Annotated in this window: 131 protein-coding genes; 87 read left to right on the top strand and 44 right to left on the bottom strand. The window is 46.2% G+C overall.

Going from position 1 to position 167,218, the window contains the following annotated elements:
• On the bottom strand, nucleotides 1-118 hold a 118-nt coding region (locus L5M37_RS13115), incomplete at its 3' end, for a DUF4277 domain-containing protein (RefSeq protein WP_263200747.1).
• 135 nt (nucleotides 119-253) lie between these two features.
• Here L5M37_RS13115 and L5M37_RS13110 point away from each other — a divergent pair.
• The 21 genes from L5M37_RS13110 (at nucleotide 254) to L5M37_RS13010 (ending at nucleotide 27,460) form a co-directional block, all read left to right on the top strand.
• Nucleotides 254-871: a prepilin-type N-terminal cleavage/methylation domain-containing protein gene (locus L5M37_RS13110; RefSeq protein WP_105251278.1), complete on the top strand. Its 618-nt coding sequence runs from the start codon at nucleotides 254-256 to the stop codon at nucleotides 869-871.
• A 127-nt stretch (nucleotides 872-998) separates the two neighbouring features.
• Entirely contained in the window at nucleotides 999-1,514 is a 516-nt protein-coding gene (locus L5M37_RS13105; protein ID WP_263200735.1) for a type II secretion system protein, read from the top strand.
• A 172-nt stretch (nucleotides 1,515-1,686) separates the two neighbouring features.
• Nucleotides 1,687-2,175 carry a type II secretion system protein gene (locus tag L5M37_RS13100; protein ID WP_263200734.1) on the top strand — a complete coding sequence of 163 codons (489 nt, stop codon included), beginning with the start codon at nucleotides 1,687-1,689 and terminating at the stop codon, nucleotides 2,173-2,175.
• Complete coding sequence (locus L5M37_RS13095) at nucleotides 2,165-2,695, top strand: type II secretion system protein (protein WP_198573061.1); 531 nt, start codon at nucleotides 2,165-2,167, stop codon at nucleotides 2,693-2,695. The genes L5M37_RS13100 and L5M37_RS13095 overlap by 11 nt, the downstream gene beginning before the upstream one ends.
• A complete protein-coding gene (locus tag L5M37_RS13090) occupies nucleotides 2,695-3,567 on the top strand; it encodes a PilW family protein (protein ID WP_263200732.1) in 873 nt (290 codons plus the stop codon). Before L5M37_RS13095 ends, L5M37_RS13090 begins: the two co-directional genes overlap by 1 nt.
• A complete protein-coding gene (locus L5M37_RS13085) occupies nucleotides 3,557-4,036 on the top strand; it encodes an MSHA biogenesis protein MshP (RefSeq protein WP_263200730.1) in 480 nt (159 codons plus the stop codon). Before L5M37_RS13090 ends, L5M37_RS13085 begins: the two co-directional genes overlap by 11 nt.
• Complete coding sequence (locus L5M37_RS13080; protein ID WP_263200728.1) at nucleotides 4,026-7,760, top strand: DUF6701 domain-containing protein; 3,735 nt, start codon at nucleotides 4,026-4,028, stop codon at nucleotides 7,758-7,760. Before L5M37_RS13085 ends, L5M37_RS13080 begins: the two co-directional genes overlap by 11 nt.
• Before the next feature lie 340 nt (nucleotides 7,761-8,100).
• Nucleotides 8,101-9,150, top strand: coding sequence for a rod shape-determining protein (locus tag L5M37_RS13075; protein ID WP_105251284.1), 1,050 nt, complete (start codon nucleotides 8,101-8,103; stop codon nucleotides 9,148-9,150).
• 44 nt (nucleotides 9,151-9,194) lie between these two features.
• A complete protein-coding gene (gene mreC, locus L5M37_RS13070) occupies nucleotides 9,195-10,199 on the top strand; it encodes a rod shape-determining protein MreC (RefSeq protein ID WP_263200726.1) in 1,005 nt (334 codons plus the stop codon).
• Nucleotides 10,199-10,687: a rod shape-determining protein MreD gene (gene mreD, locus L5M37_RS13065; protein WP_105251286.1), complete on the top strand. Its 489-nt coding sequence runs from the start codon at nucleotides 10,199-10,201 to the stop codon at nucleotides 10,685-10,687. Before mreC ends, mreD begins: the two co-directional genes overlap by 1 nt.
• A 2-nt stretch (nucleotides 10,688-10,689) precedes the next feature.
• On the top strand, nucleotides 10,690-11,295 hold the full coding sequence (locus L5M37_RS13060; RefSeq protein WP_198573065.1) for a Maf family protein: 606 nt from the start codon (nucleotides 10,690-10,692) through the stop codon (nucleotides 11,293-11,295).
• A 218-nt stretch (nucleotides 11,296-11,513) separates the two neighbouring features.
• Nucleotides 11,514-12,980 (top strand): ribonuclease G, encoded by a 1,467-nt coding sequence (rng, locus tag L5M37_RS13055; RefSeq protein WP_168825804.1) that lies wholly within the window; start codon nucleotides 11,514-11,516, stop codon nucleotides 12,978-12,980.
• Nucleotides 12,980-17,326, top strand: a complete 4,347-nt coding sequence (locus L5M37_RS13050; RefSeq protein WP_263200725.1) for a YhdP family protein — start codon at nucleotides 12,980-12,982, stop codon at nucleotides 17,324-17,326. The genes rng and L5M37_RS13050 overlap by 1 nt, the downstream gene beginning before the upstream one ends.
• The gene (locus tag L5M37_RS13045; RefSeq protein ID WP_263200723.1) at nucleotides 17,250-18,080 is read left to right on the top strand and encodes a carbon-nitrogen hydrolase family protein; all 831 of its coding nucleotides are present in this window, start codon (nucleotides 17,250-17,252) and stop codon (nucleotides 18,078-18,080) included. Before L5M37_RS13050 ends, L5M37_RS13045 begins: the two co-directional genes overlap by 77 nt.
• Nucleotides 18,081-18,213: 133 nt before the next feature.
• Nucleotides 18,214-19,662, top strand: coding sequence for a metalloprotease TldD (gene tldD, locus L5M37_RS13040; protein WP_263200722.1), 1,449 nt, complete (start codon nucleotides 18,214-18,216; stop codon nucleotides 19,660-19,662).
• Between the two features lie 101 nt (nucleotides 19,663-19,763).
• Nucleotides 19,764-21,146: a TolC family protein gene (locus tag L5M37_RS13035; RefSeq protein ID WP_263200720.1), complete on the top strand. Its 1,383-nt coding sequence runs from the start codon at nucleotides 19,764-19,766 to the stop codon at nucleotides 21,144-21,146.
• Entirely contained in the window at nucleotides 21,136-22,110 is a 975-nt protein-coding gene (locus L5M37_RS13030; RefSeq protein ID WP_113940072.1) for an HlyD family secretion protein, read from the top strand. The genes L5M37_RS13035 and L5M37_RS13030 overlap by 11 nt, the downstream gene beginning before the upstream one ends.
• A gap of 80 nt (nucleotides 22,111-22,190) precedes the next feature.
• Nucleotides 22,191-23,408 carry an ABC transporter permease gene (locus L5M37_RS13025; protein WP_263200745.1) on the top strand — a complete coding sequence of 406 codons (1,218 nt, stop codon included), beginning with the start codon at nucleotides 22,191-22,193 and terminating at the stop codon, nucleotides 23,406-23,408.
• 1 nt (nucleotide 23,409) lies between these two features.
• Nucleotides 23,410-24,600, top strand: a complete 1,191-nt coding sequence (locus tag L5M37_RS13020; protein WP_263200717.1) for an ABC transporter permease — start codon at nucleotides 23,410-23,412, stop codon at nucleotides 24,598-24,600.
• 222 nt (nucleotides 24,601-24,822) lie between these two features.
• Complete coding sequence (locus tag L5M37_RS13015; RefSeq protein ID WP_168825659.1) at nucleotides 24,823-25,710, top strand: ion transporter; 888 nt, start codon at nucleotides 24,823-24,825, stop codon at nucleotides 25,708-25,710.
• Between the two features lie 424 nt (nucleotides 25,711-26,134).
• Nucleotides 26,135-27,460 (top strand): APC family permease, encoded by a 1,326-nt coding sequence (locus tag L5M37_RS13010; protein ID WP_263183576.1) that lies wholly within the window; start codon nucleotides 26,135-26,137, stop codon nucleotides 27,458-27,460.
• A gap of 161 nt (nucleotides 27,461-27,621) precedes the next feature.
• Here L5M37_RS13010 and L5M37_RS13005 read toward each other — a convergent pair whose 3' ends face one another.
• Together L5M37_RS13005 and yjgA are read right to left on the bottom strand one after the other, a co-directional pair.
• Nucleotides 27,622-30,135, bottom strand: coding sequence for an Ig-like domain-containing protein (locus tag L5M37_RS13005; protein WP_263200715.1), 2,514 nt, complete (start codon nucleotides 30,133-30,135; stop codon nucleotides 27,622-27,624).
• 29 nt (nucleotides 30,136-30,164) lie between these two features.
• A complete protein-coding gene (yjgA, locus tag L5M37_RS13000) occupies nucleotides 30,165-30,701 on the bottom strand; it encodes a ribosome biogenesis factor YjgA (protein ID WP_105251298.1) in 537 nt (178 codons plus the stop codon).
• A 451-nt stretch (nucleotides 30,702-31,152) separates the two neighbouring features.
• Here yjgA and pmbA point away from each other — a divergent pair, with 451 nt between their 5' ends.
• Entirely contained in the window at nucleotides 31,153-32,496 is a 1,344-nt protein-coding gene (gene pmbA, locus L5M37_RS12995; protein WP_105251299.1) for a metalloprotease PmbA, read from the top strand.
• A gap of 251 nt (nucleotides 32,497-32,747) precedes the next feature.
• On the opposite strand, the gene L5M37_RS12990 is transcribed toward pmbA, so the two are convergent.
• Nucleotides 32,748-34,874, bottom strand: a complete 2,127-nt coding sequence (locus tag L5M37_RS12990) for a TonB-dependent receptor (protein ID WP_263200714.1) — start codon at nucleotides 34,872-34,874, stop codon at nucleotides 32,748-32,750.
• Between the two features lie 268 nt (nucleotides 34,875-35,142).
• Complete coding sequence (locus tag L5M37_RS12985) at nucleotides 35,143-35,991, bottom strand: substrate-binding periplasmic protein (RefSeq protein ID WP_317630095.1); 849 nt, start codon at nucleotides 35,989-35,991, stop codon at nucleotides 35,143-35,145.
• A gap of 266 nt (nucleotides 35,992-36,257) precedes the next feature.
• Between L5M37_RS12985 and L5M37_RS12980 the strand changes: the two genes are divergently transcribed.
• Both L5M37_RS12980 and fumC read left to right on the top strand, forming a co-directional pair.
• Nucleotides 36,258-36,482, top strand: coding sequence for a ribosome alternative rescue factor ArfA (locus L5M37_RS12980; protein ID WP_131523432.1), 225 nt, complete (start codon nucleotides 36,258-36,260; stop codon nucleotides 36,480-36,482).
• A 208-nt stretch (nucleotides 36,483-36,690) separates the two neighbouring features.
• The gene (gene fumC, locus L5M37_RS12975; protein ID WP_263172894.1) at nucleotides 36,691-38,094 is read left to right on the top strand and encodes a class II fumarate hydratase; all 1,404 of its coding nucleotides are present in this window, start codon (nucleotides 36,691-36,693) and stop codon (nucleotides 38,092-38,094) included.
• A 213-nt stretch (nucleotides 38,095-38,307) separates the two neighbouring features.
• On the opposite strand, the gene rimO is transcribed toward fumC, so the two are convergent.
• Nucleotides 38,308-39,726: a 30S ribosomal protein S12 methylthiotransferase RimO gene (gene rimO, locus L5M37_RS12970; protein ID WP_198573078.1), complete on the bottom strand. Its 1,419-nt coding sequence runs from the start codon at nucleotides 39,724-39,726 to the stop codon at nucleotides 38,308-38,310.
• Between the two features lie 417 nt (nucleotides 39,727-40,143).
• On the opposite strand from rimO, the gene L5M37_RS12965 reads away from it, so the two are divergent.
• The 5 genes from L5M37_RS12965 to L5M37_RS12945 all read left to right on the top strand — a co-directional run bounded on the left by L5M37_RS12965 (nucleotide 40,144) and on the right by L5M37_RS12945 (nucleotide 46,506).
• The gene (locus L5M37_RS12965) at nucleotides 40,144-40,857 is read left to right on the top strand and encodes an oxidative stress defense protein (RefSeq protein ID WP_263200712.1); all 714 of its coding nucleotides are present in this window, start codon (nucleotides 40,144-40,146) and stop codon (nucleotides 40,855-40,857) included.
• A gap of 204 nt (nucleotides 40,858-41,061) precedes the next feature.
• Nucleotides 41,062-41,838: an EAL domain-containing protein gene (locus L5M37_RS12960; protein ID WP_263200710.1), complete on the top strand. Its 777-nt coding sequence runs from the start codon at nucleotides 41,062-41,064 to the stop codon at nucleotides 41,836-41,838.
• Between the two features lie 140 nt (nucleotides 41,839-41,978).
• On the top strand, nucleotides 41,979-42,830 hold the full coding sequence (locus L5M37_RS12955; protein WP_263200708.1) for a class I SAM-dependent DNA methyltransferase: 852 nt from the start codon (nucleotides 41,979-41,981) through the stop codon (nucleotides 42,828-42,830).
• A gap of 615 nt (nucleotides 42,831-43,445) precedes the next feature.
• Nucleotides 43,446-44,024: a porin family protein gene (locus L5M37_RS12950; protein WP_263200705.1), complete on the top strand. Its 579-nt coding sequence runs from the start codon at nucleotides 43,446-43,448 to the stop codon at nucleotides 44,022-44,024.
• 643 nt (nucleotides 44,025-44,667) lie between these two features.
• A complete protein-coding gene (locus L5M37_RS12945; RefSeq protein ID WP_263200703.1) occupies nucleotides 44,668-46,506 on the top strand; it encodes a deoxycytidylate deaminase in 1,839 nt (612 codons plus the stop codon).
• A 347-nt stretch (nucleotides 46,507-46,853) separates the two neighbouring features.
• On the opposite strand, the gene L5M37_RS12940 is transcribed toward L5M37_RS12945, so the two are convergent.
• Nucleotides 46,854-47,957 carry a phosphoribosylaminoimidazolesuccinocarboxamide synthase gene (locus L5M37_RS12940; RefSeq protein ID WP_263200700.1) on the bottom strand — a complete coding sequence of 368 codons (1,104 nt, stop codon included), beginning with the start codon at nucleotides 47,955-47,957 and terminating at the stop codon, nucleotides 46,854-46,856.
• On the bottom strand, nucleotides 47,944-48,372 hold the full coding sequence (locus tag L5M37_RS12935; protein ID WP_219250647.1) for a hypothetical protein: 429 nt from the start codon (nucleotides 48,370-48,372) through the stop codon (nucleotides 47,944-47,946). Before L5M37_RS12935 ends, L5M37_RS12940 begins: the two co-directional genes overlap by 14 nt.
• 235 nt (nucleotides 48,373-48,607) lie before the next feature.
• Between L5M37_RS12935 and L5M37_RS12930 the strand changes: the two genes are divergently transcribed.
• The 5 genes from L5M37_RS12930 (at nucleotide 48,608) to nrfD (ending at nucleotide 54,090) form a co-directional block, all read left to right on the top strand.
• Nucleotides 48,608-49,087: an SRPBCC family protein gene (locus L5M37_RS12930; protein WP_263200698.1), complete on the top strand. Its 480-nt coding sequence runs from the start codon at nucleotides 48,608-48,610 to the stop codon at nucleotides 49,085-49,087.
• A gap of 105 nt (nucleotides 49,088-49,192) precedes the next feature.
• The gene (locus L5M37_RS12925) at nucleotides 49,193-49,855 is read left to right on the top strand and encodes a pentapeptide repeat-containing protein (RefSeq protein WP_263200696.1); all 663 of its coding nucleotides are present in this window, start codon (nucleotides 49,193-49,195) and stop codon (nucleotides 49,853-49,855) included.
• 423 nt (nucleotides 49,856-50,278) lie between these two features.
• On the top strand, nucleotides 50,279-52,561 hold the full coding sequence (gene phsA / locus L5M37_RS12920; RefSeq protein WP_263200695.1) for a thiosulfate reductase PhsA: 2,283 nt from the start codon (nucleotides 50,279-50,281) through the stop codon (nucleotides 52,559-52,561).
• Nucleotides 52,562-52,573: 12 nt separating this feature from the next.
• The gene (locus L5M37_RS12915; RefSeq protein WP_259511467.1) at nucleotides 52,574-53,140 is read left to right on the top strand and encodes a 4Fe-4S dicluster domain-containing protein; all 567 of its coding nucleotides are present in this window, start codon (nucleotides 52,574-52,576) and stop codon (nucleotides 53,138-53,140) included.
• A 2-nt stretch (nucleotides 53,141-53,142) separates the two neighbouring features.
• Nucleotides 53,143-54,090 (top strand): NrfD/PsrC family molybdoenzyme membrane anchor subunit, encoded by a 948-nt coding sequence (gene nrfD / locus L5M37_RS12910; RefSeq protein ID WP_259483765.1) that lies wholly within the window; start codon nucleotides 53,143-53,145, stop codon nucleotides 54,088-54,090.
• A gap of 105 nt (nucleotides 54,091-54,195) precedes the next feature.
• Here the strand turns inward: nrfD and L5M37_RS12905 are convergent, their stop codons facing one another.
• Together L5M37_RS12905 and metJ are read right to left on the bottom strand one after the other, a co-directional pair.
• On the bottom strand, nucleotides 54,196-54,939 hold the full coding sequence (locus L5M37_RS12905; protein WP_263200691.1) for a sulfite exporter TauE/SafE family protein: 744 nt from the start codon (nucleotides 54,937-54,939) through the stop codon (nucleotides 54,196-54,198).
• A gap of 134 nt (nucleotides 54,940-55,073) precedes the next feature.
• Nucleotides 55,074-55,388, bottom strand: coding sequence for a met regulon transcriptional regulator MetJ (metJ, locus tag L5M37_RS12900; RefSeq protein ID WP_105251319.1), 315 nt, complete (start codon nucleotides 55,386-55,388; stop codon nucleotides 55,074-55,076).
• Nucleotides 55,389-55,600: 212 nt separating this feature from the next.
• Between metJ and metB the strand changes: the two genes are divergently transcribed.
• From metB to metF, 3 genes are all read left to right on the top strand, one after another.
• Nucleotides 55,601-56,764 carry a cystathionine gamma-synthase gene (gene metB / locus L5M37_RS12895; protein ID WP_263200690.1) on the top strand — a complete coding sequence of 388 codons (1,164 nt, stop codon included), beginning with the start codon at nucleotides 55,601-55,603 and terminating at the stop codon, nucleotides 56,762-56,764.
• A gap of 11 nt (nucleotides 56,765-56,775) precedes the next feature.
• Complete coding sequence (locus L5M37_RS12890) at nucleotides 56,776-59,169, top strand: bifunctional aspartate kinase/homoserine dehydrogenase II (RefSeq protein ID WP_105251321.1); 2,394 nt, start codon at nucleotides 56,776-56,778, stop codon at nucleotides 59,167-59,169.
• Nucleotides 59,170-59,386: 217 nt separating this feature from the next.
• Nucleotides 59,387-60,274 carry a methylenetetrahydrofolate reductase gene (metF, locus tag L5M37_RS12885; RefSeq protein ID WP_012088154.1) on the top strand — a complete coding sequence of 296 codons (888 nt, stop codon included), beginning with the start codon at nucleotides 59,387-59,389 and terminating at the stop codon, nucleotides 60,272-60,274.
• A 56-nt stretch (nucleotides 60,275-60,330) separates the two neighbouring features.
• On the opposite strand, the gene L5M37_RS12880 is transcribed toward metF, so the two are convergent.
• A complete protein-coding gene (locus L5M37_RS12880; protein WP_263200742.1) occupies nucleotides 60,331-62,232 on the bottom strand; it encodes a methyl-accepting chemotaxis protein in 1,902 nt (633 codons plus the stop codon).
• 248 nt (nucleotides 62,233-62,480) lie between these two features.
• Here L5M37_RS12880 and slyA point away from each other — a divergent pair, with 248 nt between their 5' ends.
• From slyA to L5M37_RS12840, 8 genes are all read left to right on the top strand, one after another.
• The gene (slyA, locus tag L5M37_RS12875) at nucleotides 62,481-62,954 is read left to right on the top strand and encodes a transcriptional regulator SlyA (protein ID WP_105251323.1); all 474 of its coding nucleotides are present in this window, start codon (nucleotides 62,481-62,483) and stop codon (nucleotides 62,952-62,954) included.
• Between the two features lie 8 nt (nucleotides 62,955-62,962).
• The gene (locus L5M37_RS12870; RefSeq protein ID WP_263200688.1) at nucleotides 62,963-64,021 is read left to right on the top strand and encodes an HlyD family secretion protein; all 1,059 of its coding nucleotides are present in this window, start codon (nucleotides 62,963-62,965) and stop codon (nucleotides 64,019-64,021) included.
• A 189-nt stretch (nucleotides 64,022-64,210) separates the two neighbouring features.
• The gene (locus tag L5M37_RS12865) at nucleotides 64,211-65,239 is read left to right on the top strand and encodes a DUF2955 domain-containing protein (protein ID WP_263200686.1); all 1,029 of its coding nucleotides are present in this window, start codon (nucleotides 64,211-64,213) and stop codon (nucleotides 65,237-65,239) included.
• A gap of 225 nt (nucleotides 65,240-65,464) precedes the next feature.
• Entirely contained in the window at nucleotides 65,465-66,088 is a 624-nt protein-coding gene (locus L5M37_RS12860) for a c-type cytochrome (protein WP_113940045.1), read from the top strand.
• 10 nt (nucleotides 66,089-66,098) lie between these two features.
• The gene (locus L5M37_RS12855; RefSeq protein ID WP_263193251.1) at nucleotides 66,099-67,166 is read left to right on the top strand and encodes a c-type cytochrome; all 1,068 of its coding nucleotides are present in this window, start codon (nucleotides 66,099-66,101) and stop codon (nucleotides 67,164-67,166) included.
• Between the two features lie 631 nt (nucleotides 67,167-67,797).
• Nucleotides 67,798-68,298 (top strand): hypothetical protein, encoded by a 501-nt coding sequence (locus L5M37_RS12850; RefSeq protein WP_263200684.1) that lies wholly within the window; start codon nucleotides 67,798-67,800, stop codon nucleotides 68,296-68,298.
• 141 nt (nucleotides 68,299-68,439) lie between these two features.
• Nucleotides 68,440-68,787: a hypothetical protein gene (locus tag L5M37_RS12845; RefSeq protein WP_173496474.1), complete on the top strand. Its 348-nt coding sequence runs from the start codon at nucleotides 68,440-68,442 to the stop codon at nucleotides 68,785-68,787.
• A 611-nt stretch (nucleotides 68,788-69,398) separates the two neighbouring features.
• On the top strand, nucleotides 69,399-69,728 hold the full coding sequence (locus L5M37_RS12840; protein ID WP_263200683.1) for a cysteine-rich CWC family protein: 330 nt from the start codon (nucleotides 69,399-69,401) through the stop codon (nucleotides 69,726-69,728).
• Nucleotides 69,729-69,735: 7 nt separating this feature from the next.
• Here the strand turns inward: L5M37_RS12840 and L5M37_RS12835 are convergent, their stop codons facing one another.
• Together L5M37_RS12835 and L5M37_RS12830 are read right to left on the bottom strand one after the other, a co-directional pair.
• Nucleotides 69,736-70,845 carry an energy transducer TonB gene (locus tag L5M37_RS12835; protein WP_263200682.1) on the bottom strand — a complete coding sequence of 370 codons (1,110 nt, stop codon included), beginning with the start codon at nucleotides 70,843-70,845 and terminating at the stop codon, nucleotides 69,736-69,738.
• Nucleotides 70,846-71,041: 196 nt separating this feature from the next.
• On the bottom strand, nucleotides 71,042-71,863 hold the full coding sequence (locus tag L5M37_RS12830) for a hydratase (protein ID WP_263200680.1): 822 nt from the start codon (nucleotides 71,861-71,863) through the stop codon (nucleotides 71,042-71,044).
• Nucleotides 71,864-72,181: 318 nt separating this feature from the next.
• Between L5M37_RS12830 and L5M37_RS12825 the strand changes: the two genes are divergently transcribed.
• Both L5M37_RS12825 and L5M37_RS12820 read left to right on the top strand, forming a co-directional pair.
• A complete protein-coding gene (locus tag L5M37_RS12825) occupies nucleotides 72,182-73,156 on the top strand; it encodes a DMT family transporter (protein ID WP_113940039.1) in 975 nt (324 codons plus the stop codon).
• Nucleotides 73,157-73,185: 29 nt separating this feature from the next.
• Nucleotides 73,186-73,794: an HAD family hydrolase gene (locus L5M37_RS12820; protein ID WP_263200678.1), complete on the top strand. Its 609-nt coding sequence runs from the start codon at nucleotides 73,186-73,188 to the stop codon at nucleotides 73,792-73,794.
• A gap of 56 nt (nucleotides 73,795-73,850) precedes the next feature.
• On the opposite strand, the gene L5M37_RS12815 is transcribed toward L5M37_RS12820, so the two are convergent.
• The 6 genes from L5M37_RS12815 to uvrA form a co-directional block, all read right to left on the bottom strand.
• Nucleotides 73,851-74,363 (bottom strand): hypothetical protein, encoded by a 513-nt coding sequence (locus L5M37_RS12815; protein ID WP_263200676.1) that lies wholly within the window; start codon nucleotides 74,361-74,363, stop codon nucleotides 73,851-73,853.
• 141 nt (nucleotides 74,364-74,504) lie between these two features.
• Nucleotides 74,505-74,864, bottom strand: a complete 360-nt coding sequence (locus L5M37_RS12810; RefSeq protein ID WP_198573411.1) for a hypothetical protein — start codon at nucleotides 74,862-74,864, stop codon at nucleotides 74,505-74,507.
• Between the two features lie 67 nt (nucleotides 74,865-74,931).
• Nucleotides 74,932-75,087, bottom strand: coding sequence for a hypothetical protein (locus L5M37_RS12805; protein ID WP_212600098.1), 156 nt, complete (start codon nucleotides 75,085-75,087; stop codon nucleotides 74,932-74,934).
• A gap of 141 nt (nucleotides 75,088-75,228) precedes the next feature.
• A complete protein-coding gene (locus tag L5M37_RS12800) occupies nucleotides 75,229-77,151 on the bottom strand; it encodes a DEAD/DEAH box helicase (RefSeq protein ID WP_011847889.1) in 1,923 nt (640 codons plus the stop codon).
• 194 nt (nucleotides 77,152-77,345) lie between these two features.
• Nucleotides 77,346-78,500, bottom strand: coding sequence for a M28 family peptidase (locus tag L5M37_RS12795; protein ID WP_263200675.1), 1,155 nt, complete (start codon nucleotides 78,498-78,500; stop codon nucleotides 77,346-77,348).
• A gap of 188 nt (nucleotides 78,501-78,688) precedes the next feature.
• Nucleotides 78,689-81,571, bottom strand: coding sequence for an excinuclease ABC subunit UvrA (gene uvrA, locus L5M37_RS12790; protein ID WP_219253675.1), 2,883 nt, complete (start codon nucleotides 81,569-81,571; stop codon nucleotides 78,689-78,691).
• A 403-nt stretch (nucleotides 81,572-81,974) separates the two neighbouring features.
• Here uvrA and L5M37_RS12785 point away from each other — a divergent pair, with 403 nt between their 5' ends.
• Complete coding sequence (locus L5M37_RS12785; RefSeq protein WP_263200673.1) at nucleotides 81,975-83,342, top strand: MFS transporter; 1,368 nt, start codon at nucleotides 81,975-81,977, stop codon at nucleotides 83,340-83,342.
• Between the two features lie 109 nt (nucleotides 83,343-83,451).
• Nucleotides 83,452-84,156 carry a single-stranded DNA-binding protein gene (gene ssb / locus L5M37_RS12780; RefSeq protein WP_006083192.1) on the top strand — a complete coding sequence of 235 codons (705 nt, stop codon included), beginning with the start codon at nucleotides 83,452-83,454 and terminating at the stop codon, nucleotides 84,154-84,156.
• A gap of 175 nt (nucleotides 84,157-84,331) precedes the next feature.
• Here the strand turns inward: ssb and L5M37_RS12775 are convergent, their stop codons facing one another.
• The 6 genes from L5M37_RS12775 to aspA all read right to left on the bottom strand — a co-directional run bounded on the left by L5M37_RS12775 (nucleotide 84,332) and on the right by aspA (nucleotide 92,235).
• Entirely contained in the window at nucleotides 84,332-85,399 is a 1,068-nt protein-coding gene (locus L5M37_RS12775; RefSeq protein WP_107402683.1) for a porin, read from the bottom strand.
• Between the two features lie 229 nt (nucleotides 85,400-85,628).
• The gene (locus tag L5M37_RS12770; protein WP_107402682.1) at nucleotides 85,629-86,354 is read right to left on the bottom strand and encodes a fumarate reductase iron-sulfur subunit; all 726 of its coding nucleotides are present in this window, start codon (nucleotides 86,352-86,354) and stop codon (nucleotides 85,629-85,631) included.
• Nucleotides 86,351-88,360: a fumarate reductase flavoprotein subunit gene (locus tag L5M37_RS12765; protein ID WP_263200671.1), complete on the bottom strand. Its 2,010-nt coding sequence runs from the start codon at nucleotides 88,358-88,360 to the stop codon at nucleotides 86,351-86,353. The genes L5M37_RS12770 and L5M37_RS12765 overlap by 4 nt, the downstream gene beginning before the upstream one ends.
• Before the next feature lie 151 nt (nucleotides 88,361-88,511).
• A complete protein-coding gene (locus L5M37_RS12760) occupies nucleotides 88,512-89,237 on the bottom strand; it encodes a fumarate reductase cytochrome b subunit (protein ID WP_113940029.1) in 726 nt (241 codons plus the stop codon).
• Between the two features lie 139 nt (nucleotides 89,238-89,376).
• Entirely contained in the window at nucleotides 89,377-90,678 is a 1,302-nt protein-coding gene (locus tag L5M37_RS12755; RefSeq protein ID WP_113940028.1) for an anaerobic C4-dicarboxylate transporter, read from the bottom strand.
• A 114-nt stretch (nucleotides 90,679-90,792) separates the two neighbouring features.
• Nucleotides 90,793-92,235, bottom strand: coding sequence for an aspartate ammonia-lyase (gene aspA, locus L5M37_RS12750; RefSeq protein ID WP_131524382.1), 1,443 nt, complete (start codon nucleotides 92,233-92,235; stop codon nucleotides 90,793-90,795).
• Between the two features lie 556 nt (nucleotides 92,236-92,791).
• Between aspA and ansB the strand changes: the two genes are divergently transcribed.
• From ansB to yidZ, 4 genes are all read left to right on the top strand, one after another.
• Nucleotides 92,792-93,850: an L-asparaginase 2 gene (ansB, locus tag L5M37_RS12745; protein ID WP_131524383.1), complete on the top strand. Its 1,059-nt coding sequence runs from the start codon at nucleotides 92,792-92,794 to the stop codon at nucleotides 93,848-93,850.
• A gap of 485 nt (nucleotides 93,851-94,335) precedes the next feature.
• Nucleotides 94,336-97,170: a M16 family metallopeptidase gene (locus L5M37_RS12740; protein WP_263200669.1), complete on the top strand. Its 2,835-nt coding sequence runs from the start codon at nucleotides 94,336-94,338 to the stop codon at nucleotides 97,168-97,170.
• 254 nt (nucleotides 97,171-97,424) lie between these two features.
• Nucleotides 97,425-98,621, top strand: a complete 1,197-nt coding sequence (locus L5M37_RS12735) for an MFS transporter (RefSeq protein ID WP_263200668.1) — start codon at nucleotides 97,425-97,427, stop codon at nucleotides 98,619-98,621.
• Nucleotides 98,590-99,555, top strand: coding sequence for an HTH-type transcriptional regulator YidZ (gene yidZ / locus L5M37_RS12730; protein ID WP_263200667.1), 966 nt, complete (start codon nucleotides 98,590-98,592; stop codon nucleotides 99,553-99,555). Before L5M37_RS12735 ends, yidZ begins: the two co-directional genes overlap by 32 nt.
• Nucleotides 99,556-99,572: 17 nt before the next feature.
• On the opposite strand, the gene L5M37_RS12725 is transcribed toward yidZ, so the two are convergent.
• Complete coding sequence (locus L5M37_RS12725; protein ID WP_263200666.1) at nucleotides 99,573-102,290, bottom strand: DEAD/DEAH box helicase; 2,718 nt, start codon at nucleotides 102,288-102,290, stop codon at nucleotides 99,573-99,575.
• 372 nt (nucleotides 102,291-102,662) lie between these two features.
• On the opposite strand from L5M37_RS12725, the gene L5M37_RS12720 reads away from it, so the two are divergent.
• Both L5M37_RS12720 and L5M37_RS12715 read left to right on the top strand, forming a co-directional pair.
• The gene (locus L5M37_RS12720; RefSeq protein WP_263200665.1) at nucleotides 102,663-104,036 is read left to right on the top strand and encodes a DUF4397 domain-containing protein; all 1,374 of its coding nucleotides are present in this window, start codon (nucleotides 102,663-102,665) and stop codon (nucleotides 104,034-104,036) included.
• 254 nt (nucleotides 104,037-104,290) lie between these two features.
• Complete coding sequence (locus L5M37_RS12715; protein ID WP_006083140.1) at nucleotides 104,291-105,412, top strand: sterol desaturase family protein; 1,122 nt, start codon at nucleotides 104,291-104,293, stop codon at nucleotides 105,410-105,412.
• 175 nt (nucleotides 105,413-105,587) lie between these two features.
• Here the strand turns inward: L5M37_RS12715 and L5M37_RS12710 are convergent, their stop codons facing one another.
• Complete coding sequence (locus tag L5M37_RS12710; protein WP_263200664.1) at nucleotides 105,588-107,021, bottom strand: LysM peptidoglycan-binding domain-containing protein; 1,434 nt, start codon at nucleotides 107,019-107,021, stop codon at nucleotides 105,588-105,590.
• Between the two features lie 210 nt (nucleotides 107,022-107,231).
• On the opposite strand from L5M37_RS12710, the gene L5M37_RS12705 reads away from it, so the two are divergent.
• The 4 genes from L5M37_RS12705 to L5M37_RS12690 all read left to right on the top strand — a co-directional run bounded on the left by L5M37_RS12705 (nucleotide 107,232) and on the right by L5M37_RS12690 (nucleotide 115,185).
• The gene (locus tag L5M37_RS12705) at nucleotides 107,232-108,587 is read left to right on the top strand and encodes a leucine-rich repeat-containing protein kinase family protein (RefSeq protein ID WP_263200663.1); all 1,356 of its coding nucleotides are present in this window, start codon (nucleotides 107,232-107,234) and stop codon (nucleotides 108,585-108,587) included.
• 295 nt (nucleotides 108,588-108,882) lie between these two features.
• Nucleotides 108,883-110,097: an efflux RND transporter periplasmic adaptor subunit gene (locus L5M37_RS12700; RefSeq protein WP_263200661.1), complete on the top strand. Its 1,215-nt coding sequence runs from the start codon at nucleotides 108,883-108,885 to the stop codon at nucleotides 110,095-110,097.
• Nucleotides 110,097-113,168, top strand: coding sequence for an efflux RND transporter permease subunit (locus L5M37_RS12695; RefSeq protein WP_263200658.1), 3,072 nt, complete (start codon nucleotides 110,097-110,099; stop codon nucleotides 113,166-113,168). Before L5M37_RS12700 ends, L5M37_RS12695 begins: the two co-directional genes overlap by 1 nt.
• Before the next feature lie 199 nt (nucleotides 113,169-113,367).
• Nucleotides 113,368-115,185, top strand: coding sequence for a sel1 repeat family protein (locus L5M37_RS12690; protein WP_317630094.1), 1,818 nt, complete (start codon nucleotides 113,368-113,370; stop codon nucleotides 115,183-115,185).
• A gap of 158 nt (nucleotides 115,186-115,343) precedes the next feature.
• Here L5M37_RS12690 and L5M37_RS12685 read toward each other — a convergent pair whose 3' ends face one another.
• Nucleotides 115,344-118,451: a M9 family metallopeptidase gene (locus L5M37_RS12685; RefSeq protein ID WP_263200655.1), complete on the bottom strand. Its 3,108-nt coding sequence runs from the start codon at nucleotides 118,449-118,451 to the stop codon at nucleotides 115,344-115,346.
• Nucleotides 118,452-118,860: 409 nt separating this feature from the next.
• Between L5M37_RS12685 and L5M37_RS12680 the strand changes: the two genes are divergently transcribed.
• Nucleotides 118,861-119,862 (top strand): NAD(P)H-quinone oxidoreductase, encoded by a 1,002-nt coding sequence (locus L5M37_RS12680; protein WP_131524395.1) that lies wholly within the window; start codon nucleotides 118,861-118,863, stop codon nucleotides 119,860-119,862.
• A gap of 490 nt (nucleotides 119,863-120,352) precedes the next feature.
• Nucleotides 120,353-120,757 carry a hypothetical protein gene (locus L5M37_RS12675; RefSeq protein WP_105251357.1) on the top strand — a complete coding sequence of 135 codons (405 nt, stop codon included), beginning with the start codon at nucleotides 120,353-120,355 and terminating at the stop codon, nucleotides 120,755-120,757.
• A gap of 133 nt (nucleotides 120,758-120,890) precedes the next feature.
• Here the strand turns inward: L5M37_RS12675 and L5M37_RS12670 are convergent, their stop codons facing one another.
• The 5 genes from L5M37_RS12670 to cutA all read right to left on the bottom strand — a co-directional run bounded on the left by L5M37_RS12670 (nucleotide 120,891) and on the right by cutA (nucleotide 127,549).
• Nucleotides 120,891-121,925 (bottom strand): aldose epimerase family protein, encoded by a 1,035-nt coding sequence (locus L5M37_RS12670; RefSeq protein WP_263200654.1) that lies wholly within the window; start codon nucleotides 121,923-121,925, stop codon nucleotides 120,891-120,893.
• Between the two features lie 190 nt (nucleotides 121,926-122,115).
• Nucleotides 122,116-123,261: a galactokinase gene (galK, locus tag L5M37_RS12665; RefSeq protein ID WP_263200652.1), complete on the bottom strand. Its 1,146-nt coding sequence runs from the start codon at nucleotides 123,259-123,261 to the stop codon at nucleotides 122,116-122,118.
• 295 nt (nucleotides 123,262-123,556) lie between these two features.
• On the bottom strand, nucleotides 123,557-125,212 hold the full coding sequence (locus L5M37_RS12660) for a cation:proton antiporter family protein (RefSeq protein WP_263200650.1): 1,656 nt from the start codon (nucleotides 125,210-125,212) through the stop codon (nucleotides 123,557-123,559).
• Between the two features lie 181 nt (nucleotides 125,213-125,393).
• Entirely contained in the window at nucleotides 125,394-127,229 is a 1,836-nt protein-coding gene (locus tag L5M37_RS12655; protein ID WP_263200648.1) for a protein-disulfide reductase DsbD, read from the bottom strand.
• Nucleotides 127,226-127,549 carry a divalent-cation tolerance protein CutA gene (gene cutA, locus L5M37_RS12650; RefSeq protein ID WP_263200646.1) on the bottom strand — a complete coding sequence of 108 codons (324 nt, stop codon included), beginning with the start codon at nucleotides 127,547-127,549 and terminating at the stop codon, nucleotides 127,226-127,228. Before cutA ends, L5M37_RS12655 begins: the two co-directional genes overlap by 4 nt.
• Nucleotides 127,550-127,774: 225 nt before the next feature.
• Between cutA and L5M37_RS12645 the strand changes: the two genes are divergently transcribed.
• Nucleotides 127,775-128,359 (top strand): FxsA family protein, encoded by a 585-nt coding sequence (locus tag L5M37_RS12645; protein WP_113940009.1) that lies wholly within the window; start codon nucleotides 127,775-127,777, stop codon nucleotides 128,357-128,359.
• A 281-nt stretch (nucleotides 128,360-128,640) separates the two neighbouring features.
• On the opposite strand, the gene L5M37_RS12640 is transcribed toward L5M37_RS12645, so the two are convergent.
• The 3 genes from L5M37_RS12640 to L5M37_RS12630 all read right to left on the bottom strand — a co-directional run bounded on the left by L5M37_RS12640 (nucleotide 128,641) and on the right by L5M37_RS12630 (nucleotide 134,496).
• Nucleotides 128,641-129,627: a DUF3187 family protein gene (locus L5M37_RS12640; protein ID WP_263200645.1), complete on the bottom strand. Its 987-nt coding sequence runs from the start codon at nucleotides 129,625-129,627 to the stop codon at nucleotides 128,641-128,643.
• 696 nt (nucleotides 129,628-130,323) lie between these two features.
• On the bottom strand, nucleotides 130,324-133,410 hold the full coding sequence (locus L5M37_RS12635; protein ID WP_263200643.1) for an efflux RND transporter permease subunit: 3,087 nt from the start codon (nucleotides 133,408-133,410) through the stop codon (nucleotides 130,324-130,326).
• 3 nt (nucleotides 133,411-133,413) lie between these two features.
• Nucleotides 133,414-134,496 (bottom strand): efflux RND transporter periplasmic adaptor subunit, encoded by a 1,083-nt coding sequence (locus L5M37_RS12630; protein WP_105251364.1) that lies wholly within the window; start codon nucleotides 134,494-134,496, stop codon nucleotides 133,414-133,416.
• 128 nt (nucleotides 134,497-134,624) lie between these two features.
• Between L5M37_RS12630 and L5M37_RS12625 the strand changes: the two genes are divergently transcribed.
• Entirely contained in the window at nucleotides 134,625-135,614 is a 990-nt protein-coding gene (locus L5M37_RS12625; protein ID WP_263200740.1) for a LysR family transcriptional regulator, read from the top strand.
• Between the two features lies 1 nt (nucleotide 135,615).
• Here the strand turns inward: L5M37_RS12625 and L5M37_RS12620 are convergent, their stop codons facing one another.
• Complete coding sequence (locus L5M37_RS12620) at nucleotides 135,616-136,983, bottom strand: MATE family efflux transporter (RefSeq protein WP_263180421.1); 1,368 nt, start codon at nucleotides 136,981-136,983, stop codon at nucleotides 135,616-135,618.
• 224 nt (nucleotides 136,984-137,207) lie between these two features.
• On the opposite strand from L5M37_RS12620, the gene L5M37_RS12615 reads away from it, so the two are divergent.
• The 8 genes from L5M37_RS12615 (at nucleotide 137,208) to L5M37_RS12580 (ending at nucleotide 144,068) form a co-directional block, all read left to right on the top strand.
• Nucleotides 137,208-137,498 carry a co-chaperone GroES gene (locus L5M37_RS12615; RefSeq protein WP_006086113.1) on the top strand — a complete coding sequence of 97 codons (291 nt, stop codon included), beginning with the start codon at nucleotides 137,208-137,210 and terminating at the stop codon, nucleotides 137,496-137,498.
• Between the two features lie 57 nt (nucleotides 137,499-137,555).
• The gene (groL, locus tag L5M37_RS12610) at nucleotides 137,556-139,184 is read left to right on the top strand and encodes a chaperonin GroEL (RefSeq protein ID WP_263142049.1); all 1,629 of its coding nucleotides are present in this window, start codon (nucleotides 137,556-137,558) and stop codon (nucleotides 139,182-139,184) included.
• Between the two features lie 405 nt (nucleotides 139,185-139,589).
• Complete coding sequence (gene hipB / locus L5M37_RS12605) at nucleotides 139,590-139,826, top strand: type II toxin-antitoxin system antitoxin HipB (RefSeq protein ID WP_263200738.1); 237 nt, start codon at nucleotides 139,590-139,592, stop codon at nucleotides 139,824-139,826.
• Between the two features lie 3 nt (nucleotides 139,827-139,829).
• Nucleotides 139,830-141,131, top strand: a complete 1,302-nt coding sequence (locus tag L5M37_RS12600; RefSeq protein ID WP_263200641.1) for a HipA domain-containing protein — start codon at nucleotides 139,830-139,832, stop codon at nucleotides 141,129-141,131.
• Between the two features lie 474 nt (nucleotides 141,132-141,605).
• Nucleotides 141,606-141,842, top strand: coding sequence for a hypothetical protein (locus L5M37_RS12595; protein ID WP_263169202.1), 237 nt, complete (start codon nucleotides 141,606-141,608; stop codon nucleotides 141,840-141,842).
• Nucleotides 141,843-141,850: 8 nt separating this feature from the next.
• Complete coding sequence (locus L5M37_RS12590; RefSeq protein WP_263169200.1) at nucleotides 141,851-142,327, top strand: hypothetical protein; 477 nt, start codon at nucleotides 141,851-141,853, stop codon at nucleotides 142,325-142,327.
• 662 nt (nucleotides 142,328-142,989) lie between these two features.
• On the top strand, nucleotides 142,990-143,565 hold the full coding sequence (locus L5M37_RS12585; protein ID WP_263200639.1) for a hypothetical protein: 576 nt from the start codon (nucleotides 142,990-142,992) through the stop codon (nucleotides 143,563-143,565).
• Between the two features lie 116 nt (nucleotides 143,566-143,681).
• Nucleotides 143,682-144,068 (top strand): carboxymuconolactone decarboxylase family protein, encoded by a 387-nt coding sequence (locus L5M37_RS12580; protein ID WP_131524148.1) that lies wholly within the window; start codon nucleotides 143,682-143,684, stop codon nucleotides 144,066-144,068.
• Nucleotides 144,069-144,227: 159 nt separating this feature from the next.
• Here the strand turns inward: L5M37_RS12580 and L5M37_RS12575 are convergent, their stop codons facing one another.
• Nucleotides 144,228-144,479, bottom strand: coding sequence for a DUF2999 family protein (locus L5M37_RS12575; RefSeq protein ID WP_006083102.1), 252 nt, complete (start codon nucleotides 144,477-144,479; stop codon nucleotides 144,228-144,230).
• Between the two features lie 374 nt (nucleotides 144,480-144,853).
• Here L5M37_RS12575 and L5M37_RS12570 point away from each other — a divergent pair, with 374 nt between their 5' ends.
• The 3 genes from L5M37_RS12570 (at nucleotide 144,854) to L5M37_RS12560 (ending at nucleotide 147,708) form a co-directional block, all read left to right on the top strand.
• Nucleotides 144,854-146,368: an ATP-binding cassette domain-containing protein gene (locus L5M37_RS12570; RefSeq protein ID WP_263200638.1), complete on the top strand. Its 1,515-nt coding sequence runs from the start codon at nucleotides 144,854-144,856 to the stop codon at nucleotides 146,366-146,368.
• Between the two features lie 531 nt (nucleotides 146,369-146,899).
• The gene (locus tag L5M37_RS12565) at nucleotides 146,900-147,196 is read left to right on the top strand and encodes a DUF134 domain-containing protein (RefSeq protein ID WP_012088215.1); all 297 of its coding nucleotides are present in this window, start codon (nucleotides 146,900-146,902) and stop codon (nucleotides 147,194-147,196) included.
• Entirely contained in the window at nucleotides 147,193-147,708 is a 516-nt protein-coding gene (locus L5M37_RS12560) for a NifB/NifX family molybdenum-iron cluster-binding protein (RefSeq protein WP_263200636.1), read from the top strand. Before L5M37_RS12565 ends, L5M37_RS12560 begins: the two co-directional genes overlap by 4 nt.
• A gap of 19 nt (nucleotides 147,709-147,727) precedes the next feature.
• Here L5M37_RS12560 and L5M37_RS12555 read toward each other — a convergent pair whose 3' ends face one another.
• Nucleotides 147,728-148,075, bottom strand: coding sequence for a thioredoxin family protein (locus L5M37_RS12555; RefSeq protein ID WP_263200635.1), 348 nt, complete (start codon nucleotides 148,073-148,075; stop codon nucleotides 147,728-147,730).
• Between the two features lie 288 nt (nucleotides 148,076-148,363).
• Complete coding sequence (locus L5M37_RS12550; protein WP_263200634.1) at nucleotides 148,364-149,017, bottom strand: excalibur calcium-binding domain-containing protein; 654 nt, start codon at nucleotides 149,015-149,017, stop codon at nucleotides 148,364-148,366.
• A 411-nt stretch (nucleotides 149,018-149,428) separates the two neighbouring features.
• Here L5M37_RS12550 and L5M37_RS12545 point away from each other — a divergent pair, with 411 nt between their 5' ends.
• Nucleotides 149,429-149,815 (top strand): PadR family transcriptional regulator, encoded by a 387-nt coding sequence (locus L5M37_RS12545; RefSeq protein ID WP_263200633.1) that lies wholly within the window; start codon nucleotides 149,429-149,431, stop codon nucleotides 149,813-149,815.
• Nucleotide 149,816: 1 nt separating this feature from the next.
• Nucleotides 149,817-150,779, top strand: coding sequence for a hypothetical protein (locus L5M37_RS12540; protein WP_263200631.1), 963 nt, complete (start codon nucleotides 149,817-149,819; stop codon nucleotides 150,777-150,779).
• A 147-nt stretch (nucleotides 150,780-150,926) separates the two neighbouring features.
• On the opposite strand, the gene L5M37_RS12535 is transcribed toward L5M37_RS12540, so the two are convergent.
• Nucleotides 150,927-151,742 carry a hypothetical protein gene (locus L5M37_RS12535; protein ID WP_263200630.1) on the bottom strand — a complete coding sequence of 272 codons (816 nt, stop codon included), beginning with the start codon at nucleotides 151,740-151,742 and terminating at the stop codon, nucleotides 150,927-150,929.
• A 327-nt stretch (nucleotides 151,743-152,069) separates the two neighbouring features.
• On the opposite strand from L5M37_RS12535, the gene L5M37_RS12530 reads away from it, so the two are divergent.
• The 8 genes from L5M37_RS12530 (at nucleotide 152,070) to L5M37_RS12495 (ending at nucleotide 160,217) form a co-directional block, all read left to right on the top strand.
• On the top strand, nucleotides 152,070-154,127 hold the full coding sequence (locus L5M37_RS12530) for a TonB-dependent receptor (protein WP_411569068.1): 2,058 nt from the start codon (nucleotides 152,070-152,072) through the stop codon (nucleotides 154,125-154,127).
• Nucleotides 154,128-154,398: 271 nt separating this feature from the next.
• Nucleotides 154,399-155,241, top strand: coding sequence for an AraC family transcriptional regulator (locus L5M37_RS12525; protein ID WP_063882314.1), 843 nt, complete (start codon nucleotides 154,399-154,401; stop codon nucleotides 155,239-155,241).
• A gap of 138 nt (nucleotides 155,242-155,379) precedes the next feature.
• The gene (locus tag L5M37_RS12520; RefSeq protein ID WP_263200625.1) at nucleotides 155,380-156,093 is read left to right on the top strand and encodes a LysE family translocator; all 714 of its coding nucleotides are present in this window, start codon (nucleotides 155,380-155,382) and stop codon (nucleotides 156,091-156,093) included.
• Between the two features lie 97 nt (nucleotides 156,094-156,190).
• Nucleotides 156,191-157,021 (top strand): hypothetical protein, encoded by an 831-nt coding sequence (locus tag L5M37_RS12515; protein WP_168825524.1) that lies wholly within the window; start codon nucleotides 156,191-156,193, stop codon nucleotides 157,019-157,021.
• An 805-nt stretch (nucleotides 157,022-157,826) separates the two neighbouring features.
• Nucleotides 157,827-158,768: a hypothetical protein gene (locus L5M37_RS12510; RefSeq protein ID WP_263164649.1), complete on the top strand. Its 942-nt coding sequence runs from the start codon at nucleotides 157,827-157,829 to the stop codon at nucleotides 158,766-158,768.
• 73 nt (nucleotides 158,769-158,841) lie between these two features.
• A complete protein-coding gene (locus L5M37_RS12505) occupies nucleotides 158,842-159,225 on the top strand; it encodes a hypothetical protein (protein ID WP_219253626.1) in 384 nt (127 codons plus the stop codon).
• 101 nt (nucleotides 159,226-159,326) lie between these two features.
• Nucleotides 159,327-159,740: a hypothetical protein gene (locus L5M37_RS12500; protein WP_263177672.1), complete on the top strand. Its 414-nt coding sequence runs from the start codon at nucleotides 159,327-159,329 to the stop codon at nucleotides 159,738-159,740.
• 81 nt (nucleotides 159,741-159,821) lie between these two features.
• Complete coding sequence (locus L5M37_RS12495; RefSeq protein WP_263142002.1) at nucleotides 159,822-160,217, top strand: hypothetical protein; 396 nt, start codon at nucleotides 159,822-159,824, stop codon at nucleotides 160,215-160,217.
• Between the two features lie 186 nt (nucleotides 160,218-160,403).
• Here L5M37_RS12495 and L5M37_RS12490 read toward each other — a convergent pair whose 3' ends face one another.
• Nucleotides 160,404-162,344, bottom strand: a complete 1,941-nt coding sequence (locus L5M37_RS12490) for a GGDEF and EAL domain-containing protein (RefSeq protein ID WP_263200623.1) — start codon at nucleotides 162,342-162,344, stop codon at nucleotides 160,404-160,406.
• Nucleotides 162,345-162,568: 224 nt separating this feature from the next.
• On the opposite strand from L5M37_RS12490, the gene L5M37_RS12485 reads away from it, so the two are divergent.
• Complete coding sequence (locus tag L5M37_RS12485; protein WP_263200737.1) at nucleotides 162,569-163,327, top strand: phosphatase PAP2 family protein; 759 nt, start codon at nucleotides 162,569-162,571, stop codon at nucleotides 163,325-163,327.
• Between the two features lie 54 nt (nucleotides 163,328-163,381).
• On the opposite strand, the gene L5M37_RS12480 is transcribed toward L5M37_RS12485, so the two are convergent.
• Nucleotides 163,382-163,930: a DUF2799 domain-containing protein gene (locus L5M37_RS12480; protein WP_113939984.1), complete on the bottom strand. Its 549-nt coding sequence runs from the start codon at nucleotides 163,928-163,930 to the stop codon at nucleotides 163,382-163,384.
• A gap of 179 nt (nucleotides 163,931-164,109) precedes the next feature.
• On the opposite strand from L5M37_RS12480, the gene L5M37_RS12475 reads away from it, so the two are divergent.
• Nucleotides 164,110-164,424, top strand: a complete 315-nt coding sequence (locus tag L5M37_RS12475) for a hypothetical protein (RefSeq protein ID WP_317630093.1) — start codon at nucleotides 164,110-164,112, stop codon at nucleotides 164,422-164,424.
• A gap of 335 nt (nucleotides 164,425-164,759) precedes the next feature.
• Nucleotides 164,760-165,620, top strand: a complete 861-nt coding sequence (locus L5M37_RS12470; RefSeq protein ID WP_028759534.1) for a PA4780 family RIO1-like protein kinase — start codon at nucleotides 164,760-164,762, stop codon at nucleotides 165,618-165,620.
• 738 nt (nucleotides 165,621-166,358) lie between these two features.
• On the opposite strand, the gene L5M37_RS12465 is transcribed toward L5M37_RS12470, so the two are convergent.
• The gene (locus tag L5M37_RS12465) at nucleotides 166,359-166,592 is read right to left on the bottom strand and encodes a transposase (RefSeq protein ID WP_106649408.1); all 234 of its coding nucleotides are present in this window, start codon (nucleotides 166,590-166,592) and stop codon (nucleotides 166,359-166,361) included.
• Between the last annotated feature and the right edge of the window lie 626 nt (nucleotides 166,593-167,218).

The raw sequence follows: 167,218 nt of genomic DNA, 5'->3' as shown, positions 1-167,218 counted from the left end.
TGTGGTCAGAATATTTTGGGATAACGGCATCTATCATCCGTGGCAGGCCAATTTCGTGACAAAAGGCGGCAATGAGACCAAGGTGATCTAAGCGTTTAATAACAGGATGGGTAGACATATTTTGAGACCGTCAAATAGCAGTAATAGATCAAAACTGTCGATCGCGGTCAAGATGGTGTCGTAGTTTTTATGAAAAGCTGATCGCCAGATCACACTATTTAAATTCTGGAATTAGCTGCGGAATGACGGATATATGAAAACTAAGCAAACAGGGTTCTCATTAATCGAACTTGTGATTGTGATTGTGATTTTGGGTTTACTCGCTGCAACGGCGATTCCACGATTCTTAAATGTCACCGATGATGCTGAAGATGCCAGTGTTGACGGTGTTGCGGGTGGTTTATCGACTGCAGTTAGCTTTGTGCGTTCTCAGTGGGAAGTCGATGGGCGTCAAAATAGCAGCGTTATCCTCGACGGTAACACAGTAAATGTCGATACACGTTTTGGCTATCCAACGGGAACTTCAGTAACCAGTGCGACAGCTATGACAAATGCCAGTTGCCAAGAAGTGTTTAACACTGTGTTGCAGAGTGCTCCACGTAACGTATTATTTAACCAAGATGCACGTAATCAACGTTATACCGCTCGTGTTATTAACGCCGCAGGCGGCAGTGCTAACTCAATTACTGGCGCAGTCGTCGCAGGTTTAGATTTATGTGTTTATCACCAAGTGGCTTCACTGGTGTTAAATCAAACGAATGGTGTACCCACTCCTGCCCCTGATTTAACAACGGTAGGTGCTAAGGGAATAGTGTATAACCCAGGCACAGGCAGAGTATTAAGTTTCACCCAAACGCCATTTGTACCATAGACAGTAATTAATAGTTTTATTTTGTTCATGTTTTAAGTAGCTTAGTTTAAAAGTAATAGAGTCTAAAAGTGACTTAACTTAATTAGTACTCACACGAGTACTCACTTAGAAAGAAAGGTAGTTTTATATGAAAAGACAACAAGGTTTTACCTTAATTGAATTAGTCGTAGTGATCATTATCTTAGGTATTCTTGCTGTCACAGCGGCACCTAAGTTTATTAACCTGCAAGGTGATGCAAGAGCTTCAACTCTGCAAGGTTTAAAAGGCGCAATTCAAGGGGCTAATAGTCTAGTTTACTCAAAAGCGGCGTTAACAGGTAAAGAGGTTGGTCCTCAAACAGTGACTTTAGACTCTGGTACTGTGGCTGTCATCAATGGATATATGCGTTCAACTAAACTGTCATTAGAAGCTGGAATGGACATTACTTTTGATGTTGAAGCTGCTAGCGGTGGAACACAGGCAACTACAGCTGATTGGATAATTGCTGAAACAACTGGGACTCCTGGCTCTGCGAAAATTTATGCTCATGGTGCTCCAGCTAATTGCTTCTTAACTTACACTGAAGCAAAAGTAGCGGTAACAACAGGTACTGTTACTCCTGCTGAGCCTCCTAAATATGTGATTACGGATAGTGGTTGCTAATTCAACTGTTATCAAAAGGCCTGCCTAGCAGGCCTTTTTTTTAGATAAAATACGGTTCTTACATTATTTTAAATAAATGAGCCAGCCAAGGGTTTTCCGACATTTATTTGCGTTAATCATATCGTTGGCAGAAACTGAACCTAGTACATGAAATCAGCAATTAACGCGAGTGATGCTTAAATTCTCTATGTCAAAACAGGCCGGATTTACTTTAGTAGAATTAGTAACGACCATCATCTTGATTTCAATTCTTGCTGTGGTTGTACTGCCACGCCTGTTTACTCAGTCTTCCTACAGTGCCTATAGTTTACGTAACGAGTTCATTAGCGAGCTACGTCAAGTACAGCAAAAAGCGCTCAATAATACCGACAGATGTTTTCGTGTAACTGTTTCTGGCACTGGCTATCAAGTGAGTCAATTCTCTGCCCGAAATGGGGCGGTTTGTTCTGGTACTGCATTATCGCCAAATCCGCTTTATACCCAAGTTTTTCAAGGTGGTGCTCAATTAGTGCTAGTGAGCTCTAACAGCAGCAACTTTACCCTTGATTTCGATATCAATGGCCGACTTTTTCCAAGCTGTAATGGTGATTGTATTCGCGTGACCGCAAATGACACTGTGATGATTAATATATCCTCCGAGGGCTATATTTATGCGAAGTAATGCTCTCTCTAAAGGCCATATTCAAGCCCGCTTGTTGGGTTTTACCCTTATCGAATTAGTCATTGGTATGTTAGTGATTGGCATTGCAATAGTGATGCTAACCAGCATGTTATTCCCCCAAGCTGATCGTGCGGCCAGTACCTTACATAGAGTACGCAGTGCTGAGCTTGCACATTCGGTGATGAATGAAATCTGGGGTAAACGTTACGATCAAAACACCAATGCCAATGGTGGCACGCCAGCCTGTGGTAGTCCGCTCGGTAGTAATTGTTCAACGTCATTAGGCCCTGAGTTCGGTGAGAGTCGTAACAACTTTAACGATGTGGATGATTACAACGGCTTAAATGAAACCGCCACTATGCTCAATTCGACCCAAACCTATGCAAATGCTTATCCTAACTATCGCTTAAGCGTCACAGTTGCTTATGGCGCAGTGTCCAATACTAAGCTAGTGACGATTAATGTGACGACGCCCGACAACGAAGTGATTACTTACAATATGGTGAGGAGTAATTACTGATGGCCTCACCTTTATCTGCGGTTAATAAAAAATCCACACTAGGTTTTACCTTGGTCGAGATGGTCACTGTTATCTTGATTCTGGGGATTCTCGTGGTCGGGGTGAGTAGTTTTATTATTTTTGGTACGCGGATTTTTGTTGAGTCGAGTTCAGTCGATCAAGTGCTAAGTCAGAGCCGTTTTGCTGTTGAGCGAGTGACCCGTGAGTTGCGCAGTGCCTTACCTAATAGCTTGCGAGTTAATACCGATTCGCTGACCTATCAATGTGTTGAGTTTGTGCCTATCGAAGCCAGCACGACTTATCTAACCATGCCAATAGTGCCAGCTGCCGCCGCGAGCACTGGGATAGTTATTCTAGATAATACGGTGAGTGCGATTCGTGTGAATCAATTCGCTTGGATCTATCCCTTGATTGATGCCGATGTGTATAGCAGCGCGAGACAAAAGCGGGCACAGGTTAAAACGATTGCTACTGCGCCTTCCCCTTTGGAGCATCAAGTGACGCTGACTTTTACTGCGCCAACACGTTTTGCAGAAGCATCACCACGACAAAGGATCTATTTTGGTTCGAGTCCAGTGAGCTATTGCTTTGAAAAGGGGCCAAGCGGCAATGAATTACAATTATTGCGTTATGCTGGTTATAGCTTTAATGCCATTCAGCCAAATCCTGCCGCTATGCCTGCCACTATGGGCACGGGCGTGCTAATGGCGCAAAGTGTGGCAAATGTTTTAAATAATGGTGCTGATTTACCGTTGATTTTAACGCCATCTAGCCTAGTGAATAATGCTATGGTGCATTTACAACCGCGGTTTAATGTTAATGGTGAGACGTTCCAATATCGACATCAAGTGCAGGTGATCAATGTTCCTTAATTCACATTGTCGCTCGGTAGGGCGTAACTCAGCATCCAGATCATCACTATCAAGATCGTCCTCTCATGCTTTACCTGCGCGTCAACGCGGGAGTGCATTGATTATTGGCGTGTTTGTGATCACAGTGATGTTTCTACTGGCGTCAGCCCTGATCAATATTGTGCAGGATGGCGATACTGGATTAACCCAGGAGGTGTGGGGGACTCGTGCCTTTGCCGCCGCGAACAGTGGCGCCGATGCCGCATTGGCAACATTATTCCCATTAAATGGTTTAGTTGGCATTTGCCCTGCAACGAGCACTTGGAATCCTCCTAATGTAACCGGTTTCCATGCCTGCACTGTGACCTTGACGTGCAAAGCCTATGCGGTAGGTACCACCACCCAATATCGAATCAACAGTAAAGCGGTATGTGAAAGCGGCGAGACCCGTGTTAGCCGACAAGTTGAGGTAGAAGCTCGTGGGAATTAATCTTTTTTATCGTGCCATATTGGCAGCACTTATCTTGAGTTTCCCCTCGTCAGTGATGGCATTCGACCCTATTGATCAGAGTGTGATTTTTGCCAAAGTTGCTCAAGGTCATCATGGTGATTACTCAAACGTGTGCCGTCAGATATCATCGCCACAATTAATGATAAATGGTAATGGCATCATTAATGGTACTGGTGGTGCTGCATTAGATTATTGCTCGAGTAACGATGGCAGTGGGCTTTCTAATAACAGTTGTGATAACGGTACAGGCGGAGTGCGGAAATGCACTATCGATGGCAGTGATATTCGAGGTTTAAAATTAACTGGGAGTAATGCTTTTTTATCGAGTAGTGGTGCTGGTGGCGGTTATGGTTCTTGTAATACTGGCGAGCAATTAACGCTTGGTGGTAATGGGCAAAGTCAGTTTAGTAATGTTTCGCTTTATTCTGCTTGTACTCTGACTCTATCGGCAACTCAAAATGAGTATCGATTTAACACTATCGCTATTGGGGGCGGCGCGACACTCGTTTTACCTGAAGGGGACTATTGGGTAGATAGTTTTACTTTGAATCAAGATGCTAAGGTGATTTTGCAAGGCAATGTCCGCATTTTTATAAAGCAACAGTTTGAATTAAATGGCAGTAAATTCAATGAAAATAATGCTGCTTCTGCTCTTATTATCGGTTATAGCAATATTCAGCTAAATAGTGATGCTGTACTCAATGGGCGAGTTTATAGCGATGCAACATTAAGTCTAAATAATAACTCGATTATCAATGGCCGAGTCACCAGCCGTTATTTGGTTATGAGTAGTGGTCGTATTAATGATTATGTACCGGTATTACAGTGTTTTAATGACACTTTCTCCCAAAGTGCATTAAGCAGTGATTGGGTCGTTTCCCGTAGCAGCGGCACTTTTACTCCATCTATTCGAAGTGGTCGATTACGCTTAACCGAAGCTAAATCTGACCAATCTACGGCATCTACCTATCAAAGACTCTTTCCTGGAAAAGCTAACTTAGTGGAGATCCAGTTTGATCACTATGCCTATGGTGGCAATGGTGCCGACGGCATTGCGGTAGTGTTATCGGATGCTTCTATAACGCCGCAGCCTGGCGCCTTTGGCGGTCCATTGGGTTACGGTTATAAACCTGGTATTAATGGGTTCGCGGGTGGTTGGCTTGGGTTTGGTATTGATGAGTTCGGTAACTTCTCCGGTGAAGGCGGTAGTTCTAATGTCGGCCAGCGACGCCAGTCCGTTGCGGTTCGCGGTTCGGGTGTCGGCACGTCAGGGTATAATTATTTACGCGGCGCTTGTAGTAATGGCACTACTAATACGAACGGTAGTTGCTTATCGCCTGCGGTAGACGGCAATAATGTGTCGCCTGCGCACAGGTATAAAATCACAATTGATTCGCAAGCCGCGAATCAATCTATTGTGAAAATTGAGCGTAATACAGGTTCGGGTTTTGTGACTTTAGTTCCCGCATTTAACGCTGCAGCACAAAATGGTCAGGCGGCCATTCCAAGTGATTTTTTATTGTCTTTAACGGGCTCAACGGGGGGCTCAAATAACAACCACGAAATCGATAACGTGCAAATTTGTGCGTTAAAATCGAATCCTATTGGTGCTCAGATCGATCATTTTGAGTTTGAACATACGGGTCAAGGTCTGACCTGTAATGCTGAGATGGTAACGATTAGAGCCTGTGCAAATGCGAATTGTAGTCAACTCTTTACTGCACCTCTTAGCGCAACCTTATTACCTGATTCTGCGGCAGATGGCGTATGGGTTGGCGGTAATCAAGTGAGTTTTAGCGGTGGCACGGCGCAACTGCAACTGAGGCGAAATACTCCTGGTGTAGTGACTTTAGGCGTGAAGGGCTCTAATCCCACCACTAAACCATTAAGCAAAACCCTTTGCCGTATTGGTAATGGTGGTTTGAGTGAAAACAATTGTTCACTCACCTTTGCCGACAGTGGTTTTGTATTCGATGTACCCGATAAGCGTGCGAATCGCCCCGAGCAAGTGTTAGTCAAAGCGGTGAAAAAATCCGATGTGACGAAGCAGTGTGTCCCAAGCTTCCAAAGCCAGACCAAAACGCTGAATTTCTGGAGCAGTTACCAAACGCCAAGCGCGCCTATCTCGCCTAAAGCCGTCACCATCAACAATATGGTAATTGGCACCTCGAGTGCCTCGCCTACGGCGGTGAACCTGCTGTTTGATACCAACGGACAAGCAAGCATTTCAGTCAATTACCCTGATGCAGGTAAATTACAACTAGATGCAAAATATACAGGGACAGGTGATGAACAGGGCTTAGTCATGGCAGGTTCAGACCAATTTGTCAGCGTACCAGCGGGATTGTGTGTTAAGCCTGTAGATGCCAATGCTAGCTGCTCAAGCGCGAATATGACGTGTAATGTTTATCGTAAAGCGGGTCAAACCTTTGGTATGACGGTGCAAGCGATGGCATGGGAAAAAGATGGCGATCCGGACTTTTGTTCGGGCAACTTACCCACGCCTAACTTTAGTGATGCGCAGATGAAGCTTGCCAGTAAAGTCGTTGCGCCAAGCATTGCCAACGGCGGACTTGATGGGGCGTTAGGCGTGGCATCCTACAGCCACTCGGCGCAGGCCAATAATCTCAATACCATCAGCAATCAGACCATCAGCGAAGTTGGAGTATTCCAAATTGCAGCGCAGGCGAGCCCAAATTATTTAGGGACGGCAAGCAGCTTAAATATTCCAATTGGATATTCAGCTAATATTGGCCGTTTTGTGCCCGATAGATTTTTAGTCAGTAACGTATCGGTCATACCTGCCTGTGGCGGCTTTAGCTATATGGATCAGCTGTTCCCTATGTCGATGGAGCTCAGTGCTTTAAATATCGCGGGGGATATAACGAAAAACTATTTCCCGCCATTTTCCCTCGCCACTGCCAAATTAGTGGGAGAAAATAACAATAATGGTGTCGATTTACAGAGTCGCTTAAGTGCCTTACCTATAAAGGCTGAAAGTTGGAATCAAGGTGTGGCGACGGTCGATGCTTCTTACCAAGCTAACTTTAGTCGGGTGACCCCAAATGTGGCGACGAATCTGTATCAGGATGGCCCCTTTGAGCTGCTCGATATTGGCGTGCAATTGATGGATAACGATCCTCGGCCGAATGGGCTTTACAGCTATGTGGCCTCACCAGACATGGATGCGGCATCTACAGGCACTTGCACTAACTGTAATGCTAAGAAAATCAGCACTCAAACCCTTCGTCATGGCCGTGTGGTGATGGATAACACCTATGGTCCTGAGACAGAAATACTGCGTATGCCGACTCGAGCCGAATATTGGAATGGCAGCAGCTGGGCCTTAAATACTGCCGATAACTGCACAACGGCAGTGTATGCTTTGGGTTCGCAGGTTGATCATTCCGCTCTGGGTTACAATTTTGATCCCGACTTAGTGGCGGGACAAAGTGTTGTGCGTTCTGGCGGGACTGCAACATTCCAAGCTGGCCAATTTGAGTTGCTTTGGCAAGCCGTTACAACAAGTGGGTTGCCATACCGCGGCCAAGTGACGGCGCCCTTGGATGTGCCGACATGGCTAGAATGGTACTGGAATTGGAATGGCGTATCGCCAACAGGGGTCACTGAACCGCGGGCAAGTGCGTATTTTGGTCGTTATCGAGGGCATGACAAAATAATCTATTGGCGTGAGGTAAACTAATCTGAGTTATTTCTCTCATTAAATTGAACTCAGGCTTTCCCTTGAAATGGGCTGCCATTTTACTTATTAGAAGTCGACGAAAACGCTTGTAACAGATTCTAAATGCAATGCCTTAGTTTGATATTTGTTGCTGAATTGTGTGTTTACTCGTTTTTTGTTGCTGATATTTTCGTCAATAAACAGTATTTTCCGCTTAAATACTGTTTTTTACGTGGCGATTTGAAAAAAAATCACCTCATTAGCGATTGTTAACCTCATCGGTCTTGTGGAATCAGGGTGGCATTGATAAAGTTAGCTGATTTTTCTTTTCTTCTGACTCCACAGAATACAGGCTAGTTACATGTTTAAGAAGCTACGCGGCATTTTTTCTAATGATCTATCGATCGATTTGGGTACAGCTAACACATTAATTTATGTTCGTGGCGAAGGCATAGTCCTCAATGAGCCTTCTGTTGTTGCTATACGTGGTGAGCGTAGTGGCTCCGGTCAGAAATCTGTTGCCGCGGTCGGCACAGAAGCTAAACAAATGCTAGGCAGAACGCCTGGCAATATCCAAGCTATCCGCCCAATGAAGGACGGTGTCATTGCAGATTTTTATGTGACGGAGAAAATGTTGCAGCACTTTATTAAACAAGTGCACAACAATAGTTTTTTTCGTCCAAGTCCACGCGTGCTTGTGTGTGTGCCCGTTGGTGCCACTCAAGTAGAACGCCGTGCTATTCGTGAATCAGCCATGGGCGCTGGTGCTCGCGAAGTATATTTAATTGAAGAGCCAATGGCAGCTGCGATTGGTGCGGGTTTACCCGTATCTGAAGCGACCGGCTCTATGGTGGTGGATATCGGTGGTGGTACCACTGAAGTCGCGATTATTTCACTTAATGGTGTAGTGTATTCGTCTTCGGTACGTATCGGCGGTGATAAGTTTGATGATGCGATCATCAACTATGTCCGCCGTAATTACGGGAGTTTGATTGGTGAAGCCACGGCTGAGCGTATCAAGCACACTATCGGCACTGCTTATCCTGGCGATGAAGTGCTCGAGATCGAAGTCCGCGGCCGTAATTTGGCAGAAGGTGTACCTCGTAGCTTTACACTGAACAGCAATGAAATTTTAGAAGCCTTACAAGAGCCATTATCTGGCATCGTAAGTGCTGTGATGGTGGCGTTAGAACAATCTCCACCAGAATTAGCTTCAGATATTTCTGAGCGCGGTATGGTGTTAACTGGCGGCGGCGCTTTATTGCGTGATTTAGACCGTTTATTAATGCAAGAAACCGGAATTCCTGTAATGGTGGCGGACGATCCATTGACCTGCGTAGCACGTGGCGGTGGTAAAGCCCTCGAAATGATTGATATGCACGGCGGCGATCTGTTCTCCGAAGAAACCTAATTTAACTTCGGTATGGGGCGGTTAATCACCGCCTTAGCTTTCCTATGAAGCCAATTTTTGTTCGTGGTATTTCAAACCAATTCCGTCTGACACTGGCAATTATTTTGTCGGTGGCTTTGCTCGTGGCTAATCATCGCCTCGATCCTGTACGGCAATCGTTATCCTCTTTTTTTAGTCCATTGCAGTATTTAGCGAGCGTGCCTGGTGTTGCGCTTGACTGGTCGTCTGAAAGTTTTGCCACCCGCAATATGTTAGCGTTGCAGAATAAAGAGCTGCTCAGGCAGCAACTGCTGATGAGTGAACGCTTACAGCGTTTCGAACACTTACGCCAAGAAAATGAACGTTTACGCGCACTGTTGGGCTCACCAGCCTACCTTGATTCGCGCAAAATGGTGGCTGAAGTATTGGAGGTGGCTAGCGATCCTTTCCATCACTATGCGGTGTTAAACCATGGTTCACGCAGTGGTGTATTTGTTGGGCAGCCTGTGGTCGACGCCCAAGGGGTTGTTGGCCAAGTGGTACAAGTCAGTGAAATGACCAGTAGGGTGTTATTGCTCTCCGATGTATCACACGGATTACCTGTGCGTATCACCCGTAATGATGTGCGCCTTGTTGCCAATGGTACGGGTGAGTTAGATGAAATAGAGCTGCGCCATGTGGCCAAGAGTACCGACATTCGTGTCGGCGATTTACTGGTCACCTCAGGTTTAGGGAATCGTTTCCCGGAAGGTTATCCGGTCGCGCGGGTTATGGAAGTGTTGACTGAAGATGGTCAAAGTTACGCTCGAGTTACCGCCCAGCCTTTAGCGGCTTTAGATCGTATTCGTTATTTATTGTTGATTTGGCCATCCCCCGATTCAGGTGTGACTTTACCGAGTCAGCCTACCGTGCCTGCTGCGGATCATTCATCGAGCGATAATGCATCAAAAGCAGATAGCGCTGTTCCTGCTGGCGGAAGTGTCATGCCAGCAGAGGCTTCTAAACCTGTGACCGCGCCTGCGACCAAACCGTCAACGGAAACCACTCCTTCTGTGGCTGAGGTGCATTAATGAGTTTTCAGGCCGCCAATGGGCGCTTTATTGTTTGGGTGACATTATTTATCGGCGTGATCAGCCAGATCATGCCTTTACCAAGTGCTGTTGATGCTTGGCGTCCAGACTGGTTATTAATGATTGTTCTCTATTGGTCTATCGCATTACCCCACAGATACAACATCTTAACCGCATGGGTTTTAGGCCTAGTATTAGATATTTTATTGGGAGCCACCTTAGGTGTGCGCTCTTTAGCTATGTCTTTGGTTATTTATATCGCTATCTTGCATTGCCAGCGTTTGCGAAACTTCCCTCAATGGCAGCAGTCGTTAGTGATCATGCTACTGATTTGTATTTATCACTTAGTGATTTACTGGGTGGAATTTGTGATGCAAGAGGCTGTTTTCAAAACGGATCTATTTTTACCTGCGATTTCAGGATTAGTGATCTGGCCTTGGATATTTTGGATTTTACGTCGGGTTCGACGTCATTATAAGGTTCGTTAACTGTGGATTTAGTTTTAGCTTCAACTTCGCCACGTCGCAAAGAATTATTGGCACAGATTGGATTCGGTCGTCCTGAGTTTAGTTTCACGCAAGTGGCACCGGATATTGATGAAACTGTGCAACAGGGCGAAGCGCCAAGGGATTATGTACGACGTTTAGCCGCTGAAAAAGCCCAAGCTGGACTGGCATTATGCGCAGATATGTCACAGCCTGCTGTATTAGGTTCTGATACTATCGTAGTGCTTGAAAATCAAATATTAGGCAAACCGCTAGATGTGGCCGATGCTAAGCAAACGCTCAGTGAACTGTCTGGCCGAACGCATACTGTGATGACGGCTGTAGCACTGACCTACAAAGCAGGCGAGTCTGACTCAACCTTAAAAACCTCAGTGCGCTTAGTTGAAACACAAGTGCGTTTTTGCGCTTTATCGACAGCTGACATTGAGGCTTATGTGGCTTCAAAAGAGCCCATGGATAAGGCGGGCAGTTATGGCATTCAAGGGCTCGGCGGTTGCTTTGTGGCTGCAATTGAAGGCAGTTATTCTGGCGTTGTAGGTTTACCTCTGGTTGAAACGCGTGAGTTGTTAGCCGAAGTTGGTTTTATTTAACTGCTGCTGGTTGCTTATATTGCGATTTTGGCTTGAGGTTAGAATGAACCTTATTGGCGTTTAGGGCTCTGAATCGAGTACTCCAATGACGTTGACCTTGTTCCTTTATTCGGTTTTCATGCTTAGAGAGTTTGTAACTTCGATTAATTAATCTAGTTTCCCGAATGGGGTGAGTCGTGAATACCAGTCGCTTAAATCCAAATAAAATACAGCGCAAGATGGGTTCAGAATTACTGATCAACGTAACTCCATCTGAGGCGCGCGTTGCTTTAGTTGAGCATGGTGTGCTGCAAGAAGTCCATATTGAACGCCGGATGAAACGGGGTTTAGTGGGGAATATTTACAAAGGTAAAATCAGCCGTGTGTTACCCGGTATGCAAGCCGCCTTTGTCGATATTGGCTTAGATAAAGCGGCTTTTTTACATGCGTCCGACATAGTACCGCACACTGAGTGTGTCGCCGATGTTGAGAAAGGTCATTTCGTTGTTCGTGATATCGCCGAGTTAGTCCGTCAAGGGCAAGACATTATGGTGCAAGTGGTTAAAGATCCGCTGGGCACTAAGGGCGCACGCCTAACGACCGATATCACGCTGCCTTCCCGTTATTTAGTCTTTATGCCAGGTTCTAGCCATGTTGGTGTTTCCCAGCGTATTGAACTAGAAGAAGAACGCAGTCGCCTCAAACAAATTACTTTGCCCTATGTTGATGATGACGGTGGTTTTATTATCCGCACCGCCGCCGAAGGCGTAGGGGAAGATGAGTTATCCCAAGATGCGGCATTTTTACGCCGAGTTTGGTCAAAGGTGAGTGAGCGACGTAAACGCAGTGGTGTGTCGCTCCTGTATCAAGATTTAGCCTTACCTGTGCGCATTGTGCGTGATTTTGTCGGTACTGAGCTGGACCGTATTCAAGTGGATTCTCGCCGCACTTTTGCCGAGTTGCAGTCTTTTGCGCAGGAGTTTATGCCAGAGATTGCCGATAAGATTGAGCACTATTCAGGACCTGCGCCTATTTTTGATCTCTACGATGTGGAGAACGAAATTCAACGTGCACTCGGCCGTAAAGTCGAGCTTAAGTCTGGTGGCTATTTGATCATAGATCAAACCGAAGCCATGACGACTGTGGATATCAATACCGGTGCCTTTGTGGGGCACAGGAATCTTGAAGAAACCATTTTTAATACCAACCTCGAAGCGACCCAAGCGATAGCGAGGCAGTTACGTCTGCGTAATCTCGGCGGCATCATTATTATCGATTTTATCGACATGATGACGGCGGATCATAAGGCTCGTGTTCTTAGCAGCTTAACCAGCGCTTTGTCTAAGGATAGGGTGAAAACCAATGTGAGTGGTTTTTCGGGGTTAGGTCTAGTCGAAATGACCCGTAAGCGTACCCGCGAAAGTTTAGAGCATGTCGTCTGTGGCGAATGTCCGGCCTGTCATGGCACGGGGAGCATGAAGACAGTCGAGACGGTTTCCTATGAGGTCTTTCGCGAAATAATCCGTTTAAACCGTGCCTACGATGCTGATGAGTTCCTGTTGTACTGTTCGCCTGCCGTGTATCAAAGTCTGCATACCGATGATAATCATCTTATTGCTGAACTTGAGGTTTACATAGGTAAGCGCATCCGTTTGCAAAATGAGCCTATGTACTCACAGCACAAATATGATGTGGTGATGATGTAGTGGCTACGCTTTTTACTGCAAAAAAATTTAGCCGTTTTTGTTGGCAATTTATGGCGCTTATTTTGGTCTTGTTTGCGCTTGCCGTCAGTTTGATCCGTGGCTTATTACCGCAGGTTGATGAAGTTCGCCAGCAACTGGTTAATTACGTAAAAAGCGAATATAAAGTAGATGTGCAAGTGGGGGAGCTATCCGCCCATTGGCAGGCATTTGGCCCTGCAATTAACATCGATGACTTAGTGATCCCGCCACAGGAACAACTGCCTGTGACCTTGATGATCAAGAACGTACAAGTGAAGTTAGATTTTTGGCAATCGCTGCTCACACTCACCCCGCGAATCGAAGATGTCAATTTTGAGGGTGTCCATGTCGCTTTAGACATGGATAAGCTTACCGAGAACGATCCCGCCACAATTAATAAAGCCCCGCAACTCGATTGGCTCTATGCCCTGTTGCTCAAACAACTCGATAGATTCTCCTTAACCAATGCCACAGTGCAATTGCTGAGCATGCACCAAGAGTTTCGCCCGATCCATATCCGTCATTTGAACTGGCGCAATCAGGGTGAACGTCACCGTGGTGCGGGAGAGTTGTATCTTGATAGTCATGCCTCTGAGCATGAATCTCTCGGATTACAGTTAGATATCAATGGCGATGGTGCAAATCCCGACAGTTTGACTGGGCAGATTTATTTGGCGGCTAACTCTTTGGATTTAGGTGAATGGGCTTCACGTCAGCCTAATCCCTATGATTCTACTCAAAAGTTACCCTTAGAAGGGGTTGTCAATCTTAAGGCTTGGCTTACGTTTGCCGACCGCAGCATCAGTTCTGCTATGGTTCATTTTGAGCCGAGCTGGCTGCAATGGACATTAAAGCAAGAGCCGCAGAGATTTGAAATTCAAGCGGGTGACATTGTTTGGCAGCCAAAGGCGACGGGTTGGGAAGTGCAAAGTTCAGGACTGGATTTTGTCACCAATGGTGAGCATTGGCCGGCATTAACGCTGGCCGCGAAGCGTCAAAACGATGAATTATTTGCCTATGTGAATCAAGTTAATACTCAGAGTCTATTGCCGCTGCTGCCGCTATTTCCTGGAGTCGATAGAGCCGTATTACGTCAATGGCATGCGTTAGCTCCCGAGGCGAATATTGGACCAATCCGCCTGTATCAAAAAGCCGACCAGCCTTTGCTCGCCAGTACCGAAGTGAAGCAGTTGCATTGGCAGAAGGTTGACGGTATTCCCAATACTAATCCTGTAGATGTGAACCTGCGCTGGCAAGATAAGACGCTGTATTTCTCTCTACCTGAACAAGTGTACACTCTTGATTTTGGTGATGAATTTTCGGCGCCATTAGTGTTCAATGGGGCGCCAATTGATGGTCAATTCGATACTGAACATCTGAGTTTAAATGTGCCTCAGTTGCAGCTTGAAAACGAAGATATCGGTGTTGATGCGGCATTGAATTTGGACTTTAGCGGTGCTGCGCACATGGCGCTGGCGGCCAATGTTCGTATCAACAATGTGGCTAATGCCGACAAGTATTTCCCCAATAAGGCGATGGGTGAATCACTGGCCGAGTATTTGGATACTGGGCTTAAAGCGGGTCAGACCCAAGATGCGCAAGTTGTTTGGCGTGGTCCGTTAAGTGGTTTTCCCTTCGACGATAATAGCGGCGTGTTTCAGGCAGCATTTACTTTAACAGATGCCAAATTTCAGTTTCAACCCGACTGGCCTGCGGTCACAGATCTGTCCCTTAACGCTTTGTTTGAAAATACCCGTATGGATCTTTGGTTAAACCAAGGCAAGCTGATGAATGTGGATGCCACAGGGGCCCATGTATTTATTCCCGCCATTGGTGAACAGACGCTGCTAAGGATTGAAGCCGAACTTGCTACTCAAGGCAGTGCGGCGACTAAGGTTTTACAAGCCTCACCTTTGGCGACCTCAGTAGGCAAAACCTTAGATGTCGTGCAAGTGCAAGGTGCTGTTACTGGCACTTTAGACATCAGCATTCCACTGTATGAAGGTGAAGTTGAAGATATTCGTGGTCAAATCCGTTTTGATAACACGCCTGTATATATTGCTCAGCCAGGGCTTCAACTTCATGGCGTGACTGGTGTAGTCGACTTTGCGAATGAGGTTGTGACAGGAAAAGGCATTAAAGCGCGCTTGTTCGAACAACCGCTTAGTTTAACTTTCGACACTCAGCCTAAAGGTAAAGATTTTGGCCTTAATCTTTCGCTGAAAAGTCGTTGGGATCTCAGCCGTCTCCCCGATGAATTGCACAATCCCTTGAGCGATTTTTATCAGGGAAAAATCAGTTGGGACGGTGCTATGACTATGCTATTTACTGAGCAAGGTTATCAAATCCAAGCCAAAGTGACTTCGGATATGCTGGGGACGCAACTGTTACTTCCAGGATACTTTGCTAAACCCGAAAATGAACCACGACCTTTAGTCGCCGAGTTTGTTGGTGATCAAGATAATGCGACGCTCGATGTCAAACTTGCCAGTCATGCCGAGTTTATCGGTGGTTTCGATGCCGATAAAGGCGCAAATTTTAGTTATTTTGACTTGTTATTGGGGCGTTTGTTTGGTGAGGATGAAGCCAGAAATACGGAACAAGGTCATATTCAAGTCGATCTCGGTAAGGCCAAATTAGCCGAATGGTTACCTGTGATTAATGCCTTTGTTGGTCAAGAGAAAATACCGAAAACGGGCATTTTAGTTGATGATATTCCCCATAAAAGTTTATTTCCCGCGGTGGTGAGCATCGATTCTCATATCGGTCGGCTCGATCTTTTAGGGCAAGAACTGACGGAGCTTAGGCTTAATGCTAAGCCTAACGAGACGGGATGGCGTTTTAATACCGTTGCCAACGAATTTGACGGTTGGATCGATTTCTATCCAAATTGGAAAACTCAAGGTCTCAAAGTTGTGGCGAATAAATTTTATTTTTCACCTGAGGTAAAGCCGAACACGGATGCCGATTTTGCCAGTGATCAAGTGCTTACTAACTTGCCGCCCGTGGCAGTGAATGTGGAAGATTTTCGTTTCTTCGATAAATCCTTTGGAAAGCTAGTTTTGCAGGCGAGCCCACAAGCGGCAGGATATAAGATTCAAACATTGTCTTTGACTACGCCCAATGTCAATTTGCAGGGCAGTGGCATTTGGCAGCAACAGGCTGGACAGAATAAAACTGATCTCAGTGTTGAGTTAAATGCCACTCAGTTTAGTTATCTATCTGCTCAATTGGGTATAGAGCCTGGCGTTAATGAAGCCCCCTTGAAGGTGAATGCGGACTTATCTTGGCAAGGTGCTCCCTATGCCTTCTCCCTCGAAACCTTAAATGGCAAGGTGAAATTCAACTTAGGCAAAGGTCACTTATCTCAGGTGAGTGACAAGGGCGCACGGATTTTCTCCCTGTTCAGTTTAGATTCTTTGGTGCGTAAACTGTCGCTGGATTTCACCGATGTCTTCGGTCAGGGCATGTATTTCAATTCTTTCAATGGCAATTTGCAGATTGATAATGGCGTGGTGAAAACCACTGACACTGAAATGGATGCCATCGCGGGTAATATGAAGGTGCGTGGCTATACGGATCTCACCACTGAAAGTTTGAATTACGATATCCGCTTTGTGCCGCAGTTGGCCTCAAGTGTGCCGACTGTCGTATTGCTCAGTACCAGCGCTTGGACACTGGGTCTGGGGGCCTTTGCCCTGACAAAAGTGCTTGAGCCTGTGATTGAAGTGATTTCAGAAATTCGTTTTCGGGTGACTGGGACTATGGCAGAGCCTGTGGTCGAAGAGTTAGAGCGAAAGAGTAAAGAGATTGAAATTCCAGAATCTATTTTACCTGTGGTTGGCGTTGAGCGCCCAGCGGTGCCGACTGAAGCCGCGAGTCATAACGCCGATATCACTCAGCCGGTAGAGACTAAATCGACCGAGGCTCAATTAACAGAAGCTAAGCCAACTGAAACTAAGTTAACTGAAGCTCAGTCAACTGAAGTCAAACCAAGCAACACTAAATCTGAGCCACAGTTTCAAGCAACACAACCAGAAGCGCTCGAGCCACAAGACGTTAAGCCTGAAGAGGCCAGATCTGAAGAATCAAAGTCAGAAGAGCTAAAGCCAGCAACAGATCAAATTAAAGCGCCCGATTTAAAGCGGGAGCAACCTCAAGCGACGCCTTCGCCTGAAGCACCGAACACGCCTGCCACACCAGAGAATCAGCCAGCAGTAGAACCGATTAAGCAAATTCAGGGAGATCAAAATGCATATCAGCCTGTTGCAATGTCAGAGCAGTCGCGACGTCAGCGCCAATCTGCAGTTTATCGAATCGCAGCTTAACGAACTCAAACGGGATGCTGATGCGCCCCATTTAGTGGTATTACCCGAATGCAGCTTACTGTTTGGTGGCCATGAAAGTCAGCAACTTGCCTATGCGGGCGATGTCCATCAGAGTCCGCTCAAATCGGCGTTAAGTGCACTGGCCGCCAAGTATCGGGTGTTTATGGTCGCGGGGACTATTCCGGCGTTGGCTGAGGATGGTCGTGTCTATAGTCGCAGTTATCTGTTTGATGATAAAGGTGATACTTTAGGGCATTACGATAAACTGCACCTTTTTGATGTGGATGTTGCCGATGGTACAAAACAATATCGCGAGAGCGAAACCTTCTGCCCCGGTGATCACATTAGTGTTATCGATACACCTTTTGGCAAAATTGGCTTAACCATCTGTTATGATTTACGCTTTCCTGACTTGTTTAGGGCGATGCGCCTTGCGGGTGCCGAGATTATTGCTGTCCCTTCTGCCTTCACCAAGGTGACGGGTGAAGCCCATTGGCAGGTATTGTTACAGGCCAGAGCGATTGAAACCCAATGCGTTATTCTTGCTGCAGCTCAGTGGGGACAGCATAACGAAGGCAGTCGAGAAACTTGGGGGCAGAGCATGATAGTCGGTCCTTGGGGGAATATTTTGGCTGAACTTAAAACCGGTACGGGTTGGGTACAGGCTGAGGTCGACTTAACCGAACTGCACAGTATTCGCAGTAAAATGCCCGTCATGCAGCATAATCGTTTCCTTGAACCAAGCTTGAAATAATGTGCCAATAGCCAGCAGACGAGTTGAAATGCTGAATTTGCGCTTGAGTCGATACGCAGCATTAACACATAGAATTAGTACACCGAATTTACACTCAGAATATCAAGATCCCTTGGGGTCAAAGAGAGCATAGATGCCATTTTTAGCACAAGTAGAGCAAAGTTTATTGAAGAATGGGTTAGCGTTAGATGGCCTGCAAACCTATCTAAACACCATACATCAGCACAAAATCGATTATTCCGATCTCTATTTTCAAGGTAGTCGCCACGAATCTTGGGTGCTGGAAGACGGCATCATCAAAGACGGTAGTTTCCATATTGAACGCGGTGTGGGCGTGCGGGCCATTAGCGGTGAGAAAACGGGTTTTGCCTATGCCGACGATATCACTCCTGCCGCCTTAAGCGCTGCAGTACAGGCTGCCCGTGGCATTGCTAGTGCGGGTGAGCAGACTCAGGTACAAGCCTTTAAACGTCAAAAAGCATTGGCGTTATACGACAGCTTAGATCCGATTGCGGCGATGGAAGAAGTCAAAAAAATCAACCTGCTGAAAGAAGCCGATGCGTTTATTCGCAGTCTAGATAGCCGGATTATTCAAGTGGTGGTTAGCCTTGCTGGTGTGCACGAAGAAATCCTCGTTGCTGCGAGTGATGGCACTCTTGCGGCCGATATCCGTCCTCTGGTGCGTTTTAACTGTAGCGTGATTTTGGAAGAAAACGGTAAACGTGAACGTGGCGGCGCTGGTGGTGGTGGTCGTCATGACTACGGTGTTTTAATGGCAAGCGATGACACAGGTTTACCTATGTGTTTCGCCTTTGCCCGCGAAGCCGTGCGTCAAGCGCAGGTCAATCTAAATGCCATCGATGCACCAGCGGGTGAAATGCCAGTGGTGTTAGGTAATGGCTGGCCCGGTGTATTGCTCCACGAAGCGGTTGGACATGGTTTGGAAGGCGACTTTAACCGTAAGGGCAGCAGTGCCTTTAGCGGCAAGGTTGGTCAGCAAGTTGCGTCTAAGTTAGTGACTGTGGTCGACGATGGCACCTTGCCTAATCGTCGTGGTTCACTGAGTATCGACGATGAAGGTGTACAAACCCAAAGAACCGTATTGATTGAAGACGGTATTTTAAAGGGTTACATCCAAGACAAACTCAATGCTTGCTTAATGGGTGTTGCGCCAACGGGTAACGGCCGCCGCGAATCCTACGCGCATTTGCCTATGCCACGTATGACCAATACTTATATGACGGCCGGTGAGTCTGATCCCAGTGAGATTATCAAATCGGTGAAGAAGGGCATTTACGCCCCTAACTTTGGCGGTGGTCAAGTTGATATCACTTCGGGTAAGTTTGTGTTCTCAGCATCCGAAGCCTATTTGATTGAAAATGGTGAAGTTACTCAAGCCATTAAGGGGGCTACTTTAATCGGTAATGGCCCTGAGGCTATGAGCCAGATTTCTATGGTCGGTAACGATATGGCTTTAGATCAAGGAGTGGGCGTTTGTGGTAAAGACGGTCAAAGTGTGCCTGTGGGTGTGGGTCAACCGACCCTAAAACTCGATAAGCTCACCGTGGGCGGAACAGCATAAAACCTAGAACCTTACGTCTATAGGTTCTAGTCGCTACCCACTACCCACCATGAATGTTATCATTCGCAAAGGAAATTAGAGTAACTACTCTAGAGGTGTTAATGAAACTATCACGTGTGGTCTGGCTGTGCCTATTATCATTGCCTTCGGCTGGCTATGCTCAGCCGATTAGCTTTACTGATGCTTGGCAGCAAGTGCTGAAGGTGAGCGACAAGTTGCAAGCGCAATCCCAGGAAGTTAACCGCGCTAAGGGGGAGCAAGAGGCGGGCGAGAGCTTAAATTTCCCCTCATTAGACATTCGCGGTAATTATATTCATTTGGATAAACCGATTGAGTTTGATCTGAAAGAATTAAATTCTGTGATTTCTATCCCGCCATCGCTTGGCGGCATTATTGCGGGTATTCCGCCGCTGCCCTTAAGTGAACAAGATATTTTTAGCGCCAGCTTACAGGCAATGTGGCCGATTTATACGGGCGGACAGATCACTGCGGCTCAAGGTATACACGCGGCTATGGTGGCCGAGAAGCAACAAGAATTACAATTAGCAACTCGTGATTTATTTACCCTGCTGGTGGATAGATATTACGCTGTCGATGTGACGTTGGCATTGGTGAATACTCAGACTGATCTGGTTGGCTCGTTAGCTAAGCATGTTGATCATGCTTTAGCACTAGAGCGCGAAGGGCAAATTGCTAAGGTCGAGCGCCTCAATGCGCAGGTCGCCCTAGACAATGCTAAAGTCAATTTAGGCAGTGCTCGTCGGCAACATGAAATGGCAGTGATCGCGCTGGCTCGTATGCTGCAGCAAAGTCAGGTGAGCACAAATTCTTCCTTGTTTGTATTGCCGCAGGCTCCTTCATTCGCTCAACTCAGCCAAATTACCCTGAGCCAACATCCGGCGCTCAAATTGCTCGAAGCGAAAGAAACGCAAGCGAACGGTTTAATAGCGTTGGAAAAAGGTAAATACCATCCAACGGTTTTCCTCTTCGGTAACTACACCTTGTATGAAGAAGACACACTCTTGACGAGCATCACACCTGACTGGATGGTTGGGGTTGGGGTCAATGTGCCACTGATCAGCCGAGATGGCCGTAGCGGTAAGGTCGAAGCGGCGAAAAGTGCACTCTTACAAGCTCGTTATACCAAGGCACAAACTAAACAAGACTTGAGCCTGCTGGTGGATCAAAGCTATCGCCAATTATTACAGGCCGAGGAAGAAGTGACGGCGCTTGATACTTCGCTCGAACTTGCTATTGAAAACCTGCGTCTGCGTGACATCGCCTTTAATCAAGGGCTTTCAACCTCTATCGACAGAGTCGATGCGGAGCTGAAACTGAGCGCAGTGAAAACTCAGCAATTGGCTGCCCGTTATCGTTATGTGCAAGCCTATGCCAGATTAATGGCCATCAGTGGTCAACTAGATGAATTTATCGGTCGTACCATAGGCCGCACTCAAGAGCAGGAGACAAACAATGCGCGCTAACAGAATACTTGCCCTTGTGGCGTTGGTCGCATTAGGCCTTATCTTAGCCTATGGACTCAAGCTCGCTTATAGCCCGCAGCCGAGTTTGTTGCAGGGCCAGATTGAAGCCCGTGAGTACAATGTTTCGTCCAAGGTGCCAGGCAGAGTCGAGCAAGTGCTCGTGCGCCGCGGTGATAGTGTTGCCCAAGGGGATTTATTATTCGCGATCCGCAGTCCTGAGCTAGATGCAAAGTTAATGCAGGCCGAAGGTGGTCGTGATGCCGCTAAGGCGATGCAGCTTGAAGCCAACAACGGTGCTCGCAGCCAAGAAGTGATGGCAGCCAAGGAGCAATGGCTCAAGGCGCAGGCGGCGGCAACGCTCGCTAAAACCACTTATACCCGAGTCGAAAACTTATTTAACGAAGGTGTGGCGGCAAGACAAAAACGCGATGAAGCCTTTACCCAATGGCAAGCGGCAAAATACACAGAACAAGCAGCCTTAGCCATGTACCAAATGGCCGAGGAAGGTGCGCGGGCGGAAACCAAAGTGGCTGCGGCAGGTAATGCCCGTAAGGCTGAAGGTGCAGTGAAAGAAGTTAGCGCCATTATGGAAGATAGCCAAATGCGCGCACCTAAATCGGGTGAGATCAGCGACGTGCTGTTACAGGCAGGTGAATTGGCACCCAGTGGTTTTCCGATTGTTAGTTTAATTGATATGCAGGATGCTTGGGCCGTGTTCCAAGTGCGAGAAGACCAACTTAAACGTTTCAAAAAAGGTCAAAAAATTCAATTAACGATTCCGGCACTCGGGCAGGATGTGGATTTTACTGTGTCCCATATCAGTGTGATGGGTGAGTTTGCCACTTGGCGTTCGACCGAAAGTGGCCATGATTTTGATATGCGAACCTTTGAAGTGGAATTGCGTCCAAACCAGCCGATTACCGATCTGCGTGTCGGCATGTCTGTGCTGCTGCGTAGTGAGTAAAAGTCGTGACTGAACGTACGCCTCACGCCAACGTGGCGGACAAGATTAAGGGCGAATCACAGCCATCGAGCATAAGCTTTATGGCGTTGCTCACAGCGTTAGTTCGTCGTGAGCTGCGTGCCCTATGGCATGACCCTTGGCAGTTAGCGCTGATAAGTTATATTCCACTACTGGGGATTTTATGCTTATGGTGGTTGTTCAGTGCAGGTCTGCCAAGGCAACTGCCCGTGGCGATTGTTGACCAAGATCATAGTCAATTGAGCCGCATGTTGACCCGTCAGCTTAAGGCAAACCCAGTTACCGATCCACAAAGTTTTACCGACTTATCCTCGGCGATAAGCGCGATGCAACAGGCGAAAGTCTACGCGATTGTGGTTTTTCCCTATGATATGAAAAAGGATTTACTTACAGGCCATAAGCCTACAATTGATGTGCGCTACAACAGTCAATTTTTGCTGGTGGGTAAGTTACTCTCAAGCCAAATTCAGCTGAGTTTAGGCGACGGATTACAGCAAGTCGCGGGTTTAAAGCAGCTCGCAAATGGTACACCGAAATCCCAAGTCGCAGTGAATTTAAGCCCAGTCAAAAGCCAAACAACAGCCCTGTTTAACCGAAATAACAATTACATAGGTTTCTTAGTACCGCCAGTGCTGATTGCGCTGTGGCAGTTGTTATCTATGTTAGTGATGGCAAACAGTTTAAATCGAGAGCTGCATTTAGCGCCTACCACTCAGGCCGATGGCATGTCGAATATCTTAACTGAACATTTTTGGCCTAAAGTGTGGGCGAAAATGGTGCTGTTTACGCCGATATTGATGCTGCAGGGCGGCTTTATTTTAGCTTGGCTGTATTTGTATCTTGCTCTGCCGATGGCGGGGAGTTTAGCCCTATTATTGCTCGCGCAATTAGTCATGTTATTGGCAGTCTGGAGCTTAGTGTTATTAATATTTGTAGTGATGCGTGACAGTGCGCGGGTCATCAGCTTTTGTACCGCTTTATTTGCGCCAGCGTTTGCCTTTATGGGCATTACTTTTCCGACTCACGAAATGCCGCAATTAGCCCAGTGGTGGCGACTTATCATGCCATCGAGCCATTATATTGAGTCCCATGTTAGTATCGTGAGTTATGGCGCCACTTGGCCAAGTGTAGCGAGCCAAATCACCAGCTATTGGGGCTTTATCTGTCTGATACCTTTGATATATTTCCTGTCGCGTAAATTACTGCCTACCACAGTTAACACCAATGCTGCAGTGACGGTTTATGACTCGGACGCAGCTATATCTGCGAAGGGGCAATAGGATGAATTTATCCAAGAGCGAACACGCAAACACACCACGTCAGCTCAGTCTGTGGCGACTGATCCTCACTGAGTTTAAGGCCATTATTAGCGATAAAGCGATCGCAGTGACCTTATTTGGCGGTGTACTGTTTTATTCTGTTTTGTATCCTTTGCCCTATCTGAATCAAGTGCCGACCGAGCAACAACTGATCGTGGTGGACTTAGACCATTCTTCCCTAAGCCGTCAATTGATCCGTCATGCCGATGCCAGCGCAAAAATTCAAGTCATAGGCCAAGTCGGTTCGATTACTGAGGCGAAGCGTTTTATTGAGACGCGTAAGGCCCACGGCTTACTTGTGATCCCAGAAGGATTCCGTCGCGATTTATTGCTCGGTAAAGGTGTGACGCTAAGCTATGGCGGTGATGCTAGTTATTTTTTGATTTATTCCGCGGTTGTTGAAGGCTTAGTTAGCGCTGGAATGGATGCGGGAAAACAAGTGCAATTGATTGGCATGCTTGCTCAAGGACAAAATCCTAAGCAGGCTCAAGAGAGTTTAAACTCGCTTCATCTTAACAGTGTGCCAGCCTTTAACCAGAGCTTAGGTTATACGCCCTATGTGGTACCTGGACTGTTCTTGCTGATTTTGCACCAAACCTTACTCATAGGTACTGGCATTTTAGGGGCTGGGCAATGGCGGCATAAAGGGTATTGGCAGCAGGTGTCACCGGTGCAATTAGTCTGTGGTCGTATTCTTGCTTTCATGTTGATTTATATATTCTTTACCAGCTTTTATGTGGGCTATTGTTATCACTGGTATAACGTGAGTATTCAAGCGAGCCTTGGTTTAGTTGCGCTGTGGTTATTGCCGTTTTTACTGGCTACCGCCGCCGCAGGTGTTGCCATGAGCACCTTGTTCACCCGCCGCGATTTACCCACCCAAGTGCTACTGCTGATCTCTATGCCTATTTTATTTGTGTCAGGTTTTGTGTGGCCGATAGCGTTGATCCCAGAACCTTTAGTACTCGGATCACAGTTTATTCCCGCGGTACCCGCGATTATGGGCATGCTAGAACTCAATCAAATGGGCGCAAGTTGGGCGAGTGTGATACCAAAATGGCTGCAACTATGGGGCTTATTTGCGGTCTTTTTCGGCCTAGCGATGTTGGGGATTAAGCGAAGAACGAAGTTGTTGCTGACTGGTACCCATTAGTTTTTAGCGATACCTTAGATTTATATTTATTGGCGAGTGTTAATCGTTTACTGAGGACGTAATGACGTTTTACCCACCCCCTCATAAAAGTTGCTGTTCATATTATCCAAATCTTGCTCAATCCACTGCATTTAACCCTGTTGTTATTTAACCCACCGTAAAAACTGGGCATCTGAAAGCGCACTCGCTACAATCGCCGCAATTGTGATTATAGGAGTCGACATGAGTACATCTTTACTTAACGTACCAACGGGTTTGCAGGCACGAGTGATTAGCTTGGTTGAGCAAAACTGGTTTGGTCATTTTATTTTGGCATTGATTTTAATCAACGCGGTGCAGTTAGGTATGGAGACCTCAGCCAGCCTGATGGCGCAATACGGTACTTTGTTGATGAGTCTTGATAAGGTGCTGCTGAGTGTATTTGTCGTGGAGTTATTGCTGCGGATTTATGCCTATAGGGGAAAATTTTTTAAAGACCCTTGGAGTGTGTTTGATTTTACCGTGATAGTGATTGCACTGATCCCTGCATCTGGGCCTCTGGCTGTACTGCGTTCGCTACGGGTGTTGCGGGTGCTGAGAGTGTTAACAATTGTGCCATCAATGAAACGGGTCGTGTCAGCTCTGTTGGGATCACTTCCAGGATTGGCATCGATCGCCACGGTATTACTGTTGATTTATTATGTGTTTGCGGTGATAGCCACCAAAATTTTTGGTGGTACGTTTCCGGAATGGTTTGGCACCATTGCTGATTCGTTTTATACCTTATTTCAAATAATGACGCTTGAAAGCTGGTCCATGGGAATTTCGCGGCCAGTGATGGAAGTTTACCCTTATGCTTGGGTATTTTTCGTGCCATTTATTCTGGTGGCTACTTTCACTATGCTAAATTTGTTTATTGCGATTATCGTCAATACCATGCAAACCTTCAGTGACGAAGAGCATGCATTAGAGCGTGAGCAGGACAAACAAGTCTTGGAGCAGGAACAAAGACAAATGCACGAGGAGTTGAAAGCCATCAGACTCGAGCTACAACAATTACAAACCTTGCTGCGGAGTGCTGCTGGTGATTCTTCTAATGTATCGACAAAGGGAGATCTTGGTTCTGATTAAAGCAGATTGAGGATCGTGAGCTGATACCAAGTCTTGTACTTGGATTCTGTCGTTTTTCACTAAGCCATCACAGATTGCGGATCACTTAATATTTTTATTGGGTTGTCTTCTTATTGGTTTTGGGGGAGAATGCGCGCCGAAAAAATAACCGAGATACTCAGTATCTCGGTTATTTTTTATTTATGGCGTATGTGTTTTAAAACAATTGAGGCCGGTAAACATCCGGAAATGATATGAGGTTCAGTTGAACCTATTTTACTGAGGAAAGACCAATGGGGCTGTTGTGTACCGGATTGTCGGTAGTTGTTGTAAATCAAGTTGTTGCGTTAGCCATTAAACCTAGAGTGCAGACGGTTAGCCGCAAGCAAAAACTAATTGCAGATGCGTGCTTAGGTGTTCAACCCTGTACAATGGGGGTGTGCTGATGAGCCAACAAAATCCGGGTTTGAAGCAGACCCTCAACTTATGGCAAGTGGTGGTGATGGGGCTTGCCTATCTCACGCCGATGGCCGTTTTTGACACCTTTGGTATTGTTTCCGAGATCACCTCTGGCCATGTGGCTACGTCTTATCTATTCGCATTGGCGGGGATTTTATTTACCGCGTTTAGTTACGGTCATTTGGTACGTAAATATCCCTATGCGGGTTCAGCTTACACTTATGCTCAAAAAACCTTTAGCCCGAATGTTGGTTTTATGGTGGGTTGGTCATCGCTGCTGGACTATATGTTTATGCCAATGATCAATATGTTGCTCGCAAAAATCTATTTAACCGCCATGTTTCCCAGCGTCGAACCTTGGATCTTTATTTTCGCTCTTGTGACCATAATGACCTTGCTTAATCTCAAGGGGATTGATCTCGTCGCGAACTTTAATGGGGTGATAGTGTTTGCACAGATCGCCATTATTGTGGTGTTCATTGGTCTAATGGCCTATAGCATTTCCCTCGGTGAAGGCGAAGGTGTCGTCGCGAGTGTGCGACCATTTTATGCCGATAATATGGCGATGGCACCATTATTCACTGGGGCGACGATTCTGTGTTTCTCCTTCCTCGGCTTTGACGGGTTAAGTTCACTGACTGAAGAAACTAAAGATGCTCAACGTGTTATTCCTCGCGCGATTGTGTTGACGGCTTTACTCGGTGGCGTGATTTTTGTTGGCGTGTCTTATTTTTTGCAGCTCTATTTCCCCGATATCTCCCGCTTTCAACAGCTTGATGCGGTATTGCCTGAAATTGCACTCTATGTGGGTGGTAATCTATTTCAGTCCATCGTATTAGTAGCGACCACAGTTGCTGTATTGGCATCCGGTATGGCTGCCCATGCTGGGGTTGCGCGGATTTTATATGTGATGGGGCGGGATAATATGTTGCCACGTAAAGGGTTTGCTTATATCCATCCTAGATGGCGAACCCCTGCATTTAATGTCTTGTTGGTGGGCGCACTTGCGCTATCTGCCGTCTCATTTGATTTAGAAATGGCGCTAGCCTTAGTGAATTTTGGTGCTTTAGTGGCGTTCACCTTCGTAAACTTATCCGTGATTGTGCAGTTTTACCTAAGGGATCGACGTAATAAATCTTTTAGAGACCACTTACAATACTTAGTCTTGCCATTGTGTGGCGCCGGTACTATTGGCGTGCTTTGGGTGAACTTAGAGCCACAATCATTAGAGTTGGGGCTTATATGGGCGGCTGTGGGAGCATTGTATTTGGCTTTACGTAGTTTCCGTTTACGCCGTGCAGTAGAGCTATAAAATTAAGAGTTATAAAATTAGTGAGAGTCATGGCTCATAGATGCACAGCTATAACTAAAGATGTGTAGTAGATCTAGGGCTGTGGGTTGTAATTCTCTAATAAAATCCTCCAATAAAAAGACCCGCATTCGCGGGTCTTTTTATTATCTATCAGTTCGTTATTATTGCAGCAACACATTGAACTTAAGCAAGGTTTCAACACCACTTGGTGTATTCACTGTTAGTACCACTTGGCTGCTAGCGGTTTCAGTATTCTTGAGGTAAAAGTCCGCCATACTTGCATTAGCATCATTCGTTTTAGGCACAGTATAAGGCGTTGACAGTAATTCCCCTTTATCCGCATCGATATTAAGCGTTGTGCTAGAGGGCAGAATTTGATCGGCACTGTCGTAGAACTTTACGGTAAATTCGGATGTTTGCCCTGCAGGAATTGCCGTTAAAGACTCAAGATTGTTGAGAATATTTTGACCTAGGCGATCTTCATATACTTTGACACCATCTTGCCATAGGGAGAAATAGGCTTTTGAGCCAGACATTATCATCACAACTGCTTTACGAACATAAGTCTTATTCGCTTGTCCTGTCCCGCAGAGTGCGCCTTGACATTGAGGGCCGTTAAACTTGCCATCGGCACCTTTATAGGTGTCGCTAGCGAGGTTATCGAAATAGCGTTCACCACTATCATAGGCGAAGTTTTCGTTATCATCGCGAAAGGCTGTCGGCAGATCGCTAAAGCCTGAGCTATGAAAGGTTTCAATATCTAAGCCGTTACCACTGCAAGCCACAGGAACGCCATTTATCAAGCAAGCTTTTGCAATGGCGCTACCATCGGGTGTATCAAATTGGTTGTTACCATTGGTGTCGAAAAAGGTTTCGTGACCTAAAGCGTAGGCTAATACTGTTATGCGATGGTCTTGAGGTCTTGGATCGCTTGATGTCCAAGTCACACTGCAGACACCATTTTGAGTTAAGCAGCTTGGCTCTATTTGGCCGCCTTCACTGGTGAAGTTGACTGTTGTGTCATTGGGCGCAGGGTTGCCAAAACTATCAGACAGTCTTGCTGTCACTGTGACTTTCTCACCATCAATATTGCCCGCTTCAGGGTTGGCATTACTCGTCGCTAAACTAAATCCAAGTTGTTGAGGTAGACCAGTATTCACGGTTAACTGTTCAGATTGGCTAGTGATGACTTCTTTAGTATCAGTATCAACAGCAGTGGCAACCACGCGTACTGGCGTGGGTACTGTACCGGATAATACGCGCACACTGGCGATACCTTGGGAGTTAGTCAGGCTTTGCGCATTCGCAGTGCCATTGGCAAAACTTAAACCACCGACAACCGTATCTAAGGTAAAGCTGACCTTTTGCTGCGCTGCGGGTTGGCCATTGGCGCTGGTGACTTTGAAGCTAACTAAAGAGGATTCGCTTGCACCTGTGCCGCCCGCACCTTTAATGCGAATTTGGGCGGGCTCGGCCGACTCAAAACTTAAGCTGGCAAGGGTTTGGCGTTGCAGTGTGAACGGGAAATTCGCCGTTAGCGTCTGGTTGCCAGCCACTGTCGTGGCGACGATTTGGTCGCTACGTTCACTGTTGCCACTGCAACTTGTGTCTTGGAAGGTCGAGCTCGCATTACCCGATAAAGTCGTAACTGGGGTATCGAGTGTGGCGCTATTGTTTGTGGTGCAATCTGAGCTAAAGCTGATGGAAGAGGGTGTTTGTACTCGCGTAACCGTGCCGTCATTGGCCTCTAATACTAAACTTGCACTTACACCAAAACTACCGCCTGCACTGATTTTATATTTGCCATTGGCATCGGCCGTTAAGGTGCTCGCCAATTGACCTTCGGTAAAGACTGCGCCATTGAATGAGCCGAGTTTCAGCGTGCCTTCTTGATTGACTGCATCTTTACTCAACACTTCATACAAACTGCTGGTTTGCAGCGATTGACCTTGATAGTCCACTATTACTGTGAGGGAGTTTGCCCCTAATTCAGTTGCACTTGGCGTATAGGGTACCTGCGCAATACCTTGAGTGTTGGTCAGTGCACTGGCAGGATTGAGCGCCGCTGAACCTGCAGTAAAGGTGACTTTAGCGCCTTCGATACCTTTGCTTTCGCTATCGAGCAATATGGCTTGTAATTGCACCGACTCATCGACTTTAAAGCGAGTGACTAAGGCTGAGCGGCTTAAAATACTGGCGCTGAGTTTGGGTGTTTCAATGGTGTTGCCATTGCCTGAACCAACGAACTCGTAGTTACGGCTTGCAGTTAATGCGTCTGCATCAGACGGCGTATAGCTCGCCGTTACCGTACCAGCTTCTGCTGTTAATGCTGGGTTAGAAATGATGACTTCAGCAACGCCATCTGCATTGGTGAGTTTTGTTGCTGGCGCAACAGTACCTAAGGTCGCAGCGAAGCTAATCAGTTGGCCGCTAAGTTTACTCGAACCCTTTTTTAAGGTAGCGACGGCACAAAAACTCGTATCGGAGGCAAAGCTTAAATTGGTGGTTGCATCGGCGCACTTGCCGTTAACTACAGTTTTATAGCCCAGCGTTAAGCTGTAGCTGTCTGTTGTTCCGTCAGTGTCGGTGCCATCAGCGGCGCCATTACAACCACTGAGCGCTAATGCGCCCAGTAATGCCCAAGAAAATACCGATAACGTTTTGCTAAGTCGCATAAGCAACATCCTTGTGGGGCTGAAGTTAATTAGTCTTGGATTTCGCTGCGTAGATATTTAAACAGCTCTTTAGATGATTTTGATTCTGGGCCTTTGGCCAGTTCTTTGGTGGCTTGACGCACCAAAGTACGCAGTTTTTGTCTGTCTAATTGCGGATAATGCTCGACGACAGTTTGAATCTCATCATCACCTTGGGTGAGTAAGCGTTCACGCATTTTTTCGAACATTTGTAACTTAGCGGTCTCGTTGTTGTTTTTATTCAACACGATAGCGAGTGAAGCCTTGATTGGCTCAATATCAAAATTACGCATCAATTTGCCGATATACTGCATGTGGCGACGATACGCCTCAGTATTGACCTTGATTTTGCGTGTTTGCAGGATAGCGTCGTACAAAAACTCATCCAGCTCGATTTTATCTAGCTGAGTCTTGCTCAGTGAAACAAGCTCCATACCGACTTTTTGCACGGCTTCGCTATCACGCTTGTCCGTTGTTTTGCTGCTGACATAATCTTCATCTATGTCGTAGGGCTGTTTAAAATGTTCTGAATCACCAACAATCTTCATATAGATAAAACCTCAAGTAAATAACTGGCTAATAATAACATCTCCAGCCAAAAATCGCCTAGGTGAATGTGTTTATACCCAAGCTACCTGAAGATACGAGTTTCAGATCGCCTAGGGTGCTTCAATTCAAGGCGCATCAATGACAGAATGTCGGCCACCTTTTGAATTGATGCAACACGGAAGTGGAGTGCCCTAGGCGCTCCGTCCCGGCGGCTGATGTTAACCACGGGGTAACGCACTTTATGCTGTGTTGGTTATTTTTAACTTAGCCCGCTAGGTCTGCAAATAACCGCCTTGCCTAAAGTGCGTTAAACTCCTGCTGAATCCTGCATCTTCAGGTTGTTTGGGTATAGGATACGCTCTCAAGCCTAAGTCAGCCGCGAATAATTAATGTGAATGGGATTTGTGTTTGTTATGCTACGGCAATTGCCGACAACGAAAGAGTAGCTTTGTGTCTTTGAACAGAATCGATAGTGAATTGGGCGCGCTGAAAGATGCGGTGGCCGTGGCGCTGGAATATGCCAACAAATTAGGAACGAACGCTGCCGAAGTGGCGATCAGTAAACAACAAGGTTTGTCGGTTTCTACCCGTTTAAAAGAAGTTGAAACCGTTGAATTTAATAAAGATGGTGCCTTAGGAATTACAGTTTACCGCGATGGTTGCAAGGGCAGTTCATCGACGTCGGATTTAAGTCCAGAGGCCATTGCCTTAGCGGTGAAAGCGGCCGACGATATCGCCCGTTATACTTCTCCGGATCCATTCAGTGGTCTTGCCGATAAAGCCTTGATGGCAAATCAGATCCGCGATCTTCAACTGTATTATCCACAAGATATTTCCCCCGATGAGTTAGCGCAACTGGCGATCCGCGCCGAAACTGCGGCGCTCGATGCCGATCCACGTATCAATAATTCCGACGGCGCCAGTGCCAATGCTCACACTGCGGTTAAAGTGTATGGCAACAGCCACGGTTTCTTAAACGGTTATTGCAGCTCGCGTTATAGCTTGAGTTGCAGCGTGATAGGTGAAGATAGTGAAGGCAATATGCAACGGGATTACGATTACACTATCGCCCGTAAATTCAGCGAGATGCTTGCACCTGAAACGGTAGGTTTAAAGACCGCAGAGAAGACAGTAAGTCGCCTTGGTGCGCGCAAGATCGCGACGACGCGTTTACCCATTTTATTAGCGCCAGATATCGCCACAGGGTTAATCGGCCACTTTATCGGTGCGATCAGCGGTGGCAGTTTATACCGTAAATCCAGTTTCTTATTGGATTCGATCAACACCCAAATCTTCCCCGATTGGTTTAATATCGAAGAGCAGCCGCATTTACTGGGCGCATTGGCAAGCGCGAACTACGACAGTGAAGGCGTGGCGACCCAAGACAGACGCATTATTGACCGCGGCATGTTAGAAACCTATTTGCTGACCAGCTACTCGGCGCGCAAGTTAGGCTTAACCAACACGGGCCATGCGGGCGGTATTTATAACTGGACGCTCGGCCATACAGGCCAAACCTTCGACGAATTGGTAAAAGACATGGGCACAGGTTTGATTGTGACCGAAGTTATGGGCCAAGGCGTGAACATGGTAACGGGCGATTATTCCCGTGGTGCGGCGGGTTTCTACGTTGAAAACGGTGAGATCCAATATCCAGTGGAAGAGATCACTATCGCGGGTAACTTAAAAGAGATGTTCCGTGGCGTGCAAGCCGTGAGTAAGGATTTTGATTTGCGCTCATCGATTCGTACCGGCGGTATCTTGTTATCTGAAATGAAGATTGCGGGTAACTAATCCATAGTGTCACTCGTTCAGTCGTGCTGCATAGTGCGCTTAAGTCGTCTCAGTGTTTTAGTGCCAGTGCTTTAGTATTAGTGGCATGAATGTGGTTTGAGCATAAAAAAGGGCAAGCGATTAATCACTTAATCTGCTTGCCCTTTTTGTTTAACGTTCGGATTAGATCTGTTCGACCTAAAAAGCCGTGCCGTTAAAAACCATGTGGTTAAAAACTATGTTGTTAAAAACAGTGCCTTTAAAATCAGTCGTTAAAATGCATAGCTTGCGCTGAGTTCAAACGAGCGACCTGCACCGGCAATCTGGTTAAAGCCATTGGTATTATCGGCCTTAAATTCAGCCACACTCACGCCGCCCAGTGGCAGCTCATAGTAGCTGTCGAACAGATTATTCACGGCGAAGGTAACAGTCAGATCCTGCCACTTCATACTGCTGTTCAAATTGAGCAAGGAGTAGCTGTCTGTTTCATTTTCAAGGCGGCGGTCATCTACGCGATCTTTGGTCGCAACCCATTGCCATGAAAGACTGTTTTCCCATTGACCTAACTGATGTTGCAGTGCCAGCTCTGTTTGCAACGGCTTGATTTGATATAAAGGTTCATCACCTTCATCTCGCTCGCCACGGGTTACATTCACTTTGCCTAACACTTGCCATTTACCTGTGCTGGTTTCGGCAAACTGATAGAGCGCATTAAAACGTGCGCCATAGAGATTGGCATCTAAGTTAGTGAATTGGAGAATATTGCGTTTGCCATCAGGCGAACTAGTGCGATTGAAGCTACCAATGACTTCGGCATCGACATAGTCAGTCACAGCTGTGTACCAAGCTGTGGTCGAGACTTGCCAGCTATCATCGTTATATTTGTAGGCTGCGCTCAGGGTATGGGCGGTTTCTGGTTTAAGATCCGGATTACCCACATAACCATTACCATCACCATACCAACCTATCATAGTGGTCGCCATAGTGCCGCGGCCCCAGCTATAACGTTCGTACAGATTAGGTGCACGATTCTTGCGGGCTAAACCAAACTCAAGTTGTTGATTGGTCGATAATTGATAGCGCGCCAGTAAGGTGGCATCGATCAGATTATCATCACGTTTTCTGTCCATCGCATTAAAGGCTTTTGCCGCTTCGGCGTCGACATTGGGCATGCCCATCATAGGCATGTTGCTATAAGCTTGGACTTCACCGGTATTGGTGGTGACATACTCAAAGCGAACACCCGCCGATAACCACCAGCTTTGACTTAAATCTTGCTGCCATTCGCCATAAACGGCGGCACGTTTTCGCTGGCCATCGTTGATGTTGATGTAGTCATTGGGCGCCATCATAGTGCCAGGCACCGCAGGCCAAACATCGTCGAGCCGGTAGCTATAGTATTCTTGGCCGACCAGTAAGGTGCTGTCATCACCCATTGGCAAGCGCCAGTGTAGTTGATAGCTGTAGTCATCACCTTCAGTGTTCATTGGCATCTTGCCGGTTTTTTCTGGAGTGAAAAAGCCCATCTCGTGTTTCACGCCGTGCCAGTTTACTTGGGCACTGAATTCACCGTCATCGTCGAGTTTGAGTTGATAACGGGCGAGGGCACCGTAACTCTTGTTATCCGTCATATCCATGTATTGGTTAGCAAAACCTTGGAATGGAATATTTTGGTGGGTCAATTTGATGGCAACTTCTTGAGTCTCATCGCGCCATGCGGCGGTCAGTGCATGGTTTTGTGCGCGGTACAGGGTATCGATGACTTTATCGCCATTGCCATCTTTATAGCTGTTGGCATCTTCATAGGCGCCTTGATAGCTTAGGCTGATATTTTTGCTGGCAACTGTGGCATTGGTGCCCAGTAGCAAGGTGTCGCTCACGCTGCGGTATCCCGTTGAGATATCGCCGCTATTCCACTTGATGCTATCGCTTTCGCCAAATTTAGGATTAAGGCTGCTGACTTTGATCACACCCGCGATATTGTCGCCACCCGCGCTGACTGGCGATACACCCGCAATCACTTCGGCTGTGGTGACTTGATTGGCGGAAATATAGGACAGCGGTGGATTCATTTGGTTGGCGCAGGAAGCGGTAATGTCCGCACCATCAACTAACACTTTGATGCGATCGCCCATCATGCCATTGAGAATAGGCAGAGCTGATACGCCACCCGCTTCGGAGAAATCTACTCCTTGTCCTTTCAGCAGGTTTTCAGCCGAACCTAACGTGTTGCGGTTTTCGGTCTGTTGGCCGTGGACTTCTAAGCGTTCAATATTGGCTAACTCGCTGTCATCGGCCATTGCCTGCGGTGCTAGCGATAAGCCCATGGCGATTGCGAGGGATGAGGAAATTACTGAAGTTTTAAACGGGTGAGATAAATACGCAGAATTTGCAGCCATCTTATTGTCTTCCATTCACTTGGATTAATTGCGCTGCATTATAAAGAGCATCTATGAGTGGCAGGTGCGGCATATTGTCGCAGAGGGCAACAAAGCGGGTTAAAAACAGAATTGAGCTTGAGCAGAAGGTAAATTCCTCGCACGTTAATCACTTAGACCATGATTTTCTTTGACTCTTTAAATATTGTGCTCATCAATCATCGATAAGCGTATCAATGGAACCTGCTTTATCGGCCGTTAGAGGTGGGGTGACTTTATAAGATTTGAGCTAACCAAAATACTTGCTATACAGTCGCTGAGTTTCGCCTTGGGAATCCATGGCGGCGAGTGCTTTGGCAAACTGGAAAGCTTTAGAATCAGGCGCTAACACTGTGGGGCTATTGTCTGGGCTGATGGGGTTATCGGCGCGATAATTCGGGTTGTGCCTACCGCGGTAGTGACGGCTTTTTTTCGAGAAGCCGAGGTACATTTCCTGCGCAGATTGGCAGCAGTCGTAGTGGAGTTTGAACTGAGTGGGGTCGCGATCGTTAAGGTAATAATGCAGTGTGGTTTGATCGTAGATGAAAAAACCCCCTTGGTTTGAAAGCAAATAACCCAAGGTTTTAGACACATTGAGTTCAGGCGGTTTACGTACTTGTATTTTGTCGGGCAGGCCGTCAAAGTCGTAACTGCCGGGGGCGATTAAGAGGGTCATCTCATTATGGGCTAACTGCTCAATGGAGCGAATATCGGCGGCGCCAGCACGGCTAATGCCAATCGCACGTTGTGAAAGTCCATTGGGGATAAAATGCGCGTATTGAGCCCGCTCTTCGGTGAAATTAAGGCCGGGATAAAAATCAATATTGCCGAGTTTGAGATCCCGCAGAATACGTAATTTAGGTGCGCGCACTACATTGAGTTTGCAGCCAATCTTGTCCGCCGCCGCTTGATAGAGTTCGTGATAAAATCCCGTGTTATTGGACTCGTCGCCAATAAAGGGTAAGCGTTCGCTGGTGCGATACCCCATAGTCATCACGCAGGAGTCTGAACTGGAAAAAGCGTTGGCAAGCGGGGTTTGAAGCATTATCAGTAAAAACAGTGCGCCGAGCCAAGGTTGAGCGACTAACACGGATGTCAAATTGATCTCCTTATCTGTCGATTACAAAGTGTAACCTGAGTGCCAATAAAGGTTATGGCAAAGTCCACTCACTAAACCTATTAATAAAATCTTATTGATTATTAAGCTAATATATTATTTATGTTTGAATAATCTATCATACTTTCCTACTAGTAAAAGCCATTTTTTATGTTGGAGTGCACAAACTCTGTACATCTGATTTGATTGCGTTATAGTTTGCGCTGTTAGGCTATGGGCTTAACTTTCATTAAGCAGTGAGGCATAAAATGACGAAGCAAAAACCGCAAAATATGCCCTTAGAACACGAAAGTGGTCGAGGCACCATTACCGACAACGCACTCAAAGCGTTAGTGACGAGTCCCTTGTTTAGGACCCGCACCGAGAAAGCGAAAAAGGGCAAAGGGTCATATGACCGTAAAGCACAAAACCGAAAGGGGCATCAGCACAAGGGCGATGCCCCTTTTGACTTTCTAGGTCTGCGCTTTTGTTAATCTGCTTTTTACTGTTTTAGTTCGCTGTTTTAGTCTGCTGTGTTAGTGCCTCGTTAATCCTGCCAATTCATGCTCCTCCACCTGCCTTTACGCCAATCTTTACGCTTAAATCAGCCTTATTATTGATACTCCTTGTTGGAGGTTAATTGTACTTTCGCCCTGAGCGAGTATGGTGAACGCTTAGAGCGTTTTAGCGAAGGAGATGCACATGGCACAGCAATATCGAGTTGAACACGACACTATGGGTGAGGTTAAAGTCGCCGCCGATTGTTATTGGGGCGCACAAACCGAGCGTTCGCGGCAGCACTTTCGTATTGGTGCTGAGGCATCTATGCCTGTCGAAGTGATCTACGCTTTTGGCTATTTAAAGAAAGCCGCCGCTATTACCAATCAACAGCTTGGCGTCTTGCACCAAGATAAAGCTCAACTGATTGCCCAAGTGTGCGATGAGCTGATTGCAGGCGAACTCGATGCGCAATTTCCTTTAGTGATTTGGCAAACGGGCTCGGGCACGCAAACCAATATGAACGTCAATGAGGTGATTGCCTATCGCGGCCATGTGCTCTCGGGCGGGCAACTCTCCGATACGGTTAAATGTTTGCACCCCAATGATGATGTTAACCGCTCGCAATCCTCCAACGATACTTTCCCCACCGCCATGCACATTGCCGCCTATCGCCAAGCGGTTGAGCTCGTTTTGCCCTGCATGAGGTTATTGCAGCAGAGCTTGCAGGATAAGGCCGATGAGTTTGTGCACCTAGTCAAAATCGGTCGCACACATTTTATGGATGCAACACCGTTAACGTTAGGCCAAGAGTTTTCGGGTTACGCCGCGCAGTTAAGTCATGCCATCGAAGGCATTGAGCACAGTCTCAAGCGGGTGGCCGAGTTAGCTTTAGGTGCGACCGCCGTCGGCACTGGGCTGAATACACACAAGGATTACGCCGTTAAGGTGGCGGACAATATTGCAAAACTCACGGGTTTGCCCTTTGTGACGGCGCCGAATAAGTTTGCTGCCCTTGCTGCCCACGATGAATTAGTCGCCCTATCGGCGGCCTATAAAGTGGCGGCGGTTAGTTTAATGAAGATCGCAAATGATATTAGGATGTTAGGTTCTGGCCCGCGCTGCGGCATTGGTGAGTTATTACTGCCTGAAAATGAACCCGGTTCGTCGATCATGCCGGGAAAAGTCAACCCGACTCAGGTCGAGGCCATGACTATGGTGTGCGCGCAAATCATGGGTAATGATGTCGCCGTTGGGATTGGCGGCAGCAATGGTCAGTTTGAGCTCAATGTGTTTAAGCCGATGATTATCGCCAATGTGCTGCAATCGGGGCGCTTATTGGGGGATGCTTGCCAGTCGTTTAATGACCATTGCGTAGTCGGCATAGTGGCGAATGAGCCACAAATCGCGCAGCATGTGGAGAACTCACTTATGTTAGTGACAGCGCTAAATCAACATATCGGTTATGAAAAGGCCGCTAAGATAGCTAAAAAAGCCCATAGTGAGCATAAGACACTGCGCCAAGCGGCATTAGAACTTGAGTTTGTGACTGCAGAAGAGTTCGAGCTTTGGGTCGATGCCAATAAGATGTTGGGACCCGATGCTTAATGCTTAATTCAAAACGTCTCATCCTAGCTGCTGATAAATCAGCGAAATTGAGGCTGGCAATGAATCAATATCGTGGGCCAAGACAGTGTGAAGAAACAGTGGAGTAAGGATGCTGAAGCATTCGCAGTGTTAATGTTTACGGTGCATCGAATGATAAAAAACAAAAAGCGAACCAGAGGTTCGCTTTTGAGTAATAGCCTGTATCAGAACAGCTTAGTCTTGGGTGTCAGCGTCTACCACTTCAGCCCACAGATCGTGTTCGTCTGAATGGGTGATGCGGGCACGAACCAACATACCTGGCTCAAGTTCAGTTTCACCATTGATAAACACCATGCCGTCGATTTCTGGTGCATCGGCGAAGCTGCGGCCAATGGCGCCTTCTTCGTCGACATCGTCAATCAGAATATCTAAAGTACGGCCAACGAAACGGGCCAAACGCTCGGCGCTGATCTCGGCTTGGAGTTCCATAAATCTGTGGTATCTGTCTTCTTTCACTTCTTCGCTGATAAGCTCGGCGATAGTGTTGGCGACAGCGCCATCGACTTCAGAATACTTAAAGCAACCTACGCGGTCGAGACGAGCTTCTTTCAAGAAATCGAGCAGGATTTGGAAATCCTCTTCGGTTTCACCTGGGAAGCCGACGATGAAGGTTGAGCGGATCACCAGATCTGGGCAGATTTCACGCCAGCGTTGAATCGCTTCTAACTGACGGTCAACACGGCCTGGACGCTTCATCATCTTGAGGATGCGCGGGCTTGCATGCTGCATTGGAATATCCAAATACGGCAGAATCAAACCTTCGGCCATCAAGGGGATCAAATCGTCAACCCATGGGTAGGGATAGATATAATGCAGACGCACCCAAGCGCCCATTTTACCCAGTTGGCGCGCTAGGCTAGTAATGTCTTGCTTGACTGGCATACCGTTCCAAAAATCGGTACGACCGCCTTTGTCTTTGCCGTAGGCCGAGGTGTCTTGGCTCACAACTAGAATTTCTTGTACGCCTGATTCCACTAAACGCTTAGCTTCATCTAAGATGCTGCCCGCTGGGCGGCTGTCGAGATCGCCACGTAGCGAAGGGATGATGCAGAAAGTACAACGGTTGTCGCAACCTTCTGAAATCTTTAAATAAGCGTAATGCTTAGGCGTTAACTTAACCCCAGTTTGTGGGATTAATGAGGTGAAAGGGTTGTGCTCTGGCTTAGGCACGTACTTGTGAACATGCTTCAACACCGCTTCGTAGCTGTGTGGGCCAGTGATTTCTAACACATCTGGGTGCACTTCGCGGATTTGGTTTTCTTTAGCGCCAAGGCAGCCAGTGACGATCACTTTGCCGTTTTCTTCTAAGGCTTCACGCACAGCATCCAGAGATTCTTCCACCGCAGCATCGATAAAGCCGCAGGTATTGACGATAACTAAGTCGGCATTGTCGTAGCTGTTCGTGACTTCGTAGCCGTCGATGCGTAACTGAGTCAGAATACGCTCTGAATCCACGAGGTTTTTTGGGCAGCCCAAAGACACGAAACCGATGCGATTCCCAGTGGTAACAGCATTAGTGCTTGCTGCTTCTAATGTTTTGACTGGGATATCAAGCGTGGTCGTTTGCTTGGGTTTAAAAGTTTCAACTGTCATGGTTTCTCGCTGAGGTATAAGCCGCCTTAAAAAAGTTGGCGGATTATACCTGAAGTGATTAAAAGGTACAGTAGCTTTGGCTGAAAAGTGTACAACTGGGGCGCTGAATATGCCAGTTAACCCTAAGGCCTATTCTGGGTGTGGATATAGGAAGATAAGCCAAAGATCCATGGTCGAACTCATCTGGATAAAAAGCGCTAAAAAATTTTCAGAAAAATTAACCCTTTTTAAAATTGGCCGCGTTTATAGGGGCAAGAGACAATTTCTTGATGCTGTTACATATTGGCACAAGTATTGGCACTTTTTACTGATAGCCTAAGCGCTAAATAAGCGACACAGTCGTTTTAGCCGTCTCGTTTTGAATATGCGTTCTATTTGAAGTGGTTTAGGTATAAGCACATTATTTTGGAGTAAGTTATGAAAAATTCTCTTTTAGCGGTATTGGTGGCGGGTGGTCTTTTTTCTAGCGTGTTTATGGCGCCAGCGGTACTCGCCGCTGAGGTCGATTTCCCGCATATTGAAACCATGGGGGTGAGTCAAATCCAAGTTGAGCCCGATATGGCGGATGTGAATGTGGAAGTGGCCGTGACCGAAAAAACCGCTAAAGCCGCCAAAGATAATTCCGATGCCGCCGTGGCTAAGTTTATCGCCCGTCTCACCGCCGCGGGTGTGACTAAAGACCAGATCCAGAGCGCGAATTTAAATCTTCAACCGCAATACGTCTATGTGCAGGATAAGGCTCCTGAGCTGACGGGTTATACTGCCAGTCGCCAAATTACTGTGACGGTAACAGACTTAAGCCGCTTGAATGCAATCTTAGATTCTGCCTTAGAAGAGGGTATGAATCGGGTGAATAACATCGCCCTTAAGTCGAGTAAAGAAGCTGAATACGTCGCCAAAGCACGTCAAGCTGCGATTGTGGATGCCAAACAAAAAGCCGAATCTTTGGCTAAAGGCTTTGGTGAAAATCTCGGTAAGATCTGGCAGATCCGTTATTACGATCAACGCCCTGTGCAACCTGTCATGTTACGCATGAGCGCTAAAGCCGATGGCATGGGCGCCGCCGAGAGTTATCAATATGGTCAAGTGAGCATAGAAGATAGAGTTGAAGTGATTTATAGACTGAAGTAAATCAGTCTGAGGCCTATGGTGATGGATGAAGCTCCTATTGGGATTCATCCATTTTTTTATGCCGTTTACAATCGTTTTATATTTTTGGAAATAGCATTCTTCACTCTATATGTGATGGATTTTATTAGGATGATGAACAGTAAAAACTGGCAAATTTAAGTATTTATCCTCACACTAGTAAGGTTAATGTTTAGGAGGCCGTTTATGGATTTTCCCGCTCGAATAAAGCAACAAACTTGCATGGATTGCTTAAGTGGTAAGTCATTAGGATTTGAAATTCGAATGGCATTTCAACCTATTATCCATTGGCCTAGTAGTGAGATTAGCGGTTATGAAGCCCTGGTTAGAGGCCCTGATGGTGAAGGGGCTGCGTGGGTGTTTGAGCGGATTAATGAAAATAATAAATACTATTTTGATCAGGCTTGCCGTGTTAAAGCGATAGAAACCGCTTCAAAGCTGGGACTCGATAAGATGCTCAGTATCAACTTTTTACCTAATGCCGTATATAACCCTGAGACCTGTATCCGCGCGACGATTGAAGCCGCCGACATGTATGGGTTTGATATTCACAAAATTATGTTCGAAGTGACTGAGGGCGAGCAAATTGTCGATCGGGCAAAATTAGTCCGTATCTTCGAGAGCTATGCTAAGCGTGGTTTTATCACGGCAATCGATGATTTTGGCAGTGGTTTTGCTGATTTAAGCTGGCTCGAAGCCCTGCGCCCTCAAGTATTAAAACTTGATATGACCTTGATCCGTGATATCGATCTTGATAGAGAAAAGCAGTTAGCCGTGGATGAAATACTGCGTATTTGTTTAGAGCTTAATACAAGAGTTTTGGCCGAAGGCATTGAGACTGAAGCCGAACTTAATTATCTCGCTGGAATAGGGATTGAGTATTTTCAGGGGTATTATTTTGCCAAACCACAACTCGAATATTTAAGTTCCTATGAAGAGCTGAGCTTTCACGCCCCAAAGTAAATGGTTAGGTGGATTGATATCGTTGCACGATTAGAGTGATAACACGTGCTAAGACTCGATGGATAATTCGTTGTTTCTGATATCGGCTAACTGATATATCATGCGCCACCTAAAATTGCCCTTGTTACCTATTCGCTACTATGTCTTCCAACGCGCTCTATACCGATTTATCCGGTTATTACGATTTAATGTGTTCCGATATAAACTACCATCAACAGAGCGCGAGTATCCATCGTCTGCATCAGTTCCTCGGTAATAATGGTAAGCAACATCTTGATTTAGCCTGTGGCACCGGTCCGCATGTGCGGCATTTTATCGACCTTGGTTATCAGTGCAGTGGCCTAGATATCAATCAGCCTATGCTAGACATGGCCATGCGTCGTTGCCCTGAAGCTCAGTTTAACCTCCAAGATATGACGGCGTTTTATTTAGAAGAGCGCGTCGATTTGATTACCTGTTTTTTATACTCCATCCATTACAGTGCTTGCATCGAACGCCTTAAAAGCTGTATCGCCAGTGTGCATAGCGCACTTAATGATGGTGGGCTGTTTTGTTTTAATACGGTTGATAAGCACAGAATCGATAACACAAGCTCGATTAAGCATTTTGCCGAGTTTGAGGGCAACCATTTCGCCTTTGAATCTGGTTGGCATTACAGCGGACAAGGTGAGAAACAGTCATTAAAGTTGAGTATTGCCAAAAGCAGTCAGCCGTTTGCTGAGGTCTCGCCTTTACCTGTCTCTGATATGAAAGGCTTAGGCTCGCTGGAAGCTGGGTTACACGCCGCAGGTTTGCAAGAAGTGGGCTTACAAGAAGTCCACAGTATTGAGCAATGGCAAGATCAACATGCTATGGTCGCTACCAGCTTCACTGAGCTGCAGGAATTGTTAGCGCCCTATTTTGAAGTGCATGTTTTCGAACACGATTATGAAAGAATTGTCCCGTGGGATTTAGCATCAGGTAATGCGCTGTTTGTTTGCGTGAAGATTTGACCTTCTGTTGAAGTTTGGTAACAGAAGGTCTGCTCATAATGTCAGTGTTACTCGTTAAATCTCGCTTCTCTTTCAGTCTGTTTTTATGTAAAGCCAAATTAAAGTTGTAGGCTTCACTCTTAATTTTTCATCAAGAGTCGACCAAAAGGGGAAAGTACCGTTTCCCTTTTGGATATTCCTTGCCAAATAACGTCCATGTTTAACAATCAGTTCGTCATCCATAACTCTTGTTTATAACGCTGCGGCACAGTATTCCCGTTAAAGCTTGCTTTAATAAACTTGCTTTAATACATTATTCGCACAATAGAAATGATAATGGAATTAATTAAATGTAATTATTTTGTGTGTTTATTTTGTTGCCTATGAAATAGTTACAATTTCACAGGCAATAAATACATTAATACAAAATTAGCACTGCTTTAGTGTAAGTATGAAAAAAGTTTCATGTGTTTTATAAAAATAGTTAACTCGAATTTAAAATATTAAAATAAATCTATGGTATTGATAAGTAAGGTTATTGTTTTAATTGTGTATTGTTCTGAGTGTGGTTTTGCGAGGTTGGCATTATTTTTGTAATGTCCTTAGTGTATTTAAATAATTAACTAGGAGTACTTTATGAAAAATCCCATTCTTACTTTAGCTGCCATTATTTCTTTAGCCTCTTTTAGTACATATTCTCATGCTAATAACATGAGCAACAGTGATGCCGCAGAAAACGGAATCTATGTCGGCGCTAACTACGGTTATTTAAAAGTCGATGGCGATGATGATTTTGATGATAATAGTGATGTAATGCAGGGTCTTGTTGGTTATAAGTTCAATAAATACCTTGCTCTTGAAGGTAGTTACATTAACTTTGGTGATTATGGTAATGGTTTAGCAAATGCCGAAACCGATGGTTACACGGCAGCCCTTAAAGTCATGCTTCCCATTGCAGACCGAGTTGAGCTATATGCTAAAGGTGGTCAGTTATGGTATTCGACAGATTATGACGTCGTCGGTTTTTCTGGCAATGACGATGGCGAAGGTGTATTCGCCGGCGCCGGTGTGGCATTTAAAGTCACAGATCGATTTTTAATTAATGCTGAGTACACTTGGTATGATGCAGATATTAATGTCGATAGCGTCGCCAATGGCGGAAAAACGGATACAGACTTTAATCAAGCCAGTATCGGTGTTGAATATCGCTTCTAATTATTTGTTGTTGATATTTATAATTTAAGAATTAATTATCTAGGTGTGACACGCTAAGTGTCACACCTTTTTTATATGGTTAATATGTCTCTCATAGTTTTTTAAAGCAAAGTAAAAATCAAGGTTGTGGGGTTTCACCCCACACCCGACCAAGAGGGGATCAACAGCAATTCCCTCTTGGATCTCCCTTGCCGCTCCCTAACGGAGTTGAAAGCCCCTTGGGCAATTAGTGTCCTTATGCTATCGCGTCAGACGCTCGTCCCTGATTCGACTGACGCTATCTCGGCATCCATGCCTCGATCACGCAACTAACGCTAATGCCCTGCGGCAACTCCGAGGGGATGGTGAACTTCTGACGCCGCGGTGTTGGCCGTGATTCCAAGAGCGTTATGCATGTCCCATCTTTGCCGCTTAAATTTTATTTTTACTTTTTTGATTGAAAATGCGACATAGTATATTGAATGCTCTATTCAGCATAAGATAATGTATAAGCATTTAGGAAATGCTTGGTGTACTAGAATGAATCAAAATTAGAGTGCGCCATTCAGGGATGAAAAACTAATCAGTAGTCTCTAATGTTCTTGATAAGTTAATTTCAGCCAGTTATTAAAAATGTTTTTAATAAATTGAATATGGGATAAATATGACAAGAAAAAAAGAGTCATTAGCAATAGACAAAATTTTTGAGGAAATTAGTGACTTTCTCATTATTGGTTTGACTGGCAGAACTGGTTCAGGTTGTTCAACTTCTGCCAAAATTCTATCTGCTGAAAGCTTAGATCTACCCGATCCTGGACAGTCTCATTTTGTCGGTAATGAGCAGAGGAAATATAGGATTATAAAGAAATATATTGAAAAGAACAGAAAGCCATTTGAATGGCTTCAAGTTAGAACAATTATAACGAGTTATATATTAAGGTTGAATTTCTCGTCATTCTGTATGTTGGTTAGTGATATTTTAAATGTTGAATTAAGTTTGGTTTCTGAGCATCTTGCTGACTTCAAAATTGAATACATTAAGTCTAGTGATAGAGTTAATTCGTATTTTGAGAAGGATGTAAATACAGTTGAGAGCTTAAATGCAGGTAAATTAGAATGTTATGATATGTTTTTTAAATGGTTGCCAGATTTTTCGAATGAATTGAAATCTAGATTGTTAGGGATACAATCTGGTGGATATACTAAAATATATCAAGTCGTAGGAGATAATATTAGGTCTTCAGGAACAGCTAACATTAAGGAGTTTAATCAAAACTTCATCTTTTCTTTCCCAACTATGATAAATAGGATAATAAAATCAGCTCGATATGTATGTAGTATGGATGCTAAACCATGTAATATAGTCGTTGACGCTATTCGTAATCCATATGAAGCCGTTTATCTTAGAGATAGGTATTCTGGATTTTATCTTATGTCAGTAAATACTGATAACGATAATCGTTTGAAATATTTAATGGAAAGTCATAAGTTTACATCAAGTCAAATTAAAGAGTTGGACAGTAAAGAGTATCCTGAAAAGTTGTCTGGTTACAATAAATATATTTCTCAGAATATTCAAAAGTGTATTGAGCTTGCGGATATACACATAAATAATCCTCGTGAAAACCAATTTGGGCATAGTGAGTTAAGGGCTCAGTTGGCTTGGTATGTGGCTTTAATGCTACATCCTGGTTTAGTCATGCCAACATCAACAGAAAGCTGTATGCAGATAGCATATAGTGTCAAGCAGAACTCGGGATGTATTTCTCGTCAAGTTGGTGCTGTTGTTACCGATGAAAGATATTCAGTTAAAGCCGTTGGGTGGAATAATACGGCAGAAGGTCAGGTTCCATGCTTGTTGAGAAGTGCTGAGGATTTATTAAATGGATTCGATGAGGCCGCTTATAGTAAATATGAAAAGAATAATATTGAATTTAGAGATGTTCTTCATGAAAAATTTAACTTAATTCGTAGATATAGTCATCTCGATGGACGTAATCTATCTTTTTGTTTTAAAGACCTTCAGAATCAAGTTGAACAGAAGAAAAATCAAGTACACACACGTTCTTTACATGCGGAAGAAAATGCTTTTTTACAGATATCTAAGAATGGCGGGCAAGGAGTTAAAGGAGGTATTTTATTTACAACTGCTAGCCCATGTGAGCTCTGTGCTAAGAAAGCTTATCAATTAGGAATTTCTAAAGTTGTATTTATAGACCCATATCCAGGGATTGCAACTCCTCATATTATTTTTTGTGGTGCTCATCCTCCTAAGCTTGAATTATTTAGAGGAGCTTTAGGAAGAGCTTTTTATCAATTATATCAACCTATCATGCCATATAAAGATGAACTTGAAGTCTTACTGGACATAAAAGGTGGGGTTGATAAAAAGGATATAACAATTCGCAGACTCAAGACAGAGGCTGAAATCCTTACTTCAGAGAATGAAAATCTAAAAGAAACAATTATGAAATTACAACTAACGATTAGTAGTGAAAAGTAATAAAGAAACTTATATTCTATTTTGGGGTCTTAAATTTAGTTCTTTGGTGTTTAACTAGCCACCCATTGTTAAATTTGCAAAGTGTATGCTTGTAAAAAGGCATACAGATTGCTGAAGAGTTGGTTGAATTAAGCATTGGCATATAAGTGACCGTTGACGGCATGGATGCCGTCGTTGAGCCCTCATGGATGAGTTCATGGCGTGTCACTGGAATGACAGTGCTTAATCATCAGCGATGTATTGGTTAAGTTTGTGAATGACTTAAACAAAAAGGCGCCTAAGCGCCTTTTCTACTATTCAGCTATGGGTAAACCACCCAAAACCTCAGATTTGCTTACAACTCACTATTACACAATCAGATCATACTCATCTTTGAGGATCTTAATGATATCTGCCTTAGGATTCGCTGGCAGCGGAATCGCCGCGCCAGTCACTTTCTCGGCAACGCCGGTGTAAGTGCGTGACACTTGCATCATGGCCTCAAGTGGGAGGTCATTGTCGCGGGCGAGTGCTTCACGCTCTGGCATTCTGTCTTTGTTGAGCAGCACATCAGGATCGGGGAAATGATTTAGCAGGAATTGGCGGAAACCCTCTTTAGAGTTTTCTAAAATCTTGCCATCGCGGTAGGCGGCGCCGTCCCAAATACGTGATGAGTCTGGAGTGCCGACTTCATCCATGTAAATCAGTTTTGAATTGCCATTTTTATCGGTCACATAACCGAACTCAAATTTAGTGTCGACAAACACTTGGTCAATGTCGGCCAGTGCTTTTGAAATCACTTTAAAGCCATCTTTTAACAGCTTCTCATACAGGTCGATATCTTCTAACTTTTCAAAGCCAAAGGCTTGGTAGTTGGCTTGGATATCGCAGCGGCTGATGTTCACGTCATCTTGGGCTGGCACGCCTGGGATGCCGGTTAAAATACCCTTAGTCGATGGGGTGATTAACAGCTCAGGGAGCTTTTGATCTTTCTCTAAGCCTTCAGGCAGTGTGATGCCACAGAATACTCGCTCGCCCTTAGAGTAAGCGCGCCACATTGAGCCTGTGATGTACTGGCGGCAAATGGCTTCGACTTTAATGGGGCGGGCTTTTTGGACTATCCATACGAACGGGTGCGGGATATCCAAAATATGGCTGTCGGCTAGGCCGTTTTCGGCGAACAGTTTAAACCAGTGGTTAGAAATCGCGTTTAATGCCGCGCCTTTACCGGGAATGCCTTTGAGGCCACCTTCACCGTGGAAGATACAGTCGAAGGCCGAGATACGGTCGCTGATCACCATGATGGCGAGCGGGGTATCTTCGGGGACGTTATAACCCTTGGTTTTGATTAAACGGCGGCTGTCGGCATCGGTTAGCCAGTAAACGCTGCGAACCTTGCCGCTGTGGACTGGGCTGTCGGTGCGGATTGGCAAATCGTTATTCACGGCTAATACGGAATCAGCAAGACTCATGACGAGTATTCCTTAGGATAGAGAGTGTAGGGATAAGGTTTTTATAAGTGTCGGTTTGCAGATGGACTATGGCGTTAGCAACAGCCAGATTTATTGCAACCGCTTTATTATTCGCGCTTGGCTTAGGGCGTAAAGCGCTCAGCCAGTTTGCGGGATTTGATGTTAAATCTTGAACAGCAAAAGGGGTATTTTCGGGCGGTGTTTGAATTGTGTTGGGTGGAGATAATGCAAGGGAGGGAACAAACGCAGGGCAAGGTTGGCACCACAGTGAAAGTGGTCTGCGAAAGCGGGCTGGGCCCGTGCCATTTTGCTCGAAAATGCTAACCATTAATCCGAGAGAACCTTGTTCTAGACTGCCGCGAAAAAGTGGCGACATTCTACCTTTTTTGACAAAATTTGCCACGGCTATTTGCATCGCTCTTTACACAGCCCTTTACACTGCTCTTTACATAGTTCTGTGGCTTGAATCTAGCGGGCATAAGGATTTGCAAGGGAATCACGCGCTAACACTCAGTGTTGAGCATGATGGAGGGCTGGTGTTCTGCGGACGAGCGAATGTTGAAGGGCTGTATTTTAGCGCGCTGATGTGCGAGCTTATGATGTAGCTGCAGCCGACAAGACCATCAAGCTAAATATCCAATGGAGGGAATATGAGCACAAGTCATCCACATCTAGATAGCGACAGAGAATTGATATTAGAGCGGATTATCGATGCGCCGCCGGAAAAACTGTTCCGCGCGTGGACCGAGCCTGAGCTTCTCAAAATTTGGTTTACGCCAAGGCCGTGGACTGTGGCTAGCGCGAGCTTAGATGTGCGTGCTGGCGGCACTAACGTGATTGTAATGCGCAGCCCTGAGGGGCAAGATTTCCCGAATCGCGGTGTGTATCTCGAGGTGGTTGAGAATGAGCGTATCGTATTTACCGATGCCTTTACCGAGGCATGGGTGCCGTCCGACAAGGCCTTTATGACAGCAACCATCACCTTTGAACCTGTGGACGGTAAGACCAAGTACACTGCGCGGGTGCTGCATTGGAATAGCGAAGATAGGCAGAATCATGAGGATATGGGGTTTCATCAGGGTTGGTCTAAGGCGACCGATCAGCTTGAGGAACTCGTCGCGAACATTTAGCCGGTGAGTCTCAAGCCTCGTATCAGAGAGTAAACAATAAGCAGTACCTAGCCCAATTGCCCTGCATTATCATATTGTTGGGGATTGGGCAGGATTAGAGGTGTTATGTCGTCACAGAAAGAAGTGCCAGTGCTTAAACCATCAGTGCTTGCGCCATCGCAACTGGCGCAAAGCGCGGTTTTGCAGGGCAATAGTTTTTTATCAAAACAGTTTAATGGCTTGTCGGAATTAGCCCAAGAGCTACAGGGCATCGAGTTCGAGGATTGCTGCTTTCAAGACTGTCATTTTAGCGAGAGCGTTTTTCGTAAATGTAAGTTTATCGATTGTCGCTTTGTACGCTGCAACTTGAGCTTAGTGAAAGTGCCCCAGTGCCAGTTCAGCGGTGTCGAGTTTGAAGAGTGTAAGTTAGTCGGTATCGATTGGACCCGCGCCGCATGGTCGCGTTTATCCTTTGCCGCGCCTTTTTCCTTTAAGCAATGTATCTTAAATGACTGCTCATTTTTAGGCTTGTCCCTCGATGAAATCATCATCGAAGAGTGTAAGGCCCACGATGTGGATTTTCGCGAGGGCAGTTTCAACCAAGCCAATTTCACCTACACGGATTTTAGTCATAGTCTGTTTGGCCGAACTCAATTATTGGAGGCGGATTTCAGCGAGGCCTCAAATTACGATATCGACATTTTTAACAATAAAATCAAAGGCGCTAAGTTTAGCCGCGACGAAGCGATTCGCCTGCTCAACTGCCTCGATATAGAGCTAATGGATTAATGCGATTGTAATCAGTTTGGGCCCGCTAGCGTGATGTTCTTATCCTGCTAGGGTTATCGCAATTGACTGAAATATCAGTTTTCTTCTAAGCCGCCAGTATCCAAAGCTGGCGGCTTTTTTCTGCCCGTATTTTAAGACCTATTGATCTTATTCACGTATTTTAACGTCAGTCTTAGGTTTTAGTTGCGATAGATCACACCGAGCTTCCCCATGTGGTTTACCACAATATCCGCCTACCTCTTTCGGGATAACAATCTTTGTGGATGAGCAGTGTATTCAGCGGATGCTGGTATATCAGAAGATATGGCGGTGCTGTTTTAATGCTTTTATAACTAAAAAAGTAATCAAATCAGTGAGCAAACCTCTGCTCGATGGCGCCACAAATGGCGACTGACGGGTGGGATGAGCGTGATGGAGGTAACCATGATTGAGCTTAATAGGCGAACCTTTTTAAAGGGAGCGGGAGCGAGCAGCGCCACGTGTGCGTTAGCCAGTCTGCTGCCGGGCAGCTTAGCGGCATTAGAGAATAAGCAGCTAAAGGGCATGGGCAAGGAAATTGCCAGTATTTGCGAAATGTGTTCAACCCGTTGCCCGATTTCGGCGCGGGTGATTGAGGGCAAAAACGTCTTCATTAGTGGCAACAAGGCCGCTAAATCCTTTGGCGGAAAAGTGTGTGCCCGAGGCGGTGCTGGCCATAGCTTACTGTACGATCCACAGCGTATCGTTAAACCGTTAAAGCGGGTTGGCGAACGTGGCGAAGGCAAATGGGCCGAGATCAGTTGGGATGAGGCTTATCAACTCATCGCCGAAAACCTAAATAAAATCAAAAAAGAACATGGCCCAGAGGCAGTGGCATTCTCGTCCAAATCGGGCTCACAAGAAAAGCATTTGTTTCACCTCGCGACCGCCTTTGGTAGTCCAAATACCTTTACCCACGCGTCGACGTGCCCTGGTGGTTATGAAATTGCGGCTAAGGCCATCTTTGGTACTAAGGTCAAACGAGATTTAAGTAATTCTAAATACATCATTAACTTCGGCCATAACCTGTACGAAGGCATCAATATGTCCGAAACCCGCGGCATGATGGCGGCGCAGATGGACAAAGGTGCCAAGCTGGTGGTGTTCGAGCCAAGATTCTCCGTCGTGGCCGATAAAGCCGATGAATGGTACGCCATTCGCCCCGGAACCGACGTTGCCGTCGCCTTGGCGTTATGCCATGTATTGATTGAAGATAATCTTTACGACAAGGCATTTGTCGCGCGCTATGTGGAAGGCTTCGAAGCCTTTGCCGCCGAAGTGAAAGCTTATACCCCTGAATGGGCAGAAACCATTTCCGATGTACCTGCCAAAGACATTCGCCGCATCGCCCACGAATATGCCGCTAAAGCGCCCCATGCTGTGGTCGATTTTGGTCACAGAGCCACCTTTACCACCGAAGAGTTTGAGATGCGCCGCGCCCTTTACGCCGCCAACGTCTTGATTGGTAATATTGAGCGTAAGGGCGGGATTTATATCGGCCAGAAACCCGGTGATTACAACAAGCTTGCCGGTGAAGCGGTTGCGCCCGTATTGGCAAAACCTGGCGTGAAAGACATGCCAAAACCCGCAGCGAAACGTATCGATCAGGTGGAAGAACAGTACGCCATGATGTGGACATCGGGCGGCGTTTACCAAACCATTCTCGATGCCACATTAAGCGCTGTGCCTTACCAGTTACACGGTTGGGTGATGTCACGCACTAACCCAATGCAAACCATGACAGACAGAGCACGCGTTGTTGAAGCGATGAAAAAGCTCGACTTTATCGCCGTGTGTGATGTGTATATCAGCGAAACCGCCGCCTATGCGGACGTGATTTTACCTGAGTCAACTTATCTTGAACGTGATGAAGAAATTGCTGATAAGTCAGGTAAAAATCCGGCCTATTATGTGCGCCAACGGGTCGTTGAAACCTTAGGTGATACTAAGCCTTCTTGGCAGATCTTTAAGGATGTGGGTGTGGCTATGGGCCTTGGCGAGTTCTATCCATGGGAAAACATGGAAACCCTGCAAATGCTGCAGGTGAACCGCGACACTGACCTGCTGCGCCGTATCAAAGACGAAGGTTTTGTGAGCTTCGGTAAGCCAATTATGTTGTGCGAGCCTAAGATGGTTGCCGAGTTTATTAAGGCATACCCCAATGCGCGACCTGCCGATGAAGACGGCACTTACGCCAGCGCACTCACCTTTAAAACCCCGAGTGGCAAGATTGAACTCACCTCCGCGAAAGTCGAAGCCATGGCACCGGGCCGTGGGGTGATCAAGTTCCGCGAAGTACATCTTAAAAAAGCAGATGAGCTGTACTTTATCCAAGGCAAAGTGGCGGTGCACACCAATGGCGCCACCCACAATGTGCCTATGCTCGCTAACCTGATGTCGGATAACGCTGTGTGGGTTCACCCCGTCACTGCGGGCAAATTAGGGATCAGCAATGGCGACCCAATCCGCCTCACCAGCAGTGTTGGCACAGAAGAAGGCCATGCCTTAGTCACGCCGGGCATTCGCCAAGATACTGTATTTGCTTATATGGGCTTTGGTTCTAAAAACAAAGAGTTGGTCAGAGCAACGGGCAAAGGTATCCACTGCGGTAACTTACTGCCGCACGTTACTGCTCCTGTGTGTGGCATGACAGTGCACACCACGGGCGTCACGCTGGCAAAGCGCTAATCGGAGGCTTAAATGAATAAACGATATGTAATGGTGCACGACGAGAACAAGTGCATCGGCTGCCAAGCCTGTAACGTGGCGTGTCGCAGTGAAAATGGCGTACCCGAAGGCGTTACTCGTCTGCAAGTGCGTGTGGAAGGCCCCTTTGGTGAGATGCCCAATCTGCATTTCAAATATCACAGGGTATCTTGCCAGCAATGTGAAGATGCACCCTGCGTTAAAGTGTGCCCAACAGGCGCGGCCTATGTGGGTGAAGACGGCATTATCTCTATCCATACCGAGAAGTGTGTCGGCTGTATGTACTGTGTGGCAGCGTGCCCTTATAAAGTGCGCTTTATGAACCCAGAAACCAAGGCGGCGGATAAGTGTAACTTCTGTAAAGACAGTCGTTTAGCACGGGGCGAAGAGCCAGCGTGTGTGACTGTGTGTCCAACCGATGCCTTAGTGTTTGGCGATGCTAATGATCCGCTGAGTGACGTGGCTATCATGCTCAACACTAAAATCACATACCAAGATAAAACCCATTTAGGCACTAAACCTAGGGTATATCGCGTTCCTACCAAGAGAGGGGGGATTTGATTATGAACAATACTTGGGGCGACATGGCGCAATATGATCCTGTCACTTGGCACTGGGTCATCGCCGTTTACCTGTTTATGGCGGGGTTATCCGCGGGCAGTTTATTGATTGGCATTGGTTTACGCTGGGCGAATAAGGAACTCAGCACCGGAGCCGAAAGCAGCATTCTTAAGGCGGCCGCCATTATTGGACCTGTGGCGATTAGCTTAGGTTTAGCCTGCTTAGTGTTTGATTTAACCAAACCCTTCCACTTCTGGTTGATCTTAATTCACTATAACTTCCAGTCTGTGATGGCCATTGGGGTGCTGGCGCTGCTGGCGTATTCTCCCTTAGCCTTTGCGTACGCCATTATTGTGCTGCGGGATGACTTACCAAAATGGGGGTTGGGTTTCCTAGCGCCTATCGCTAAGTTACTTATGCCATTTCGAAAGCTGATTGAAGTATTGTTGTTTGTCCTCGCCATTGGCGTAGGGGCTTACACTGGCTTCTTAATTTCGGCGATGAATGCTTACCCTATGCTCAACACTGCGGTACTGCCTGCGCTGTTTTTAGTGTCGGGTTTATCGGCGGGCGCTGCGGCAAACGCGGTACTGGCACTCTTGTTATTTAAAACTGACAGCCACGATAAAACTTTAGTCAAGATGCACGGTTTAGAGTTGCCTGTGATGGCGATTGAAATCTTGTTCCTGTTCATGTTGTTCTGCGCCTTGTACTTCAAGGGCGGCGCGGCGGCTGCGGCCTTAGCATCGTTAACCTCTGGGCTATGGGCAAGCGTGTTCTGGATAGGCGTTGTCGGTATCGGCTTTGGTATTCCATTGCTGTTCATGTTGTTACCAGCCGCTACTCGCCACACTAAGGGCGCGATGATCATGGTGGCTTGTGCGAGCTTAACGGGCGTACTCGCTCTAAGACACTTTATTGTGTACGCAGGGCAAAGCTATTTAAGCTGAGTGTAAGCTGGCTTTACATATTGATAGATAAAGAAAAAGCACTGGCAATGTCAGTGCTTTTTATTGTTTGAGTTTTGAGAAGGTTTGCCAGTACAAGCAGAGCGCTTATTGGGGCAATAACTCGATAACCGACTTCACCGTTAGCACTAAGGCGCTGATACTGCACAGGACTAATGTCGCCATTTTAGTCTTGTCTTTATCGACACTGCCCACCAATCGCCCCGCGACTAAATACCCTAAAAGCACAGAAGGTAGCAACATCAACGACAGCCACAGGTGCTTCAATTCTAATAAGCCAGTGATCGCCAGAATGACCATAGCTATGGTGGAGCTAAAAATGAAGAAGGCCGACAGGGCGGCGCGAAACTGCGAAGCGTCTTTGCCTGACAATAGAATCGCCATCGGCGGGCCACCAATAGCGGCAATATTGCCGAAGATCCCTGAAACCACGCCCGCACCGAAGAGGGTTTTCTTATTCACTGGCAGGCTGAATTTATACAGGCTGAGGATCACTGCGACAGTCACAATGGCGGCGATGGATAAACCGAGTATAGGTTGAGGCGCAAACAGCAATAAACTCGCGCCGATAAAACCGCCGGGCACGCGACCTAGGAGCGCATATTGCAAGCCATTGAATTCTAAGTGACCTCGTTCACGCACTAAGGTCAGCAGGGCGATGGAGAAACCCATAGCAATAACAGGCGCAGGTACAAGTTGTGGATCGACGATATACAGCAAAGGACTGGCGACAACCGCAAGCCCAAACCCAATCAGACTTTGGGTTAAGGCGCCCAGAAACACGACCAGCGAGGCTAAGGCGAGTGTCTGTGGATCTATCATAGAAAACATAGGATTTCCTATATCCCAAACCAACTCAAGATGGTGAAATTTAAAGTTTGAAGTCGCTTGGGTATAAACAAAAAGGGATCGTTAACGATCCCTATTGATGAGCACTGTGATATGACTTTGAAAGCGACGAGTCGCTATTCCATGTCTTCCCACTCTATTCCCATTTGATCCATCAACAACTTGGCTTCGGCGGGAATGCTGTCTGGGTTATCTTTTGACAGATCTTCATCGTTGGGCAATGGCTGGCCAGTGTAGGCGTGCAAAAATGCCTCACACAACAGCTCGCTGTTGGTGGCGTGACGCAAATTATTGACCTGACGACGAGTACGTTCGTCCGTGAGGACCTTAAGCACTTTGAGCGGAATAGACACAGTAATTTTTTTTACTTGTTCATTCTTCTTGCCATGTTCAGCATAGGGGCTGATGTATTCCCCATTCCATTCAGTCATTGACTCACCTGTTATAACGCTAAATTCGGGGCAGATTTTAAACCCTTACAAAGAACAGTCAAATTATTGCTACTATTTCTTTGTGATTGCAAACAGATTTCTTTATGTTCAGACGTCTAAACGTCTTCACGCCTATTGACGATGGCGTTGGGCTTAGGTACATTTAGACGTCCAGACATCTCTATCAGTCTACCGAATTTAGGAGTCCCCCCATGGCAGAGCGTCAATTAGCCACACTGGCAGTGCGTCAGGGTATCGAAAGCGATACTCAATATGGCGCAGTTGTGCCACCGATTTATTTGTCGACTAATTACGCCTTCGATGGTCATAAAAATCCCCGCGAATTCGATTACAGTCGTTCAGGCAACCCAACGCGCTGCATTTTAGGCGAAGCATTAGCCCAATTAGAAAAGGGCGCCACTGGCATAGTGACGTGCACTGGCATGGCGGCCATCACCTTAGTGACGACTTTGCTCGGCCCCGATGACCTATTAGTTGTGCCCCATGATTGCTATGGTGGTTCCTACCGTTTATTTACCAACTTGGCGAAGAAAGGCCAGTTTAAGCTCATTGTGGTCGACCAAACCGACAACCAAGCGTTAGCCGCCGCCATTGCGCAGAATCCTAAGATTGTGTGGCTCGAAACCCCATCGAACCCGTTATTGCGTGTGGTAGATATCGAAGCCATTGCTAAGGCGAGCCATGAGGTCGGCGCGCTGGTGGTGGTCGATAACACCTTTTTATCGCCGATATTGCAACAACCCCTATTGTTAGGCGCGGATATCGTTATCCACTCCACCACTAAATATATCAATGGTCATAGCGATGTGGTCGGCGGCGCTGTGGTCGCCAAAGACGCGCAAATCGGCGAAAGCTTACATTGGTGGTCGAACACTCTAGGCTTAACGGGGTCAGCCTTTGACAGTTATCTGACCCTGCGCGGCCTACGTACCTTAGCGGTGCGTATTCGCGAGCATCAAACCAATGCCCAGCGTATTATTGAGGTATTAACGCAAAGCCCTGTGGTGAGCAAAGTCTATTATCCCGGTCTTGCGGATCACCCAGGTCATGCCATTGCGGCCAAGCAACAACAGGGCTTTGGCGCTATGCTGAGTTTTGAGCTCAAAGGCGGTGAGGCCGAAGTCGTGGCCTTTTTAGGTGCACTCAGCTTATTTAGTGTGGCGGAAAGTTTAGGTGGCGTCGAAAGTTTAGTGGCAGTGCCCGCCACTATGACCCACAGAGCCATGGAGCCGCAAGCGCGCTTCGAGGCTGGTATTAAGGACACCCTATTGCGTCTATCGGTGGGTATTGAAGATGCCGCCGATTTAGTTGCAGATATTCAAGCAGGATTAGCCGCCGTTGCGGCTTGTCAGTAGAGGAATAATAGATGGCACGTTGTCACTTACATAAATTTGGTGGCTCCAGTTTAGCGGATGCCGATTGTTATCGCCGAGTCGCCCATATCCTGTTAACCCACGGTCATAGTGATGATCTCGTTGTGGTCTCTGCGGCGGGTAAAAGCACGAATTTCCTGTATAAATTATTAGCGCTGCGTGATGCGGGTCAGCTATGGCAAGAAGAGTTACAAGTGCTGATCAGCTACCAACAGGGGTTGATTGAGCAGTTGTTGTCGAATGAACAAGCCCGCGATCTGCGTGAGCGTTTGGCCACAGATAAAGCGCAACTCATCAGCTTGTTGTCCTTAGACGAGCGCAACGAATATCAAATCAACCATGTGGTGAGCTTTGGCGAACGTTGGTCGGCACGTTTAATGGCGGCGCTGCTGCGCGAATCTGGCGTGGCGGCAAGCCATGTGGATGCCTGTTCAATTTTAGTGGCCGATGAAGCCGCTGTGCCGCAAATTCGGGTACAAGAATCCCGCGCTAAAGTACAAGCCCTATTAGCCGCCCACCCAAATGAACGCTTAGTGATCACAGGTTTTATCTGTGCTAACGAGCGTGGCGATACCCTATTACTTGGCCGTAATGGTTCAGATTTTAGTGCCAGCCTGATTGCCAGCCTTGCCGATATCGAGCGCGTGACCATTTGGACCGATGTGGAAGGGGTGTTCAACGCCGATCCTAATAAAATCAACGATGCCAAGTTACTGAAAAGCATGTCACTTGCCGAAGCCGATCGCCTAGCGCGTTTAGGCTCGCCAGTATTGCATTCGCGCACTTTGCAGCCGTTATTCAATACCGAAGTGAGCTTAGCTGTGCGTTCAAGTTATGCGTCCCACACTGACTTTACCTTGATCGCTCCCCACAGTTCGTCGGCGAGCGCGCCTGTGGTGACTAACCTCAATGCTGTTGTCCTGTTCGGCTTTAAACTCACGGGTGAGTTAACTCGTTTATTAGATTTATTGATTGCCGCGGGTTTAACGCCATTGGCCCATTGGACCTCTGCCCATCAAAGGGTTGAACTTGCCTATACCGCTGAGAATCAAAAACAAGTTCAAAGATTACTCGATGCCGAGGCAGAAGCATTAGGGATCAGCGAGCAGCAGATCAACACAGATTTTGGTTTAGTCGCATTAGTGAGTGCCGACGCCGAACATTATCGCCGCAGCTTCGCGCGTTTACTGAGCCGTGATGCTAAACCTTTGTTCAGTGGCGATTTAAGTTTAGTGACGTTAGTGCCCCAGTCACAGGTGAATCTGTTAACCCAAAAAGTTCACCGTCGCTGCGCTGGCCCGCGTAAACGCATTGGTGTCCTGTTGCTCGGTGTGGGTAATATCGGTGAGGCATGGATCGATCTGTTTAAGTCGGTTTCGCCATCACTGGACCATGAACTCGAAGCCAGTGTTGAGTTAGTCGGTTTAGTCAGTTCGAGTAAAGCTTTGATTAAATCCACTGGGATTAATCTTGCTGCGTGGCAAACAGAGTTTAATACTGAAGCAACGCCTTGGCAGTATGAACATTTATTCGAGCAATTAGAGCAAGTTAACTGCGATGAGCTGGTGGCCTTAGATATCAGTGCCAGCGCCAGTTTGACGCTGCAATATCCAGAGCTATTCGAGCGTGGCATCCATGTGGTGAGCGCGAATAAACTTGCGGGCTCGGGTCCACTGCCTTTCTATCGAGAGTTAAAGCAGCAACTGGGTAATCGTCGTTTGTTTTGGCGCTATAACGCCAGCTGTGGCGCAGGTTTACCTATCCAACATGCGCTGAATGATTTGCGTAACAGCGGTGATAGTGTTGAAGCGGTAGGCGGGATTTTCTCTGGCACCTTGTGTTGGTTATTTGAGAAATACGATACCAGCAAGCCATTTTCAGAATTAGTGATTGAAGCCAGAGGCTTAGGTATTACTGAACCTGATCCCCGCGACGATCTCTCCGGCCGAGATATGCAGCGTAAACTGCTTATTTTGGCCCGTGAAATTGGCCTTGAAATCGAGCTCGAAGATATTGAACTGCGCTCACTCGTACCAGCCGCTTTGGCGGATATTCCCTTAGATCAATTTCTCACCCGCATTGCCGAGTTAGATGCCGATCTGCTGCAACAGTATGGTGCGGCGGCGGAGCAAAATAAGGTGCTTAGATATGTGGCATCCTTAGACAACAGCGGTCCAGAGCTTAAGGCCGAAGTGGGCTTGCAGTGGATCGATACTCATCACCCTTACGCCAACTTAACCCCTGGTGATAATGTGTTTGTGATCCGCAGTGTCTTCTACCAAGGTAATCCGCTGATCATCCGTGGACCGGGCGCTGGACGCGAAGTGACCGCTGCGGCGGTGCAGTCGGATCTGACTCAGATCTGTCGCGATCTGCTGCAGGAATAACGCGATATCAAGCCTCTTAAAGGACTCATTCGAGTCCTTTTTTATTGGCTAGAATAAATCTATCGAATTAACCGAGATTAAATGCGGTTTATGGGTATTTTTGGGCTTGACTTACATCTCAGTTTCTCTAGTATATGGACATATAGACGTCCAAACGTCCATTTGAACTAATTCATACTAGCAAAGAGTAGCGCCAAGGGCGGTTGAGGAAATACACATGGCTTTTCATCACGCACAACATTCACAATCGCTGAACCAGAGCTTGTCTGAGCTTAATGGCGATATTAATGTTTCTTTTGAGTTTTTCCCGCCATCGACCCCCGAAATGGAACAGATCCTGTGGAACTCTATCCGTCGTTTAGAGCCGCTGAATCCTAAGTTTGTGTCTGTGACTTACGGTGCTAACTCAGGCGTGCGCGACCGCACACACGGCGTGATTGAACGTATCCAACAGGAAACTGACCTCGTTGCCGCGCCGCACTTAACCTTAGTGGATGCCAGCGATGAAGAGCTGTTAGAACTGGCTAAGCATTACTGGAAATCGGGCATTCGTGACATAGTGGCACTGCGGGGTGATTTACCCGCGGGTAGCCCAAAGCCAACCCGTTTTGCGGTCGATTTAGTGCGTTTACTGCGCTCAGTGGCTGACTTTGATATTTCAGTTGCGGCCTATCCAGAAGTGCATCCCGATGCGAGCAATGCACAGGCGGATTTGATCAACCTTAAGCGTAAGATTGATGCGGGCGCTAGCCGTGCCATTACCCAATTTTTCTTCGATGTGGAATCTTACCTGCGTTTTCGTGACCGCTGCGTTGCCGCCGGTATCGACGTTGAAATTGTGCCGGGCATTTTACCTGTGACTAACTTTACCCAGTTAAAACGTTTTGCTGGCATGACCAATGTGTCGTTACCGAATTGGTTACATAAGCAATTCGACGGCCTAGAAAACGATGCGGGTACACGCCAATTGGTGGGGGCAAACGTGGCCATCGACATGGTGAAAGTGCTGTCCCGCGAAGGCGTGAAGGATTTCCATTTTTACACCTTAAATCGCGCCGAATTGACCTACGCGATTTGCCACACTTTAGGCGTACGTCCTAAATAAAACTTTATAAAATAAGCTAATAAAAACGCCGCAGAGAATGCGGCGTTTTGTTTTGTTTAAATTCTAAATTGAGCTAATAAAGTTGTTAAACGGGCTGCGAGTTGGGCAAGTTCATCGCCAGCGCGTGCGGTTTGTACCGCACTATCTGTCGCATTGGTCGCAATATCATTGATGTTATTAACATTTTTATTAATCTCAGCCGAAACCGCACATTGCTCATTTGCAGCGCTGGCGATCTGGATATTCATCTGGCTAATGGTGGAAACCGCATGGGTAATGGCTTCGAGTGCTTCACCCGCTTGGTGAACTTGGGATACACAGCTTTGGGTGGTGCGGGTGCTGGTTTCCATCGCATTGACTGTAGACTTAGCTTTATGCTGAAGCGCTTCGATCATCTGCTGAATTTCTGCCGTAGATGCTTGAGTGCGACTCGCCAGAGTGCGTACTTCATCGGCAACGACTGCAAACCCTCGACCTTGTTCTCCCGCCCTTGCGGCTTCAATTGCCGCATTGAGTGCGAGTAAATTAGTTTGGTCGGCAATATTACGGATAACTACAAGTACAGAATCGATTTCAGCGGTATTACGCTCTAATTCATTGATTTCACTCGCTGCTGTGGCTATTTCCTCGGCCAGTATGGCGATAGTGGTTACTACTTTTTGTACAACCAATTTGCCTTGTTCGGTTGAGTCATTGGCATGATTGGCTGCATCGGCCGCATCGGTCGCATTATGGGCAACTTCTTGTACCGTTGCGGCCATTTCATTCATTGCGGTGGCAACTTGCTCGGTTTCGAGGTGCTGACGACTCGCCATCTTCTGGGTTTCCCGCGTAATGCTCGACATTTCTTCAGCAGAGGTGGCGAGCAGGCTTGTTGAGTCGGCGACGTGGGAAACTGTGTTGTGGATTTTTTCTACAAAGCGGTTGAATGCCATCGATAATTCAGCAATTTCATCCTTACCTTTTACCGCGATTCGGCGGGTTAAATCGCCTTCACCTTCAGCGATATCATTCATGGCTTGGGTGGTTTCAGCGATAGGGCGAGTAATGCCTTTGGCAATAAACCAAGCAATGGCAGTTCCAATGACCAGAGCCACTAAACCGATAAGGATCAACTTAAGGCGAATATCCGCTATCGCTTGTTCTGAATGGGTTCTATCCATCGCAATATCGAGTACGCCAAACACGTTTCCTGAGTAATCTTTTATGGCGTGGCGATACAGGGCGTAGGTTTTGTTATTTAAGGAAATAGTGCGTATGACTTCATGGCCTTGCATGACGTTATTGAGTTCATCTGTCGCTTGGGTATCAGGCGTGAATGTAGCGCCAAATAACTTATATCCAGAATCATCTGGCAAGATGAGGGCAATTTCTGCTTGATAGGCTTGTTTAAAATTATCAAAAAAGGGTTGACCGAAGGACATGCCAAACTCAACTGATCCTGTGTGTTGTCCGTTGTAACTCATTGGAACTAAACCACGAATACCTAATCCTTCCACTCCATATTCCAAGCCATAAAGAGGGCGCTTTTGGCTATTTGTTTCAACTATGGTCTTGCGTATGCTGGTGAGATCATCGCCAAATTTTTCGGGACGATGCAAGCGTAGAAAAGAAGTGGCTGGTGGCCTATGAAATTGGAATTGCTGAACCGCAAAATCGCGCTTAAGTTGGGTAAATATAGGTAAGGTACGGGCGGTGAGTTCATCACGTTCACCTGTTGCAAAGGTGCTTTGAACTTCTGGCGTGAGTGAGATGATGGTTGCCATTGCTTCGGCTAATTTGCCCGATGAGGCTATCTCGGCAACAGCGGTTTCATAGATCTTATGGAGTTCTCTTTGCTCTGATTCTGCAACTTGGCGACTGAATTCAGAGAGAACGAGCGGCATGATAAAGCTCATTACTGTTAACAGTAATAGACAGATCCCAATAACGATCCTCGTACTAATTTTTAGATTTATCAAAACAGCCTCCAATTCATGTGCAAATCAACTCAATTTATCCGTTTGATATTATAGAGATACAACTTGATAAGATTTGAGAGGGCGCGAACCTTTTTAAGTTATTTATTCCCTCTTACGCTCGTTTCGTGCCCTTGGACACAGATCTATTTGTGACCTAAATATTTACTTAGCCTGCTAACTAAGTATAATGCTTAGCCTGCTAACTAAGTATAATGCTTAGCACGCTAACTAAATAGGTGAGCAAGATGCAAAAAGAATTAGAGCGACTAAAAGAGTTATCACTGGCGGAGCATTTAGGCCGTCTGCATCGACTGTGGCGTACCGTGGCCGATGTTGAGCTGGCACCTTTAGGATTAACTCATCCCCGTTGGACTGCCCTTTGGAAACTGCTGCGTTTAGGCGACAGCGTGAGCCAGAAAGTATTGGCCGATGCCTTAGAAATTGAATTGGCTTCGCTAATGCGCACCTTAGGGCAATTAGAAGAGCAAGGTTTAGTCGAGCGTCATTGTTGTGACAAAGATAAGCGGGCAAGGATTGTGAGCCTGACGCCAGCGGGATTAGATGTTTTAAAGCAAATGGAAGCGCGGATTATTCAAGTGCGCCGTGAGTTATTAGGCGGGATCAGTGCCGAAGAGTTGAGCGAATTTGAACGCATTATTAGCCTGATCAGCGACAACGCAAGCGCCAAATTAACCAAGGTTACAGACACCCTTTTGTGAGAAAGAAGATGACACCGGATCAACAGTTTGCCCGTTTAGTAAAATTTGCCATGTTTGGCTTTGTGATGGTTTTTGGCTATTTCATGCTGGCCGACACTATGATGCCATTGACGCCTCAAGCCATGGCGACCCGTGTAGTGACTAAAGTGACACCGCAGATCAGCGGTAAAATCCAGACCATAGCCGTGACCAATAACCAAGCGGTTGCCAAGGGTGATTTGTTGTTTCAAGTCGATCCCGCACCCTATGAGTTAGCGGTATCGCAGGCTAAATTGGCCTTAGAGCAAGCCCGTCAAGATAATGCTGAGTTAGATGCCTCGCTACTGGCCGCTAAGGCCGAGGTCAATGCCAATAAAACCACCTCACAACAAAAACGCAGCGAGGCTAAACGTCTCGATGCCCTGTATGCCACCCATGGTGTATCGCAGCAGCAAAAGGAGCTAGCCGATAGCGATGCCGCAGCTGCTGAAGCTAATTTGCTTGCCGCCAATGCGCGTTTAGAAAAACTCAAAGTGAGTCGTGGCAGTTATGGCGAAGAGAATCTTAAAGTGCGTCAGGCGCAAAACCATTTAGCCCAAGCCGAGCTTAATCTGTCTTATACCCAAATACGTGCTGATCAAGATGGGATAGTGACTAACCTGCAGTTAGAAGTCGGTAGTTTTGCGACCGTGGGGCAACCTCTGTTGGCCGTGGTATCGGATAAAGTGGATATTATTGCCGATTTTCGCGAGAAGAGCCTGCGTGGCGTGAATGCTTCTTCGACCGCTTTGATTGCGTTCGATGGCGAACCTGGGCGTTTATATCGGGCGACGGTGAGCAGTGTCGATGCGGGCGTGAGTGCAGGGCAATTCGATGCCAATGGCCGTTTAGCCGCGCCACAGGAATCGGACCGTTGGGTACGTGATGCCCAAAGATTGAGATTACATCTAGTGTTAGATGGTATGGCAATGAACAGCTTACCTGCGGGTGCGCGCGCGACCGTGCAACTGCTGCCCGAGAATAGCCTGTTTAGCTTGCTCGCTAAGGTGCAAATTAAAACAATCAGCCTGCTGCACTATATTTACTAGAATGTTTACTAGCATATTTACCGACATATCCATTAGTACTTATCTGTGTTGACGAGCACGAGTGACTCGCGGTGGTTTGTATTTGCCACGAGTCGCTTGAGTGAACGCTTCAAAGCAACATAAGTGTGAACGCAGCATAAGCCAGCTAAACATCCTCATTTAATGTATCGATAGAACAAGGCGACGAGCATGTTACTACGCCATAGCCCATTGACGGCCAACGATTTACGCCAGTGTTTACGGATTGCGACTGGCGCGACCTTAGGTTTTACCCTGTGTAAAATTTTTGGTTGGAGCAATGGAGTCTTCTTCACTGTGACACCTATGCTACTACTCGGATTAGTGCCAGTGATGAATGGCCATGCTATGCGCCAATTATTAGCTTCATCTGCCATTGCTGGGTTAGAGGTTGGGTTACTCGGCGGTTTCTTTGGCAGCCATCCCGGTATGATGACTCCCATCGTTTTCCTATTATTTTTATACCGCTTTGCGGCCATGTCCCGCGGCAGTTTGTTTCTCTTTGGTGCCAACGGTGTGCTGAGTCTCAGTATCATGCTGCACTTTGCCAGCTATCCCGGCGTTGACTTAAACGACTTAGTTTTCAGTAACTTTTGGGCGACAGCACTGTCAGTTGTTATCGCCTACGCTATGACGGCACTCTGGCCCGATGTTGAACCAAGAGCGGCTTACAAACCTGGGCCTAAGGCGCCGCATCGAATGCGCCACGAAGCCTTGCTCGGTGCGACCATAGCGACGGCATCATTTCTGGTGTTCCAAATATTTGATCTGCGGGATTCGATGTCGGCTCAAGCGACCACTCTTTTGCTATTGTTTCCCATGCATTGGAATGGTGCACTTGACTATGCCCGTAAGCGCGCCATAGGCACCCTATTGGGGGTGTCGTTTGGGATACTCGTGCAGTTGCTGCTCTATGATTGGTCAGGGCTATTGATGTTAGTTGTCCCCTTGTTGTGGATTGGACTGATGATTTTTAGCCAAGCCCATGTGCGCGAGGCGAATGGCTCTGGCGTGGGTTTTGGTGCTATGACCACGTTAGGGATTTTGTTTGGGCAGTATTTGACCCCAGGTAACGACTTAATCTTCAGTGCCTTATACCGAGTGAGCAGTATTTTAATCGCTATCGTTGGCACGTTACTTTTATGCTATTTGATACATAAGTTATTGAATCGTTTCGAATCGACGCGATTTGGTTATTGATCAGGCCATTAAGTCTTTAAGGCTTGCAGCTTAACCTTGTACAGAGTAAGGTAAATTTATCCCGTTTGAATTGAACAATAAGTGACTCTTAATGAATGTTAAGGCTCATTTATTGGCTGTTTTAAAAATGGGCGGCTGATTTTAAAATGGGTTTAGTGTGTGAGCACAAACATAAATAACAATAACCCCTATGCTTTAGAGCTTAATTCTCTTCAAGGATAGAACATGAAGATTAAAACATTAGTCATAGGCTTAACGCTATGTAGCGGCTATGCCGCTGCCGCCGAGCCTTCTGACAAACAATCGATGAACGTTATCCCACAAGCTGCACAGCTATGTGTGTCTTGTCATGGGGCTGCGGGTGAGGGTATTGAACCACTTGGCCCTCGATTAGCGGGATTATCTAAAGAATATATCTCGACACAATTGCAGCATTTCCAAGCGGGCGTTCGCCAAAACGCGACCATGATGCCGATGGCAATGACGCTCCAAGGTGACGGTATTGAGCAAGTGTCGAGCTATTTTTCAGCTAAGCCTGCCAATGACGTCAAGCCTGTTATCCGCGGTGAACAAGTTGTTTTTAATGACGACACCGCCCGTTTAGCCTATCAAGGTGATTGGTCCCGTGGTTTACCAGCCTGCGTGACCTGCCATGGTCCTTCTGCATTAGGTGGCGGCTTATTTCCTCGCTTAGCAGGTCAACAGGCGAGTTATATCAAAACGCAATTATTGGCATGGCAGTCGGGAACACGTAAAGGTGACGTCGATGGCATGATGGGGAGCGTCGCGAATAAGCTCACCGTCGCCGAGATTGATGCGTTAGCCAACTATTTTGCGAATTTAAAATAAGGAGCCGGCCATGAAATATTCCGCAATGTTATTACTGGCCGCGATGGGGTCGTTAACCGTTCAGGCGCAAGCTGAAACTGAGCCAGTACAAGAACGCCCAGATAAGCAAGCTCCGCTGCCTTCTTTCCCTAAGGTAGCAGATCAAACCTATCTTACCCCTAGACCTTTGAGTGCGATTCCCGAAGGCGCCTTTGGTGATAAAGTGCGTTTAGGTTATCAACTGTTTGTGAATACCCAACAGCTGCGTAATAAGTATGTGGGTAATGAGCTTAACTGTACCAATTGCCATATGGATGCAGGCCGTAAAGCCAATGCATCACCCCTTTGGGGCGCGTATTTTGCTTATCCGGCGTATCGTAAAAAAGACAATAAAGTCAGTAGCTTTGAAGAACGCATCCAAGGTTGTTTTAACTATTCGATGAATGGTAAAGCCCCCGCATCAGGTAGCCCTGAGTTAGTGGCGCTTTCTGCCTACGCCTATTGGTTAGGCATGGGCGGCTTGATGGATGAGGCTAATATCAGTGGCCCTGTTCCTGAGATCAGTGATGCTGAGTTAGTCAAAGGTGCCAAGCGGGATGACTTCCCACTACCAGAGGCATTAGCTAAGGCGATGACAGTTGAGCAACGTGCTAACTTGCCGGGGCGAGCTTATCCTGAGATCCCAAAACCCGAACAAGCCTATTCACCTGAACGAGGTAAAGCCGTGTATGTCGCCCATTGCCAAACTTGTCATGGTGTTGATGGGCAAGGTCAAGCCATTGCGGGGGTGTATGCACTGCCGCCGCTGTGGGGACCTCAAAGTTATAACTGGGGAGCGGGAATGCACAGGGTCAATACTGCCGCATTTTTCATTTATGAAAACATGCCCTTTGGTAAGAGCATGCAGCTGACGAACCAACAGGCTTGGGATGTTGCCGCTTATATCAACTCCCACGAGCGTCCACAGGACCCACGTAACAAAGGCGATGTGAAGCAAGCGCAGGAGAAATACCACAATGACAGCGATTACTATGGTCTCACGGTCGATGGCAAAGTGTTAGGCACTGAGTCCTATCCGATTTTTCCTAAGAAGTCATAGTTGAGCCGCTGAGATTAAGTGCTCGTGTGATGTTATAAAGCGAGTGAATAAGTTAGACAGAAAAGCCAGCAAGCATTTAACTTTGCTGGCTTTTTTTATTGGTCAATTGTACAGAGTGCTCTGTGATTTCAGGGTATTAGTACTTAGTGGTTTAGCCCGCTAGTATAGGCTTGTCATGGCATTCGCTCGTCAACTCGCAGCCAGTCCATCCGTGGATGCTCGACCGCCCCGTCCATGGGGCGGACGGTCGTCTCGCAAATCACCATGACTCACCTTTCGAGCATTAGTGTTAACTGTCGCTTTAAAAGCATACGGAGATTTTCGCTATAAGTGGCTTATTCACTATCTCGAATGTGCAAAACGTATTGAGGGAGTCGAACCCTCTCTACGTTTTCTAAGAAGCTGATTTACGCTGGTTTTTGGTTGAATAACATAAAAAGAAACAGAGTATTGTTACACCTTACGGTATTTCTTTATTTAGTGGAAAGATTAAATGATACCCACCTTCTTAGCACTGATTATCCATATGTTGATTTATCCGTAACACGCAGATGCTTAGCCCTTTAGAGGGCGGGTTTTATTAGAAGTGCGGGTAACACACTATTAACTGTTTCTTGAGTTTGGAGTTTAAATGACACGAAGCGAATTGGTAGAAGAAGTTCTATTTATGGCTGAAAATATAACTCAGAACTTCGAACCAGTTGATGGTAGCTGTTTATATATGAGTGCAATGTTAGCTGCAATGATGAATGATCACTTGCCTGTCGAGATTAGATTTGTGACGGGAAGTTTGTCAGTGGCTGATTCCAAGATATTTGATCATCACCCAATTAAACCAACACTAAATCAAAAGACTGGTGTAATCGGACAATGGGACGGTCACGCTTGGGTGGAGGTTGATGATTTAATCATTGATTTATCGCTATTTCGAACAGTTTTTTCAAAAGCCGCTTCACCCCGTATTCAAAGCCTTTTTGAGGCTAGGTTTGATCGTGGTACTGCCTACTTAATTGGGCAAAAACATAAATTAATCGAAATGGGCGTTGAATACACTCCATTTGAGCGATTGTCTGACGATGATGCGACTATTTTTATACAAAACGCTGTTAGACTGAGTCTAATAAACAGTTAACTGTTCAAGAGCGATTCGCAACACATGGCATTTTTACGATGTGTTGTGTTTAGTGTTTAGTGTTTAAGGTGGTATACAGGAGCTTTGGTATTGCGTGGCTCACATCTTAACAGGGCGTTAGGTTACTAGGAAATGTCGAGCATGGATGTTATTAAGTTTAAGTTATCTAAGAAATTTATATTAGTTGCTCTATTTTCATTGGTATCTTTTGGGATCTATTCTTCCTTAGACTTAGGATCACGGCTTGGAAATTTTAATTCCATTATGGAGCAAAGCCTTTCTGCGAGTAAATTAGATCAATATCAAACTGAAAATGTAGCAATTCTCAACGCCCGCATTCAGCTTTTAGAAACACAATTAGAGGCTCAGACCAGATATAAAACTATGATTGAAAAAATAGAGGATCGTGTTTGGGTGATTTGTGGTTTATTTCAATTTATATTTTTGCTACTTGTTTATAAGTGTTTTATTTACAAAGAAAAAACGTAAACTAACAAGAAAATAAACGCTCTGACTAAGAGAAAGATCTGACAGGCATAGATGTTTGGGGATTAATAACTGGTACTGTGGCGACAGAAGTTCACCTTCCCCCTGCGAAGTTGCTGAAGAGCGTTGAAGACTCTTTATTAAAAGGATAGCGCGTGACGCAGAGAGGACGTCTGCGTAGCTTTCGGGGGAAGTGACGCCCCATCGGAAGCGTTAGCGATTTTCGAATAAGTACGAAGCCACTCACTAATGCATGTCACTTCGCTAGGGTGAGTGCTGCATAGCAGCGTTACGAACGAGAGCCGCGGATGGCGAACTGGCAGTTAGACATGGACGTTGTTCGGCAAAGGAGCATCCAAGGGCGAAGGACAGCGCGCGATAAGGGATATCGAGCTGGCTATTTAACATGGATGTTTTTGATAGGACGAGTAGTTCTCCTTGGTCGACTCTTTATTAAAAATCAGGGTGAAGCCCCACGACTTTTTAACTAAAGCATTCAAACGTAGTTTGGAAAGTTTTAAAGTCTCACTTTGGTGCCAATCAACTAAGTTTGAGTTGCAAAAATCTATTATGATCTCCGCGCTATAACAACTTATCTTGCTATAAGGATTACCGTGTCTCAGCCATTGGAAGAACCTAAGTTAGAAACTGCACAAATTTGCCCTTTGTGCCAAGGCGCGAATCAATGTGCTGTGATTTTAGGTAAGGGTATTGAGGATTGTTGGTGCGCTCTGCAAACATTTCCACCTTTGGCCGCCTTGCAAGCGCAAGCATCAGATTCGCCGCTAGGGGTCATCAACCATATTTTACCGTCTGCCGATGCGTGTATTTGCCAAGCTTGTTTAATCCAACCTAAGCAGGGGTTAAGTCTGGGGCAGCTTGCAGAGCAGGATGAAAAAAGCCCATCGAGTGTGAGCGACGGGCTAGGTTATGAGGTGAAATAGCGGGCTATTAGTTTATGGTGTAATCCATTTGCACGCTAGTTTGTGCTTCCACGGCTATACCATTTTCAAACTTGGGTGCGTAACGCCATTTATTTAAGGTTTCAATACTCTCTTTTTCAAATAAAGCACCACCCTTAGAGGCTAAAATTTCAGGATTTTTCACGAACCCATGTTCATCGACAGTAAATTTAAGCTGAACCCAGCCACTTTTACGTTGCTTAGCATAGGACATTGGATAGTCTGGTACGATACGGAAAATAGGTTGTTGTTCCTGTGCGTCGGCCCAAGGACGCATTTTGCCGATAGCAATACAGTGGGCGGTGGACTCGTCACGCTTTCCTTGGCGCTCATAGAGTTCGACTAAATAAGCGTGGGCACTTAAGGCATAGGGATGGCTAAAGTTAAGGGCTTCAAACTGCTTCACGACTTCTAAAAGCAATGGCATCGCCTTGTCATCATGCTTTTCTGCATACTCAACTGCACCCACCACATAGGTTGCCTTGACTCTGTCTATGGCGTTCTCTGGTAAAATCTCTTTATAAATATCATAGGCATCGAAGGCATAGCGTCTTACGCTTTTGGTGTATAGCTCTGTATTTGATAAACGGTTGAAGGCGGCCATTTTTACATCAGCGAGCAGTTTCTTTTTATCGGATTTTTCAGCAATTGCGATAGCAGTAAGCAAATCATTTTTTGCATCTTTGGCTTCAACGGCGGTTTGTGCAGCACCCAGTAAGGGGTCGATAAGCTCAAGCGCTTCTTTGCCATAATGAACTTTATAGTTTGCAAGAGCGAGCTGATACAATTCATTCGCCTTCGCCGTTTTTGGCAGATTCTTTTCTGCAAATGGGTAAGGGGAGACTTGCTTTTCTATCGTCGCGGCCCAGTTCATGGCGAGGTTAGCTAAGTCGACGCTGTCTTTGGCATATTGAGCTTCGCCGAGTAGATAAGCGGTTTTTGCGCTTGCTTCAATATTTGCAGCATCGCCTTTTTCTACGGCGGCTTGATAGTCACTATAGGCTTTGGCAAAGCTATTTTCTGAGGCATGCACGCTAAGAGAAGTGCCTAAAGTGAGGGCAAGAAGACAGGCAATTGGCAGCATTTTTCCGTGTGACATTCTATATATCCTTATTATTGATGAATTTAGATGATACATAGGTGTACATTTTGAGGCAAGTTAGTTTGGCTTTTGTTAATGATGCTTGTGGTGAATGCAGATAACTGAGCACTGAGAACTGAGATTGAAAATAAGCGAGCCCAGCTGAAACTGAGTTCGCTTATTTATCAGTGCCTTGTCGCTTTATAAGTCGCAATCACTTAGCTGTGAAAGTCACGGCGAACTGTCCAAGCGCGCCGTATTCAAATTTGCAGACCTGTGCCAATGGCAGATCGAGGACGCCAGCGTAAGAGCCTGTGATCACATATTGCCCTTGAGTTAAGCCAATGCCTTGGGCGGATAAAAAGTTAACTAACCAGTAGAGTCCCGCCTTAGGGAAACCGTTAGGATGAATGGCGGATTTTTGCAGTGTGTCGCTTTGCTGGTGCTCGCCATTGGCAATATCAACGCTGAGCTCGAAACTGCTGGTCTCTAAACCTTCTTGCGGATTTAGCACTGGCCCTAACCACAGTCCTTGATTGACTAAGCCATCGGCGAGGGCATCAAAATGCGTCGCTTCACTGGGTGTGTGGTAGCGGCTTTTGATCAATTCTAGCGCTAAACGAATGTTACCTAAGGCCTCGTCGATTTCAGCCTCTGTGTAAGGCGTGCTTCTTGGCGGTAAATCGCGAGCAATCTCGAAGGCGAGTTCGGGTTCGACTCGGGCCAGGCCTTTAGTCGATGGATAGAGCGGGCAAGTGGTCGATTGTTGATACACATCATCTTGATAAATAGGCGCTACGACGGTTTTTTCCGCCGTGGGTAATAGGCATTTCCACGCCGCGATAGGATTGTTATCGCTTGCCTTAAATATTTCTGCTACAGCTTGTTGAATAGCGAAGGCCTGTTCGAAGCTGGTTGGCCTTAGTTCTGGGATCAGTAAATCGCCGCTCGTGCCTGCTGCGCGTCGCTCGGCTAATTCTTTGGCTGCGGTATTAATATGTGTTTTAACTTGTTCGATCGTGGCGGTAGATAACATTAACTTTCCTATTTAAAGCGTTAGCTTAAAAAGAAGTGGCCTAGAGTGTGTGTGGCAGAAGCCATTTTTATGGGCCAAATATACTCGGTTATTGGCAACGCGGGAAATGCCAATGTTGGCTTTCGGGGTAAATCTGCTGCAGTTGAATCAAGAGTGCGGCCAATATTCCAATTATCGTAAGATGCTGAAACTTGCCTCATATAAGTGTTAGCTAAAGTATCCAAGCTAACGCGAATGTTTCCATGATGATCCGCTAGATATTGTGTTAGCTCAGTGCCAGAATGGCTGTCCATTTTGCGGTTTCTACTGGACTCCTTCGTGAATCTTAGCCATAACGCCCCTCAGGCAAATAATCATGCTCAACTCGGGCTCCTGTTCATCTCAGTTGCGGTTTTATTTTGGGGCATGTTACCGATAGCATTAAAGCTCTCTGCGGCCTTTATTGATCCCGTAACTCTTACTTGGTTTCGTTTTCTGGTCGCGCTTTTAGTCAGCATAGTGATCCAATGGAGCGCAGGTAGTCTTAAGCAATTTGCAGCACTCGATGCCAAAGTTTGGTTAAGGTTAGTGCTTGCTGGCATCTTCTTGATGCTCAATTATGTGTCTTTTGTTTACTCACTCGATTACCTCGCACCCGGCGCCGCCCAACTTAATTTCCAGACTTCACCCTTTTTCCTCGCGTTTGGTGGTGTGTTGTTTTTTAAGGAACGGCTTAATGCAGTGCAACTCAGCTGTTTTGCAACCTTAGCTTTAGGTATGTTGATGTTTTTCCATCCTAATTTAAATTTTTCAGGGGCTAATAATCATCAGGTTTGGATTGGGGTGATGATCATCCAGTTCTCAGCACTGTCGTGGACTAGCTATGCCTTATTGCAAAAATCCTTACTGAATCGTTTGTCGCCCGCGAACGTGCTCTTAGTGATCTATGGCTTAGGTATTTTCGTAATGGCTCCCTTTAGCGACTTTAGTCAGTTTGTCCGTATGGACAGCTTCGATTGGCAGATAGCACTGTTTTGCGCCGCCAATACCTTGATCGCCTATGGCTGTTTTGGCCAGTCGATGAAGTATTGGCCGACGGCGCAGGTCAGTGCCATGTTGGCCCTAACGCCAGTATTTAGCTTTAGTGCCACGGCGTTAGTGGTGAGTCTTGGCTGGTGGCCAGAAGTATTTCGCGCTGATGAATTAGATGGTTTATCTCTGCTGGGGATTGGCGTGATTATTGTCTCTGTGATGGTGGTGCAATTGCTGCCTATGTACCGTAATCGTCAGGCGAAGCGTTTGCAGGCTGTCTAACGCAGACATTTTATCTATGGGAAAGGCCAGTGATCACTAGACTCAGCGAGTTAAAACTTCAGGATATCCGTGGCGTCATCTTCGATCTCGACGGCACCTTAGCGCATTCTAATCCCGATTTTGCTGGGCTGCGGCGGGAGTTGGGGATTCATTCTGGTACGGATATCTTGGCCTATGTCGAGAGTCTTAGTACTGATGAAGCACGGGCTAAGGTGTTAGACATTGTCCATGAGTACGAAAGACAAAGTTCACTCAAGGCCAGTTGGATTGATGGCGCGAGGGAGCTTATCGAATGCCTACGGGCCAAGTCACTGCCCTTGGCTATTTTGACTCGCAATATGCCAGAAGCGGCGCAAATCACTATCGATAAACTCGGCATAGATATCGCACTGGTATTAACGCGCTACGATGCCGAGCCTAAACCTCACCCGCAGGGTATCCACTTGATTTGCGAGCAATGGCAGTTGAGTCCGGCGGATATCTTGTATGTGGGCGATTATCTGTTTGATCTGCAAACTGCGCGCAATGCGGGTAGTCACTGCGCCCTCTATTGCCCTGAAACTATTCCCGATTATGCCCAAGCGGCTGATTTACTGGTCTCTTGCTACCACAGCCTGATTAAAGCATGGCCTAAATAATTTATTCCTATGCGGTTAACCTGTTTAGCCGCATATATCTCAATTAACTTCTGTGACTACTTAGGTAATTGCTTACAAAGGTCATCAAATAGTGCAAAACTTTCTGTTAGCACCGTCTGTAATTGATCTTCGTTATAGCACCATGGGGAGTTTGGTACATTCCAGTCTTTGTCCCAGTCAATCTCTTCACCTCGTGCTAACCGCTCCGCCACGGCAATCTCTTGATAAGAACCGCCACCGATGCGCTTATCTTCACGCCATAGGTTGAAACGAAAGCGAACCCACTGCTGCATCTCCATCATAAGCGTCATATGAGGGTAGGCGAACTTTTTCGCATTTAGCATGAAATATCCCCCCTCGCTTGTATAAAAACGAATCGGATATGGAAACTGGGCAACCAGTGCTTGTTGACGCTCGGACGGCACCTTAGGATTAAAATCGCCAGGAAGTTTAGGAAAGCGTGCCAACATAGAGGCATAGCGTTCGGCAAAATTGACCTCTGTAGCTATCGTTATCACAGGTTGTGACACTTCACTTAGGATAAAATTGTGTTGTTGCTCAGTTAACATATCGTCATCCATCTTGACTGTTTATGGTGTTATTTTCATGGTAGCTAAAGGTTAATATCCAATTTTTCAATTGATTAAAAATGTTAGGTCAATATCAAAATCGCTTTTGTCGCTACGGCCTAGCTAAGAGTCAAAAGATATTTAGCGGTTACTTTGTGTATCCAGCTTATCTTGTTTAAGCCCAAGCCGAATACTGTCGAGTAATGCCACTAACCAGCAGAGCAAAAAGCCATAGAGCAGCTCATTGGCATTGGCAATTGTGGTCTGGGTTTGTTGGGTGATTTCGGCAGAAATCACGCCGATATCAAGCGGTAAGGTGCCGTTTTGAATATCTAAGGCGATCACTTGTGCCACTTGATAGATTTGCATGAGCAACAGCACAAGACTCACGACCGCTAAGCTAAAAAATACCAGTGCCGAGCGTTTATGTTTTAGGTAAAAATGGCCGCTGCCGGGGGCGACAAAGGCGGATAACAGGCCGGCGTTAAAGGCTTTTTTCATCGAAATACACTAGATGCGTTGCTAAAGACTAAGTCGACACTAATTGACATGTTGGCTTAACTGCAAGTTAATTTGCCATTGCGACTAACATTCCAATAAAGCCCGCAAACAGAGTGCAACCGACAAGTACCATGATTAATAATGTTTTATCTTTGTGGTATGACTTAGCGAGTTCAGGCAGTGCCGAGGTAAATGGGGAAGTTATCAGTGCTAAAAAATCCATTTTATATCCTTAAGCTAGGCATTCTTGTACTGACTATATCAGCTTGAAATATCAACTGGCCAGTGTGCTTTGAGCTAGTGCGATGTTAAGACAACAAAAAAGGAGCCTAGGCTCCTTTTTTAGTCTCTAGCTTAAGCTAGATTAGTCTTCACGTGGTTTACGTGGCTTACGCTCACCGGCAGGTTTGTCTGCACGAGGTTTGCGGTCAGCAAATGGCTTATCACCAGTAGACGCAGCGCGAGGCTTACGATCACCCGCTGGGCGGTCACCTGTTGGACGATCGCCACGTGGTTTACGGTCACCAGCAGGACGGTCTGAACGAGCACTGCGGCCTGAATCAACAAATACTTGATCGCCAGCTTCGCGGATGTTCAATGGCTTGCCACAAACACGTACTTTACGTAGGTGCTGTAACACGTCTTTTGGCATGCCGTCTGGCAGGTCAACAGTGGTCACTGCATCGTAAAGTTGGATTGCGCCAATGTAACGGCTGTCGATGTTAGCTTCGTTCGCGATAGCGCCAACGATGTTACCCACACCTACACCATTCTCACGACCTACGTCGATCACGTAACGGCACATTTTTAAATCTGGGTTGTCTTTCAACGCTTCAGCTGAGCCTAAGCTGGCTGGCATTGGACGCGGTTCGCGACTTCTGCGTTCACCACGCTCACCACCACGGTCATTACGATCACTTCCGCGGTCGCTACGTTCAGTGCGCTCACTGCGTTCATCACGAACACGTTCTTGAATGGCTGGCAATTGCAAAGGACGTTCTTGCTGAACTTGCTGTAATAATGCAGCGGCTAGCAGATCGGTATCGACTTCTAACTGTTGGCATAATTGAGCAACAGCTTCTTTCATGAAATCTAAATCGCCGTTGATTGTTTCAGCCAATTGCTCACCTAAGCGAGACAGACGACGTTCTGCAACTGTCTCTGGGCTTGGGATTTTCATTGGTGAAATGCGGCTGTTAGTTGAACGTTCGATAGTGCGCAGCATGCGCATTTCACGGCTAGTTACAAACAGGATCGCCATACCAGTACGGCCAGCACGGCCTGTACGACCAATACGGTGTACATAAGCTTCGGCATCATACGGAATATCGTAGTTCACAACGTGACCGATACGCTCAACGTCAAGACCACGGGCCGCAACGTCAGTCGCGATCAGAATGTCTAACTTGCCACGTTTCAGTTGGTCAACTGCACGCTCACGGGCTTGCTGGTTCATGTCACCGTGTAGTGGTGATGAAGCATAACCGCGGGCTTCTAACTTCTCAGCTAACTCAACACATGAGTTACGAGTACGGACGAATATGATTACACCTTCAGTGTTTTCAACTTCTAATACACGTACTAAGGCTTCAAGTTTGTTGTGTTGTGATACTTGTACGAAACGCTGTTCGATTGACTCAACCGTAGTTTGGCTTGATTCGATACGAACATGTACAGGATTACGTAAGTGCTGGTTAGCAACACGCTTAATTTGCTCTGGCATAGTGGCAGAGAATAACGCCAGTTGGCGTTCGCTTGGCGTGTGCTCAAGGATCCATTCGATATCATCGATGAAGCCCATTTTTAACATTTCATCGGCTTCATCTAGCACTAAAGCTTGTAATGAGTCGAGTTTCAAGGTGCCGCGACGCATATGGTCCATAACACGACCTGGCGTACCAACGATAACTTGTGGGCCGCGTTTCAGGGCATTCAACTGTTGTTGCATGCTTTGGCCGCCATAAATTGGAAGAACGTGGAAATTCTTCATAAATTTGGCATAGCTACTGAACGCTTCGGCAACCTGCACGGCTAATTCACGTGTTGGTGCTAATACTAAAATTTGCGGTGTCGTTTGGCTGGTAACTTTGTTTAATAGTGGTAACGCGAAGGCGCCAGTTTTACCTGTACCTGTTTGCGCTTGACCTAAAATATCTTTGCCAGCCATAAGTGGATCGATACTGGCTGATTGGATTGGCGTTGGTTTTTCATAACCTAGCTCGTCAAGAGCACGCAACAAATTCTCGGATAGGCCGAGTTCACGGAAAGTTCTTTCATCGGATGACATTGGGTTGTAGCCTTGTGGATGCGCGCGCGAAATGGCGCTAAAGTTTCACAGACAGAAAATCAACCCCGTGTCGATTTCCCGCGAACGACGGATTATAGCAGCATGGCGGCCACTTTACCAATCAGAGTCACGCTATTTAACCTGTTTTCTGCATTTTTTTCGCTAAAACTGAGCAAGAAACGCGCCACTTCCCATTAATTCTTTAAATATTCAACATTTAATTGAAGTAACTCGAATGCTGACTCTGTCACTGCCGCAAGAAAAGTGATGTCGATTGTCGCGACGGTATCCTCTGGTGTGTGATATTGGGGATGGGTCGGCACACCAAAATACAGCCAAGGGATATTCGCTTTGTGGAAGGGGTAATGATCCGACGCCCGCAGCCAATCGGTACTTTGTATGCTTCGACCAACGGGTTTAGGGTGCGTGAGTTTAATGCAAAGTCGGTTCTGTTGATTCAGTAGGGGTTTAAATTGATTGAACTGAGTGAAGTTTCGACTGCCTTCGAGGTAAATCGCATAGGGCCTGCCGGGGTGACTCACCATATCTAAATTCAACATCAGCTCAAAAGTCGCTTCTGGCAGGCGGGTTTTGAGTTGCTCTACCAAGGCGATACTGCCATAGAGCCCAGGTTCTTCGGCATCGGTTGCCACAAACATCAGGTTTACCTTAGGCAAGGTATTGGGTTGTAGGGCAAATTGCTGTTGCCAATGTTTGGCAATGGCGAGCATAGCGGCGACGCCCGAGGCGTTATCATCGGCGCCGTGGTAAATCTTACTGCCGCTCAACCCTAAGTGATCATAGTGGGCGACGATAATGCGCCATCGATTCGTCGGTTCTCCCGCCATCGCGGTGGCGACCACGTTGGCGCCGGTTTCTTGGGTGAAGAAGGTTTTATATTCAAAGGGCACGATAAAGTCCGCTCCCCAAGGCTGTAAACCTAGCCCCTGAAATTGCTGCTTTATATAGTCACGACTTTTTGCCGCACCTTGGGTTTGGGTTTTGCGGCCTTCAAATTCATCCGAACTTAATACTGTGACTGTCGCTTGTAACTCTGTGGGCTCGGCCCAAGTGAGTTTTAGCTCAGTGCGTGCACAGGTTTCGGTTGAGTTAGCGCAGCCAGTGAGGGTAGTCGCAACAACGCAGGCCAGTGCAAATAAGCCAAGTCTTTGGGATTGATGTCTTATAAGGTGCGTGATCTTGAACTTGGCGAGCAGCTGACCGATACGACTGTGGTTGAATAGAGTCGATGCGCTTAGGTTTATGTCGCTTAGATTTTTACTTAAAAGTGATTGATACTGCCTCGGTAATATAGGGTGAGTCACTGGGGACTGAGTGCTATCACGCATGGACATTCCTTATCGCTGAAGCCTTCGCCAGAAGATGAATATCATCTTTGCCTAAATCCGATTCTAATTCAATGAGATCTATATGTATGCGATAGCTTAAGCATATTGGATTGCTGAGCGAAAAAAAGCGCAGTGCTTAGGGCGACTGCGCTTTTATTATTCAGACCAACGGTGGCGTGAGCTGAATGTTAAGCCTTAGCTTTATTGGCCTTTGCCAGCTCGATATCCCGTTTTAGCAGTGGCTTTAAGAAGCGTGCCGTGTGGGAGGTTGGATGCTCGGCGACTTCTTCCGGCGTGCCTGTGGCTAAAATCATACCACCACCACCGCCACCTTCTGGGCCTAAGTCGATAATCCAGTCTGCGGTTTTGATTACATCCAGATTATGCTCAATCACCACAATCGTGTTGCCGTGGGATTTGAGACGATGCAATACGTCGAGCAGCAATTGGATATCGGCAAAATGTAAGCCCGTGGTCGGTTCATCCAAGATATACAAGGTTTGGCCCGTGTCACGTTTAGATAACTCTTTGGCAAGTTTCACCCTTTGGGCTTCGCCGCCTGAAAGAGTGGTCGCACTTTGGCCGAGACGCACATAGGACAAACCTACATCCATCAAGGTCTGTAGCTTACGGGCAATGGCAGGTACGGCATCGAAGAACTGACGCGCATCTTCCACTGTCATCTGCAGTACTTCGTGAATATTCTTGCCTTTATAGCGTACTTCTAAGGTTTCGCGGTTGTAGCGCTTACCTTTACAAGAATCACAGGGCACATACACATCGGGTAGGAAGTGCATTTCTACCTTGATCAAGCCATCGCCTTGGCAGGCCTCGCAGCGTCCACCTTTTACGTTAAAGGAGAAACGGCCGACTTGATAACCGCGAGTACGTGACTCTTGGGTTCCGGCAAAAATCTCGCGGATCGGGGTGAAGATGCCCGTATAAGTGGCAGGGTTAGAGCGCGGTGTGCGGCCAATTGGGCTTTGGTCGATATCGACCACTTTGTCGCACAGTTCCATCCCTTCGATACGGTCATAGGGTGATGGCTCATCCACAGTCGCCCCGTTGAGCATTCTATGGGCGATTTTGAAGAAGGTATCGTTGATTAAGGTTGATTTACCTGAACCCGATACACCCGTCACACAAGTGAATAGGCCAATGGGAATGGTTAAATCCACATTACGCAAGTTGTTACCGCGAGCGCCAAACAACTCAATCACTTGAGTTTTGTCGAATGGAATGCGCGGCGTATCGATATGAATGCTGCGCTTACCGGAAATATACTGGCCAGTGACCGATTCTTCACAGGCGATGATCTTCTCAATTGGACCGTCACAAATCACTTCGCCGCCGTGTACACCTGCGCCTGGGCCGATATCGATCACGTGATCCGCCATGCGGATCGCATCTTCGTCATGCTCAACCACAATCACAGTGTTGCCCAAATCCCGCAGGTGGATCAGGGTTTGCAGCAGACGTTCGTTATCCCTTTGATGCAGACCAATTGAGGGTTCGTCGAGCACATACATCACGCCGACGAGCCCTGCACCGATTTGGCTGGCGAGTCGAATACGTTGGGCTTCACCGCCCGAGAGGGTTTCTGCCGAGCGCGATAGGCTCAAATAATTGAGACCCACGTTGACTAGGAAACCTAAACGATCGCGGATTTCCTTTAAAATCTTCTCGGCAATCTGCGCCTTTTGGCCACTAAACTCGACTTTCTCGAAGTAGTCCAAGGCTTCGCCAATCGACCAAGTGGTGAGTTGTGGCAGGTTGATATCACCTAAAAACACGTTACGGGCTTCTTCGCGCAGACGCGAACCACCACAGCTTTGACAAGCTTGGGTATTGATAAACTTGGCTAATTCGTCACGTACCGAGTTACTTTCGGTTTCGCGATAGCGCCTGTCCATGTTGTTTAGAATGCCTTCGAAGGGGTGATTACGCACCACCACATCACCGCGGTCATTAATGTATTTAAAGGCAATACTTTCTTTACCTGAGCCGTAAAGTACGATTTTGCGGACTTTTTCGCTAAGCTGCTCGTAGGGCACTTCGACATCGAACTTATAGTGTTCGGCGAGTGAGCTGAGCATTTGGAAGTAATAGAAGTTGCGTCTATCCCAGCCGCGAATCGCACCGCCCGCCAGTGAAAGCTCGGTATTGGTGATCACGCGCTCAGGATCGAAAAATTGTTGTACCCCTAAACCATCACAGGTTTGGCACGCGCCGGCTGGATTGTTAAAGGAGAAGATCCTTGGCTCTAATTCCGCCATCGAATAACCGCAGTGCGGGCAGGCAAAGTTGGCCGAGAAGATCAGTTCTTCGCCTTTGGATTTACCAGTACCCGTGTCGTCTTCCATGCTGGCAACGGTCGCTATGCCGCCGGAGAGTTCCAGCGCGGTTTCAAAGGATTCCGCTAAGCGTTGCTTGATATCGTCACGCACTTTAAAACGGTCGACGACCACTTCAATCGTGTGTTTAACGTGTAAGTCTAAGGTTGGCGGATCGGTTAAGTCACACACTTCACCGTCGATACGCGCGCGGATATAACCCTGTGCCGATAGACCTTCGAGCAATTTAACGTGTTCACCCTTACGGGCGTTGACCACAGGTGCGAGCAGCATCAAGCGGCTGTCTTGGGGCATTTCCAACACTTTATCGACCATCTGGCTGACGGTTTGTGCCGCCAAGGGTTGATTATGTGTCGGACAACGCGGCTCACCCACGCGGGCAAACATCAAGCGCAGGTAATCATAAATTTCGGTAATCGTGCCCACGGTCGAACGTGGGTTATGGGAGGTGGATTTTTGCTCTATGGATATCGCCGGGCTTAAGCCTTCGATATGGTCCACATCGGGCTTTTCCATTAAACTCAAAAATTGGCGAGCATAGGCAGATAGGGACTCGACATAACGTCGCTGGCCCTCGGCATATAAAGTATCGAAAGCGAGGGAGGATTTGCCAGATCCCGATAAGCCCGTGATGACAATCAGTTTATCCCTTGGGATAGTCAGGTTGATATTCTTGAGATTGTGGGTGCGTGCGCCGCGTATTTCAATCTTATCCATCTATCGCTCTAATGCCATATGCTTAAAAAAATGAGCACAAGTATCGCACAGTTCCGCCGCTGAGTTTAGTTGATTCTGTGATCTGCACCAATCCTAGGGCTGGCACTGGCTTTAAGTCGACCTGCTTCGCGGGATGTTGTGGATGGAATGGATTAACTAAGATTAATACTGTTGTTGCGCACTGACTCACAGGACAATTGTGAACACTATGTTAGACTCATTCCCCTGTGCCTGAGCGTTAAAAATAAAGATGTTAACTCAGACAAAGTCAATATAGGTCCGTGATTAACGGGATAAAAGCTAAGTGTATAGTCAGTGGTTTAGGCCACTATTTCCTTTTGAGCAAATCCTTTTGGGTGTGGTAACATGCGCCCCTTAAAAGACTTCAATCCAGGGCAAAATCATGGGTAACAACGGACTTTCGGGTACTGAGAAAAAAGTCGCGTTTTCTTTAGCCAGTGTATTTGGTTTGCGCATGATGGGCTTGTTTATGATCATGCCCGTCTTTGCACTTTATGGTCAGCATCTCGAAGGCTTTTCGCCTCTGTGGGTGGGTATTGCTATCGGCGCTTATGGCCTGACTCAAGCCGTGCTGCAAATCCCCATGGGGATTTTATCTGACAAATATGGTCGTAAGCCGATTATTCTCGGTGGCTTAGTGTTGTTTGCTATTGGTAGTGTTATCGCTGCTAACGCAGATACGATTTATGGCGTTGTCTTTGGTCGAGCAGTACAGGGTATGGGCGCGATTGCCGCTGCCGTGTTGGCGCTGGCCGCGGATTTAACCCGCGACGAACAGCGTACTAAGGTCATGGCGATTATTGGTATGTGTATCGGCGGCTCTTTTGCGCTGTCCTTACTGGTCGGGCCGATTGTGGCACAACATGTGGGCTTATCAGGCCTGTTCTTCCTCACGGCGATTCTCGCTGTGACGGGCATGTTGATCGTGCAATTTTTAGTACCGAATCCGATTTCCCACGCGCCTAAGGGCGACACCTTGGCCACGCCTGCCAGACTCAAGCGTATGTTGACCGATCCCCAGCTGTTTAGACTCGATGCGGGGATCTTTATTCTGCATTTAGTGTTAACCGCAGTATTCGTAGCCTTGCCGCTGGATCTGGTGGATGCGGGGCTCGTGAAAGAAAAACACTGGATGCTGTATTTCCCCGCTTTTGTGGGCGCGTTTTTCCTGATGGTGCCGTTAATTATCATTGGGGTTAAACGTAAGAATACTAAAGCTATGTTCCAAATCGCCTTAGTGATCATGATAGTGGCGCTGTTGGCGATGGCTTTATTCTCTAACAACTTATGGGTGTTGAGTTTTGCCGTGGTGCTGTTTTTCACTGGCTTTAACTATTTAGAAGCTTCATTGCCCAGTTTGATTGCCAAATTTTGCCCCGTCGGTGAAAAAGGCTCGGCCATGGGTGTGTATTCCACTAGCCAGTTTTTAGGGGCCTTTTGTGGTGGTATGCTCGGTGGCGGTGCTTTCCAGCTTGTGGGCGCGGTCGGGGTGTTTATTGTTGCTGTGATCTTAATGTCTATCTGGTTATTCCTGACATTGGGCATGGAAAATCCCGTGCTGTTAAAGAGTTACACCTTAGAAGCCGAAGTCAAAGACAAGGCGCAAGCGCGGGATATGGCGGCTCAGTTATCACAGCTCATGGGCGTCGTCGAAGCGATCGTCGTGCTTGATGAAAAAGTTGCTTATCTTAAGGTCGACGAGCATTTCGATTTAAGAGAAGCACGAGCTGTGTTAGGCTCTGCTCAATAATATCTGGGTCCGCCGTGTGGTATTTGGGGAAGCTGATTTTCCTCTATGGCGACACTGATAAACAACATACTGAATTAATAGATTATTTAAAGAATCGCAGGAGATTTCAATGGCCAGTCGTGGTGTTAACAAGGTAATTTTGGTTGGCAATTTGGGACAAGATCCAGAAGTGCGTTATATGCCAAACGGTAATGCAGTCGCTAACATCACAGTTGCGACCAGCGAATCGTGGAAAGACCAACAGGGTCAACAGCAAGAGCGTACTGAATGGCACCGTGTGGTTCTGTTCGGCAAATTAGCTGAAATTACAGGTGAATACCTGCGTAAAGGTTCACAGGTTTACCTCGAAGGTAAACTGCAAACCCGTAAGTGGAAAGACCAAAGCGGTCAAGACCGTTACAGCACTGAAGTGGTTATCGACCAAAGCGGTAGCATGCAAATGCTAGGTAGCCGTGGTCAAGGTGGCCAAGCACAAGGCGCGCCAATGGGCGGCGGCATGCCACAAAACGCAGGTTACCAATCTGCACCGCAACAAGCGGCACCAGCGCAAAATCAATATGCGCCAGCGCCTCAAGCTGCACCTGCTTACCAAGCGCCAGCTCAGCAACAATATGCTGCGCCAGCACCTGCTCAGCAGCAATATGGACAGCAACAAGCTCAACCACAACAAGGTGGTTATGCGCCTAAGCCACAAGCCGCTCCAGCGCCAGCTTATCAAGCGCCAGCCGCACCGGCACAACGTCCAGCACCACAACCACAGCAAAACTTCACTCCAGATTTGGATGATGGCTGGGATGACGATATTCCGTTTTAATTTAGAACGTATCGAAGTGTAAAGACGGTATCGTCTTAAATGAACAAAGCCACGCGAGTCGTGGCTTTGTTGTTTCTGGTCTTTTGTTTTTAGTCTTTATGCTGTGAAGCTGTGGGCGAGGTCGTTAAACCCCTCATCTCGCTTATTCACATTAGCGATAAGCTTGAGATAAAACTTAGAACGTGTAATCGAAGTTATAACGCATGCCCAGCATGATCTGGTCATTGGTTTCGCGGTATTCAAAATCTGTTTTTTGATATTCGATGAAGGTGCTGAATTGCGGTGTTTTATGCCACTCCAGCGTAGTGTTATAGGCGTTGTATTTAGCAGAGGTGATGTCATTGCCACCATCGTCGTATCTGGACACGCCCAGCTTGATTTTATAGCTGTCAGTGATGGGGTAGCTGGCGACCACATCGAGTGTTGAGCCATCCAATGTGGTTCCATCAATGTCGTCTTTTTCAATGTTTTGATAGGCAGCCGCTAGGTACAAGTCATTGAAACTTTTTGCTAGGGTGACGCCGACAGTGTTCTCATCTTTGCCGTCGTCTAACTCTTTGTTATAAAAAGCCGCGGCTATATAGATTAGGTCGGTTTTATAACGGATACCCGCGTTAACGAAGTCACTGCCGCCACTGCCTTTGTTGCCATCGAATTGTGCATCGGCCGAAAATAACAGGTCGCCAAATTCTTTACGATAGGTCACTAAGTTATTGAGTCTGAAGGGGCTCGCACTGTCATAGGCGAGTGGGGTTCCTGAGCGGTTAAAGATGTCGACGGGATCGGAAATGATCTCCTGAGTGACGGCTTGTTTACCTATGGCAACACTACCAAAAAATCCCTTTAATCCGACATAAGCTTTACGCGCATCGCCAAAGTCGCCGTCATCTTTGATATCGACCTTAAATTCCCCTTTCGCAAACCCGACTAAGCCATTGCCAAGTTGGTGTTCTGCGGCAAAGCCAATTCGCGAGTTCGCATCGCCCACATCCCACACATCGTCCGAGTTAGTGTGGGTCAGGCCGAAAGTCGGGCGTAAAGAACCATAAAAATTAAACTGAGTATCCGATAAAACCGATGCCTCTTTTTCTTGGGCTTCGAGCATGGCGAGTCTTTGCTGAATTTGTTGTAATTCAGTGCGTAACTCGTCATTGGTTGCAGCGGTATCATTGGCTTGAACAGCAAAGATAGGTGTGGCAAAGCTCAGCACAAGCACGGCTGATGTTAGTTTGAACTGCTTCATTTATGTTTCCTTACATAACAACTACTAGCGTGCCGTTAATGGATTTTGTTGCCGATGGAACAGTACTGCTAGTAGTAAGGATCTGCACTTGTGATAGTGCTCAAGGAGGCGTCTCGCTCAGAGGCAAGGCGTCGCATATCTGCAGCGGGCAGATATGATTTGCCCGCTGGTTGGGAAAGGTGTTGCCCTAAAACCCCGCTAATGCAGCGGAACTTTAGGTTAAGGAAAACTAGAGTATGCTTGCGGCCATTTTGCGGCGCAGGTAAGCAATTTGCTGCATGTGCGGCAAATTTTTAGGGCAGTTATCTTGGCAGCCGAGTAGCGTCATACAGCCGAAGACGCCGTCTTGATTGCCAATCACATGGTAGAAATCATCCGCGCTGCGGCTGTCTCTGCTATCCATTTCGAAGCGGGCAATTTTCATCATGCCAACCGCGCCGACAAAGGTGTCACGCATTTGTTTGGTGGCGCAGGCCGACACACAAACCCCACATTCGACGCAGCGTTCTAGCTCATAGATCCGCGCGGCTTCTTCAGGTGCCATTGGATTTTCGAGGCGATGAATGTCCTGATCATCGGGTTTAGGATGCAGCCAGAGTTTTAAGCGTTCGGCTAATTCGCGCATAAATTTGCCCGTATTCACCGACAAATCGCCAATCAGTTCGAAGCCGGGCAGTGGCATTAGGGTTATTTCGCCATTGGGATAATTCGCCGTTAACGTGCGACAGGCCAATGTGGGGAAACCATTGATTACCATGGCGCAACTGCCACAGATGCCCGCGCGGCAGACAAAGTCAAACTGCAGTGAGGGATCTTGTTGTTCACGCAGTTGATTCAAGGCGATAAACACTGTCATGCCCGGTGTTTCAGTCAACTGATAACGTTCCATCTTTGGCTTGTCTTGGCCATCTTGCGGATCGTAGCGGAAGATATTAAAGCTGATTTGACGGCTCATAGTGGTTTATTCCCTACCGGTTGGGCTGGAGTGATCGCTAAGGTATCGCTGAGGCGTCCATTGGGAGCCTGCAGATGACTTGGCAGCTCGTATGGCATCAGGGCTCGCTGCAGTGTGTTTCTATCGGGATCGTCACCTAAGCGCGCGAGCACTTGATTGATTTCTTGTACGCGTTTTTCGGTATCAGGATGGGCGATAGTGTTATCGTTACCGTAGCCTCGATATCCCGGTGGTAGCTCCATTTTCATCACATCTAACGCTTCATAACGCAGTACAGGTTCCAGTGACTCGGCATCTGGCCAAGTTGCCAGTGTGCGGTTAAGCCAATCTTTATCGTTGCGTTGTGGGTAATCTTCCCGTGAATGGGCGCCGCGGCTTTCAGTGCGAGCCTCTGCGCCACAGGCGACGGTGAGGGCCACTTTCAACATACGGGTGACGCGTAGTGCTTCGACTAACTCAGGATTAGCGTGACGTTTTTTACATTTAAGACCGAGATTTTTTGCCCGCAGCAGTAAGTCTTTCAAGCCTTTGATGGCTTTATCTAACTCGGGTCCATTACGGAAGATCCCGACGTAGTTCATCATGATGCGTTGCATTTCTTTCTTTATTTGGAAGGGATTTTCTGTGCCGTTGCCTTCGACCAGCCCATCGATTTCTTGCTGTAACTTATCGATGAATTTTTGAGTCAGCGCAGTATCAATTTCTAAATCGTTATTCTCACAAAAATCAGCCACATATTTGCCGATGATCATGCCGCCGACCACAGTTTCTGCCACCGAATTACCGCCTAAACGGTTAAAGCCGTGCATGTCCCAACAGGCCGCTTCTCCGACGCTGAACAGCCCCTTGAGTTGTGGACTCTCGCCGGTGGCATTGGTGCGTACGCCGCCCATAGAGTAATGCTGGGTAGGGCGGACGGGGATCCAATCTTTGCAAGGATCGATACCAAGGAAGTAATCACAAATCTCTTTCACTTCGCGCAGGTTAGTTTCGATATGTTCACGGCCCAGCTGCGTAATATCCAGCCACAGATGTGGACCATAAGGGCTTTCGACGCCATTGCCTTTGCGCATGTGTTCTGTCATGCGGCGTGAAACCACATCACGAGAGGCGAGTTCTTTTTTCTCGGGTTCGTAATCTGGCATAAAGCGATGGCCGTTTTTATCACGCAGGATACCGCCATCACCACGACACCCTTCAGTGGTAAGGATCCCCGCAGGCACTATGGCGGTAGGGTGAAACTGCACCGCTTCCATATTGCCTAAGGTGGCGACACCAGTATCGAGTGCTAACGCTTGGCCTATGCCTTCGCAGATGGTGGCATTGGTCGATATTTCATAAATCTTGCCATAACCGCCGGTGGCGATAGTGGTGGATTTGGCCACATAAGCGCGCAGTTCACCTGTGACTAAGCAGCGGGCTATCACCCCATGGCAGCGCTTGCCGTCATGGATCAGCGACAGGGCTTCAATCCTTTCATGTACAGGAATGCCCATAGAAATGGCTTGGTTATCGACGGCATACAGTAAAGAGTGGCCAGTGCCGTCGGCGGTGTAACAGGTTCGCCATTTTTTAGTGCCACCAAAATCGCGGGCATTGATCAGGCCGTGAGCTTCTTCAGCCTCATTGAGCGTTACCCTTTGCGCATTCATGATGACTTCGCGCGGGCCGGCGGAAATCCTTGACCAAGGCACGCCCCAGTTGGTGAGTTCGCGGATCGCTTTCGGTGCAACGTGGGCAAACATGCGGGCGACGTCTTGATCGCAACCCCAGTCAGAACCTTTGACTGTGTCTTGAAAGTGAATGTCTTCGTTATCGCCCATGCCTTTAACGGTATTGCCTAGGCTGGCTTGCATTCCGCCCTGTGCGGCGGCCGAATGTGAACGTTTTGCGGGAATTAACGATAGCACTAAGGTATCTAGGCCTCGCTCTTTGGTGGCAATCGCGACTCTGAGGCCTGCCAATCCTGCGCCAATGACTAATGAGTCTGTATAAATGATTTTCAAATCAGATCCTTATCTAATAATTTAGATAACATTTCATGGATTTATCATTGCGCTCCTCGGGCATAGATGCGCTGCAACTATGTATCAGAGGAGGATCCGTATGTTGTTTGTCTTGCTATACAGGCTAGGATCGCCGATAGCGTCATGCCCATTACTGAGGAATAAACGGTTGTACTGGCAAAACTAATTCGATACCAATATTGATATAGGTCACTAGGCTTAATGTGCCTAAACACAATAAATAGACGATCAATACTTGCGCTATAGTGCGGATAAGTGGACGGTTACTACTCACACCCCACTTTAATATCACTCGGTATAAACCAACGATGCCGTGGAATAACACGATAGGTAAAAACACCACGTATAAGAGCCAAGCGTTATCGTGGTAAACCCGTTCTGCCGAAAGGTGAGGGCCAATATCAGGGTTTAAAATCATAGTGGCAAGATGGGCTGACACTAAGAAAAACAGTAAGAAACCGGTGATCATCTGCCAGAACCATGCTTGGGTATCTCTATGCTTGATAGTCGACATAAAGCCACGCATCGCTCGCCATTGACCTAATTGCACCGGAAAACGACGTAGTGCGGTGGCGGCATGTACTGCAACAATCACGAGCATAATGACTGAAATGATCTGGGTCACTATGGGGAAGCCATGACCCGTCGAGCTAAACATACTGCCTTCTAAGAATTGCACCATGTGAAAGAAGGTTTCTTTACCAAATAAAATGCTCGCCTCGAAATGCATATGAAATAAGAGGAAAATACCTAATATAAGCCCTGTCGCACTTTGTAAGCAGTCTGCTTTAGCCGACCAGGCTTGGCCAAATGGTCCGCCGTTAATGGCGGTAGGAACACGCGTTTTTGCTGACATTAATTCACCTCTTACTCGATTTGCTATGGCGTGAATGTACCTGCATTACGCCAACACAAAGTCTATAGATACAGATTAAAAGAAGAGGGTTAATCCATTTGTAGGCATTAGCCCTGAGAGCACTTAGGGTAAAATTGAGCTACAGCATCATGCCGCCAAACAGGAAGGCCAATGCCACACTGGTGGCAATCGTCACAACGCCAGGGACCAGGAACGGATGGTTAAATACCGCCTTACCAATCCGAGTCGAGCCAGTATCATCCATCTCGACCGCAGCCAGTAGCGTGGGGTAAGTCGGTAATACAAACAGCGCGCTGACGGCGGCGAACGAGGCTACGGCTGTCAATGGACTTACGCCAATCGCCAAGGCTGCGGGCATTAGCGCTTTTGTTGTCGCGCCTTGGGAGTAGAGCAGCATGGAGGCAAAGAATAAGGTTACCGATAATAACCAAGGCTGACTTTGCAGTAAGGTGCCAGCTAAATCTTTGATTTCCTCAATATGATTCGACACTAAGGTATCGCCTAACCAAGCCACACCTAACACACAAACACAGGCGGACATGCCTGATTTAAAGGTGGCCGCATTGGAGATTTCACTTGCGTCTAACTTACAGAAAATCGTAATAGCGGCAGCTGCCGTGAGCATCAGCACCATAATGGCGGCGTCGCGTGGCAATACAGGGTCAACAATCAAACCGACTTTGTCAGATATCGCAGTGGCATAGGCCATGACAGCCGCAATCGCCAGCAAGAAAATCATCACAGATCGTTTCGCGCCGGCTTTAATTTCGATTTGAGTTGTACCGCGTGTTTTGACTAAACCTTTGGCTAAGCGTTCTTGATAGACAGGATCATCGGCCAGTTCTTTGCCCATTAAGTTGGCAACAACGGCTCCGACCATGCAGGCGAGAAAAGTTGAGGGAATACAAACGGCTAACAGTACTAAATAATCTACGCCAAACGGCTCTAAGATGCCTGAGAAGAACACGACAGCCGCTGAAATCGGTGAGGCGGTAATGGCGACTTGAGATGCGACAACGGCAATAGATAAGGGACGAGAGGGGCGAATGCCTTGCTCTTTTGCGACTTCGGCAATAACAGGTAAGGTGGAGAATGCTGTGTGGCCTGTACCCGCAAAAAGTGTCATGAAATAGGTGACGACAGGGGCCAGAAAGGTGATTTGTTTTGGATGCTTACGTAATAATTTTTCTGCCAGTGAGACTAAATAATCCATCCCTCCAGACACTTGCATGGCCGCAATCGCGGTGATAACTGACATAATGATGAGGATCACGTCAATCGGGATATTGCCCGGTTTGAGTCCCATCCCCGCGGTCAGTATCAGTACCCCGACACCGCCAGCGAAGCCGACTCCCATGCTACCCATCCTTGCACCAAGGTAAATAGCCCCGAGGACGATAATTATCTCTAATATAATCATAGTGTTAACTCTATTTTATTTTTAATTTCAATAGCCTGCGCATATTCACTCTGCGCATGCTTATTCTTGAATCATCGAGTTGTGGGCTGGGGAAGGCTCCCCAGCCCCACTGAGTTACACTTTGGCTTTGCTGGTGTTGCGTTTAGCCTGATATTTAGGATTCATCAGGTTTTCAACTGAGAGAATGTCATCGAGTTCTTCAACCGTTAACAAACCGCGTTCGAGTACCACTTCACGGACATTTTTACCCGTTTGGGCGCAAATCTTGCCTATGATGTCACCTTCATGGTGGCCGATGATTGGGTTAAGGTAGGTCACGATCCCGATAGAGTTCATCACATGGGCCATGCAGATCTCTGGATTGGCTGTGATACCTTCAACGCATTTTTCACGCAGGGAGATACAGGCATTGCCCATCAAACTGAGCGACTCAAACATCGCCTGTCCAATCACAGGTTCCATTACGTTAAGCTGTAATTGGCCAGCTTCGGCGGCCATAGTGATAGTGATATCGTTGCCGACAATCTTAAAGGCAACCTGATTGACGACCTCAGGGATCACAGGGTTAACCTTGGCTGGCATGATGGAGGAACCCGCTTGCAGCTCAGGAAGATTAATCTCCTTCAGACCTGTACGTGGACCCGATGAAAGTAAGCGTAGGTCGTTACAAATCTTGGACATTTTAATCGCCATACGCTTAATTGCACTGTGCAGCATAACGTAGGCACCACAATCGGAGGTCGCTTCGATTAAATCTTCCGCTGGCACATAGGCGCGGCCAGTAATGTCTGCCAGATACTTAATGGCTAATGCAGAATAACCGACAGGCGTATTGAGCCCTGTACCAATGGCGGTTGCGCCTAAGTTCACTTCTAACAACAACTCTTGGCAACGCTTGATGGACTTAATTTCTTCTCGCAATGTAACAGCAAAGGCATGAAACTCTTGGCCTAAGGTCATAGGCACGGCATCTTGCAATTGAGTGCGGCCCATTTTTAAGATGGTTTTAAACTCTGTGGCTTTAGTGTCGAAAGCGCTGATAAGGTCGGTTAATGCATCTAACAGAATATCGGTACTGTTGATGACCGCAATACGGAAACCTGTTGGATAGGCATCGTTGGTCGATTGGCATTTATTAACATGGTCATTAGGGTTGATGACATCGTAACGGCCTTTTTCTAGCCCCATGATTTCCAGTGCAACGTTGGCTAATACCTCATTGGTATTCATGTTGACTGAAGTGCCTGCGCCTCCTTGATAAACATCGACCGGAAATTGATCAACAAATCGACCCGTTGTAAGTATCAGATCGCACGCTTCAATAATTTTGTCAGCGATTTCAGGACTTACAGCGCCTAATTCACTGTTAGCCATGGCAGCGGCTTTTTTTGTTAGCATCATGCCACGGACTAATTCAGGTACATCGGAAATTTTTTGATTACTCAGCTTAAAGTTTTCGATGGCACGCAGTGTATGTATGCCATAATAAAATTCATTGGAAACTTCTTTCGTGCCCAATAAATCTTCTTCGATCCGTACGCTATTAGTATCTTTCATTTCGATCCTATTAAATCCAATTAATAGTAAGATATATCTCCGAGTATTGAGTTGTGGATGTGTACAATAAGTATACGTAACACATCAAGAATAACTCATCGAAAACATGAAGGAGAATCGTCTCCTTGACTATCGAAGTAGATCTTAACGCTTTGGCAATAACAGGATTAGGATGGTGATCACTTAACTGTATGAAATAGTGTATTTCTTTTTTTTCTTAGATAAGTCTCTCAACTCGGATCACTAGTGTGAGCCATTACTTTTTGATGCAAATTAGCTATAGATTTGTTATTCGTTAACCAATCGGCGACATATTTATTCAAGTGTTTTTAAAATTAAATAAACCATACGATATTTAATTGTCACTGCGTCAATAGCGAATAATCATTGATTAGTTAAATCTACTCAATAATAAATGCATGGTGTTTTCCTTAAAGTTTAAATAATCAATTAGATAACGCTAAATATGTTATTTCATTTTAGTGAGAGCTATCACAGTGAGGCTTAGACAATAGTGCACACTGTGGGCGTTTATTATTAATCAAAGGATGTAAGCATGAATTTTCCAATGCGTAAGCTTTTGCTCTCGGTCACTTTAGGGTTATTTCTCTCCTCCGCGGCGCAGGCGCTTCCACAGGTACGTATTATTGCCACGGGTGGCACTATTGCGGGAGTCGGACAATCGGCTACTGAGTCTAACTATCAGGCTGGTGAAGTGGGCATTAGTAGCTTAATTGCAGCCGTGCCTGAAATGAAACAACTTGCCGATATTCAAGGTGAGCAACTGGTTAAAATCGGTTCGCAGGATATGAACGATAAAGTTTGGCTAGCCTTAGCCAAGCGCATCAATCTGCTATTGGCTGATAAAGATGTCGACGGTATCGTCATTACCCATGGTACTGATACCTTAGAGGAAACGGCGTATTTTTTAAATCTCACCATCAAGAGCGATAAGCCTGTAGTACTGGTTGGGGCAATGCGTCCATCAACCGCCATGAGTGCCGATGGCCCGATAAATCTGTATAACGCAGTCGCGACCGCCGCTAACCTCGAATCTAAAGGTCGAGGCGTGTTAGTGGTGATGAACGATACCGTATTGAATGCCCGCGATGTGACTAAGACTAACACTACAGGTGTACACACTTTTGCCGCGCCTAACTTTGGTCCACTGGGCGTTATCCATAACAGCAAGATTGAATACATGGGCAAAACTGAGCGTCAACATACTACGCAAACGCCTTTTGATGTCAGCAAACTCGACAAGTTACCGCAGGTAGGCATAGTGTATAACTACGCCAATGCCAGTGATGTACCTGTCAAAGCTATGGTTGAAGCGGGTTTTGATGGCATAGTCAGCGCCGGTGTAGGTAATGGTAATATTTACCACTCAATATTTGATACCTTAGCTAAGGCGAGTCAAAAAGGCACCTTAGTCGTTCGCTCTAGCCGAGTGCCCACAGGCGCAACCACGCTTGATGCCGAGATAGACGATGCTAAATATGGCTTTATCGCAGCAGGTAATCTTAACCCGCAAAAAGCCCGCATTTTACTGATGCTGTCGTTAACGCAAAGCAAAGATCCACAGCAGATCCAACGTTGGTTTCAACAGTTTTAAGATTCAACTGCGTGATAAAACAAAAGCCCTGCGAATATTCGTAGGGTTTTTGCATTTTGTCATTAATGGCTTACCTGTGAAGTGGTTTTTTCACGAGGCCATGAGCCGAAATATCTAAACAGTGTTGTGATTTTTAAAGCCAAAATTGTGAGGGTTCAACTCAGATTTTCAATCAAGATATTGCTCTGTAATTAGATTTAAGAAAGGGCTTGGCTAATTAAGCACTCAATATCTCACTAATATATGCATACCATTCCACAGTAACCATTAAATCCACAGCTGTTTCAGCTTCCTTCCTCGCTCATTATTTTTCGGCATATTCTGACTATATATCAAGGCGATAAACTATTTTTAGTACGGCATAAGGTATTGATTTTGTGACTTAAAGTGCTTTAGGTACTATAGTGAAAGCTTATTTTATCTGAAACATAGGTGAGCGCTTCCTAGGTTTCTTGTTTGATTTTGGGGGCAAAGTGCGAATTTTAATGAACAATTTCAAGGTAATTAGTTTTGTGCGTCAGTGGTTACTACTGGCGCTTTTGAGTATGGCGTTGCCACTGCAGGCGAGTGAAGATCCGCTGTGGATGGGAACGACAGGCTTGCCTATGAGTGAGCGGGTCCATACTGGTGAACTTGCCAATGGTATGCGTTATTTATTGGTGAGCAATAAGACGCCGGAGCAGGCGGTCATAGTGCGGATGCGGGTGGATGTAGGCTCTTTGGTCGAGTCTGATACCGAGCAAGGATTAGTGCACTTTCTTGAGCACATGGCTTTTAATGGCTCGACCGGATTGGCTGCGGGGGAGATGATGCCGACATTGCAGCGCCTTGGCCTGAGTTTTGGCGCCGATACCAATGCTGTGACTGAGTTTCAGCAGACGGTCTATCAATTCAACTTGCCAAGTAATAGCCAAGATAAAATCGATACTGCTTTGTTTTTAATGCGAGAAATTGGCAGTAATCTATTACTTGACCCAGCGCTAATTGAACGTGAAAAAGCGGTAGTGTTGTCTGAGCTGCGTGAACGTAGCGGTGCGGATCTTGAGAATTACCGTAACCAATTACAGTTTTTAATGCCAAACACATTGCTGTCAAAGCGCTTCCCTGTGGGGGAGGCGAACAGTATCAGTAATGCCAATCGCGAGGCGTTGCTGTCTTTATATCAGCGTTTTTATACGCCCTCACGTACTACTTTAATTGTGGTGGGTGATATCGAGGTAGCCGCGGTAGAACAAAAGATAAAACAACAGTTTGCCAGTTGGAAAGCCTCGCCTTTGGCCGCTAAAACCAAGGAACAAGCTATTGGTACTGTCGCAGAGCGCCAAAGTGTCGATGCGGCGGCATTTTTTGATCCAAGTCTGTCAACGTCAGTTTCCCTTGGCATGCTAAAACCCATCTCAGCGATTACCGATAGCCCTGCTGTGCGGGAGCAGGAAATGTTGCTCGAGCTTGCCCATGGCATCTTGTATCGCCGTATGGAGTCGCAATTACTGCATAGCCAAGGTTTATATGGTGTAAACCTGCAGGTTGGACCGCAGTTTGATATTGCCTATGGCACACAAATGAGCCTAGGTACGCAGGAAAATAACTGGCAAGAGGGAATCGCACTCTTGGAGAAAACCCTGCGTCAAGCAAAAGAGTTTGGTTTTAGCCAGCAGGAAATTGACCAGCAAATCAAACGTATGCATAAGGGATATCAGCTAAGTGTCGCGGGTAGCAGTACCATTCACAGTGTGAATATTGCCGAGAGTCTAGTGTATTCGGTGGCGGGCAATCGCGTCCCTGTCGAACCCGATTGGCAGCTCGCATTTTTTGAAAAAATAATGCCAACAGTGACACCGCAAAAGCTAAGCCAAGTGTTTAACCAAACATGGAACGCTACGCCGTATTTGTATCTGACGAGCAATAAGCCCATTGAAAATGCTGAAAAACAGCTTATCGCCAGCTACGAGAAAAGCCGTAAACAAGCGGTGAGCGCACCAGCAATCAAGGCGATTGATGAGTTTGCTTATACTCAGTTTGGTGAGCAAGGCAAGTTAGTGGCTGACAGTCGCGATAAGGAAACGGGGATTCGCCAACTGCAATTTGCCAATGGCGTGCGCCTTAATCTTAAGCCTACCAACTTTAACAAAGGCACCACATTGGTCAGCCTAAACATTGGCTTTGGTGAAGTGCCATTCCCTGAGTTGGATGGTTTGTCTTATCTGTTTAACAGTGCGTTTGTGCAGGGGGGACTCAAGGCCCATGATTATGACAGTTTGCAGGATATTTTTGCTGGGCAAGATATTTCCATCAACTTAGGCCTGCGTGAGCAAAGTTTTGGCGGCGAGATTAGCACTAATGCCGCAGAGCTACGCACGCAGCTTGGCTTAATGACGGCTTATTTAATTGAGCCGGGTATGGATAAGCAGGCTGAGCAATTGTTTCGTGAACAAGTGATTGCCGAGCAACAAAGTATTCATAGCAACCCACAATCTGAGTTTTCTAATCAGTTTGCCCGTATCTCCCATAATGGCGATAAACGCTATGGTTATGGTGAGCCTGAAGAAATTCTCAAACGTCACTTTGGAGAATTAGCGCCGAGTTTCCATTCGGCCGTCGAGCAAGGGGCGATTGAACTCGCTATTGTGGGCGATTTTGACGAAGCGAGTGCTATTGCTGCTGTGGCTGAAACGCTTGGCGCCATTAAGCGCAGCCCTATTGCTAATGCTCAGTCGATAGTACCTGTGTTTCCGAAAGTGCCCGTTCAGAAAACATTAACGCATTATGGTCAACTGGATATGGCGGCACTTGCCATGGTGTGGCCTACAACGGACATGACTCACTTGAGTCAACACGCGGGATTGGGTCTGCTGGAGCAAGTGCTAAGCATTCTATTAACGGAAAACGTGAGGGAGAAGGCGGGCGCGAGTTATTCGCCATCGGCCTTTTCTTACAACGATTTCAATGCCAGCGGTTATGGTTACTTAGGTTTGTTTAGCGTGACGACTCAAGCCATGTTGCCAACGGTTGCCGAGTATTTCACCGCCGCAGTTAAGCAAGTTAAAGCGCCTTCGGGGATCAGTGAGGACTTACTTAATCGAGCCCGCCAACCTGTGCTTGAGTGGATGCAAGCGGCGCCGCAAACCAATGGTTTTTGGTTAGATCTCACCTCAACCGCCCAGAGTCATCCCGGTCGTTTTGCTGCCTTTAAACAAAGGCAAGCGTTAGCGCAGCAGATGACAGTTGCAGAACTTAATAAATTGGCGCAGCAATATCTGCAAGACGATAGCAGTTTAATGATCCAAGTCCTGCCTGCACCGCCAGAACCTCAGCAATGAGTGTTGGGCTCATAGAATAGTGGACTGATCATTCACCGACATATCCCCTGTGGTCGCAAACCGCAGGGGATATTTTTCTACCCCTTTCCTCCTCTATCTTCTTTTACCAACTTTTATTTCACGTTCGTGGTGTTATGCCCACCCATAGGTCGTCAATGGAAATACCTGTTGTCGAAAATGCCACTCACAGATCTGCGCGAGTGAAACTAGGCTAGGCGCAACTTATGTGTGAGATGGCTAACGGGGTGAGGTATATGTTTCGATATCTATTGTGCAGTTTTTGTCTGGTGCTTTTGTACCCGACAGGGATAGATATGTACTTGGTCGGTTTGCCGCAAATTGCGCAGGATTTAGGGGCGAGTGAGGCGCAGCTGCATATTGCTTTTTCAGTGTATCTTGCGGGCATGGCGACCACTATGCTGTTTGCGGGGAGCTTAGCCGATAGGATTGGGCGTAAACCCATTACCTTGTTTGGCGCATTGCTGTTTGCTATTGCCTCTTACTTTGCCGGTAGTGCGCAAACCAGTGATCTCTTTTTAATGGCACGCTTTGTACAAGGCATTGGTGCGGGTTCTTGCTATGTTGTGGCTTTTGCGATTTTGCGTGATGTATTAGACGATAAGCGCCGAGCAAAAGTGCTCTCTATGGTCAATGGCGTGACTTGCATTATCCCAGTGATAGCACCTGTGATAGGCCATTTAATTATGCTTAAATTCCCATGGCCTAGCCTATTTAACACTATGGCGGGGATGGGATTAATAGTCTTAACCCTGTGTATTTTTGTATTGCGCGAAACCTATCCTAAACAGCAACTTCACACCACAGTTGAGCAGGGTGGGTATAAAGAATCCTTTAAACAGCGGTTTTTTCTCAGTCGCGTGGTGATAACGACTTTAGGTGTGACCACGATTTTAAGCTATGTAAATGTCTCTCCCATGTTGATCATGGGGCAGATGGGGTTTGACCGTGGGCAATATTCCAATACCATGGCAATGATGGCATTGGTGAGTATGTTAGCCTCATTTTCGACGCCCTTTTTGCTTAACCTGTTTAAAGAAAAATCGTTAATCTTGTTCTCTCAGATATTATTTGCTGCAGCGGCATTGGTGTTTATCTTGACTCAATTGGGCGGGGTTAGTCAGTCATTCAACCTGTTAGGTTTTGCTTTTGTTTGTTCCGGTTTTTCGATTGGATTTGGGGTCACCATGAGTCAGGCGCTCAGCCCATTTGTGGCTCGGGCTGGGGTTGCCAGCTCATTACTGGGAATTGCCCAAGTGTGTACTTCAGCTTTATATATTTGGGTGATGGGTCTGCTCGAAGTGAGTGCGATTAATATATTATTAGTGATCCTCGCTGTCGGTGCGCTGGTGAGCATTACACTGATCTTAGCGGTTCCTAAATTGCCGGAAATTGTAATTAATGACCAAATCCCTGAGTCGGCTCGATCTTAACTTATTGTTTATTTTGCAGCTTTTATTACAGGAGCGGAGTGTCTCTAAGACTGCCAAAAAGCTCAATGTCACGCCATCCACTGTGAGTAAGTCGCTGGCCAAATTACGGGATTGGTTTGACGATCCCTTATTTGTCAAAACGCCGCAGGGATTTCAGTTAACGCCATTGGCTCACGGTATGGAGCAGGAGTTATCCGAATGGTTGCAAATGGGTAAGCAACTGATGGCTAAGCGCGGTGACGAGATGACCAAAGGGCTCACCTTCGAGTTGATGCTTGAGTCGCCTTTGTTGCTTATCATGCTTAATGAGCTGACTCAGGCCATTTATACTCAATACCCTGATGCAAAGGTGAAGGTACGAAATTGGGATTACGATTCACTCGAAGCGATTGTGCGTGGTGAAGCTGATATGGGTTTTACCGGCCGAGAAAGTCATCCACGTTCCAAGGAATCCCTTGATTTATTACCCTATTTTATCGATTTTGAGGTTTTATTTACCGATCTTCCTCAGGTGTATTTGCGCCGCGATCATCCCGCCTTGCAGGAAGAGTGGAATATAGACACCTTTCTTAAATATTCGCATATCAATATCTTGTGGGAAAAGAGCGAAACTTGGGCCTTAGATGATGTGCTTATTGAGCTTGGGTTAAGCCGTAATATTGTGCTGACCTTGGCCAGTTTTGAGCAGTCACTGTTTGTCGCGGCAGAGCCTCACCACAGCATGATAGCAATTGCGCCACAATATTGTGAGCAATATGCTCGCCAATTACACCCTGACTTAGTGAGTCGTCCTATTCCGATAAGTGGCGAATATCTTGATAAACTCGCCATTCCTTTTACCTTGATTTGGCATAAGAGAAACAGCCACAACCCCAAAATCACTTGGCTAAGAAACAAGATAAAAGTGATCTATCAGCCGCGTGTGCGTGATTAAGGCTGTTATTTACTGCATTAACTTGTTTGGGTAATACCCAATTGCTGGCAAATATGTTGGATACAAAGTTCCCGCTGTTGGCACCATAGCCCATAGCTGACGGGGATAAGTTTAATCCCTGCGCGCTGTAAGAGTTTATACAGTTCAATATCGAAAAAGTCCGCCCAAGGTCCTGGGTAACCGATTAAATCTATTGCTAAATATTGGTTACCATAGCGACATAAAATATCCAGTTCTAGCCCCGCCATATGGTAGGCGCGCCAGACTGTTATGCCTTTTTCTTCAATCGCGAGTGCCACAGACTGGCCGAAGGTATCGAGGGAATCGACATAATTGTGTGCCGCTTGAAATTGGCCCGCCGATGCTAAGTAAGTGGCCAGTAAATTATTGTTGGGGAGTTCATGCGCTTGTACCGATAAAAATAGCCACTGCATCTGTTTAGCTCGGGTGATCGCGACATTGAACATATCTTCGCGATTTAAATACACGGCGGCGCGGCTGTCGTTGGCCGTAATGCTAAACGACAGCAGCATAATATCGCGTTCCTCACCTTGAAATCCAAAGGGTGTGGCAATCCGTAATTGGTGACGCTCGAGTTGTAGTGCGCTAAAGCGTGCGAGAATTTGCTGGGATAAATACTCCGTCTGATTGCGAAAGCAGGATAGTACACCAATGCTGGCGGGCACTAATGCATTCTCTTGTTCATCAATCAGTTGAGCTAACTTTTGAATTAATGCCTCAGCTTCTATGGCGTTAATTCCCTTACTATCACGGCTGCCAGTAACGTGGACTCTGTGTAAGTGTCCCGAACTTGTGCAAGGTCTGTGCTGCATAATCTTCAGCATGCCTTGATAAAACTGCTGATTACTAAATTGGATCAGCTCAGGTTTACTCCGAAAATGCTCATTTAAAAATACCACTTGGGATTGGCTCGCAAGGGACAGTGACGCTAAGTCGAGCATACTGGCATCACGGTAGCTCATTAGGCCGCGGCAATCTGGGGCAAGTCCGAGTTGGGTCTGGATTTGAGTTTGTTTTGCGCGGGATAAAAACGAGAAATGTCGCAGTTGTTTGCTATCGCCCACCACCAATGCCGCTTTTGCCCGCTGCAAGGCCGGTAAACATGCGGCAATATTGGCTTGGGTGGCTTCATCAATAATCACTAAATCAAACATTTGCTGCTCCATGGGCAGCACTTTATGTAAGCTGGCAAGACTAGATAACCAAATGGGAAAGGTTTGTTTTAAGGCATCAAAATCCGTTTTGTAGAAACCATCGAGTTGCTTAGCGGATTGCCGAGCGCGCAGTGCACTGGCAAAACTCACCAGCGTACTGCGCTTATGTTTGAGTAATTGGTTTAATCGATAGTGAGTTGCCAATTGTAAGTATTTGAGGCTTAAGTCTTCTTTTTGCGCTATCAGTGTCGTTAATTTATCGAGTTCATTCCATTGCTGGGCAAACCTTTTTATACCTGCACGGTAAGCCCAGTTGTAAAATCCTAAGCGCCAACGGGATTGTCCTTGTTGTAAGGTCGCCAGTTTTTGGCCGCGACGTATGGCATGGCGGCAATGACGTATAAAGTCCGCTTCCATTTTGACTTGCTGACGAGTCACAGTATTAAGTTGCTGTTTTGCATTTAATAGCAACCTATCCGAGATGGCTTCATTTGATGCAGGGTGCTGACCATGGAGCATTTCATCAATCTGGTTTTTAAGGACTTTTATAAACTGCGGCGAGCCGGCTCGAATAAGACTGCTCCCAAGCTGGAATTGTTGCTGTAACTTATCGGCAATCACATCAACAGCAATATCGGTGTGGGCGACGATGAGGACAGATTTGCCCCTTAATACCTGCTCCGCCGCCACTGTGGCTATGGTGTAACTCTTACCTGTTCCCGGTGGGCCTGAGATCTGCCCCAAAGTATGATTGGCCGCAATCTTTAAGGCCTGAATTTGCGCGCGGCTTAACAGCCCAGGAAGATATGCCTCTTGTGTGTCTACACTGGTGTTTATTGATGTTGTTTGTTGTGTTTCTGCGAATAGCGCTTTAAGCGGTGCTGATGGTTCAGCCGCTGTCATTAGTTTGTCGAGTTCGTGCAAAATGCCGCGGCTTGCGATCGAACGCTCTGCCAAAATGATTTGGCTTCGACTGACAAGAAACTGCCTACGTTTACGGCATAAGCTAGTGAATTCAGCCTCATTGATCAGCTTGGGAAAATGCAATAAATGACTGGTATCAACATCGGCTTGGCCTGCCCGCAGCCAAGATATCCAGCCACTGACATCCGTTGGATTATCGCGTAAATCTTGGCTTAGGCTATGTCCTTCAACGACTAATTTTTCTAATAGAGCTTCATTGATAGTGAATGGTCCGCTGCCAGCTAGAGTGTTATTGCTCTCTAGGTAGAGATTATCGCCGTCAGCCTGTAATTGGCATTCGCGATAAAGGAGTGGTGTCACGACTTTTCGTTTTTCGCCATTAAGGTCGACTGTGCCGCAGAAAAACAGACAGCAGTGCAATAATACCTTTTCGCGTAAATACAAAGCGCTACGTGCTAGTAATGCACTGGCGGGAGCAAATGGCACTGGCAAGCGGGGTAGGAAGCCACTGCTTAACTCGTCTTCATGTTGGAGTAATAGCTGATCTTGCTCGGCAAGCTTGTGGCTAGACCAGAGATTGATTTCGGCACTATCGTGTTGAAAACATTGTTTGTAGTAGTTGAGAATCCCTTGCAAATCCTATCCATCCCAAAGGCTTAATTGGCGATGCGAGAGTAACCTAATCGCATTAGTCGAACAAGGTTTGTACCGTCTGAGGATAGTTTATCCATAGTCGCTTTAAGCCTAAAAGAGAGGTGTTCGATAGATCAGCCATTTTCCACTGGAGCAGAATTTTTGAGAGGCGAGCAAAAGTATCAGCAGCCGCATTTGTATCAATTAAGGGCCTGAAAAGTGTGGTTTGTATCACTTTTTGGTGTGTTATTGAAATGTTTGTTAAGTGTTTGAGTTTGTAAAGTATTTGTTTTTGTTTTTAGTGGAAATTGCCATTGTTGTCATTGTATAACTGCGTAGATTGAACTGAATTTTTGTCTGCTAATGAGGGAAACAATGATAAAAAGTAAGCTAAAGGGATTCGCTGCGGTGGCTGTTGCCTGTTTAGCGGTAACGGCATGTGGCTCAGATGATAATAATGAAGAGGGCACAGATCAAAATGCCACCTATGTGCAATTCTATAATGCTTCAGCTGGAAGCACTGCTACTGCACTCAAAGTTGCCGATAAAACCTATGAAAGTGTGATCTATGGGGACACTATGCCGCGATTTACGTCGACGGCTGGCGTAACTGCGATTGAAGTGATGGCTAAGGATGCCTCTGATAAAGATATCTCTATTTATAAAGAAAATATCGATTTGAAAGTTGCAACGGACCATTTCTTTGTATTACATGGTGATTTTACCGAACCTAAATTACTTAATATCAACTATTCTCGCACTGAACTCGATAAGCTCAACGAAGTGGCTGAAAACAGTAAAATGCAGCTCTTGATTGCCAATACTGCTGTACATACCCAAGCCTTTGACGCTTATGTTTCTAAGTCGACCCAAACCTTTGCCGATGCCGTGATGTTAGGAGGCAGTGTGGCTTATGGTGAAGTGTCGCAGCCGCAAGTGATGGATACGGGTGAATATAAGGTTTACCTCGCACCAGCGGGAACAACCAATGTTTCTTATACAACTGCAAACATTAAATTCAGTTCTAAGGTGCCTTATAAGCTGATCATCCGTGAAGGTTTTGGTGCTTCGGATTCAAAAATCACCTTAGACAGTGTCGATTCAACCACCAATGTTCGCAACCATGTGGCATTAGAAGCGAGTGTCGATTATCGCGTCTTTAACGGTTTAGGTTCGCACATTATCGATGTGAAAGTGGCCAGCAGTAAGCAGGATACTCTGTTTAGCGAAGTGCCATCTTTTGGGGTGACTAGCTATCAAGGTGCTGAGTTTAATGATTTTGGTGTGAGTGTGTTCGACCACGGTACGCAAAATAAATTGCTCGATAATGTGCTTATCACCCTGAACCAAGATGACATTAAAACCATCTTCATCTATGAGCAAACGACCGAGCAGGGCAGTCAAGTAAAGGCGATGGAGATGAAGCAAACTCAGACCCCAAGTCCCTATAGCTTTAAGTTCGACATTGTGAGTTTTGCCGATAAAAGCAATCTAACCGTGTATTTCTTAAAGGCAAATGACACGATTGAAACGGCTGTAAATAAGATCACCGCAGTCAATCCTGCGAGCCCTCAGTCAGTGACTGTGCCAGCTGGTGAATATTCTATTAAGGTTATCGCTGTGGAAAACGGTACTAAAACCGTTGTCTATGCATCCGATTTAATGGATTTCAGCAATGAAGATAATGTGACTATGGTGCTGAATAAAGATCCTTCTACTAGCTTTGGTTATAACTTGATTAAGATCTAACCGCTATGGTGAGTGAACGGGTCTAATAAAACAGCGCTACTTAGGTAGCGCTTTTTTTGCTGTTTTTTGTGCTCGTTTTAGTGGGCTTAGTAGATTGAGCATTATTGTCTTAGCATTCACTTTTTATTGATTGTGGCTGCGGGGTTAATGTAGGCTGATCGGCAAAAATTAAGCCGAGCATTGCTGTGGTGCTGTGGTGTGAATAAGCTGTGGTATGAATAACGCGAGCAATATAGGAAAAGGAGTTCACTGTGATGAGTAAAGGATTTAAAGACGGTCATTTCCAAATTGGTGAAGGCAGTATTAGCGGTACAATAGCGTGTATGTTAGCGATATTATCGTTTCTGGGCGTATTGGCGTTTCATTTTCCCGAATATCTCACCACTCCTGAATTACGTCAAAGCTATAATGTCGATGTTATTCGTAGCTTAATATTTGTCGCCTTAGTGGTGTCGGGCAGTTTAGGTTTATTGAATTTTATTCGAAATAAAAATAAGCGTTTCGGCTTTGTGGCTTGGGTATTTGTGAGTTTAGCGATTGCCTTTGGTGGTCATCAAGTTGAGGTCGAGCCTTTTGCTAATCATAAGGTCTCACTGGGTTTAGATTGGTTTATTTTAGACTTATTAGGCTCAACCTTAATTTTCATTTTTATCGAGAAATGGCTACCCCATAAACCAGAACAAGCAATATTGAGACCCGAGTGGCAAGGGGATTTAAACCATTTTTTGGTGAATCACTTAGCGATTGGCTTTGTATTATTGGTGGCCAACCAATTTGTACAGTCGAGCTTTTCTTGGGCTATTTCCAGCACAGTGCAAAGCTTTATTGCGGGTCTTCCCTTTGTGCTGCAACTACTGTTGATTCTATTGGTCGCCGATTTAATGCAATATGCGGCGCACCGTGCCTACCATGAAATTCCTTTCCTGTGGCGCTTCCATTCGGTGCACCATAGCGCGAAACATTTAGATTGGTTGGCTGGTTCAAGGCAACATATGTTTGAGTTGATTGCTACCCGTTGTTTAGTGCTCACGCCGATTTTTATCTTGGGATTCTCCAAAGACATCATCAGTATTTATGTGATTATCGTTGGCGTGCAGGCGGTCTTTAATCATGCCAATGTGCAGGTTAACTTTGGCTGGCTACGTTACTTAATTGTCAGTCCGCAATTCCACCATTGGCACCATGCTTCCGATAAGGCGGCAATCGACCGTAACTATGCTGCCCATTTTTCTTTTTTAGATTACCTATTTGGGACTGCAGTTCGAGGTCAGAAAGAGTGGCCAGAGCAATATGGTGTCGTGGGCGATTACATGCCTGTTGGCATGTTTAAGCAGCAATTGTATCCCCTTGGTTTAGCGAAGAAAGACACAAAATAATGGCGTGCAATTAGAATGGTTTGTTTTGGAATGATTGTCTGGGAGTATTGATTAGGTCAACTGAGCAGTAACGCTGAGCTGTGGCGGTTAACTCTGATATTGGGATAGAAACAAGCCCAACACAGCGCTTTGGAACCGCGCTTTGTTGGGCTTTTTGCCGTTCAAACTACAATCGTTATTCGGAAATTTTCAGTTCTTGGCCTGGCTTAATAATGCTTTTGCCATTGAGCTGGTTCCACTTCATTAAGTCAGCCAGTTTAACCTTATTCTTACGGGCGATTTTATCCAGCGAATCACCAGATTTCACCTTGTAAGTGGTCGCTTTTACAGCAGGTTTATCGGCCGATGTTGAGGTAGTCGCTTTAGCTTTGGTCGACGACTTATTGCTCACTTTTTTATCTGTCTTCGCCTTGGTTTTAGTGGGTTCAGGCTCATTATCATTGCCCGCCATTGGCGTTAACAGTGTGAGCTCTTGGCCGATTTTTAGGCGGTCAGATGTCAGATTGTTGGCCTGTTTTAATGCTTTCACTGACATATCAAACTTGGCTGCGATTGTGCCTAGGCTGTCACCAGATTTGACGATATAGCTTTGGCTGTCATAGCGTTTTTGAGCGTAGAGCTTGTCTTGATTTTCCTGATAATGACCTATGTTTTCCAGTGGTAAGGCGATTTGATATTTGCCTTTGCTGGGGATTACACCTTGGCGAAAGCCTGGATTATAGGTTTTAAATTCTGCTTTGCTGAGCCCTGCTGCATTAGCAATCTGGCCAATATCTACGCCATTAGGTGCTGGCACTCTTTCCAAGACAGGGCGGTTAGCAATAGGGGGGACTTTTAAACCGTAGTGGTTGGGATTTCGAATAATCTGAATAAATGCCAGCCACTTAGGGACTGTTTGTACTCGCTTAGCGGGGATACCCAGTGACCAAAAGTCCGTAGGTTTGCCCTTGGCTTTGTTTTTATCAATGGCGGCTTTGATCACTAGCTCACCGGTATTGTAGGCGGCGACGGCGTTGATCCAGTCTTTGTCTAAGGTGTCGTATAGGTGCTGTAGATAGTCGAGCACTGCATCGGTTGAGGCCAGCGCATCTTTACGGCCATCGTAGGCAGAATTCACCGTTAAGCCAAAATTACGTCCAGTAGCAGGGATCATTTGCCACAGTCCTGCGGGGCCGTTAGCTTGTGCTAAAGGGTTATAGCCACTTTCGACTATGGGCAATAACGCCAATTCTAATGGCATGTTACGCGCTTCGAGCTGGCTGACTATGTAATATAAAAATGGCTCGGCGCGATCGCCAACCTGATTCATAAATTTTTGTTTATCATCGAAAAAGTTACGCTGTTTACGTACTTCGGCATCATCATGGACGTCAATGGTATTGGCGTGTTGGATCTTTTCCCATACATCGCTGTACTGCTCAACCACTTCGGGTGGTGTTTGATGCTGTTGTGGCGAGTGGTCGTTATCATTACTGACATCACTTGCTGTGGCATTGAATTCAGTGGTTGATGGGCTTGCTGATGTCGTAGCGCAACCGCTCAGTAGGGCCATTAGCATGGCAAGCATAAGCACTGTAAAAGAGTGCGTTTGGCGAAAATGTGTCCGCATGATTGTCCTGTGATGAGTTGACTGGGCATTCCATATTGGTGCACATGCTAATCTGTTTTCGAGTTTCTGGATAGCTCCCCCAAGTTTTACCTATCGTATCAAAGTTGTCTTAGGGCCGATTGTGCCGCCCTTTGATTGCAGATCCTGCGTTTAGCTTTGTCGATTTATACGCTACCATAGCCGCGATTTTTCATTAACTTGGGTAGCAAAGTGCAGACGTTAGCGCAGTTAAGGGCAGGGCAGTTACAAGGGATCACACGTTTACAATTGGTTGAGGATTTAACCGAGTTCCCGCGGGAGATTTTTGATTTAGCCGATACCCTCGAAATCCTCGATTTATCGAATAATCAACTGAGCACTTTGCCCGAGGATTTACACCGCTTATCGCATTTAAAGATAATTTTCGCCTCGAATAATCGCTTTGAACATTTGCCTGAGGCATTAGGGCGCTGCACAAATTTAGAGATGATTGGCTTTAAGGCCAATCAAATCAAAACAGTGACTGCTGCGGCATTACCGCTGCAAACCCGCTGGCTCATCCTAACCGATAACTTCATTGAGACGTTGCCTGCGGCCATGGGCGATTTACATCGTCTGCAAAAATTAGCCTTAGCGGGTAACCGTTTAACAGCCTTGCCCGAGTCCATGGCTAATTGCCGCAACTTAGAGTTAGTGCGTTTATCGGCCAATCAACTCCACGCACTGCCAGCTTGGTTACTCAGTTTGCCCAAATTGACTTGGCTCGCCTTTGCGGGAAATCCATTCAGCCATACCTTAGTCGATCCCCACGCCGATGTGGCCACAGTGGCGAATGTGACTCTGGGTGATATCAAGTTGGCTGAGAAGCTTGGCGAAGGGGCTTCTGGGGTCATTTATCGAGGCGATTGGTTGAATCAAGCCATGATAGCCGCGACGGGGTCGGCGCAGATTGCGGTAAAACTCTTTAAGGGGGAAGTGACGAGCGATGGTTATCCCGCTGACGAGTTAGATTGCTGTCTCACAACGGGTGATCATCCCAGCCTTATTAAGGTCGTGGCGCACATTAGCCAGAAAGATCAATTGGGTTTAGTGATGGAACTTATTCCGCCAGGGTTTAGTAACTTAGGGCTACCACCAAGTCTTGTCACCTGCACTCGCGATACCTTTAAAGACGGTAGCCAATTTCGCCTTGATGAAGTCGCCAAAATCACACACCAGTTGGCCGATGCAATGGCGCACATGCATGCCAAACAAGTAAGCCATGGTGATGTCTACGCCCATAATATTATGGTTAATCAACAGATGAGCTTATTGTTTGGGGATTTTGGTGCGGCATCAAACTTACGTAATCTATCGACAGCAGAACGCTTAGCGATAGAAGCTATTGAAGTGCGGGCGCTTGGTTGCTTGATTGAAGATCTGTTGGCCTATGTGGATGCATCTGCCTATGTGAGTGCCTCGATTGGCCCTCTGTACTACACACAGTTGAGTGCGATTAAAGACGAGTGCATGCAGTTAGATGTGGCTCAGCGCCCCTGTTTTGCAGACGTGAAAAAGACCATCGGAGCCCTGTTAAAAGGTAAATAGTGGCTTGCTAATAGGCTGGCTCTACACTTGTTTCAAGTTTGCTGTATTTTATGGTTGTTTGTGTGATTTAAGTGCTCACTATTAAGTTTATCGTTAAGTTATTGTTTTGTTTGGTTGTGTAACCGAGTTTTTACTGGCACTGACTGGGATTAAGCCTATAGGCTGTATACCCAAATAACCTCAAATTGCTGAAACAGGCACTTTGGGGGACTTGGTATTAGTTTTGGGTTCAATCCGGTTTGCTGTTGTCGGATAGGATGTCCGTTGAATAGTAAGAACGATAGGTTTGCATACTATGTTTACACGAACGCTGTTTATACAAAGAGTAACTGAACAAGCACGCAGTGCATGCGATATTTCATTAAAAAGCCATCCCCATCATCTCCCAAAGGCGCCCTTATTCGCGCCTTTGCCGTTTCTACTGGCGAGTGTTTTCGCTTTAGCCCCTATGGCCGTGATGTCGGCGGACAAGGTCGACATCATCCCTGTGACGGTCGAGGCCGTTAAAGAAACGTCCTTTGCCGATGTAGTGAATGAAGTCGGTAAAATCAACGCTATCGATTCAGCCACGCTGAACTTTAATGCTAGCGAAAAAATTAGCGCGATTCATTTTAGTAACGGCGACAAAGTGACTAAAGGTCAAGTGATTGCCGAGCAGGACAACATTAAAGCCAAGGCTGATTTAGACAAAGCCAAGAGCACCTTAGCACTGGCTAAAACTAAGCTGGAGCGTATCGAAGATTTACTGATTAAAGAACCCTTTGCGCTTGCTAAGCAAGATGTGGATGAGCTACGGGAAAATGTGAATCTGGCCGATGCGGATTTTCGCCAGAAACAAGCCACCATGAACGATTACCTGATCAAGGCTCCCTTCGATGGTCAGTTGACCAGCTTTAGTCAGTCTATCGGCAGTCAAATTGGTGCTGGTACGGCCTTAGTCACCCTCTATAGTTTAAATCCGGTCGAAGTGCGTTATGCCATCAGTCAGAAGGATTTAGGCAAGGCGCAAAAGGGCCAAAAGGTGAATGTGACTGTTGAGGCCTATGGTAATAAGGTATTCAAAGGGTTAGTTAACTATGTTGCCCCTGCGGTAGATGAAAGCTCTGGACGGGTTGAAGTGCATGCCGCCCTTGAAAACCCTGAGTTTAAGCTTGCTCCTGGCATGTTCGCCAACATTAAGCAGTTCTATAGTCTGGGGATTAAACGTCTGTTAGTGCCGCAAAATTCGATTATTGCCAATAACGATGAACGTTTTGTCTGGCTAGTGCAGGGCGATAGCGTAGTAAAACAAGTAGTTAAACTCGCTCAAAATACGAATGACGGTTATGCCGTCGTGACTGAAGGTTTAGCCGAAGGCGATTTAGTCGTTAAAACGGGTATGCAAAACCTCAAGTCTGATAGCAAGATCAAAGTCGTGCAGGATAGAAACACTGCAGATAAACCGGCAACATCAAGTGCTGACAAAGGTGCTGATTCAGGCGCTACTCCCAATATTGAGGTGGCTGAATAATGCGTTTACCCGAAGTCTGTATTCGTCATCCTATCTTCGCCTCCGTACTCAGTATTATGGCTGTGTTACTGGGCTTGATTGCCTTTCAAAAACTCGATATCCAATACTTCCCTGAGCATACCACCCACTCGGCATCTGTAAATGCGTCGATTGCAGGGGCGAGCGCCGATTTTATGTCGAGCAACGTGGCCGATAAGTTGATTGCTGCGGCTTCGGGCATAGATAAAGTCGATACTATGTCGACCGACTGTAGCGAGGGGCGTTGCTCATTAACGATTAAATTCAATGATGACGCTAGCGATATTGAATACACCAACTTAATGAACAAGTTGCGTAGCAGCGTCGAAGGGATTAACGATTTCCCCCAGAGCATGATAGATAAGCCCACAGTCACCGACGATACCTCGGCCACAGATTCTGCCAGTAATATCATCACCTTTGTGAACGCGGGAGGCATGGAAAAGCAGGCTATGTACGACTACATTAGCCAGCAGTTAGTACCGCAACTCAAACAAGTTCAAGGCGTTGGTGCTGTTTGGGGGCCCTATGGCGGCTCACAAAAGGCGGTCAGAGTCTGGCTCAATCCTGAACAAATGAAGGCGTTGAATATTAAAGCTGCCGATGTGGTGGGCACGTTAGGCTCCTACAATGCCAGTTTTACCTCGGGCGCGATCAAAGGTAAGTCGCGGGATTTCTCGATTAACCCTTTGAATCAAGTTGAAACGCTTGAAGACGTGAAGGATCTGGTGATTAAGGTCAGCGAGGGTAAGATCATCCGTGTGTCCGATGTTGCCGATGTGGTGATGGGCGAGGAAAGTCTGTCGCCGAGTATGTTGTCTATCGGTGGACATAGTGCAATGTCATTGCAGATTTTACCGCTGAGCAACGCTAACCCAGTGACAGTGGCTTCGAACATTAAAGCCGAAATTGCACGCATGCAAAAACATTTACCCCAAGGCTTAGAAATGAACTTGGCCTACAACCAAGCTGATTTTATTGAAGCCTCCATCGACGAAGGGTTTTCTGCGTTGATTGAAGCAGTGATCTTAGTTTCGCTGATTGTAGTGTTATTTTTGGGTAGCCTGCGGGCGGCATCGATCCCCATTATTACCATTCCCGTGTGCGTGATTGGGGTGTTTGCTGTGATGTCGGCGCTCGGATTTAGTATCAATGTGTTGACTATTCTGGCGATTATTTTGGCCATTGGCCTTGTGGTGGACGATGCCATTGTGGTGGTCGAGAACTGCTATCGCCATATTGAAAACGGTGAAACGCCTTTCAATGCGGCGATTAAAGGCTGTCAGGAGATCATTTTCCCTATCATTGCCATGACGTTAACGCTCGCCGCCGTGTATCTGCCGATCGGATTAATGTCGGGCTTAACCGCCGATCTGTTTCGGCAATTCTCCTTTACCTTAGCAGCGGCCGTGATGATCTCTGGCGTGGTGGCGTTAACTTTGTCGCCTATGATGAGCGCTTATCTTATCAATACCACTGAGCAACACCCTAAATGGTTTAGCCGAGTCGAGAATGCGCTGCAGCAGTTAAATCATTTGTATATCAATGAGCTGAATAAGTGGTTTGTTCGCAAGCGTTTGATGTTTGGCGCGGCTGTGGTTTTGGTGGGTCTTGCGGGTATTGCTTACTGGCAATTACCCAAAATACTCTTGCCTGCGGAGGACTCTGGCTTTATTGATGTGGCGTCTAATGGTCCTACCGGTGTCGGTCGGCAGTATCATCTCAATCACAATGCTGAGCTTAATAGCGTGATGGATGAGCATCCCGCGGTTGGGGCTAACTTGTCCTATATCGAGGGAGAGCCAGTGAACCATGTACTACTCAAACCTTGGGGTGAGCGCAGTGAGGGTATAGATGATGTGATCAGCGACTTGATTACAACATCAAAGGAAAACGTTTCTGCCTATAACATGTCGTTTAGCATTCGCTCAGCGAATAATCTTAATATTGCCAATAACTTGCGTTTAGAGCTGACGACCTTAGATCGGAATAAGGACGAACTCAGCAAAACCGCCGCCAAAGTGCAAAAGTTACTCGAGGATTATCCTGGCCTGAATAACGTGGGTAACTCAGTGCTTAGGGATCAACTACGCTACGATCTGTCTATCGATCGCAACGCCATTATCCTCTCAGGTGTGAGTTATGGTGATGTCACTAATGCGCTTTCTACCTTCCTTGGCTCAGTGAAGGCGGCGGACTTACATGCTACCGATGGTTTTACTTATCCTATTCAAGTGCAAGTAAACTTAGACAAACTGAGTGATTTTAAAGTGTTGAATAAGCTGTATGTCACTTCAGAATCTGGGCAAGCACTGCCATTGTCGCAATTTGTGTCGATTAAACAGACTACGGCAGAATCTAACATTAAGACGTTTATGGGTCTTGATAGCGCTGAATTGACGGCAGATATTATGCCCGGTTATTCAACTGATGAAATCAAAACCTACTTAGATGAACAATTGCCGACATTGCTTAATGATGCCCAAGGCTTTAAATACAATGGCGTGGTAAAGGATCTTATGGATTCGCAGGCGGGCACTCAGTCGCTATTCTTGCTGGCATTGGTGTTTATCTATTTGATTTTGGCTGCGCAGTTCGAAAGTTTTGTCGATCCCTTAATTATCTTACTGACTGTGCCCTTGTGTATTGTCGGTGCCTTATTGACCTTAGCCTTGTTTGGCCAGAGTGTGAATATCTATTCGCAGATTGGTTTATTAACCTTAGTGGGGCTAGTGACTAAACACGGTATCTTGCTGGTGGAGTTTGCCAATAAGCAACAAGACCAAGGTTTGAGTGCGATTGAGGCGGCGCGAAGCAGTGCCAAATCTCGTTTAAGACCGATTCTAATGACGTCTTTAACCATGATTTTAAGTGCGATTCCTTTAGCCTTGGCATCGGGACCGGGCTCGTTAGGGTTAGCTAACATAGGTTTAGTCTTAGTCGGAGGTCTGTTAGCGGGCACTTTCTTCTCGTTATTTGTAGTGCCTGTGGCCTATGTCGCTATGGCTGAATTGAAGGCCAAGGATGTGCTTGCTAGACTGCGAAGTGCTTAAGTTGAGTTTTATGCGCTGGGTTTATCGCCCCTAGGCTGAGAGGCATGGGTTCAACTTGCCTGTAAATACGTTATGATTTAAGCCAACGGCTAAACGCGTTGGCTTAATTTTTTGTCGATAACTTAATGATCTTTGTTGTATTTAAGCGAGTGTTTAAGTGCGAGTGGATTAGCCTCATCAGCGACGGAGAGCTGGCATTATGAGTTTGTTACATTGCTTTCATAGGGCTTTTTTATATTTGGCTTGCTCGGCTGGATTGATGTTTGCCTCTCCCGCCATGGCCTCTTTTTGGGATTCCTTATTTCGTAGTGAGTTGCCCGTCGATCAAGTGACTGCACCTGTAGACAGTCCGCGTTTCGAGTTTGTTGGTGTATTACCTGCTAATACGCAATTAGAACTTGTCGGTTATTACGTTTCATCTGTTTGTACCCGAAAGGAAATCCGTTTTCCCAGTGGTGATATTGCTAATCCCTACCGCGCGACATTCGAAGAAACCTCAGTGCTGCGACAAGTGATTAGCAGTGGTAGCAAAGCGAGTGAGTTTTCGCTGCCCTTAGCTTTGAACGGTGGCGGCGATTGTCAGTGGCGGCTTGAGGATTTAATGCTCGATGTGACAATACTGCCGAACCATCCGTTGTGGCAAAGGGCTAAAGCACTTAAACAACAATACCTTGCTAAGTTGCAGCGCACTTCTGTTGTGGATGCGGCACAAGTTGCTAGCCAAACGACGTTGCCGACTCAAGTGTCACCCCACGATGATTTTTATTTAAGTCATGAACTTAATATCGATCCAATTTATGCGGGTAGCGAGGCGGATAATTCGTTGCTTGCGACTACGCCATTATCTTTAGCACCAGTTTACTATCCAGTATTTATTCATTCTCCTAAGGAAGACAAACCCTTCGAGGCTAGGCTGAAAAGTAGTTTGCAGCAAATTTCTAGCCTATGGGCTAGTCCTTATACTCAAGCGGTTCGTCGCGGTGATGAGGCTGTGATGCGGGTGAATTTTAATCCACAGATTGCCGAACAGTATGAGGTCAATGTTTGGTATCAGCCTGATACGGTTGAGGTGAATTATCCCGATGGTACTCAATATACTTATGCTAACGGTGATGTGAAATTGTATGCCTATGGTAAACCTGAATCTCAAATCAAGACGTTAGCTCAGAGTGCCAAGGCCGAAGATAAGCGCTTCTTGGCACGTATCTATGAGCTTGGGCACGCCTTACCCAAGGATAAAATTAAGGCACAGAAATATTACCGTGAAGCCGCTGAAGCTGGCGATATTGAGGCGCTGCATTGGATGCGAGATCAAGCGGGTTACGCGGGGCGTGCCGATGAAAAGATCTATTGGCTGGAGCGCGCCGCGAGTTTTGGCGATAACGCGGCAAAGCTTGAGTTAATCCGTTTACCTTTATCGGTTATCGAGCGTGGCTTGGTTAATACAGGTGCGGATAAGGTTCGTGAAACGCAAGCATGGCAGCAGTTAAATCAGCTAGTTGACCAAGGGTTGCCTGAGGCAAGAAGTCTGATGGCGTTTTATCAAGTGTTATCTTGTTCGCCCTATTTTAATGCTACAACGGCATTGGAAAATTATCGCCAAAGCGTTAAAGCTCAACCTGATTTAGCGCGAGATGCCGCCGAAACCTATTACTACTTTAAAGAGGACTTTGAGCAGAGCGAGGAGTTTTGGATAATTGCCGCCGAGCGAGATCTTTACGCCGCCGCTGAACTTGCCAATATCCTGTTATTGGAACCCTATCGAGATACGGTTAACGCGAGATACTGGTTAGAAAAAGTGACAACCTTGGGTGCCAAACAAGGCTTGCAAGCGGATATTCTAGGCAATGCTTACTTCCAGTTCGCAACCCTGTTAGATAAAGGCGAGGGTGGACCGGCCGATGCAAAAGCAGCGTTAACGCTTTATCAGCAGAGCATTGAAATGGCAGAGCGGTTTTCAAACGACTATGCAGCAAGGGCCAAGGAGAGAGTGCAAGTGCTCGAAGGGATGCGCTAATAACGTATTGCCGCTAAAGACTCTATGACGTCAGTGTCGCTTATTCAGCTTATCTTCAATAAAAATCCCTGCAGAAGCAGGGATTTTGCTATTTATTCAAATGCTTGATTTATGCGTAATGGCTAAAACTGCTTACTTAAGCGATGCAAGTCATCAAACTAGCGTAAATCAACCTGCAGTGCGACTCCCGCACTCTGGGGCTCACTCTGCACTGTGATGTAATACCAACCCACGTTTGGTGCATTGACTGTGATACTTTCCCGCGTGTTGGCGGGTGTCACAGAGGCTGCATCGAAGTGTTGAGCATTCGCCCAAGTCGTCCCCGAAAACAGGCTAACATCACCACTGCCGTGGGCGGAGTTGATGCTTAGCTGATTAGTTCCCTCTGGTACCCAAAGGTAATAATCGTTGCGCCCATCGGCGGTGCAAATGGCTTTGCCAGCACTGAGCTCACCATAACTTAAGGGTGATTGCGTCGCGCAGGCGTTGGCAATGAGCACCGGATCGGGTGTGTTACTCGTGCCTGTGCTTAAGGTCAGTGTTACGCCGCTAAACTCAGTGGCAGTATCAATCGTGATATAACGCCAGCCACGATTGGCGCTGAAGCTAAGCGATTCTTGATTTCCTGCTTGAGAGCTCTTTGCATCGGCATTATCTGCGTCGGCCCACTGACTGGCATTGAAGTAAATATTGGCATCCCCAGAGCCGCCCTTAGTGGTGATAGTGAACTGGGTATCATCTTCCTCAACCCAGAAGTAGAAGCTGTTACGCCCGCCACTGATGCACTCATTTTTGCCTAGGGTGAGCTTACCGTAATCTAAGGTCGCTGCGCCGCAATTGGCTGGTGGCTCAGGATCCACGCCGCCATCCCCCAGATCGGGGTCGATATCAGCAAATAGCTCAGTGGTGCTGACTTGCATATCGACGCCGCCAAAGTCCCCCGATAAGGTAATGTAGTGCCAATACTCGTTAGGGTTTAACTGCACCTTAATCACTTGATAATTACCATTACCGATACCAGCGCCTTGGTTTTGCTCAGGGCTTGCCCAGCCTCTAGAATCGAAATAAATGTCGGCATCCCCCCAACCACCGCCAATCTTGATCCAAAGCTCTTGGGCTGTGCGATCGGTATTGGTGAAGCTGAAACTGGCGCGGCCGAGTTTTGAATCGATACATTCCATCGGCACATCAATTTTCAGGCTGGCCGATTCTGTGTAACGGTAGGCTTCGTTAGTCACTTGGCAAGGCGAGTAATCCTTACTGATAGTGCCTGCTGGTCCTGTCCAGTTGCCTTCGCGGCCACTAGGCTCAGCGTCGACATCACTCGGGCCCTTATCGACTATGCCATCGTCAGCCGTGCTTAAACCACTGGCGAGCCAACCCTGCCATTCGTTATCGTAACGTGTGCCGATATTATCCATAAAGGCTTGATATTCTGCATATTGATCGTTGCGTAGGTAGGCCAGAATCTGTCTCACATCGTCCCTGTGGTGTTCAAACATGAAACGCACCGCCAGATAGCCCCAGCGATAGATGCGGTCTTGGCCAGATTCATAGTTGTTTTTGAAGATGGTCGATAACATAAACTCACCGGTTTCGCCCATGGCAATTGCCGCAGGGTTTGCGTCACGGTAAGAGATGTATTCCGCGAGGCCTTCAATCCACCAAATGGTATTGGCCGAAGTGCCACGACTAAAGTCACCAAACAGGTTATAGCGTCCATCGAGGTAGTGTACGTATTCGTGTTGCAGGTTCCAGACGTGGAAATCCGGCGTGCGCCATTCGGCTTCATAGGCGATGAAACGTGCCTGATTTTTGAGTCCGGCGGGTGAGCCTTCTAAATACATGCCGCCATTGTCGGTACTGATACCAAATATACTGTTGGCTAAGGATTTATACTCAGACGAACTGCCGAAGATCACTAGCTCTAAGTCATCGTTGTTATCCTGCCCCACGGGTTGCATGCCCGTTTCGAGTTTACTGTGGAAATAACTTTCTTGGCTGGTTAGCACATCACAGGCCCACTTGGCTTGATCTTGATAGAGATCTTGGGCGCGGATCTTGAGACTGTCGGAGCATTTCCAATTAAAAGGTAAAGCATCGGCTTCTAACTGCGCCTTAAAACCACAGATATTGTAATCGTTACAATGGCTGCGATCGTAATAGTCTGCCATTTCTGCCGCCGCGTACCAAAGCACTTTGCTCGGTTCGGTTTTGCTGGTGCTGCTGAGGATGTTTTTGACCAGCTGGGTCACTCGCGGGCGCATGGCATCAATGTAATACAGCCTAGATAACTCTTTAACTGAGTTGACCAAAAGGTACTCTGCATTGGTGCCTAACAAGTTGCGATGTTCGAGTTGGAAGTTATTCAGCGCATCTAAAATCCCTTGATCACGCGCGAACAGCGCCTGCATGTCATCATTCCATTGGGCGCGGAATAAGGTGGTAAACACTGAGTTGGCTGCGGCGTTCATGGCGAAGCTGGCTTGCCAATTAGCATCATAGTCCGTAAGCACTTTGATAGTGACATGATTGAAATCGGCGCCGAGCTCGGCTGAGTCAATCAGGATTAAGGCTTCTTTCAACACGCCAGCATTAGCATCGGAGACTGTCCAAATCGCAGCGTTCGCAAATAACGCATTAAGGGCAGATTTTAAGCTGACCTTAGCAGCATTGCTGTAAGCGGGCACATCATTTGGGCTGTAAAACTGCACATAGAGGGCGGCGCGGACAAAGTAAATATGGGACTCAAGATGCTGAATATCGACCCCAGTGTAGTCCTTTGCTTTAGTGGCAATGGCATTGGCAACACTGATCACATTGGCCTCGCTAAATAGTGCAGTCGCGCTACTGCCTTTGAGGCTATAGAGTTTACCGACACATTCGGGCGTAGATTGGCTCAGTTCATTGACTAGTGCCTGACCTGATTTCCCAACAAAGTCACTGCAGTCGCTGACTTGCATCGCGGCGCTACGATTCTGCAACTTAAGTGGGGGGTGTTCCGAGACCTCTATCTGACGTTTTTGGCGTGAATGAATCTTAGGCTGCTCTGTCATCGTCGGATCATTAGGGGATGCCATCAATGGCGTCTCCCGTAGCAGTGGTCTATGTGATTCAATTAAGCTAATCGGTGCAGAGGGCGGTGGCGGGACGGGTTGAGCTGGTGAACTGTTGTTGCCTAATGGGGGGCTTGCATGGGTGTTATGGGCAAGAACGGGAGTTGCAATCGCTAAGCTAATTGCTGCGAAGAGTAGTGTGTTTTTCATTGTGTATCCGTAGTTATCTAGTCTGCAAAGCAGATCTTCCTTGGGCGTTATTTGATGCATTTAACACAGACTTGCATCAAACCTCATTGGATTATTTGCGTGATAACAATAGCGCGACAAACATCGCAGCCAGCAAATAATGCCTCAGAATAATGGCTGTAAGTTTTTAATATATCTAGTATTTGTCATAATATTTTTTTGATACATCTTTTCTGTTCAGCTTAGGTTCAGCTTTCAGTTCAAATGGTTAACGTCAGCCGCTTGATTGAGTGTGATGGAATATAGAATGGAATAACTGTGGCTATTTGGCTTGAAATTGCGCTAGCTTAGCCGCATTAAGGTTTAGCAAACGAACCGTTTAAGCATAGCAATCTGCTATTAGGTTGGTGCCATTCTCACAGGAGCTTTTATGTCAGCTTTACCAAGCGAGTACACCCATATTCATGTTGAGCAACCTGGAGCGCCCGAGGTGATGCGGCTATCGCGCTCACCTTTGCCTGTCCCTGCGGCGGGGCAAGTGTTGATTCGCGTGCATGCAGCAGGAGTGAATGGCCCCGATGTTAAACAAAGGGTGGGCGCGTATCCACCGCCACCGGGTGCATCACCGATTATTGGTCTTGAGGTTGCTGGGGATATTTGTGCCCTCGGTGATGGCGTGAGCCAATGGCAAGTTGGCGATAAGGTATGTGCCTTAGTGCCGGGCGGCGGTTATGGCGAGTATGTGCTCACCTATGCTGCCCATTGTTTGCCGATCCCGACGGGTTTTAGTTATGTGCAGGCAGCTGCGCTGCCAGAAACCTTCTTCACCGTATGGGGTAACCTGTTTATGCGTGCGGGACTGAAAGCGGGCGAGACGGTACTGATCCATGGTGGCTCAGGTGGCATTGGGAGTACGGCTATTCAGTTGGCCAGTGCGCTGGGTTCAAAAGTGATAGCGACGACGGGACAGGATGAGAAACGCGATTATTGCTTGAGTCTTGGCGCCGCTGAAGTCATCAACTATCGTACTCAAAACTTTGTTGAACCTGTGATGGCACTCACTCAAGATAAGGGCGTAAACGTGGTATTTGATATTGCGGGTGGCGATTTTATCAATCTCGACTTACAAGCCTTAGCGATGGACGGGCGTATGGTGTCGGTAGCCATGCAACGGGGGCCTAAAGCCGAGGTTGAGATTTTCCGCCTGATGGCAAAACGTATCATGTGGACAGGGTCGACCCTAAGACCGCAGAGCGTGGAGGCCAAAGCCGCCATTGCTGCTGAATTATTGGAGAAAGTTTGGCCGTTGTTAAACGCCCATAAAATTGTCCCCAATATTTTTGCCACCTTTCCATTAGCACAGGCCGCTAAAGCCCATGCTTTGATGGAGTCGGGTGAGCACAGGGGCAAAGTCATACTGACTGTCATTTGAGCTAGGCATACTTGGTTTTGCAGCGACATATTTGCTTTAAGTCGCTGCCATTCGAGTCAATCTAGAAGACATTCTGACATCATAGTGGCTTAGTCATTGTTCGGTAAATATGAGTTTGTAGCGCTGTAATTAAATCTTCATGGATAACCTTGATGGTTAACTTTACAGCAACCTCGAATTGTTAACGTTGATGACTCATCAAACACCATAGATATGATTGCTTTTTCTTGGGAATAAAACTTGCCGCGTCGATTTTTTAGACTAAAGTCGTTAATGATTAAACTTTTTGGGTACTTTGGCAGAAATTAATACGTAATTAGTGAAAATTTCATGGTATGAGGCATTGATTATCGGAAATATTCTGTAAAAATACCCAGTTGAAAACGTCAGAGACTTTCAGGCGCTATTCGTGGATCAAAGCAAGCGATGCTTCGCTTATTCAGGCTAAAAAACTCATGGTGTATGTGTTGATTTAAGGGTATTAGCATATATGTATAACACAGCAAAGAAACAGGTTTGGTATGGTGAGCTGAGAACATCGAAAGGCAACGCGATTGTCGTCCATGACAACCAGCTGCCCGATGCCTCCCCAGGACGTATCTACCTATACAATACCGATCGCGATGCGATCATTGAGTATGTGGAAGATATAGTCAAAGTGAACCTATACGACTTAGATGAGGCTGCGTTAAAAGCTGCTGAGGCTAAGTTTGGTGGTGCATGGAAGGCGGCAAGATCTCAATTTATGAGTAAACATCAAGCTCGCATTGACTTGAACAACGTGAAGGAAACTGCGCCTGTACGTAAGGCGAAGCCTGAAGTTGAACCAGAAGTCGAATCTGATGCCGTTGGCGTGGATTTTGACGATGATTGGGGCGATGATTTTGATGATTAACACAGTGTCGGCCTAAGGGCTAACACTGTGAGTGTAAGGAATAAAGTAGTGTTTATTTTATTCCTTATCGCTTTATTTATTCCCTTCTGCTAAACCGCGCTTTCCTCGTTTTCTCAATTTTTATTGCGAATAGCTACGCATCGGCATCGAACTGATAACGACTGATGTGGTGATAAACCTTGCCTGACATTAACCAAACATCATCACCAAAGCGTTCGCCTTGATTCGGTGAGTCTGGCAGCATTTGCGGCTCTAAACACACAGCATGATGTTGATTTAATACCTGTTGATTGCGACCTACTGTGCCATTTAAAAAATTAGCACAGTACAGCTGCACACTCGGTTGATTAGTATAAACCGTCATAGCACGACCGCTAATGGGGCTGCTTAAACAGCCAAAACGGGCGAGTGAGCCATCGGGATTATTCATCATATAACAGTGATCATAACCGCGAGTGCTTGCGAGTTCAGCGGCATGCAGCTTGTCACCTAAGCGTATTGGTTGACTTAAATCGAAAATCGACCCAGTTGTATCGGCAATCCCAGTGGGAACACTGACATCGTTCATGGTCAGATAGCGCTTGGCATCGATTTGCATCAGATGCTCGTGATTGGTCTCTGAACCATCGAGGTTGAAATAACTGTGCTGGGTGAGGCTTACGGGACAGGCTTTATCGACGGAAGCTAAGATTTCTACGTACAAATTATTGCCTGCGAGACGGTAATCCAGCTGAACCGTGCAATTACCGGGGAAGCCCATGTCGCCATCTGGGCTCATTAAGGTCAAACGCACACCATCGGGGAGTTGACCTAGTTGCCAGTTTTTACGATTAAAACCCTCACGGCCGCCGTGCAAACAGTTAGTCGCTTGGTTGACATCTAATTGATAATCATGACCTTGATAGTGCATTTTGCCGTTAGCGATGCGATTTGCAAAGCGGCCTGCAATGGCACCTAAGTGAGCCGATTGGGTCAAGTAATCTTCAGCGCTATCACAACCTAAGACGATATTGGCACGTTCGCCGTGTTTATCTGGGGTCCACAGAGCGCGGATAATGCCGCCTAAGCTGATGACTTCTAATGCGAGTATGCCGTTGTCGATCCGAACCCGTTCGATTTCACCGCCGCGGGGATCGGTCCAAGGATCCAAAACACTGAAACGTACCATTTAGCTTCCCTCTGTGTTGAATATGCTCACTGCTTATTGTGTTAAATGAGTATGTTAACCCTATTATTTGCCATCAACAGCATAAAGTTCAGTGATGAATTCGTATGTTATCGACGGCGTAGTCACTCTATTCGGTTGTCTTTGGTTTAAGTGCGGCTAAGTGCTTGTTCTAGCAAATTGCCTGTTCTGGCTAGTTATCTATGCGCCCCGCGCCAGCGCTGGCGGAACATAAATACACTGTGGCATCGATGGCGGTTTTTTCGAAGAATTCATGTTCAACGGCGGCAACAACAGCGTCAGTCAGTTCATGGTCGACCAAGGCGACCACGCAGCCGTCGGTCATGCGGATGCCGCCCCGCTCGCCAATCACTTGGCTGACAATTTCAACTAAAGTATCAAATTCGGGCAGTGTGACTTCAAAATCATCACGCAGTGAAGCATGGGATTCAGCCATTAAACGACTGAATTTTTGGATGTTATTTTGCTCTAGGGCGCGGGCAGCATTTTGAGTTCTTTGGTTCTCAGTGACGACGTGTTTCGCTCGGCGGTATAGCACTTCATTTAAATCGGCCTTTGCACTTTCTAGTTGGCGTAAATCGAGGTGACGCAGTGCATCTAAGCCAAAGTACTCTGCCGCTTGTGCACACTCAGTGCGACGTTGTTCATTGGTCGCGGCTAAGCGTTGTTTCTCGATATGGGCATCTATGATAATAAGGCTTAGGTTTTCTGGAATGGGAATGGCTTCGCTATCGAGATCTAAGCAGTCAATCAGGAGTGCATGGTCTTGTTCACCCATGGCGCTGCACATTTGATCCATGATGCCACAGGCCGACTCAACATACCTGTGCTCGCCGCGCTGTGCGAGTTGCGCCACTGCCATTGGGGATAAATGCAGTTGGCTGGTATCACTAATGGCTGTACCGAAGGCGACAACGAGTGCACCTGAAGATGAAAGACCTGCGGCAAGTGGCACATCGCCCACAATGGCTAAGTCTAAGCCCTTGGCTAATAAGCCAGTTTGCGCCATAGCCGCAGTAAAACCTTTGAGGTAATTCACCCAGCCATCTTGCGGGTCCATGTCGTTTTCTTGGCCGAAAACCCACTCTTTAATTTGTCCGGGAAACGCATCGGCGACGGCTCGAAACTTAGTATCGTCACGGCGTTTTACCGCAATCACTGTATGAAAATTAATGGCTGCCGGGAGTACAAAACCGTCGTTGTAATCCGTGTATTCACCGATCAGATTGACGCGCCCTGGGGCTTGATATAAATCGTCGGCTTTAGTGCCAAAGGTTTGGACAAATAACTTAGTGGCGCGTTGCGCAGGGTTTGACATGCTGTAAAAAATTCCAAAAAAGCTGAGCTAATTTCGTTACCGTCATCGATTTATATCACGACTGAGTCAGTGATGTAACTGAGATTTTTTGCTGAAATGGCGATAGGCTACAATGAGTAAATCGATACTGGGATGAGGAGGAAAAATAGCGTATTGAGTGTTTTATCTAGTTAATTGATTTGTAACGATTAGTCAGCATTTAGTTGGATGCCGCACAAACTAGCAGAGGATGTTACTGCTCGTTTGTGCGACCTGTTATGGCGTGATTTTAATTTAATGCAGCATTAGCAGGCACTTAACTATGTGGCTCCACATTAAGTTTAGGATCAGGCACTTGTACAGTATCTTCCGCTTGAGCGGCGTTTTTCTCTGAGTCTTGCAATAGCTCGTAAATAACATGATCCACAAAACCGGCACCAGCGGCTTCGTACAGGTTGTACACACTGTGTACACCCGATTCTCGAAGCGCCGCGGCATCATCACTGTACTGCACAATTGCACTGATTTTGCCTTGATAATTCAGTTTTTTGAGTTGCTCAACTGCAAACATATTTCCCGCGTGGTGCGGCATGGCTAGCAGTACCAGTTCAAGATTAGGTGCTCTGTCGAGTTTTTCCCAAAAGTCGGTATCTGAGGCGTCACCTTGCACTACATTGCGACCCTTTGTTTTATGTAAGTCGACTAAGTCTTGCTTGTGTTCAATACCGAGAATTTCCCCATCAAATTGTTCCCTGAGTTCATCATAGGCACCGCTACCAATACGGCCCATGCCTAAGATTAAAAAGCGTGGATTGCCAATGGCTATCGGTCTGTCTTCTGGGTGTAACGGGCGTTTTTCAAGTTTGATTAAACGCTGCTGGAATCGCTGGTAGATATTACCGACGGTGGCGTTAAGTGGCGCGGCGAGTAAAAAACTAAAGCTTAATGCCACGGCGATGATCACTAGCCACTCGGGAGGTAACCAACCTTTATAGGTGGCTACTGCGGCGACGATCAAACCGAATTCACTGAAGTTACCTAGGTTAAATGAGCCCAACATAGAAGTACGCGAACGCAGCTTAAAGCGGGTAAGAATGTAAACAAACAGCAGAATTTTGAGTGGCACTAACAACACCAATAGCGCCGCGAGGACGATATCCGATACCGTAGGTAAGCCATTGAGTCCTATGGTTAAGAAGAAGGCAACGAGGAAGAGTTCTTTAAAATAGAACAGGGATTTTGCCAGCTCGGAGGACTTTTTGTGGCCCGCCAACAAGATACCGATAATCAGTGCGCCGAGATCGGGTTTTAAACCAACAGATTCAAATAACCAAGCGCCAACCACGAGTGCCATGACTAGGCCGAAGAGCACTAAGAGTTCACCGTGGCCGACACGGTCGAACGCTTTATAGATGAGCGGTTTAGCCAGTGGCAGTAAGAGTAATGCAAAGGCCCATACCGAAGGTACATCGCCTTTAGAAATGGTTAAAAACAGTACGGCGAAGATATCCTGCATAATCAAGATACCAATAGCGACACGGCCGTAGAGGGATTGCACGTCGCCTTTATCTTCTAACACTTTGACCGCAAATACGGTGCTGGAGAAGCTTAACGCGAAGGCAATTAACGTCAGTTGTTCTAGGTTCAGACTCGTGAGTTGGCTTAAGCCCAGTAAGCCGAAGAGTTTCAGAATCGGCACAAAAATCACGATCGAGAGCACTAAGTGCACACTCGAACCCGCCCACACTTCGGCCTTGAACAGGCTACGAATATCGAGTTTTAACCCTATGGCAAACAACAGTAAAGTGACGCCTAGGCTGGCGAGTTCTTGTAGTAATGGCAGGCTTTCTTTATCTATTCCTAAGATGAACAGTACAAAGCCTGCCACTAAGTAGCCGATGAGCGGAGGGAGTCCTATACGGCTGACGAGCATGCCGCAGATGAGTGTAATAATGAGGATGCCTGGTTCCATGATGCTCCAATCTAAAAAGTCTAAAATTGTAAGTGATTGTATAAGAAATCTATGACACTTGGATAAAAAAGCGGACTTTTAATGAAAAAAGTCCGCTTTTTATTGGTGTTGCGGTAAATACACTTGGCTGTTAAAACACGCGCGAACTAAATCACTCTGGTGGTCTAAGCCTAAATCGTCACTATTTCACGAGATGATCCAAATGGGTGGCAAAATCTTTGGGGCCCATAAAACCTGTCACGCGTAAATCTTCCCTTTGCTCACCTTGTTCGTTAAACATCAACAGTGTAGGCAAACCAAGCACATTGTATTTTTCGAGTAAGGCCACATCGACCTTGTCACTCTTAGTCACATCCGCTTGTAGCAGCACGATTTTATTCATGCGGGCTAACACGTCGGCATCCTTAAAGGTAATGGCCTCAAACTCTTTACAGGCAACACACCAATCGGCGTACAGATCGAGCATCACAGGCTTACCTTGGGCGGTAGCGGCTGCAATTTCTTGCTCAAGATCTTCAATGGATTTAATACGTTTAAAGCCATGGGCTTCTTGGGTCGTCGCCGCAGTGCCTACGGAATTGTTATTAAAACCAAAGTGTCCCATCACAGCTTGGAATCCGTAGGAGAAGCTCGCCAGTAGCGCCAGCATTAATAGCACTGAACGTACAGTTTGTTTCCAGTTAAATTCACTGAGTTTGTTCTGATGCATCAAGTAGCCGGTGAAGCTTACGCCCCACAGTGACCAAAGCACATCGGATACTACGCCTGTCCAAATACGGCCAAGCATCACGATAGATACAGCGATCAGCAGGAATCCGAAGATAGTCTTGATGATGTCCATCCAAGCGCCGGCTCTCGGTAATAATTTACCGCCTGAGGTGCCGATAATCAGTAGAGGTAATCCCATACCCATGCTGAGTACATACAGGGCTAAGAAACCTTGGAGTAGGTCGCCGGTTTGGGCCACATAAACGAGCGCACCCGACAGCGGCGCGGTAGTACAAGGTGATGCGACAAGGCCAGAAATCACGCCCATCAAGAACACGCCAACTAAGTTGCCGCCTTTTTGATTATTCGAGACTGAGTTCATCTTCTCCTGCCAGCTCGATGGCAGTTTCAAATCGTATAGGCCAAACATAGATAAGCTGAGCACAAAGAACAAAATCGCGAGTACGACTAATACGGCAGGATGTTGTAATGCCGCTTGGTATTTTAGTCCCGCCGATGCAACCACTAACCCTAAGATAGAGTAAGTGATTGCCATGCCCTGGACGTAAGCCATTGACAGGGTGAAGGCTTTTGCGGTTGAGAGTTTTTGCCCTTGGCCGACAATAATACCCGACAAAATTGGATACATAGGGAATACGCAGGGCGTTAATGCCAGACCGACACCTAGACCAAAGAAAATCACTAAAGTCCAAATTAAGCTGTCGTTCGACAGCATTTGGCTCAGGGTATCTTGCTGAGTAATGGGTTGCGTATTGGCTTTATCGGCAGTGCTTGGCTCAGTGCTGGTTTGCTCAGTCGTCGTGGTTGATTCGGCGCCTGCAATTAAACCATCGTTGGCTGCAATCGCCTTTAAAACGACTTCATGTTTGGTCGGTGGATAACACAATTTACCTTCGGCACAACCCATAAAGGTCACTGTGAGCGTGGCATTTTCATCGGCCTGTTTTAAACCAACGGGAATATCGACATAGGTATAATAGACTTCTTGCTTACCAAAATACTCATCTTCATGGGGCTTTCCCTTTGGTAGAGCGACCGTGCCTAACTCGGCACCATTGACGCTAAATTTAAGCTTGTCGCGGTACATATAGTAACCGTCGGCAATCACCCAATTGAGTTTGACCTGATTACCTTCTTGCTTGGAATCGAAGACAAATGCTTGATCGACAGGCATCAATTCAGGCTCACCCTTCATGAAGTCGAATTTGGTACCGAACACCCCTTCACTATGAGCTAAGGGCGCAAGAAGCAATAAAGAAGTGAAAATAAGGCTGAGTAGTTTTTTCATGGCTGAGTGTTGTCTTTTATCCAATCTAAGTAGGCTGGTAGCCCGTGGGTCACAGGCACGGCAATAATTTCGGGTACTTGATAAGGGTGAAGCCTAAGCACAAGTTGTTCTAACTCTGTATATCGACTTTGTAAACATTTAATCTGTAAGCTAAATTCTTGCTCTTCACAGATTTTTCCTTCCCAAGCATAAATTGAACGTATCGGGGCGGAAATCTGAACACAAGCGGCAATACGCGACTCAATTAAAGTTCGGGCCAAAGTATTGGCTTGTACTTCATCGGGGCAGGTAGTGCTAACCACTAAATACTGATGCTGCATAGTGTTAGGTATCGTCTCTTAAGAATCTTAAAGTTCGCTTAAGCCAACTCCGTTAGGCTACTTTACGTGTTTTAATGGTCTCATACATTAGCGGGTTAACAAAAGGGTGAGCTAAATATCAGTGTTTTGCTCCCTTACTTGGTCCTAATGGTTATCCTGACTTGAATTAAGACCGGATAACCCCCATTTAGTTTACAGAGATAGTCAGATAAACCTGAGGTCGGTATGTTTTTCATTATATTTTTACTCTTTGTGCTGATCCCAGTAATAGAGCTGTCGGTGCTGATCCGTGTGGGTGAAGTGCTTGGCACTTGGACGACCATAGGTTTAGTGCTCTTTACCGCCGTGCTCGGGGTCTCTCTGGTTCGCAGCCAAGGCTTAAACACCTTAATGCAAGTACAACAAAAACTCGCTCGCGGTGAAGCACCGGGGCAAGAAATCGTTGAAGGTATGATGTTAGCTATGGCGGGCATCTTGCTCGTGATTCCCGGTTTTGTGACCGATGCCATTGGCCTATTATTCTTGACGCCATTAACCCGTCGCCCCATTGCAGCCTTGTTGTTCAAACGCATGCAGTTACGGGTTGTTGCCGGTTTACAGGGCACAATGCACGGTGGCTTTCAAGCGGGCCAAGGTCCCTTTGGGCCTAAGCCACAGGACCCATTTGGCCAAGCGCCATTTGATGATAGTGTGAAAAAGGACGGTAATGTGTTTGAGGGAGACTTTGAACATAAAGTCGATCCAAGTGATATCAAACCCGCTAGCCATCAACTCTCTGATAAAGCGCAGGACAAAGACCCTAAGTCTTAGTATGAGTCTCGTATTGTCTTAGTCGCTTGTTGAGTTAGTTTGTTATTGGATTAACTCAGTTGATTATCGCGTTTATTCGCTTGAGTTTTCTCCCTAATATCCCTTAGATACCAGTGGCCGACTGAATCAATCTGACCTGTGCCGCTGGTTCACTTCCCCCGTAATCGCCATTTCACTCTTAAAAAATTCCAATCCTAATAACCCGCTCACTCAGCATAAGAGTGAACATGATATTAGAGAAAAGCTTTTTGATCGCATTCATGCGATAAAGTAAGGTATTTTTAAATCATGACTCTGTACCCAAGAGAAAAAGCAATATCAGTGCTGTTGTCCATGTTGAGTAGGTTTTCGACGATAGTAAATTCAATTGCACTGTTATTCAGATAATACCTATAGCCTAGAAATACTTCGTGAGAAGGTTTTGAAAAGTCATTATCTGTTTTGAGTAAACCTTCATAATGATGTAATTCAATAAGCCAACCATGGCGTCCTATTAAATACTCATAACCTAAAGATAACATTACTGCATGATCTTTATAGTCTATTCCAGATAGACTTTCATCATTTTGTCTAAAGCTTATACCTGTTGTGGAGTAAAAATGATGTATTCCAGATGTATAGCTATAATTCAGTTGTAATGCTTGTTCAAAACGGTTATCTACAAATGGGCCAGAATTAACATGATTGTAATATAAGCTGCCACCAATTGATAAACCATAATTATCCTCACTAAGCAATTGATATTCTAAATAGAAATTTAGGGCATTCGTTAGCGTATCGCCAGAAAGATCAGGTTGATTTATACCATTCTTTGAAAATATTTGGTTTTTGTCTTTGATTGTATTGTCGCGGCCATTTTGACCCACACCAAATGCATCATGAAACCAGATAGTGACCGAGTCAAGATGGTTATCCCCACTAAAACTCCACTTATAATTAGTATCAAACATCCATTTTTCAGTGAGTTGCCACTTTATTCCGCCATTAAGAGAATTATGATAATAGTCAGCATAGTAATCGTCAGTTTCAGCCCATACACTTGCTACTGTTGCAGATCCGTATATCTCTTTTTTCCCTTCAGGCAGTGCAAATCCTGAACGAAGTAGAGGCGTTAAGCTACCCGCCTGTGTAGGTGATTGGGCATGCACACGAAGTGGCCCATAATGACTATAATTGATATTTTCTGCGAAAGTACTCGGTAAAAATATTACCGTATAAATTAGAGGTGCTCTAATAGTCACAAATAAAATTTTCTTTGCATATTTCATCGAAAACTCTTTTTTAGCTAATCTCTATTAAAAGCAATGTTTTGTAGTGAGGCTGATGTTATGTATAAATGACTTAAATTTTGTCTGTTTGAAGCAATAAAGTTTTTGATTAGACAGATTTCTAATTGATTTTAGAATTAAAAACTACAAAAAACATACCATAATAATACAAGTGCGAGCCAGAATGACCTACAGATAAACGGGATTGTAGTGAGTATTAGTAAAGTGCTAATAACTGCCAGTAATATTGTCTGTTTACTCATTGTCTGGACGCTATCAAAGCGTAATTTCATGAAGTTTCTCAAACATAAATTGTTATGCTAACAAAGCAATAACATTGTTTATGTTGTTAGTTATAGGTAGTGGTATTTCAGATGGCATTGTAAATGAATAATCAGCACTAAATATACCGCTGCTATTTACTCGTGTAAATGTGTGTAACAGGTAATTGTCCCGTATTAGCGGTGAAAATATGGAACTGATAGTTCATATTTTTTAATTAATATATTTATTTATCAGTCATATTAGTTATCGTAATTAAAGACCAATCTCAGTTTGCCAAACTTGTTTATCTAATGGATGTGCTTGTTTAAATTGTCCCTCAAACCGCAATAGATCAAAAATGAAATGGCCAGCCAGCCACGAATGACTGACCGGCCGCGCCGGGAAGCGTTTTTGGATAAAATGCGGAGCAGGTTAGCTGGGTGATTGACCTCCTGTTGCCGTCGCTTTGATATTGAATACTAGGCTGTACATCACTGGCAGTACGATGAGCGTCAGCAGAGAAGCGAAGCCTAGACCGAAAATAATCGTAATCGCCATAGAACCGAAAAACGCGTCGGGGATCAGCGGTATCATCCCGAGCATAGTGGTTATCGCGGCCATCATCACTGGACGAACACGGCTGACACAGGAGTCGATTAAGGCAAAATAGGCTGGTTTACCTTCACTGAGCTCGAGGTTGATCTGATCGACCAAGACAATACCGTTTTTAATCACCATGCCCGACAAACTCAGTAATCCGAGTAGTGCCATAAAGCTGAAGGGCGCATCGAACAACAAGAGTCCCGCTGAAACCCCAATCAATGCCAGTGGCACAGTAAACCAGATCACTAAGGGCTGACGCACTGAGTTGAACAGGAATACGGTAATCAAAAACATCGCCAGATAACCTAAGGGAATTGAGCTAAATACCGACGCTTGTGCTTCACCTGCGGTTTCAAATTCACCGCCCCATTCCAAGCGGTAACCCGCGGGCAAGCTGATCGCTTCGACCTGGTCTTTGATTTTGCGCAGTACAGAATCGGCGGTTTCATTGCTACCAAGCTTAGGGTCGGCCATCACAGCGAGCATGCGCATGCGATCGCGGCGCATCACCAGCGGATTTTCCCACTCAGTGTTGAAGCTACTGACTACTTGGGTGGCGGGTACAAAGGTATTGTGTTCGCTGCTCCAAATTTGCAGCTTCCATAGGCTGTCGGCCTGCAAACGTTCTTCGGCGGGCGCTCTGGCGACGATGGGCAGCAAGTGGCTGGTTTCTCGGTATAAACCAATTTGCTTACCGCTAAAGTTAACCAATAGGGCATTGTCGAGATCTTGCTTGCTGATGCCTGTTTCGCGCGCTTGGGCATTTTCCAGTTGCGGACGGATCAACGGCACCTGATTACGCCAGTTGTGACGTATGCCATCCATGCTCGGCTCTGCGTGGAAAATGGCCTCGGCTTGGGCACCTAAAGCGCGCAGCACTTCTGGGTTATCACCGTAAAAGCGTGCCTCAATTTTGGCGGCGGGCGAAGGGCCGTTCTCCATGTTTTTTAAACGATATTGTGCCTGTGGGAAACGTTGATTTAACAAGGTTTCTAATTCTGGCATATAGGCTTTAACGGCGGCGAGATCCTGCATTTCTACTATCAACTGCGCAAAGGCGGGATAGCCTTTTTCTGGCTGATAGGGCAGTACGAAGCGCTGCGAACCTTGGCCAATAACGGTTGTTAAGTGTTTTAGCCCAACGTCTTTTTGCTCGTCCAGCGTAAGCATTAACTTCTCAATATCAGCGGTAAAACGCTCGGTCGCTTTAATATCTGTCCCCTCTGGCATCCAGATATCCACAAAGAAAATCGGCGTGTTAGAAGCCGGAAAAAACACATTCTTGATATGGCCAAAGCCCACCACAGCGCTGAACAGCATGGCCATAACCAGCAGTATGCTCACCAGTCTAAAGCGCAGCGCTACAATTAAGCTTGTGCGATATAAGCTGAAGAACCAGCCCTTGTAGGGGTCTTGGGCTTCTTCATCGCTCGGCGCATCTTTAAATAACAGATGACAGAAAAACGGCGTGAGTGTGATGGCGGTGATCCAGCTGATAAACAGTGAAATCATCAACACTTGGAATAAAGAACGGCAGAACTCACCGGCGGCATTTTGCGATAAGCCAATGGGGGCAAAGGCAATAATGGCAATCACAGTCGCGCCCAATAGCGGCCACTGTGTTTGGGACACTATCTGTTTGGCCGCTTCCAAACGGGTCTTACCGCGACGGATACCAATTAAAATGCCTTCAGTAACGACAATGGCGTTATCGACCAACATACCAAGGGCAATAATGAGTGCGCCGAGGGAGATGAGCTGTAGATCAATCCCGAGCACTTTCATCACGATAAAAGTGCCTAGAATCGTCAGCAGTAAGATCAGGCCCATCAGCAGGCCTGAGCGCAATCCCATAAACAGCAGAAGCACGGCGATCACTATGGCAATGGATTCCATTAGGTTGATTAAGAAGCCGTTAACTGTCTCATCTACCGCCTGACTCTGATTATAAACCGTCGCTAAATTCATCCCGATTGGGCGTTGTGATTCAAGCTCGGCTAAACGGTCACTGACCTTTTGCCCGATTTCGACTACATTCACACCACTAGAGAAAGAAATCCCCAGCGATAACGCTGCTTCACCTTTATTGTGATAAAGCACATTAGGGGTTTCGTCATAATCCCTTTCAATATTGGCAATGTCGCCAAGGTAAATTAGCTCAGAGCTACCTGGAGGGCTGACGATCAAACGCGCGAGATCCTGCACATTGCTAAATTCGCCCGTGGGGTGAATGCGGATACGGTTATCGCCAATCACTAAGCTACCCGCGTTAGAGACGACGTTTTGATTGTTCACTAAGCCATAGATATAGCTCTGATCTAACCCTAGTGCCGATAGCTTTTGCTGGGAGAATTCAATCACGACTTGCTCAGTGACGTTGCCAGCAACAGAAACCTTTTTTACTCCAGGTACTAGCACTAGCTCGCGGCGCAGATAGTCGGCGTAATTGCTCAACTCGCGGTTGCTGTAATCAGGTCCCGAAAGGTTAAATAAAATGCCATACACATCGCCAAAGTCGTCCATCACCTGTGGCGTTGCTGTGCCCGGCGGCAAGTTTCCCGCTGCATCATTAACTTTACGACGCACTTCATCCCACACCTGCGGCAGGCTGGTTTTATCGTAGCTTTCTTTAATCTCGATTTGGATTTGTGATAAACCCGCACTATTAATTGAAGTCACATGCTTAATGGCGTCGAGTTGCTGCAGGGCATCTTCGAGCGGTAATGTCACTTCTTCTTCAACTTGCTCAGGTGATGCACCGGGATAAGCCGTGATCACTAAAGCTTCTTTAATGGTAAATTCGGGAAATTCTAATTGCCCCAAACCGGTAAAACTGACGCCACCACCCACGAGTAGTAGCAACACAAACATCCAACTGATGACTTTGTGGCGTATCGAATACTCTGCAATATTCATCAATTACACCCCACGCTGCCAGCGTAGTGGTTTGACTTTCATACCATCGGATAATTGAGACACTCCAGCGCTGACGATGAGATCGCCCTTGTTGACGCCCGTTAAAATCTCAACACCTTGATTACTCACGCGTCCTAGCGTCACCATCGTCGGTTTTACTTCACCCGATTGCGCTTGATAAATCCACACTTGCACTTGGCCATCTTGGTCGCGCTTATCGATAGCGGTCACTGGCACTACCGTTGACGCGAGGGCACTAGGATCTTTGACTAAGGCTAAGGTCAACTCGGCACTCATTCCTGGAAGTAACTGAATATCTTGAGGTTGAGGTAACGAAAACACCACTTCATAGGCTTGGGTGCCCGGCGTGACTTGAGTCGAGTATTCCTTAAATTTGGCATCGAAACTTTGCTCGGGGAAGGCACTAAAACGCACCTTAGCTGTAAAATGAGCTTGATCGGTATATTGCTTCAAACCCGCCGCCATCGACTCGGGAACTTGAATGCTAATATCGAGCAAATTATTGTTTTGTAATGTTAATACCCCTTGGTTTGCTTGCACTATTTGGTGGTTATCCACTAAACGTTTGGCGACTGTACCGCTAAAAGGTGCCGTTAAACGGGTGTAACTCAGTTGATCGCGTGCAGCGGCTAAGGCGGCGGTGGCCGATTTGAGTTGCGCTTGAGTGCTATCAAACTCAGATTGTGAAATCAGCTTGCGATTGAGTAGCTCGACTTTACGTTTAAAGTCAGCGGCTAACAGTTCATGCTCCGCCTCGCGGGTCATTAAATTATTGTGGGCGTCCCTGTCATCAAGTTTTGCGAGTAAGCTACCTTGAGTGACTCTTTGCCCTTCAACTAATGCTAATTCTGTTAATTGTCCTGAAATGCGGAACGACAATTCTGCGCGACTATTGGCGGCAACGCGGGCTGGAAATGTTCTGAAATCTCCGTCTTCTACATTGAGTACTTCAAACAGTTTAACCGGACGAATTGTTGCCACTTGCACTGAACTTTCCGCAGGCGAACAACCACTGATCAGGGCTGGAAGCAGCATTGTCAGCGGCAAGAGTCGATATGATTTCATGGTGGAGATTTCCTAGTTAACAAATTGTCAGCATTTCTGGGCGCGAAGATACCAGCTAAATTAGTTGCAATAAACGGGATACTTTGGGATTATCAGTCCCACATAATGAGATTGAACTTAAGGTCAAAATGAAGACAGAGGACTTAGCGTTATTCCACCGAATTGCTGAAACCGGTAGTTTGATTGAAGCGGCGGATTTACTTAACTTACCTAAATCGACTGTGAGTCGACGTTTGCAAGCCTTGGAAGATGAGCTGAACATTAAATTGTTCCACCGTCAGAGCCGCTCTATGACGCTCACTTCTGCGGGCAGCCATTTTTACCAGCGTTCGCAGAATATTTTGGCTCAGCTCGACGAAACCCTCTTCGAAATGACCAATGACGATGCTGAGATCAGCGGGCATTTGCGCATTCAAATGTTCCCTATCCACAGCATGAAAATCTTGATGCAAGCCATTTTCCGCTTTATGGATATGCACCCTAAACTCACCTTAGAAGTCATCAGCAGTTCAGAATCCGTTGATATGGTGAAACATAATCTCGATGTGGCTTTTGTGGTTGAGCCTGCGTTGGATACCTTAGATTTAGTGGTGCGGCCAATTTTTACCACTGACTTACGTTTTTACGCCAGTCCGCAATATTTAGCGGCACACGGTACACCTAAAACACCGAAAGAGATTGAAGCGCATAATGTGTCTATGTTCCGTTTATCCAACGGCAAAATCTTTAATGAGTTATTTATCGGTTCAGAACAAGAGGTGAGAGTTAGAGGCAATTTCTGCTCGAACAGTATTGAAGTGGCGGTTGAGTTTGGATTGCAAGGACGCGGCATAGTGTATGCGCCTGCTGAAATCGTGGATGAATATGTACAAAGCGGTGAGTTAGTGACTTTGTTACCTGAAATCCAGCCCCACCAAGGCGAGGTTTTCTTAGCTTATCCATCAAGACGTTACGTAAGTTTAGCCAGTCGGCGCTTTATCGACTATATCATGCAAGAGTTAGTGCCAAACGGCGTGCCGACTAATATGAGTGAGCAAGGCCCACGTCGATCCTGCAAAGCCTCTACGGGAGCGTTTTCAGACGATGTCTTGCGCTTTCCCGTTAAAAAATCAAGCTAGTTTACCCCTCGCTAATGGCGTTTGCGGTCGTGATCTTTGTGGGCTCACAGATCCGCTGCGCCAGCCAGTAACAGGCAATTCCCATCAAAATATTAGTCACAGGTAGCGCGAGCAGCAGGCCTTTAACGTCACCTATATACGATCCCAAGGCTGCTAGCGGCAGCATGAGCAGCACTAAGCGGCACAGATTGATGACTAATGAACTCATAGGCCTGTGGTAGGCATTGAGCGAGGTCGCGACAATAATCACTATACCCAAAGGTCCGTAGGCGCAGGGCAGCACTAAGATATAAAAACTCAGCCATTCGATAACCTGCGGATCGGTACTGAATAAATGCGCGATAGGCTCGGCTAAAAAGATCAGTGGGATATAGAGTAAGGTTTGGAAAATAAAGATAAATTTTATCGATAATAGCAGGGCTTCTTTTGCTCTGTGTGGCTGCCCTGCCCCTAAGTTTTGCGCAATAAAGGGCATTAAACTCGACGACAGTGCCATCACTACTATTAATAGCACTGACTCTAACCGAGTACCGGCACCAAAGGCTGCCACGGCGCTGTGATCGATATGCGCCAACATGGCCATAATAATGGCATTGGCTAGTGGATTGATTAAATTCATCAAGGCGGCGGGTTGTGCTATATGGGCTAATTTGCTCCAGTTCGCGCGCATTCTGTCTATGTCAAAGGCGGCCCATTCGAGCATTTTGCGCCTGACAATCAACAAATATCCCGACAAAGATAAGGCAATCAACCAAGCGAACAGGGTTGCAATTGCGGCGCCTTGGATTTCTAAACGTGGAAATGGCCCAACACCAAAAATCAGTAACGGATCGAGGATAAGATTGATGAGTGCCGCCAGCGCCATGATCATCGCCGGCGAGCGGGTGTCGCCAGTGGAACGTAAGCCTTGATTGCCTACCATCAACAATACCAGCAGCGGTGCGCTGACATACCAGTAAATCATATAGTCGTGGATCAGCGGCAAGCTGTCATCGTTTGCCCCGAGTAAGCGAAACAATGGCGTAATAAAAATGCTACCCAGTGCGGCTAAACTGGCGATCAAGACAAAGGTGAGCAATAAGGCATCATGCAAGAACACTTTGGCCTTGTGGGCATTACCCGAACCGATAAGTCGGCCTAAATTGGTCGAGACACCAGCGCCAATACCAATGGCGATGCTCGAGATCACTAAGGTCACCGGAAAGGTAAAACTGATGGCGGCTAAGGCTTCAGTGCCCAATTGGCTGATAAAAAAAGTGTCAGCGAGGCTGAAACCTAGAATGGTCATAATGCCAATTAAGTTGGGGAGGCTCATGTTGAGCAGTACACGACCAATTGGCGCGGTGAGCAGCCCGTGTCTGTCTTTCATGGAAAAATAGTGCCTTGTTAGCGAGCGGAGGCGAGATTCTAGCAGGATTGTGTGGACTTGAAAAAACCGACATCAAAAAATTGAAGTTTTTTTTGTAAATGCCCTTGGATCTCGACACTGTCAGCCCCATATCTCAGACAGCAAAAGAGCAGACTAAGGTGTCTGTTTTTTTAATCACAAATAGGCTCGATTGTAGGGCATCAAATCATTAGGAGAGTTCATAGATGAATATTCGTCCATTACATGACCGCGTAATCGTTAAGCGTCTAGAAGTTGAATCTACATCAGCGGGTGGCATAGTACTGACCGGTAGCGCCGCTGAAAAATCAACTCGCGGTGAAATCCTTGCTGTGGGCAATGGCCGTATTTTAGAAAATGGCACAGTTAAGCCACTGGATGTCAAAGTGGGTGACGTGGTGATCTTCAACGAAGGTTACGGCGTTAAGAAAGAAAAAATCGACGGTCAAGAAGTCTTGATCCTGTCGGAAGCTGACCTGATGGCAGTAGTGGGTTAATCCTCAGCATCAATTCGACATTCCAATTAATCATTAAAAATTTAAAGGATAATCAAGATGGCAGCTAAAGAAGTTGTATTTGGTAATGACGCTCGCGTAAGAATGCTGGCTGGCGTAAACATTCTCGCAAACGCAGTTAAAGTGACCTTAGGCCCTAAAGGCCGTAACGTGGTATTAGACAAGAGCTTCGGCTCACCACTGATCACTAAAGACGGTGTTTCTGTTGCCAAAGAAATCGAGTTAGAAGATAAATTCGAAAACATGGGCGCGCAAATGGTGAAAGAAGTTGCTTCTAAAGCCAACGATGCCGCCGGTGATGGTACTACTACTGCAACTGTACTGGCTCAAGCCATTGTCGTTGAAGGCTTAAAAGCCGTTGCAGCCGGTATGAACCCAATGGATCTGAAGCGCGGTATCGACAAAGCCGTTATCGCTGCAGTTGCTGAATTAAAAGCCTTATCACAACCTTGTGCAGATTCAAAAGCGATTGCCCAAGTTGCGACTATCTCTGCAAACTCTGACGAATCTATCGGCGAAATCATCGCAACTGCGATGGAAAAAGTCGGCAAAGAAGGCGTGATCACAGTTGAAGAAGGCCAAGCGTTAGAAAACGAATTGGACGTAGTAGAAGGTATGCAGTTTGACCGTGGCTACCTATCTCCATACTTCATCAACAAGCCAGAAACGGGCAGCGTTGAATTAGATCACCCATTCGTGCTGTTAGTAGACAAAAAAATCTCTAACATTCGCGAACTGTTACCTATCCTTGAAGGTCTGGCAAAAACCGGTAAGCCATTGCTTATCGTTGCTGAAGACGTTGAAGGCGAAGCATTAGCAACATTAGTTGTGAACAACATGCGCGGTATCGTGAAAGTGGCTGCTGTTAAAGCACCTGGCTTTGGCGATCGTCGTAAGGCAATGCTGCAAGACGTAGCAATCCTGACTGGCGGTACTGTTATTGCTGAAGAAATCGGCCTAGAGCTTGAAAAAGCAACGCTGGAAGATTTAGGTACAGCTAAGCGTGTTGTGATCACTAAAGACAACACCACCATCATCGATGGTAACGGCGAGCAAACACAAATTGCTGCTCGTGTAAGCCAAATCAAACAACAAGTTGAAGAATCAACGTCAGACTACGACAAAGAAAAACTGCAAGAGCGTATGGCTAAACTAGCTGGCGGCGTAGCAGTGATTAAAGTTGGCGCAGCGACTGAAGTTGAAATGAAAGAGAAAAAAGCCCGCGTTGAAGATGCTCTGCATGCAACTCGCGCTGCGGTAGAAGAAGGCGTGGTTCCTGGCGGCGGTGTTGCTCTGGTTCGCGTAGCTTCTAAGATCGCTGAAGTTGAAGTATTAAACGAAGATCAAAAACACGGTGTGGTTATCGCACTGCGTGCAATGGAAGCACCACTGCGTCAAATCGCCACTAACGCGGGTGAAGAAGCGTCAGTTGTTGCTAACACAGTGAAGAACGGCAGCGGTAACTTCGGTTACAACGCTGGTAATGACACTTACGGTGACATGTTAGAAATGGGTATCCTTGACCCAACTAAAGTGACCCGTTGTGCATTGCAATTCGCTGCGTCAATCGCAGGTCTGATGATCACTACAGAAGCTATGGTTGCTGAAATTCCACAAAATGCTAGCCAAGATATGGGCGGTATGGGTGGGATGGGCGGCATGATGTAATTTTTGCTGGTCTAAAACGTTGATTACGGCGTTGCAGCTCGCTCACATACACACAACGTATGCTACGCTCACAGCGCCTTGTATTGAACGTTTTATCCTGCGCAAAAATATCTGCGGTCTTTAGCTTAATCGCTTAAACCTAAATTGTTGTAAAAAATGAAAGCCCCGACACTGGAAACAGTGTCGGGGCTTTGTTTTTAGTCTGGTAGCTTGGGCAAGTTTCAGGTGTACTTAGCTACACTTTTTGGGATTTAAGCACTGAAATGACCATAAAAGTGTAACATTGTACACTTTTGGTTGACTTGTCATTTTCAACAATCCAAAAGTGTAGTTCTGTACACTTTTATATTGAATGGAGCTGGTTTTAGGGCTAAGGTGTATGAAGTTACACTTTTGGAGATGATGATGGCATCACCGCTAAATCAACAATCCCTCGGCTTGTTAATTAAAGAGCGAAGGAAAAGTGCTGCTCTTACTCAAGACGTGGCAGCCATGCTGTGCGGCGTAACCAAAAAAACGCTGATCCGAGTTGAAAAAGGTGAAGATGTTTATATCTCAACCGTATTCAAAATCCTTGATGGTCTGGGGATTGATATCGTTTCGGCTCAAACCAGCGCCACCGAAACTAACGGCTGGTATTAACCCATGAGTACTTCCAAAAAGCTCACGTTAGAGATGCACCTCGGTGATTTAATTATCGGGGAGTTATCCTTTGATGCGACGACCGACACCTTTGCCGTGCATTACACCAAAGACTGGCAACAAAGTGGATTCCCACTATCCCCAACAATTCCCTTAGATGGCACAGGAAGTAGCAGTCAGATATCGATGTTTTTGGTTAACTTATTACCGGAAAACAAAGGATTAGATTATTTAATTGAATCTCTTGGCGTCTCCAAGGGAAATACGTTTGCCTTGATCCGTGCAATTGGTCTCGATACCGCTGGTGCTGTTGCTTTTGTTCCTAAAGGGACTTTGCTGCCTGAAACACAATTACGGCCAATTAAGGCTGAAGAAGTTATTCAGCGAATTGAAGATCCCACAATGTGGCCTATGGAAATTTGGGACGGCAAACCTCGACTGTCGGTAGCGGGTGTACAACCTAAATTAAACCTGTTTTATAACGGTGAAAAATTTGCATTTGCCGAAGGCGCGCTTTCATCGACCCATATTGTTAAATTCGAAAAATATCGCCATTTAGTGCTCAATGAATTTATGACGATGCGCTTAGCTAAGGCGATTGGAATGAATGTGGCTAATGTCGATATTGTTCATTTTAAAGATTACAAAGTACTCTGTGTCGAACGCTTTGACCGACGTTATATGCCAAATGAGCAAAGGGTATTAAGAAGGCATATTGTCGATAGCTGCCAAGCACTTGGTTTTAGTGTTAGCAAAAAATATGAACGTAATTTTGGTTCAGGGCGTGATGTTAAAGATATTCGTGAAGGGGTAAGTTTTAACAGGCTCTTTAGTCTTGCTGCAACATGCCGTAATCCAGTGGCTGCTAAGCAAGACATGTTGCAATGGGCGCTGTTCAATTTACTGACCGGTAATGCCGATGCACACGGTAAAAACTATTCGTTTTTTATGACGCCAAGCGGAATGGAGCCAACTCCTTGGTACGATTTGGTCAGCGTGGCTATGTATGAGGATTTTGAACAACAGCTTGCGATGGCAATCGATGACGAATTTGATCCAAACAGCATTTACGCGTATCAATTGGCCGCATTTATTGATGGCTTAGGTTTACCAAGAAATCTATTAATCAGTAACTTAACGACAATAGCGCGAAGAATACCGCAGGCAATAGCTGAGGTGGTTTCAATGCTCCCGGCCCTCGATGAGAGTGAAACAGTATTTGTGGCTCATTACAAAGCGCAGTTGCTGGCGAGATGTGATCGTTACCTTAGTTTTGCCGCCGAGATCAGGGATGTGGAAGTGTAGTGCTAGCTACATCTTATCAGCCAGCGTTAATTTCGCAGGGAAGGGGGTACTCCTGTCACCTTCGCTTTATTTGTTAATCTATAGAGTTGTGCATATCCCATCTTTGTCCGTCTTGCCGAGGTGAATCAAAGTCGTGGGGCTTCACCCCACACCCGACCAAGAGGGGATCAACAGCAATTCCCTCTTGGATCTCCCTTGCCGCCCCTGTACCTACGGAAGCTAGCCGGACATCCATGTCCGGACTCACGTAATTTATTCCAACGCCCTGCGGCAACTTCGCAGGAGAGGGTGAACTTGTGCGGTCTTGGTGTCGGCTGTTAAATCTAAAAGATTTATACCTGTCCCATCTTTGGTCAATTGGTGGCACATTAAATTCATAAAGCTTTAAATAGCGAGGTCAATTTAACCGTGATAATCTGCTCAAGTGTATGAATATTATACTTAAACATAGCCTAATGTTATCAAGGATTGAATATGTCTATTTCAGAGGAAGCAATGCAACCTAAATGTCCTGTTTGTGGTGCTCAGCCTGTTCATACTGATGAGCATCGAAAGTTTATGATTTGTAAGGAGTGCGGTCATAAGGAGAATTTTGACGATTTTATGGAGGAGCTTAGAACTAAGGTTTTACGTGAGGTCGGTGACTCTTTAACCAAGTCTTTCGAGAATGCATTTAAGGGCAATAAGAATATTAAGTTTACTAGGAAGTAGGGGGCTTTATGGAATTGACCGTTAGTGATATAGCGGCTATTGCAGCAGCGATATTTGCGGGGGGCTCATTAGTACATAGTGTGATAATCCATCGTAAGCAGAAAGATCTACTAAGAGAGTTAGGCTGTCTCCAGCGTGAGCTAACTGCTCTTCAACTAAAAGATGCTAAAGAGCGTGAGCTAAGTAAGGCAAAGGCAGACTTTACCGCTAGATTTGTCATTTCTGGTAGTAGTAAGCGACTAGTTATTACCAATGTTGGCTCAGCTCCTGCTAGGGATGTAAGAATAGACTTTGGAGGGGAAATTTACTTTGTTATAAATTCAGAAATAGAAGCTCTGTTCCCTTGTAGCTTGGATAGCTCTGAGTCTGTTAAGTTGTTAGCAACAAGCTCATGCAGTAACCGCGCTGTAAGAGAGTCGTTTAGGCTAACGTGGATGGACGGTGCTGGCGGTGGCAGTAAGGACTTTAATGTCCAGTATAGCTAGTTCTTCTATATGCAAACGAAAATTTAACGAGCCATCCATTGTTAAATTTGCAGAGTGTATGCTTGTAAAAAAGGCATACAGATAACTGGATAGTTGGTTGGATTAAGCATTGGCATGTAAGTGACCGTTGACGGCATGGCCGCTCTTTCATATCTGACCCATAGGGATATGGGAAATGTCACTATGATGTCTGGAACATCATTGACCATGTGATCGCGGCATTTGCACTTCCGTATGCAGCAGATGCCGTCGTCGAGCCCTCATGGATACTTCTTGTGAAATAAAAGGGGTGGCGTGTCACTGGAATGACAGTGCTTAATCATCAGCTTCCGCTGTTAAGCCGCAAACGAGTAGCAAAAGAGTTTGCCGACCTTTGATAAGATCGAAAGCGAGGACTGACACATTTCTTTCTGAGTTATTTACAAGAAAAATATAGGTGTCTTTGAGTATTCCAAGCTTCTATGACTTGGCCGTAGGGTTATATAAAAATGGCAGTCTTATGTGTGATAGATTGGAGACTATTCTAATGATAAATTGGTTGAATACTAATGTATTGGTAGACATTTAAGCTGAACAAAAATAGTGGGTTAAGCTCTTATTCTCAATTACAATGCACTATTTTTATTCGCTAAATGCGGCATTAAACGAGCAGGAAACCCAGTATGAATATCCCAATGATTACCGCGCTTCAGAGTGCTATTACCGAAGCGCTCGCGGGTATACCAACCGCTGAGGCGGAGCAGATCTATGCATTGTCTTTCTATATCAACAACGAATATGACGATCCCCGTCTACCTACGCTGACAGTCGGCTATAACACAGTCGATGAGTGGCATGCCTCGATTCCAAAGGCTTCTAGCTCTGACGAAGCAAAATGGAACTATGCCTTCTGGCTTCAAAACGAACTCCTCGTCTTTGGGGATTCTGACTCTCAGACTGCGGATATCTTAGCTCGCTGGGTGGCCGATCTCGGTCTCGGGTACAGTGATGCGGAGGAAGATGTCGATTTTGAGCGCTGCCTTGAGCTCGGTCAGGAGATAACCGAGCAATTTGTTGCCGCAGTATGCGTTGTCGCTTCTACACTCCATTCCAACTTAACCGTTAGTCGCGTTTTCGGTCGTTCGGTACCCATCATAGTTCACGAGTTCGAGTACTATAACGAGATCGCAGATCAGACAGAGGCCTGTAACCCTCCCAGACTCGCCGAAGAGTTCGTTTCTTGGGTGCGCTCAATCTAACGTTGGTTATCAGTTATAGGTGGTAAGGATATAGGGCAGATTGGTTGGCGGTTTCAATAAGTCTAATCACAGAGTTTAATCACATAGCTTAATCACATATGAAAAAGGATGCATCGATGAACGATGAGCAATACGAGAAGGGGCTTGAGGTGCGTCGTGCTGTGATGGGCGATAGTTATGTGGATAAGGCGCTCAATAGTGCGACGGATTTTACGCAACCGCTGCAAGATTTAGTTACGGCCAATTGCTGGGGTGAGGTTTGGGTACGTGATGCCATCTCAAGGCAAACGCGCAGTTTGATTACCATAGCGACGCTGGCGGCATTAAAGGCGCCGACTGAGTTAAAGGGCCATGTGCGGGGCGCGCTAAACAATGGCTGCTCGGTTGAAGAGATCCAAGAAGTCTTACTGCATTGCACCGTTTACTGCGGTATGCCTGCGGGGATTGAAGCTTTTCGAGCTGCAAAAGAGGCGATTGAGGAGTGGCAGGCGCAACACAGTTAGCTCACTTGGTATTAATCATTTTGAGCGTCAATGGCTTGGAGGTTTAGTTGCTGTGAGATTTAATTACTTTGCGGTTTAGTGGTTTTAACATTCGCTAGGGGAACTGAGTTACGCGCATTCCCCTAGCGCATGATGGCTACAAACTTGAACAGTCTGCGCTTATTTTTGCAGTTGGGCTTTTGCGGCTTCTACTTTTGAGAAATCCAAACCGAGTTCGAGCACGGCTTCTTTGATCAAAGCCGGTTTCTGCATCACTAGCCCCAGCAGTTGTTGTAGTTTTTCGGCTGGGATGCCTAATTGACCGAGCGTACCCATCGCCATTAATGGATTTTCGGTTAATGTTTGAAACAGTTCTTGAATTTTAGCGTCACTGACGTTGTGTTCTTTTAAGATGGCAATAATGGGATTCATTGCATTACCTTGTTGATATGAAAGTTAAACAGGTGCCGATTTTATCACAGTTCTGCCAGAGTGGTTGCCTCACACATGCTGTACCCGTTGGATGTTGCCACGCTTTACCTATGCCATTAAGCGCATTAGATTTTATTCCCAATAAGCTTTACTCTGGTGACGTATTCCCCAAAATCTGCCGATAAAACCTGAGCGACTGTCGTGCATCGTGAGCCGTTGCATTGGATATTGTGGCTCTAGATATCATGACTCTAAGATATCATGACTCTAAGATATTGTGGCTCTAGATATGATTGCCTTAGATATCATGGAGCAATGCGATTGGGTAATCGCTGGCTTTTATCATCCCTTAAAAATAGAAAGGAACTGTGGTTATGCTTGATGTTGTCGCGAACCAAGACAAAAGTATTGTGGTTAAACAGTTACGATACGGGCGTGATAATGAGGTGCTAGTGGTCGATGAGTGGCAACTGCACCCTGCTGAACATTGGGCGATTTTCGCGACCGACAGTTATTGTGGTTCCTTGCTCGGGCGAATATTAACGGGTGATATTCTGCCCGATGAAGGGACGATTGCTGGCCTGCCGCAACGTATCGGCTGGGTGTCACTTGGGTTGCAACAAGCGTTGCTGGAGCGCGAGTTAGAAAAAGACGAGTTGGATTACGGTTCGAGTGTCGAATCCTTAGTGTTGGAATGCTGCCAAGATGCCAAGCAACTCCCAGCATTATTACAAAAGGTTGGGCTTGAGCCGCTGCGTCGGCGTGGTTTTCGGCAATTATCCACGGGCGAAACGCGCAGAGTCATGCTGGCACGTGCACTGGCAATGTTACCGCAATTGCTGATTTTAGATGACCCTTATGCAGGGCTCGATGCTGAACATCAGGCGAGCTTATCTGAGCTGCTGAGTGAAGTGGCCGAGCATAGCCAGTTGCTGATCATTACCTCTCGTCAAGAAGAATTGCCGTCGTGCATCAGTCATGTGGCGCTGTTTAATGGTGAGATGCTCAAATCGGGGCAGAGTGTACACAAACTCAGCCCGTCGATGTCGATTGAGCAATGGCACAATCATCCTGTGATGGCGCAGTTGAATGCGTTATCCGCCCAACGTAGCGATGAACTCTTGGCCTTAATGGAGCGGCAAAGGCACAACGCCGAGGCGTTTGATCCTCTGGTCGAGATTAAAAATGGCAGAGTGGAATATGTCAGTGGGCTGATTTTCAGCGGCGTGAATTGGCGCATCGAGGCAGGGCAACATTGGCAAGTTCGTGGCCCAAATGGCTGCGGTAAAAGCACTTTGCTGGGGCTGATTTTAGGCGACCATCCCCAATGCTATAGCAATGACATCACACTCTTTGGCCGACCTCGCGGAAGCGGCGAGAGTATTTGGCAGATTAAACAACGGATTGGCATAGTATCGTCGGCGCTGCACTTGCAATATCGCGTCAGTTGCTCGGCATTAGATGTGCTGCTTTCGGGCTTTTTTGACTCTATTGGCCTGTACCATAAACCCACTAAGCCTCAGCTAGATTTGGCGAAGGAATGGTTGGCGATTTTGCACATGGCAGGGCTGGCGAGCACAAGCTTTAAGAAGCTCGATTATGGTCAGCAGCGGTTACTGCTGATAGGTCGCGCCTTGATTAAACAGCCACTGTTGCTGATTTTAGATGAGCCGTATCAGGGCTTAGATTTCATCAATCGCACCTTAGTGATGCGGGCGCTGGAGATGATAGCCGAGCATCATCTGAGCCAATTGCTGTACGTGTCACACCATAGGGAAGATGCCTTACCTGCGATTAGAAACTTTGTCGATTTTATCAAGCAAGATGACGGCTATTCGGTACAGGTGAACTACTGTGAGTCTGAGGATTTAACCCGTTTAAATCAGTAAATGCCACCTATCGCAGCAGCTTAACGGCTGCTTATTTGTTTGCAGAGTTTGTCATTATCCCTCGGCACTCCAACGCAGGTTAAAATTGACTTTACAGGGCGCTAGCCATTAAGTGTGTTAGTCACGCTCAATGGCAATATATCTGTGGCGCGAAAGATTTTCGTATTCCAGTGAAAACTGAGATACACCACATATCGATAATGAGGGTATCGCCCTAGTGTTTTATCCCCCATTCGTCAGACAGCAGTTCTGTTAATTAGTCATGCTTGATATAGGTAACTGTGAGCCGTCTTACAGTTTTGAATGTCGTTGGCGCGAATAATAGTTTCTGGCCTAGGCCAAAAACTCGTAACAGTTTTATGGTTCATCCACTGAACTTATTCATCAAGTCAGTTATCACGCTTGAGAATCCAGAGCTATGGGCTTCCTTAGCGAGATGAGCCCGAGTGTCACTCGTTGTACCAAAGATGTGCACTAAGACCTAAAACATGATTTCAAGACATATAAGACGACTTAAAGATAAAAACATTTATGCCAAGACCTAAAAAATGCCGTCAATTATCGAGCTGTGTGCCCTGTAGTCTATTTAAGCCTAATGGGATCCCTGCGGTTAAATTAACCCATATTCAATTAGAGGCCGATGAGTTTGAGGCCCTCGAACTGGGTGACGTTAAAAGATTAAGCCAGATCGAAGCCGCGGCCTTGATGGGGATCTCTCGACAAACCTTTGGATACCTTCTCGCCAATGCCCGCAAAAAGGTGGCGACGGCTATCACTCAAGGTCAAGCCTTGAGGCTGCCAACCCAAACAGACAAGGATTTATCATGATTATTGCCATGCCGATGAGCCGCGAACGCCTCGCCAGTCACTTTACGAAAGCCCTACAAATTGGCTTTTATAATGAACAGTTTCAGCTGATTAAGCTGGTCGATAACCCGGCAATTGAGGGTGACTGTAGTGCTAAAAAAGCCTTATTAGAGCTGATTATTCAACAAGGTACCGACATTGTACTTGTGCAGAATATCGGTGAGCGCATGTTAGGAAAGTTGCTCGATGCGGGGATTAGTGTGAGCAAAGGCAGTGCGAGTCAAACAGTGGTGACTTTACTTGCACAAACGGCGGATCTTAATCTTAGATTGACGGATGCATCCCAAGGCCGCGATTCACTCAAACATGCAGCCAAGGGCGGATGTTGTCATTCTACAGGTGACGGCTGTGGTTGCAGCGGTAAAGCTAAAGCAGCACCTAGATCAACACGTCTTATGGGCATGCCCGCAGCACAGGTTAAGCTCGATAAGTCAGTGCATTACGCTGGGTTTAGACCCTTGGTAAACAAATAATATCATCGTTTAATTTGGATTATTCCGTCACAGTTAAAGCGTAGGGGCGGGCAAGCGCCCCTCGAATATCCGCTAACGAAAACACCTTGGAAAACCGTCCAAAGGTTTTGCCATAAAACACACATTCCACCACCGGCAAGGCAAATACATTGCGGCTCGCCGCTATCTCACCTTGGGCTTGGCAATCAATATAGGCCATCCGCATCAGCGGGAACGCTTGCGCCAACATCTCTGCAATTCTCGGTTTGAGCGTTTGGCACACACCGCAGTCCGGCGCACCAAATAACAACAGCACCGCCGCATGTTCAGTTAACATGGACTCAAGCATCTCAGGTGAATCAATGTGCATGATGATGTCGGTGTGCATACGTTGCCATTTGGAAGTTGTTATGGGTATGAATTCATGGGCTAGTTTGCGTATTTCTAGGGTTAAAGCCAGCCCATTGTTACCACGCTACTACCGATAAATTGACCAAGGTAGAATAAGCCAAGCATGAGAAGCCCGATACTGGCAGCAATCACTCCGATTTGCTGTATGCCTGTCAGGCTATCTCGCCATTGTTTTAGATTATTTATCATTTCACTACTAGTGACCTGCTACCTGCTACCTGCTCAGGCTTAAGGTTATACGCGTGACTTTACATATGTCGCATCGCTAACTGCACCACTGGCGCTCGCAGGGAATGCCATCATCGTCACCATCCATTTGAGTATTGGGGCAATTTTGGATGTAGAAAGTCGCCTCAGCACAGGAACTCATGTGGCTGCAATGGGTTTTACCCGCTTCACATTGGAAACTTGGTGTTGCCGTTGCTTGTGTTCGCGCTTTAGTTTCATACATGGGCATTGGCTGAATGTCTTCATTCGTGAGGACAGGTACTTCATCGATTGCAGGAGCTTCGTTGAATTCTTGGTATTGTTTAAAGCCAAAGATAACTATGGCCACGATGATTAGCAGCGGGATTATCGTATTAAAGGACGATTTTCGTGAGTTATGGTGATGCGCTTTGTCTTTGTTATTGAAGTTGAAGTTTTCATTGCGTGATTGGACATGAGAGTGGGAGCGCGGTGTTACACTCGCTGCAACGACAGCGACGCCTTCAATTGAGGCGATAACCGCTTTTCTCTTGCCATCATTTTGCACTTCCGTTTGATACAGAATGCTGTCGCCCACTATGGGTTTTCTCGCCATCTTTTTCAGCACTGAAATGTGAATAAACACATCTTGGGCTGCGTTTTTTTCAGGCTGAATAAAGCCAAATCCCTTTTCATCGTTCCAGCGTACCAGTACGCCTCTATCCATGAGCATTTTCTATGTCCTTAATTTAACCGCTTAATATTTTTAGTTATTGAATATCAATACTTACTTGAGTCGCTCCGATTTATCTTTTTTAAGGAGCAAACGGTACTTAGGTTGACGAATCGGCTATTCAATGTTGGCAGCTAAGTTACTCAAGCAAAGGAAGTTTTGCAATTTTTTATCTTGAATTTGCTTATGTGTGACTCATTCGCATTGAGTGTATGGCGGTGGGGAAATGTGAGCACTTAGCAGGAACGGTTGGCATTTTTGTAAATTCAATACAAACAATAGATTGCATTAATAATAAATAAAGTGATCAAAAAATGCGCATGAAAACTTGCAATTTTACTGTGTGCTACATAGTATTTGCTGTGTGGCGCACAGTGTGTGTGACACAGTGTTAAGGACAGGAATTCGACAATGACAAGTTCACAGCTAGTCAAAATGCGACTCGAGTTGCGCCGTGGGGTATTAGTGTTGGCGGTACTGGGATTATTAAAACAAGCCCACTACGGTTATTCGCTCCGCAAACAGTTGCAGGAAGGCGGTATCGATATTGACGAAGGGACTCTGTATCCCTTAGTGCGCCGCCTAGCCGATCAAGGATTGTTGGATAGTGAGTGGCGACAGGCCGAAGGGCGTGAGCGTCGTTATTACCAATTGTCGTCATTGGGCGCTGAGTTGCTCAGTCAACTGACCGATGAATGGCAGCAACTTAATGGCGCCTTGGCTTTTTTACTGGAGCAAAGCGCTGACACTAATAGCTCAGATATAAAAAGCTCAGACGAGAGTGCAGAGGAGATTTGATATGGAATTAGTCGATCGCTATATCGCCGCGGTGCAGCGAGAATTGCCCGAGAACAAACGTCAGGAAATAGGCCGTGAATTAAAAGCCAATATCTGCGACCAATTGGATGCCCTATCTGAACAAGGTAAATTGACTGAAGCGCAAATTGTCGCGGTATTAAAGCAAATGGGTCATCCCTGTAAGGTCGCGCAGCAATTTGTTCCGGCAGTGCCTATTATTGCCTCTGAGGATATTCCGCTTTTTAAACATACACTTTTCACTGTGCTTGGGGTCTTGTTTGTGCTGCAGGTTGTGGGCGGCACGACTCAATGGTTGGGCTCGGCAGGGGGGGATCTATTAGGATTTATCCACCATATTGCTAAAGGTTTTATTGGCGATGCCTGTCTTGCCTTTACCGCTATCCTGTTAGCCTTTTGGAGTTTCTCGGCTCAGGGGAAACCCCTATCTGGCAGCAATTGCCAAAAATGGCAGCCGCAGAATTTGCCTAAGGTTGGGCCCGGTTGGCAGCATATTAGTTTAAGCGATGTGTTTACCGATCTGGCGACATATCTTTTTCTCTTACTTGTGATCTGGTGTTCTGTGTGGATGAGTAGCGAGCAATTAGCCGCGCGGACTGTGATTTTCAGCGCCAGTGCTCAGCAATTGTTGCAATGGTTTAGCCCTATTATTTTGCTGTCTATGGGCAATAGTCTCTGGCAACTACGCCGCCGAGTGTGGACTACTGAATTGTTACTGGCGAATATGGGGATCAATCTTGCTTATGCCTCGTTCTTAGTCTTTCTGGCCTTTAGTTCGCCACTATTACAAAGCCAAGTACAAAACCAAGGAGCTGAATTAAATGGGGAGTTTACGTTATTACAGTTAGAACATTGGCTAAGTTATACTCTAGTGATTGCCGCTATGTTCCCTGGCTATGAGGTGATTCGCGATGGGTTGCGTTGGCGTAAACTCGCAAGCAAATAAGTAAGGTTTAACCTAGGTTTTGTAGGTGAGTTTTATGCGCTTTTTCATCGAATACATGGCCTGTTCAGTATGATTGAACAGGCTTTTTACATTAGTGCCATCTTCTGTGGAGAAAAGTAAGACACGACTTTTACCGTCGATGCTGATTTATTCTGGGGTATCGCCATTATTCATTTCATTATTAAGCGATTTTTGGGCCTGTTGTTTGTAGGTGTCAAATATGCCTTCTTGCTTCATCTGTTTGAGTTCCCGAGCAAGATTAACGGCGAGTGCCGCGTGACGTTTATTTAAGTAACCATAGCTGGTGAGTTCTTCTAGGGTGGTAATCGCGATTATTTTGCTGCCTTGAAACTCAGGCGTTTGTAATAGATCCAATGAGCTTGCCTCCGTATCAATATAGATATCGATTCGGTCGCGGAGCATTTTACGAAAGGAGCTCGCAGGGGATGAAGATTCAGTCAGACGCTCCTTAGGAATGAGTCCCTTTAGCTTTTGTTCTGCGAGGAACACGCCTCGATAGTATTCGATCTTGTATTGACTCTTTTGCAGTGCTTGCCAGTCAGGTATTTTGATTTCGGGATTGTGCGCGAAGGCAATTAAATGGGTATCGATAACCGGTTCTTCAATTCGAATGAGGTTGGTAAACTTTTCGCCATAATGAGATACACGCCCCGGCTCGCCATCCACTTTACCTGAGTCCGCCATCATACTGGCACGGGCTGCGGGAACCACTTGATAGGAGAAGTCATATCCTAAGCGTTCAAAGGCTTGGGCGTAAATCAGTTCAGCCCATTTAAAGTAGAAGTTATGTTTGGGGTCCTCATAAAACGCCATCGTAATGATAGGTTTATCAGCAATCATCGCTGTGGTTTCTGCTGTTGATTTGCTGGTTGCATGAACCGAGACACAAAAGAAAAGGCCTACCCACACACTCCAAATCTGCATATTGTTCCATCGTTGCATAGCGTGTCTCTCAAAGTGTTGAGTTATTTAGAGTATAGCTAGCCTGATAAATGGGTTCATTTTTATTCAAGCAAGATTATTTTATTTCCATGATTTCGTACTAACACACGGTTGAAATGTGATCTGCTGGCGGACATTTTGTCCTTTTGGGTTTAAAAATGTGCGATACGGCACATAGAAATGATATTTGCCTGTATTTTGCTGGTTTTTTATTCATCAGAGTTTGAGCTTGATCGGTTTTTTGCTTGTAAATAAGGCGTTAAATCCCTGCCGTCTATCACCTGTAGTAGGAAAGAAAGGATGAAATCGGGACTGGGATTATCAGGAATGCGGTTATCAAAGCTTTGGTTATCAATGACGTGGTTATTACCTCTTTGTTGTTTATCGAGTGCCGTAGTGGCAGAGGCGGCAACGGACAATATCGAACGCCTTGAGGTGCGCGGCAGGCAAATTAACACCTTAGGCCATAGTACTTCGGCATCTGAGGGGATAGTCGGCGCGGCAGAAATCGAGAGTCGCCCCCTATTACGAACCGGCGAAATCCTCGAATTTGTTCCTGGGATGATAGTCACTCAGCACAGTGGTTCGGGTAAGGCGAATCAGTATTTCTTACGCGGCTTTAATTTGGATCATGGCACAGACTTTAATACTCGAGTCGATGGTATGCCTGTGAATATGCGAACCCATGGGCACGGTCAGGGTTATACGGATCTTAACTTTTTGATCCCTGAACTTATAGGCGAGATCCATTATGCCAAAGGCGCTTATTATCCTGAGGTGGCCGATTTTTCTGGCGCGGGTGCTGCACAATTACTGCTGGCTGATCAACTCCCACATAACCAAGTTGGGGTGACGTTGGGTGAATATGGCTACCAGCGACTCGTGGCGACTCAGGAGCTAAACACTGACATGGGTCGTTTTATTTGGGGTGGTGAGGCACAAACCTATGATGGCCCGTGGACGGATATTGATGAGGATGTGAGTAAGATCAGTGTCGTCGGGCGTTATTTAACTCGGCTGGGTGAGGGTGACTTGAGCGTCACTATGATGGCTTACGACAACAGCTGGAATTCGGCGGATCAGATCCCCGCCCGTGCGGTGGATTCTGGATTAATTGATTTTTATGGATCTTTAGATAAAGACGTTGGCGGTGAATCTAACCGTTATAGCGTTTCAGCTAATTACGATGCGGGTGATTGGCAGGGAAATGTCTACACTATTCGCTCGACTATGAATTTATTCTCTAATTTTACCTATTTTTTAAACGATCCCATCAATGGTGATGAGTTTGAACAAGTCGATGAACGCACGATTTGGGGCGGCGATCTTAAGCGTGATTGGCAGACTTCACTTGGTGGCACTCAACTGAATTACAGTGTGGGCGGCGATGTGCGTTATGACGATATTGGCGCAGTGGGTTTGTATAACACTCAGGCGCGACAAAGGTTGAATACGGTAAGGCTTGATGAAGTGCAAGAGTTGTCGAGTGGCATCTTTGGCAAAGTTGAGTGGCTGCCAGCTGATCAATGGCGTTTTAATCTTGGGCTGCGTTACGATTATTTTGATGTGCAGGTCGACAGTGATAATCCGCTTAACAGTGGCGATGCGTCCGATGGTATGTTCAGCCTCAAAGCCAGTGCTTCTTATTTGTGGAGCGATAATCTTGAGCTATATGTTAATGCAGGCCAAGGGCTGCATTCGAACGATGCACGCGGTGCAACGATCAAGGTTGACCCTGTGAGTGGCGATGAGGTCGAAAAAGTCGATCTCCTCGTGCGTTCAAATGGCGGCGAATTTGGGGTGAAATACTATGACAGAGACTTTATTAATTTCTCTGCTGCGATCTGGTATCTGCAACTAGATTCAGAATTAGTATTTGTGGGCGATGCGGGTAACACTGAGCCGAGTCGTGCATCTGAACGTTATGGTGCTGAATTAACGGCTTATTATTGGCTGAATGAGGCAATCAGTATCGATATGGAATTAGCGTGGACTAACGCCAGATTTACTGAAAATGAATTTGAAGAGGGCAAGTATATCGATGGCGCGGTTCCCTTTGTTGCCAGTGCGGGCATCACCTATCGACCCGACGGCGATGGCCTGTATTCGAGTGTACGCGTGCGGCACCTTGGCGAGCGGGTGCTCGACAGCTTTAATGACCACAAGGCTGATGCGACCACATTAGTTAACCTCGCATTAGGATACGAGTTCCGCCGCTTCGATACTAAGCTTGAGTTGCTAAATGTGTTTGATAGTAAAGATCACGACATAGATTATTTTTATGCCTCTCGTTTGCCCGGCGAAGCAGCCGAAGGGGTTGAAGATCAGCATTATCATCCTGTTGAGCCACGAATGGTGAGAGTCAGCGTGAGTTATCATTTCTAGTGGTATTCATCGGTTAAGGCGATATCGAAGGTTATTACGTATGTCGCCGAGCAAAAATGTATCTCATTAAGCGTCCAGATAGTTGGGCGCTTTTTTCTGCTGCACTCATTTAAGCGCTAATTTAGGCACTAATCTAAGTCCAAATCGCTTCAAACTATGTGGCTGCAATAATTTACTATTCCCGCGCTGACAATGGAGGCTAGAATGATGACGAGTTGATCTGAGTTTTCCCCTGTTTTACAGCTGATGCTATAGGTAATCGCCGCGAGTTATGAGTACTGCAACACCCATTGAAAACATTAATTATTGGCGTCATCCTAGCTTATCAGGCATAGAACTGAGTCAGGCGGAATTTACGCATTTCAGTTTTGATAAACATGTGCATCTGGATTACCACTTAGGTGTCGTCACTCAAGGTGCACAGCAGTTTGTGAATAAGGGCAGCAGTTATCAGCTTGGTCAGCATAGTTTATCGACCTTAAATCCCGATGAAACCCACGATGGCCAGAGCCGCGATGCCGACGGTTATCGGGTGAAAGTGATGTCGATCCCTGTGGAATACATGAATGAAGTCAGCCAAGAACTGGGTTTGAAGGAGCACTTTTTTAGCGCGCCTATGGTGGATGACCCGACGCTTTATCAATATTTTATTCAGCTACACGAGCTATTAATCCAAGGCCAATGCAGTGCACTCGCGGGCGAGTCCCATTTACTGAACTTTATTCATCTGCTGCTGGAGCGTTACCCCAGCGGCGCTTCATCTTGCATATCCAAACCGAATCAACCGCAGGGGTTATCTAAGTTGCAGGTGAGCTTAGTGAAGCAGCGAATTCACGATGAACCTTGGCATAATACTCAGCTTGAAACCTTAGCCAATGAAGTGAGCTTAAGTAAGTTTCAGTTTTTACGGCAATTTAAACAGGCAACAGGGATGACACCCCATGCTTATCTCAAGCGGGTGCGTTTAGAGTTGGCGAAAAAATCCTTAAGCCATGGCGCTCTAGTGGCGGATGTGGCGCAGCAGTTTGGATTTTTCGATCAAAGTCATTTAAACAAAGCTTTTAAGCAGGCATTCCTATTATCGCCAGTGCAATTTCAGCGGCGTATGCTCTAATTTCCCCCCGTCGTTCGACGCCGCTGGTTTTTAAAAAACACTGAATAGTGCAATTTATTACAATTCAGCGCTGCGACAAATTGCCATACTGGCTGCCTCAGTTATCGTTATTAACCTTTTTTGCGGAGCCGCATATCTATGGATTTATCTTTATTACTCACCTTGGCTGTAATCCATGCCGTTGCTTTAATCAGTCCCGGACCCGATTTTGCTATTATGGTGAAGATTGCGACTCAGCAGTCCAGAAGCACTGCGGTTGCCGCCGCTGTGGGGATTTCAATAGCCATTTTAGCTCATACGATTTTGAGTCTGACCGGTGTGAGTCTACTCATTAAGAGTTCGCACACTCTGTATCTCTTAGTGCAAATTGTGGGCGCTTCTTACCTCGCTTGGATGGGTTTTGGTGCCCTGCGTGCCGGTCTTGCGATACTCGCTAAATGTAAAATGACTGCCAGAGTCCATGCAGGGACAAATGATGATGCTGTTATTAGCGCTGGTGACGTTGAAGGCGTGGCGTCTGTTGCTGGTGGCTTAGGTGGCGCTATGTCGCGCAGGCAAGGTTTTTTGACTGGGTTTTATACCAATCTATTGAATCCAAAAGCATTAGTGTTTTTCTTAACCCTGTTTTCGGCCTTGATTACCCCAAGTGTTACAACGAGCACTAAAATCGCTTCCGCTATTTTGTTGTTGTCTTTGTCATTGGCATGGTTTGGCTTTTTAGCGGTAATGTTGTCAAAGGCGCAGGTGCAACTTAAATTGCAGCGACTAACACCGGTTATCGATGCGGTTATTGGTGTCATCTTTATGTCAGTAGCCTTGGCGATTTACTCAAACCTATTATTAACCGCTTAGTCAGGCGCAGTGTAAATCACCTTAGGTTTTAGTCTGAGGCACTTATGGTATTCTTGGCCTTTAGTCTCAGCAGAGACATTTGGAGTAAGGGATAAAGATGCCATTCGCCTCACGACTCAAGGGAAGCAAATTAGCTGTTTTCAGCCAAGTTAAACTGATGAATATCGCGTTTTCTGCGGCGTTAATATTCAGCGTTATGGGTTTAAGCATCAATGCAAACGCCGCTGATGAAGCCATGCCACAGGAATATATCCCTCTGGTGCAGGGGCTTATCGACGCCGCCAAGGCCAATGATCTTGAGGCGATTGCTAAGCGTGTGGCTTACCCGCTTAAACGTGAATATCCTATCCCCGCGATTCAAAATACGCAGGAAATGATCGCACGTTTCGATCAGGTTTTTGATCCTAAGCTGCTTGAGCAGATCGCCCATTCTAAGATTGAAGCCGATTGGCAGACGATGGGCTGGCGCGGCATTATGCTCGGTAGCGGTGTTGTGTGGCTGGATTTTGATGGCAAGATCATCGCCATTAACTATCAAACACCGGTAGAGGCAAAACTGAAAGCAGAGCTTATTGCTAAGCAACAAACGGCATTACATCCGAGTGTGAGTGAGTTTGTCAGCCCAGCGTTATCTTGGGAGACTGCCAAGTTTACCATTCGTGTCGATGATATGGGGAACAGCCAATACCGCTATGCCGCATGGGCAAAGGGTAAGGCATTGAGTGAAAAGCCAGATTTAGTGCTGAATAAAGGCAAACTTGTATTTGATGGCAGTGGGGGGAATCATTCATACCAATTTCGCAGCGGCCCATACCAGTATTATTGTTATGTCACCGTCTTAGGCGGCAGCGATAGTCCTCTAGGTGAGCTAGTAGTGTTTAAGAATGACCAAGAAATACTGACACAAGCTGTCATTAAAGCAGACTAGTCTCATTTCCCTATCCCTATGAGTGAGATTTAAAGCCGCGACTCTATGTTGATGGTCGCTGCTTTAGTAATCCTAACGACTTCCTTTAGCTAGAAGCTATTGCCCCAAAGTGTGTTTCGTAGTTTGAATGCTTTAATCAAAATCAAAGTCGTGGGGCTTCACCCCACACCCGACCAAGGAGGACTGCTCGTCCTATCAAAAACGTCCATGTTAAATAGCCAGCTCGATATCCATATCTCGCGTTCAAAGCGGTCGTAGGCCTTCGCCCTTGGATGCTCCAAGACGCCCCCAACGGAGTTGAAAGCCCCTTGTGCTCATTGCCAAATTTGCTATCGCTTCCGAAGGATGCGCTTTACATCCATATAAATCCCTCCAGTTCGGCAGTCCCTGCCTCTCGCTCATAAGCGCGAAAATCACCGATTTTCATTCGCCCCTGCACCTGCGAAAGCTAGTCGGTCATCCATGACCGAACTCACGCACTCTTTATTAAATCAAGAGCTCTATTCGCCCTGCGGCAACTCCGAGTGGAGGTGTATTCCTTGGAGTTTTGAGTCGTTAGATAGCGATTGATCAGCAAAAAATAAGCGCGAAAAATGAGAAAGCTAAAACGATATCAAGTGATTACCCATCAAACTGTATAAAAAACCGCTACCGCAAAAAAGCAAATTCCTATAGCATCATTTATACCCATTTACATGGATGTGGCAGTGGCCATATTTGAGATTTAGTCAACAAGCGATTTATGCCCTGCAAACAGCGCAGCGCATAAATACTAAGACGTTAACTGCTACCTAGAATTGAGATTATGCGCGTAAAACTAAAAAAGATAGCCGACAATTTGAGCGATGAAGAACATTTATCTATCGCGGATGAAATACGCCAAGGAAAAATCGATGGTATATCTCTATCATACTTAGGTGGTGCTTTTGGTCCTACATGGTCTGCGGGTAACGATTACAGTTTAGATTTCCTGAAACACTATTCGGGCATTAGAGCTTTAGAGATTTTTCTTCCTGGGCTAACAAGTATTGATGCTATTGCTGAGCATGTAAACGAAATAGAGTTTTTGAGTCTGGGAGAGCTTAATAAAAAAACTGTATCTTTAAGGCCTCTATCAGATCTGAATAAGTTAAATTCTCTGAGTTTGGTCAAAAATAAGAAAGATATCGATTCTATAGCTACGCTCACTAGCCTTAGAGACCTAACCCTTTCAGGGTATCAAGAAAAACAAATAGAGCATGTTGCCAGTCTGAGTAATTTAGAAAGTTTATATTTGGGTTTTGGCACATTTGAAGACCTAAATGCTATTAAAGGATTATCTAAGTTAACAAGCCTAGAAATACTTTGGGTAAAGAAATTACACGATCTAAGTGCCCTGGAAAACCTGACATCTCTTGAGATATTGCATTTAAGTACTCTAAAGCAAGTTACATCCATTCCAGATGTTTCCAATCTAAAGCACCTTAAGAGCTTAGTCATGGATACCATGAATGGACTTTCCTCTTTGTCAGGTATTAAAGGCAGCTCAATTAACGAATTGGCTGTAATTAATTCGAAGATAGATCCTGTATTGTTTTCTGAGCTAAATAATAGTTTGCCAGTGCTGCAGCGGCTTGTACTTGGTCTCGGAACTAAAGGGAAAACAAATGAAGCATCTAGTTTCTTTGATAGTTCCGTTATATGCGACACATTTAATGATTTAAAATACAGTACAGCCAGAGGCTATAGAATTGAGTTCTGCAGTTAACAAGGCGCTGCTGTCGGACAAATTTTCCGCTGCGCTCCAAATTTGCCGCAGAGCGCGGCGTTAGGCATACACAATGAGCCGTAGATACCTTAATCTTCAAGAAGCCGAGTCGGCGCTTAAGCGAGGGAAAGCAGTTGAGTGCTTTCTTGGTGGCTGTGAACGGTATGGCCGTGCTGGTATTCAATGGCTAAGCGTTCGAGGTCCCAAATCCGAAATAGATGTTTCAGTTTACGAAACTGCTGATTTGGGTGATGAATCATTCCTTAATATTTATGAGTTTGGTCCACTAGATCCAGATCTAGAGCTAGAGGATGCCAATGAGGTCAAATCATTCACTTCATTTGGCCAAGCGATAGAGTTTATTGAGCAACGATTCGCAGGATCATCTGAAAGGTTATTGAACGAGTTTATGATTCAAGATGAATATGCCGACTATATTTCGAGGGGCCGGAAGTAGAAATGCCTAACAATCGCAGGCACAGCGACGGCCTTTTCGTTGCAGCTCCGCCTTCACTACAAAGCCGCGCGTGCTGCGGGCGTTAACTTTATGGAAGAACTATGCACCCTCAAGCACCGCTTAAATTTTGCTATCAGGCCCTTACAAAAAAGGCGGCAAGCTATTATCGCTGGTGGGTTATCGGCACTATGTTACTTGTTCTTGCTGCATTCGTTGGTGTTACAGCTTTTGAAATGGCTGAGTGGTTATTATTTTTTACCTTTGTCCTTGCAGGGATGGTAATGACTATCACAACGCTAAGGCTTTTCTTAGTGAAACTATTTGAAGAGAATGCTGATGCGATTAATCTGTTCTCTAGTTATTTTCCGTCTCTGCTAGGCACCCGTAGATTGGAGTTAGCTTGTAAGATAACAAATTCAGTTTATTACGGAGTGTTTTATCTTTGTTGTTATTTCTTGTTGGCAGCTATTTTTTTGTTACCGCTGTCTTTAGTTGTAGAGTATGCAAAAAGTTAACAAGGCAAGTCAGCATCGCACCTTCGGTGCTGGACTCGCTAACGCTCGCCGCTTGCGGCGTTATGTTCTCAGGGAGAGGTTGTGAATTTGGAGCACTTTTTACGAGCCATGTTTATTGCTATAGCAATATGTTTTGTTCCAATTATGCTGTTTTACTGGAGTAATGAATCTGACTTAATAAAAATGGATTTTAAATACTTCTATGAATCAATACATTTTGTTTTAGTGTTCTATTTTATATTCTCAATTATTGGATGGATGTTAATTGGCTTTCCTGTGCATTGGGTGGCAGTAAAGTTCTTTAATCAGAATAAATGGTGTTATTTTTTAGGGATTCTAGCTTTCGGTATTCTGATTTCACTACCTTCTATGAAAATTGAATTGTTTTTGTTTTATGCAGGTATTTCGGGATTACAAGCAATCTTATTTTTGTGGTGGTTAGCAAGAGAACATAATAAGTTGCTTAAACGGACGTAAAACAGTTGGCTTGCGTTTGTAAGGTGATAACCCATAGAAATTTTAATCCGAACTCCACGAATTAGAGTAAAAAAACTAGCTCACTTTTGTACAAATGTGAGTTATAACATTCTGTGGAAATGACTATTCATGTAACATTATTCAGTCGGTTTTAATTCGCGAAATAAAAGAGCATTAAGGATGAACTTAATGCTCTTTTTTATGGATAAATGCCTGCTCAAACTGTGTTGCGGTAATGGGTTTACCGTAGAGGTAGCCTTGGCCTAAGTCGCATTCCTCGTGACGAATAAAGGCATCTTGTTCTAGGGTTTCTACGCCTTCGGCGATCACTTCCAAGTCCAGTTTCTTACCAATGGCAATAATTGCCTTGGTTAACTCTCTATTTTGTTCGTTTTCTTCGAGTTTACTAATAAAGCAGCGATCGATTTTTAAGGTGTCGAAAGAGTATTTTTGTAGATAACTTAAGGATGAGTAGCCTGTGCCAAAATCATCTAGGGAGATGCGGATACCGAGTTCTTGTAGTTTTTGGATGGCATTGTGGGCAATGTGTTCATCCTGCATCAGCATGCCTTCGGTAATTTCAAGTTCTAAGGCGGTGGGGGGCAATTGATAAAGGGTGAGTAAGTCGGCTATGTGTTCGCTAAAGCGGGGATTGCGCATTTGCAAAGGGGAAATATTGATGGCGATTTTAAACTCTTGGCCTACCTCGCGACACCATTTTGCCGCCTGAGACAGTGCGGTATGCAATACAAAATTGCCAATATCGATAATCTGGCCATTACGTTCAGCTAAGGCGATGAATCTGTCTGGGGCGACATTGCCAAGGATGGGATTATGCCAGCGCAGCAGGGCTTCGGCACCAATCACTTGCTTCGTCTTTAAGTTAATAAAGGGTTGGTAATGCAGGCTTAACTCGTTCTTGTTCAGTGCATCGACCAAGTGGGATTCCAGTTGATAGCGTAGGTTTAAAGCGGCTTGCGTATCTTGATTAAAGAAGCTGTGAGTTGAGCCATCAGCCTTGCTGATCGTCATGGCCGCTCCGGCTTTTTGCAGCAGGATGGCGGCATCGATACCATCCATAGGCGCTTGTGCTATGCCCATGCTCGAGGGAATCGTGATTACAAAATCAGCCACACCAAAGGGGGTATTACAGCAGTTAAGCACTTTATTGATGAGTTTATTGGTTTCGTTATTCGAAGGTTTGTGGGCTTGAATAATCACAAATTCGGCGCCAGCGATGCGGGCGATAAAGGTGTTTTCATCGGTATAGTGCTGTAAACGTTGGCTGAGAATAGTGAGAATTTTATCGCCAATCAGGTAACCATAACTGTCGTTGATGGATTTGAAATTACGCAGCCCAAGATAGAGTACTGAAATCTTTTCTTTGCGATTCACTTTTTCGAGCATGATCGACAGACTATTAATCAAATTGATGCGGTTGGGTAATCCCGTGAGTGGATCGTAGCTTTTATGGTATTCCAGTGAGGTTTCGGTGGAGGTGCGGTTTTCGATTTCTTTGATGAGCTTGCCGCTAAGTTCGGCGAGTTCATGGGTGCGCTGTTGTACTTTTTGCTCTAGCTGCTGATTGTACAGTTGTAGCTTAGCCTGTTGATAAAGGGTGACTAGGTTAGCTTCGATACCATTTTGAAACCGAGCGAGTAAGCTGCGAAAAGATTGGCGGTAATTATGCTCTTGGCTATCGAGCATGCAGATAGTGCCAAAGGCACTGCCATCTGGCCAACGTAAAGGTAAACCACAGTATGCGATCATGCCGAGTTTAATGTCAGGATTTTTGTCCCAGTTTTTATCCTTTAGGGCATTAGGAATGTGGAGTTCCTTACCTTCTTTGATCACTGTTTCGCAGTAAAGTCCGTGGCCTAAACTGTCTTTATCATGTTTTTTATAGGGATTACCTTGGGTGCGGCTCGAGGTAAAGACCTCAATATCGGTTTGATGGACACGCATGATCAAAGCGGCGGGAGTGTCGACTAATTCAGAGAGCAAATCTAAGGTTTGTTGCCAGTTATCAACCATTTCTTGGGGAACAACGATTTTGTCTGTGTCGATCGTAATGTCGGCAAATAAACGATCTTTTTGAGACTGGTTAATGGCGAGGTTGTATGGCATGAATGCTCAGTCCTAGAGGCGCGATACTATTCATAAACTATAGTCTTTTTACTCATGATGTGAGTCTTTTCGATAAATTTAGTTACTGCAAAATCTCAGTTCTATCTTAAATGCTGCGCTGTTAAATCTCTTAAGTGTTAGGTAAGAATTCAACGGTACTCTAACACTAAATGTTCTGATTTTTGGATTTATTAGTGAATAACTATCTGAAAGATAAAGTTATGATGACATTTATGGATTTTGCTAAGGGGCATTTAATTACGCCGCTTTTAGTGTTTGCAGTGATCATAGTGGGGCTTGAATGGACTCACGCTGATATGAGAGTCGCGACTTTGTTATTTCATTGGCAAGGGGGCATCGACTCTTGGCCATTGAGAGGATATTGGTTGACCGAAGATTTACTGCATGTCACTGGGCGTAACTTTGTCATCTTGTTGGCGGTGAGTGTCGTAGTCGGCATTGCCTTTAGTTTTCGAAGTGACAGGGTAAAACCGTACCGCAAGGGCCTGATTTACCTATTTAGTAGCGTATTGGCGAGTGTGTTGCTGGTCCGAATTGGCAAGAGCGTTACTCACATGACCTGCCCGTGGGATGTGATTGAGTTTGGCGGCCAGATGATACATTCATCCTTGTTTTCTCGTTTACCTAAAAGTGCTGAGTTTGGTCAATGTTTCCCTGGTGGCCATGCCAGCGGCGGGTTTGCTTGGGTTGCCTTGTATTACGTGCTGCATGAGTATCGCCCGCATTTAGCTAAGTTTGGATTAATCTTTGGTTTGAGTTTAGGCCTAGTATTTGGCATTGGCCAAGAGTTACGCGGCGCCCACTTCTTGAGTCATGATTTATGGAGTTTAGCCATAGCATGGACGTCCGCTAGCCTACTCTACTATGTGTTTTTTCTGCGCTCGCCTGCGTTTAGAAAGTCTAAATTGGTCGCTTTGGGTCAAATGTTCAAGGTTGCAAGTAGTGGAATACCGCAAAAATAACGAGCTGCAAAGCTAACGCCCTGAGTCCTTATTGGGTTCAGTGTTTTTTATAGCTTAAAATCTAAATTCGAAGCGCATATCAGGTCTGCGTAGGCGAGATCTTTCATCTAACAGTTGGTTTTTTTCATTGAGTAGGCTATTTTTCTGTTTCAATAAGTCAGCCTTGTCGGTGAGATTATTGATCTTGCCATCAAGACTGCTTATTTCCCTCTCTATGGTATTTAAGCGATCGGCAATCTCAGTTAAACGTTTGTTGGTCAGGTATTGTTGATGGCCTTGGTTATAGCGCTCAACAAACTGGTTATTACTGCAAACCCCATAATAACTTTCTCCCGCTAAGCCTACGCGGTAGCCATTTTCTGGCACGCAGTAACTGGCTAACCCTTGCTGGTATCCTTGTTTCCACTGCGCGGTATCGACACTGAGATTAAATTCACGACAATCTTTTTGATATTGATTTAATTGCCCAGAACTTGTCCCACGGTTGCCATCGGCAAGCCCAAGGGCAAACCAATCACTATTGGCGCATTCTTCAATAGATAAGCTGCTGCATTGAGTCAGGGATAGGACTGAAAGTGCGAGGAAAATGCTGGGATAGTGCATGGATAAGTTCTCTATATGTTGTGGCGTTTAGGATAAAGGCTCTTATGGGGGAGATCTAGCTATATATACCGCCGTTTATACGGTCATAGATGCATTTTATTGGGCTGAATCCATCACAGTTTAGCGGATGAATGCATGATAACCAGCTGATATTGTGATAGTTTGTGGTTAACACTTTAATGTCTGCTTTGGTGCTCGCTATGATTTCACTTATTTCATCTGCGTATTCAGCTTCAATACCGGCAGTTAAGTCGGCTCATCAATCCCTTGATACCGCCGAGCCAAGCGGACTTAAATCCTTTACCTATGGTGCATTAGGACTGGCAGCTCCTAAAGCTGAGGTCAGTTTTGATGGCACTGCAAGGAGTAAAATACCTGAGCCTAGTGTGGATGATTTAGATGACGTTAAGAGTTCAAACGACACTTATTACAGTGCAGGCCAAATATTGAAAGCGGCGGCGACCGTGGGCAGTGTGATTGCCTTATTTGTTTGAGTTAAGTTCCTGCAGCAATTTAGCTCTGGGTATTATTTTAACTGGCTTGGATTGGCATATTCGCCGCGGAAAATGGCTTGTTGTTTTGAGTCTGGTTTTATTGGGGGGAGCATAAAAGAATATTCTTTTAGTTAAAGCGGTATTTTCAGTCTCTTTCTTTGCCAAAGCGCTGAGTAAATCTGGTATTGTGTTTAACACGCAAGTGCATTAGTTTTTACTTAAAATTCGTTTAACAATCCTAAACTATATTCATCAAACTTCCGCTGGAGACCGCTTTTGTATGAAGATTTGCCCGCAGTATTCCATATCATGCCTAAGTAAGGTATAAGGGCGCTATGAAAACTCCGAAACGAATCCAACCCCTGGTTGATGAAGGACTGGTCGATGAGGTCATTAGCCAGTTAATGAGCGGTAAAGAAGCGACTGTGTACGTTGTACGCAGTGGTGATGATATCCGCTGTGCCAAAGTCTATAAAGAAGCGGACAAGCGCAGTTTTAAGCAAGCTGTGTTATATCAAGAAGGCCGAAAAGTCCGTAACAGTCGTCGCGCGCGCGCGATGGAAAAAGGGTCTAAATTTGGCCGCGATCAGCAGGAAGAAGCTTGGCAAAATGCTGAAGTTGAAGCACTTTACCGTTTAGCGAATGCGGGTGTGCGTGTGCCAACGCCTTACGGTTGTTTCGATGGCGTGTTGCTGATGGAGTTAGTGACGGATGCCGAGGGCAATGTCGCGCCGAGATTAAACGATGTCAGTATGTCGGCAGAAAAAGCCTTGAAGGATCATGCGTTGGTGATGACCTATGTTAAACGTATGCTCTGTGCGGGGTTAGTGCACGGTGACTTGTCTGAGTTTAACGTGTTAGTTGATAGTGAAGGGCCAGTGATTATCGACTTACCTCAGGCCGTCGATGCCGCTGCAAATAACCATGCTAAATGGATGTTAGCGCGTGATGTGAATAACATGACTCAATACTATGGTTTGTATGCTCCTGAGCTGTTAAAAACACAATACGCCAAAGAAATTTGGGCCCTGTTTGAAGCCGGTGAATTGAAGCCTGAAACGCCATTAACGGGTGAGTTTACCGAAGTGCTGGTTGAAGCCGATGTTAGTGCGGTCTTGGAAGAAATCCAAGCAGCCTTTGAAGAGGCACAAGAGCGTAAGCAGCGGATCCAAGAGGCAAACGAAGAAGACTATTAATCGTCAGTCGTTGTTTTTCACCCATAAAAAAGACGCTCAAAGTAGCGTCTTTTTTATGCTAAAAATTAAGTGAAATTATTATTTTTATTGTTGATTTTATTATTGTTATTTAATTTTTGGCGTTAGCCAATCCTTGGCTTAATCCCCGATGGAAGCTGGGGCCATCCTTGTTGCTACAAACAAGCTAGCAATCATCGAACAGTGTGATAAAAGGACAAGAGCTGAGAGATAAATATGTTCATGACTTGGGGGAGCACAATTCACATATTTAATCTTTGGGGAAGATTACTCCCTCAATTCTTGCCGAAACCTTGGTCACTCTTCAGTCAATCTATGTAATACCAATCACGGCCTTCCTTGGCGCACTACACTCATTGCAGTGCTGGATCATCATTGATCCTGTGAATAAAATGACAAGGCCAGAGAGAGAAATATGTTCATGACTTGGGGGAGCACAATTCACATATTTGATCTTGGGGGAGATAACTCCCTCCCTAGTCTTGCCGAAACTTTTGCATTGTCCCTATCCGTTTGTTGCTGTTAATACTATTTCCCAATCTTCGCTGGGTTCATCAATTTGGACGACAAGGCCGGACTAAAAAGGGCGCTGTTATTATTGTTGTTAGCACATCTTTTACATCGTTAGCGTTATCAGCAGGGCGATATGCAATCTCGTCCGGCCTTGTCTATTCGGGCACGTTTAGCTTGTTGTACAGGCACTCAATTGCCATGCAGCACTTAACCTATCGTGCGTAGCTCTTGATTGAGCTGTTTAATTTTTTTCTGTAGCTGGGCAATCTCACTCATTAATGCGCATTCTCTTTGCTGGGGTTGCAGATCGCTTTCTCGCACCCATTGGTAGACTGCCTTAGCAGATAAACCGTATTGACGTGCAACATCCGACAGTAAGCGACCTTGTACTTTAACCTCGGTGATAACATGTAGCTTGAGACTATTTTCTGCGATTCCCATGAGCGTTCCCTCTTTTTACTGCCTTCTAACCAAAATATGACCGTTTGCGTTGCCTTTTATTGATGATATTGACGCTGTTCTAAATCCCACTGGCTCAGACCTAGGTGGCGCAGACAAATCCATTCGTGGCGACATAGTGCGATAAAGTTCATGACTGTTTTCATACTTCCTCCTTTATGACCCTAAATACTCGAGCCCATTTTCTGTCTCGATAGGTCCATTTAATTTGGATTAATCCTGTTGAAGCCGACTTGAGTTTTCGGCGATTTCTACCGCGTCTGACTGTCTACTCACTTAGTAGTATGTAAAATTCGTGCCAATATTCTAATTTTTATTTTAATGTTTAAAATCATTGGCTTGTATATTCGATTAAAACGGCGTGATTTTTTAGTGCTGCCAAAAAAGGTGCAAGGCGCACTATTTCGGTGCCATTGGCTTGATATGGAGCAGGGCGGTCTAAGCCATGATTGAAGCCCGAAATCTGTATCTTTGCTGACTAAAATCTGGATTAGCATAATTGAAGATGGATAAAGGATTGTCTCCAGCGCAATTGCTTATATACTGCCTGCTTTGTGGCAATCCCTAGGTCATTCGTATTACCTAATGGACGTGATATTTCTTGCCCT

Source organism: Shewanella sp. SM69, from assembly GCF_025653985.1.
In the GTDB taxonomy this organism is placed as follows: domain Bacteria; phylum Pseudomonadota; class Gammaproteobacteria; order Enterobacterales; family Shewanellaceae; genus Shewanella; species Shewanella oncorhynchi.
Note: the sequence above shows the minus strand (reverse complement) of the source record. Positions and strands in the feature narration are given on the sequence as shown.

Coding starts and splice junctions, on each gene's coding strand:
- L5M37_RS13110 (WP_105251278.1), top strand. CDS start 254: ATGAAAACTAAGCAAACAGGGTTCTCATTAATCGAACTTGTGATTGTG.
- L5M37_RS13105 (WP_263200735.1), top strand. CDS start 999: ATGAAAAGACAACAAGGTTTTACCTTAATTGAATTAGTCGTAGTGATC.
- L5M37_RS13100 (WP_263200734.1), top strand. CDS start 1,687: ATGCTTAAATTCTCTATGTCAAAACAGGCCGGATTTACTTTAGTAGAA.
- L5M37_RS13095 (WP_198573061.1), top strand. CDS start 2,165: ATGCGAAGTAATGCTCTCTCTAAAGGCCATATTCAAGCCCGCTTGTTG.
- L5M37_RS13090 (WP_263200732.1), top strand. CDS start 2,695: ATGGCCTCACCTTTATCTGCGGTTAATAAAAAATCCACACTAGGTTTT.
- L5M37_RS13085 (WP_263200730.1), top strand. CDS start 3,557: ATGTTCCTTAATTCACATTGTCGCTCGGTAGGGCGTAACTCAGCATCC.
- L5M37_RS13075 (WP_105251284.1), top strand. CDS start 8,101: ATGTTTAAGAAGCTACGCGGCATTTTTTCTAATGATCTATCGATCGAT.
- mreC (WP_263200726.1), top strand. CDS start 9,195: ATGAAGCCAATTTTTGTTCGTGGTATTTCAAACCAATTCCGTCTGACA.
- mreD (WP_105251286.1), top strand. CDS start 10,199: ATGAGTTTTCAGGCCGCCAATGGGCGCTTTATTGTTTGGGTGACATTA.
- rng (WP_168825804.1), top strand. CDS start 11,514: ATGGGTTCAGAATTACTGATCAACGTAACTCCATCTGAGGCGCGCGTT.
- L5M37_RS13045 (WP_263200723.1), top strand. CDS start 17,250: ATGCATATCAGCCTGTTGCAATGTCAGAGCAGTCGCGACGTCAGCGCC.
- tldD (WP_263200722.1), top strand. CDS start 18,214: ATGCCATTTTTAGCACAAGTAGAGCAAAGTTTATTGAAGAATGGGTTA.
- L5M37_RS13035 (WP_263200720.1), top strand. CDS start 19,764: ATGAAACTATCACGTGTGGTCTGGCTGTGCCTATTATCATTGCCTTCG.
- L5M37_RS13030 (WP_113940072.1), top strand. CDS start 21,136: ATGCGCGCTAACAGAATACTTGCCCTTGTGGCGTTGGTCGCATTAGGC.
- L5M37_RS13025 (WP_263200745.1), top strand. CDS start 22,191: ATGGCGTTGCTCACAGCGTTAGTTCGTCGTGAGCTGCGTGCCCTATGG.
- L5M37_RS13020 (WP_263200717.1), top strand. CDS start 23,410: ATGAATTTATCCAAGAGCGAACACGCAAACACACCACGTCAGCTCAGT.
- L5M37_RS13015 (WP_168825659.1), top strand. CDS start 24,823: ATGAGTACATCTTTACTTAACGTACCAACGGGTTTGCAGGCACGAGTG.
- L5M37_RS13010 (WP_263183576.1), top strand. CDS start 26,135: ATGAGCCAACAAAATCCGGGTTTGAAGCAGACCCTCAACTTATGGCAA.
- L5M37_RS13005 (WP_263200715.1), bottom strand. CDS start 30,135: ATGCGACTTAGCAAAACGTTATCGGTATTTTCTTGGGCATTACTGGGC.
- yjgA (WP_105251298.1), bottom strand. CDS start 30,701: ATGAAGATTGTTGGTGATTCAGAACATTTTAAACAGCCCTACGACATA.
- L5M37_RS12990 (WP_263200714.1), bottom strand. CDS start 34,874: ATGGCTGCAAATTCTGCGTATTTATCTCACCCGTTTAAAACTTCAGTA.
- L5M37_RS12980 (WP_131523432.1), top strand. CDS start 36,258: ATGACGAAGCAAAAACCGCAAAATATGCCCTTAGAACACGAAAGTGGT.
- fumC (WP_263172894.1), top strand. CDS start 36,691: ATGGCACAGCAATATCGAGTTGAACACGACACTATGGGTGAGGTTAAA.
- rimO (WP_198573078.1), bottom strand. CDS start 39,726: ATGACAGTTGAAACTTTTAAACCCAAGCAAACGACCACGCTTGATATC.
- L5M37_RS12965 (WP_263200712.1), top strand. CDS start 40,144: ATGAAAAATTCTCTTTTAGCGGTATTGGTGGCGGGTGGTCTTTTTTCT.
- L5M37_RS12960 (WP_263200710.1), top strand. CDS start 41,062: ATGGATTTTCCCGCTCGAATAAAGCAACAAACTTGCATGGATTGCTTA.
- L5M37_RS12955 (WP_263200708.1), top strand. CDS start 41,979: ATGTCTTCCAACGCGCTCTATACCGATTTATCCGGTTATTACGATTTA.
- L5M37_RS12950 (WP_263200705.1), top strand. CDS start 43,446: ATGAAAAATCCCATTCTTACTTTAGCTGCCATTATTTCTTTAGCCTCT.
- L5M37_RS12945 (WP_263200703.1), top strand. CDS start 44,668: ATGACAAGAAAAAAAGAGTCATTAGCAATAGACAAAATTTTTGAGGAA.
- L5M37_RS12940 (WP_263200700.1), bottom strand. CDS start 47,957: ATGAGTCTTGCTGATTCCGTATTAGCCGTGAATAACGATTTGCCAATC.
- L5M37_RS12935 (WP_219250647.1), bottom strand. CDS start 48,372: ATGCAAATAGCCGTGGCAAATTTTGTCAAAAAAGGTAGAATGTCGCCA.
- L5M37_RS12930 (WP_263200698.1), top strand. CDS start 48,608: ATGAGCACAAGTCATCCACATCTAGATAGCGACAGAGAATTGATATTA.
- L5M37_RS12925 (WP_263200696.1), top strand. CDS start 49,193: ATGTCGTCACAGAAAGAAGTGCCAGTGCTTAAACCATCAGTGCTTGCG.
- phsA (WP_263200695.1), top strand. CDS start 50,279: ATGATTGAGCTTAATAGGCGAACCTTTTTAAAGGGAGCGGGAGCGAGC.
- L5M37_RS12915 (WP_259511467.1), top strand. CDS start 52,574: ATGAATAAACGATATGTAATGGTGCACGACGAGAACAAGTGCATCGGC.
- nrfD (WP_259483765.1), top strand. CDS start 53,143: ATGAACAATACTTGGGGCGACATGGCGCAATATGATCCTGTCACTTGG.
- L5M37_RS12905 (WP_263200691.1), bottom strand. CDS start 54,939: ATGTTTTCTATGATAGATCCACAGACACTCGCCTTAGCCTCGCTGGTC.
- metJ (WP_105251319.1), bottom strand. CDS start 55,388: ATGACTGAATGGAATGGGGAATACATCAGCCCCTATGCTGAACATGGC.
- metB (WP_263200690.1), top strand. CDS start 55,601: ATGGCAGAGCGTCAATTAGCCACACTGGCAGTGCGTCAGGGTATCGAA.
- L5M37_RS12890 (WP_105251321.1), top strand. CDS start 56,776: ATGGCACGTTGTCACTTACATAAATTTGGTGGCTCCAGTTTAGCGGAT.
- metF (WP_012088154.1), top strand. CDS start 59,387: ATGGCTTTTCATCACGCACAACATTCACAATCGCTGAACCAGAGCTTG.
- slyA (WP_105251323.1), top strand. CDS start 62,481: ATGCAAAAAGAATTAGAGCGACTAAAAGAGTTATCACTGGCGGAGCAT.
- L5M37_RS12870 (WP_263200688.1), top strand. CDS start 62,963: ATGACACCGGATCAACAGTTTGCCCGTTTAGTAAAATTTGCCATGTTT.
- L5M37_RS12865 (WP_263200686.1), top strand. CDS start 64,211: ATGTTACTACGCCATAGCCCATTGACGGCCAACGATTTACGCCAGTGT.
- L5M37_RS12860 (WP_113940045.1), top strand. CDS start 65,465: ATGAAGATTAAAACATTAGTCATAGGCTTAACGCTATGTAGCGGCTAT.
- L5M37_RS12855 (WP_263193251.1), top strand. CDS start 66,099: ATGAAATATTCCGCAATGTTATTACTGGCCGCGATGGGGTCGTTAACC.
- L5M37_RS12850 (WP_263200684.1), top strand. CDS start 67,798: ATGACACGAAGCGAATTGGTAGAAGAAGTTCTATTTATGGCTGAAAAT.
- L5M37_RS12845 (WP_173496474.1), top strand. CDS start 68,440: ATGGATGTTATTAAGTTTAAGTTATCTAAGAAATTTATATTAGTTGCT.
- L5M37_RS12835 (WP_263200682.1), bottom strand. CDS start 70,845: ATGTCACACGGAAAAATGCTGCCAATTGCCTGTCTTCTTGCCCTCACT.
- L5M37_RS12830 (WP_263200680.1), bottom strand. CDS start 71,863: ATGTTATCTACCGCCACGATCGAACAAGTTAAAACACATATTAATACC.
- L5M37_RS12815 (WP_263200676.1), bottom strand. CDS start 74,363: ATGTTAACTGAGCAACAACACAATTTTATCCTAAGTGAAGTGTCACAA.
- L5M37_RS12810 (WP_198573411.1), bottom strand. CDS start 74,864: ATGAAAAAAGCCTTTAACGCCGGCCTGTTATCCGCCTTTGTCGCCCCC.
- L5M37_RS12805 (WP_212600098.1), bottom strand. CDS start 75,087: ATGGATTTTTTAGCACTGATAACTTCCCCATTTACCTCGGCACTGCCT.
- L5M37_RS12800 (WP_011847889.1), bottom strand. CDS start 77,151: ATGTCATCCGATGAAAGAACTTTCCGTGAACTCGGCCTATCCGAGAAT.
- L5M37_RS12795 (WP_263200675.1), bottom strand. CDS start 78,500: ATGCGTGATAGCACTCAGTCCCCAGTGACTCACCCTATATTACCGAGG.
- uvrA (WP_219253675.1), bottom strand. CDS start 81,571: ATGGATAAGATTGAAATACGCGGCGCACGCACCCACAATCTCAAGAAT.
- L5M37_RS12785 (WP_263200673.1), top strand. CDS start 81,975: ATGGGTAACAACGGACTTTCGGGTACTGAGAAAAAAGTCGCGTTTTCT.
- ssb (WP_006083192.1), top strand. CDS start 83,452: ATGGCCAGTCGTGGTGTTAACAAGGTAATTTTGGTTGGCAATTTGGGA.
- L5M37_RS12775 (WP_107402683.1), bottom strand. CDS start 85,399: ATGAAGCAGTTCAAACTAACATCAGCCGTGCTTGTGCTGAGCTTTGCC.
- L5M37_RS12770 (WP_107402682.1), bottom strand. CDS start 86,354: ATGAGCCGTCAAATCAGCTTTAATATCTTCCGCTACGATCCGCAAGAT.
- L5M37_RS12760 (WP_113940029.1), bottom strand. CDS start 89,237: ATGTCAGCAAAAACGCGTGTTCCTACCGCCATTAACGGCGGACCATTT.
- L5M37_RS12755 (WP_113940028.1), bottom strand. CDS start 90,678: ATGATTATATTAGAGATAATTATCGTCCTCGGGGCTATTTACCTTGGT.
- aspA (WP_131524382.1), bottom strand. CDS start 92,235: ATGAAAGATACTAATAGCGTACGGATCGAAGAAGATTTATTGGGCACG.
- ansB (WP_131524383.1), top strand. CDS start 92,792: ATGAATTTTCCAATGCGTAAGCTTTTGCTCTCGGTCACTTTAGGGTTA.
- L5M37_RS12740 (WP_263200669.1), top strand. CDS start 94,336: ATGAACAATTTCAAGGTAATTAGTTTTGTGCGTCAGTGGTTACTACTG.
- L5M37_RS12735 (WP_263200668.1), top strand. CDS start 97,425: ATGTTTCGATATCTATTGTGCAGTTTTTGTCTGGTGCTTTTGTACCCG.
- yidZ (WP_263200667.1), top strand. CDS start 98,590: ATGACCAAATCCCTGAGTCGGCTCGATCTTAACTTATTGTTTATTTTG.
- L5M37_RS12720 (WP_263200665.1), top strand. CDS start 102,663: ATGATAAAAAGTAAGCTAAAGGGATTCGCTGCGGTGGCTGTTGCCTGT.
- L5M37_RS12715 (WP_006083140.1), top strand. CDS start 104,291: ATGAGTAAAGGATTTAAAGACGGTCATTTCCAAATTGGTGAAGGCAGT.
- L5M37_RS12710 (WP_263200664.1), bottom strand. CDS start 107,021: ATGCGGACACATTTTCGCCAAACGCACTCTTTTACAGTGCTTATGCTT.
- L5M37_RS12700 (WP_263200661.1), top strand. CDS start 108,883: ATGTTTACACGAACGCTGTTTATACAAAGAGTAACTGAACAAGCACGC.
- L5M37_RS12695 (WP_263200658.1), top strand. CDS start 110,097: ATGCGTTTACCCGAAGTCTGTATTCGTCATCCTATCTTCGCCTCCGTA.
- L5M37_RS12690 (WP_317630094.1), top strand. CDS start 113,368: ATGAGTTTGTTACATTGCTTTCATAGGGCTTTTTTATATTTGGCTTGC.
- L5M37_RS12685 (WP_263200655.1), bottom strand. CDS start 118,451: ATGAAAAACACACTACTCTTCGCAGCAATTAGCTTAGCGATTGCAACT.
- L5M37_RS12680 (WP_131524395.1), top strand. CDS start 118,861: ATGTCAGCTTTACCAAGCGAGTACACCCATATTCATGTTGAGCAACCT.
- L5M37_RS12675 (WP_105251357.1), top strand. CDS start 120,353: ATGTATAACACAGCAAAGAAACAGGTTTGGTATGGTGAGCTGAGAACA.
- L5M37_RS12670 (WP_263200654.1), bottom strand. CDS start 121,925: ATGGTACGTTTCAGTGTTTTGGATCCTTGGACCGATCCCCGCGGCGGT.
- galK (WP_263200652.1), bottom strand. CDS start 123,261: ATGTCAAACCCTGCGCAACGCGCCACTAAGTTATTTGTCCAAACCTTT.
- L5M37_RS12660 (WP_263200650.1), bottom strand. CDS start 125,212: ATGGAACCAGGCATCCTCATTATTACACTCATCTGCGGCATGCTCGTC.
- L5M37_RS12655 (WP_263200648.1), bottom strand. CDS start 127,229: ATGAAAAAACTACTCAGCCTTATTTTCACTTCTTTATTGCTTCTTGCG.
- cutA (WP_263200646.1), bottom strand. CDS start 127,549: ATGCAGCATCAGTATTTAGTGGTTAGCACTACCTGCCCCGATGAAGTA.
- L5M37_RS12645 (WP_113940009.1), top strand. CDS start 127,775: ATGTTTTTCATTATATTTTTACTCTTTGTGCTGATCCCAGTAATAGAG.
- L5M37_RS12640 (WP_263200645.1), bottom strand. CDS start 129,627: ATGAAATATGCAAAGAAAATTTTATTTGTGACTATTAGAGCACCTCTA.
- L5M37_RS12635 (WP_263200643.1), bottom strand. CDS start 133,410: ATGAATATTGCAGAGTATTCGATACGCCACAAAGTCATCAGTTGGATG.
- L5M37_RS12630 (WP_105251364.1), bottom strand. CDS start 134,496: ATGAAATCATATCGACTCTTGCCGCTGACAATGCTGCTTCCAGCCCTG.
- L5M37_RS12625 (WP_263200740.1), top strand. CDS start 134,625: ATGAAGACAGAGGACTTAGCGTTATTCCACCGAATTGCTGAAACCGGT.
- L5M37_RS12620 (WP_263180421.1), bottom strand. CDS start 136,983: ATGAAAGACAGACACGGGCTGCTCACCGCGCCAATTGGTCGTGTACTG.
- L5M37_RS12615 (WP_006086113.1), top strand. CDS start 137,208: ATGAATATTCGTCCATTACATGACCGCGTAATCGTTAAGCGTCTAGAA.
- groL (WP_263142049.1), top strand. CDS start 137,556: ATGGCAGCTAAAGAAGTTGTATTTGGTAATGACGCTCGCGTAAGAATG.
- hipB (WP_263200738.1), top strand. CDS start 139,590: ATGGCATCACCGCTAAATCAACAATCCCTCGGCTTGTTAATTAAAGAG.
- L5M37_RS12600 (WP_263200641.1), top strand. CDS start 139,830: ATGAGTACTTCCAAAAAGCTCACGTTAGAGATGCACCTCGGTGATTTA.
- L5M37_RS12595 (WP_263169202.1), top strand. CDS start 141,606: ATGTCTATTTCAGAGGAAGCAATGCAACCTAAATGTCCTGTTTGTGGT.
- L5M37_RS12590 (WP_263169200.1), top strand. CDS start 141,851: ATGGAATTGACCGTTAGTGATATAGCGGCTATTGCAGCAGCGATATTT.
- L5M37_RS12585 (WP_263200639.1), top strand. CDS start 142,990: ATGAATATCCCAATGATTACCGCGCTTCAGAGTGCTATTACCGAAGCG.
- L5M37_RS12580 (WP_131524148.1), top strand. CDS start 143,682: ATGAACGATGAGCAATACGAGAAGGGGCTTGAGGTGCGTCGTGCTGTG.
- L5M37_RS12575 (WP_006083102.1), bottom strand. CDS start 144,479: ATGAATCCCATTATTGCCATCTTAAAAGAACACAACGTCAGTGACGCT.
- L5M37_RS12570 (WP_263200638.1), top strand. CDS start 144,854: ATGCTTGATGTTGTCGCGAACCAAGACAAAAGTATTGTGGTTAAACAG.
- L5M37_RS12565 (WP_012088215.1), top strand. CDS start 146,900: ATGCCAAGACCTAAAAAATGCCGTCAATTATCGAGCTGTGTGCCCTGT.
- L5M37_RS12560 (WP_263200636.1), top strand. CDS start 147,193: ATGATTATTGCCATGCCGATGAGCCGCGAACGCCTCGCCAGTCACTTT.
- L5M37_RS12555 (WP_263200635.1), bottom strand. CDS start 148,075: ATGCACACCGACATCATCATGCACATTGATTCACCTGAGATGCTTGAG.
- L5M37_RS12550 (WP_263200634.1), bottom strand. CDS start 149,017: ATGCTCATGGATAGAGGCGTACTGGTACGCTGGAACGATGAAAAGGGA.
- L5M37_RS12545 (WP_263200633.1), top strand. CDS start 149,429: ATGACAAGTTCACAGCTAGTCAAAATGCGACTCGAGTTGCGCCGTGGG.
- L5M37_RS12540 (WP_263200631.1), top strand. CDS start 149,817: ATGGAATTAGTCGATCGCTATATCGCCGCGGTGCAGCGAGAATTGCCC.
- L5M37_RS12535 (WP_263200630.1), bottom strand. CDS start 151,742: ATGCAACGATGGAACAATATGCAGATTTGGAGTGTGTGGGTAGGCCTT.
- L5M37_RS12530 (WP_411569068.1), top strand. CDS start 152,070: ATGCGGTTATCAAAGCTTTGGTTATCAATGACGTGGTTATTACCTCTT.
- L5M37_RS12525 (WP_063882314.1), top strand. CDS start 154,399: ATGAGTACTGCAACACCCATTGAAAACATTAATTATTGGCGTCATCCT.
- L5M37_RS12520 (WP_263200625.1), top strand. CDS start 155,380: ATGGATTTATCTTTATTACTCACCTTGGCTGTAATCCATGCCGTTGCT.
- L5M37_RS12515 (WP_168825524.1), top strand. CDS start 156,191: ATGCCATTCGCCTCACGACTCAAGGGAAGCAAATTAGCTGTTTTCAGC.
- L5M37_RS12510 (WP_263164649.1), top strand. CDS start 157,827: ATGCGCGTAAAACTAAAAAAGATAGCCGACAATTTGAGCGATGAAGAA.
- L5M37_RS12505 (WP_219253626.1), top strand. CDS start 158,842: ATGAGCCGTAGATACCTTAATCTTCAAGAAGCCGAGTCGGCGCTTAAG.
- L5M37_RS12500 (WP_263177672.1), top strand. CDS start 159,327: ATGCACCCTCAAGCACCGCTTAAATTTTGCTATCAGGCCCTTACAAAA.
- L5M37_RS12490 (WP_263200623.1), bottom strand. CDS start 162,344: ATGCCATACAACCTCGCCATTAACCAGTCTCAAAAAGATCGTTTATTT.
- L5M37_RS12485 (WP_263200737.1), top strand. CDS start 162,569: ATGACATTTATGGATTTTGCTAAGGGGCATTTAATTACGCCGCTTTTA.
- L5M37_RS12480 (WP_113939984.1), bottom strand. CDS start 163,930: ATGCACTATCCCAGCATTTTCCTCGCACTTTCAGTCCTATCCCTGACT.
- L5M37_RS12475 (WP_317630093.1), top strand. CDS start 164,110: ATGTCTGCTTTGGTGCTCGCTATGATTTCACTTATTTCATCTGCGTAT.
- L5M37_RS12470 (WP_028759534.1), top strand. CDS start 164,760: ATGAAAACTCCGAAACGAATCCAACCCCTGGTTGATGAAGGACTGGTC.
- L5M37_RS12465 (WP_106649408.1), bottom strand. CDS start 166,592: ATGGGAATCGCAGAAAATAGTCTCAAGCTACATGTTATCACCGAGGTT.